Source organism: Parapedobacter flavus (assembly GCF_035818675.1).
Lineage (GTDB): Bacteria > Bacteroidota > Bacteroidia > Sphingobacteriales > Sphingobacteriaceae > Parapedobacter > Parapedobacter flavus.
Window position 1 is genome coordinate 57,672 of the sequence record NZ_JAYKZZ010000013.1, and the last position, 205,571, is coordinate 263,242.

The 205,571-nt window shown below is 45.0% G+C and carries 204 protein-coding genes, 1 tRNA gene and 1 pseudogene (1 of these 206 only partly in view); 108 read left to right on the top strand and 98 right to left on the bottom strand.

The genetic code is table 11. The features are described from left to right. From U9S71_RS11310 to U9S71_RS11320, 3 genes are all read right to left on the bottom strand, one after another. Nucleotides 1-503 carry the beginning of a hypothetical protein gene (locus tag U9S71_RS11310; protein ID WP_326327564.1) on the bottom strand. 2,857 nt of this gene lie to the left of the window's left edge, so the window shows 503 of its 3,360 coding nt (coding positions 1-503); it begins with the start codon at nt 501-503; its stop codon lies beyond the left edge, outside the window. Between the two features lie 3 nt (nt 504-506). Further along, nucleotides 507-1,988: a hypothetical protein gene (locus U9S71_RS11315; protein ID WP_326327566.1), complete on the bottom strand. Its 1,482-nt coding sequence runs from the start codon at nt 1,986-1,988 to the stop codon at nt 507-509. Between the two features lie 156 nt (nt 1,989-2,144). Then, nucleotides 2,145-3,053, bottom strand: a complete 909-nt coding sequence (locus U9S71_RS11320; RefSeq protein ID WP_326327567.1) for a hypothetical protein — start codon at nt 3,051-3,053, stop codon at nt 2,145-2,147. Nucleotides 3,054-3,120: 67 nt separating this feature from the next. On the opposite strand from U9S71_RS11320, the gene U9S71_RS11325 reads away from it, so the two are divergent. From U9S71_RS11325 to U9S71_RS11340, 4 genes are all read left to right on the top strand, one after another. Further along, the gene (locus tag U9S71_RS11325) at nt 3,121-6,216 is read left to right on the top strand and encodes a BamA/TamA family outer membrane protein (RefSeq protein WP_326327569.1); all 3,096 of its coding nucleotides are present in this window, start codon (nt 3,121-3,123) and stop codon (nt 6,214-6,216) included. 484 nt (nt 6,217-6,700) lie between these two features. Continuing rightward, nucleotides 6,701-7,000 carry a helix-turn-helix domain-containing protein gene (locus U9S71_RS11330; protein ID WP_326327570.1) on the top strand — a complete coding sequence of 100 codons (300 nt, stop codon included), beginning with the start codon at nt 6,701-6,703 and terminating at the stop codon, nt 6,998-7,000. Nucleotides 7,001-7,096: 96 nt separating this feature from the next. Further along, on the top strand, nt 7,097-8,545 hold the full coding sequence (locus tag U9S71_RS11335) for a DUF3945 domain-containing protein (RefSeq protein ID WP_326327571.1): 1,449 nt from the start codon (nt 7,097-7,099) through the stop codon (nt 8,543-8,545). A gap of 20 nt (nt 8,546-8,565) precedes the next feature. Continuing rightward, nucleotides 8,566-10,635, top strand: coding sequence for a type IA DNA topoisomerase (locus U9S71_RS11340; RefSeq protein WP_326327572.1), 2,070 nt, complete (start codon nt 8,566-8,568; stop codon nt 10,633-10,635). 3 nt (nt 10,636-10,638) lie between these two features. On the opposite strand, the gene U9S71_RS11345 is transcribed toward U9S71_RS11340, so the two are convergent. The 8 genes from U9S71_RS11345 to U9S71_RS11380 form a co-directional block, all read right to left on the bottom strand. Beyond that, nucleotides 10,639-13,515 carry a sensor histidine kinase gene (locus tag U9S71_RS11345; protein ID WP_326327573.1) on the bottom strand — a complete coding sequence of 959 codons (2,877 nt, stop codon included), beginning with the start codon at nt 13,513-13,515 and terminating at the stop codon, nt 10,639-10,641. Next, nucleotides 13,505-14,272 (bottom strand): LytR/AlgR family response regulator transcription factor, encoded by a 768-nt coding sequence (locus U9S71_RS11350; RefSeq protein ID WP_326327574.1) that lies wholly within the window; start codon nt 14,270-14,272, stop codon nt 13,505-13,507. Before U9S71_RS11350 ends, U9S71_RS11345 begins: the two co-directional genes overlap by 11 nt. 89 nt (nt 14,273-14,361) lie before the next feature. Then, complete coding sequence (locus U9S71_RS11355) at nt 14,362-15,516, bottom strand: T9SS type A sorting domain-containing protein (RefSeq protein WP_326327576.1); 1,155 nt, start codon at nt 15,514-15,516, stop codon at nt 14,362-14,364. A gap of 280 nt (nt 15,517-15,796) precedes the next feature. Next, the gene (locus U9S71_RS11360) at nt 15,797-16,351 is read right to left on the bottom strand and encodes a dihydrofolate reductase family protein (RefSeq protein WP_326327577.1); all 555 of its coding nucleotides are present in this window, start codon (nt 16,349-16,351) and stop codon (nt 15,797-15,799) included. A 31-nt stretch (nt 16,352-16,382) separates the two neighbouring features. Next, nucleotides 16,383-16,871: a GNAT family N-acetyltransferase gene (locus U9S71_RS11365; protein ID WP_326327579.1), complete on the bottom strand. Its 489-nt coding sequence runs from the start codon at nt 16,869-16,871 to the stop codon at nt 16,383-16,385. Between the two features lie 6 nt (nt 16,872-16,877). After that, nucleotides 16,878-17,300: a tetratricopeptide repeat protein gene (locus tag U9S71_RS11370; protein ID WP_326327580.1), complete on the bottom strand. Its 423-nt coding sequence runs from the start codon at nt 17,298-17,300 to the stop codon at nt 16,878-16,880. A 74-nt stretch (nt 17,301-17,374) separates the two neighbouring features. Then, nucleotides 17,375-17,941: a Crp/Fnr family transcriptional regulator gene (locus U9S71_RS11375; RefSeq protein ID WP_326327581.1), complete on the bottom strand. Its 567-nt coding sequence runs from the start codon at nt 17,939-17,941 to the stop codon at nt 17,375-17,377. A 33-nt stretch (nt 17,942-17,974) separates the two neighbouring features. Next, complete coding sequence (locus U9S71_RS11380; RefSeq protein ID WP_326327583.1) at nt 17,975-18,517, bottom strand: DUF1579 family protein; 543 nt, start codon at nt 18,515-18,517, stop codon at nt 17,975-17,977. 230 nt (nt 18,518-18,747) lie between these two features. Between U9S71_RS11380 and U9S71_RS11385 the strand changes: the two genes are divergently transcribed. Together U9S71_RS11385 and U9S71_RS11390 are read left to right on the top strand one after the other, a co-directional pair. Beyond that, on the top strand, nt 18,748-19,185 hold the full coding sequence (locus tag U9S71_RS11385) for a DUF1896 domain-containing protein (RefSeq protein ID WP_326327585.1): 438 nt from the start codon (nt 18,748-18,750) through the stop codon (nt 19,183-19,185). Further along, on the top strand, nt 19,172-24,490 hold the full coding sequence (locus U9S71_RS11390) for a helicase-like domain-containing protein (protein WP_326327586.1): 5,319 nt from the start codon (nt 19,172-19,174) through the stop codon (nt 24,488-24,490). Before U9S71_RS11385 ends, U9S71_RS11390 begins: the two co-directional genes overlap by 14 nt. A 46-nt stretch (nt 24,491-24,536) precedes the next feature. Here the strand turns inward: U9S71_RS11390 and U9S71_RS11395 are convergent, their stop codons facing one another. Continuing rightward, entirely contained in the window at nt 24,537-25,271 is a 735-nt protein-coding gene (locus tag U9S71_RS11395) for a sulfite exporter TauE/SafE family protein (RefSeq protein WP_326327587.1), read from the bottom strand. Between the two features lie 160 nt (nt 25,272-25,431). Between U9S71_RS11395 and U9S71_RS11400 the strand changes: the two genes are divergently transcribed. Continuing rightward, entirely contained in the window at nt 25,432-27,414 is a 1,983-nt protein-coding gene (locus tag U9S71_RS11400) for a T9SS type A sorting domain-containing protein (RefSeq protein ID WP_326327588.1), read from the top strand. 55 nt (nt 27,415-27,469) lie between these two features. Here the strand turns inward: U9S71_RS11400 and mobC are convergent, their stop codons facing one another. The 3 genes from mobC to U9S71_RS11415 form a co-directional block, all read right to left on the bottom strand. Continuing rightward, entirely contained in the window at nt 27,470-29,479 is a 2,010-nt protein-coding gene (gene mobC, locus U9S71_RS11405) for a conjugal transfer protein MobC (protein ID WP_326327590.1), read from the bottom strand. Nucleotides 29,480-29,590: 111 nt separating this feature from the next. Then, on the bottom strand, nt 29,591-29,746 hold the full coding sequence (locus tag U9S71_RS11410) for a hypothetical protein (protein ID WP_326327592.1): 156 nt from the start codon (nt 29,744-29,746) through the stop codon (nt 29,591-29,593). A 12-nt stretch (nt 29,747-29,758) separates the two neighbouring features. Continuing rightward, nucleotides 29,759-30,040 (bottom strand): hypothetical protein, encoded by a 282-nt coding sequence (locus U9S71_RS11415; protein ID WP_326327593.1) that lies wholly within the window; start codon nt 30,038-30,040, stop codon nt 29,759-29,761. An 85-nt stretch (nt 30,041-30,125) separates the two neighbouring features. On the opposite strand from U9S71_RS11415, the gene U9S71_RS11420 reads away from it, so the two are divergent. Continuing rightward, nucleotides 30,126-30,527 (top strand): MerR family transcriptional regulator, encoded by a 402-nt coding sequence (locus tag U9S71_RS11420; protein WP_326327594.1) that lies wholly within the window; start codon nt 30,126-30,128, stop codon nt 30,525-30,527. Between the two features lie 63 nt (nt 30,528-30,590). On the opposite strand, the gene U9S71_RS11425 is transcribed toward U9S71_RS11420, so the two are convergent. The 3 genes from U9S71_RS11425 to mobA form a co-directional block, all read right to left on the bottom strand. Continuing rightward, nucleotides 30,591-31,748: an ATP-binding protein gene (locus U9S71_RS11425; RefSeq protein WP_326327595.1), complete on the bottom strand. Its 1,158-nt coding sequence runs from the start codon at nt 31,746-31,748 to the stop codon at nt 30,591-30,593. Between the two features lie 75 nt (nt 31,749-31,823). Further along, nucleotides 31,824-33,125 (bottom strand): conjugal transfer protein MobB, encoded by a 1,302-nt coding sequence (mobB, locus tag U9S71_RS11430; RefSeq protein WP_326327596.1) that lies wholly within the window; start codon nt 33,123-33,125, stop codon nt 31,824-31,826. 8 nt (nt 33,126-33,133) lie between these two features. Next, nucleotides 33,134-33,565, bottom strand: a complete 432-nt coding sequence (mobA, locus tag U9S71_RS11435) for a conjugal transfer protein MobA (protein ID WP_326327597.1) — start codon at nt 33,563-33,565, stop codon at nt 33,134-33,136. 667 nt (nt 33,566-34,232) lie between these two features. Between mobA and U9S71_RS11440 the strand changes: the two genes are divergently transcribed. From U9S71_RS11440 to U9S71_RS11495, 12 genes are all read left to right on the top strand, one after another. Beyond that, nucleotides 34,233-35,000 (top strand): ParA family protein, encoded by a 768-nt coding sequence (locus U9S71_RS11440; RefSeq protein ID WP_326327598.1) that lies wholly within the window; start codon nt 34,233-34,235, stop codon nt 34,998-35,000. A 12-nt stretch (nt 35,001-35,012) separates the two neighbouring features. Beyond that, entirely contained in the window at nt 35,013-35,420 is a 408-nt protein-coding gene (locus U9S71_RS11445; RefSeq protein ID WP_326327599.1) for a DUF3408 domain-containing protein, read from the top strand. A gap of 12 nt (nt 35,421-35,432) precedes the next feature. Then, a complete protein-coding gene (locus tag U9S71_RS11450) occupies nt 35,433-35,696 on the top strand; it encodes a DUF3408 domain-containing protein (RefSeq protein ID WP_326327601.1) in 264 nt (87 codons plus the stop codon). Nucleotides 35,697-35,698: 2 nt separating this feature from the next. Continuing rightward, the gene (locus tag U9S71_RS11455; protein ID WP_326327602.1) at nt 35,699-36,334 is read left to right on the top strand and encodes a conjugal transfer protein TraD; all 636 of its coding nucleotides are present in this window, start codon (nt 35,699-35,701) and stop codon (nt 36,332-36,334) included. A 134-nt stretch (nt 36,335-36,468) separates the two neighbouring features. Further along, nucleotides 36,469-36,744 (top strand): helix-turn-helix domain-containing protein, encoded by a 276-nt coding sequence (locus tag U9S71_RS11460; protein WP_326327603.1) that lies wholly within the window; start codon nt 36,469-36,471, stop codon nt 36,742-36,744. Between the two features lie 15 nt (nt 36,745-36,759). Beyond that, nucleotides 36,760-38,625, top strand: a complete 1,866-nt coding sequence (locus U9S71_RS11465; protein ID WP_326327604.1) for a site-specific DNA-methyltransferase — start codon at nt 36,760-36,762, stop codon at nt 38,623-38,625. Between the two features lies 1 nt (nt 38,626). After that, entirely contained in the window at nt 38,627-40,264 is a 1,638-nt protein-coding gene (locus tag U9S71_RS11470; RefSeq protein ID WP_326327605.1) for an RNA/DNA-binding domain-containing protein, read from the top strand. Further along, the gene (locus U9S71_RS11475) at nt 40,264-43,452 is read left to right on the top strand and encodes a type III restriction-modification system endonuclease (RefSeq protein ID WP_326327607.1); all 3,189 of its coding nucleotides are present in this window, start codon (nt 40,264-40,266) and stop codon (nt 43,450-43,452) included. Before U9S71_RS11470 ends, U9S71_RS11475 begins: the two co-directional genes overlap by 1 nt. Nucleotides 43,453-43,459: 7 nt before the next feature. Beyond that, nucleotides 43,460-44,905 (top strand): SIR2 family protein, encoded by a 1,446-nt coding sequence (locus tag U9S71_RS11480; RefSeq protein ID WP_326327608.1) that lies wholly within the window; start codon nt 43,460-43,462, stop codon nt 44,903-44,905. After that, entirely contained in the window at nt 44,902-47,058 is a 2,157-nt protein-coding gene (locus U9S71_RS11485; RefSeq protein WP_326327610.1) for an ATP-binding protein, read from the top strand. Before U9S71_RS11480 ends, U9S71_RS11485 begins: the two co-directional genes overlap by 4 nt. Continuing rightward, nucleotides 47,045-50,278: a helicase-related protein gene (locus tag U9S71_RS11490; protein WP_326327611.1), complete on the top strand. Its 3,234-nt coding sequence runs from the start codon at nt 47,045-47,047 to the stop codon at nt 50,276-50,278. Before U9S71_RS11485 ends, U9S71_RS11490 begins: the two co-directional genes overlap by 14 nt. After that, the gene (locus U9S71_RS11495; protein WP_326327613.1) at nt 50,279-50,938 is read left to right on the top strand and encodes a DUF4391 domain-containing protein; all 660 of its coding nucleotides are present in this window, start codon (nt 50,279-50,281) and stop codon (nt 50,936-50,938) included. An 85-nt stretch (nt 50,939-51,023) separates the two neighbouring features. On the opposite strand, the gene U9S71_RS11500 is transcribed toward U9S71_RS11495, so the two are convergent. Genes U9S71_RS11500 through U9S71_RS11510 form a run of 3 tightly spaced genes read right to left on the bottom strand, consistent with a single transcriptional unit; the run spans nt 51,024 to nt 52,745 of the window. Continuing rightward, the gene (locus tag U9S71_RS11500; protein WP_326327615.1) at nt 51,024-51,845 is read right to left on the bottom strand and encodes an ImmA/IrrE family metallo-endopeptidase; all 822 of its coding nucleotides are present in this window, start codon (nt 51,843-51,845) and stop codon (nt 51,024-51,026) included. Further along, nucleotides 51,829-52,224, bottom strand: a complete 396-nt coding sequence (locus tag U9S71_RS11505) for a hypothetical protein (RefSeq protein ID WP_015266969.1) — start codon at nt 52,222-52,224, stop codon at nt 51,829-51,831. Before U9S71_RS11505 ends, U9S71_RS11500 begins: the two co-directional genes overlap by 17 nt. Further along, entirely contained in the window at nt 52,221-52,745 is a 525-nt protein-coding gene (locus U9S71_RS11510; protein WP_326327619.1) for a sigma-70 RNA polymerase sigma factor region 4 domain-containing protein, read from the bottom strand. The genes U9S71_RS11505 and U9S71_RS11510 overlap by 4 nt, the downstream gene beginning before the upstream one ends. 162 nt (nt 52,746-52,907) lie before the next feature. Between U9S71_RS11510 and U9S71_RS11515 the strand changes: the two genes are divergently transcribed. The 4 genes from U9S71_RS11515 to U9S71_RS11530 are packed head-to-tail and all read left to right on the top strand — an operon-like array spanning nt 52,908 to nt 55,491. Then, a complete protein-coding gene (locus tag U9S71_RS11515) occupies nt 52,908-53,141 on the top strand; it encodes a DUF2188 domain-containing protein (RefSeq protein ID WP_015266967.1) in 234 nt (77 codons plus the stop codon). Between the two features lie 3 nt (nt 53,142-53,144). Further along, the gene (locus tag U9S71_RS11520) at nt 53,145-53,948 is read left to right on the top strand and encodes an SMODS-associated NUDIX domain-containing protein (protein ID WP_326327620.1); all 804 of its coding nucleotides are present in this window, start codon (nt 53,145-53,147) and stop codon (nt 53,946-53,948) included. Beyond that, nucleotides 53,945-55,072: a nucleotidyltransferase domain-containing protein gene (locus U9S71_RS11525; protein ID WP_326327622.1), complete on the top strand. Its 1,128-nt coding sequence runs from the start codon at nt 53,945-53,947 to the stop codon at nt 55,070-55,072. The genes U9S71_RS11520 and U9S71_RS11525 overlap by 4 nt, the downstream gene beginning before the upstream one ends. 56 nt (nt 55,073-55,128) lie before the next feature. Further along, the gene (locus tag U9S71_RS11530; protein WP_326327623.1) at nt 55,129-55,491 is read left to right on the top strand and encodes a type II CBASS E2 protein; all 363 of its coding nucleotides are present in this window, start codon (nt 55,129-55,131) and stop codon (nt 55,489-55,491) included. Nucleotides 55,492-55,580: 89 nt separating this feature from the next. Here U9S71_RS11530 and U9S71_RS11535 read toward each other — a convergent pair whose 3' ends face one another. Next, nucleotides 55,581-56,237, bottom strand: a complete 657-nt coding sequence (locus U9S71_RS11535) for a phospholipase D-like domain-containing protein (RefSeq protein WP_326327624.1) — start codon at nt 56,235-56,237, stop codon at nt 55,581-55,583. 366 nt (nt 56,238-56,603) lie between these two features. Here U9S71_RS11535 and U9S71_RS11540 point away from each other — a divergent pair, with 366 nt between their 5' ends. From U9S71_RS11540 to U9S71_RS11605, 14 genes are all read left to right on the top strand, one after another. Further along, nucleotides 56,604-56,912 (top strand): DUF4134 domain-containing protein, encoded by a 309-nt coding sequence (locus U9S71_RS11540; RefSeq protein ID WP_326327626.1) that lies wholly within the window; start codon nt 56,604-56,606, stop codon nt 56,910-56,912. A 12-nt stretch (nt 56,913-56,924) separates the two neighbouring features. Continuing rightward, nucleotides 56,925-57,257, top strand: a complete 333-nt coding sequence (locus tag U9S71_RS11545) for a DUF4133 domain-containing protein (RefSeq protein ID WP_326327628.1) — start codon at nt 56,925-56,927, stop codon at nt 57,255-57,257. After that, nucleotides 57,254-59,761, top strand: a complete 2,508-nt coding sequence (locus tag U9S71_RS11550; protein ID WP_326327630.1) for a TraG family conjugative transposon ATPase — start codon at nt 57,254-57,256, stop codon at nt 59,759-59,761. Before U9S71_RS11545 ends, U9S71_RS11550 begins: the two co-directional genes overlap by 4 nt. Before the next feature lie 21 nt (nt 59,762-59,782). Then, complete coding sequence (locus tag U9S71_RS11555) at nt 59,783-60,406, top strand: DUF4141 domain-containing protein (protein WP_326327631.1); 624 nt, start codon at nt 59,783-59,785, stop codon at nt 60,404-60,406. A 5-nt stretch (nt 60,407-60,411) separates the two neighbouring features. Beyond that, nucleotides 60,412-61,404 (top strand): conjugative transposon protein TraJ, encoded by a 993-nt coding sequence (gene traJ / locus U9S71_RS11560; RefSeq protein ID WP_326327632.1) that lies wholly within the window; start codon nt 60,412-60,414, stop codon nt 61,402-61,404. Between the two features lie 21 nt (nt 61,405-61,425). Beyond that, a complete protein-coding gene (gene traK, locus U9S71_RS11565) occupies nt 61,426-62,049 on the top strand; it encodes a conjugative transposon protein TraK (RefSeq protein WP_326327633.1) in 624 nt (207 codons plus the stop codon). Nucleotides 62,050-62,060: 11 nt separating this feature from the next. Beyond that, nucleotides 62,061-62,492: a hypothetical protein gene (locus U9S71_RS11570; RefSeq protein WP_326327634.1), complete on the top strand. Its 432-nt coding sequence runs from the start codon at nt 62,061-62,063 to the stop codon at nt 62,490-62,492. Nucleotides 62,493-62,511: 19 nt separating this feature from the next. After that, nucleotides 62,512-62,817 carry a nitrogen regulatory IIA protein gene (locus tag U9S71_RS11575; RefSeq protein WP_326327635.1) on the top strand — a complete coding sequence of 102 codons (306 nt, stop codon included), beginning with the start codon at nt 62,512-62,514 and terminating at the stop codon, nt 62,815-62,817. Continuing rightward, entirely contained in the window at nt 62,804-64,147 is a 1,344-nt protein-coding gene (traM, locus tag U9S71_RS11580) for a conjugative transposon protein TraM (protein ID WP_326327636.1), read from the top strand. The genes U9S71_RS11575 and traM overlap by 14 nt, the downstream gene beginning before the upstream one ends. Nucleotides 64,148-64,176: 29 nt before the next feature. Next, nucleotides 64,177-65,079, top strand: coding sequence for a conjugative transposon protein TraN (gene traN / locus U9S71_RS11585; protein ID WP_326327637.1), 903 nt, complete (start codon nt 64,177-64,179; stop codon nt 65,077-65,079). An 18-nt stretch (nt 65,080-65,097) separates the two neighbouring features. Then, nucleotides 65,098-65,655 carry a conjugal transfer protein TraO gene (locus U9S71_RS11590; RefSeq protein ID WP_326327638.1) on the top strand — a complete coding sequence of 186 codons (558 nt, stop codon included), beginning with the start codon at nt 65,098-65,100 and terminating at the stop codon, nt 65,653-65,655. Between the two features lie 12 nt (nt 65,656-65,667). Further along, nucleotides 65,668-66,099, top strand: coding sequence for a DUF3872 domain-containing protein (locus tag U9S71_RS11595; protein WP_326327639.1), 432 nt, complete (start codon nt 65,668-65,670; stop codon nt 66,097-66,099). 43 nt (nt 66,100-66,142) lie between these two features. Then, nucleotides 66,143-66,904 (top strand): hypothetical protein, encoded by a 762-nt coding sequence (locus tag U9S71_RS11600; protein ID WP_326327641.1) that lies wholly within the window; start codon nt 66,143-66,145, stop codon nt 66,902-66,904. Nucleotides 66,905-67,053: 149 nt separating this feature from the next. After that, nucleotides 67,054-67,329 carry a hypothetical protein gene (locus U9S71_RS11605; protein ID WP_326327643.1) on the top strand — a complete coding sequence of 92 codons (276 nt, stop codon included), beginning with the start codon at nt 67,054-67,056 and terminating at the stop codon, nt 67,327-67,329. Nucleotides 67,330-67,340: 11 nt separating this feature from the next. On the opposite strand, the gene U9S71_RS11610 is transcribed toward U9S71_RS11605, so the two are convergent. The 27 genes and pseudogenes from U9S71_RS11610 to U9S71_RS21070 form a co-directional block, all read right to left on the bottom strand. Next, a complete protein-coding gene (locus U9S71_RS11610; protein WP_326327644.1) occupies nt 67,341-67,508 on the bottom strand; it encodes a hypothetical protein in 168 nt (55 codons plus the stop codon). A gap of 39 nt (nt 67,509-67,547) precedes the next feature. Then, nucleotides 67,548-67,907, bottom strand: coding sequence for a DUF1801 domain-containing protein (locus U9S71_RS11615; protein WP_326327645.1), 360 nt, complete (start codon nt 67,905-67,907; stop codon nt 67,548-67,550). A 9-nt stretch (nt 67,908-67,916) separates the two neighbouring features. Next, nucleotides 67,917-68,579: an ankyrin repeat domain-containing protein gene (locus U9S71_RS11620; RefSeq protein WP_326327647.1), complete on the bottom strand. Its 663-nt coding sequence runs from the start codon at nt 68,577-68,579 to the stop codon at nt 67,917-67,919. Beyond that, a complete protein-coding gene (locus U9S71_RS11625; RefSeq protein ID WP_326327649.1) occupies nt 68,579-69,379 on the bottom strand; it encodes an alpha/beta fold hydrolase in 801 nt (266 codons plus the stop codon). Before U9S71_RS11625 ends, U9S71_RS11620 begins: the two co-directional genes overlap by 1 nt. Continuing rightward, nucleotides 69,376-69,753 (bottom strand): DoxX family protein, encoded by a 378-nt coding sequence (locus U9S71_RS11630; RefSeq protein WP_326327651.1) that lies wholly within the window; start codon nt 69,751-69,753, stop codon nt 69,376-69,378. The genes U9S71_RS11625 and U9S71_RS11630 overlap by 4 nt, the downstream gene beginning before the upstream one ends. An 81-nt stretch (nt 69,754-69,834) precedes the next feature. After that, nucleotides 69,835-70,251 (bottom strand): SRPBCC family protein, encoded by a 417-nt coding sequence (locus tag U9S71_RS11635; protein ID WP_326327653.1) that lies wholly within the window; start codon nt 70,249-70,251, stop codon nt 69,835-69,837. Then, entirely contained in the window at nt 70,248-70,760 is a 513-nt protein-coding gene (locus tag U9S71_RS11640; protein WP_326327655.1) for an SRPBCC family protein, read from the bottom strand. The genes U9S71_RS11635 and U9S71_RS11640 overlap by 4 nt, the downstream gene beginning before the upstream one ends. Continuing rightward, a complete protein-coding gene (locus tag U9S71_RS11645) occupies nt 70,750-71,076 on the bottom strand; it encodes an ArsR/SmtB family transcription factor (protein ID WP_326327656.1) in 327 nt (108 codons plus the stop codon). The genes U9S71_RS11640 and U9S71_RS11645 overlap by 11 nt, the downstream gene beginning before the upstream one ends. Before the next feature lie 290 nt (nt 71,077-71,366). Further along, a complete protein-coding gene (locus tag U9S71_RS11650; RefSeq protein ID WP_326327658.1) occupies nt 71,367-72,122 on the bottom strand; it encodes a Dph6-related ATP pyrophosphatase in 756 nt (251 codons plus the stop codon). Between the two features lie 143 nt (nt 72,123-72,265). After that, on the bottom strand, nt 72,266-72,628 hold the full coding sequence (locus U9S71_RS11655; RefSeq protein ID WP_326327660.1) for a DUF2200 domain-containing protein: 363 nt from the start codon (nt 72,626-72,628) through the stop codon (nt 72,266-72,268). Between the two features lie 42 nt (nt 72,629-72,670). Further along, nucleotides 72,671-73,207, bottom strand: a complete 537-nt coding sequence (locus tag U9S71_RS11660) for an SRPBCC family protein (protein WP_326327662.1) — start codon at nt 73,205-73,207, stop codon at nt 72,671-72,673. Then, a complete protein-coding gene (locus U9S71_RS11665; RefSeq protein WP_326327664.1) occupies nt 73,197-73,706 on the bottom strand; it encodes a DUF4199 domain-containing protein in 510 nt (169 codons plus the stop codon). The genes U9S71_RS11660 and U9S71_RS11665 overlap by 11 nt, the downstream gene beginning before the upstream one ends. Before the next feature lie 113 nt (nt 73,707-73,819). Next, entirely contained in the window at nt 73,820-74,287 is a 468-nt protein-coding gene (locus U9S71_RS11670) for a helix-turn-helix transcriptional regulator (protein WP_326327666.1), read from the bottom strand. A gap of 161 nt (nt 74,288-74,448) precedes the next feature. After that, entirely contained in the window at nt 74,449-74,646 is a 198-nt protein-coding gene (locus U9S71_RS11675; RefSeq protein ID WP_326327667.1) for a hypothetical protein, read from the bottom strand. 145 nt (nt 74,647-74,791) lie between these two features. Beyond that, nucleotides 74,792-75,598 carry a PRTRC system ThiF family protein gene (locus U9S71_RS11680; RefSeq protein ID WP_326327669.1) on the bottom strand — a complete coding sequence of 269 codons (807 nt, stop codon included), beginning with the start codon at nt 75,596-75,598 and terminating at the stop codon, nt 74,792-74,794. Then, nucleotides 75,595-76,308 carry a PRTRC system protein B gene (locus tag U9S71_RS11685; RefSeq protein WP_326327670.1) on the bottom strand — a complete coding sequence of 238 codons (714 nt, stop codon included), beginning with the start codon at nt 76,306-76,308 and terminating at the stop codon, nt 75,595-75,597. The genes U9S71_RS11680 and U9S71_RS11685 overlap by 4 nt, the downstream gene beginning before the upstream one ends. A gap of 10 nt (nt 76,309-76,318) precedes the next feature. Then, on the bottom strand, nt 76,319-77,224 hold the full coding sequence (locus U9S71_RS11690; protein ID WP_326327672.1) for a hypothetical protein: 906 nt from the start codon (nt 77,222-77,224) through the stop codon (nt 76,319-76,321). 65 nt (nt 77,225-77,289) lie between these two features. Continuing rightward, entirely contained in the window at nt 77,290-77,466 is a 177-nt protein-coding gene (locus tag U9S71_RS11695; RefSeq protein WP_326327673.1) for a hypothetical protein, read from the bottom strand. 23 nt (nt 77,467-77,489) lie between these two features. Further along, nucleotides 77,490-77,708 (bottom strand): PRTRC system protein C, encoded by a 219-nt coding sequence (locus U9S71_RS11700; protein ID WP_326327675.1) that lies wholly within the window; start codon nt 77,706-77,708, stop codon nt 77,490-77,492. A gap of 30 nt (nt 77,709-77,738) precedes the next feature. Then, a complete protein-coding gene (locus U9S71_RS11705) occupies nt 77,739-78,335 on the bottom strand; it encodes a PRTRC system protein E (protein WP_326327677.1) in 597 nt (198 codons plus the stop codon). Continuing rightward, on the bottom strand, nt 78,332-78,541 hold the full coding sequence (locus tag U9S71_RS11710) for a hypothetical protein (protein ID WP_326327678.1): 210 nt from the start codon (nt 78,539-78,541) through the stop codon (nt 78,332-78,334). Before U9S71_RS11710 ends, U9S71_RS11705 begins: the two co-directional genes overlap by 4 nt. A gap of 11 nt (nt 78,542-78,552) precedes the next feature. After that, a complete protein-coding gene (locus tag U9S71_RS11715; RefSeq protein WP_326327679.1) occupies nt 78,553-78,891 on the bottom strand; it encodes a molybdenum ABC transporter ATP-binding protein in 339 nt (112 codons plus the stop codon). Nucleotides 78,892-78,902: 11 nt separating this feature from the next. Further along, nucleotides 78,903-79,385, bottom strand: a complete 483-nt coding sequence (locus tag U9S71_RS11720; RefSeq protein ID WP_326327681.1) for a DUF1281 family ferredoxin-like fold protein — start codon at nt 79,383-79,385, stop codon at nt 78,903-78,905. A 12-nt stretch (nt 79,386-79,397) separates the two neighbouring features. Next, entirely contained in the window at nt 79,398-79,601 is a 204-nt protein-coding gene (locus tag U9S71_RS11725) for a DNA-binding protein (RefSeq protein ID WP_326327683.1), read from the bottom strand. Between the two features lie 54 nt (nt 79,602-79,655). Continuing rightward, nucleotides 79,656-80,729, bottom strand: coding sequence for a DUF932 domain-containing protein (locus U9S71_RS11730; protein ID WP_326327685.1), 1,074 nt, complete (start codon nt 80,727-80,729; stop codon nt 79,656-79,658). 44 nt (nt 80,730-80,773) lie between these two features. Beyond that, nucleotides 80,774-81,187 carry a single-stranded DNA-binding protein gene (locus U9S71_RS11735; RefSeq protein ID WP_326327687.1) on the bottom strand — a complete coding sequence of 138 codons (414 nt, stop codon included), beginning with the start codon at nt 81,185-81,187 and terminating at the stop codon, nt 80,774-80,776. Between the two features lie 730 nt (nt 81,188-81,917). Next, a pseudogene (locus U9S71_RS21070) lies at nt 81,918-82,082 on the bottom strand (DUF6922 domain-containing protein); the annotation flags it as partial. Between the two features lie 568 nt (nt 82,083-82,650). Between U9S71_RS21070 and U9S71_RS11740 the strand changes: the two are divergent. From U9S71_RS11740 to U9S71_RS11785, 10 genes are all read left to right on the top strand, one after another. Continuing rightward, nucleotides 82,651-85,902 (top strand): DEAD/DEAH box helicase, encoded by a 3,252-nt coding sequence (locus tag U9S71_RS11740; protein WP_326327688.1) that lies wholly within the window; start codon nt 82,651-82,653, stop codon nt 85,900-85,902. A 6-nt stretch (nt 85,903-85,908) separates the two neighbouring features. Continuing rightward, entirely contained in the window at nt 85,909-88,017 is a 2,109-nt protein-coding gene (locus U9S71_RS11745; protein WP_326327690.1) for an RNA-dependent RNA polymerase family protein, read from the top strand. After that, nucleotides 88,017-89,243: a hypothetical protein gene (locus U9S71_RS11750; protein ID WP_326327692.1), complete on the top strand. Its 1,227-nt coding sequence runs from the start codon at nt 88,017-88,019 to the stop codon at nt 89,241-89,243. The genes U9S71_RS11745 and U9S71_RS11750 overlap by 1 nt, the downstream gene beginning before the upstream one ends. Nucleotides 89,244-89,357: 114 nt before the next feature. After that, nucleotides 89,358-91,511, top strand: coding sequence for an ATP-dependent endonuclease (locus U9S71_RS11755; protein WP_326327694.1), 2,154 nt, complete (start codon nt 89,358-89,360; stop codon nt 91,509-91,511). Between the two features lie 11 nt (nt 91,512-91,522). Beyond that, nucleotides 91,523-93,406, top strand: a complete 1,884-nt coding sequence (locus tag U9S71_RS11760) for a UvrD-helicase domain-containing protein (RefSeq protein ID WP_326327696.1) — start codon at nt 91,523-91,525, stop codon at nt 93,404-93,406. Between the two features lie 200 nt (nt 93,407-93,606). Next, nucleotides 93,607-94,965, top strand: coding sequence for a hypothetical protein (locus U9S71_RS11765; protein WP_326327698.1), 1,359 nt, complete (start codon nt 93,607-93,609; stop codon nt 94,963-94,965). Then, entirely contained in the window at nt 94,941-95,345 is a 405-nt protein-coding gene (locus U9S71_RS11770) for a condensin complex protein MksE (protein WP_326327700.1), read from the top strand. Before U9S71_RS11765 ends, U9S71_RS11770 begins: the two co-directional genes overlap by 25 nt. A gap of 30 nt (nt 95,346-95,375) precedes the next feature. After that, nucleotides 95,376-95,624: a hypothetical protein gene (locus U9S71_RS11775; RefSeq protein ID WP_326327701.1), complete on the top strand. Its 249-nt coding sequence runs from the start codon at nt 95,376-95,378 to the stop codon at nt 95,622-95,624. Beyond that, nucleotides 95,621-98,764, top strand: coding sequence for a rhoptry family protein (locus U9S71_RS11780; protein WP_326327702.1), 3,144 nt, complete (start codon nt 95,621-95,623; stop codon nt 98,762-98,764). The genes U9S71_RS11775 and U9S71_RS11780 overlap by 4 nt, the downstream gene beginning before the upstream one ends. Beyond that, nucleotides 98,761-99,678, top strand: coding sequence for a hypothetical protein (locus tag U9S71_RS11785; RefSeq protein ID WP_326327703.1), 918 nt, complete (start codon nt 98,761-98,763; stop codon nt 99,676-99,678). Before U9S71_RS11780 ends, U9S71_RS11785 begins: the two co-directional genes overlap by 4 nt. Before the next feature lie 299 nt (nt 99,679-99,977). Here the strand turns inward: U9S71_RS11785 and U9S71_RS11790 are convergent, their stop codons facing one another. From U9S71_RS11790 to U9S71_RS21075, 3 genes are all read right to left on the bottom strand, one after another. Next, entirely contained in the window at nt 99,978-100,778 is an 801-nt protein-coding gene (locus U9S71_RS11790) for a hypothetical protein (protein ID WP_326327704.1), read from the bottom strand. Further along, entirely contained in the window at nt 100,775-101,452 is a 678-nt protein-coding gene (locus U9S71_RS11795) for a hypothetical protein (protein ID WP_326327705.1), read from the bottom strand. Before U9S71_RS11795 ends, U9S71_RS11790 begins: the two co-directional genes overlap by 4 nt. A gap of 156 nt (nt 101,453-101,608) precedes the next feature. Beyond that, entirely contained in the window at nt 101,609-101,746 is a 138-nt protein-coding gene (locus tag U9S71_RS21075) for an ATP-binding protein (protein WP_436410325.1), read from the bottom strand. Nucleotides 101,747-101,934: 188 nt separating this feature from the next. Between U9S71_RS21075 and U9S71_RS11800 the strand changes: the two genes are divergently transcribed. From U9S71_RS11800 to U9S71_RS11880, 17 genes are all read left to right on the top strand, one after another. Next, entirely contained in the window at nt 101,935-103,407 is a 1,473-nt protein-coding gene (locus tag U9S71_RS11800) for an MBL fold metallo-hydrolase (RefSeq protein WP_326327706.1), read from the top strand. Between the two features lie 42 nt (nt 103,408-103,449). Beyond that, on the top strand, nt 103,450-103,872 hold the full coding sequence (locus U9S71_RS11805; RefSeq protein WP_326327707.1) for a hypothetical protein: 423 nt from the start codon (nt 103,450-103,452) through the stop codon (nt 103,870-103,872). Between the two features lie 109 nt (nt 103,873-103,981). After that, nucleotides 103,982-105,364, top strand: coding sequence for a TolC family protein (locus U9S71_RS11810; protein ID WP_326327708.1), 1,383 nt, complete (start codon nt 103,982-103,984; stop codon nt 105,362-105,364). Nucleotides 105,365-105,374: 10 nt separating this feature from the next. Continuing rightward, nucleotides 105,375-108,545 (top strand): efflux RND transporter permease subunit, encoded by a 3,171-nt coding sequence (locus tag U9S71_RS11815; RefSeq protein ID WP_326327709.1) that lies wholly within the window; start codon nt 105,375-105,377, stop codon nt 108,543-108,545. Nucleotides 108,546-108,568: 23 nt separating this feature from the next. After that, on the top strand, nt 108,569-109,678 hold the full coding sequence (locus tag U9S71_RS11820) for an efflux RND transporter periplasmic adaptor subunit (protein WP_326327710.1): 1,110 nt from the start codon (nt 108,569-108,571) through the stop codon (nt 109,676-109,678). A gap of 35 nt (nt 109,679-109,713) precedes the next feature. Continuing rightward, nucleotides 109,714-110,286, top strand: a complete 573-nt coding sequence (locus U9S71_RS11825) for a TlpA family protein disulfide reductase (RefSeq protein WP_326327711.1) — start codon at nt 109,714-109,716, stop codon at nt 110,284-110,286. A gap of 16 nt (nt 110,287-110,302) precedes the next feature. After that, entirely contained in the window at nt 110,303-110,878 is a 576-nt protein-coding gene (locus tag U9S71_RS11830; RefSeq protein WP_326327712.1) for a TlpA family protein disulfide reductase, read from the top strand. Between the two features lie 1,149 nt (nt 110,879-112,027). Beyond that, entirely contained in the window at nt 112,028-112,318 is a 291-nt protein-coding gene (locus U9S71_RS11835) for a helix-turn-helix domain-containing protein (protein ID WP_326327713.1), read from the top strand. Nucleotides 112,319-112,322: 4 nt separating this feature from the next. Beyond that, entirely contained in the window at nt 112,323-113,573 is a 1,251-nt protein-coding gene (locus U9S71_RS11840; RefSeq protein WP_326327714.1) for a type II toxin-antitoxin system HipA family toxin, read from the top strand. 680 nt (nt 113,574-114,253) lie between these two features. Next, nucleotides 114,254-114,733, top strand: a complete 480-nt coding sequence (locus U9S71_RS11845) for a sugar O-acetyltransferase (protein ID WP_326327715.1) — start codon at nt 114,254-114,256, stop codon at nt 114,731-114,733. Nucleotides 114,734-114,991: 258 nt separating this feature from the next. After that, a complete protein-coding gene (vapB, locus tag U9S71_RS11850) occupies nt 114,992-115,204 on the top strand; it encodes a type II toxin-antitoxin system VapB family antitoxin (RefSeq protein ID WP_262248215.1) in 213 nt (70 codons plus the stop codon). A gap of 14 nt (nt 115,205-115,218) precedes the next feature. Further along, on the top strand, nt 115,219-115,590 hold the full coding sequence (locus U9S71_RS11855) for a type II toxin-antitoxin system VapC family toxin (RefSeq protein WP_326327716.1): 372 nt from the start codon (nt 115,219-115,221) through the stop codon (nt 115,588-115,590). A 348-nt stretch (nt 115,591-115,938) separates the two neighbouring features. Beyond that, nucleotides 115,939-116,673, top strand: a complete 735-nt coding sequence (locus U9S71_RS11860; RefSeq protein WP_326327717.1) for a helix-turn-helix transcriptional regulator — start codon at nt 115,939-115,941, stop codon at nt 116,671-116,673. Between the two features lie 72 nt (nt 116,674-116,745). Beyond that, nucleotides 116,746-117,279 (top strand): dihydrofolate reductase family protein, encoded by a 534-nt coding sequence (locus U9S71_RS11865; protein ID WP_326327718.1) that lies wholly within the window; start codon nt 116,746-116,748, stop codon nt 117,277-117,279. A 1,030-nt stretch (nt 117,280-118,309) separates the two neighbouring features. Next, complete coding sequence (locus U9S71_RS11870; RefSeq protein WP_326327719.1) at nt 118,310-120,451, top strand: HD family phosphohydrolase; 2,142 nt, start codon at nt 118,310-118,312, stop codon at nt 120,449-120,451. Between the two features lie 77 nt (nt 120,452-120,528). Further along, nucleotides 120,529-120,618, top strand: a tRNA-Ser gene (locus tag U9S71_RS11875). A gap of 359 nt (nt 120,619-120,977) precedes the next feature. Further along, nucleotides 120,978-121,133: a DUF5670 family protein gene (locus U9S71_RS11880; protein WP_326327720.1), complete on the top strand. Its 156-nt coding sequence runs from the start codon at nt 120,978-120,980 to the stop codon at nt 121,131-121,133. Here the strand turns inward: U9S71_RS11880 and U9S71_RS11885 are convergent, their stop codons facing one another. The 10 genes from U9S71_RS11885 to proS all read right to left on the bottom strand — a co-directional run bounded on the left by U9S71_RS11885 (nt 121,134) and on the right by proS (nt 129,343). Next, nucleotides 121,134-121,442, bottom strand: coding sequence for a DUF3467 domain-containing protein (locus U9S71_RS11885; protein WP_326327721.1), 309 nt, complete (start codon nt 121,440-121,442; stop codon nt 121,134-121,136). 72 nt (nt 121,443-121,514) lie between these two features. Then, nucleotides 121,515-122,258: a YoaK family protein gene (locus U9S71_RS11890; RefSeq protein ID WP_326327722.1), complete on the bottom strand. Its 744-nt coding sequence runs from the start codon at nt 122,256-122,258 to the stop codon at nt 121,515-121,517. Nucleotides 122,259-122,282: 24 nt separating this feature from the next. After that, a complete protein-coding gene (locus U9S71_RS11895; protein WP_326327723.1) occupies nt 122,283-123,398 on the bottom strand; it encodes a M42 family metallopeptidase in 1,116 nt (371 codons plus the stop codon). A 321-nt stretch (nt 123,399-123,719) separates the two neighbouring features. Continuing rightward, nucleotides 123,720-124,325, bottom strand: coding sequence for a TlpA family protein disulfide reductase (locus tag U9S71_RS11900; RefSeq protein ID WP_326327724.1), 606 nt, complete (start codon nt 124,323-124,325; stop codon nt 123,720-123,722). 55 nt (nt 124,326-124,380) lie between these two features. Continuing rightward, a complete protein-coding gene (locus tag U9S71_RS11905; RefSeq protein WP_326327725.1) occupies nt 124,381-125,262 on the bottom strand; it encodes a TIGR02757 family protein in 882 nt (293 codons plus the stop codon). Between the two features lie 32 nt (nt 125,263-125,294). Further along, complete coding sequence (locus tag U9S71_RS11910; RefSeq protein WP_326327726.1) at nt 125,295-126,446, bottom strand: cystathionine gamma-synthase; 1,152 nt, start codon at nt 126,444-126,446, stop codon at nt 125,295-125,297. A gap of 88 nt (nt 126,447-126,534) precedes the next feature. After that, nucleotides 126,535-126,795, bottom strand: a complete 261-nt coding sequence (locus U9S71_RS11915; protein WP_326327727.1) for a Txe/YoeB family addiction module toxin — start codon at nt 126,793-126,795, stop codon at nt 126,535-126,537. Next, the gene (locus U9S71_RS11920) at nt 126,786-126,995 is read right to left on the bottom strand and encodes a DUF2683 family protein (protein WP_326327728.1); all 210 of its coding nucleotides are present in this window, start codon (nt 126,993-126,995) and stop codon (nt 126,786-126,788) included. Before U9S71_RS11920 ends, U9S71_RS11915 begins: the two co-directional genes overlap by 10 nt. A gap of 59 nt (nt 126,996-127,054) precedes the next feature. Further along, nucleotides 127,055-127,843, bottom strand: coding sequence for an NAD-binding protein (locus tag U9S71_RS11925; RefSeq protein WP_326327729.1), 789 nt, complete (start codon nt 127,841-127,843; stop codon nt 127,055-127,057). A gap of 27 nt (nt 127,844-127,870) precedes the next feature. Beyond that, complete coding sequence (gene proS, locus U9S71_RS11930; protein WP_326327730.1) at nt 127,871-129,343, bottom strand: proline--tRNA ligase; 1,473 nt, start codon at nt 129,341-129,343, stop codon at nt 127,871-127,873. Between the two features lie 185 nt (nt 129,344-129,528). Here proS and U9S71_RS11935 point away from each other — a divergent pair, with 185 nt between their 5' ends. Together U9S71_RS11935 and U9S71_RS11940 are read left to right on the top strand one after the other, a co-directional pair. Further along, nucleotides 129,529-130,653: a hypothetical protein gene (locus U9S71_RS11935; RefSeq protein WP_326327731.1), complete on the top strand. Its 1,125-nt coding sequence runs from the start codon at nt 129,529-129,531 to the stop codon at nt 130,651-130,653. 80 nt (nt 130,654-130,733) lie between these two features. After that, nucleotides 130,734-132,293: an OmpP1/FadL family transporter gene (locus U9S71_RS11940; protein ID WP_326327732.1), complete on the top strand. Its 1,560-nt coding sequence runs from the start codon at nt 130,734-130,736 to the stop codon at nt 132,291-132,293. A gap of 42 nt (nt 132,294-132,335) precedes the next feature. On the opposite strand, the gene U9S71_RS11945 is transcribed toward U9S71_RS11940, so the two are convergent. Together U9S71_RS11945 and U9S71_RS11950 are read right to left on the bottom strand one after the other, a co-directional pair. After that, a complete protein-coding gene (locus U9S71_RS11945) occupies nt 132,336-132,809 on the bottom strand; it encodes a Dps family protein (protein WP_326327733.1) in 474 nt (157 codons plus the stop codon). 62 nt (nt 132,810-132,871) lie between these two features. Further along, a complete protein-coding gene (locus U9S71_RS11950) occupies nt 132,872-134,230 on the bottom strand; it encodes an NfeD family protein (protein ID WP_326327734.1) in 1,359 nt (452 codons plus the stop codon). 131 nt (nt 134,231-134,361) lie between these two features. Here U9S71_RS11950 and U9S71_RS11955 point away from each other — a divergent pair, with 131 nt between their 5' ends. From U9S71_RS11955 to U9S71_RS11965, 3 genes are read left to right on the top strand one after another with little or no spacing between them, the layout of a single operon-like run. Continuing rightward, nucleotides 134,362-135,117, top strand: coding sequence for a DUF4905 domain-containing protein (locus U9S71_RS11955; RefSeq protein WP_326327735.1), 756 nt, complete (start codon nt 134,362-134,364; stop codon nt 135,115-135,117). Between the two features lie 18 nt (nt 135,118-135,135). After that, on the top strand, nt 135,136-136,047 hold the full coding sequence (locus tag U9S71_RS11960; RefSeq protein ID WP_326327736.1) for a DPBB and LysM peptidoglycan-binding domain-containing protein: 912 nt from the start codon (nt 135,136-135,138) through the stop codon (nt 136,045-136,047). Next, nucleotides 136,034-136,687, top strand: coding sequence for a uridine kinase family protein (locus U9S71_RS11965; protein ID WP_326327737.1), 654 nt, complete (start codon nt 136,034-136,036; stop codon nt 136,685-136,687). Before U9S71_RS11960 ends, U9S71_RS11965 begins: the two co-directional genes overlap by 14 nt. Nucleotide 136,688: 1 nt before the next feature. Here U9S71_RS11965 and U9S71_RS11970 read toward each other — a convergent pair whose 3' ends face one another. The 3 genes from U9S71_RS11970 to U9S71_RS11980 form a co-directional block, all read right to left on the bottom strand. After that, nucleotides 136,689-137,351 carry a 3-oxoacid CoA-transferase subunit B gene (locus U9S71_RS11970; RefSeq protein WP_326327738.1) on the bottom strand — a complete coding sequence of 221 codons (663 nt, stop codon included), beginning with the start codon at nt 137,349-137,351 and terminating at the stop codon, nt 136,689-136,691. A gap of 1 nt (nt 137,352) precedes the next feature. After that, the gene (locus tag U9S71_RS11975; RefSeq protein ID WP_326327739.1) at nt 137,353-138,066 is read right to left on the bottom strand and encodes a CoA transferase subunit A; all 714 of its coding nucleotides are present in this window, start codon (nt 138,064-138,066) and stop codon (nt 137,353-137,355) included. A 321-nt stretch (nt 138,067-138,387) separates the two neighbouring features. After that, nucleotides 138,388-139,614 (bottom strand): MFS transporter, encoded by a 1,227-nt coding sequence (locus tag U9S71_RS11980; RefSeq protein WP_326327740.1) that lies wholly within the window; start codon nt 139,612-139,614, stop codon nt 138,388-138,390. Nucleotides 139,615-139,742: 128 nt separating this feature from the next. On the opposite strand from U9S71_RS11980, the gene U9S71_RS11985 reads away from it, so the two are divergent. The 3 genes from U9S71_RS11985 to U9S71_RS11995 are packed head-to-tail and all read left to right on the top strand — an operon-like array spanning nt 139,743 to nt 141,248. Further along, a complete protein-coding gene (locus U9S71_RS11985) occupies nt 139,743-140,189 on the top strand; it encodes a transposase (RefSeq protein ID WP_326327741.1) in 447 nt (148 codons plus the stop codon). A 52-nt stretch (nt 140,190-140,241) separates the two neighbouring features. Next, nucleotides 140,242-140,838 carry an SCO family protein gene (locus U9S71_RS11990; RefSeq protein WP_326327742.1) on the top strand — a complete coding sequence of 199 codons (597 nt, stop codon included), beginning with the start codon at nt 140,242-140,244 and terminating at the stop codon, nt 140,836-140,838. Next, the gene (locus U9S71_RS11995; RefSeq protein WP_326327743.1) at nt 140,838-141,248 is read left to right on the top strand and encodes a c-type cytochrome; all 411 of its coding nucleotides are present in this window, start codon (nt 140,838-140,840) and stop codon (nt 141,246-141,248) included. Before U9S71_RS11990 ends, U9S71_RS11995 begins: the two co-directional genes overlap by 1 nt. Before the next feature lie 2 nt (nt 141,249-141,250). Here the strand turns inward: U9S71_RS11995 and U9S71_RS12000 are convergent, their stop codons facing one another. Next, nucleotides 141,251-141,634: a DUF3037 domain-containing protein gene (locus U9S71_RS12000; RefSeq protein WP_326327744.1), complete on the bottom strand. Its 384-nt coding sequence runs from the start codon at nt 141,632-141,634 to the stop codon at nt 141,251-141,253. Further along, a complete protein-coding gene (locus U9S71_RS12005; protein ID WP_326327745.1) occupies nt 141,612-142,388 on the bottom strand; it encodes a HipA family kinase in 777 nt (258 codons plus the stop codon). Before U9S71_RS12005 ends, U9S71_RS12000 begins: the two co-directional genes overlap by 23 nt. A gap of 103 nt (nt 142,389-142,491) precedes the next feature. Between U9S71_RS12005 and U9S71_RS12010 the strand changes: the two genes are divergently transcribed. From U9S71_RS12010 to U9S71_RS12040, 7 genes are all read left to right on the top strand, one after another. Further along, on the top strand, nt 142,492-143,040 hold the full coding sequence (locus U9S71_RS12010) for a DUF1599 domain-containing protein (RefSeq protein ID WP_326327746.1): 549 nt from the start codon (nt 142,492-142,494) through the stop codon (nt 143,038-143,040). Between the two features lie 3 nt (nt 143,041-143,043). Further along, entirely contained in the window at nt 143,044-144,240 is a 1,197-nt protein-coding gene (locus U9S71_RS12015) for a BT_3928 family protein (protein ID WP_436410324.1), read from the top strand. Next, on the top strand, nt 144,233-144,745 hold the full coding sequence (locus tag U9S71_RS12020) for a shikimate kinase (protein WP_326327747.1): 513 nt from the start codon (nt 144,233-144,235) through the stop codon (nt 144,743-144,745). The genes U9S71_RS12015 and U9S71_RS12020 overlap by 8 nt, the downstream gene beginning before the upstream one ends. Nucleotides 144,746-144,801: 56 nt before the next feature. Continuing rightward, complete coding sequence (locus U9S71_RS12025; RefSeq protein ID WP_326327748.1) at nt 144,802-145,743, top strand: glycerophosphodiester phosphodiesterase family protein; 942 nt, start codon at nt 144,802-144,804, stop codon at nt 145,741-145,743. Nucleotides 145,744-145,749: 6 nt separating this feature from the next. After that, the gene (locus U9S71_RS12030) at nt 145,750-146,463 is read left to right on the top strand and encodes an ATP-binding cassette domain-containing protein (RefSeq protein WP_326327749.1); all 714 of its coding nucleotides are present in this window, start codon (nt 145,750-145,752) and stop codon (nt 146,461-146,463) included. A gap of 99 nt (nt 146,464-146,562) precedes the next feature. After that, nucleotides 146,563-147,138, top strand: a complete 576-nt coding sequence (locus U9S71_RS12035; RefSeq protein WP_326327750.1) for a hypothetical protein — start codon at nt 146,563-146,565, stop codon at nt 147,136-147,138. A 71-nt stretch (nt 147,139-147,209) separates the two neighbouring features. Next, complete coding sequence (locus tag U9S71_RS12040; protein WP_326327751.1) at nt 147,210-148,346, top strand: cysteine desulfurase family protein; 1,137 nt, start codon at nt 147,210-147,212, stop codon at nt 148,344-148,346. Between the two features lie 15 nt (nt 148,347-148,361). On the opposite strand, the gene U9S71_RS12045 is transcribed toward U9S71_RS12040, so the two are convergent. Then, nucleotides 148,362-148,703 (bottom strand): tetratricopeptide repeat protein, encoded by a 342-nt coding sequence (locus U9S71_RS12045; protein WP_326327752.1) that lies wholly within the window; start codon nt 148,701-148,703, stop codon nt 148,362-148,364. A gap of 74 nt (nt 148,704-148,777) precedes the next feature. On the opposite strand from U9S71_RS12045, the gene U9S71_RS12050 reads away from it, so the two are divergent. Further along, nucleotides 148,778-149,713, top strand: coding sequence for a sugar phosphate isomerase/epimerase family protein (locus tag U9S71_RS12050; RefSeq protein WP_326327753.1), 936 nt, complete (start codon nt 148,778-148,780; stop codon nt 149,711-149,713). 24 nt (nt 149,714-149,737) lie between these two features. Here the strand turns inward: U9S71_RS12050 and U9S71_RS12055 are convergent, their stop codons facing one another. After that, complete coding sequence (locus tag U9S71_RS12055; protein ID WP_326327754.1) at nt 149,738-150,076, bottom strand: hypothetical protein; 339 nt, start codon at nt 150,074-150,076, stop codon at nt 149,738-149,740. 292 nt (nt 150,077-150,368) lie between these two features. Here U9S71_RS12055 and U9S71_RS12060 point away from each other — a divergent pair, with 292 nt between their 5' ends. The 5 genes from U9S71_RS12060 (at nt 150,369) to U9S71_RS12080 (ending at nt 155,820) form a co-directional block, all read left to right on the top strand. Further along, a complete protein-coding gene (locus tag U9S71_RS12060; RefSeq protein WP_326327755.1) occupies nt 150,369-151,013 on the top strand; it encodes a porin family protein in 645 nt (214 codons plus the stop codon). Nucleotides 151,014-151,146: 133 nt separating this feature from the next. Beyond that, nucleotides 151,147-152,742, top strand: a complete 1,596-nt coding sequence (locus U9S71_RS12065; RefSeq protein ID WP_326327756.1) for an alanine/glycine:cation symporter family protein — start codon at nt 151,147-151,149, stop codon at nt 152,740-152,742. Nucleotides 152,743-152,990: 248 nt separating this feature from the next. Next, nucleotides 152,991-153,821 (top strand): pyrroline-5-carboxylate reductase, encoded by an 831-nt coding sequence (gene proC / locus U9S71_RS12070; RefSeq protein WP_326327757.1) that lies wholly within the window; start codon nt 152,991-152,993, stop codon nt 153,819-153,821. Next, nucleotides 153,814-154,611, top strand: coding sequence for a glutamate 5-kinase (gene proB, locus U9S71_RS12075; protein ID WP_326327758.1), 798 nt, complete (start codon nt 153,814-153,816; stop codon nt 154,609-154,611). Before proC ends, proB begins: the two co-directional genes overlap by 8 nt. Before the next feature lie 12 nt (nt 154,612-154,623). Continuing rightward, nucleotides 154,624-155,820 (top strand): glutamate-5-semialdehyde dehydrogenase, encoded by a 1,197-nt coding sequence (locus U9S71_RS12080; RefSeq protein ID WP_326327759.1) that lies wholly within the window; start codon nt 154,624-154,626, stop codon nt 155,818-155,820. Here the strand turns inward: U9S71_RS12080 and U9S71_RS12085 are convergent. Further along, complete coding sequence (locus U9S71_RS12085; protein WP_326327760.1) at nt 155,813-156,742, bottom strand: DUF4412 domain-containing protein; 930 nt, start codon at nt 156,740-156,742, stop codon at nt 155,813-155,815. The two genes, U9S71_RS12080 and U9S71_RS12085, sit on opposite strands and share 8 nt — an antisense overlap. Nucleotides 156,743-156,889: 147 nt before the next feature. On the opposite strand from U9S71_RS12085, the gene U9S71_RS12090 reads away from it, so the two are divergent. Next, nucleotides 156,890-158,059: a hypothetical protein gene (locus U9S71_RS12090; protein ID WP_326327761.1), complete on the top strand. Its 1,170-nt coding sequence runs from the start codon at nt 156,890-156,892 to the stop codon at nt 158,057-158,059. Nucleotides 158,060-158,075: 16 nt separating this feature from the next. On the opposite strand, the gene U9S71_RS12095 is transcribed toward U9S71_RS12090, so the two are convergent. The 4 genes from U9S71_RS12095 to U9S71_RS12110 form a co-directional block, all read right to left on the bottom strand. Next, entirely contained in the window at nt 158,076-158,432 is a 357-nt protein-coding gene (locus U9S71_RS12095; RefSeq protein WP_326327762.1) for a hypothetical protein, read from the bottom strand. Between the two features lie 6 nt (nt 158,433-158,438). Further along, nucleotides 158,439-160,892, bottom strand: a complete 2,454-nt coding sequence (locus tag U9S71_RS12100) for a penicillin acylase family protein (RefSeq protein WP_326327763.1) — start codon at nt 160,890-160,892, stop codon at nt 158,439-158,441. 177 nt (nt 160,893-161,069) lie between these two features. Then, a complete protein-coding gene (locus tag U9S71_RS12105) occupies nt 161,070-161,687 on the bottom strand; it encodes an IMPACT family protein (protein WP_326327764.1) in 618 nt (205 codons plus the stop codon). Further along, entirely contained in the window at nt 161,684-162,547 is an 864-nt protein-coding gene (locus U9S71_RS12110; protein WP_326327765.1) for an EamA/RhaT family transporter, read from the bottom strand. Before U9S71_RS12110 ends, U9S71_RS12105 begins: the two co-directional genes overlap by 4 nt. Before the next feature lie 479 nt (nt 162,548-163,026). On the opposite strand from U9S71_RS12110, the gene U9S71_RS12115 reads away from it, so the two are divergent. After that, on the top strand, nt 163,027-165,402 hold the full coding sequence (locus tag U9S71_RS12115) for an ABC transporter permease (protein ID WP_326327766.1): 2,376 nt from the start codon (nt 163,027-163,029) through the stop codon (nt 165,400-165,402). Here the strand turns inward: U9S71_RS12115 and U9S71_RS12120 are convergent. Next, the gene (locus U9S71_RS12120; protein ID WP_326327767.1) at nt 165,388-166,350 is read right to left on the bottom strand and encodes a hypothetical protein; all 963 of its coding nucleotides are present in this window, start codon (nt 166,348-166,350) and stop codon (nt 165,388-165,390) included. The two genes, U9S71_RS12115 and U9S71_RS12120, sit on opposite strands and share 15 nt — an antisense overlap. Nucleotides 166,351-166,645: 295 nt before the next feature. Here U9S71_RS12120 and U9S71_RS12125 point away from each other — a divergent pair, with 295 nt between their 5' ends. Both U9S71_RS12125 and mtaB read left to right on the top strand, forming a co-directional pair. Then, nucleotides 166,646-169,273, top strand: a complete 2,628-nt coding sequence (locus tag U9S71_RS12125) for a valine--tRNA ligase (protein WP_326327768.1) — start codon at nt 166,646-166,648, stop codon at nt 169,271-169,273. A 36-nt stretch (nt 169,274-169,309) separates the two neighbouring features. Further along, complete coding sequence (mtaB, locus tag U9S71_RS12130; protein WP_326327769.1) at nt 169,310-170,629, top strand: tRNA (N(6)-L-threonylcarbamoyladenosine(37)-C(2))-methylthiotransferase MtaB; 1,320 nt, start codon at nt 169,310-169,312, stop codon at nt 170,627-170,629. A 92-nt stretch (nt 170,630-170,721) separates the two neighbouring features. On the opposite strand, the gene U9S71_RS12135 is transcribed toward mtaB, so the two are convergent. Then, nucleotides 170,722-171,102, bottom strand: a complete 381-nt coding sequence (locus U9S71_RS12135) for a VOC family protein (RefSeq protein WP_326327770.1) — start codon at nt 171,100-171,102, stop codon at nt 170,722-170,724. A gap of 274 nt (nt 171,103-171,376) precedes the next feature. Here U9S71_RS12135 and U9S71_RS12140 point away from each other — a divergent pair, with 274 nt between their 5' ends. Genes U9S71_RS12140 through U9S71_RS12150 form a run of 3 tightly spaced genes read left to right on the top strand, consistent with a single transcriptional unit; the run spans nt 171,377 to nt 173,505 of the window. Beyond that, nucleotides 171,377-171,850 (top strand): hypothetical protein, encoded by a 474-nt coding sequence (locus U9S71_RS12140; RefSeq protein WP_326327771.1) that lies wholly within the window; start codon nt 171,377-171,379, stop codon nt 171,848-171,850. A 51-nt stretch (nt 171,851-171,901) separates the two neighbouring features. Then, a complete protein-coding gene (locus U9S71_RS12145) occupies nt 171,902-172,771 on the top strand; it encodes a pirin family protein (RefSeq protein WP_326327772.1) in 870 nt (289 codons plus the stop codon). A 53-nt stretch (nt 172,772-172,824) separates the two neighbouring features. Continuing rightward, the gene (locus tag U9S71_RS12150) at nt 172,825-173,505 is read left to right on the top strand and encodes an HAD family hydrolase (RefSeq protein WP_326327773.1); all 681 of its coding nucleotides are present in this window, start codon (nt 172,825-172,827) and stop codon (nt 173,503-173,505) included. On the opposite strand, the gene U9S71_RS12155 is transcribed toward U9S71_RS12150, so the two are convergent. Next, the gene (locus tag U9S71_RS12155; protein WP_326327774.1) at nt 173,502-174,410 is read right to left on the bottom strand and encodes an NAD(P)/FAD-dependent oxidoreductase; all 909 of its coding nucleotides are present in this window, start codon (nt 174,408-174,410) and stop codon (nt 173,502-173,504) included. The two genes, U9S71_RS12150 and U9S71_RS12155, sit on opposite strands and share 4 nt — an antisense overlap. Nucleotides 174,411-174,577: 167 nt before the next feature. On the opposite strand from U9S71_RS12155, the gene U9S71_RS12160 reads away from it, so the two are divergent. Both U9S71_RS12160 and U9S71_RS12165 read left to right on the top strand, forming a co-directional pair. Beyond that, nucleotides 174,578-175,144, top strand: a complete 567-nt coding sequence (locus U9S71_RS12160) for a DUF4256 domain-containing protein (RefSeq protein ID WP_326327775.1) — start codon at nt 174,578-174,580, stop codon at nt 175,142-175,144. Between the two features lie 87 nt (nt 175,145-175,231). Then, nucleotides 175,232-176,359 carry a Gfo/Idh/MocA family protein gene (locus tag U9S71_RS12165; RefSeq protein ID WP_326327776.1) on the top strand — a complete coding sequence of 376 codons (1,128 nt, stop codon included), beginning with the start codon at nt 175,232-175,234 and terminating at the stop codon, nt 176,357-176,359. Between the two features lie 19 nt (nt 176,360-176,378). Here U9S71_RS12165 and U9S71_RS12170 read toward each other — a convergent pair whose 3' ends face one another. The 3 genes from U9S71_RS12170 to U9S71_RS12180 all read right to left on the bottom strand — a co-directional run bounded on the left by U9S71_RS12170 (nt 176,379) and on the right by U9S71_RS12180 (nt 178,984). Further along, nucleotides 176,379-177,101 (bottom strand): methyltransferase family protein, encoded by a 723-nt coding sequence (locus U9S71_RS12170; protein ID WP_326327777.1) that lies wholly within the window; start codon nt 177,099-177,101, stop codon nt 176,379-176,381. 4 nt (nt 177,102-177,105) lie between these two features. Beyond that, nucleotides 177,106-177,840 carry a carboxy-S-adenosyl-L-methionine synthase CmoA gene (gene cmoA, locus U9S71_RS12175; protein ID WP_326327778.1) on the bottom strand — a complete coding sequence of 245 codons (735 nt, stop codon included), beginning with the start codon at nt 177,838-177,840 and terminating at the stop codon, nt 177,106-177,108. Between the two features lie 88 nt (nt 177,841-177,928). Then, on the bottom strand, nt 177,929-178,984 hold the full coding sequence (locus U9S71_RS12180) for a nucleoid-associated protein (RefSeq protein ID WP_326327779.1): 1,056 nt from the start codon (nt 178,982-178,984) through the stop codon (nt 177,929-177,931). A 123-nt stretch (nt 178,985-179,107) separates the two neighbouring features. Here U9S71_RS12180 and U9S71_RS12185 point away from each other — a divergent pair, with 123 nt between their 5' ends. Together U9S71_RS12185 and U9S71_RS12190 are read left to right on the top strand one after the other, a co-directional pair. Continuing rightward, nucleotides 179,108-179,755 carry a YceH family protein gene (locus U9S71_RS12185; RefSeq protein ID WP_326327780.1) on the top strand — a complete coding sequence of 216 codons (648 nt, stop codon included), beginning with the start codon at nt 179,108-179,110 and terminating at the stop codon, nt 179,753-179,755. Between the two features lie 92 nt (nt 179,756-179,847). Beyond that, entirely contained in the window at nt 179,848-180,318 is a 471-nt protein-coding gene (locus tag U9S71_RS12190; RefSeq protein WP_326327781.1) for a universal stress protein, read from the top strand. A gap of 96 nt (nt 180,319-180,414) precedes the next feature. Here the strand turns inward: U9S71_RS12190 and U9S71_RS12195 are convergent, their stop codons facing one another. Next, complete coding sequence (locus U9S71_RS12195; protein ID WP_326327782.1) at nt 180,415-180,765, bottom strand: 4Fe-4S binding protein; 351 nt, start codon at nt 180,763-180,765, stop codon at nt 180,415-180,417. Between the two features lie 157 nt (nt 180,766-180,922). Here U9S71_RS12195 and U9S71_RS12200 point away from each other — a divergent pair, with 157 nt between their 5' ends. The 6 genes from U9S71_RS12200 (at nt 180,923) to U9S71_RS12225 (ending at nt 185,688) form a co-directional block, all read left to right on the top strand. Beyond that, nucleotides 180,923-181,939: an aldehyde dehydrogenase family protein gene (locus U9S71_RS12200; RefSeq protein WP_326327783.1), complete on the top strand. Its 1,017-nt coding sequence runs from the start codon at nt 180,923-180,925 to the stop codon at nt 181,937-181,939. Nucleotides 181,940-181,979: 40 nt separating this feature from the next. Further along, complete coding sequence (locus tag U9S71_RS12205) at nt 181,980-182,183, top strand: fructose-6-phosphate aldolase (protein ID WP_326327784.1); 204 nt, start codon at nt 181,980-181,982, stop codon at nt 182,181-182,183. Nucleotides 182,184-182,187: 4 nt separating this feature from the next. Beyond that, nucleotides 182,188-182,868: a cell division ATP-binding protein FtsE gene (locus U9S71_RS12210; RefSeq protein WP_326327785.1), complete on the top strand. Its 681-nt coding sequence runs from the start codon at nt 182,188-182,190 to the stop codon at nt 182,866-182,868. Nucleotides 182,869-183,012: 144 nt separating this feature from the next. Next, nucleotides 183,013-183,591 carry a nucleotide exchange factor GrpE gene (locus tag U9S71_RS12215; protein ID WP_326327786.1) on the top strand — a complete coding sequence of 193 codons (579 nt, stop codon included), beginning with the start codon at nt 183,013-183,015 and terminating at the stop codon, nt 183,589-183,591. Nucleotides 183,592-183,604: 13 nt separating this feature from the next. After that, nucleotides 183,605-184,756 carry a molecular chaperone DnaJ gene (gene dnaJ, locus U9S71_RS12220; protein ID WP_326327787.1) on the top strand — a complete coding sequence of 384 codons (1,152 nt, stop codon included), beginning with the start codon at nt 183,605-183,607 and terminating at the stop codon, nt 184,754-184,756. Between the two features lie 347 nt (nt 184,757-185,103). After that, nucleotides 185,104-185,688: an outer membrane beta-barrel protein gene (locus tag U9S71_RS12225; protein ID WP_326327788.1), complete on the top strand. Its 585-nt coding sequence runs from the start codon at nt 185,104-185,106 to the stop codon at nt 185,686-185,688. A 394-nt stretch (nt 185,689-186,082) separates the two neighbouring features. Here the strand turns inward: U9S71_RS12225 and U9S71_RS12230 are convergent, their stop codons facing one another. The 7 genes from U9S71_RS12230 to U9S71_RS12260 form a co-directional block, all read right to left on the bottom strand. Beyond that, nucleotides 186,083-187,207 (bottom strand): NADH-quinone oxidoreductase subunit D, encoded by a 1,125-nt coding sequence (locus U9S71_RS12230; RefSeq protein ID WP_436410326.1) that lies wholly within the window; start codon nt 187,205-187,207, stop codon nt 186,083-186,085. A gap of 67 nt (nt 187,208-187,274) precedes the next feature. Then, nucleotides 187,275-187,775, bottom strand: coding sequence for an NADH-quinone oxidoreductase subunit C (locus U9S71_RS12235; RefSeq protein WP_326327790.1), 501 nt, complete (start codon nt 187,773-187,775; stop codon nt 187,275-187,277). Between the two features lie 17 nt (nt 187,776-187,792). Continuing rightward, nucleotides 187,793-188,446 (bottom strand): pyridoxamine 5'-phosphate oxidase, encoded by a 654-nt coding sequence (gene pdxH / locus U9S71_RS12240; protein ID WP_326327810.1) that lies wholly within the window; start codon nt 188,444-188,446, stop codon nt 187,793-187,795. A gap of 12 nt (nt 188,447-188,458) precedes the next feature. After that, nucleotides 188,459-189,271 carry a M48 family metallopeptidase gene (locus tag U9S71_RS12245; RefSeq protein ID WP_326327791.1) on the bottom strand — a complete coding sequence of 271 codons (813 nt, stop codon included), beginning with the start codon at nt 189,269-189,271 and terminating at the stop codon, nt 188,459-188,461. 71 nt (nt 189,272-189,342) lie between these two features. Further along, a complete protein-coding gene (gene plsY / locus U9S71_RS12250) occupies nt 189,343-189,993 on the bottom strand; it encodes a glycerol-3-phosphate 1-O-acyltransferase PlsY (RefSeq protein WP_326327792.1) in 651 nt (216 codons plus the stop codon). Nucleotides 189,994-190,040: 47 nt separating this feature from the next. Then, nucleotides 190,041-190,901 carry a carboxylating nicotinate-nucleotide diphosphorylase gene (nadC, locus tag U9S71_RS12255; RefSeq protein WP_326327793.1) on the bottom strand — a complete coding sequence of 287 codons (861 nt, stop codon included), beginning with the start codon at nt 190,899-190,901 and terminating at the stop codon, nt 190,041-190,043. 142 nt (nt 190,902-191,043) lie between these two features. Further along, nucleotides 191,044-191,451, bottom strand: coding sequence for a DUF4783 domain-containing protein (locus U9S71_RS12260; protein ID WP_326327794.1), 408 nt, complete (start codon nt 191,449-191,451; stop codon nt 191,044-191,046). Between the two features lie 249 nt (nt 191,452-191,700). Here U9S71_RS12260 and gpmI point away from each other — a divergent pair, with 249 nt between their 5' ends. Further along, nucleotides 191,701-193,230: a 2,3-bisphosphoglycerate-independent phosphoglycerate mutase gene (gpmI, locus tag U9S71_RS12265; protein ID WP_326327795.1), complete on the top strand. Its 1,530-nt coding sequence runs from the start codon at nt 191,701-191,703 to the stop codon at nt 193,228-193,230. Between the two features lie 11 nt (nt 193,231-193,241). Then, nucleotides 193,242-193,793, top strand: a complete 552-nt coding sequence (locus U9S71_RS12270) for a hypothetical protein (RefSeq protein ID WP_326327796.1) — start codon at nt 193,242-193,244, stop codon at nt 193,791-193,793. Between the two features lie 22 nt (nt 193,794-193,815). On the opposite strand, the gene U9S71_RS12275 is transcribed toward U9S71_RS12270, so the two are convergent. After that, complete coding sequence (locus U9S71_RS12275; RefSeq protein WP_326327797.1) at nt 193,816-194,490, bottom strand: tetratricopeptide repeat protein; 675 nt, start codon at nt 194,488-194,490, stop codon at nt 193,816-193,818. A 531-nt stretch (nt 194,491-195,021) separates the two neighbouring features. Between U9S71_RS12275 and lon the strand changes: the two genes are divergently transcribed. Together lon and U9S71_RS12285 are read left to right on the top strand one after the other, a co-directional pair. Beyond that, nucleotides 195,022-197,481, top strand: coding sequence for an endopeptidase La (gene lon / locus U9S71_RS12280; protein ID WP_326327798.1), 2,460 nt, complete (start codon nt 195,022-195,024; stop codon nt 197,479-197,481). Nucleotides 197,482-197,533: 52 nt separating this feature from the next. Beyond that, entirely contained in the window at nt 197,534-198,829 is a 1,296-nt protein-coding gene (locus U9S71_RS12285; protein WP_326327799.1) for a hemolysin family protein, read from the top strand. A 21-nt stretch (nt 198,830-198,850) separates the two neighbouring features. Here U9S71_RS12285 and pyrF read toward each other — a convergent pair whose 3' ends face one another. Together pyrF and U9S71_RS12295 are read right to left on the bottom strand one after the other, a co-directional pair. After that, on the bottom strand, nt 198,851-199,684 hold the full coding sequence (pyrF, locus tag U9S71_RS12290; RefSeq protein WP_326327800.1) for an orotidine-5'-phosphate decarboxylase: 834 nt from the start codon (nt 199,682-199,684) through the stop codon (nt 198,851-198,853). A gap of 69 nt (nt 199,685-199,753) precedes the next feature. After that, a complete protein-coding gene (locus tag U9S71_RS12295; RefSeq protein ID WP_326327801.1) occupies nt 199,754-200,899 on the bottom strand; it encodes an acyl-CoA dehydrogenase family protein in 1,146 nt (381 codons plus the stop codon). Between the two features lie 177 nt (nt 200,900-201,076). On the opposite strand from U9S71_RS12295, the gene U9S71_RS12300 reads away from it, so the two are divergent. After that, nucleotides 201,077-202,018, top strand: coding sequence for a DUF6263 family protein (locus tag U9S71_RS12300; RefSeq protein WP_326327802.1), 942 nt, complete (start codon nt 201,077-201,079; stop codon nt 202,016-202,018). A gap of 11 nt (nt 202,019-202,029) precedes the next feature. Here U9S71_RS12300 and U9S71_RS12305 read toward each other — a convergent pair whose 3' ends face one another. The 5 genes from U9S71_RS12305 to rpsU all read right to left on the bottom strand — a co-directional run bounded on the left by U9S71_RS12305 (nt 202,030) and on the right by rpsU (nt 205,137). Further along, complete coding sequence (locus U9S71_RS12305; RefSeq protein ID WP_326327803.1) at nt 202,030-202,560, bottom strand: adenine phosphoribosyltransferase; 531 nt, start codon at nt 202,558-202,560, stop codon at nt 202,030-202,032. Beyond that, nucleotides 202,553-203,509, bottom strand: coding sequence for a helix-hairpin-helix domain-containing protein (locus U9S71_RS12310; protein WP_326327804.1), 957 nt, complete (start codon nt 203,507-203,509; stop codon nt 202,553-202,555). Before U9S71_RS12310 ends, U9S71_RS12305 begins: the two co-directional genes overlap by 8 nt. A 104-nt stretch (nt 203,510-203,613) precedes the next feature. Beyond that, nucleotides 203,614-203,961, bottom strand: coding sequence for a ribosome hibernation-promoting factor, HPF/YfiA family (gene hpf, locus U9S71_RS12315; RefSeq protein ID WP_326327805.1), 348 nt, complete (start codon nt 203,959-203,961; stop codon nt 203,614-203,616). Nucleotides 203,962-203,974: 13 nt separating this feature from the next. Next, the gene (locus U9S71_RS12320; RefSeq protein WP_326327806.1) at nt 203,975-204,856 is read right to left on the bottom strand and encodes a tyrosine-type recombinase/integrase; all 882 of its coding nucleotides are present in this window, start codon (nt 204,854-204,856) and stop codon (nt 203,975-203,977) included. 89 nt (nt 204,857-204,945) lie between these two features. Beyond that, entirely contained in the window at nt 204,946-205,137 is a 192-nt protein-coding gene (rpsU, locus tag U9S71_RS12325) for a 30S ribosomal protein S21 (RefSeq protein WP_326327807.1), read from the bottom strand. Between the last annotated feature and the right edge of the window lie 434 nt (nt 205,138-205,571).

A 205,571-nucleotide genomic window follows, 5' to 3' on the forward strand; every position in this document is an offset into this window, starting at 1 on the left:
AACATGAATGTAATTGGCTTACCTCCAAGATTTAAATGAAATAAATCAGGCTCGAAATCATTATGAGTAATATTAGCATCTGTAGGATGCCAAAAGCCTCTGTATTTGATATCTTTATAGATATTACCATTAACATAACCTGCCCATACTTTATAAGTATGAAACTTTTCATCTTGTATTCCTCGAATTTCTCTATCAATCCTCGCTCCACAAAATAGTTCCCACCCCATACCTATTGGGCTTGATAGCCTATCTACTAGTATTCCTGAGGTATTGTATATGATTCTTACCCCCAAATCTATGCCATTAACGTTATAATCATATATAGGAATGTTTACATTAGCCGTACCTGTGAATAAATCCTTTTGAAGAATTTGTCGTGTCTGATTTTCAGCATATGTTTTTTCATTTTGGTAATTATTCCAATATTCTTGCGAAAATGTTTTAGACATAATTCCAACATTAAGAACTAAACTTAACCATATGGCTGTGATTTTCTTCATTTTTTACATTTTACTTGTTACAAATCTTAAAATAAACGGGCTTCTCGCTCCTTTATCCTGCCACCACACATCATATAATACCTGCACAGCACCGTTCCATTTACTGTTGAGACGGTATTGTTTGGTAAGTCCTATAAGTACAGCTTCGCTGTATCGATCATTATGATGGGGAGTTGGTTGTAATTGAATCGTTTCCTGTTCAGGGTTCATATTCCAGTTGCCCACTCGGCGGTATAGCCTTTCATAACCTGCATAGGCACCCACACCAAACTTCCATTCCCATTGGATAAAAGTTCTGAATCCGATACCCTGCAAACTGATATTAATGTTATTCCAATCCTGTCCTAAACCGATATTAGCTGCTATCCCAATACCTGATGTCAAACGGGGCGAATGCTTGTAACCTGTCATGACTGCCAGCTCTAGCACAGCAGGTTGTGAACCATTAGGGGTAGCCCTGCGAGTTTGATAAGTATAACTTTTTACCCACCGCTGCCTGAAGGGTAAACCTTTCATAGGATTGACGCGGAAAGGAGATTGTTGTAGTTCTGCTTTAGTTTTCTGTAAGGAGTTTTTCGTTTCTTTCACTTCATTCACCGTTTGCTTGATATTACCTGTTTTATCTCCTAATCCTGTTACCGATGTTTGCCAGTCTTTGACCTGACTACCCATATTCTCTTGGAGTTTACTCAGGTTATCACCAAACTTTTGTTGCAGGTGTTTGTTCACTTGTCTTTTTGTTTGAAAACCCATTCGTTCTAAATCTTCTACACTGGTAGCGGATTGCATGGGGCTTTTATTTTGTTGAAAGGCTTGGTCAAAACCTTCTGTGCCCTGTAGCCATTCCAATGCTTTTTCTTCTGCTTTATCGGGGTCATCTGCCAACTGCTTCCATGATTTCATTTTAGCTTTCGAATAAAAAATATCTTTCTGTATTCCTTTTGACCATTTGCTATCACCACCTATACGGGTCAGCTCTTTTGCTTTTTGGTCAATCTGCTTTTGAATATATTGCTGGTAATTGAGGTTGGTTTCCAACCGATTGAGTTTATCTATGTTACCATGTTCTGTAGGTAAACTGCCTTGTGAAGCGGATAAGGCAGATGCTTGTTTGGATATAAAACCTTGTATTTTTTTCAGGCTGTCCACCACTCGGTTGGTTTGCATTCTTGTTTTGGCAAGTTTAGTTGCACTATCGGCATTAAGACTATGAACAAGCGAATCATAACTGATGCGTTGTTGCTGCATTCGTACATAAGCAACACTATCATTACGCTTCAGATGCTTTAGCATCTTGGTTTCTTTTTTAGAAAGTTTTTTTAGGAGTTTGGATTGTTCTTTGGATATTCTATGATAATATCGGTCTAACTTTTTTGTATTGATCTCTATATAATGCTTCCCATACGAAACCGTTCTTGCTGTCTCTTCTTGAGCGTAGCATGATAGAGTGGTTAGGAATAATATCAGATAGAGGGTCGGTTTCATGATATTAAGAAGGTGTAAATATATTAATCGTTAGTTAAAATTCTGCATTTTGAAGAAAAATTTTGTTAATATTTTATCCACAATCTCTCCTAACCATTGATTTTAAAGGGGATGAGCGTACTGTGATATTAAATTATAAAGTCTTATTTAAGGTGTTTATTTCCAGCTTTTCCCCAAATACAATCCAACAAAAAAAGCTGCTTGATAAGGATGGGATGGCTGCGCCGCCATGATAGATAATGATTTACTGTAAGCAGAAAGCTGCCCACCGATGGCCACACGCTGTACAAAAGTTTTAGCTTTCGCAGGTTCTATGATAAATGCCAGTTCACCATAGATGCCCGGAACATAGTTAATTTCATTTAAGCCTTTGCTCCATTTTGAGCCACCGAAAATGTAATTGCGGTTTAAGAAACTGTCAGTATTAGTAGTGAAATAACTTTTGTCAGCAGTAGCTGCTACCGGATCAGGAGTATAATCTACTTGAAGCAGTTTGATATAATAAGGTTTGAGCAAAGCCAAAGAAAAGCCTGCACCGTATTGTAAACTAACTGCAATATTGCCTTCTATGATACCCGGGAATATGAGTTGCTCTCTGCCATAGCCCAGTTGGAGCAAGTAAAGATTATTAATTTTTCCGTATACAAAAGGTCTTGCGTTGCCCAGTTCGGGATAAACTGTATTGTTCTGTTGTTGTTTGATCTGCTTATCATGTTTTACCTCTGCAAAACTGAACCTGTAATAGTAGGACCGCCCAGCTAAAGAACGGCTGTATCTCCGATAAGATGTTTTTTTCGGCTGTTGATAGATGAATCCTCCTCCCCATCCATTGCTGTATAACCTTCCTCCTATAAATAATGCATGATTATAGTTGCTGTCTTTGCCCCAATCCTGTAAATGCTGTTTCCATGTTTTGAAGGTGTTTATTTTTTTATGGGATTGTTGGGAAACCCTCTCTTTAGCTTTATTGGCTACATCCCATACATCCTTTGCTTCCTGCGCTATGGATATAGAGGTGTAAAGCACAAACAATAAAAGGAAACAAGATATGGTAATCCGGCGCATGGGATAAAAAAGTTTTGGGTAGCAGGAAGCTGACTGTTATCTTGTGCAAGATACAATAAACCGATTGTTGAGATTCCCTGTTTTATATATCGTTGCTATATTGATATTATCCTGTTCAGATACAAGGTCTTGCCGTGCGCAAACACTCCAACAACCTTATCAAAGGCTTCAATATCATAAATACCAATGGCAGACGTTTCATACTACATCTTTCCATCTTTACTATCCCAAAGGATATGACAGCCTTTGTGCTTTCATAGCTAAAAACTATTTGAGTGCTGCTGCATTACTTAAAAAACGCACCGGAGGTTCTTTAGATAAGACACCCCATATTATTCTCTATCCTTCTATCGACCAATTATATGAAACCAACATTGGGAGTTTTGAGCCGATAGACCAGTATTTTCCTACCGTCGTATTGAAAGGCAATAGAATAGTTCTGGCTTATAACGGGAACCGGGAAGCCTTGCTATCTCAATTACATCAGGCAATGGCAAGAACAATCTGGGAAGAAACTTTTAATAATGGTTTGCCGGAGCAATTGAAAGGCGGCATTGTCAATGACAAAATACCAAATTGGTTTAAAGAAGGATGGATACGATACGTAGCAGACGGATGGGCGATACACCAGGAAGATGAGCTGAAAAGAAGTTTTGAAAAAGAACATTTTGTTACATGGCAGGAAGTCACTTATTACCAACCTGTATTATCCGGTGCTGCATTCTGCTATTACATCAACAGGGTTTACTATCCTCAGGCCGTCAGACAGCTATATACACAGCTTAGAAAGAAAAAAGACCTGAGAAGGGCTTTAAGGTTGGTGACGAAAAAGGGTTTGGATAGTGTGTTGATTGGTTGCTTAGATTTTTACCAAAAACGCTTTCAAATTAAAAAAGAACAAGTAAAGGCTCAAACCGGATGGAAAAATGATATTGGTACTACGGCCGATAGTTTTACTTTGAAATTTTCACACCCTAAGGGTATTGTAAAAAATGTACAGTTCTCTAATGACGGTACATTCATTGCTTACATTTTATATACCCGCCAGAAAAGAAGCGTTTATATCTATCAAACTACTACCGGAAAAAACATCAAACTATGCAGCTATCCTTTACCGCCTTGGATGAAGGATTACAGTAAAAATGTTTATCCGCTCATCAGTTGGGAAGACGATGCAAACAAGTTAATCATTCTTTATCCTAAAAAAGGGAGTCTTTTTCTACAGCTTTATAATGCGAATGGTAAAACTCTTCAAGAAAGAAATTTGTATAAATTAGATGGCGTAACATCTATTGAAGCCTATACCAATCCTTATTATTTATTATCAGCTTTCAAGCAAGGCAACAGTGATTTTATCACTTATGATTATCGCAGGGATCGTTATAAGGGAATCACCAATGATGATTATGATGATAGCCAACCCACATCAAACAAAACTTACCCTATTGCTTATATCTCCAAACAGGAGCTAAAAAGAAAAATTATCCATGATAAGACAGATAGTACTTACTGGGTGCAAGGTATTTTTCAGGTGGATGACAAACAACCTGTCGTGAGTGATACGCTCCCCTACATCATATGGGATAAATCTGCCTATCTTTCAGACGGCAGCATATTGGCTACACATACCCGTGAAGGAGAAGAACGTTTTGCTATTACCAAGAACAATAGCGTTACGACCTTGTCCGCTTACCGACCTTACAGTCTATATAACCATCACAATGATATAGCTTTTTACAAGGCTACGGCAGACAGTATTTTTATTAATACTATCCCTGTTACTACATGGATGCAATCCCAAGTTCCACCTTCCGACAACATGAGTCCATGGTTGAAAGACTATCAGGCAGATGCGGCATTAAGAGCCAAAGAGGACAGCATTTTACAAGTCGCAAAAGCCAACTCAGAGCCTGGATTTTTGGAAGGTGTTTTGAAAGGCAAAAACAGCAAAGCATTATCAAGGCAAAGAAGAGATAGTATTTATCAATCCTTGCTATACACGACCGAAAAAATAAAGCCTTATATCTTACAGTTGCATAGTGCTTATTTTACGGCAAGGGTTAATAATGATTACTTTATCAACCGCTACCAACCTTATCAAAACTATCAGGGGCAGTTTAAATTCCCGGATGTAGGGGCTATGATGCAGGGAGGGTTTACTGACTTATTTGAAAACCATCATTTCAATATCGGTTACCGCTTACCTGCCGGGAAAGAAGGCAGTGATTTTTTTGTTCGTTATGAGAGCACTAAAAAATTATGGGATTGGGGCGTACAGTATTTTAGAAAAGTAGAAAGCCTGCAACCTGATCCCCGGAGAAACTGGGAGGATGAAAACGGTCGTTCTTATCCCAATAATGCCAAAGTAAAAACGCATTATTACGAGTTGTCTATCAAACGTCCGGTGAGTTACTACAGTTATCTTTCTTTTACCACCGGATTACGCAAAGACAGGACGGTTTTTTTAGCTACGGAAGATTATAGTTTACGGTTTAAAGATTTGAATAGTCTTTGGTCTATCAATACCCTTGCCTGGCAGTATCAAAATTTGAAACCTACCTTACCGATGTTATACAATGGCTTTAGTACCTGTGTCGCTTTGAATGTATTTGCAGGATTACAAGGTATTACCAATGAGAGTCTATATGATATAAGTACTTCTATCGAATACCATCAATCTTTGTATCGGCACATCACAGCCGTGGCTCGTCTGCAAGCAGGGTATAGTGGTGGCAGGAGTAAAGTGTTATACAACATAGGAGGGGTTGATAATAACCTAACGGTTAAAACAGATACCAGTGTTCATTTTGCGCAAGATGCCCCTTATGCTTTTCAGTCTTTGGTAACACCATTGCGTGGTTTTTATCAAAATGCTGTTCGTGGCAATCAGTATGCTTTGATGAATATTGATGTATATTTCCCTTTTTTCCAATCTTTAATTCCTATTGAAACTAATTTTTCTGCTATCAATCATTTACAGGTTGGTTTGTTTACGGATGTAGCTTATGCCAGGGAAACATGGCGCTCTTCAGGTTCTTCTGCGGTTTCTTATGGGTTTAGCATCAGAACTTTATTGGCTGGCTATCCTATCCGGGTGGATGCTGCCCTGCCTAATCGCCAACAGAAGAATATTACTTGGTATTTGAGCTTGGGAATAGATTAAAGTCAAAAAATTTCAGACTCGTAGTTGTTCTATGAGAAGATATATAGCCTTTGTTTCAGTATGATGTTCCTTTTTCAGGAAAACATTTAAAATTGATACCTACAAAAACCCCCTTCTAAGAATAGAGGGGGGATTCCTTACCAAAAAAACCACAGCTATACGCTGTAATCCTCCTTTCGGTTCTTTCTTGTTGTAAATTTACGGGTAAAATTTGGTATCTTCAACCCCTAATACATTCCGAAGCGTATAGCTTCGGATGTCGGGTAATCAAAACAACCATTTTTGTTTATGCCGGGTGTTTCCACATCCGGCATTTTATTTTTTCAGGTAACGGCACAGAGCTTCCTGTCGAATCTTCCCTCAACTCTTATTCGGGCATATTCACCAAGATAATAATTGGTACTACCATCCCGGTGTCAAAAACCGGCTTTATCCCATTGCATTTTTGTTCCCATCAAATGACGACATCTTAAAAACATGGGTTATGAATATTGACAGAATGGAATTTTTAGCATGGATGGAACGCATCATGGACCGCTTGGATATGCTGAGCGACCATATCGACGGCCTGCAAAAAAGCCGTAACAGCATAGACGGCGAGGAGCTGCTCGACAATCAGGATTTACTGCAAATGCTCAAAATCAGCAACCGCTCCCTGCAACGCTATCGCTCCATCGGCAGGCTGCCATACTACACCATCAGCGGGAAACTGTACTACAAACTCTCTGACGTACACCAATTCATCAGGGACAGCTTTAATAATCCGCCGGCAACTAAAAAATAAGCCAATGAGCGCCAAATGCAGCCTTTGGCAGCCAATTGACAGTATGCAGTAAATGCTTCCCTTAGTTTCGGCATTGAACATTAAAATATTTTAATCATGAACGAGGAAAATTTAAAAACACAGGAAGACCGGGGTCAGTTATCGGATATACTGCTGGTGCTGGATAAAGAAAAAAAGAAAATCCGTGCCGTTGAAAACATGGATGAAAACGGCAACATGGAAACGGTCACGCCCACCAAAAGAAACCAAAGCCGGTTTATGCAAATAGACAGGCAGGGTGATTTTGTATCCAACTTCTTTTCCAATTTCTGGAGGCAGCTAAAAGACCCCACCCGTTTTTCATTCTTCAGCGTACCGGCTGGAAAAGCCATTGAAAAAGCAAAGGCATTCCAGCAGCAGGTAGATAGCCCTACCCCCGAAGGTGAAAAAGAAATGAAAAAACATGAAGTGAAAGCGGAACCGGAAAAAGCGCAAAAACAAGAAAACCAAAAGGATAGGACAACAACATCCACTACACCGGAAGCCGGGGAATACCGCTACCGGCCGGAACAGATTGATTGGGAAACCATGGACAACCTCGGATTAAGCAGGGAAAACCTCGAAAAAAGGAATCTGCTGGAACCTTTATTAAAAGGATACAAAACCAACGAGTTAGTACCCATAAGCCTAAATCTTGGCGGTGCTGTTGTCCGCACCGATGCCCGGCTGTCCTTACAATCAGCCCAGGATGGCACCGTCGTAGCAGCCATCCACGGTATCCGTAAGGAACCCAATTTGAATTTCCCCTTCTTCGGCCATGCGTTCAGCAAAGAGGATAAAGAAAACTTACGTACTACCGGAAATATGGGGCGGGTCGTCCATTTGAAAAATCCCAAGACAGATGAAATAATCCCGTCCATTATCAGCGTGGACAGGCTGACCAATGAACTGGTTGCCCTGCGTGCCGATTATATAAAAATCCCCGATGAGATAAAAGGCCTACAGCTGGATGAGCAACAAAAGCAAACCCTGCAAGAAGGGCAACCGCTGTATCTGGAAGGTATGATCTCCAAAAAGGGAACCCCTTTCGATGCCACAGTACAGTTCAATGCCGACAAACGCTATGTGGAGTTCCTGTTTGACAGAAGCAAGCTGCCCTCCCTAAACAACCGGCAGGGCATTTCTCAGGGTGAGTCCGGGGAAGCCCCGAAAACATTCCGGGGAAAAGAGCTGACCGATGAACAGTACAAAGATTTCAAAGATGGCCAAACTGTTTATGTGCCCGGCTTGGTAGATAAAAAAGGACAGACGTATAATGGTTATATCACGTTCAACAAGGAAACAGGTAAAACCGGCTTCGAGTTCCCCAGCCAATATAAGGAGCGAGTAAAACCTGCCGAAGGACATAAGACCCATACAGCGGTCAATACAGAGGGAAAAACGAACGAAGCCACCAAAAAAATCAAAGAGCCGCTCAAGCCCGGGCAGCAAGAGCCGAAAAACGGGCAACAACAGGAGCAGAACAAGCCCAAAGCTCCGGCTAAATCCAAAGGGGTTAGGCGGTAATCATTAAAACAGAAGCTATTATGAAAGCAATCATTGCAGAAAAGCCGAGTGTTGCAAGGGAAATAGCTGCCCTGTTGGGAGCGACCGAAAAGCGGGAGGGTTATCTGACGGGGAACGGCTATGAAGTTACTTGGGCATTGGGTCATTTAGTCGGGTTGGCAATGCCCGAAGACTACGGTATATCGGGCTTTCAACAGGAAGCCCTGCCTCTATTGCCCGAACCTTTTTTACTTACCGTACGGAAAACTAAAAAGAACAAAACCTATGTCGCTGACAATGGCGCATTGAAACAGTTGAAGATCATCGGACAGGTCATCGGCAGATGCGACAGCATCATCGTTGCCACCGATGCGGGACGGGAGGGTGAGCTTATCTTTAGGTATATCTACCAATACCTAAAATGCGAAAAACCTTTTCAACGGCTTTGGATCAGCTCACTCACCGAGAAAGCGCTTAAACGTGGTTTTGAAAGCCTGAAAGACGGGAAGGAATTTGAAGGGCTGTTCCAAGCCGCACAAAGCAGGAGCCGTGCCGACTGGCTGATAGGCATCAATGCCACGCAGGCATTAAGCATTGTGGCAGGCAATGGCATATATTCATTAGGCAGGGTGCAAACGCCCACCCTTGCATTGGTCTGCAAACGCTGTCTCGAAAACAAAAATTTTCAGTCTAAAAAGTATTGGCAGGTTCAGCTATTGCACCATAAAGAGGATGTGGACTTCAAGAGCATCTCGGAGATTAAATGGGAAGACCGGAAGCTGGCGGAAGACACTTTAAAGGTCCTTCAAAGGCAGGGGCACGCTACGGTGGTATCTGTGGAAAGCAAGCATATCACAGAGCAGCCGCCCCTGCTCTTTGACCTCACGGGCTTGCAGAAAGAAGCCAACAAAAAACTGAACCTGTCAGCGCAGCAAACCCTTAACATCGCCCAAAGCCTCTATGAAAAGAAATTTATCACCTACCCGCGGACGGGAAGCAAATATATCCCCGAAGATTTATGGCCTGAAATCCCCCACCTCGTCAGGGCATTGCAAAACAGGGACAATTTCAAACAGGCATTATCCCATATAAGATGGGGCCGTTTCAACAAAAGGATTGTAAATGATTTGCGGGTTACCGACCACCACGGTTTGCTGATTACCGATAAAATCCCCTCTGCGCTTCCTGCGGATGAAAACAAGGTCTATGACATGATCGCCTTCCACCTGCTGGAAGCTATTTCCGGGGTGTGTATCAAAGAGGTAACGGATATTGCATTGACTGCCTCTGACTATGATTTTAATTTGAAAGGCTGTAATGTATTGGAAGCCGGCTGGCGTGCCATCAAAGGTAATTTCATGGATGACCACACCGCACCGTTACAAGCCTTGCCGGAGTTGCAGACCGGGGATGAACTGAAAATAAAAGAAGCCTCCGTTTTGGAAAAGGCAACCAAACCGCCGGTACTTTATACGGAAGCCGGGTTGCTCTCGGTAATGGAACATGCCGGGAAGGAAAGCGAAAATGAGGATGAACGTAAAGTTCTTCAAGGTATCGGCATTGGCACACCCGCTACAAGGGCTGCCATCATTGAAACCTTATTTACCCGTAACTATATTCAAAAGGAAAAGAAATCCATCATCCCGACCGAAAAAGGATGGCAGGTATATGAGCTCGTCAAAGAGAAGAAAATAGCGGACGTGGCGATGACCGCGGAATGGGAGTTAGCCTTGCAGCAAATCGAAAACAAGGAAATAGATGCAAGCATGTTTCAAAAGAAAATAGAAGCCTATGCGAAAACCATTACCCATGAACTGCTGCAATCTTCCGTTGCCCAAAACAACCTGCCGGAACTGCGCTGCCCCAAATGCAAAAACCAAGCACTGGTTATCCGTGACAGGCTCGTCAAATGCCCCGGTGAAAATTGCGGTTGGGTACAGTTCCGTTATGTGTGCGGGGTACAGATCAGCATGGCGGATATTACCAACCTCGTCCATAAGGGCAGGACTTCCCTTATCAAAGGAATGAAAAGCAAGGGAGGTAAGAAATTCGATGCTTTCATCGTATTGAACGAGCAGGGAAAAAGCTGTTTTGAGTTTGGAGGAAGCTAAAAATTAGCTATTTAAAAACAGTATAGGTATTATCAGTATTACTCTTGTTCCTTTTTTATTCCCTGCCTTTTCTATGTAAGAAATGTCAATTGAAAAAGATTGATGAAGAAGGTGTTGCAGCAAGGAAAATCGTTCTTTAATAATGGACATGCCCAGTTTTTTATGTGATACATCACCATTTTTTTTATCGGGATCAAAACCCACTCCGTCGTCTTCTATAATAATTTTCAGTTCAGTTTTGTTATGCTTATTCATATAAATAGAAATATTGCCTCCCTTTTTTTTAGGCATGATACCATGCCATATTGCATTTTCTACGTAAGGTTGTAGAATCATATTTGGTATTTTTATTCTTTTATCATCAAGATGGGGATCAATAATTAGTTTCCAGTTCAACTTTTCCTGAAGGCGTAATTTTTCCAAAGAGAGGTAAAGTTTTAGTCTTACTGTTTCTTCTCGCAGTGTAATAAATGTTTCCTCAGATTGCTCTATCGTTAGCCTTATAAGATGTGCGAAATCTGCAAGATATTCATTTGCCAGATTGTTTTGGTTTTTATTAAGATAATGCTGAATGGAATTAAGGCAATTAAAAATAAAATGGGGATTAATAAGCGCACTTAATGCCTGTTGTTTCAAATAGGCCATTTTATTTTTCATTATAAGGTTTTTGCGCTTTTTCTTTTCTCTATTTAATGATATATGCCTTACAAAAAAAAGGGATATACAAAAAACAACAAGAATTATTATACTCCAAAACCAAGTGGTTTTCCAAAAAGGAGCAACTATTATTAATCTTAACTCTTTACTCCTGCTCCAGCCGCCATTATTTTGACTTGTAGCAAGTAAGAGTTTATAGTCTCCGGGTGCTAAGCCTGTTAATAAAATAGAATTATTTTGGGTAGTCTGCCATTGATCGGTCAATTGTGGAATTTTGTACCTGTAAATTATTTTGCTTTGCTCCGTCATACTTACACCCGTAAACCCTATGGTAAGATGATTTTTTTTGTAAGGAAGCCGAATGGTTGAACTGCTGGAGACTTGTTTACCATCAATTAAAATACTTGTAATGTAGAATTTTGGAGGATGGGTATTTTTAGGTTGTGGATGCATGAGCGTAGACACACCATCTAATTGTCCTAAAAATAATTTGTTTTCATGGAAGAGTATAGTCTGCGCTTCTCCGATTCGGGCATAAGTTTTATATTGTACTACCTTCATAGTTGAAAGATTAATACGAAATACGCCTTCAAGAGTTGCTGCCCATAAGTGATCAAGGTTGTCTATAAATAAATCATTGCACTGCATGAAATGCCGATTGCTTAAAGGGAACGGTACAAGCGTATCATTTTTTACTAGCATTAGCCCTAAGGACGTAGCAGCCCATATTCTTCTTTTTTTATCTTTTTTAAATGAAAATATCTTGAGATGAGTATATCCGGCATACAACTGTTTTATATCTCCATTCCGATCATCATAAGCTATTATCCCATTATTTGTACCCAAATACAGTTGGCCATTTTTTTCGATAATTGTATTAATACGTCTCCCGTTTAAAAATGAATCATGTACGGAATAGAGGCGGTCGTTATTTAAATAAAATAATTTACCAAAAGAGCCAACCCATATTTTTCCGCCTTTATCACAATATACAGATATACTTGCACCAGTATGGTCTTGCTGTTTGATAATCCGTTCTTTAAACGGAGGGAAAATGCTTTTTTTAATCAGCATTGTTGAGGTGCCTATTAAAAGATGTTCACCAACTTTTTTTATAAAATAAATAAAATCCTCGGCTCCAATATTGTAGCATTTTAACGGATAAAGTTTATTGTTGTCAAAGATGCTTACCGTACCTACAGAGCCTATCAAAACGCGGTGACTGTCGAGCGGTTCCAATGCATTGCAGTTAACATTAATGAGCTTTTTTGAAGGAGGAAAGTAGAGCGCATTAACATTATCTATTTTATAAATTCCTTTACCTTGTGTAGCAACCCATATACCACCATCATTATCTTCCAGCATATCCGTAATCACCAGTGGAGGTATATTGGCAGCGATTTTTTTAAGTTGGTTTGCATCATTTCTTAAAATATAAATCCCATCCGCAATGGTAGCTATCCATAATTCATTGTTAGAGCGAAGCAATATGTTTGACAAGTTGGCCTTGCCTTTAAATGGTATGCGCTTAACAACTGTCTTATTTTTATAACCAATTAGCTCATTTTGTAATCCCACCCAATAAGTCTTATCCCTTGTTTGTACAATCGTTTTTATAGGTAAGTGAAATATTTGCTGCCATATTGGGACAAGAGTACCATTAGTATGGATTTTATAAATACCGTTACTGCTGGCTAACAAATATTCTTTTCCTGCCTTTACTACACAATAAGGGGTTGCAATATGGATGTTTTTGGAAGCGGTTATTACTTGCTGTATGTTCCCCCCTTTTATTTTATATAGTTTATTAATACTGTCTTTCCCGATTGCCCAGATATGATTGCCATCGTATATAACGGATGAAATTACAGTAGGGATATTATGAGAAAACAATGGGTACAAACCCTTATCTGTTTTCATTAATAATCCGTTATCATAAGTGCCAATCAACAAGCTGTCCTTTTTATAGGGAGTAATACATAAGGCTACACAATCAGCATATTCATCAGAAGAAGAAAAATGCTGAAAGCTTCTTCCATCAAACTTATTCAAGCCTCTGTTAGTGCCTAAATAAAGATAATGGTCGGCAGCCTGATAAAGGGTAAACACATTTGCATGAGTAAGTCCCTCATGTGTAGTGTAATGCAGTAACGGCATTTGTTGCCCCTTAACCGTTATACTGAACACTGTTAGCAATATCCATAGCACCCAACTATATCTCATGCTCTGAATTGTATGCTTTTATTACTAACGGATAGTTTTTTAATATTTTTAAAAAATCAGCCTGCCGGTATCGGGAAACAGGTAAAACACTATTATCATCCATTATAACATTCCCTGATTTATGAGAATGATATTCCCGGACAGCGTCAAGGTTGATAATATATGATTTGTGTATTCGGAAAAAGTGATCCGGACTAAGCTGATTTTCATAATTATTAAGAGGCTTAGTGCTTGCATATTTCTGCCCCGTATTCAAAAAGAAAATAGTATAACTATTGTCTGCTTTCAAATAAATGATATCCGATAGACTGATAAGTTTTACACCTTGTTGGTGATTGATATGAATCTTTTGCTTTAAATAAGATTTTTTTTGTGTCGATGGTAGTTGATTCTTGTCCACTATAATCTTTAATACTCGTTGGAGCATCTTTTTAAACTCAGATTTCTTTAAAGGCTTCAAGAGATAATCCAGTGCTCTTTCTCGTAGTGCGGGCAAAGTATATTGACTGTATGCTGTAATAAAAACAATTTCAAAATTCTTTTCAGTAATTTGTGATAATAATGAAAACCCATCTGTTTCAGGCATGTGAATATCCAAAAACAATAGATCTATATTGTGATTATTCAAATAAAAAACTGCTTCATTAGCTTCAGCAGCTTCCCATATTTCGGCATCAGGTAAGAATTCATTTAGTAAGTCATGAATGTACATTCTGCTATGGCGTTCGTCATCTACAATAAGACATTTTGGAAACATGTTTACTTTTTAGCTAATATACAATGCGGGAAATAAAAGAGGAAGGAGATTACTTTAATAGATAATCTCCTTTGTAGCAATATAGGGGTTTAGATTTTGTTGAATTTAAAATAAGATGTATGGTCACCTTGTTTATACCGGAGAATGTATATGCCGGTGGTCAGTTCTTGAACATTTATACGCTCATGTGCTGAAAGAGGCGAAATACGTTTAATGATTTTCCCATCGAGAGAAATAATATCCAGTGTAGCGGTTTGATTAGAATTGTCAAGCCTGATTTGAAGTTCATTTTTTACAGGATTAGGGTAAAAGCTTATAGGATGTTTTTTATTTATTGACGATATGCTTGTGGGATTACAGGATGGTGTCGTGATTACCAGCTTAGTGATAGACGAATATCCCATCGTAATGCAATTACTACGTACCTGAATATAGTAGGTGGTATCCGGTATTAAACTTCCTTTATAACCATAAGAATTAGCCGTAGATGTCCAAGCATTTGGAGGAGGCATCATAGAATCAAGGGTAACGGCATATTCGTATCCTGCATTTCCTACCAATATGTTCCATGCAAAGAACACACTATTGCAAGTGGGTGCCAATGCAGTAATTATGCCTGGAGCTACACAGGCACCACAAGCTGAAGTGGTAAAATTATTATAAACCCATGCCGAGGTATCACCCGTACCGCAAATAGAACGTACAGACGCTATATAAGGAGTTAATGGTGTAAGAGGATAAACAACCACACCCGTACCCGTTGTATTTCCCTGAAATAAGGTCACCCCAGCAGAATCCAGTTTGTACTCATACAAGATAGCATTAGGGTTAGCAGACCAATTTAGATTTACATAATTACATGCCCATGCTACAGTAAGGGTTGGGGTATTTGCACAGTTGAAACATGAGGGTGTCACAAACGTATAAGGATTCCATGTGGAAGTATCATTGGCTCCACAGATAGATCGTACCCAGCCTATGTAAGTGGTTGATGGGGATAATCCATTAATCAGAGCACTGTTAGTGCTTGTCGTGTCTTGTGCAATAGTTACAGATGCTGAATCTAATCTAAATTCATAGTATAACGCATTAGGATTTAGGGACCAGAACAAACTCACATTATTGCAAGACCATGTAGCATTCAGGATAGGAGCTACAGCACACGATTGCGCATTAATATGCTTTCCGGATAAAAAAAAGCCGGTAAAAAAAAGAATGACTAAATAGTAATTTGTGTTTTTCATGTTTCTTTAATTTAAGTGGATGAAATATATTTTTTCATCTTAAACAGACATGCATAAAGAAACTTTTGTAGGGCTTAGGTATAGTATTTTTTGTGTATGGTAGTCGTTTTTTTGTATATGGTATCAAAAATAAACCTGAGTCCAACAAGGATTTATTGTTTTTACCCAACAACTATTTATTCATTTTTTAGAATGAAGGAGTTTACCTACTATTAGGTTCGGTTTTATACCCGGTTCAAGACAAGCTTTTTAATCCGCTTAAAACTGCATTCGTGGAGTTTTATCCTCCGGCTTTCGGTTGGTAGTATAGTATAATGGCTCCGCTTTTAAAGGATTTAGTGTTTATGAGTCGAAAGAGGCAGCTTTCATTGAGATTTTCAAATAACCCCCTCCCCTGCCCTATAATTTCAGGATAAATACAAAGCTGAAGCTCATCAATCAAACCCATCTGCATCAACTGTATGATTAGGCTGCGGCTGCCAATAAAAATATCATTCCCCGGTTGCTGTTTAAGCGCCAACACTTCATCTTTTAAGTCACGTTTTGCCAGTGTTGAACTTTCCCAATCTACCTCATTAAGTGTGCGGGAGAAAACAATTTTAGGAATCCTGTCGATAGCCTTTGCAAAATCGTTCATTGATTTTTCCTCAGAAGGTTGTTTTAATAATGTTCTCCAAAATTCCATAAGTTGATAGGTAATTCTGCCATATAAAACTGCATCTCCCCTATTCAATAATTCCATATAATGCTGATGAATTTCTTCATCAGGTATCCCTACGGTATGATCGAAAACTCCGTCGATGGTCATATTGATGGCGGCAACTATCTTTCTCATTATCTTTATTTTTTGTTTGTTTAAATTGTAGTTAGCTGTCAAGTTTATAAATAAATTCTTCCACTTCTGTTTGCCGTGCATCTGCAAAACCAAAGTCAGAACCGATTCCGGAAAAACCACATTTCTCTAAAACTTTCCGGGAACCAAAATTATCAAACGCAACCCGGCCAAAAATCGGACGGGTCGTTTCAATGGCAAGAAATATTTGTAGTGCTTTGGTGGCAATTCCTTGTCCCCAAATTCTTCTATCCAACCAATAAGTAATTTCCGCCTCTCCTTCTATTACATACTTCGCAACGCTTCCAACGATAGCATTGTCAACGATAATTGTCTGGTTGTTGACGGTAGGGTCGCTCAATAATTTTGTGTATTTTTCTATAAAGGCAGATTTGTCTATCGGGTCTTTTGGCATAAATGCAGCTAAGTATCTACCTTCCTTATCAAGCTGAAATTCAAATAAAGCATCCAAATCCGCAATTTCTGTCGGTCGAAGTTTTATATCAAATTTATAGTCTATCATCGGAATCTATTTCACTCTTTCAATACCATCCATAATTCCTCCTTTTATCATATTGCCGTACCCATTATCAGGCAATAGTTTTGTAAATGAAAGCGCAATTTGATAGTTTTTTATAGCATTGTCAAAATCATTTAAATCTTCGTAGCATTTCGCAATGTTTAGGTATAACGAAGAATAAGTTTCTTTAATGGTGTCGTCATTTATTTTCAATGCTAATTGCAAAGCTGTTTCGTCCCATTTCAGCTTCTCTTTAATGCTTTTTTGATGCCGCGCTACATAATGGGCGGCCGTAAATTTTTCAAAATCGTTTGTAGCCTCATTCCATGCTTGGAGAAAAAGCTTACTTGCTTCTTCGGGATTACCCTTTCCTTCCATATCCATACCTTGGGCACAGAGTCTAACTGTTTTATTGTCCGGGTCGAATTGCATATTATTTGATTAAAATCTGAGTGACAAATTTAAGATGCTTCCAAAACCTAAACATTGATATAGGTCAAAAAAACTCAATCGGATTTAAGTCGGCTTAACGTTTCTTGTGCTATGTCGAGATAAGATGCGAGTATCTTGTTCGAAAGTCGTTGAATATATTTTGGCTCCTCTGTCATTAATTGGTCGTAGCGTTGCTTTGCTGAAAGTGTTACAAGGTTTTCTATTTTCTTATTTTGATAGAGATAAGCCATTTCCAGAAAACTTCTGTAAAATTGCGCCCATTGTGGAAGGCCAGCTACTAATTGATAAAAGTCTTTATGGCTTATTACAAACAGTTCAGCATCCTCGAGAGCGTCAACAAATTCAAATGAACCTTTCTGGGAAATGAAACTGCAAATTGATGTCGCAATGGAACCGTCGAAAGCCACATACCTTGTCTTTTCCTGTCCCTTCTCATTAATATAATAGGTACGAATACAACCGCTATTCACAAAATATAGTTCTTTACAAACCTGTCCTTCGGAAACTAAAATGGTATTCTTTTTTATAGCTTTTGGTTTGAAGAACGAAACTATCTTGTCGAGTTGATGGTCAGCAATATTTGTGTTTACCCTTAAAAAATATTTCAATTTTCCTGTCATTCCGCTTTTGCAATACTGCCTGACAATGATTTTTTATTGCTTTCTGACAAATTTATATTGTAAGGTTTTCTTTTCAGGATTATCTCCTACTTTATCGAAACTTTCAATGATTAGGGTATCATCATCAATAAAACGAACGATTTGTTTCACTTTTATGGTTTGTTTGGAAACAGGGCTTGTCAATGTCCCGTAAAGCGTTGCAGATTGGGTATTCCCGTCCCATTTCCCCTGAAGCGCAAGTGTGCCTGTCCCCATATTGGTAATGGTGGTCATGGACATCGTGTGATCAATTGTATTATAGCCGATTGTGTAAATGGATTCATAGTCCATTCCCATCATTTTCCCTACTTGTTGCAACGTTAGAAAACGACCTCCTAAAATCATTTTATGGGTGGAGCCTATTTTTACGGGTTCGTCCAATCCATCCATCTCCATTTCCATCTGAAAATCACCTTCGTATTTTGAAAGGAATCCGTGAATGGAATCGGGCGTCATATATACCGTCCAGGGGTCTTCTTCCTGTGCGTTCACAACAAAGGATTGTAAAATGAAAATGATAAATAATGTTATTCTCATGGGTAGTTCATTTTTATAATTTATTTCATTTTGGATTTCAACCGGATGATTGCTTTATCAATTGAACCGGTAACGGTTTTATTATCATTACAAAAATACAATTAATCCCGTTCAACTTTATTATTACGCCAAGCCCTGCCACCGGACGCCAAGTGCTGCCAGTTTCTCCGGTGGTATTTCCTTTTTGGTTAATTTCAGGGTGTCAAACAAAATGCTAAACACTACTTGGTATGAACACACAACAAAAAGAATTGTCGTATTTCGCGTTACGGCTACAGGAATTATTAAACACGAGCTTCCCCGAAAAAGCACACGATGAACAATTCATCGACGGGCGTTCTTCCCTGGCAGCCCAAGCATACGAGGATGCCTTCCGTTCAGGAAATACGATTCCCCGATGCAATGAAATTGCCAATGAGGTACTCTTTGAGGGATTGTACTTTTCCCGGTTCGACTCCGTTTTCCAGGTTGTCTGCAATGAGTTTAGTACCATCATGCCGGATAAGGATCTACACCCCTTCGCCCTGAAAATGTTCCCTGTATGTGCGCATGTTTTCGACAGATATGAACTGACCGATGATTTTGCTTACAGCCCTGAGTATGACAAACTCTATACCGAGCTGACCGGAACCATCGCGATATGGATTGACGAAAATGGGCTTCAATAAAAAGCAGCATCTCCAACAGAACATCGAAGCCCTGCGGCTTGCTTTTCAGCTGGAAAAGGAGCCACGGCAAGCTACCGCCGTGGAAAGGATGCTCATGAAGCGATACAGTGGATTCGGCGGACTTAAATTCATATTGAACCCTGTTGCGGATGAAGCAGACATCCAGCATTGGAAAAAAGCCGAACAGGATTTGTTTCCGGTTACACGGGAACTCCACAAGCTGCTAAAAGAAAATTCCGAAGACGAAAAACAATACCGTAGGTATGTAGACAGCATGAAAAGCTCGGTATTGACGGCTTTTTATACACCGCCGGAGGTGATAGATGCCATTTCCTCTGCTTTGCGGGAATGCAATATAGACATTCAAAAGTTTCTCGAACCTTCCGCAGGCATCGGCTCTTTCATCCAGTCTTTTTCAGTGAATGAACCAACTCAAATTACCGCCTATGAAAAAGACCTGCTTACCGGAAAAATTTTGAAACAACTTTATCCCGGAAGCACCATCCGCATAGGCGGTTTTGAAGAAATCCCCGGCAAGGAAGAAAACAGCTATGATGTTATCGCCAGCAATATCCCTTTCGGCGACACGTCCGTATTCGACCTTTCGTTTTCCCGAAGTAAAGACCCTGCAAAAGTTCAGGCTTCCCGGAGCATCCACAATTATTTTTTTCTGAAAGGAACTGATACGCTCCGTAATGGAGGCGTATTGGCTTTCATTACTTCGCAGGGCGTTTTGAACAGCCCTGTCAATCTTGCCATTCGTGAGGCACTGATGAAAGAGCATAAACTCGTTTCGGCAATCCGCTTGCCAAATAACCTGTTTACCGAATATGCGGGCACAGAGGTAGGAAGCGATTTGATTATCCTGCAAAAGAATATCGGAAAAAAATCATTGTCAAGACGGGAAATGATTTTTTGTGATACCCGCACAACTTCGGATGGAATATCAACCAACGCATTACTTGATAATCCGGCTCTTGTTGTTCATACAAAATCATATCAGGGTACAAACCCATACGGTAAGCCCACAATAATTTATGAACACGAAAAAGGTGTAGAGGGAATAGCCGTGGATTTGAAACGTATGTTAGCCGAAAATTTCTCCGTTCATCTTGATATAGGATTGTACAAAGGTGAACCGAACAACCAATCCATTACACAAATTCCGGTTATACCAACTGTTAGATCTCCGGTTATAGAACCTGAAATTAATCAGGCAGAAAACGCTCGGTTTACTACTACGGCTATCGTAGAGGAGCGGCCCCGTGAACAAAAACAGCTAAGCATTTTTGATTTGTTTGAAAATGAGGGGAATCCTGTAAATGTTGTAAACCCATCAAGGAAAGCTGCCTCATCCCAAAAAAAAGCCACAAACAATATACAGCGAAACGGCCGCCAAACCGACCTTTTCAGCGGTGGAATACAACAGCCTTCACCGCCTGCTTCCAAGAGTACGGCCAACGATAAGCCTACCATTCCGGACACCATTCCCCCGCCTGCCCCGTACAGTGGTGAGCTGCAACCGTTCCATCGGAACGATTGCCTTGCCGTGGATAATAGCTGGGTAGGTCATTTGCAGGATGTCGATAAAGCAGAAGCTAAGGCCATATTCCATCCCCTGCAATTATCGCCTTTACAAAAAGCAAGAGCGGAAGCCTATGTTGCAGTCAGGGATGCTTACCATGACCTCTATCAAAAAGAAGCTGAAAAGCAGGTTGAACATGATGAAGAAAGGCAAGCCCTTAACCGGATATACGATGATTTTGTTAAGCGGTACGGAAACCTGAACAGTGCCGAAAATACCAAACAGATCAAAACAGACAGCGCCGGAAAGGAAATGCCCTATCTGGAGCGTGAGCAAGGGGGCGTCATCCACAAGGCAGATATATTCAGCCGTCCGGTCAGCTTTTCAACCGCTGCGATAGCTACGGATAACCCGGGGGAAGCATTGGCAGCCTCACTGAATAAATACGGCAAGGTGGATTTGGATTATATGTCTCGAATCAGCAGCAGCACCGCCGATGCTTTGAAGGAAGCTTTACACGGACGCATTTTCTATAACCCTTTGCAAAAAGAATACGAAATTTCCGAAAGCTGGATTGCCGGAAATGTGGTAGAGAAAGCCCGTGCGGTAAAAGAGTATCTCGAAAACAATCCCAATGATACGGAAGCCGGGGAAAGCCTTGCTGTGTTAGAGGAAGCCCGGCCAAGACGGATAGCATTTGAGGAGCTGGATTTTAATCTGGGGGAACGCTGGATACCCGCCGGTATTTATGCCCGTTTTGCTTCGCATTTGTTCAATACGGAAGTACATATCCACTATTCCGACAGTGCCGATGATTTTTCCGTAACCTGCAAGCAGAAGAATGTACTTATTTGGGATAAGTATGCAGTCAAAGCCCAAAGCAGGACATATGACGGGATTGCCTTATTCAGGCACGCCTTGGTCAATACCACGCCCGATATTTCAAAAACGGTACAGGTTGACGGCAAAGACGTCAAGGTACGGGATATGGAGGCCATACAAATGGCGAACACTAAAATTGATGAGATCCGTACTGCATTTGCGGATTGGTTGCACGCCCAGCATGACGAATTTAAAACCCGTTTGGCTGACCGGTACAATGACAGTTTTAATTGTTTTGTCCGGCCGGACTATGACGGAAGCCATCAGGATTTTCCCGGATTGGACCGTAAAGGCCTGGGCATTGAAGACCTATACAATAGCCAAAAGGATGCGGTATGGATGATCAAGCTGAACAAGGGTGCTATCTGCGATCATGAAGTAGGTGCAGGAAAGACGTTGGTGATGTGTACGGCAGCGCAGGAAATGAAGCGTTTGGGATTAGCCCACAAGCCCATGATCATCGGGCTGAAAAGCAATATCCATGAAATCTCAGAAACTTACCGGACTGCTTACCCCCATGCCAAAATCCTATTCCCTGGAAAGGAGGATTTTACACCCAATAAACGGCTGCGGATTTTCGGGGATATTAAAAACAACGACTGGGACTGTGTCATCCTCACCCACGACCAGTTCGGGATGATACCGCAATCACCGGAAGTGCAAAGAGAAATCCTCGAAATGGAATTAGACAGCGTGGAACGTAATTTGGATGCAATGCAGGAACAGGGTAATGAGGTAACGAGAGGTATGCTCCGGGGAGCTATCAAACGCAAGGAAAACCTTGAAGTAAAACTTAAAACCCTGCAATACGATATCGAGAACCGTAAAGACGACATCGTGGATTTCAAGATGATGGGCATCGACCATTTGTTTGTGGACGAAAGCCACCAGTTTAAAAACCTGATGTTCAATACCCGCCATACAAGGGTTGCCGGATTAGGCAATATGGACGGCAGCCAAAAAGCAATGAACCTGCTGTTTGCCATCCGCACCATACAAGACCGTATCAACGCGGATATGGGAGCTACTTTCCTTTCGGGGACAACTATCAGTAATTCCCTCACGGAACTGTACCTTTTATTCAAATACCTGCGGCCACGGGCATTGGAGAAACAAGGTATTAACTGTTTTGATTCCTGGGCAGCCATTTATGCACGGAAAACAACGGATTATGAATTTTCGGTAGCCAACAATATTGTGGCAAAAGAACGTTTTAGGTATTTTATAAAAGTGCCGGAGCTGGCGCAGTTCTATTCCGAGATTACGGATTACAGGACAGCAAAGGATATCGGCATTGACCGCCCCGGTAAAAATGAAGTGTTGTATCATATTCCTCCTACGCCCGATCAGGAAACATTTATCCAAAGCCTGATGCAATTTGCCAAATCCGGTGATGCGAGGCTGCTGGGGAGGGAACCGTTATCTTCCTCGGAAGAAAAGGCAAAGATGTTGATTGCCACAGACTATGCCCGTAAGATGTCGCTGGATATGCGTATGGTAAACGGAAAATATGAAGACCATCCCGATAACAAGGCTTCGCATTGTGCCTATAATATTGCCAGGTATTACCGTCAATACAATGCACAGAAGGGAACACAGTTCGTTTTCTCCGACTTGGGGACCTATAAGCCCCATGAATGGAATGTCTATTCCGAAATCAAACGCAAGCTTGTGGAAGACCACGGCATACCTGCGCAGGAAATCCGTTTTATACAGGAAGCCAAAACCGATAAACAACGCAAGGGATTAATCAAGGGAATGAACGAAGGCAAAATCCGGGTGCTGTTCGGTTCTACGAGCATGTTGGGTACAGGTGTCAACGCTCAGAAAAGAGCGGTGGCCGTCCATCATCTGGATACGCCCTGGAGACCCAGTGACCTTGCCCAGCGTGATGGCCGGGCTATCCGTAAAAGCAACGATGTTGCCAAGCATTTTGCGGATAATCAAGTAGATGTCATCATATATGCCGTTGAAAAATCACTGGACAGCTACAAGTTCAATCTGCTTTACAACAAACAGCTTTTTATCGACCAGCTGAAATCCAACAGCCTCGGCAAGCGTACCATTGACGAGGGCGGTATGGATGAAAAATCAGGCATGAATTTTTCCGAATATGTGGCCATCCTTTCCGGAAATACCGACCTCCTGGATAAAGCCAAACTGGAAAAACAGCTGGCCGGGTTGGAAAGCGAGAAACAGGCGTTCAACCGTTCCAAATTCAGTGCTAAATACAAACTGGAAGACTATACGGCCTCATTGGATAAGGCCCGATCCCGTTTTGAACGCATGAGCCTTGATTGGGAAAATTTGCAGCAACGGATACAAAAACGACAGGACGGAACAGTTATCAACGCTGTTCAGCTAACCGGCCTGCCACAGAATGCAAATATAAAACAGGTGGGCACCCGGCTCAATGAGCTTTCGGACAAAGCCCGTACCGGTGGGGATTATGAAGAGATAGGAAGTCTGTATGGGTTTCAGCTTTTGGTTAAAACCGAAATATCCGAAAAAGAGGGGGTGGATATCCGGGCAAACCGGTTTTTTGTGCAGGGTGAGGGCAATATCAAATATACCTTCAATAACGGCATCATGGCAAAAGACCCTGAAACGGCTTCCCTGAATTTTTTAAGGGCATTGGAAAAGCTACCGGGATATATCAAAAAAGAACAGGAAGATATAGCGGAGTTCCAAAAGGATATACCGGTACTGGAGGAAGTGGTCAATGGAACCTGGGCAAAGGAGAGCCGGCTGGGTGAGCTCAAAACGGAGCTGGCTGCCATTGACCGGAAGATTCAGTTGTCCATTGCTCCTGATACTCAGGAAAAAGCAACGGAAGAAGTAGCAGAACAGGAAAAGATTCCTGATACAACAAAAAGCCTATCACGAAGATTGACGTAATTTATACATGCCAATGGAAATAGACAAAACACTTATACCGGTTGGTTTATCTCCATGCGCTTATGATCAAAATAACCCCTGTACCAACAAGTCCCCAATAAACATAGTTAAAGAATACGCCGTCCTTCAATCGATGGTTTAAATACCGCCCCAAGAATATTGCAGGGACTGTTGTTATTAGTGAAATCATAAAATAAGTACCCACCTCAAAATTGATAAGACCTTTGGAGGCATAACCGATTACACTCAAAAGGCTTACCGGCAAAAAATATGCTTGCAAGGTCGCCCTGAAATGCTTTGCGCTCCACCGTCTCATATTCCCATAAAGTACAAGAGGTGGCCCGTTCAGTCCATAGGCACCCCCAAATACTCCTGATAAAAAACCACATACAAACAGCCAAACTTTATTATCCTCTCTAAGTGTTTTACTGTTGTTATTAAAAAGCGAATACAGTGCGTATCCTATAATAAGCAATCCCAGCCCCATTTTTATCAATAACTCACTTCCGTAAATAAGCACAATAATGCCTAACGGTATTCCAAGTATCGCATAAAAAATAAGCCATTTGGCACTATGGAAGTGTATTTTTTTATGGTCTTGGATCACGACTACAAGCGCAACGACTATGGACAACATCACTGATAAAGGCACAGCTATCTCCTGAGGTAAAAAGAGAAGAAATAACGGAACAGCAATCAGCGACTCGCCAAAACCTAATGCAGATCGTACCAATGAGGCAACAAAAGCAATGATAGCAATGAAAATAATGGTAAGGGTCATCTTTTTAAGTCACTTGATGCAATCTGTAAGTTGGCCGGATGTTCTTTATACTGGGCTAAAATACAAATTGCAAGCTACGATCCCACACCCAACTATTACCACCGGGCGGGGTGTCTGTTAAAACTAATCCCGGCAAAGCCTTTCCTTTAATAATCAAATTATGCGCAAACTGTTGACATTCGTTTTTTTTCTCAAGCTTATATTACCCATAACCGTTGATGCACAAACTGCATGGCAGTGGGGCAAACGCGGTGGCAGTAGTTCCGGATCCGGTGAAGGGGAAGTGGAAATGGTTACCGACAGGAACGGTAACCTTTATGTACTGGCAAAAGTAGCCAAAGCCGGGGGTGCAAATATAGACGGCTTTAGTAGCACCAATATCAATGACCAGTTGAGCCTTACTAAATGGGATTGCAGTGGCAACCACAAATGGACGAAATTTTTCGGAGCACCCCATGTATTTTTTACGTTTGGCAATAGTTTGGGCATAGACACCATGGGCGGCATTTATTTTACCGGTTCAACTACACCCGGTGGATATTTCGATGCAGACACTACCCTACCTGCAAGCAATTTAAAGCTGTGGTATATCGTAAAATATGATACCGCGGGTAATTTCCGGTGGTTGCGTATGCCACAGGCAGATACCGTAACCAATGGCCTGGGTACAGCAAGTAAAAGTAGTGCCATAGCTTTGGACGTAGCACCAAACGGAGACATCTTTATATTGTCACGTTTAGCTCCCGGAATATTTGGGGGTTCTTATATAAATACTTCCCACGGCATTCACTTATTGAAATTCGATAAAGATGGTAACTTTATCAAAGGCGACGTAATGGATATAACCGTTTCAAGTGATGCAAACGGACTACAAACCGGAAATCTCACAGACCCGAGAACAGGGTTTGCAAGAGACCTTTATTCAGGAAGGTATTATTTGAGCGGTCTGTTCCGAAGCGATTTGGGTAATCTGACATTCGGATCAACGCCTGTGGTTTCTAACGGGGCATTAAATGGTGGGATTCCGATGTACCTTGCTGCTTTTGATAGTGCCGGAAATCATCTATGGGTAGCACAATCCACTCCATCCCAACCCATGAATGGGATGTATGGCCGTCCCCGTTTCGATGAAAATGGCAATATTTATATATGCGGCGAAGCATCCAACCAGCCAGGGCATAGCTTTTTGGGTCATGTATTTTATAATCATATACAACCGGGAAGGCCACCACAATTTATTATGTCGGTAAATAAAAACGGTACTTTGAATTGGGCGAAGAATATTCAATCGGTAAGTGGGGATATAGGTGCTGTATTCTATTCCAATGGAATTGTATATGCAACAGGCTGGTGGGAACAAAAAGTTGTTTATGGAACCGATACCTTAACAGCTCCTCTTGGTAAAGGCAAAGGTTTTCTTACCATGTCTAATAGCTACACCGGCAGTTTTGTAAAAAGGATGGATACTTTTGGGGTTGTAGGGCCTGGATTCTATATGACCGATATTATTTCAGACGGGCAGAGAGGCATGGTATATATTGGAGGTGCATTACCGGGTATGGTATTGTTACCCTCGGTTACGCTTAGTAATCTTGGTGGTACTTATGATTTTTTTGTGGCTAAGTATGGATCGGCAGATTGTAATTGCCATCTTGCCACCCCCGGTTTTTCATCAAGTTCGGTTGTCGGCAGTACCGCTGTCAGCTTTACCTATACAGGCAGTACACCCGTGGATAGTGTGCGCTGGGAGTTCGGGGATGGCTCCATCGCTACCGGATTTAACACCAACCACACCTACCCTTCCGCAGGTACTTATGGCGTGAGTATTACAGTATATAACGAGTGTGGCATCATCGTATATTATCAGGATGTCCCTACAGGGACTACCGGCATACAAAAAGGAGGTATATTGCCGGCAGTCAGTGTCTATCCTAACCCTGCTACAAAAAGGATTACCATAGAAGGCGCAGGCATCAATACATCCGCAACACTGTATAATAGTATTGGCCAGCCGGTACTGTCCACTGTTATTACGGAAGAAAGACAATACCTCAATATATCATCGTTATATAATGGCATATACATGCTTCATTTTACTGCCAAAACCGGAAAAACAGGAACGGTGAAGATTGTGAAAGAGTAGAATAAGAATGAGGGTCATGAAGAAGGCTAATAATGTCCCTGTAGCTTGAAAAAAGCTAAGCGGGGTTGCTTGGTGGCACTAAATGCTGCAAATCCGGGTCATTCTTTATCCGCTGCATCTCGCTATCAACGATATGTACAATATCTGATTTTATCTGCCTGTAATTGGCTTCAATCTGCTGTTTCATGGTGTCATTACCTTTTTCATCAGTAAAAGATAGGATTTGGGGTATTTTTTGATATGCTTTGGTTTCGGCTGCAATCCTTTCATTATCTACCACAATTTCAGCGTGGAATATTTTCTGTTCGATACGTTCATCGAAGTTGTCCGAAACAGCCCCCACGAACATACCCTGTGTAAGGGTTGAGATTTTGGATGCCGGTATCAGGCTATCCAACTGGGTAGAAATCGAAGTCGATTTATCATTCCGGTTGATGGTCATGCTCTGACGTTTCTGCAATACTTTCCCGAAACGTTCACTTAGGTTTTTTGCCGTTTCGCCCACCACCTGGCCGCTGAAAATATTACCTACGGTATTTTGGATGACCCTGCTTTCTTTATCGCCATAATCCCTTGTTAATTGCGAAAAATCCTGGAAGCCGAGGCAAACAGCTACTTTGTTGCTTCTTGCTGTGGCAATCAGGTTATCTAATCCACGGAAATAAATCGTGGGCAGCTCATCTATGATTACCGAACTTTTTAATTGCCCTTTCTTGTTAATCAGTTTTACAATCCTTGAATTATACAAGCCCAGTGCGGCGGAATAAATGTTTTGCCGGTCAGGATTATTGCCTACACACAAAATTTTAGGTGCTTCGGGGTTGTTGATGTCGAGCGTAAAATCATCTCCCGTCATCACCCAATACAACCGGGGGCTGATCATCCTTGATAATGGGATTTTTGCCGATGCGATTTGTCCCTGCAACTGGTCTTGGGCACCACCTTGCCATGCATCCATAAAGGGCGATAAATAGTTTTCCAAATCGGGATAGGAGGTCAGGATGGTAAATACGTCCGCATATTTTTTATTCAGCAGTTCAATAGCATGTGGGAATGTACAGTATTTACCCTTATCGTAGATTTTCAGATACCATATAATGGCTGCCAATAGGATAATCGGACTTTCCACAAAAAAATCCCCCTGTTTCTGTATCCAACTCCGGTTTAGGTTCAGCATGATGGTATAAGCCGCTTCGTAAGCATCGGATATATCGGTCATGAAATCCGGGTTAAGCGGATTGCAGCGGTGGCTCTTTTTGGGGTTATCAAAATTGATCACATAGAATTTCGGCTGAATCTTGTACTTGTCCCGGTGCTTCAGCAGATGATTGTAAGCAATGGTGGAAAGGTCATCAAACTTGAAATCATAGATGTACATGGAAAAGCCTTTTTCGATTTGTTGCTTGATGTAGTTATTGATGATTGCATATGATTTACCCGAACCGGGAGTACCCAACACCATCGTGGCCCGGAATGGATTGACGATGTTTATCCAGCCTTTATTCCATTTATTCCTGTAATAGAATCTGGTGGGCAGATTGACTGAATATCCGTTTTCCATTAATTGGATTTCCTGCTGAAAGCTTTCGTTCTCGTTATTGAAAACATCTTCCATCAAATTATTGCGCAACAACCGGCTCATCCAAACCCCCGCTACCATCAGGGATATATAACCCAATCCTGTGGTGAGTATATAAAAGATGGTAGCGGCCTGTAACGGCAATTTTAATAGCGGGAAGTTGAGGAAAAATAAAACAGAACCGGCTCCCAAAGCCATATAAATCTTAGCCCATGTTATCTTTTCATTCTTTACACCTTTGGTTCCCAGACAACTTAAAGCTAACAATACCAAAGCAAAAACTTTTGTATATAGCCTGTGTTCAAACAGCTGGGCTGTGCGGTTGAAATTGTCTAATATTTTGTCAAGGAGTTCCAATGTCCAGCCGTGGTTTATAAAAAAACCATAACAGAACCAGTACAGGTGCATCAATAGGATGATGATGCTCACTGCCCGCATAAAAGCCATGATTTTGGCAAGGCCTCTTAAATCGTCTTCTCCCTGCATATTTTAAATCTTTAAAGATTAGGCAGGAATTTAAAGAATATATACTATGGTATAAGATGGTGGCCGTGAGCGGCATTTGCTGGCTGTATTTGGCTATACTTTGTGATTGATTTAAAGTCCAAGTTCAGTTGTAATAAATTCTTTTGCTCCTTTTGCTCCTGTTAATTGAAGCCATATTTCACTCTTATCGCCACTGACTGATATGGTAAACATAAAAAAGCTACAACACGCTCTTTCTGTTTTTACAAACTCGGTAAGTTCATCCAAAATTTCATCATTTCAGGGGAACTTAAAAGCATAACCGTCTGAAAGCTCTTTTCTATCTAATAATTGCTTTTTCAAACTTGCAATTACGGTTTCTTTTCTTTCTCTCAGTTCGGGGCTTGTTAATTTGCAAGCTAATTGTTCATTCCTGTCTTTTGCTATAGAATCGTTACGCTGCAATGCTTCCTTTTGTTTTTTCATATTCGCTTTTGACTGGGTTTGTGCATTACAAATCGTAGTTGGTGGTATAAATGTCAACATAAGAATTGTAACAACGTATTTGATAGTTTTTGTCATCAGTATTATTATATGTTTAGTTTTGCAAAGATAAACCGTGGAGTATAGTCCACGGTCAAGAGAAAATCCAAAAAAGAATATAATAATGCTAATTGGCGAATTATCAAAGCTTTCGGGGTTGTCAAGAGATACTATCCGGTTTTACGAAAAAAACGGTTTAATAGCGGTTGGTAAAAAGGAAAGACGGTTCAACAATTATAAAGAGTATTCAGATGATATGCTAAAACGCCTGTTGTCCATCAAGCAATTAAAAGGCTTAGGATTTACATTGAATGAGATTGCTGATTTGTTGGACATGTTGGATGTTAGTGAAGCAACCTGTAAAAACGTATCTCATAAAATTGATGGAAAAGTATTATTCATCAACCAAAAAATTAATGAGTTGAAAGCTATCCGTAAACAATTGTTAGACGGCAAGAAGAATTGTGAGGACGAATCAGGCTCATTAAAAACCCCTGATAAAACCTGCCCCGTGTTCGTTGTTTAAGAGCGTCAATTAATCAGGCGGAAAACTTCTGTTCTAATGTTATATTGCTGTAAAAATGGATGCTTAATCATCCTGTTTCAAAAATGAAGCCCAATGCAGGACGCTTATACCATCCGAAGTTTCAAATTCCATTTTCCCGTTATAAACAATCATAGCTTCTTTTACACCGGAATAGCTTTTTATTTTATCAAGGTTTTTGGTGAAGTCGTTGGAAAATGTTTCCGCAGATTTAATCTCCACCGGTAAAAATTTCGTACCATTGTCTATAATCAAATCTACTTCAACGCCCTTGTTATCCCTCCAATAATAAAAGGATTGCTCCGTGTTCTGATTAGCATTGTTTTTCACGCATTCCATTATCATGTAATTTTCAACCAAAGCACCCCGGAAATGTGACAGCTCCAGCTCTTTCGTTTTCCGGATACCGAGCAACGAACAGGCCAGCCCCGTATCTACAAAATACAGTTTGGGGGTTTTCAGAATACGTTTGTTGAAATTATTGTAAAAAGGCTGTAAAAGCTTAATTACATAGGTTTGCTCCAATACCGATAGCCAGGATTGCACCGTTTTCAGGTCAATGCCACATTCATTGCTGATGGCTGTAATATTGAGTTGCTGCCCGATGCGTCCTGCACAGATTTTCAGGAATTTGATAAACAAGGAGGTGTTTTCTATGTTTTTAATCTGCCTTACATCTCGTTCCACATAGGTCCGGATGTAGGAACTATACCATAGTTCAGGTTTACGGTCTTTGTTGTAGATTTCTGGATAAGAGCCTTTAAAAATCAACGCATTCAGCGTATCACCCATTCCGATGGGTTCTATTTCGCGAAAACTCAACGGGTATAAATCTAAAATGCCCAACCGCCCTGCCAATGTTTGCGTGATATTCTCTTGCAACAGGATATTATTGCTTCCGGTCAAAATAAACAATCCATCCCTGTCTGCCTTATCTAAAATCTCCTGCAAATAACTGAATAACGCCGGCACACGCTGCACTTCATCCAAAATAGCCCCCTCCGGGAAACGGCTTAGAAAAGCACGTGCGTCGGTTTCTGCCAGCAATCTCTCATCGGGGTTCTCCAGCGAAACATAAGGCTTATCCGGAAACGCTTCCTGTACCAAAGTCGTTTTTCCCGATTGCCTTGGCCCGACAAGCAAAACAGAACGGAACTCCGTTGCATATTGTTCTAAAATCGTCCTCAGCTCCCGTTGTATCATCTTTTCATTATTTTAGTACAAATATAGTAATTGATTCCCTAATCTGTACCACACTTAATATTTGCTTATAGAAAATTATTGACTTTTTTTCCTGCGTTTCCTTTTCTTTTTCTTCCTCATCCGGTGGGCAAATAGCATTTCCTCGTAATCATCCCCTAATGCTTCGGGCATGAACAATCCGCCCAATGCTTCTATCAAACCGTCTTCTTGCTTCCCGGAAGTAACGAAGTCAAATAAATGATGCGGTTCTTCGGCAGGTACACCTACCGGATCTTCTGAACCGGATATTTTCGTATGTGGTTCATCAGCCTCTTGGATGGCGGGCTTGATGTCATTATTATTCCAGTAGTCATTAAAGGGATTAGCTGAAAGCTCTTTGGCCAGACGGGAGCCATTCCATACCGTTTTGGAATTATGGTCGATGAAGGTCATCCCGTAAATACGCCCGGTATCATTCCTGCGTATCACTGCGTTAATCCCTTGTTCCCCTAATTGTTTTTTAAAGCCCTTTTCATCGGATGTGGTTTGCATGGCGACGGCGACAGCAGCTTTTAAAGTCTGTTTGGTGGGATGGTTTTTCAAAGCAGTTTTGCATTTTATAATATGCGATTCCAAGGCAGGCAGCCCTGCCTTCTTTCCAAACAGGGAAGCCTTGAAGGGGTGTCCGGCTTTTTCGCCTTGCTCATTTAAGGGAATATACAGTAAGCCCTTTCGGGGTTGCCCTTGCCATTCACCTTCTACTTTTTCGGCCGTAATACGGAAAAGGGATAGCAGGGCATTGTATTCACCCAGGGACTGAAATTGGTAATAGCCCGGCAGGTGGCGGACTACCGAAGCGATTTGGCTTTTTACATCACCTGCTTTATAATCCACAGGTTTGAAAATCCTGTCATGTCGCCGGTGTTCTTTTTCCGTTGCAGGGATTAAATGATGTTTCGTTTCCAGTTCCCGGCAGATTTTCATCGACCGTATTTTTTCAAATTTATCCGGTATCTTTTTACCGTTCCCGTCCACGCAGACCGATACGATATGGATATGGCTACGGTCGATGTCCGTATGCTTGAACACCACGAAAGGCTGCTCCCCATAACCCATCTCCTGCATATAGTGTTGCGCCATTTCCTTAAACTTGTCATCGCTGACTTTATCACCGGGATCCGGATTGAGCGAAATATGCAAGGTGTGTTTCTCTGTATTGCGGTTGGCTATCAGGTAAGGGGCAAAAGATTGGGCTAATTGAGCCACGGAATACTGCCCATTTGTAGTTTCAATAATCTTATTGGTAAACAGAATTTGGCCGTTTTCATTCGCTACTTTGAGCTGGTTGTATGCCAATGCACCATATAAATTTCCGCTCCTTCCGATTTTAGCTATCATTTATAAGGCTATTTTTTGAGGTGTTTCGATTCAAATTCTCCAATCAGCTCAATAATTCTCCGGCATAATCCCGCCATCTCAGCCGTCTGTTTTTCCAGTTTAAAGAGGTATGCCGCTGCTTTTCTTTCTGAAAAATGCCTATACAATAGCTTTACAATCTGGTTATAATTCACGCCTACGGAACGGAACTGGCTGTGAAAAGAAGTCAACCGCATATAAAAATCAACCGTTCCTTTGTCAATTTTAACCGTTTTTATCGTCTTGCCGAAAATGCAGGATGTTATAAAATGCGCTTTAACCTGTAAGCCCGACTTCTCGAAAAGGGCCAGGAAACGGGCATGTTCTTCCTCATTAAAGGAAATCGTATAGCGGATTTTGGCCGGGTCGTTTTTTAGCGGACGGCCTATTTTTTTGGGTTGTTTTTTGTTTTTATCCTTCATCACTAATCCATTTTAATCAATACAAAACGCTGACTTCGGAAGACGTTTTCCAGCCCCCTGCAAGGGCAAGTTGTTTTGAGCATCGGAGAAGTTTTCGGGATGCTCAAAACACAACTTGCCGTGTTCCTGCGAACACAATAATCCGCCCTCCGGGACGGATTGGAGGTAACAGGGAAAAACGGCTTGATGCCGATGCTGTTAACGTCCATTCTAAAATGCCGGTTTCGCATGAATCCGTTCATAAAAATCATTTTACAAAGTAAAGGCCTGTTTTTAAGACTAATACCATGCAGTACCCGGACAAATACTGCCTTTGAACGCCAATCACTACCACATATCGCATAGTCGATAAATCATACTCTTTATTTGCTGTACAGGTTTAGTGCAGGCAATAAAAAATGTATTTAAACAAGGAAAAAAGCCGGACTTGCAAACAGTCCGATGGCAATAAAAGGATAAAAGTGTAAAAGCGGAAAAGCAACATATTCTCTGCAAGGTTTATAACCTGCCAATGCATACACCTCTCAAGGCTGTAAGGAAAGCAAAAAAGCGGTACAGGAACATACCGGTAAACCAATGCAGGAATATAAGAACAAGGGAATATTCCAATAAACAAATATTCAACCGGGCAAAACAGGTAAAGTGTGTAACAATAAATTTTATAATAATGGAAACAAAGAAGAAAACTTTAAAGATCAGCTTCTCTACCCAAAAAGGCGGTGTGGGAAAATCTACGATGACCACCTTGCTGGCAAGTGTGCTTCATTACCGTTTAGGTTTCAATGTGCTGGTAATGGACTGCGACTTTCCGCAACACAGCTTAACCCATATGCGGGAACGGGATAAGAAGACCATCATGCAGAACGACTACCACAAAAAAGCGGCGATGAAACAGTTTCAGGCGATAAACAAAAAAGCCTATCCTATTATCAAATGTAAGGCTGAAAATGCACTGGAAAAAGCATCGGGATATGCCAACCAATCGGCGGTGGTTCCTGATATTATTTTTTTTGACCTGCCCGGAACAGCTAACACGCAAGGGGTATTGACCACCTTAAAAAAAATGGACTTTATCTTTTCGCCCATTACGGCCGACCGTTTGGTGGTGGAAAGCACATTGGGCTTCTCCAAAGCTTTTCTCGGGCTTCCTGAAACGGAAGGTTGTAATGTAAAACAAGAGTTATGGCTATTCTGGAATCAGGTGGACGGCAGGGAACGGACAGGCTTGTATGAGGCTTACCAAAAAGTCATCAAAGAACTCGGGTTATCTGCAATGGCAACCCGGATCATGGACAGCAAGCGTTTTCGGAAAGAAACGGATGATACAGGTAATTATATTTTCAGGTCAAGTTTACTGCCGGCCGAGCTGAGGTTAATGAAGGCAACAAGAATGGATTTGTTTGTTGAGGAATTTCTAAAAATCGTTCATCTTTAAAAACATCATATTATGGAACCGGAAAATACAAACAATGATTTTAAAAAGCCTAATGTGGATGAAGACTATCTGATGAATATCATCAGCGGTGACGAACCGGCTGCTTCATCCGGCGATGATAAACCACAAGCTGCGCCAAGGGAAAAAACAAAACCTAAAGATACCTCCCGAAGAAGCGCATCAAAGAAAACCGGTTACGAGGAACTGTTTTTAGTCAACCGGCTTCCTTCAGGGCGTAATGGCAAAGTGGTTTACATCCGCCCTGAATACCACGAAAGGCTGCTGCGGATCGTTCAGCTGACAAAGAAGGAAAGAACCACGCTCTACGCATACATTGACAATATCCTTGAACATCATTTCAGGGAATTCGGAGAGGATATTACAGACTATTTCAATAAACATTTTAAACCAATTTTATAAAACAATCTAATCATGAAAAAGACAGCACAAAAACCATTACGCATCGCCGGATATAAATCGGCATTTCTGAAACCAACCTCACTTATGGCCAGAAACGGGAAAACGGTTTACATCAGTCCGGACTTCCATGAAAAAATCACCCGCATCGTATTTATGCTCGGAGGCAAGAAAATAACCCTTGCCGACTACATCCATAATGTATTAAAGCATCATCTGGAAGATTTCGGTGAGGAGATAAAAGCAATCTATGCTGACAAGCCAAACTCCATCCTGTAACCATGGAAGTATTAATCCTTATATGCCTGCTGATTGTCATTGCCCTGCTTTTGCAAGATAAGATTGTCATTCTTAAAAAGCCGGAGCAAAAGCCTGAACAGGAGAAAATCAATCCTGATCTGCCCGATATTATGGGCCAGCCCAAACCGGTGCAGCGCCTTCCACTGCCAAACCCTGCCATGGAAGGCAAAATTTCAGAACCGGAGATAAATCCCGGTAATTTAGACATTGAATACGATGAGAATGAAAGCATCGGTATTCAGATTCCGCAGGAAGAGCTGGACGAGGTTTTCAGCAGTATGCCTGATTTTGAAGAAGAGGAAGAAGAATGGAACGGACAGGGAATATCCGGTAACGATGACGGTTTAGCCCGGGGGGTTACCTTTGAAGAACTAAGCATCGCAGGGGTGCTGCTCCAAAAAGAAAAATTGGAGCCCGCCCAAAAGGAAACAGCGATAGCCATCGTTCAAAAGATACAGGGAACCGAATTATTCAGCTTACTGGAAAATTCCATTGAAGATGCTTCCCTAAGGATTGCCGGGCTTTTGGACAGCAGCCTTCCAACTGAAACCGAAGCCGGTTCTTCCAATTTGCGGAATGATGATTTGGGTGATTTTGATATAGGGGAGTTTGTGTGAGCAAGCTCCTTTTTTTATGTTCCTAAAAACCGCAAACACCCCCCAAAAATATTTCCTGTATTATTCGTTCTTCCAAGCATTTTCTTTCGTAAATTAGCCAAAACTTGTCAAGTCAATAAGAAGATAGAATCATAATGATAGGCGATAGGATTAGAGCACTTCGAGAACAGGAGGGCATCTTACTTCGGCATTTAGCTGCCCAACTGGACATGGACACCGCCATGCTTAGTAAAATGGAGCGTGGTGACCGTTTTTTTAAGAAGGAAGACATCGTAGCGCTTGCTCGGATTTTCAAACAATCGGAAGAAGAACTGCTAACCCTATGGCTGGCAGACAAAATTTTAAAAACCATCAACGAAGAAGCGTATAAGGAGCAAGCACTTGCACTAGCACTCCAATCTATCAAATAAAGAGCATACAACGATATGAATATAGAAAAATTAGACCTCCAAAGTCCTGACCTGGTGAATGCCAATTTTGAGAAACTAGCAGCACTATTCCCAAATTGTGTGACTGAATCTGCCGAAGGCAAAGCTATCGATTTTGATTTACTGAAGCAGGAACTCAACCATGCTGTAGTAGAAGGGAACAAGGAACGTTACCGCTTAGAGTGGCCCGGAAAAAAGGAGGCTATTGTAACGGCCAATATTCCTACGACTCAAACCCTTCGTCCGGTTCGGGAAGATTCTGTTGACTTTGATAATACAGAAAACATCTACATTGAAGGAGACAATCTGGAAGTGCTCAAGTTGCTACAAGAAAGCTATTTGGGTAAGATAAAAATGATTTATATCGATCCGCCATATAATACAGGAAACGATTTTGTATATAAAGACAATTTTGTGAACGACATACAAGAAGAACTTTTCGAAAGTGGTCAGAGGGATGAGTATAATCAACGTCTAGTAGTAAACCTATCAACCTCCGGTCGGTATCATAGTGACTGGATCACATTAATGTATCCACGATTAAAACTAGCTAGAAATTTATTAACAGAAGATGGTTTAATTTTTATTTCAATTGATGATATTGAAATTACTAATCTTAGGAAAATTTGTGATGAAATTTTTGGCGACATAAACTTTGTATCTCAAATTATTTGGAAAAGTAAATATGGAGCCGGAGCCAAAACTACAGGTTTTATTGATGTTCATGAATATATATTATGCTATAGTAGGAATCCATTAAATAACATCGAATCCCCTCTCGGAGAAGAATTAAGGAATTCTTACAACAAGAAAGATAATAAATTTAAAACCAGAGGAGGTTATTTTACTCAGCCTTTAATGACAAATTCGTTAGGAGATAGACCTAATTTACAATATTCTATCTTTTACAATAACACAGAAATTAAACCTAAAAAACAATGGGTTTGGAGTAAAGAACGCTTAGAGCAAGCAATTGCTAACGACGAAGTTGTATTTAGTTTACAGAAGGATGGCACTTATAGTGTTAGATCTAAACAATATTTAAAAGATGAAAACGGCCTTGAGAGAAAAGGTAAGCCTTTATCAGTTTTAATCGGCCCATATACTCAAGACGGTACTAAAGACATAAGTAATTTGTTTAATCGAAATCCATTTGGTTTTGTAAAACCTGTAGATTTAATAAAACACTTACTCTCGTTCACTGTGAATAGTACTGATTTAAAGAACGATATCATCCTTGATTTCTTTTCTGGTTCTGCCACCACTGGCCATGCAGCCATGCAACTTAATTCAGAAGATAAAGGGAATCGGAAATATATCATGGTTCAGCTTCCAGAACCTACCGATGAAAAAAGCGAAGCCTATAAAGCTGGTTATAAAAACATATGTGAAATCGGAAAAGAACGTATCCGCCGAGCAGCCAAAAAAATCAAAGAAGAAACAGGAGCAGATATTGATTACGGTTTCCGTGTCTATCGCTTGGATGAAAGCAACATGCAAGACGTGTATTACCGCCCACAGGACTACAATCAAGGTAACTTAGACCTCTTTGCCGATAACGTTAAACCAGACCGGACGCCGGACGATCTTCTCGCACAGGTAATGCTAGATTGGGGCTTAGCGCTAAGCTTAAAAATTGAACAGGTAGAAATCGCCGAAAAACAGGTTTTCAAAGTCGCAGGTGATTCGCTATACGCATGTTTTGATAGAGGAATAGACGAGGATTTCGCCAAGGCAATTGCCAAAGAAAAACCTTTGCGCATTGTGTTCCGTGATAACGGCTTCAAAGACGATACCGCTAAAACCAATGTAAAGCAGTTACTAAAACAACTCAGTCCTGAAACTGAAATGAAAGTGATATAGTATGAGTTTGCCCATTAACATAGAAGAATTAGTACATGGTCAGACCATAGAGTGGGAACGGCTGGAGTTTAAACGCAGTTGGAACCCAGAAGATATTGTCCACTCCATGTGTGCCTTCGCCAATGACCTAAACAATTGGGGCGGTGGGTATATTATTGTGGGAGTGGCAGAAGATAACGGTCGACCTGTATTACCCCCTCATGGCGTACCACAAAATCGGTTGGATACCATTCAGGGCGAAATTGTACAATTGGCCCATAAAATTTCACCAAATTATTTTCCTATTACGGAACCTTACCTATTAGATGGTAAACATATCCTGGTGTTGTGGTGTCCGGCTGGCGACAACCGCCCATATACCGCTCCAAGCACTATGGGAAGTGCAGCCCAAAGGCAGTCGTATGTCCGTATAGGTTCAAGGAGCATTGTTGCCCAAGGTGAAAACGCAAGAAGACTGCAAGAACTTGCTGCCCGGATCCCCTTTGACGACAGGATTAATAATAGGGCAACCATAAATGATCTTGATTTGGGACTTATTCGGGCGTATTTACAAGAAGTGAAAAGTAGCTTGTTTGCACAAAGTACCCAAATGGAGTTTGCGGAGCTTTGCCGTACTATGCAAATTGCCAAAGGACCTCATGAAGACATCCGCCCAGCAAATGTAGGCCTATTGTTCTTCTCGCAACAACCGGAACATTTTTTTGACAGGGCTTGGATTGAATTGGTCTGGCATAAAGATACGTCCGGAAAAAGATTTGACGAGGTTTATTTTAAAGGACCATTACATAAGCAGCTACGGGATGCTTTGTCTTTTATAAAAACCAATATCCTCCGGGAGAAAGTAATAAAGCGGTCAGACAGACCCGAAGCCGATCGTTTCTATAATTATCCTATAGAAGCATTGGAGGAAAGTTTGGCGAATGCCGTTTACCACAAAAGCTATGAGCTGGGATCACCTATAGAAGTTCAAGTGTTTCCCGATAAGATAACCATACTTAGTTATCCAGGGCCTGTTCCGCCGGTCAATGCGCAAATCTTGGCTAACGATAGACATATTATTGCTCGAGAATACAGAAATCGGAGAATCGGAGATTTCTTAAAGGAACTACACCTGACTGAAGGTCGTGGCACCGGTTTTCCGACCATTTACGATGCAATGGCTAATAATGGGTCTCCTAATCCTATTTTTGAAACTGATGATGCGCACTATGTTTTGGTGACGCTTCCTGTTCATCCTATGGCTAATAACGACCAAGTAACTGACGGAGCTAGTGACGGAGTTAAACGAAACGTATTCAGCACCTTAGAAGAAATAATTGCTTTTTGTGACGGAGCTAGTGACGGAGCTAGTGACGGAGCTAGTGACGGAGCTAGTGACCAAGTTCAGGTCATACTCAATGAGGCCATTCATGATAGAATAGCCGAAATACTGGATTACACTCCCCAATGGATAAATAGGGGTGAATTGTTTCACTACATGGATTTGAGCAATCATTCCACAAATCGTAAAAAATACCTCGATCCATTGCTAGAAATAGGTTGGATAGAAATGGAGTTTCCTGATAGGCCTACACACCCTAAACAAAGATATCGTATAACCCCATCCGGGCAAAAACTAAAAACACTACTGACACCATAATGAAGTTACAGTTTAAAGAACAAGATTTTCAGATACAAGCTGTTAAAGCTGTAGTAGATTGTTTTGCAGGTCAAGATCTCAAAACAAATCGTTTTACCTTGGAACGCAGTAAAGAATTGCTTAAAAAAGCCAAGGCCGCAGCAACCGGTGTGCAGACCATCGAATTTGAAGTAGAGGAAGAGATTGGCTACAGGAATAGTCCCATTCAAATTCTTGAATCACAAGTACTCAAAAATATACAGCAAGTACAACAACGATCAGGGCTTCATGAAAGCTCGCAAATAGAACGCCCCAAAGGGATAAAATTAGGATACAACCTGACCATTGAAATGGAAACAGGTACGGGTAAAACCTATACCTATATCCGAACCATGTATGAATTGCATAAACATTATAGTTGGAGTAAGTTTATCGTTATTGTACCCAGTATTGCTATCCGTGAAGGGGTGTATAAATCGTTTCAGGTTACCCAAGACCATTTTCAGGAATTGTATGGTCATAAGATCAACCCGTTTATTTACAATTCTGGCCGCCCGCAGGACATTGAGAACTTTGCTTCGGACAGCCGAATCAGTGTGATGATTATCAATACACAGGCATTTTCTTCTGCTCAATACGATAAAAAAACAGGACAATTAAAAGATAATGTTGGCAACCGCATTTACAGAGAGCTGGATCAATTTGGGACAAGAAGACCAATAGACATTATCGCGCAGACCAATTCTATTCTGATTATCGACGAGCCGCAATCGGTTGGAAAACAAGGTTCAAAATCATTGGATAGTATGCAGACGTTTAACCCCCTGTTTACACTTCGATATTCTGCTACTCATGCTAAAGGTGAAGAGTACAATAAAATATACCGCTTAGATGCACTCGATGCATATAACAAACGCCTGGTAAAGAAAATACAAGTGAAAGGGATTAACCTGAAAGGTTCTACTGGTACCACCGGTTATTTGTACTTGGAGCATATTAGTCTGAGCACGACCAAGCCACCCTTTGCTGTCGTAGAATTTGAACAACGATCGGGGAACGGGGTGAAGAAAGTCCGTCAAAAACTTAGCGAAGGAGCAAATCTCTATGAACTTTCCGGAAATCTTCCAGCTTACAAGAATCTAAGTATCACCGAAATAAACGGCTACCTCAATAAAATCGTGGTAGGCGGCGAAGATATATATCCAGGCGACATCCTAAATGACAAAGATGAGAACGCTTTCCGTAGGGTGCAGATTCGGGAAACAATCATGTCACATTTACAAAAGGAAAAACAACTCTTTGATAAGGGAATCAAAGTCTTATCCCTTTTCTTCATTGATTCCGTAGAAAAATACCGGATATATGATGAAACTGGCGAACAGGCCTTAGGAGAGTACGCTCGAATATTCGAAGAAGAATATAACAATGTACGCAATGACTTTTTGGATCTCTTTCAGCAGGAATACAACGATTACCTAAAAAATACTGACCCAAGCAGCGTACATAAGGCCTATTTGCCGACCGGATCGGGAGCTACACCTGTCAATTATGAGGAATATCTCCAGAGAGATGATGCTCGCTCTGTGCACGAAGGTTACTTCTCCATAGACAAAAAAGGGAAATCCGTAGATCCTACAATAAAACGAGGAAGTGAAGAATCAGATGATATCTCTGCCTATGACCTAATCATGAAAGACAAAGAGCGACTACTGAGTTTTGAGGAGCCTACTCGGTTTATTTTCTCACATTCCGCTCTGAAAGAGGGTTGGGACAATCCGAATGTATTTCAGATTTGTGCATTGAAAAATGCAGAAAGTGGCAGTTTGACCCGCCGCCGGCAAGAAGTCGGACGTGGTATGCGTCTTTGTGTAGACGACAGAGGCGTTCGTCAAGATTTTGAGTTGGTGGGCGAACAAGTTCACGAGCTCAACAAGTTGACTGTAATTGCATCGGAAAGCTATGAAGCCTTTGCAAAAGGACTACAGAGTGAAATTGCAGCTACCCTTCAGGATCGCGCGCAAAAGGCAGAGGTGGAATACTTTGTAGGTAAACTGGTGAAAAATGAAAAAGAGGAAGAACACCGGATTTCGGAGGACGATGCCAAAAAACTCAATAAGATCCTGTATAAGCATGATGTCATTGACGAAGATGATAAAATCACATCCGAAGGACGGGAACTGATCGAGCAAAACAAAATGCCTTTACCGGAAAACCTCGAACCGTATCGGGAATCTGTAGGCAAACTCTTGAAGTCTATTTATACCGGTGAGCCATTCAAACCGGAAGACGAAAGGCAGACCATCGTGTTGAATACCAACAACAAGTTCAAGAAAAAGGAGTTTCAGTCACTTTGGGAGAAGATCAACCTAAAGACCATCTATGAAGTGAAGTTTGACACGGAAAAGCTAATCAACGATAGCAAAATCCGTATCAATGCGCAGCTTCACATTGGTGACCGGGTATATGAAGTGAAAACAGGCGAATTGCAGGACGGCACCAAAGAACAAATGAAGGAAGGCTCTTTGGTACGAGAGTCAAAGCGACAATACCTGAAGCTTAAAAATGACCTCTACACCAACACCGTTTACGATATTGTGGGTGAAATTGAGGTGCTGACGAATTTGACCCGGGGTACGATTGTCGCCATACTCAAGGCGATCAACGAAGAGAAGTTTCTCTTGCTCCGGAAGAATCCTGAAGAGTTTATCGCCAAGTGCGGCAAGCTTATCAACGAGGTGAAGGCCAGTCTGATCATCAATAATATTGTTTATCACAAAACAGAAGAACGTCACGATGCCAAGACCGTGTTTACCAACGACAAGTTTGCATTGCGCAATTCCGAGTTGTTGAAGAAACACATTTACGACTACCTCACTTCCGACTCAAAAATTGAATCTGATTTTGCGCAGGCGCTGGAAAACAGTACCGAGGTTGTGGTCTATGCCAAGTTGCCCAAGAGTTTTTCTATATCTACACCGGTAGCGAATTACAGCCCGGATTGGGCTATCGTTTTTGATAAGGATAAAGCCCGTCACATCTACTTTGTAGCCGAGACCAAAGGCTCCGATTCGGATATGGATCTACGCGAAATAGAACGCTTGAAAATCCATTGTGCCGGTGAGCACTTCAAAGAGATTAGCGGCAACGAAGTGAAATTTGAAAAAGTAAGCAGCTACGATAAGCTGCTGGAGATTGTTCAATTGAAATAAGCCTATTATGCAACAGCTTTTTGACCTAGCTAAAAACAACATTTATGTAGGGAGTACGGATAAACTGCCGGAATGGAGCGCAAATGGAGATGAACAAGGGAAGGCTATAGAGAAAGTAAAGCTCATGCTCAAAAATTACCTGGAGCTTGACAACGTGAGCTTCCTTTTCGGCTCCGGTAGTTCGATTCACCTTGGAGCTGTTGCAATCCGGAATTTTCCGGTTGAGGTAGAAGAGTACATTAAAGGAAAGAATGCTGAACCTGGTAATGAAGGAATATATGAGGAGCTTATTTCGGTAGTAAAGAAAATACAGGCTAAGTTTTTAGCAGAAACGGACGGAAAAATTGATCCTGATACACACATATATAAAGCAGAAAATGACTGGACATACTTAATAGAGGACGATATAATTCGAGACTCCCAGTCAAAAGAAATTGCCATTGAATTTGAAAGAATTCTTAATTACCTGATCGCTCAGGACTTTATTCTGGATGAACATACTAGAGAAAAAAGAGAGGATAAAATCAAAGAGATGATTATCGCAATCAAGGAAGGCCTATTCTCAGTGTGTGATGTTGAATTAAGAGAAACTCCCGACTGGCTGATCAAAGCGAAAAATGAAAGCTCATCTGACCAGCAAAAACGACACGGAGCTTTGCTGGAAAAAGAAAGCAAATACATCTTTCATGAAAAATTCATCAAGGCACTCCTTCAACGACCACTGAACCTTCGTAGGGCAAACATTTTTACAGCAAACTATGACCTTGCATTTGAATATGCCTTTGATCGACTAGGTGTTCATTATATTGATGGTTTTTCAGGCTTTCACAAACGTTACTTCAAGCCCGAAACTTTTGAGTTCGACCTGTTTTATCCCGGATCCACCACCTCTGGGAAGGTACAACGGATAGAAAAAGTAGTCCGGTATTTTAAACTACATGGCTCTCTATCGTGGATCAGTTCAGAAAAAAGAGAGGCCAATAATTTATATGGCATAGAGGAAATGCCACTAAAACTCATATCTGAACTTAAAAAGAAAGGGGAGATAATCGTTTACCCTTCGGCCGTTAAGAAGTCCTACACTCTTGATCTTCCGTATTCTGAACTGTTCAGACAATTTGCTTCCACCATCACCCAATCACAATCAGTGTTGATCACGGTCGGTTACTCCTTTGCCGATGAGCATTTCAACGATATAATATTTCAGGCACTTTCCAATCCGACTTTTACTTTAATAATTGTCGATTTCAAAGGAACTGCTACGCCTTATATACAGCGAATAAAGAGCTTGAATGACTCTCGGGTAATCATACTTCAAGGTTCATTCTTTGGAGATTTTCTGACCTTGGCCGATACGTTAATGCCAGATTTCACAGGTATAGATAACAATGTAAAGGTGGCCAAGACCTTAAATGAGTATTTTGGATCCTCTGAACCCTCTGAAACAAAATGATCAACGAAAGAAAAATAGGCAGGATCATATCCGTGGATAGCTTCAGGGTGTACATCAAGCTGGACGAAGACCTGAAAAGCCTCTATAAAAGCGGCTATGATGACATTTATGAAGTTGCCCGAATCAATTCATACATCGTAATCCCAATAGGTGCGGAGCGAATCGTAGCACTTGTTACAAGAGTACGTGCAATTGACGAAACCGAACTTGGAAGTGATAAGGACGCAATCTTTCTCACAAACAGCGCCCGGTATCTCGTAGCAACCATGATCGGTACTATCAATTCCGAAAAAAAATACATCCAGGGAGTATACAACTACCCAATTCTGGATAACCCGGTATGGTATGTCACCAAGGATGATTTGGACAATATCTTTGACCAGAAGGATCAGAAGGATATTGATTTCGAAAAGGACTACTATCTACCCATCGGTACTTCTCCTTCCTTTTCAGACTATCAAATCAAGATAAACCCCGATAAATTCTTTGGTAAACATGCCACGATTTTGGGAAATACAGGATCAGGCAAGTCATGTACAGTAGCTTCTGTAATTCAGAGTTTATTCAGCTATGATTATAAAGGTCAACGGTTAAAGAATGCGCATTTTATCATATTTGACACGAACGGAGAATACAAATCTGCATTCCAAGGAAGTAAAGCAAAACCATATAAAGATCTTGAACTCGTTAACCCATTTCATATAGATAAAACTGGATTAAAGGTTCCGTTTTGGTTTATGAATTTTGCAGATTTAGATTATCTATTTGAGCCAACTGCAGGGACTCAAGCCCCAATCTTCAAAAGAGCGATTGCCTTAGCGAAAAATAATACTCAAGCAGAGGCCACGGATAAATTGGGGAATTTCTTGGAACGTGGAATCTTGGCAATAATAGATTGTTCTCCAGATGATTTACGAAAGAGAAAATGCACCCAAAGCTATGGTAACTGGAATTATAACGCTAATAATGAAATTTTAGGAATGGCGAATGCCATCACAACCAATGGCGATGAGGTAATTCAATCAATTAAGGATTTGCTAAATGAATTAGGGGCAGATATAACAACACAAAGAGAATCCGAGATACTCCCGGAATTAAAAGAGAAATACTTGGAATATGTAACCAGTCAGAATGCTGAACAAGTAGCCATAGACAAAAATATTGATCTTCCTGTCTGGTTTCATTTTGAAGAATTGATAACAACGCACTTTGATGAAGCAATCAATGAACATGACGGTTCAAGTAATAGAATTAGAGAATTCGTATCTACCCTTCGGCTAAGGATACAGTCTTATATGAACGATGAGCGGATAGCCAATCCCCTATTACTGAGACATGATGCTGATTTTGAAAAAAGTCTGGCAAAATTCATCTCATTTATATTGGGTGATCTCTGCAAGGTATATCAGGACGGTGACAATGATATTTTTTCAGAGTACTTTGATAATCAAGCAACAAGAGAAGAAATAGAGAAATTAGATCCGACAAAACCAAGCCAGTTGACAATTGTAGACATGTCACTGCTACCAGGGGAAGTCCTTGAAACCGTAACTGGTTTAATTGGCAGGTTAATTCTTGACTTCGTTTCTAGGTTTACCGATGCAGAAAGAGGAAAGCTACCTATTGTTATTGTTCTTGAAGAGGCTCAAAACTATATTCCTGAAAAGAACAGAAATGATAGGGAATCTATCGCTAAAAAGGTATTCGAACGAATTGCGCGGGAAGGCAGAAAGTACGGTCTTTCACTTTTAGTCTCCAGCCAAAGACCATCGGAACTGTCAAAGACGGTATTATCACAATGTAATTCCTTCATAATACACCGTCTTCAAAATCCGGAAGATCAAAAGTATGTACGGCAATTAGTATCAGCCGCAAATGAAGATATACTACAGCAGCTTCCGATACTGCCACAACAACATGTGGTAATTATGGGTGATGCTGTACGGTCACCGATACAAGCTAGAATAAATAATGCGGATCCAACACCGAATAGCAACGACCCTAAATTCATTACCAATTGGTTAGATAGCCAACCCGAAGATTTCCCTGACTATCAGGGTATTGCTGCTGCGTGGGAGAAAGGTGAAAAGTATACAGGTCGGAATGAGCCGGAAGTCGATGAAAATACCCCAGGTAACGATGAAGATAATTGACAACGTAAATAGTCGCTTAGGCGATGACTTGAAAGCAAGCATAAAGAAAGGCAGTAAGCTGAGTATTGCTGCCTCTTCTTTTTCTATTTACGCCTATGAGGCATTAAAAAAAGAACTCGAAAAAGTGGACGAGTTACGTTTTGTGTTTAGCTCACCCACCTTTATGGAAGAGAACTTCAAAAAGGACGTTCCGAAATTTTTTATCCCCCATTTATACAAAGAAGCCGAGCTATGCGGTGGTGAGTTCGAACTGCGTTTAAAAAACCAACTGAATCAACGGGCAATTGCCAGGGAGTGTTCTAAATGGGTAAAGGAAAAAGTGGTGTTCAAATCCAATAAGCACCATCATTTACCATTACATGGCATAATCCATGTCAAAAATCCGAATCAGGAAGATTTGAATTACCTAAACGTGAATAGCTTCACGACCTCTGATTTAGGTATTACACATAAAAAAGGATTCCCTACCCTTATTCAAAAGACCGAATTTCCGGATAGTCAAGCCTATCTGGATTGGTTCAATCAGGTCTGGGAAAATGAAGAGGATCTAAAAGACGTCACGCAAAAGGTTCAAGACTATTTTGAAAGTGCCTATAAAGAGAACAGTCCTGAGTTTATTTACTTTATAACACTCTACAATATTTTCAACGATTTTCTGGAAGATATTTCACTGGACACGCTGCCTAACGACCAGATTGGGTTTAAAGATTCCGTGGTATGGAGCAAGCTATACAATTTTCAACGTGACGCTGTAATAGGTGCAATCAATAAGTTGGAAAAATATAATGGCTGTATTTTGGCTGATAGTGTGGGCCTAGGAAAGACTTTCTCGGCATTAGGCATTATCAAGTATTACGAAATGCGTAATAAAGACGTGTTAGTGCTATGTCCCAAAAAGCTGGAAGCCAACTGGAATACCTATCGCCATAATGACAAAAACAACATCCTGGCGAGCGATCGCTTTCGATACGACGTGTTGTTTCATACAGACATGAGTCGTGAACGAGGGGTGAGTAACGGTAGAAACCTTGAAAATGTTAATTGGGGTAACTACGGCTTAGTCGTGATTGACGAGTCCCATAATTTCCGTAATAACAACCCCTTTTCTGACAGAGAGAATAGGTATCAAAAGCTACTTCGAAAAGTAGTGAGAGATGGCATTGAAACAAAAGTGTTGATGCTTTCTGCTACTCCTGTTAACAATCGTTTCAATGATTTAAAAAACCAATTGGCACTTGCGTATGAAGGAGAACCGGATCAAATAGATAGCAAGCTAGAAACGAAAAGCGGAATCGATCAGATTTTCAGAAAGGCACAGCAGGCTTTTAATGTTTGGAGCAAATATGAGACGGCTGAACGAACAACGGAGAAGTTGCTGGATATGCTGGACTTCGATTTTTTCGAAATATTAGACTCCTTAACTATTGCTAGATCAAGGAAGCATATTACGACCTATTACGATACAACGGACATCGGTAAGTTCCCGCAAAGAAATAAACCTCAATCTATCCATGTTCCACTAACAGAAAGCGGAGGGATTACCTATCAAGAGATTGCCGAGCGATTAACAATGCTCAATCTTTCGGTGTACACGCCATTGAATTACATTCTACCTAGTAAAGTGCAGGCCTACGCAGACCTATACGATAAAGAAGTGCGTTCAGGTTTAGGTAAGCTAACTCAGCTGGATCGGGAAAACAGTTTGCGGATTTTGATGCGTATCAATCTGCTAAAGCGGCTAGAGAGTTCGGTAGACTCATTCCGGATTACACTTGAAGGAATTATTAGCCAGATTGAAAATGCAGTTAAAATCATTGATAAGGGAGATGTCAAAGATTATGAAGGAATCCATCGATTCCTAAACGATGAGACCTATGATTTTGAATCCAATTGGGCTGACGAAGAACAGGTTATTGGAAAGAAAATCAAAGTCCATATTGCAGATATGGATACCACCCGATGGCGAGAAGACCTAAGCGAGGACCTCACGGTATTACATGATATATGGGGTAGTATTTTAAACGTTCGAGGAGAAAATGATAATAAGCTCCAGCAACTGATTAAGTTGTTGAATCGAAAGATTACCCAACCTTTCAATTCTGGTAATAAAAAGGCTATTATTTTTACCGCCTTTGCAGACACGGCTAATTATCTCTATGAAAATATTCAGGGCTATCTAAATCAGGCTTATGGCATACATACCTCGTTGATAACCGGATCCAAAAAAATCAGCAATGCTAAATCCATACCTTCGGATTTGAATGCTCTCTTGACTTGTTTTTCTCCCTTATCAAAAGACAAAGCACAACTATACCCAAAGCTGAACGAATCAATTGATTTATTGATTGCTACAGATTGTATTTCCGAAGGACAGAACTTGCAGGATTGTGATTACCTTATCAATTACGATATTCATTGGAACCCGGTAAGAATCATTCAACGCTTCGGACGGGTTGACCGGATAGGCTCCAAAAATGACAGCATTACGTTGGTTAATTTCTGGCCGGATGTGACACTGGATGCTTATATAAATTTGAAGCAGCGTGTAGAAAGCAGAATGCTGATTAGTAATATGGCCAGTACTGGCGATGATAATATTTTGAATGAAGAGGAGAAAGACCTGAAATATCGTAAAATCCAGCTACAAAAATTACAGGACGAGGTCATTGATCTGGAAGATTTGCGTGAGGGAGTTAGTATTACCGATCTTGGTCTGAACGATTTTAGGGTAGATCTGACCAACTACATAAAATCCTATGGTGAACTGACGCACATTCCAGAAGGTTTACATGCGGTAGTTCAAGCAAACGACGCATTACACAAAGGAGTGATATTTGTATTGAAGAATGTTAACTCCAGTATCAATATAAATAAGCTCAATCGACTTCATCCGTATTATTTGGTTTATATTAAGGAAAATGGAGAGCTATTGCTAAATCATGTAGAATCCAAAAAGATTCTCGACGCCATGCGTATGTTCTGCAAGGGGAAAACCGAACCTTTAGTGGATTTATGTAAACAATTAAGTCTCGAAACCGATGAGTATCACAATATGGAAAGGTACTCCTCATTACTGAAACAAAGTATAGGCACTATTCTTCGTACAGAAGAGGAGAAAGAGGTGCTCAGTTTGTTTAAATCAGGAGGCACGACAGCATTAAAAGATAAGTTGAAAGGTATTGAGGATTTTAACCTTGTATCATTTTTAATTGTACGGTAAATGACTGTGTTTGAATTACCTAATAGCACCAAAGTAGGCAGAGTTATCCCAAAGAATGCTTTTGATGCTTATGCTACCTCAAAGCAAAAGAGGCTATTTACGGACTTAATCGCTCGAATTACGTGGACGCATAAGCTTTCGTCGGACACGGTAAACCTTGAAGGAAAGGATTTAAAAGAAATACAGGTCTTCAAGATAGAGCTCAAAAAAAAGAAGGAGATTCAAACGGTGCTTGATGTTATCGACAAAGCCATCCCATACCATATAATTTTTGTAATAGAGCATGATGGAAGTATCTACCTTTCAACCTCAACCAAGCATCCGCACCCTACTAATGAAGACAATTCCGTAATCGATTGGACCTTCAAAACCGGGTGGTTTTTGCTGCCTGAAAACCCTTACGCCCTGGAACTCAAAAAAAGTATTGATGCCGTATATCATAATCTCTGCGTGCAATTGTCCGGAAACCGTTCCATGGAGACCAAACCTTTATCGGATCTGATAGCTCAACGAAAAAAAATAACAGTATTGGAAAAGGAAATTTCAAAGTTAAAATCGGCCATAGCCAAGAGCAAACAGTTCAATCGAAAAGTGGAATTGAACCAACAGCTAAAAACTGCTGAAAAGGAGCTGAAGCAGATATTTACGGATGGGGAATAGGGTCAAATTGATGGGGATTCGGAATTCCGGAATACATAACTTTGCTAATACATTGTCTAAGGGGAGTCAGGGGCAAATCATGAATTTAGTCTTCCCAGATGATGCTTAAGATGGTTTTATACCGCCTTGTTGGAATACAATACTCATAGAAACTCGTATCTTCATCGTATTGATTCAAATTGAACCACGTAGATTTATCAATCGTTTGGGCTTTTTCTTCCAATTGATATACAAAATCATAGTCGTGTTGTAAATATTCCATTGCGACTGAATCCGAAGGAGGGGCTAGCCTGTTATAATCCCCCATCCATACCTTTAAATGTTCCGATTTCTTCCAATATTTGACTTTGCCATTTTCTATTAGCACAATACATATCGGATGGAGTTGTTCGAATTGTAGGTAGCGGAAAATTGTGGCAGTCAAACTGGTTTTAAACCTTTCAGCCAATTTCTTTATAAGAAGGGGAGAAAACTTCTTGCCTTTTGCTTCTTTAAGGAATAAATTTTCAGGCATTAGAAGTTCACTGGCGAATTCATTTGCTTCCAGTTCTTGCCTCCCGTTTTTCAACGTATTTTCCGTACCTTCAATAATGTTAAAATTTGTGAATGTATCATCGGGAAGCTGCATATTTCTATGCATTAATAGGTGTCCTATCTCGTGGGCTGCAACGAAGCGCTTTCTCTCCCGGAACTGTATCTTTGAATTTACCTTTATAACCGCCTTATTGTTTCCAAACACAATTTTTCCATCACAATTAGAGAGCTCTTCTTCGATAAGTATTGCATCATGCCCAGCAACCACTAATCCGGCGACAAACAGATCCATCTCCAAATCGGTTATCTCATCCAATCCACAGTCGTCCAAAAGTTTGCGGGCTTGTAAGCGCGCATTATTGACGCTTCTCATCGTTCTCCAATTCTTCAATTAGTTGAACAAAGTTCTGATCCTTGATTATTTCGATAATATCCTCTTTGGACAATTTATCGAGATTTCGGTACAAGGCCAAAGAAGCATTACCCTGAATAAATTGTTTGAGCATAGCCACAGGCTTCTCAATATTCGCTTCGATAGCTTGTTGAAATTTACTGACTAATTTCAATAAATTGTCATTCCGTTCCTTCTGTGCCTTTGCCCTTGCCAAAAAAACAAGTTGCTTCTTTTTTTTGTTGTACGCATCGATATCTGATACATCATCTTTCAGCATATCGGCGAGGGCATCCTTGTCCACTTCTTTGTAGAAAGCAATCAGAGCATCGTCAATCCTATTTTTAATATTATTGCTCATATGATACTTTTTGCTTGTTCTCTTATTTTGGGCAATCTTCGTTCCAATCGTTTCACGGTCCTGTAAATCTCCTTTACATCAATGCCGAGATCCTCTGCAATTTCTCTTGGTTTGCAGATACCATCCATCCAATACTCGAACACCATTAATTCGTCATCATCTGCTCCAGCCTGTTGCAATAATTCTGAAACTTGTTGCCTTTCTTCTTTAATATCGTCTTGGTTATCATACGCGTGACTCTCCAAAAGATCCTGCGTTTGCCCAACCAGAGACCCGTTGAAAAAATTGCTGAGTTCACTTCGAAGACTCCCGAACATAAAATCGGTAAACGAACAATTCGCATTTTCCCAATCACGGATACCTTCAATTACCTTTAAAAGTAAATCTCCAACAAAATCAAAAGGCTCTTTTCCTCCCAAATCCTTTAACCCGGCTGACTTCAAACGATTGGTCGCATACGAGGTCAACCTGTCTAACAGGTTGTCCAAGTCAATAGATTGCAATTCGTCATAAAGATTCATCAGCTCTTGTCTATAATAATATGCTAAGATGGGGAAAAAATTTGCCACTCGTAAAAAAAATTCTTGGGCGTGGCAAAAAAATGAAAAACATCAGCATGTATATATAAAGGCTCCCATTAAAAAGGGGACGAAGAAAATTAAAAATTAACAAATAATAAAGACATGGCTAAAAAGAATCAACATGTGGTGCCGAGGGGCGACAATTGGGCAGTCAAAGGCGCCGGAAACGAAAAGGCTACAAAAATTGTAGGAACCCAGAAAGAAGCTATTAAGATAGCACGAGAAATTGCTATCAATCAACAATCAGAAGTTGTTATCCATAGACCGAATGGTACAATCCGGGATAAGGATTCCTACGGCAACGATCCTCACCCTCCCAAAGACACAAAGCATTAGTCGATGAAAGGAAAGGTAAGTTTGGTTATCGGCCTTTTAGGGTTCATCTCCTGCTTTTTCCTGGCAGGGAACGAACCAAAAGGCACAGTGTTTAAGATCTCTTTAGGTCTCGTAGTCGGTGGTATGGTTGAGTTCTGTGTATTCTTGTTGGAGAACCGAAAAAAATGGAGGCTATTTAAGACATTGATTATAAGACGTAATCAATCGGTTAGGGTCACGGTCGCTTATTTGTTTAGAATTGAGATGAATGGCAGATACCTATTAATTAAGAGGCACAAGAATGACAATCCTGGCTACCAACCGGTTGGAGGTGCATACAAATATTTGAAGGAAGAAAACAGGGAATTGTTTGATCGGCTGAGTGTCGAACCCTGTAATCACGTGCCGAGAGACGAGGATACCGAAAACGATTTACGGATTATTGTTAAAAGGAGGAAAAATTTAATTGCTTTCCTGAAATGGTTTGAAAGCAGGAAAAACCGTGAAATGGATCCGACCAGAGAATTCCGTGAAGAGCTGATCGATGCCAACTTATTACCTGATGATATTTTCAGGCACATCAAATACATATTTATCGGGAAACATATCGAAGGCGTATTGAAATCACCGGTATACCCTACCGATGAATTACGATATGCAGACATCTTTGAATTGAGGACGGAAAATGATGCCCAGAAGCAATCTATCAATGCCCTTATAAGAAAAGGCGACGAGGTTTACTTTGCTACGCCAAATGAGATCCGGAAAGGGTTAACCGTAAATGGTGAAAGGATTTTGCCACACACATTTAAAATTTTACCAAAATGATATTATTAGGAAAAAAAGCCACACAAATTGATGATTTGCTCGATAGGATGGCAGAAGAGGTCCAACTGGACAAGACACGGCGTGATCGTATGAAAAGTAGTTACGAGGCCGTGAAAGAGTGGATTGAAGCGGATGAAAAATTCTTCAAGCCATACAAGTATGATGTGTATCCTCATGGGTCTGTTCGAATAATGACAACTGTCAAGCCTATCGGAAGAGAAGAGTTCGATTTGGATATTGCAATACATCTGAAATACGGAACCCCTCATAGTCCTGAAAGGATATACAATGAACTGAGGCGACGATTAAATGAGCATGGATTGTATAGGGATATGTTGGAAGCCAAAAACCGATGTATTCGTTTAAAATATGCAGGAGATTATCACATGGATATTTTGCCAGGGGTTCAGGAAGTTGAATATGATAGAAATCGTATCATGGTTCCTGACCGTGAATTAGGAAGCTGGGTCAGTAGCAATCCGCGAGGTTACGCTGACTGGTTTATAGCGCAATCAAATCTTGTTAAGGAAAGCCTGCTTGAGAAGGCTCTTAGAGCCGAAAATCTGCCTGTTGATGATTTCAGTAAGAAAAAACCATTGCAGCGCGGAGTACAGTTGATTAAGCGCTACCGGGATATATATTTCCAAAAGGATGACAGCTACAAAACATCAAGCGTGATCCTGACGACGATAGCCGGCCAATTTTATCAAGGTGAAGACAGTATTTTTAACACCGTTGATAATATTGTTTCTACGATCCAAAATAGCATTGGGCAGTCTAATGGGAGACTTAAAATACTCAATCCGGTGAATGCAGATGAAGACTTTACCGATAAATGGGATAAGGAGCCTGAATATTACGAAGCATTTAAACGGTTTTCATTTCATTTACATAATGAATGGCAAAAATTGAAGAAGGATAACGGTATCATTGAAGAAAGTAGGATTATGAAAGGCCTGTTTGGTGATGATCTGTTCGTGAAAGCGCAAGGTAGTCAAGCGATAGAGATTGAAAGATCCCGAAAAAGTAATGCACTTGGGGTCGCAACAGGTACTGGGGTATTGACCTCGACCAGCTCACTGGGTAGTATCCCGATTAAGAATAACACTTTTTTCGGCAAATGAGGGCTGGTTACACGTCAAGGATCAGAGAGAAAAAGCTATCTGAACAGATAGCTTACATGAAGACGAAATTTCCGCAATTTGTGACCAAGTTTACCTCTCCAAGCTCTATGAAGGTGGAAGGAGCTCTGCGGCCCAGTACCAGGAGTTGTTTATATGAATTTGTCTTAAAATATAAGCTTTCAGACACGCCAAACATAACCATCGTTTCACCAAAATTGGAACTGAATGCAAATGGAGAAAAGGTGCCTCATTTGTATTCATCTGGGAATCTATGTTTATATAGACCGAAATATAATGAGTTCAAGAAATCGGATTTTTTGGCAGATACGATTATTCCCTGGACGGCCTTGTGGTTATATTACTACGAGCTGTGGCACACAACTGGTGAGTGGCTGGGAGGCGGTGAGCATCCGAATTGAAAGGAAAAAAAAGCAGATTACACCCCGAGTTCTGTTTGCCACACTCGGGAGACAACCATTTGTCGCTCATTAGCTTGCTTTTAAGTAACCTATTTAATAAGTTGAATAAATTCGGAAGCATATTTTTCTGCTAATTCACGACTGTTTTCGACGCTAACAGTCTCCCTATTCCAATTGGCTTTTGTTGTCCAGTTATAAGAACCATGAATAACCGTTTTTAAGTCGATAATACAGAATTTGTGATGCATTATATTTTTATATTTCCCACTTTTTGGAACTCTTTTAGTTTCAAAATATTTTTCAAACTCAAACCCGTATTTTGAGTTTATTTCATCATCTAAGACTACAATGCGGACACTGACCCCTTCAAGTTTTTTGTTATAAATCTCCCTCATAAGGGTTTTGTTGCTGAACCAAGCAACCGCTATCCAGGTTGAGAATTTGACGCTGCGGATTTGCTCGACAATTTGCACTTCAATATCTTCAAAACGAACTTCAACCTCGATGTTATCCGGTAAGTCCGCACCTATTATCTTGTATCTTCCCTCAAATTCATCAAGCCTATAACCATCTTGCTGTAAAAGGAGATTGATTTGCTTCACAGCTTCTTTTATATTCTTATTCGTATCTCGTGCAAAATGTCTTGGATCAAAGACAATTTGCAATAACTGAACTATTTCCTTGCTGCCATTTATCTCGTATAATTTTTCCAAAATATAAGCATTTCGACTTAGGCTTTCAGGCATTCCACCGTCTTGACGCTTATATACATCTTTAAAACTGATACGGTTAAAGAGTTTTAAAATTTCGGGGCTCGTGAGATAGGGGACAGTTGATTATCTCCCGATATAAATTCCTTTATGCTTTCTATTGTTAAGTCTGATAGTTTCATTGATTATAAGGACGAGTTTTGTTCAAGCTAAAATAGTAACTATCCTTCAATAGAATATATAGACAAACTACAAATTCCTTTTATAACCGGATGTAGTGCCACCCACCGCCAAACACTTCCTCTGACCACCACATTCTAACAACGCTTCATTTTCCATGACACCTTTGTCCTCAAGCCCGCAAGGTGCGGGTCAACGATAACAACATAAAGTGTTTAAAACATGGAAAAACAAAGCAAAAAAGTCCTGCTGGCAATGGCAGCTACACTAACCGGCTTCGGTGCACTGGCACAGGGAGGAAACGGGAATGCAGGCATCAACGAAGCCACCCAAATGGTAACCGGATATTTCGATCCTGCCACACAACTCATCTATGCCATCGGTGCGGTGGTCGGTCTGATTGGGGGCGTGAAAGTTTATAACAAATTCAGCAGTGGCGACCCCGACACGAGCAAGACGGCAGCTTCGTGGTTCGGTGCCTGTATCTTCCTGATCGTTGCTGCTACCATCCTCCGTTCCTTCTTCCTGTAATCCCATTACTATATGAACAATTACAACATCAATAAAGGCATCGGAAGAACGGTGGAGTTCAAAGGATTGAAAGCCCAATACCTGTTCCTATTCGCAGGCGGGCTGCTCGGTACGCTTATCCTCGTGATGATCCTGTATATGGCCGGCGTGAACCCTTACGTCTGCCTGTTTCTGGGTGCCGGCGGTGCTTCGCTGATAGTATGGCAGACCTTTTCCCTGAACCGGAAATACGGCGAGCATGGACTGATGAAAATGGCGGCGCAAAAAAGGCATCCCCGTTACATCACCTGCCGCAAGCGGGCACACCGTTATTTAAAAACCACCCCTAAAATCCAAACCGCATGAGGAACGTATCAAAGATTACCACTTTGGAAAACAAGTTTCCATTATTAGCGGTAGAGAACAACTGTATTTTGTCCAAAGATGCAGACCTTACCGCCTGTTTTGAAGTACGGTTGCCGGAACTGTTCACGGTAGCTTCAGCGGAATACGAGGCGATCCATTCGGCGTGGCACAAGGCAATCAAAACCCTCCCGGATTATTCCATCATCCACAAACAGGACTGGTATATCAAAGAAAATTACCAACCTGACCTGTCGGAAGAACACCAAAGTTTTCTTTCCAGAAGCTATCAGCAGCATTTCAATGAACGCCCTTTCCTGAACCATTATTGCTACCTGTTCCTGACCAAGACCACCAAAGAGCGGATGCGGATGCAAAGCAATTTTTCATCGCTTTGCAAAGGTGTTCTCATCCCCAAAGAAATCAGGGATAAAGAAACCGTCCGCCGGTTTATGGAAGCGGTGGCACAGTTTGAGCGGATTGTCAACGACACTGGTTTGGTAACCCTGCAACGCCTTACTGAAGAGGATATTACTGGAACGGAAAATAAGCAGGGACTGCTCGAACAATATCTTACATTATCCAGAGAAGCAGGAACGCCGATGCAGGACATCGCCTTGGGAAGTGAAGAAGTCCGTATAGGGAACAAAAGGCTATGCCTGCATACCTTGTCCGATACAGACGATTTACCCGGTACGGTATCAGCAGATACCCGTTACGAAAAGTTATCCACCGACCGCAGCGATTGCCTGTTATCTTTTGCCGCTCCCGTGGGACTGCTTCTCAACTGTAACCATATTTACAACCAATACCTGTTTTTGGATAACAGCGAAGCCAACCTGCAAAAGTTTGAAAAGTCCGCAAGGAATATGCACTCACTGGCAAGGTACAGCCGTGCCAACCAAATCAACAAGGAATGGATAGAAAAATACCTGAATGAAGCGCATTCGTTCGGCCTGTCTTCCATCAGGGCGCATTTTAATGTGATAGCCTGGTCTGAAGATTCCAACGAGCTTCGCCAATTGAAAAACGATTGCGGCAGCGCCTTGGCTTTGATGGAATGCAAGCCCAGCCACAATACAACGGATGTTGCTACCTTATATTGGGCAGCCATGCCGGGCAATGCGGGCGATTTCCCGGGTGAGGAAAGTTTTTATACGTTTATCGAACCTGCTTTATGCTTCTTCACGGAAGAAACCAATTACCATGATTCGCCCTCCCCTTTCGGCATCAAGATGGCGGACAGGCTAACAGGGAAACCCATCCATCTGGATATTTCAGACCTGCCCATGAAGCAGGGCATCATCACCAACCGGAACAAGTTCATCTTGGGTCCGTCCGGTTCGGGGAAATCGTTTTTCACCAACCACATGGTACGCCAATATTACGAACAGGGTGCGCATGTATTGCTGGTAGATACGGGTAACTCGTATCAAGGCCTATGTGAGCTCATCAAAGGCAAGACCAAAGGCGAAGACGGTGTCTATTTCACTTATACCGAAGACAACCCGATTGCCTTTAATCCCTTTTTTACTGATGACGGCATATTCGACATCGAAAAGCGTGAAAGTATCAAGACTTTGATACTCACGCTTTGGAAACGTGATGATGAACCTCCTACGAGGTCGGAAGAAGTGGCACTTTCCAATGCCGTTTCCGGCTATATCGAACGTATCAAAACGGACGACGTTTACCCCTCATTCAACGGTTTCTATGATTATGTAAAAAACGACTACCGGAAGGTACTGGAAGAAAAAAAAGTGCGGGAAAAAGATTTTGACCTCGCCAATTTCCTCAATGTACTCGAACCTTATTACAAGGGCGGTGAATACGATTACCTGCTCAATTCCGACAAACAGTTAGACCTGCTTTCCAAACGCTTTATAGTCTTTGAAATTGATGCTATCAAAGACCACAAAATTTTGTTTCCCATCGTGACGATTATCATCATGGAAGTCTTTATCAACAAGATGCGCAGGCTCAAAGGTGTGCGTAAGCTGATACTGATTGAAGAAGCGTGGAAGGCGATTGCAAAGGAAGGCATGGCTGAATACATCAAGTACCTTTTCAAGACCGTCCGTAAATTCTTCGGGGAAGCCATCGTGGTTACGCAGGAGGTGGACGATATTATCCGGTCGCCCATCGTCAAGGAAAGTATCATCAATAATTCCGATTGCAAAATCCTGCTTGACCAGCGCAAGTACATGAACAAATTCGATGACATCCAAGCGATGCTGGGATTAACGGAAAAAGAAAAATCCCAGATCCTTTCCATCAATATGAACAATGATCCTTCAAGGCTTTACAAAGAAGTTTGGATTGGACTGGGCGGTACGCATTCCGCTGTATATGCCACAGAGGTATCGCAGGAAGAATATCTCGCTTATACGACGGAAGAAACCGAAAAGGTGGAGGTCATGAAGCTGGCCTCCGGTCTCGACGGGAATATAGAGCAGGCTATCAAACGGATGGCATTGGAACGAAAAGAAAAACAACACAATTATTAATCATTCAAAAAACATGAAAAAATGAAAAAGATGCTATTGCTGGCGTTGATATTATCCGCCACCCTACCCACCAAAGCACAGTTTATCGTAACCGATCCTGCAAATCTGGCTTCGGGTATCCTGAACAGTGCCAACGAGATTGTACAGACTTCCTCCACAGTGTCGAATGTCATCAAGAATTTTAAAGAGGTAAAAAAGCTCTATGAGCAGGGCAAGAAATATTACGACAAGCTGAAAGCCGTCAATAACTTGGTGAAAGATGCCAGAAAAGTACAGCAGATCGTATTGATGGTGGGCGATGTATCAGAAATGTACGTCCACAACTTCGACAAGATGATGAATGACCCCAACTTCACCCCGCAGGAGCTGTCAGCCATCGCCAATGGCTACTCCATGCTGCTCAATGAAAGTACGGTACTCCTGAAAGAGTTGAAGCAGGTAGTTTCTTCTACCGGTCTGTCCATGAATGACAAGGAACGGATGGATGTCATTGAGCGGGTGTATAAGGAGGTAAAGGACTACCACAACCTGGTTCGCTATTATACTTATAAAAACATCTCCGTGAGTATCCTGCGAGCCAAAAAAAAGCATAATACGGAACGGGTACTGGAACTCTACGGAACGGATGAACAAAAATACTGGTAGCGGTTATGGAATGGACTAACCTTCACGAGCTCCTGCGTTCGCTCTACGATGAGATGCTGCCCTTATCCGCCAACATGGCGGCTGTAGCCAAGGGTATCGCCGGTCTGGGCGCATTGTTTTATGTCGCATTGAAAGTATGGCAAGCGTTGAGCCGGGCAGAGCCCATAGATGTATTTCCGCTTTTGAGACCTTTTGCCATCGGGATTTGCATCCTGTTTTTCCCCACCATCGTACTGGGAACCATCAATGCGGTGTTGAGCCCGGTAGTGAAAGGCACCCATGCCATGCTGGACAATCAGGTATTGGATCTCAACCGGTTGCAGGAGCAGAAAGATTTATTAGACAAGGAAGCCATGCTCCGTAATCCCGAAACCGCCTACCTCGTAAGCGATGCCGAATTTGATAAAAAACTGGAAGAATTGGGTTGGACACCTTCTGACATGATTGCCATGTCCGGCATGTATATGGAAAGAGGAATGTATGACTTAAAGAAGGATATCAGGGACTGGTTCCGGGAACTGCTCGAAGTACTGTTTCAGGCAGCGGCACTGGTTATTGATACCATCCGTACTTTTTTTCTCATCGTCCTTTCCATACTCGGCCCCATAGCTTTTGCCATTTCCGTCTGGGATGGCTTCCAGTCCACGCTGACGCAATGGCTCACCCGGTACATCAGCGTGTATTTATGGTTGCCTATATCCGATATGTTCAGTTCCATATTATCGAAAATACAATCGTTGATACTGGAACGGGATATAGCGAAACTGGCGGACCCCACCTATATCCCCGATACTTCCAACACCGTGTATATCATCTTCATGGTAATCGGCATCGTGGGGTATTTCACCATTCCCACGGTAGCAGGCTGGGTGATACAGGCGGGAGGCGCAGGGAATTTCATGCGCAATGTAAATACCACGGCTACAAAAACAGGGAACATCGCCGGTGCCGGGACAGGTTCCGCTACGGGCAATATCACCGGCAGACTTTTAAAATAACCGCTTTAAATCATTCACAAAATGGAATTTAAAACACTCAGGAATATAGAAAACAGTTTTAATCAGATACGCCTGTATGCTATTGTATTTGCAGTGCTTTGCATCAACGTGGCAGGGTTTAGCATATGGAAAGCCTATCGGTTCGCAGAGCAACAACGGGAAAAAATCTATGTGCTGGACAAGGGTAAATCATTGATGCTGGCCTTATCGCAGGATGCCAGCATCAACCGCCCCGTGGAAGCCAGAGAGCATGTACGCCGTTTCCATGAACTGTTCTTCACACTGGCTCCCGATAAACGGGCCATCGAAAGCAACATGGAACGGGCTTTTAACCTTGCCGACAAATCGGCATTCGATTACTACAAAGACCTTTCTGAAAAAGGGTATTACAACCGGATCATTTCAGGGAACGTGCAGCAGCGTATCGAGGTGGACAGCGTGGTCTGCAATTTCGATACCTACCCTTATGCCGTCAGGACTTATGCCAAACAGTTTATCATCCGCCCCAGCAATATAACCCGGCGGAGCCTCATTACTTCATGCCGGTTGCTGAACTCGGTCAAGTCCGACAATAACCCGCAGGGCTTTAATATCGAAAAATTCACTGTAGTGGAAAACAGGGATATGGAAGTCATAGATCGCTAAAACCAAAAATCATGAAATTATTATCAGAGCTGAACACATTTACGAGCCTACTTACCGGAAAAGGTTATACCGGCTATTTCCATACACAGGGTGCTTACGCCGGAAAACTAAAGGAGAGCATCCTGGAGTATCTCGAAAACTGCCGGAACGGCAAGGAGCAGCTGCCCGAATCGGGGCTACTGGTTTCGGGCTACCTGCAATGGACGGGTGAAGACCAGCCACGGGTGGAATGCAGCTTATGGATAAAATACCTCAACGGTAAATTCTTCCTCAATCGAATGGAAGTCATCAGGAAAGACCGCTTCGGGCAGTTGCTGAAAAAAATGGATTTGAAAAAAAATCTTTCCGTGGCCACCGTTCCCGGAGCAAAGGAAGCCATCGCTATGGTCACGGATACACCGGAGCAAAAAGCGGGTCAACGGATTAAACGTTCCATGCACTAAATGAGATAACAACCAAGACATGAAAAAATTACAAGACAAAATCGACCGGTTAATGGACCGGCTGGACGAACGCTGGCGGGCATTGCCCCGCAGGAAACAGCGCCGCTACACGATATGCCTTTTTGCCGGCTATCTCTTATTGACCGCAGGGGTTATCGCAAAACTCCGGTACGATACAGGAAAGCCTGGAAACATATTGCAGCCGGAGCATATCGTAAGCCCCATAAACCCTATAAACCCTATCCTCCAAAAAAATGAAAAACCTGCAAGCTTGCAGGATACGTCAATAACCATTTTAAAAGACAAGACACATGAAAGCGAATGAGCATAAAAAACCGGTTATCCGGGTGACGGAAGGCAGCCGGGAAGAAACCGATGAAGTATCAGCTATGGGGAGCCGGACCGAAAAACTAAAGAAGCCTCTCATTTTTGCCCTTATGGGTGTGGTGTTCCTCGGCTGCATGTATTTGATTTTCAAACCATCCCCAAATGGGAATGATGCAGCGGATGCCGGACTGAACGACACCATCCCCCAAGCTACGGGAGATGGGATGATTGCCGATAAAGGCGAGGCCTATGAACAGGCCATGCTCCAACGGAAACAACAGGAAAAGCACCATGCGCTGATGTCCCTGTCCGATTATTGGGATATGGATCGGGACACATCAGCGGAACAGAAAGTACCTGTACAACAGGAGGCGGAACGTTCCGGAATAGAAAATAGCTACGGAAGTAGTGCAGGTAACAGCAATCCTGCTTTGCACAGCTACCGTAATGCCCAAACGGCACTGACTTCTTTCTATGATAACAACGATTATGAAACACAGGAACTGAAAAGGCAAGTTGAGGAACTGAAAGAACAGTTGGCTGAAAAGGATGTGTCCCCGAACACCACCGTTCAAGACCAACTGGATCTGATGGAAAAATCATATCAGATGGCAGCAAAATACCTTCCTGCAAATAACCCCGCGGAAATAGCAGAGGTAGCACCTCCGGAAACTATGGCCTCCAAAACACAGGGAGTTAGCCAAAAACAGCATGTTGTTGCATTCACGCCTGCAAGAAAAAACCCCGTTTCCTCCCTGTACCGGGAGCCTACGGACAGTGCTTTTTTAGCGGATTGGGGCGAAACCCGGAACCATGGATTTTATACTGCCGGTATTTCCAAACAAACTGCACATCCCAAAAACAGCATCCGGGCCTGTGTGCATGAAACGCTGACAGTAAACGGTGAAACGGATATAAGGTTGCGGTTATTGGAGGCTGCCCGTACAGCCAGCCACACCATCCCGGCAGGAACGGTATTAACTGCCCATACCAAATTCCTGGGTAGCCGTTTACAGTTACAAATCACTTCTGTAGAACTGGAAGGCAATATCATTCCGGTTGACATCTCAGCATACGATATGGACGGGCAGCAAGGTCTGTTTGTACCGCTTTCCCCCGAAGCGGATGCTTTAACTGAAATGGCAGGCAATATGGGGCAGGCATCCGGTACCGGTCTCATGCTTACCCAATCGGCAGGGCAGCAGGTTGCGGCGGACCTGAGCCGTGGTATCATCCAGGGGATATCGGGTTATTTCTCCAAGAAGGTAAGAACGCCCAAGGTAACCGTCAAAGCCGGGCACAGACTGTTCCTGGTTTCAAAAAATTAATTGTTCAACACTAAAAATCAGTAAATAAAATGAAAACAATATATAAAAGCCTTTGGATAATGGCCGGCTTGGTTGGCTTCAGCATCCATATGGATGCACAGCAAATGGCCTCCGGCACCCATAGGTTAAGCAAGGGTAAGGTAGAACCTTACAAGATGGAGGTAACCTACAACAAAACTTCCCATTTGATTTTTCCCTCCGCTATCCGTTATGTCGATCTGGGAAGCGGATACCTGATTGCAGGCAAGGCGGAAGATGCGGAAAACGTCCTGCGTGTAAAAGCTACCGTCAAGGGTTTTGAAGAAGAAACGAATTTTTCGGTCATTACAGCTGAGGGGCGTTTCTACAGCTTCAATGTTTCTTACAGTACTGCACCCGCTACCTTAAATTATGATCTGCTCACCATGCAGAAAGCTTTGAACCGGAATAAGGGGAACCGGGTATTGCTTGAAGAAATGGGTGGCGACCCGCCCTTGCTGGCCGGGCAAATCATGGAAACGATTTATACAAAAAATAAAAGGATACTGAGGCATATCGGCTCAAGGAGCTATGGCATCCGGCTTTCATTAAAGGCTATTTATGTCCATAACGGCAAATTCTTTCTCCATACGGAACTAAAAAACAAAAGCAATGTGCCGTTCAACATCGACTTTGTGAATTTCAACATAGCGGACAAAAAAGTTGCCAAACGTACCGTCCATCAGGAAAGGCAATTGAAGCCGCTGCGCATATATAAGCCATTGGGCGAAATAGCAGGCCATACGACCGGCCGAAACGTATTCCTGCTTGACCGGTTTACCATCACGGATGATAAGGTGCTGGTGATTACAGTCTTTGAAAAGAACGGTGGCCGGCAGCAGGTGTTAAGGGTGGAAAATACCGACCTCGTACATGCAAAGCCCATCCGTGATATGCACCTTAAAATTCATTAACCCAAACTGAACATACAGATGAAAAAATACATTTTCGCTATGGCATTGGCCATATCAAGCATGGCAACGGCACAGGCACAACGCATGATACCCGGGCAAAAAGGGTTGGAAATAGGTACAGGGATATTATCCAAAGAATTCAGAGACCATTACTATCTGAACATGGCTCTGACCATCAATGGAAAGAACGGAAATTACCGGATAGGCGGATTGGAATACAGCTACCGGTTGGCACACTACAAGGATTTGCGGATTCCTATGGAAACCTATACCGGCGAGGTGGGTTACAGTTTTCTGCTCTGGGGTGATTACAGAAGGACTATCGCCTTATATGCCGGGCTTACAGCTGTTGCGGGTTACGAATCCATTAATCGCGGCAAAAACCTTCTCAGTGACGGGGCAAGGATACTGGATGAAAACAGCTTTATCTATGGGGCCGGTGGCCGCCTGTCCCTGGAAACATATATTTCCGACCGCTTTGTCTTCCTGCTGCAAGGCCGCAGCAAAATATTTTGGGGTACGGATTTGAAACAGTTGCGTCCATCTGCGGGCGTGGGTTTAAGGTTTAACTTTTAAAAATAAATGATTATGAAACGAGTATGGATTAACAACAGCATTTTTTTATGGGCATGGATTTTTGCCATTGTCATCACCCTATCCTCCTGTGGTAAGCAGGAATTGGACATACAGCAAAACTTCCCCTTTGAGGTGAAGCTGATGCCGATTCCCCCCGCAATTGCCAAAGGGCATTCCATTGAGATAAGGGCTACGATCCTGCCTTCAGGCAATTATGCCGGTACCGAATATTTCATCCGTTATTTTCAATACAGCGGCACGGGGATGCTGCGGAGCACTACCAGCTCATGGTACCGCCCCAATGACCGCTACCCTTTACCCTCGAGGCAGTTCAGGCTGTATTATATCTCATTGGAAGCCACATCCCATGCATTCGATGTTTGGATTTCAGACAATTTCGGCAATGAGCAGCAGCTGAGCTTTGAATTCAATAACCAAGACTGATTTTTTTTTAACCCTTATTTACTAATAAAAACGACAGAGAAAAATGAAGAAGCATGTAATGACATGGGCACTGTTTGCCACGATGATGGCAGGGTGCGGCGAGCAGATGGAAGTACCGACCGATTCCACACCTCAGCAAGGAGTGGATAAACCGGTAATGGTGGATCGGGTATGGAACGGCAGAATGAATCCATACGATTCCTCGGGCATAAGGCACAATCTGGTATTGGAATCTCTAAGAAACCATCAGCAATCAACGGGTGACACGACCAAAGCCGGCATAAAAGAGTTCCTGACCCGTGAATTTCAGGAACGGGTTGGGCGGATGCCCGAAATTGATTTGGATAAGGTTGATAGGATGTACCGGCAGATACGGAAAATCGGGTTATCAAAGTTTCTATCCGGGACTGATTTAAACGACGAGGTAAAAGCCTATTTCATCCGGTTGGAGGATATTACAAAATCCACTACAAGCGAAGCCTTGTTCCCTTCCTTTTTGGCTGAGGTAACCGAATTAGAGCGGCAGGTGATGGAAAGCGGTCTGCCACAACATGATAAGGAGGCCGTTTTAAGAATCAGTTCCATAGCTTACCATTCCGGGTTATTCTGGAAGGAAGTCCATGATCTTGATACATGGACGCATCCGTCTCCCGATGCTGCATTGAGGTGGTGGCAATGGCCGATTGTCCTTCATGCCGATTTTGTAGGCGGGGTGCTGGGACTGGTTTTAGGCGGGGATTTACACGACATGGAAAACGCCGCCTACTGGATGAGTGGTGGTGCCGAAGGTGTATTGGGTTCCTGAAAAGCAAAAAACAATCCATTGAATAAGTAAGGGCGCTCACGTCACAGCGGGCGCCCCCTTATTGGAGATAAACATACCAATGCCTTAATGCCGGTAAGTATAATGACCTGCACCTCCTCATTGCAGATTCCGCTAAAAAAATGAATATTATGAAAACTGTAAGCAACACCTATCCCGGATTCAAGCATGCTGCCGATGAGCTATCCGCTTTTTCTGTCAGCATCGATACATTCGTTATTTCCCTGAAGAACAGGAAACTGATAAATTTCACGCCTGAAAATACGGTGGCGTTCTATGATTGGCTTATCGCCAATAATATCAGGGACATACGAAAGAATGAAACCAAAGAGGTGACTCCCCCTACTCCTTCCAACAAAGGTTGGAAAGATCTGTTTAAGCGTAAAAAAAGTGGCAGGAAATTATGATAGGTTTGTTCCTATCGGGCATCGCTCTTGATGTTGAATGTATGCAACTGGAAATACACCCATGATGTGCGTACCTGTATGGAAGCAAAATGGGTGGCTTGATTGAGTTCATATCGGTGGACAACATAAAAACTGTGTTCCTGATTTACCTCAACGATGAACCCTTCAAGCCTTTCCATTTCAGATTGCGGTATAAACGCAGAAACCAAAATAACACACTATTTTTTCCCATCATCTAATGCTCTGGTGAATAGTGATGTTAAGGGCTCTTTCTCGATTTTATCTTGCTTTTTAAAATTGATGGAACGGGATTTTTTTGCTTCCAGCCCACTATTAAAAAGTCCGTTGGGGTCTTCTATCATTGCACCGTTAAAAAAGTTCAGACCAACGTGGGTTTTAAATGCTCCCGTGCTGCAAATCATTTTTCCGTTGTATGAAAACACCGGACTGTTCCATTTCCATTCTTCTGTGATTTCGGGTTCTATTTCATGGATAAGTTGTCTAATCTCTGTAATCAATTCACCTCGCCAATCGCTAGTGTTGTTGATGTATTCGTCTATTTTTTCTTTTGCTGTCATGTTGATTTTTTATTGGTTTAATAAATTTTGTAGTTTTGAGTCATCATTCCCCAAAGAGAACAAATAGTCTTTTTTCACACTGTCCAATCTTTTTACGTCCGCACCGTTCTTTAATAACAATTTAATGCAGCCTATTTGGTTGTGATTGTTCCCTACATCACGTGTTTGCAATGAATGAATTGCCCAACCAAGCGGTGTGCTATTATAATTTCTGTCAGCTTTGTCTATTTCCGCTCCTACTTCAATTAACCTTTTTGCCAACTTATCCCGTCCACAATAGGAAGCCCAATGTAAAGCTGATGCTCCGTTATTTTTGTGGGTATAATGAATATCTGCCCCATTTTCAATATAGAATATACCCAATTTTTCAGCGTGAAGGCTGGATGCTGCAAGGATAGGTGTTCCCTCATCTTTTTTCTTATCTCCATCTATGTTGGCTCCAAATTCTAAAAATATTTTGGCAAACTGGATAGCTTCTTCATCTGTTATTTTACCTGCAAAAACAGCATCGCAAATCCGATGAAGAGGATGAGCTTTTGTACGGCAAAAAAAGTCATAGGGAATGGTAATGCCTTCATTTGAAAGATTTGGATTTTCAAATAGCTGCTTACGAAGGCTCTGATAGTCCTTTTGTTCCAGAAGTTTCTTAATGCTTGTTTTAAATGGTTTCATTAACGGAAAAATTGTATGAGCTCTTGTGCCAAGATTTTCGGGTTTACAATATGCGATTGCCCTATAAGTGTTTGATGCTTTGCATTGGGTAAAACCGTTGCCAAATGTTGCATACTGTTTTGCGACCACTTTGCACTTTTGCTTCCTGATATGACCAACGTCGGCATCTTCACATTGCTCCATTTTTCTTTGCTTAATGGTTTTCCCGAGCCTGTGTTCCCAAGAATTTCAATGTCGTAAGGCAAGGTGTGAGCCAATTGTTTCATTTGTTTCCAAGCGGGCATCCATTGCATCATCCAAACTACAAAGGCAGGTAAGCCTATGCCTGTTCGCATAAAATATTTTACGGCTTTACCATTTTCACCTTGTTCAGCAAGTTCCGTAATGGTTTTTAAATAGTTTTCGGGAAGCGGTGAACGACTGTTGTCTGTAATGTAAGGTGCTTCATAAAGTGCCAATTTCTCCATTTTCACTCCTGCATTTGCGGCTTCCAAAGCCAATGCAGCGCCCGATGAAATGCCATAAACATGAGCATTCCCACCTGCTTCATTGATGACCGCTTGCAGGTCTTCATATTCTTTTTGTGGCGAATAAGGCAATGTGTTTCTGCTTTCGCTTCGTCCCCTGCGGTCATAAGAATAGACTGTGAAATTATCAGATAAGTGTTGCGGAAGCTTTTCGTTTGCACCAAATTTTCTGTGGCAGAACGCCCCGTCCACAAGTATTAACGGCTTGCCATTTCCTGTTTTGGAATAAGCGATTTTAGTACCGTCTTTTGATGTTGTGTATTGTGTCATCATCTTATTATTGAGGAATATTTTTCTCTGTTATCAAATAATATCCAAAGCAGAATTGCCCAAATTACAACGGCGATCGGCAATCCGCTTGTATCGACAAAAATATGTGTCAACAATACCCCGACCATAACGGGAAAAACAATCAAAGCTCCTAAAGCCCTTGTTTTTGGAAAGATCAATAATGCCCCGCCAATCAGCTCGGCAAGGGCAATGAGTGGCATCAACCACCTGATTTCGCTTATTGCCGCATAATCTTTTATCAATTCAGGGTTCAGGTCTTCGGGCGTGGGCATATAGTGCAAGAACTTGTCAAGCCCGCCATTGATTAATAACAATCCGAAAATTGCGGATAGTACGGTTAAAATTTTACCTTTCATTTTTTCTCGCTTTTAAGTTGCCCAATAATTCTTCCATTTGGTTTAATCCCATTGTAAAGCCTTCTTTAAAGCCCATTTCAATCATCTTCTCCATTCTTTCCCGGGATTCATTGTAGATGGAGATGTGCACCGTTGAGTGCCGTTGAATTCGCTGAAATTCAAATCCCAATCCGAGCCGGGCAAATCCGGATTTTCATCTTTGTCGGCAAAAGCATTCAAAAATTTGAAATTTGTTTTGGGGCTAATGGAAGTATATTTTTGAATAGCCCAGGTTTCTTGCCCTTCGGGACTTACCATTGCGTAAAATCTACGACCGCCAACTTTGAAGTCCATAGTTTTTGTTTTGGATTGAAATGGCTTTGGTGCCCACCATTGGTCAAGGATTTCGGGGTTTGTCCACGCTTCCCAAACAAGGTCAAGATTGGCGGCAAATTCACGTTTTACGCTTACTGTGTTGTTTTCTTTGTTGACGCTAAAGTCAAATTTTAGGTTGTTCATTTTTTCTTGTTATTAAGATTTTTAAGTAATTCGTCCAAATTTTTCATAACTGCTGTAAACCCGTCCATATAGCCCCATTCAATCATCTTTTCGAGGTCTTCGAGGGTTTTGTAGGTTGTGGCAACATTGATGGTCGTAATGTCCGCTTTCTGATTAAATTCAATTTTCCACGAAGAAACCGGATAGTCAGGGATGAGTTGATGGTTTTCATCAAGGAATGAATCAGAGGCTGTAAAGTATTTCAAGTTTACGATTTTGTGATAGTCCGTTTTGCCCCATTGATTGCCATATTCTTCGCTAATCAAAGTATATAACCAAAAACCACCCTCCCGAAAATCCATTGACAGGGTTTCTGCTTTAAACGGCTTGGGACCGAACCATTGATCGAGCAGTTCCGGTGTTGTCCATGCTTTCCAAACCAATTCGAGGTTGGCATCAAATTCCCTATTGATGTATATGGTATTGTTTTCCTTATTGACTTTATAGTCAAATAATAAATTACTGTTCATTTTCTTGATTTTTAAGATTTAATAATACGTTATCAAGTTGGCTGAATCTCTTTTCCCAAATTTTTCGGAACCGCTCCAACCATTGATCTATTTCTTTCATTTTTTCCACTTTAAGTTGGTAATAGATTTCCCTGCCCAGTTTTTCTTGTTCGATGAGTTCACACTCGTTCAGGATTTTGATGTGCTTAGAAACCGCTTGGCGGGTCATATCAAATTCTTCTGCCAGTGCATTGGGCGTCAACGCTTGTGATGCTATCAATACAAGAATGGCTCTGCGTGTAGGGTCTGCTATGGCTTGGAAAACATCTCTTTTCATTTGTTGCGGATTTCAATTTAGGAAACCAATTGGTTGCAAATATATACGCAACTTTTCGGTTTCGCAAAATTTTGGGTATTTTTTTTGTAGTTTTTTTTTGAGAAGAAAAATTGATGTTCGGGGTGTTTTTTTTGTATTGCTGCTAATGGTCTTGCGTATTGGTGATAGGCAGGATATTTAGCACTAATGTTGATACGAAGCATAAATATTGAATTTAGCACTTCCATTGACATGAAGCTGTTCCCTCTGCCTATTGCCAATACAATCCTATGTGTTCGGTTTTCTTTTTTTCACGTTGTTATATCTGCTTGCCAATATTCAAAAGTTTTTGTTTGTCCGTTGTCTAACCCGATGTCATAAGAGATTTTGTTAGCCTTTGAAATTGTAAAATCAATTTCTTTTTTGAACAATCCACCTGCGTAGGACAATGTATGATATTCTCCGTTTTCTCCGCAAACGTCTATGTCATCAGGAAATGAGTTTACAGTATTTTGGTCTAAGTCTTTTCCAATATATGTCTGGTCTAATTTGTCTGCTTGAGTTACAATAATTTTTGTCTTAATTCCCGATTTTAGAAAGTCAGCAATAACTTCGGCAGATGATTTATTCCATAATGGCTCGACAACTTCAATTCCTAATGGATTGAGTTTACTTTCTCTGCGTGTCTTTACGTCCGATAAAAAAATGTCGCCAAAGATGAAATGAGTAACACCTTGCTTTTTGAAGTGGTCAATTGTTTCACGCATTTTGTCGTCATAATTTTTCAAGTCTTTTGCAAACAAAACGGTGTAAAGAGGAATGCCGATGCTGTCAGCTTGTTTGGATAGTATTTCAACAGGAATAGAATGAATGGAAGATGTCAATGTTTCTTCGTTAATTGTTGTCAGTAATGAAATAACGTCAAACTGATTGTCTTGTAAAATTGTTCGAAGTGCTAATGCAGAGTCTTTTCCACCGCTCCAATTAAATACTGCTTTTTTTCGGTTCATTGTGATATAGGTATTCCTTGTTGCTTTTGTTTCAAACCACCCTATTGCGCAGTTCATGTTAACTGCTTGGTTTATAATTGCTACTTACCAAGTTTTTCCAACAATATCAGGTTGCATTAGAAAATAGTATTAAAATAATTTTTTGACTTTATGTACTTGACCACGTAGCACTAACGTTGGTAATTTGTAACGATGGTTTTTTAGGTTCTTAATATCTTTTCCATCTTTCTACCCTTCGCTAATTCATCCACCAACTTGTCTAAATACCTTGCTTTTTTTGTCAATGGATTTTCGATTTCTTCAATACGGTAACCACAGATCACTCCGGTTATTAATGGCGCATTGGGGTTAAGCACCGCTCTCTCAAAAAAGGTTTCAAAAGTTACTTTTTCGTCAATGAGCTCCTGTAGTTTTTCCTGATCAAACCCCGTCAGCCACTCAATGACTTGCTGCAACTCTTCGACTGTCCTGCCTTTGCGTTCCACTTTTGTTACGTAGTGCGGATAGACAGAAGCGAAAATCATTTTCGCTATTCGTTCGTTATGTTTATCAGTTATTTTCATTTGATTTGTTTTAATTGATTAGGGATTTTGCCAACTTCATAGTTATTCTCTTTCCGCTATTTTTTTTATTTCATTAAGGACAGACTGTATATGGCTTTTGAAAATTTGTGTTTCCATTTCAGTTGGGATTTTTATTCTGGAATAGGTCAATTCAACGGTACTGCCATCCAATTGTCGTAAAGTATAAGTTATTTCAGAATAATTTTCAGGCAAATCCGCATCACCGCCCAGCCCGCTCCAATAGGTATAGCGCAAAAGTTGATTGGGCTGGGCTTCAAGCACTGTCCCTTTGTTTACATATTTCACACCGTTCATTTCTCCTTTCCAAGTGATTGGAGAGCCGACCTTCCAGTCTGTTTGAATCGTTGAGCCGATGTATTTTGCAATGCATTCTGGGTTTATTAGTACTTCCCAGATTTCTGTAGTTGCGGCTTTGATTTCAATAGTGGCATTTACTGAATTTTGATTTATCGTATCCATAATTGTTGATTGGTTAATTGTTGAAATATTGTTTTGTTGCCCAAAGGATAACATACTCGTCCAGAGGCAAATGATTGTAAATGCTGTATTATTTTTCATTGTTTTTCTTTTTCAAGATTAACGCACTTATCAGTGCAACTGCTAATCCTATGGGCAATACTTCGGAATAGGTGATTAGTATTACGAAAATGGGGTTTTTATACATTTCTTTGAAGTTGGCCATTTCCTTTGTTTTGGCTGGCAAGTCGTCCTCGGTACAGTTTTTCAAAACATAATCGGAATAGACATCCATAAAATCAGGAACGAACAAATAATAGCAAAACAGCCAGACTAAAACATATATTGTAGAACCCACTAAAGCTATCAACGCCCCCGTCTTAAACGCTTTCCCAAAAGTTATATAACCGTCAAGATACTTATTCCTGTAATTTCTTGTCCCGAAGAATATCAGCGAAAAAACAAGAACCATTGCAGCATAACCTACAATGTCGTTCCCTTTTAAATCCGGATTATGGTACATCCAATAAATCATAAATCCGATATTAGCACAAAACACTGCCCCGATGACTAAGCCGAAAATCAGCACTACTTTTTTCATTTCTTTACATTTTAAAATTCTCCACAAAACTAAAGTCAACAAAGGAAACCGGGTTCATACTTTGGTACCGAAATTTAATTTTCAAAGCAATTAATACTAAAGTACGAGGTCGCCTATGGTATGATTTTCAATCGTTTGGCTTTTTCTATGGCCTGTGTCCTGCTTTTCACGTCCATTTTGAAATAGAGATTGGAAACGTGTGTTTTGATGGTACTCAAAGAGAGGAATAAGGCTTTTGCTATATCGGCATTGCTATACCCTTTTGACAAAAGTTGCAATACTTCATATTCACGATTGCTTAAATTGAGTTTTTGCAGCTCGGCTTCATTGATCGTGAAATCTTCGGGTTGGGGCACGAATATTTCTTTTTCTACGATTACGGTCTGGATTTTGGGTTTGGAAAGCTGTGTCGCTACCCAAACACCCAATGCAGTAAAGAAAATAGCTACAAGCCCGATGTATATATCTATAGCATTGTCAACGATTAAAAATTTCCATTGAAGCCATTTCAAGGCGAAAACCAATATCGCTAAAACCAGTCCGTATAAAATGATATGCTTAAAGTCTTTTAAAATTGCCATGGTTTTTTTGAGATGTGTTGTTGTTTTTTGATTATAGTTAATGTTCAGCTATTTTGCGCCAGACCAGTTTTAATGACAAAGTCAAACCCAATCAGCCTGAAAACATTTCGTTCTGCAGCCAAGGTGAAAGTTGCCAAACCGAAAATTGCAATTATTTTTTTTCATTCTACTGTACGTTTAATATCGGTTGGCTCGTCTGTTACATTGGCTACCATGATCCAGTCTCCCTCCTGCTTTATCCAAACCGAAACATCCAGTTCCCACCAGGCGGCGTTCTTTTGCTTCTTTTCTTTAGCCGCTGATGTGGAAAGAAAAGAAATTTTTGCAAAATAATCAATGGGATGGAATATCCCACTCAAAGCATGCCGCAATCTGTTTGGCAAAATGAAGGAAAGGCAATTGTGATGCGGGCATTTCGACAAAGGGGTTGCACCTTATTAAAATGCAAAAATGCGGTTCCGAGCGATAGGGAGGAATGGCATTTTTGCCGCCCGGATTCCGGGTCTAAGCGACCTTAATGGGTTGGCTGCGGAAATCTTTCAGGTTGAGAAAAAAGCCCCTGTGTTCAGTCAGTCCGTTGCGGAATAAACCCCACAACAAAGAACTACCCATTTGAGCCAATGCGGAATTGATAAACAAATCCTGCTTTTCCAAGGCTTCGGCAAGTGAGCAACTCGGTGTATCATCTTCTTGTTCGGATTGCCATAGCAAGTCGCCGAATTCTTCGGTAACCATTGGCAGATTGGCTACCGTTTCAAATCGGTCTGACTTCGGTTGTTCAATGTCGCCGATGGTAGATAACAGCACTTGCCCTGTATGTTGGCTGTTGCCATAGTCCAACCAATACTTTGGCTTATGGTGGTCATACTTACCACTATCGAATGTTTTCAGGATTCCGGCAATACCAAACCTTGCCTTTACACTATCCACGCAGGTAATAAAGATAGCAGCCTGTACATTTCCGGGGGTTTTATCCCAACTGTCTTTTTCAAACTTCTGCGTTTCGGCTTTCCAGTTCGTACCTGCCCAACGGTTGCAACGGTTGATGAGCGCAACGGATTTATACAATCCTGTTTCACTTTCCGCAAACCGCTGTCTGCCCAAATTGGCTTCGGTAATAACATCGTCATCCCACAAACGAACCTGCAAGCCTGCGTGTCCCAAAGCAATCAAAGAATGGTTCATTTCCGTTAAAGCGGTCAGGACTTTTGAGCCTGTGCCACCTGCCCCGATAAGGTTTACCGAGAGGGGATTGGTAGCGTTTATCAGACTATGGTCGGTAAAATGGACTTTTGTTTTTCCTGTGTTCATTGCAAAATATCTTTTAAGGTTACCTTACTTTCTGTCAATACTTCCATCGGAAACGCTTCACCTGTGGCGATAAGGTTTTTCCAAAGGCTTACGCAATTTCCCCTGATGGGATTATAACCGTGCATTAAATGACTGAAATAACTGTTAAAGAAATAGCCTTCCCATGCTTGGGTAAATTCCTCCAATGAGGCGGTTTTCTTTATCTGTATAGCTACCGTTCCCATACATACATTGCCGTCCCCGTACACGTTGAAAAAGGGTGCATTGTATAACTTTGTTTTTTCGGTAGGTCTGCGGTTGCCTTTCAGAGCAAAAACCGCCAATCCTTCGCGGTTCGCTACCCAAAGCATGGGCGGCACTTCCGCCTTGCCCTTGGGTATGCCCAGGCTTTCAATAAAATGCAACTCCTGCTTTACGGCTTTGGTAAACCAAACCACTTTGTTTCCGCCCGTGTCAAAATATAATATCCGGTGGCTCATTATTCCCTGTGGTTTCAATAAAGGTTCTTTTTTTTCTTTTGCGGTTTTCAGGGACTTGGCAAGTCTGTTCGCTTCTTTTACGGTCAGCGGATGTGCATTGACAGGCATACCGTTTTTATCCATATCAAAATGCTCTACGTACATATCGTTGCCCTTTCCCGTGGTCTGGTAAAAGACCAATGCCGATTTGGGATAGTATAGCCTTCCGAAGTCCTGTGTTATATCGTTCATGGCTTCTGTTTTAAAAATTGTATAAAATATAAGTCAGTTCATCTATCATCCGTAACAGGCGGTTCTCAAATTCCAGTGTACCGGCAGTTATCTCGCTTCCGTCAAATCGCTTGACAATAACGGGTTCTTCCATTTGTCCGTATTCCTGCAATTCGCTGTTTACCGATTCAACCAGACTGTCCATCAGCCACCCTTTAGCATCGGCACAGAATGAAACATATTTCTCCATTGAAATGGATTGTTCCATATCTTCTTCATTCGCTTCACCATTGGGTCGGGCATTTCGGAACACGGTTTCATCGGGAAACTGCTGATAGAGCGCATAGGCTTCCGTTGCCACTTTAAGGCAGTCCCTGTCGATAATGTCTTTCGGTCGGAAGCGGTCTAAACGGTCTTTAAACCACTTTAAATTGATTCGGTTAAAAATCTTCTGCTCCATGCGGTCGCCTATCCAAACGGCTTGTTCTATTTCACTGAGGTAGATTTTCGTTTCCTCGCCGTCATCATCCATAAATATCCAATCTTTGTGCATCTCATACATCCAAAAGAGGTAGCTGTTTTGCTTTCTGTAATACGGGATGTCGGCAATACAGTAAAGGTAACTGCAAACCGATATGAGTAATTGGGCGGTCTTTTTACGCTTGGGTTCTTTCAGCCACCTGAATAAGGGGGCAACGGGAATATAATACAGGGTGGTGCCTGTGTTGTATCGTTCCTCACTTGTAAAAAACATTTTCTCACTATCCTGTATCAACCTGATTTCTTCCCAATCTCCTATTTTGTGCCTTAACTGTTCTCCGGTGTCTTTTAACGCCAATGCGATATTGTAAGGATAAGCCAAAGACTGCGTTGGTTTGGGAACGATGCCGTAATGTTCTGCCAATTGGCAAAGGGATGTATAAAAATCCCTTTGCATTTTGGCATCATCCCTATAAGCCTGTACGGTTGCTGTTTCCTCCAGTCTTGGGAGGAATGAAGTCCTTAGAAAACCATGGGCAGCATGGCTATGGGTACGGACTGCTGTTTGTCCTTTTGGATTTCGTTTGCGTCTTTCGGTTTTTGCATCCAACTTGCGAACTCGCTTAACTGGCGGTGTAATTGCCTTTGCTTGGGCTCTTGGGGTATTTGGAATGTCCCCGATACGGTATGTTCTTGCATAAGTCATTGTTTACTGTTTTCGTTTAACCCTTTGTTCCCATAACGCTCTCAAACCTATACTCGACGGTATCGTCCTTAATCTGCGGTGCGGATACTTTTGCGGTCGTCAGAACCGGATACATATTGGCATAATAATTCATCACGGCTTCCACGCTCCAAGTTGGCTTGGGGTCGGTCAGCCGGATGTCCTGTCCTTTGTCTTTGAGTATAAATACTCTTTCTAATTGTGTTGCTAATAACATGGTTTTTTATTTTTTTAATGGTTCAACTTTTTATTCTTCTTCGCTTTTTTCATTTGTGGGGCAATCGGTTGTAGCTGCTTCTGCTTTTTGCCCTGCCGTTGCGCTTCCTGCTCCGAAAAGGTCAGGGGTGGCAAATTGGGCGGACAGTTCCGATTTGCGTTTGCGCAGCTCCTCTGCTTTTTCGGGATGGTCGGTGGCATCGGGTACTTTTGTCCATGCTTCACGGAATTTGCCTTCCTTCTCCAGTTCATCCACTTTTTTCATGGCTGCATTGTATTTTTTCTCTTTGGCTTCTTTTTCCTTTTTCGCTTTCTCGGCTTTCTCTTTTTCGATTGCCGATTGCTTTTTAACTTCTTCCAGTTGTTTCAGGAATTGCTCCATGTCCACCATCAAGCCCGATGCTTTTTGGACAGGTGCGGTTATCTGCTCGAAAAAGCCCTCATCAAATTCCTGCGCACTGGCATTGAATGTCAATGGGGGGATAAGGTTCTTGGCTTTGTCGCCGCATTGTTCGTTGCGGACGATGACCGAAACAATCAGGTTGTTTCCGGGTTCTTTGGTAATGTTCAGTTGCAATACGCCTGTAAAGTCCAACTGCTGTAGCTGTGTGAAAAAATTTGTGTTCATTGTTTTGAGATTTTAGTTGTTGTTTCTTGTTTTTTTATGGCTTGGAGTTTTTCATGCATATCCGTCCAATAGGCTTTCCGGTCTTTGTCAAATGCCGGAAAACGTTTGTCCCTGTGCCTGTACTCCTTGTATGCTGCTGTTATTCGGATGGCTTCGTCAAGGTCTGTTATTTCGATGGGGCAGCCGTTCAAATCTGTTATGTACATTGCTGTTCGTTTTAATTTGTGATTTCTGTTATTTGGTCAATCCTGCCGTAAAAGAAACTGCGTAGGCTCGTTTTATCGGGTGCGTTGTATTCGTGCCAAATGCCGTACTGTTTTACAACATAAGTTTTCAGCACATCTTCAAACCCAAACCGATAACCCATCAGCGGAATCGCTCTATTGAAAAAAGCATTTCGGTTTACCACTTCGGCAAGCCAGTTTTTATCGGCTCGGCTCAGCTTGTTGCCCTTGTTCAGCTTCTCCTTTAGCTGATAAACTTTTGAAGATTTCAGCGTTTCCAAGTCAGGAACTTCGTGGCTTACAAATTTTGTGGCTATTGCTTTCGTTTCCATCGTCTTTGCTTTTAAGGTTGATGATTTTCGATTCTACGTTCCAATAATGTTTCGAGTATTTCGCAGTCGCTGTCGTATTCCTTTCCCTCAAAATGGTAGGTGTCGGTATCTTCATCAAATTCATATGCATCAAAATCTTCATCCTCCAAATACACATCCGTGAGTAGCCTGTCGGAAAATGCCGCCCTGCCATATACCAAGCAACCCATTTCCTCATAATCCTGCACGAAGTCAACCCCATAGTGTTCCGCTATCTTTTTCAGGACTTCCGTATTGGGTGACCACTTCGTCTGATAAAGGAATACGTCCGTATCTTCGCTCTCCATATACAGGTCGAAGAAGTATCCGCCGTCCTTACCTTCCACAAAGCCGGGCAGTTGCCCGCAACCTTCTTTCCGTTCCTGTTCAGCCATAGTTTTGAATAGCTGTTGTATCTGTTTGATTGCTTCGGGTTTCCCCTCGAATGCAACCGTGTTGCTGCACCAATTTGCCATGATTGTAAATTTTTACCGGTTAATGTTTGATATGAAAACCCCATTGGTATAATAGCCTGTAATCTGTTCCCAAAGCCGTATCAGGCTGTCCGTATCTACATAGTAGCATTTCGTCCGATTGCAGTAAATGATGTAAATGGCTTCATCCTTATGCTGCTTTTCGAGGCTTTGTGCTTTAGCCATTTTTTTGGCTTCCGCTATCGTATCCGCTTTCATATCGTTTGTTTTTAAACAGGCTACCACCGTTAGGCAGTAGCCTGTGGTTAATGTTTAATTAAGGTTCAGGATTTCTGCACCGTCCTGTGCAAAGGCGGCACATAAGTCAAACGCTTTCTGTGATTTCAGTTGGGCTGTACCTCCCAATACAATGCTCTGTAATTTGGCTTCATCGTTCCTGTAATTCCTTACATTCTGATAGTAGCCTGTCACGGCATTGTACGCACCGTACAAAGTACCTTTGGTGGTGTCCATCTGTTGGCTGTCACTTATCATAGCGTATGCGAAGGCGTCCTCCACCGTGTTCTTGAATACGGTGGACAGTTCATCTTCCGCACCTTTTTTGATATGCTCCAGTGTTTCCTTGTTCGGGCAAAGGGCAAGCTGTATCAGTTTCCTGACCTCTTGGTCTGTAACCTTTACCTTTGACCATCCGTTGAATATATCCCCTAACTGGTCGCTCAATGTGTTCGCCAATCCCATAATCCTGTGGGCATCCTCAATGCGCTGTTTGGCTCCCGATGTGTGCTTGATACGGATTACGTTGGTCATGTTCCGCAGGGAAGCATTGAGGGTATTTTGGCAGACAATCCTGATGGGTGTGAATGCTGCCGTGATGCTTCCGCTGCCATCGTGTGAAGTGGTCAGGAAGATGTATTTTTCCGTTACGTCATCACCATTGCCCACACGGATGTAACCGGGCAGTTTGGCGGTGATGAAAATGCGTTCCCCGTTGCCCAATGCGCCTGCGGTTTCATAGAGGATACCGTCCCCTCCGCCTACGATGGCATCAAAGAAATTGAAGGCTTCCCTGTTTTGTACGATGTGGTAATCCTTGCCCACCACCCCCAACACGGCATTATTATCGGTGCGTATGTTGGCGAAACAGTCAGGGACTTCCAATTCGTGGCTGCCCACTTCCATGCTGTCAGGGGTTTCTATGATACCCGAACCTTTGGTGAACAGGGGGGATTTTACGACTTCGTAATCCAACCCTGCGTGTCGGATGGCTTCTTCGCTTGTCGGGTAATCTTCCACGATTTGCCCCAAGCCGTGCCATGCTTTCTGTTGTACTGAAAAGAAACTGTACTTTCCTGTACGTTCGTTGAAATTGATGTTATGTGCCATAATGCTGAAATTTTGAATGTTTAAAAAATTGATGAGTGTTCGTGCTAAAAAGGGAGGTCGTCCATTGTTTCCTCTACCGTCCGCTTGCCTTTTTTTGTTCCTGTGGCAGCCTGTGCGGTTTCCGCTTTTTTGTCGCTGCTCCGGTCTGTTGGGGACAGACTGTGCAATTTGATTTGCGAGGTATGGAAATTCAGCCCTGCATGTGCCTGTCCGTCCGTATCCGCCCAAGCCCTTACGCTTACCCTCCCTGTGAGTTCCACCAAGCTGCCTTTGGTGAGTAGCTTGGCTACGTTCGGGCTTATCCAGTAGGAGCAATCGAAATAGGCGGTATGCTCTATGCGTTCGCCCTGTTTGTTCTTGTAGCTGTCATTGACTGCTACCGAGAAGTTCACTACTTGTCTGTTGTCGTCAAGGGTCTTTACTTCGGCATCCCTTGTGAGCCTTCCTGTGATGTTCATCTTTGTTCGTTTTAAAAGTTTGACATTTTGTTACGTTCGCTTTTCCCTTTTCCTGCTGTGTGGTTTGCTCCGCTTCGCTTCGCATCATTTTTCCAAAAGAAAAACCGGAAAAAAGAAAGCAGGCTATTAAGGCGGTCGATGGGAAAGGACAAAAGGAAACGGAATAAGTCCCGAAGGGTGGCAAGGCAAACATGGCATATCCGGCGAAGCCACCATCTTGCCTTGCCATTATGCCGTAGTCTTTTGGCCGGCCCCGCAGCGTTGCCGACCGCCGTATTTTGGCTGCCTTTTTACCGGGTTGATTGAGGAAAATAATTTTTTAATAATTTATGGATAGGGTAAATCATCAGGCTATGAAAGCCTGATACAGGAGATTGGAAAATGCAGCGGGGATGGAATAGCGGGAAGGAAGCATTTTTCAATTTCCTGTCCGGCCGTAGCCACAAGCTCTTTTACGGGGAGGGTACGCGGGTAGTGTAAATGTGCTTGGGCTACTATAAACCTAAGCCTTCATAACGAAGCCGGTGGTCGGCTTAATTTAAAAAGAAACAAGTAATGTGGAAGATACCCTGTCTGATTGGCGTTATGTTTTCCATAAGTGATTTAGAAAATGATTTTGGGCTTACCGGCTCATTGGAGCGGAGAGTTTGCTCCGTGTATGGTTAAATAAAAACTATATCCAGTGATAGGGCTTGCCCTTTCTATTAAGATAACAGTACATTTCTTCCTTTTAGAGTTCAGGAAAAAACTTCAACGCTTTTTCAATGGCATAATCCGGTAAAAAATAAATTTCATCACGGATAGCCTTGATCACTTTTTCACGGCCATAAAAACGGATGATCTCATCAATTTCCTGCTGTCCGCCACGTCCTATGATGCGGGCGATTATGGTAAGATACGCCTTCTGCTAATCCAGTTCATCCGCTTTGGTATCTCAAATGACTTTGGTATGCAGGTGCATTTCTCCCTCCTATAGATTTGATGATTTTATTGGATTAGATAATTTTTATCTGCAAAACCATGGCTTTTCTACCCTCCTATTCGGGTAGAGAATAGCCTTTTCTCTTCTGTTCGTTAGTGTTTCTTCAAAGGTGTTGAATAATCTTTATAAACAATATCCTGAATTTTAATTGCCAGGGGGACAGGCAATATCGCTCTAAAGGTCTTTTTGATAACATTGCGAGTACCCCTTAATGCCTTGTTCATCCGTACTAACACAGATGTAGAGAATGGCGGTTGACATAGTTTTCTGAAAATAACGTGAAAACGCTATATGAGAATTGTTGATCATTATCTAAAGTACCAAGACCAGATCTTAAATAAGGTTGCCCATATCGGCAAGTATATGTGTTTTTAGTATATTTGTTGAATAATAATTTGTTGATTGTCATAATCTTAATGGTTGATTTCAATTACGATTGTATTTTTATTAAAACCTAAAGGCATAAATTTAATTTATTCGAATGAAAATAACTTTACCCTTTCTTGAATCAACTCTATATCAAAAATCCGGAACTCATAATATTGCAAAGCAATTAATTGTTTCACAGCAAACAATATTGCTAAATATATCTGAAACAAATCGCTTTTACTTAATAGTAGAAAACAAGGGAAGCAAAATCTGCTTCACTACCAAAGAAGAATATATTCCTGAAGGAATTGAATATGCTCTTTTTACTAATGTGCTTCCAAGTAAACAACGATTTGAAGAGGGTAAAATAGTTCTAAAGGGATGGGCAAAGCACCCTCTTTTAAAAGAGTACTCACCCAGTGAGATTACACAATCATGGAAAAATGATTTTCTGTATAAAGAAGAAGATAAAAACGAGTCCGGGTTAAGACAACCTCAGATTGCTGCATTGCATATGATAATGGGACATCTGAAACTTCCTTTAGATGCAGCAACAGTAGTAATGCCTACAGGTACAGGTAAGACAGAAACTATGTTGGCTACGCTGGTGGCTAACAGGTGTGAAAAGCTTTTAGTTACGGCGCCTTCTGATTCTTTACGTAATCAAATAGCTGGTAAATTTTTTAATTTAGGGTTACTAAAACAGTTCGGTGTTGTTGGCGAAAAGTCTTTATATCCAATTGTTGGCATTATTAAGAATAAATTTAAAAGTGCTGAAGATGTTACTGAATTTTTGGAGAAATGCAATGTAGTAGTAACTACGATGAGTTGGCTTACTAATCAGAATAACGATACTCAAAAGCTTTTCGCCAAAACATTCGGCCATATATTTATTGATGAAGCCCATCACGTGAAAGCGTCTTCATGGAATGAGTTCCGGAATAAATTCGACAAGGAAAAGGTTATCCAATTTACAGCGACACCATTTAGAAATGATGGAAAGAGACTGGATGGGAAAATTATTTCCAACTTCCCTTTAAAGAAAGCACAGGAACAAGGTTATTATAAAAAGATAGAGTTTATTTCTATCCGTGAATATGAGAAAGAAAAAGCGGATCAAGAAATTGCTAAAATAGCTGTTGAACGCTTACGTTCAGATTTAGCAAATTCTCACAATCACATCCTTATGGCTCGTTGTGCGACAAAAGAGCGAGCAAACGAGATTTTTAAACTATACGAAGTTTATAAAGACCTGAACCCCGTTATAATTTATTCTGGAGCCCCTAATTTTAAGGAAACTTATAATAAGATACTTCAAAAGAAAACGAGAATAATTGTTTGTGTTGATATGCTTGGTGAAGGTTTCGATTTGCCGGAATTGAAAATAGCAGCATTTCATGATATTAGAAAGAGTCTTCCCATTACATTACAATTGGCTGGCCGTTTCACGAGAACCAAATATGATGAAGAACTTGGTGATGCTTCTTTCATTGCTAATGTTGCTGATCTTGATGTGAGAGCCGAATTAGCCGATTTATACGCGACGGATGCAGATTGGAATGAAATTCTTTCAGATGCAAGTTCGGGACAAGTGAACGAACAGATGGAATTCAAGGATTTCATGAGTGGCTTTAAGAAATTGAATAATGCCAACATCCCTTTTCAAAATATTAGACCTAAATTAAGCACAGTTGTTTATAAGAATAAGACTAATGCCTGGAACCTTGGTAATTTTCAGAAAGGAATTTCCGGATATCACGATTTAGAATTTAAATTCCATGACATTAATAGAGAGCATAATATGCTTGTGATAGTCACAGGAAAAAGATTTGAAGTAGATTGGGTACATGATAAGCGGGAAATTTATGATATTCGATGGGACATCATTATAGTTTACTGGGAAACCGAAAACAATCTTCTGTTCATAAATAGCTCTGACAATGGAAGCCTTTATACCGAATTAGCTCAATCAATAATAGGCGATAACGCTGAGCTTGTCAAAGGAATAGATGTTTTTAAGACTTTTCATAATATCAAAAGAGTGAAGCTGCAAAATGTAGGATTAAGGCAGTTTCTAGGTAAGAACATCCGCTTTAGAATGATGGTAGGCAGTGATGTTGGTGAGGCGTTGAGTCTTGCCGAAAAACAAAGAGGGGAAAAAGCCTTTGTCATGGGAACTGGCTTTGAAGTTGGTAACCCTGTTAATATTGGGGCTTCGTACAAAGGAAGGATATGGACAAAACTTCAAGGAGATTTAAAACAGTTTAAAAATTGGTGTGTAGCATTAGGAGATAAACTGGTAGATGAAAATATTGACCCTAATCAAATCCTTAGAGAAACCCTCATCCCAACCCTCAGAACAGATCTTCCGAATGTATTTCCTGTATGGATAGATTGGGATACGGATATCTACCTCGATATCGAAACTAAATATAACTTCATTATAGATGGAGTAAAATATGACCTTTCTAATATAGAATTATGCTTGGTCAATCCATCCATAGGTGGCGATTTGCTATTTTCTCTTAAATCCGAAACACAAGAAGTTTCTTTTAAAATGGAATTATTTGAGAGTAAAGATGGTGATGAGCCGTTTGCGGACTTTAAAATAACTCAACAATCAAAAGAAACGGTAGATGTTCAGTTTGGGCGTGTTAAAATAGATGGAATTACTTTTTTTGAAAAATTCATTCCTACTGTTTGGTATGCTGATGGTTCAGCACTTACAGGAAATGAATACTATGAACTCAAACAACAGATAGGCATTTACCCAAAAGATGAACTTATACCTTGGAACTGGGATGGTGTGAACCTAAGAAACGAAGCGCAAGGTATACAACCTAAGAAAGTTGATTCTATACAACACAAAGTCATCGAACAACTAAAGCAAGAAGATTTTGATATCATTTATGATGATGACTATTCCGGTGAAATTGCCGATGTTGTGGCTATTAAAGTGCATACTGATAAAATCGAAATTAAGCTATATCACTTAAAATTTGCTTTGGATGGTGTTATCAGTAACCAAATCAAAAATTTTTATGAAGTCAGCGGACAAGCTCAAAAATCTGTGCATTGGAAGCATAAATCAGGCAAGGAATTCATCAACCACCTCCTTAGGCGGGAAACTAAATTAAAGAAAGGTTTATCCTGTTCCCGATTTGAAAAAGGTAACAGAAATGATTTGGTAAAACTGTTGGGGATATTAAAAAACGAAATACCTGTAGAATATGAAATTTTGATTGTCCAGCCAGGGTTGTCAAAGGCAAAGGCGTCTGATGATATTTTAACATTATTAGGCGTTACGGCCACCTACATTAAAGAGTTTGCAGATATTAATCTTAAAGTAATAACTAGTAAATAAGAGAATATGGAATACGCTTACGAAGAGGTGTTAGAAGCATACATCAAGTTAAAAACATACATCTACTATGATTCAACTAATTTATTTATGCGGAAGCAATTGGCAATTTTTGAAACCAATCTTGCCGATAGTGATGACTTGTCTGTAGTCATAGGAGAGTATAATGGCTTTGCAAAAGAATACGATGTTGAGATTGAGGATGACGAAGATATGGCTTTGTATGAAAGGAAGCTAAGAATATTTACAGTGGCACTGAATACTTTTCATGAGAATCCCAAATTCTTTGAACGTTTTTTAGGTCGTATAAAAACAAAGTTTCTTCCAAAAAAAGTTATCGGCACTAGATCAGAGTCTCAAATTATTACAAATAAACGCACTAACCGTGAGTATAATATTGAAAGATCAACTGTATTCATAGATGCACCAATAGAAATTCACCTAATTTCTGTTTTGTGGATATTAAAGAAAGGAGTAACGCTTGATAGGACATTATTTGATAATTGTTTTGGTAACAGATTAATTCTTAATAAAGAAGAGGACAAGGTAGTTCAGGGATCTGGATTATTTAAACCCTATCCGAAACAATACCAAAAATGGAGAGATGAATCAGTAAAGGTTGCACGTGAACATTTAGATAGTAATAAAGATGTGTTGATTCTCAACTTGGACATAAAGGATTTTTTCTATTCTGTTAGATTAGAACCAAAGACTATACAATCGCCATATACTAATGGTAGACGAAAGAATATGTTTCAATCAATAAGCAACCTCTATCTTGTGTTTGAGGAAATACATAAAACTTTCACTCAAAAACTATCGAATCATAATACACCTTATGATTTTGTTTTTGAAGTATCCAATGAACAGAAAGAATTAACTCATTATATATTACCTATAGGGCTTCTATCCTCTTTTATTCTTGCTAATCATTACCTGAAAGATTTTGATAGCAGAGTTTTGAAACATGCAAGACCTCTGTATTATGGCAGATATGTAGATGATATACTAATGGTAATAGCAAATCCGGTTTTACCAGGAAAATATGAAGACGATTCAATCCCGAAACTAAATTTCAACTTTGGGGAATATTGTGATTGGGTGAATAACGAAAAGCCAAGATACGATAAAAAAGAGCAAATATTGTTTGGAGGAGACGAAGTTATAACTGCAACTGATTTTAAAAACAGTCTATCTGATATAGAGAAATTTGTTTTATTGAATTTCCATCCCATTATTTCGGTGATTGATAAGCCAGCAATATTGAACCCAGATGTTCCTAAAAAAGACAAGGAAAAGATTTTCAAGTTAAATAGTTTCCCTAGGTTATATTGTCAAAGTGACAAAACACTACTTTATTATTTTGACAAGGATGAGTCGTCTTTAGTCATAGACAAGCTGAAACGAGATCTTGAAGAAAAGTCTAGCGAATTTAGGAACTATAATGACGAAGAAGGTCTGGAAGATTTTGAAGAAAGTGCATATCACTTATTATATGATGGTACGGAAGGTAAAGTCCGAACGCTTAAGGATTATAAAGAAGACAAATTTGGCTTGTCTGTTTTTCTCTCAAAAAGGATATTTAATTCGCTTCGTAGAGCCGACAAAATTTCAGAAGATGAAGCAAGCAAAATAGTCAAATTCTTTCAAGGTGAAAATGCGCTTAACCTTTATTCACTATGGGAAAGGGTTTTTGTGTTTCTGCTAGTAAATAATAGACCTGAAGCATATGTTCAGTTTTATTTAAATTGTTGTGAAGCAATTAAGAGAATAAGCTGTAAGGGTAATCTATCGACTATCTCAAATGACGACTATCAAGCAAATGTATTGGAACATCTCGACAATGCTAATGAACTGGCATTGTCGCTTCACCCTAAATTTTTATCAGAAGTTCAAAGAGTGAAAAGGACTTATCAGTTCTGTTTCAACGCCCTAAAGAATGACTTGTCTTTTTATAAAGCCAAATATAGTCCAACCGATGAAAATTCTTATTTCATCAAAAGATACAGACAATCCAATCTCATAAGACATCATTATGTATCACAGCCACTATTGTCCTATACAACTGTTAGAAGAAGAGACTATCAAAATTATACTAACCTAAAAATCCCTTTCTGATGTACAAAATAAACGATAGCAAAATAAAACACTCTCCTAGGGCATTAAAATTTTGGGAATGTTGTTTAGCCATATTCTATGAGAATTTAAGTCGGTTCAGGCAGGATCGACAGTTCTCTGATGAAAACGATTCAAAAGTTAACATAAATGATTTGATTCATAATCGGGAGGGATCGTCTTTTTATTTAGATAGAGCTTTCGACTATTATGTATTAGCCAATAAGCTGCATCGTCCATCGTATGAATTTGAGAATAAAGAGGCATACAAGAATGAATTATACCAAAGGACTGTGAGACCTAAACAAAATAGAAATAAACCTCATTTTATTTTGAAGCAGGAATTTATTGTAAACAATTCTACAAAATTGCTGAACCCAAAAATTGCCGTAGCAAATACTAAAGTCTTAGAAGAGAATATAAAGAAAAGTTTAAGAGGAACACCAAATTTTGAAGGTCGTAGATTTGATACACTTTATCGGATTTTTCAACAAACGAAAGAGGAAAAGGCTGATATACTCATATTTCCAGAATGCTTCGTGCCCATCGAATTACTCGATAGAATTACGTGGTATGCGGTAAATGAACAGAAGCTCGTTATAACAGGATTAGAACATATTTCTATTGACGGAGTATCTTTCAATTTCATTGTCACTATTTTACCTTTTGAAAAAGACGGAATTAAAGATGCTGTTGTGGTGTTTCGATTAAAAAATCATTACTCACATGCTGAAGTATTGATGATTAATACAAACCATTATAAAGTACCTCATCCAACGCAGTACATCTACGATTTGTTTATATGGAGAGGAATTTATTTAGCTCCATATTACTGTTTTGAACTGGCTGATGTTAAGCACAGGAGCCTTTTCAAAGGGAAAATAGACCTATTAATAGCCTCTGAATGGAATTCTGATACAAATTACTTTTCCAATATTGTCGAGTCTATTTCAAGAGACCTCCACGTTTATGTTGCTCAAGTAAACACGAGTCAATTTGGCGACACCCGAATCACTCAACCTTCTAAAACAGAGAGAAAAGATATTCTTAAACTTAAAGGGGGTGATAATGACACCATTTTAGTGAGTGAAATTAATCTTAAGCTACTAAGAGAGTTTCAAAGAAAGCTTTATATGACAACAAAAGACGACAAGAGATTCAAACCCCTTCCTCCTGAGTTTTCACTAGATGATGTGTTAAAAAGAATAAATAATGAATCCGTTTTGTAAAGAAAGAATAGCAACTGATATTTTGAAAGAGCAACCATTATATACCAAATACCCCCCCTTCTTCCATCAAAATTTGATATAGGATTCAGCATAGTTATTAAAAACTAAAAATAAATGAAAATAAATTCTATCCACATACAAAATTTCAGGAAGTTACAATCGTGTAAAATTGACTTTTCTGAAAAGGAAACAATTTTTGTAGGTGCAAATAATAGTGGTAAAACGACTGCTATGGATGCTTTGATGATTTTCCTTAAAACAAAAAGTTTCAAAACTCAAGATTTTACGCTTTGCAACTGGAAAGATTTAAACAAAATTGGAGCAAATTGGACTAAATCAGATGAGCTTAAAGAAGAAGATAAGACTGTAAATTTATTGGAACAATATTTACCCGTACTGGATTTATGGATTGAAGTTGACAATTCAGAGCTTCACTATGTAAACCACATAATCCCTACTTTGGATTGGAAGGGGGGCTTACTGGGAATAAGGCTAAGGTTTGAACCGAAAGATATGGATGAGTTAATAAAAGAATTCATCACCCTTTATAATAAATCAAATAAGCTGTCCCAAGAGAAAGGTAAAGACTTCAAACTATGGCCAAAACACTTATGGGATTTTTGTGAACGAAAGCTAAATACTCATTTTACACTTAAAACGTATTTGCTCGATCCTGACAAATATAATGACAAACAGGAGTTATTAGATAATAGCGTTGCATTAGATGGAGATGTTTTAAAAGGGCTAATAAAAATAGATATTATTAATGCTCAACGTGGATTCAGTGATGCAAATTCAGATACCGCAGAAAATAATAGTTCCAGAAATTTATCCTCACAATTACGAGCTTATTATGACAAACATCTTAATCCAACATTAGAACCAACCGAAAAAGATATCAATGCATTGGAATCAATCAATAATGCCCAAGATGATTTTGATAGAAATCTAAAAGAAAGCTTTAAGACATCTCTTTCAGAACTTGAAGGTTTGAACTATCCAGGTTTTGGGAATCCTCAAATTCAATTATCTACTATAGTTTCAACAGCTGACGGTCTTCAGCATGACTCAGCTGTAAAGTATTATCTTGATAAAGATTTATCATTACCAGAAAAATATAATGGCTTAGGCTATCAGAATCTTATATCAATCATCTTTAAATTAATACGGTTTAGGGATGAATGGATGAGGGTTGGCAAAAATGCAATAACAGACGATGAAATTATTGCTCCATTACACTTGGTTTTAATAGAAGAACCAGAAGCTCATTTACATGCACAAGTTCAACAGGTTTTCATTAAGAAAGCCTATGATGTATTGCGAAACAATATAAATTTAAGCGATAAGACAGATTTTACCACACAATTGGTTATTAGTACGCATTCCAGTTACATCGCTCATCAAAAATTTGAAAGTTTACGTTATTTCAAAAGAAACAACTCCTTAGCTCTTCCCACATCAGAAGTGATTAGTCTGAAATCTGTTTTTGGCATCAAAGAGAAGGAGACAGAGAAATTTGTGATTCGATACCTAAATACAACTCATAACGACTTATTCTTTGCTGATGCTGTTATTTTAGTAGAGGGTCCTGCCGAAAGAATTCTTCTGCCACATTTCATAAAGAATGAAAATTGCTTGTTAGATAGTTGTTATGTAACAATTTTAGAAATTGGAGGAAGTCATGCACACAGACTAAAACCTCTCATTGAAAAATTAGGTCTGATTTGTTTAGTTATTACGGATATTGATTCCATTAATCCAAATGATAATAGTAAAAAATGCCAGCCTGAATTGGGAAAGAATTATAAAACGAATAATGATACATTAAAAAGTTGGCATCCGGGAAAAGAGCTCTTGGATGAATTGTTGAATTTAGAATCGAATGATAAAATAAAGAAAGATTTACCGATTAGAGTAGCTTATCAAAAAGCTATTGAATTTGACAATGGCCGTAATAAAATGATAGTTTACCCCTACACGTTTGAAGATGCATTGGTAATTGAAAACAAGGAAAGCTTTAAAATTATTGCCGATACCACAGGTCTTTTGAAGAAAATGGTAGAGACTTCTAAGAAAGACGATTTAAAAAGTCTAACAGAAGAAGCATACACCATCATTACTGACAAACAAGCCAAAAAAGCAGAATTTGCTTTGGATGTTTTATATTGTGCAGACCCTAAAAAGATCAAAACACCCTCTTATATTAAAGAAGGATTAGATTGGGTTGAACAACAATTAAAAAATAATAAACAAGGACTAATCAACTAAACATAAATCAAATGGCTGAATATACTAATGAAATAGATACTCCAGTTGATGACGTGATTTATGAAAGTATTAAACCGTCATCGCCCCAAAGTTTTTTTCTTTTTGCAGGTGCAGGTTCCGGAAAAACAAGAACACTTGTAAATGTACTGGATCGCTTTAAAAAAGAGTTTGGACAGAGTTATAAACTTCGAAATAAGAAAATAGCAATAATTACATATACTAACGCTGCCGCCGATGAAATCACTCATAGACTAGAGTATAGTTCAATATTTAACGTTAGCACAATTCATAGTTTTTGTTGGGAATTAATAATGAACTTTAGTTCAGATATAAAAACTTGGATAAAGAACAACTTGATTGTTGAAATAGCGGATTTAGAAGAGCAACAATCTAAAAGTAAAGATCTAAATAACAAAACATCCATAGGCAGAGCAAAAAAAATAGAATCCAAAAATAAGAGACTTTCATCGCTTGAAAACATTCAAAGGTTCATTTATAATCCAAATGGAGATAACCTGACGAAAGACTCTTTAAATCATACTGAAGTAATTTCAATTACTGCTGATTTTATTAAAAAAAAAGATTTATTCAAGCAAATCCTGATAAACAGATTTCCCGTCATCCTTATAGACGAGAGTCAGGATACCAAGAAAGAACTAATTGATGCATTGTTTGAACTTCAAAGTCAATATGAAGAAAAGTTTTCATTGGGATTGTTTGGAGATACAATGCAAAGGATTTATGCAGATGGAAAGGAAAACTTGGGAGTAGGACTGCCAGATAAATGGGTTAAGCCTGCCAAAAAGATGAATCATCGTTCAAAGTCTAGAATAGTCGACCTAATAAATAAAATTAGAAAAGATATAGATGGTCAGGAGCAACTTTCTCGTATTGAAAAAAAAGGCGGTACTGTTAGATTCTTTGCAGTTTCTCGTGCAAAAGATAAGTTTGAAATAGAAGAACAGATTCGTCAGAAAATGCAGAAAGAAACAAAAGATGATAAATGGTTTGAAGATAATGCGGAGGTCATGACTTTAACATTGGAGCATCACATGGCTGCAAGAAGAATGGGATTTTTTAATTTCTTCGCTCCTCTTTATAATGTTGATAAATTAAAAACTGGATTATTAGACGGAACTTCATCTTCTATTAATTTATTTTCGAAGACAGTTTTGCCTTTATATAAAGCTCATGTTAAGAAGAATAAATTCGAGATTGCTAATATCATAAAACGACATTCGCATTTAATAGATAAGCAGGCATTACAAAATAATACCAATAAATTAGAAGTATTACATACCACAAATGATAAGGTTAACGAATTGCTGTCTTTGTGGAATGAAGATAATCATCCTACGTTAATTGATATACTGAAGAAAATACACGAAACTAATATGTTTAAAGTTACGTCCACTCTAAAGTCGGTTTTACAGAGGGTTGGGGTTGATTCTGATAACAACATTGAAGATGATGAAATAGCAGAAGATGATGAAATTTTGATAGCTTGGGAAGAAGCATTGAAAACAGATTTTTCTGAGATTATAAGGTATAATGAATACATCAATGAGGAATCGAAATTTGGAACGCATCAAGGTGTTAAAGGGCTTGAATTCGATCGGGTAATGGTTATTATTGATGATGAAGAATCTAAAGGTTTCATGTTTAGCTACGATAAATTATTTGGACTAAAACCACTAACAAATACCGATAAGAAAAATATAGATGAAGGTAAAGAAACAGGAATAGATAGGACAATGCGATTGTTTTATGTGGCATGTAGCAGAGCCAAAGAAAGTTTAGCATTGGTTTCTTACACAGACTTGCCAGAAGAACTAAAGAAGAATGTTATTCGCAATGGGTGGTTTAGCGAAGACGAAGTAGAAGTTATTGTTTAAAAGAGTCGACTTATAATGAATGATGATTCTAAAAATAATTGAAAAAATACGTGTCATTTGATTATCTGCAAAAGTATGATTTAATATTATGCTATAATATCCGACTAAGGCGATCCGCAGATGAAAATAAACCTGAAAACTCTATGAGATGGTGTAAGCTATACAAGAACTTTATAGCTATTTTATAACGATTTCTGATTATGAGCGCAGAAACATTATACGCCAAATACGACCTTCTTCTTCCGCCAAAATTTGACGGAGGCTACCTTATTATAGCTATAGATGAAAAAATAGAAGCAGGCGATTTGGAAGAGCATTTTACGCTCAAAGAAATAGAGGAAACACTGATAGAGATTAGTTTCCGCTTTGAACAGCCATCAGTGCGTCAATGGTACCACATAAAAGATAACTTGTTGCATTACTTTATAAGGAACCATATAGACGAACCTGGAAAGTACTACCTGACCGAATATGCCAAAGGCGTGTTGGATATGATGCGAAACAAACTGGAAAACCCTTATAAAAATCAACCCTTAAAGAAAAGCTTCGAAGAACGTTTTTTCCTTCGTTTTGATGAGATTAAAGAGATAGAAGATCTGGAACGAAAATTTGGAAGAATGGCCATGTCCTTGCCTAAAAAAATAATCACTGACCATTTGGAAGGGCTGGAAGATGAATTAAGAGAGGCGTATATCACATTGAATGAGCTGTTAAACAGCAATGTACAAGAGGCTGTAGCATTGGTAAAAGCATTTGCACTGACATTTAGAAAATTTGGGGAAAGAGCCGAAGATATTACGGAGGCTGTGAGAAGCAAAGACAAGTTCTTGAAAGATCTGCAAATGGTGGTCGATCAGTTTTATGCAGAGATTGACCATACTAAACTTTCGTCAGATGAAGCTGCAAAAAATAAAACGGTTGAAGACTGGAAACGGTCACATGAGATATATAAAGATATGGAAGCATTTTTTGCCACCGTTGACGATAAAATCAACACTGCAAGACGGCAAATTTACAATGCTAGTGAAAAGCTAAGCGAGTTGCAGGAATATTTTTCTACCCGTGCCCATTACAGGCTACAAATACAAAAACTACTGGGCTATGCGTTGCAAACAGCAACCTATAGTGAAAACGGTATTGTACTCGAAGACAACTTTCCATTAAAGTCATTGGTTTACGAGCAGGAAAAAATGTTATACCTGAAGCATCATGAATTTACAAGACAAAAAACCAATACCCTCATTGTCATACCGCCCGATGAAGCATACGAAAGAGAAGAACGAAATAAAATAGAAAAAGAAATCAACCGACAACAAACGATCAATGACTGGGTAAATAAGGCCAAAAAGCAACTTGCAGAACAAAAACATGTGACGTTGGACGAATTGATGAATACCATTTTAACTGAAGAGCAAGACTTGTCGATTGCCTATGGCGTAGCATCAGAAGTGGTTGCATTGGTCTCTGAAAACCCCAATATTAATATTGAAATTAAACAACAATTAATTGCCACGCAACAAAATGAACTTGCATTATGGAAGACGAAAATATTGACATAGCATCTTATGGATTTCTATTCGACGAGCAAGTGGAGAAACATTTTGCAGATATCAACATCATGCTCTTGTCTGGAAAGCACATCGGTGAAAAATATTATGTGGTCTTCTCTTTATTGGAAGACAAAGCAGAACAGTGGACGCAGTTCTATAAAAACCTGTATAATCTTAATCTTGTAGCCGATAGATTTGACGGTCATCCCTATTTCTATCTCGACTTTTTCGACACGGCAAAGGGCAAATTCACTGATCATTCTCGTCACAGAGAACTCTCCGAAACACAGACATTGATCGGACTGATGTTACTCGATATTTATTACAAACGATTTTTTGATGAGCACAAAACAGTACGGTGGGTTGAATTAAGAAATATTATTCTATAAGGCGAACAGCAGGATGCGTATAAAAGGATTTTGTTCAATGAGGCACGTGCATCCAACACCTACGATGCCCGGGAATGGGGCAACGTACATCGAAAAATCAACACTGCCATTGATCTATTTGACAAGATCGGATGGGTAGAAAAGCAAACCTCTTCCTCAGAAGAAGTACCCGATTTTGAAATAATGCCCGCCATCAACCGTTTAGCCAAAATGTATGAACATGAACTCCTGAACTTCGAGACATTTGTTTCGGAGCTAAAAAAAGAGGACACGCAATGATATATCCTAAAATCTATTCTCTTTCTACGGTGGGCATGATTAAACATTACAATCATGACTATCTATTTCATCAAAAACGTACCGATTTTATCGGTCCAAACGGAGTAGGTAAATCTATTTTGGCCGACCTCTTACAACTCCTGTTCATATACGACAAAGAACTCATTAAATTCGGAACCGAAGACGTTAAGGAAACACGATATATTCATACACTTCCACACCAGACTACTTGCGCCTACTGTTTCTTAAACATCATTATTCAGCAAGATAAATTTATCACCATAGGTGTTCAAATACATAGCCAGGAAAGGAAACGACTTGTTCCATTTGTCATAACCAAGAGTACCGAACTTAACAGCGAGTTATCGCAATTGGCGTTGGACAATGATGAAGTCTTGTTTTCGAAGGATTTCATTAAAGATAGCACCATACCTGACATACAAGACTTGGCCGAATGGTTAAATGATGAACGAAGATTGAAATTGATCTTTTTCAAAAACAAGGAAGAAGTTCAAGGCTATTACAACTTTTTAAGCAACAAGGAAATATTGCCCATTAACCTCTCAAGAGAGAATAACCTAAAGGCTTTTGCGAAAGTGATACAATCTTTTTCAAAAGCCAAGACGCTTAAATTATCAGGTAAAGATGCGTCTAAAAACTTAAAAGAATTTTTACTGGAAGATACAGAAGAGGACATCAAAGCAGATTTTGAAAAAAAGAAATTAGAGCTTGAAAAAGTACTAAAAGACTATAAGCGGTTAGATGAATACGCAAAGCAGTTAGGCAATAAACAAAAACATTTGGATGCTATAGATCTGCAATATCAAGCTTACATCAAGTTGTTAAAGGAATACAAAGTTGCTGAAATAAGCAATTGTATGCTCGAACTGGATGCTCAAAAAAAACTGGAAACAGACGGACATCAGAAATTGCAACAACAAGGTGAAAATTTAGAAAAGCTCCAAAAACTAATTGACAAAATTCCTCGTCTGGAGAGTGAAATACGAAATCAGCATAAGGCAGCCGAAGAAAATCACGAACAAGCGTATCGGTACAAACAGTTAAAAGAAAGCATAGAAACGCTGAATAATCAGATCATCGAATTGACAATGCTTGTATTGCCTGAAATAGATGAGAGTTGGAAAGCCGTTTCTAAAAAAGTAGACACTACCATAAGGAATGCAGCCGAAATAAAAAAAGACATCAGCTTTGCCCAGCCTTATTTAAAAAGGTATTCAACACTTGAAAATATAGAGAAAAAAAGAGAACAACAGCTGGCCGAGTTGGATAAATTAAAAGTACAACTCCTCTCAGACAAAGAACAGAAAGGAAAACTATTGAACCTGCTCAACAATAATCAGGAAGGCAGTGTGTTACATTGGTACATCAATAACTTGCCGACATTGAGTGTCGATACTATGCAGGCTGTTTTATACTTCGCTACACTATCGACTACGAAAATTCAATCGCCTGAAAACAGGGATCGTTATATCAATACAGATGAATTAGCCAATCTTCAGATTAATAAAACAAAAGAAGGTGTTTGGATAAAATTAGGGACATTATCAGAATTTATATCCCATAATCCCGATGCCAATTTGTTAATGAACCATTCTGAATTGAACCTACGTGTGCAGCAACTCATAGATAAGCTTGGAACCGAATTAACCGAAGTAGAAAAAAAGCTACTGGCATTAGATGCTATAAGAGATGGTTTGGAATACGACAGAACTTTATTCGAATACGAATTTTCCCCAGAGATATGCGATGCCTCAAAAATAAGGCAGCTAAAAACCGCTGTGCCCTGTATCTTGCAAATAGATGAAAAAGTAGCAACACTTCGGGCAGAAAAGGTACAGAATGAGGAAGAATTACAAAATCTAAAAAAGCAATTCAATCTTCAATACGAAGAGCCTGAAGTTGTAGAACGTACCTTAAAACAGATAAAAAATCAATGGCTAGGGCGGATAACTAAAATGTCTAAGTATTCAGGGAAGAAAGAAGGCGAACTAAAATCTTTACAGAAAGATATAGAAACAACAAAAAACGATCTGGAAATCATTACACGAAATATTCTAGCAAAGCAGAATGATTTCAATCAATTGAATACCAACTACTATAAGCACTTTGAAGAAAATGTAGTACAGTTTAATACTGAAACAAAGCAATTACCTGCTTTAAAAGATAAGTCTGACCAAGCATATGATAATTACAAAAGAAAGTATATAGAAGCCGTTTCAGAATTCGAAGAAACGAAAGGAGAGAAGAACAGCGAGGTAAATTACGAACTTCAAAAAAACACTTACTCTTTTAGCGTATTAGAAAGAGCTTTGCTGGGCACCAATTTAAAAACGAGAGACGAAATTGTTCCTGCATTGCAGGACGCAAACAACGAACGAACACGAATTGCAGATGGCATAAGAGACCGAATGGTGGAAATTTTTTCCAGAACAACCAAAGGCTACAATACTTATAAAACGCAGGTTCAAACCATCAATACTTTTTTTGTAAATAGGAAAAGAATAAGTGATAAATATCTTTTCAATGTAGAATTTAAACCTAATCCTACTATCAAGATTGAAGATATAGAGAAGATGGCTTACGATATACGATACGCCGCAATACGCGGAGAACTGGCATTTTCTGACCAATCTGTTACTGACTTTCTTGAAGATTTTTTTAAAAAGCTGGCAGGATTAAATGAAAAAGTACCCATTGCCCAACTCTTAGATCCTAAAACATATTTTCATATTTATGCAAGTCTGGAAGACGAGTTTGGAGAGGATGTTTCGGGTAGCACAGGAGAAAGCTATTCTGCAATTGCATTGCTTGCTGTGGCAAGATTATCTACACAAAAAGACAAACCTCAAGGACTTCGGTTCATTATTCTGGAAGAGTTAGGAAGTTTGGATGACACCAACTTTAATATTTTTCCTGAAATTGCAGAAGAGTTTCACTACCAGATTATCACCATGGCACCACGTGCTTTCAATATTGGTCTATCAGATGAATGGTATGCACACCATTTGATAAAAGGAAAAGTAAGCGATAAGATCAACTATTATCCATCTTCATCTTATTTCAAGACAAAAGATCTTAAAGAACACCTAAGTACTTATATGAATAAAGCAACGGAATGAACTGGATTGAATTAAAAGCATTAAATAAGCTTTACACAGATGAGGAGGTGAAATTGAACGATACCTTAACTAATAGTAAAGAGATCAGCTATTTGATTAATTCCCTCAGAAAGCTGGATAAAACACATAAGAAATTATCAGCTTTATCTGGATTCGCTAAAATTTACCAACGTGATTATTTAGCGAAGTACAATCGTTATGAAGCTTTTTTAACAGAGACTGGATTAATGAAACCCCAACTTCGTTTTGAAGAATCTGATATTCAAATCTTAATAGATATAAAAGAGGATATGGACAATGGAAATTTAGAGCCATTGCGGGAGCAGATTATAAAAAATGAAGCAACTGTTAGAATTGTATCTCTTATGTTTTTCAAAAATGAGAAGTACCTATTGGGAAAAGAGGCTTTAATAAATGCTGTAAAATTACTATTGGATATTGATGAATTAGCTGATGATAAGGATCTACAGTATAAATATGTGCTCGAATGTAAAAATCCCAATTGCATTGTGCTTTGTGAAAACATTGATTTTTTAAAGCGTCCTACATTAGCTAGAGCTAACAATATAGAGTTATGGTATGCTGGAGGTAAAAATGTAAACAAACTGGATTTTTCTGATACAAGAGGATTACGTATTTATTATTCCTGTGATTGGGATTATGATGGTTTGTTCATAATTTATCCATTGGTGAAAGAAAAAATACCAAATATTAAACTGCTAACACCAAATGGTACTCCAAAAGGTATTACAGAAACTGAGCATAATAGTAAATGGGAGAACATCAAGGATAGAAATATAGAAGATTTATTAACAGCTAATCAATTGGATATTATGAATGATTTAATAAAGAGCAACCGATGGATAATAGAAGAGTCTAATGATTTATTGGATATGATGAAAATAGAAAATTAGCTCCTTTCTATATTATCCAAAAACGTCAAAAACGGTATCAGGTGTTCGACTGTAATCCCTGTCAGCCCGCCGAAAGCAAAAAGCACTGAGAATCAGTGCTTTTTGCTTTACAATGGGATTAAGAGCTACTTTATTCTCCAACCTTTTCATAGTGGTTCATTTGCTCGTTGAATTTTGAAAAAATTATTTTCCTGGGTTTGCAAGCGTGAAGAAAGTAATACTTGTCTCAGGCAATTCTACATTTCCTGCTTTTACATTTTTACCTGTAATTGTTGGCAATTCGTCATTTGCGGTTAAAGCTAACTCTCGTTCAGCATTACAGTTGTTCCCTCCAACTCATTTGAAGTTAATGTAAATTGTTCAGCATCGGACGGAAGATTAATTGACGTTGCTTTTTTATTGGTATTGATGATTAAAATTGTTTTACCAGATTCAGACCCTTTAAGATTATGAGCAAATACATATACCCCTTCTTTTCCTGTTCCTGCATCATACACCTCTGTACCCATCAATTTAGCCCATAAGTAAGCTGCCCAATAGTTGGGTTTTGGCAAATAAGTATCTTGGTCGATCAAACTATATTCACTTGCTAAGAACGTATTATGGATAATTACTTTGACACCTTGCTTAGCCAGTGAACCGTGTTGATATAGATAGCGGAAACAATCCAAGAATGTGGCTGCATAAGGGTCGCCACCTGCTGCGGCTTGTGCTGTTTCCGTAATCCAAATTTCTGTTCCGGGCATATATTTATCCCGAAGTCCCATATAAAAAGCAGCAGATTGGTCTGTCCGCTGCAACCATTCTTTGCCCAAGGCATTCTCTGCTTTTATGGAAAATGGGCCTTCGTTCATCATACGAATGGAAGCAGCACCATAAAAGTGATAGGAAAACACATCAAATGTAGGCTTTGGTTCAGCGGACATTAAATCTTCAGTAGCAAGGAATTTCATGCCCGGCTGGTCAAAGGTTACCCCATCCATTCCTTCGAGTACTGCACCTGGACCAAGGGTTTTCATATCAGGAACTTCTTCTTTAGCCCAAGTATTAAAGGCGGCTACATCTTTCGCAAAATAGGATGCGTCATACTCAGGGTTCATGAGACCACCAGACAATGGCATTGTTGGTTCGTTGAAAAGTTCAGCAGCGGCGATACTTCCACCCAGACTTTTCGTATAGCCAGACTTTTCGTATAGTTTACGAGTTTTTGTGCTTCTACAGGAGTCCAAATCCCATCTTGATTACGCACGCCGTTCGATACTGCAAATGATGTGACCAATTCTGAGTCTGTTGCTTCTAGAAATTCGAGTACTCCTTTCCATTGGCTTCTAGTCAATACATTTAAAAATCCCTCCGGAGCTGGTTGGATCGGCTCATCGTTATCTTGAAAGTAGGTCGCGTTTGTCCAAGTACCGCTTACACGTACATAAGCGGGAGCGAGGCCTTTGGCCAGATTTAAAATTCTTTTATTCGTTAAATCAACAGGATCTAGTTTTCGGTACAGCTCCGGGTTTTTCTGCGATACATCATAGGTTCCCGTAGCTTCGGCAGACGGCAAACTGTCCATCATTTTATAGGGTTTCCAAAACTCTCCACCTACTACTTCAACCATCTCAACATTATAAGATTGAAATCGTTCACTTACTGTTCCAATTTGCTTCATTTCCATGGGATTGATGTTTACTGCATCCGTATTTTTCTTTTCTGCATTTTGACATCCGACAACAAGCATTAGCGCTACAGCGGATAAAAATGGTATTGCAGTTTTTTTCATGGTAATTATTTTATTTGTTGTTCGATTTCTGCTTGTACCTCTTCAATTTTTGATTTTAACTCCTTATTCGCAATTTCCCCTTTCTTTTTAACGTATTCAACAGCTTTTAGTTGTCGTTAGTTTAACCCAAGTTTCATTAGCTGTTCTACTGTCGACTTATTTTTGAAATAGGGTAACCGAAAAACCGCCGTCTTGCTCGATAAGCTCGGGTTCGGGGAGTTCAGCCTGTCTACAAGTCTCGATGATTTTTATCGTTCCCCTTCCCCATGAGTCAATCAATCTTATCTTTTCAATTTTCCTTTTTTTATGGTAGCCACGGACTGTTTAGATTTATTAACCTTTTCAATGAATGTATAGATTGGTACGGATTGTCTTTAAGCTGATACTGATACGCAAATTTTCTCGTTATGTGACTAAAGTAACCGTAAAATGCTGGCCGATTGTCTAAATTTGCGGACAAACGATTTTAAGAAAGGGGAATTATGCGGAACAAAGGAAACATCACGGCGATCACGTTCTTGCTTGCTGTTTTTACACAGGCAAACAAATCACATGCCCAAGGCTATTTTTTTGAACGGGTATATGACGAAAGCCTTGCGCAGGTAAGTTATGTCATCGGCGACTTGAATACCGGAGATGCCATTGTTATAGACCCTCGGCGGGATATCGATGTATACCTGAAAATAGCGGAGACAAATCATCTCAAAATTACGAAGATAGCCGAAACGCATATTCATGCCGATTTTTTAAGCGGCTCGCGCGAGTTGGCAGCCGCTACCAATGCAGAGCTGTTGCTGTCAGACGAGGGCGGACCAGACTGGCAATATCAATTTCCGCACCTCGGGTTAAGGGACGGAAGCTTGATTACAATCGGTATGGTGGAACTGAAAGTCATGCACACCCCCGGACACACACCCGAAAGCATCACATTTCTGGTAAGAGACACCGAAATTTCCACCGCCCCGCAGAGGGCCATAACGGGCGATTTTATATTGGTGGGCGATGTCGGTCGCCCCGACCTACTGGAAAAATCTGCGGGCCACGTCGGCTCGCAGGAGATCGCCGCAAAGCAGCTATATGCTTCCATTCAGCAATTTTCAAAACTGCCGGATGACTTGGAAATATGGGGCGGGCACGGAGCCGGTTCGTTTTGCGGAAAAAATTTAAGTACCATTCCCCATTCTACCTTGAAGGAAGAAAAGCAGTTTAATAAGGCCTTTCAATTTAAGAATGATGAATCAGAATTTGTGACATACATCCTGGACGGACAACCGGCCCCGCCCAAATATTTTGCCGTAATGAAGCAACTTAACCGCGTCGAGCGGCCGTTACTGATACAGATTCCCATACACCCGATGCTTGATCAGCCGGCGTTTCAGAAGTCGATAGACAACAATCTTTTGATTATTGATACCCGAAGCAAAGAAGAAGTTGCCGAAGGGCACGTTTCCGGTAGCTTGCATATCGAAAACGGAAAGTCGTGGTCCACCTGGATCGGTTCTTTGGTGGGTTACGAGCAACAAATCGTGCTCGTAACCGATGAAGGCCAAACGGAAGAGCTGACTCGTAAGTTGATGCGTATCGGGATGGACAACATCTATGGTTTTGTAACCGACTTGGAGAAAATGAATATCGAATTGGAGAAATCCGACCTCGTTAATATCGAGGAACTAAAAAAGCACTTAGACAATAAAGACGTACAGATCATCGATGTACGCACCGAAGGCGAATATAACGCCGGACATATCAAAGGCGTGGAAAACATCGTTTTAACCACTTTGGAAGAGAACGTAGATAGAATCCGTAAAGACAAACCGATCATTGTGCATTGCCAAAGCGGAGTGCGTGCTGCAATGGCATACTCCATTTTGAAAAGGAACGGAATACAGAACGTCCGCGTGTACCAGGGGGGCATCAATGAATGGACCGAAACCGAGTATCAGTTAGTCCAATAATTATTTGCCCAGTTATGCAAATAATGGTACTTTTGTAAATTGATGAACAAGGCTATACCACATATCTTGGAAAATGGCAAGCGAGGCATTTTTGTACTTGCGGTCACGCTTTTGGTGTTGCTTTCTTCCTGTGTTGTCAAAGCAAGCATCAAAACGTTGGCCGGTTTGCCTGTAAACTCCGAACAAGGTATACCCAAGGGCGCACGTAATTTTTCCATGAATTCCGCGGAAACATGTGTTCTGCTCGATGGGTCAGATAAGACAATCGTTCAACAACAAAGTTCGCACCATGCAAATGACCTATTGCCGGTCGTTATCTTCACGGCGGCATTTCTATTTATCGTCGGCTTTCATGCCGTAAGCAAAGAAAAGAAACACCCCTTTTATAGTGGCAGTGGCAAAATCCGAAGCTCAATTCCCATCTTTTTGGAGTATCGGAAACTCATCATCCATCATTCCTGCTAATGTCCTTCTTCGCTATTGACCTGATTGGCTCAATGGCAGGACTTCCATTGTTTTCCCTTTAAATTAATCTTCGGTCGCCGTTGCGACCTGTCAAAATTTGTGAAGTAATATGATCAAACATATTATAGCGGCCGCCGTATGGTGGCTAGCCATCGCTGTTGCTTTTCCATTGTATGCGCAGCAAAAGGAACACACGTTAGGCAGCCTGTGGTCTAAGGTGGAGGAAAACTATCCAGGCGTTGGCGTCAAAACATCGGCGATCGATGCCGCGAGGTTTAACCAACGGGCAGTTAAAAGCCATATGCTCCCACAGGTAAACGCCCAAGCGCAAAGCACTTACGGCACCTATGAGGGAAGTGCTGGCGCCTTTTTTCCGCAGGCAGGGTTTTTCAACGTAAGTGGTTCGGCCGTACCATTGGATGGCAGCACTACGGCAGCCAACACCTTTGGTTCCGCTATTGTTCAATGGGAGCTGTTTTCATTCGGTAGACGCCGCAAGCAGAACGAGGCCGCGGATGCGTTGTATCATCGATCCGTCAGTGAAAAAGACGCCTATTTACTCGGGCTTAAAAAGACCTTGTCTGAACGGTATATCGCGCTACTATACAACGATGCCAAGCTGCACTGGACGGAGCGGAACGCCGAACGCTTAGACGATATCCGCCAGATCACTTCGGGCTTGTCCGCTTCGGGCTTGATACCTGCGGCAGACAGCTTGCTCGCGTCGTCGTCCTACGTACAGGCCATGGGTGAACGCGATAAGTGGACCGGTTTTAGGCAGGCCGCTTACTTCAAAGTATTGGAATTGTATGGCGATGATACGGTCGATTACATCGCATCGGCCATCCGCTTCGGCCATCCCGCTCCACAGGCCTTCAACGAGTTAAATCGCATCCATCCCCGACACCCTATTCTCGACGCATTGGATAAGCAATCCGACTATTACACACTGAGCGGTGAGGCCCAAAAAAAAGCGTCGCTGCCTTCGTTGAATCTGTTGGGCGGTTATGCCTACCGCGGTACGGGAATCGGGCCCAACGGCAGGGTGTCGGGCGCTTGGCGGGACGGTTTCCGCAATACGACCCATAATTTTTTGGCCGGTATCGGCTTCACGTGGAATCTGACGAGCCTGCACACCAACCGCATGAAAAGTGGGCAACTTTTTAAAGAAGCGGAAAGCGCACAGTTCCGGCGTTCACAGTATGAACAGGCCATGCGTGCGGATTTATCCGCATCCCAGGCAAAAATCACAGAACAATCCGAGCAGCTTCAGAAAACGAGGCTTGCCGTACAGCAATCGCAGGACGCTTACGACATGTATCTCGCAAGATACAAAAGCGGCTTGATTACGCTGAGCGAACTGTTGCAGATACGCACCTTGCTCGAACAGGCGGAGAATGCCCATATCGAAGCTTCCCGCGAATACTGGGCATTGCTTGCCTACGAGGCGGAACTGACAGCGGATTTCGGATTTTTATTCAGCAACCTTTAATGAATCGTACATGAACATTATCAGATTTGCGTTAAGGAAACCCATTGCCATTATGGTTGCCGTATTGGCCATCGGGTTCTTTTCCTATAACACCATAAGAAAAATAAACGTCGACATCTTTCCCGAAGTCGAGCTGCCGGCGATATACATCGCGATGCCGTACGGCGGACTGTCACCGGCCTATATGGATGGGTTTATGGCCAACGAATTCCAGAAAGTGCTCTTGTTCGTTAGCGGTGTAAAAGACATTGACTTCAAAAGCGTACAAGGGTTGACGTTGATGAAGTTGACCTTCTATCCGGGGACCGATATGGCGCAGGTGGCCGGCGAAGTGTCGACATCCGTTTCCAGAGCGATGGGTTTCCTGCCACCCGGAGCCGTTCCTCCCATGGTGGTGCGTTTTGACGGGAGCTCGCTGCCCGTAGGTCAATTGGTCTTTGAAAGCGACCAGCGATCCGTCAATGAGCTGCAAACGCTGGCCATCACCCGGATACGGCCCATGTTTACGGAAGTGCCCGGTATTACTGCTCCTGCGCCTTTCGGAGGGAATATCCGTTCCATTGTGGTCAATATCGATCCGGAAGCCATGCAGGCCAATGGACTAAGCCCGGAAGAAATCACGGTAGCCATCACCAAAAACAGTCTTCCGTCTCCGGCAGGAAATATCCGCATAGGCGATAAAAACCTGATGGCGCCCATCAACTCCATTGCCAAAGGGCCGGAAGAACTCTTGAAAACACCCATAAAAGCCAACGATAACCGCACGGTGTACGTCGGCGATGTCGCCCGTGTCGAAGATGGTGCCGACCAAACGGTGGGCTACGCATTGGTCAACGGGAAACGATCGGTCTATCTGCCCATCATCAAGAAAGCCGATGCCTCTACGCTGGAAGCGGTGGAAAACCTGAAAGCGTCCATTCCAAAGCTTAAAAACCAATTGCCCGAAGACGTCGAGATCAGCTATGAATTTGACCAGTCTTCCTACATCGAACGTGCCTTGTCCAACCTCGTCTTGGAAGGTGTACTAGGGGCCGTCTTTACCGGTTTGGTCATCCTTTTATTTTTGGGCGATACCCGGGGCGCAATCATTGTGGTGTTTACCATTCCCATTGCAATCCTGTCCGCAGTTTCGGTACTGCACCTCCTGGGCCAAACCATCAATATCATGACCCTAAGCGGGCTGGCGCTTTCCATCGGTATCCTCGTCGATGAGGCCACGGTCACAATTGAGAACATACACCAGCATATGGAGATGGGTAAATCCAAAGCGAGGGCCATCATCGATGCGCTCTACGAAATCTCCATCCCGAAACTGCTGATCCTGCTTTGTATCCTTGCGGTGCTGACTCCCGCGTTTATCATGACCGGCATTCCGAAAGATATGTTTATGCCCTTGTCGCTGGCCGTCGCCTTTGCGATGATTGCCTCGTTCTTGGCCTCACAGACCTTTGTGCCGATTTTGGCCAACTGGATGATGAAAAATAAGCATAATGCAGGAATGAAAACAGCACGGAAACGTGCCTTCTTTGAAAAATTCCGGATAAACTATTCGTACCGGATGCGCAAGTGGGGTAAGAAATCAGGGGCACTTTTTGTGGGGTACGTCGTTGTCGCCGGGGGGATTGCCGCCATTTTGCTAAACGTGGTCGGTACGGATGTGATGCCGGTTTCCAACAACGGTGATTTTCAGATCCGCTTACAGGCACCGCAGGGGAGCCGAATTGAAAAGACCGAACAGATCGTCAGGGACATTACCCAAGATATCCGTTCCGCACTGCCCGAAAACGGCCTGAACATCACGTCCGCTTTTGTCGGGATGCACCCGGCAGCTTCACCCATCAACCCGATATTTCTATTCAGCAGTGCTCCCCATGAAGCCGTCCTGCAGGTGTCGGTCAATCAGGACGTCTACACCGGCTCGATAGAAGATTTCAAAGAGGTCATCCGGGAAAGGATCAACGCGAACCACCCGGAGGTCGCCTTTAACTTTGAGGCGATGGAACTGACCGAAAAAATCATGGGGCAAGGGGCGATGACACCGATAGAGGTCAAAGTGAGTGCCCGGCAGGTCAAAGGTGCTTATGCGCACGCCGCCAAGATTGAAAAGAAGCTGAAGGAGATTCCCTATCTGCGGGATGTTCGCATTGCCGAATCGATGGACTATCCAACGCTCGAAATCGAAGTGAACCGGGACTTGGCCGGACAGTTCGGCCTGACGATGCAGGACATCACCCGAAGTCTGGTAACGGCGAAGTCTTCCACGCGCTATACTGACAAGAACCTGTGGGTCGACCCGGTGTCCGGGCTGGTGTTTCAGGTACAAGTACAGATACCCGAACGGATCATGCAATCCGAAGAAAGGCTGCGTTCGCTCCCGTTGAAAGCGGGAAGCCTCCGTCCGGTTCTGGAGGATGTCGCCACGATCCGCAGAACAACAGCCCCCGCACAAGTAAATCGCAAAGGCCCCAATCGCTATGTGACAGTGGTTGCCAATGTCTATGGAGCGGATTTGGGAACCGCCTCCCAGGCTGTGGGGCGGGCAGTTGCCGATGCCGGAGACCCACCAAGAGGTACTACGGTCTGGACAGCGGGAACCCTGCAGCTCCTCGACGACACATTGAGCAGTCTGTTAGCGGGTCTGGGCATAGCGATTATTGTTATATTCCTGATGCTGTCCGCGTATTACCAATCGTTTAAAGTGCCGTTGGTTATCCTGTCGGTATTGCCGGCCGTGATTGCGGGCAGCCTTATTTTGCTTTTCCTTACCGGCAGTACACTCAACCTGCAGTCTTATATGGGCATTATCATGTCGTTGGGCGTATCGGTTTCCAATGCCGTGTTGTTGGTCAATCAGGCCGAATATTACCGCCGGCAACTGGTGCTGAAACCCACCAATGCGGCAAGATTAGCGGCCTCATCGCGAATGAGACCGGTATTGATGACCGCTGCCGCCATGTTTGCCGGAATGTTACCGATGGCAATGGGCTTGGGTGATGGCGGAGAACAGGTAGCGCCGCTCGGCCGTGCTGTCATCGGTGGCTTGGTCGCTTCCACGGTTACTATTTTACTACTAGTGCCGCACTTTTTCTCTTCGGTCATGTCTAAGGCTTCCGTAATCAGTCCGTCATTGGATCCTGACGATAACCGAAGTAGGTTTTACCTCGAACCATCCAAAAAGTAAACGATTAACATATAAAAACAAAAATGATGTATCACAGCATTTTAGCTAATAAAAAAACGATAGCAAATGGGATGATGGCCGCGCTCCTATTCGGCCTTGCTTCTTGTTCACCGCAAGGCGAAGAGAAAATACAGGAACAAAAAGCGGAAACGCAAACGGTCAGCTATCCGACGGTACCCGTACAGTCACTTCATCCCAAATACGAAATCGCTGTCCCGGCGGAACTGAAACCTTATGAACAGGTCTCGGTATATGCAAAGGTTACCGGTTTCGTCAAGCAGCTTTATGTGGATAGGGGCGATTACGTCCGCGAAGGACAGCTTTTGGCAGTACTCGAGGCCCCCGAGATGGAGCAGCGGTACCTATCCGATAAGTCCAACGAGCAAAAGGTACACAGTGATTATCTGTACGCCAAACAGGCGTTTGAACGCCTGCTCGATGCCTCCAAAACCACCGGAGCAGTCGCGGATATTGAACTCGAACGGGCAAAAAGTGCCATGGAAAGTGCCCAATCTGCGTACGAAGCCTCCAAAGCGGGCACTGCACACTCGTCGCAGCTAACCCAGTATTTACGCATTACTGCACCGTTCGAAGGGGTGGTTGCCCAAAGAAATGTATCTGTGGGGGCATTGGCGGGAACAGGAAGCCCTACGCCGTTATTTATGATGGTGCAGAGCGACAAGCTCCGGCTTACCCTCTCCCTGCCCGAAAAGCACGCGTCATCCGTATATGAGGGCATGCCCGCTACGTTTACCGTAAGCTCGCAGCCCGGTAAGACATTTGATGCTACGCTTTCTCGCTCATCGGGTTTGCTCGATCAGCAAGACCGTTCCCTTACCTTGGAGTTTGACGTGAGCAACCCGTCAGGCGAATTGCAGGGAGGCGATTATGCGCAGGTCAAGCTGAAACTGAAACGCAAACGCCCATCAACTTGGGTAGCAAATAAGAGCGTATTGCACACGCAGTCGGGCACCTACGTGTTAACGTTGAACGACAACGAAATCAAGCGGATCCCGGTCAACGAAGGCATCCGTTTGGATACGCTGACCGAGGTGTTCGGAAATCTTTCTCCGGCGGATAATATCATTATCAAACCCTCCGAGGAAATCAAAGAAGGCAAAATAAATAAATAGTATAACCATCAATGAAAGCACTAAAAGATCTCAAAATGAAAACAACGAGCATAAACTCAATCGTCCGTTCGGGGATGATCATCATCACCGCCCTTTCCTTGGCGGCCTGTGGAAATACTGTGAAGAACAACGTCAACAAGGTCAAGGGCGACACGATCACGGCAGAAGATGTTGCGGTGGTGGAAACACCCCCGGCATCGGATATTTCCTTTAAAGGCGAAGACGGAAAAACCGTATCGATAAGTGCATTGAAAGGCAAGGTGATATTCATTAACTTCTGGGCGACGTGGTGCCCGCCCTGTATTCACGAAATGCCGTCCATTAATGAATTGAAACAATCGTTCAACGAAAATGACGACATTGTATTCCTGATGGTGGATGTCGATAATAAAATAGAAAAATCGTCCGCTTTTATGCAGGAAAACAACTATGACCTGCCGGTGTATGTTCCAGTCAGCGACATCCCATCCGACTATTTAGGGGGCGCTATCCCCACGACGGTGATTCTCGACAAACGCGGCGAGATGGTGGGCCGTATGGAGGGTGGCCGGGATTATTCAGACCCCCAGCTAGTCAGCGCGATCAACGAATTGGTAGGTAGTAATTAACAGCTAGAAAGAAGTTATGATTTGGCAGTACATCCGGAAAAATGGTTTCACCATTTTGCTGGTCATTTTTGTCGGGGTGATGTTCGTCAGCCCAGATACAAAGTCTTTTGTGCTCCGGCAGCTCATGGCAACCGGGCTTTTCAACGCGAGTATGGATGGCAACAGCACGGCAACCACGTCGGCTCATGATTTTGGCTTTGCTGATGAACAAGGGAATAACCACCATACCTCATCCTTAAGAGGCAAGGTTGTCTTTATCAATTTCTGGGCCTCGTGGTGTCCACCCTGTCGGGCAGAGTTCCCCTCGATTGAAACGCTTTATTCCCGGCTCAAAGACAACCCCGATGTATTCTTTCTGACCATCAACGAGGACAGCGACCTTGCCAAAGGTCGCGCCTATTTGGATGCGGAAAATTTTTCGGTTTCCCTATATACGGCGAGTGGTCAAGTACCCAGAGAAATCTACGCTGGTGCATTGCCTACCACTGTCGTGTTGGATAAAAACGGAAAAATCAGGTACCATCATACCGGTTTTGCCAATTACGCAACGGATAAGTTTATCAGACAGGTCGAAGAACTGATAAAAGAATAAATCTGTGGAAAGACACTATAATGAATGCGTTAAGCGTTTTGATTATCAAATCAATGAACTATATGAAAGGCCATAAAACGGCGTATGCCGATATATATCGCACCCGGGGGACACCTGAAGTCCGGCAAAGTAAGGAGATCGATTACCTAGTATGCGACAAAAACCCGAACACGGAGCTCTTACAGATGTCAGCCCCTAACTTCTATGAACTCGATCAATGCGTTTGGACGTTGATCTACCCAACAAACGTATCAAACACCTAAACTTGACTTTCAAAAAGCATCAATAGTTGAACAAGGGGTTCGACTGGGGTCCCTGACACCCCGCCACCCAAAATGAAGCCCGGCAATAGCCGGGTTTTTCTGTTTAAACAGGCGAGCCAAGCGCGCTTGAGCGAAGCCGGTTAAACAGAAAAAGAAATGAGCGCAGCGAATGGCTTCATTTTGGGTGAAGCCTCCCCCAAAAGGGATGGCTGCGGCCTTTGCGTGCGGGGCCGTGCGGCGCAGCCAATCCCTTAAAGTCAATCCCAAGCGCGCTTGAGCGAAGCCAATTGAACAGAAAAAGGCATGAGCGGAGCGAATGGCTTCATTTTGGGTGTAGCCTCCCCCAAATGGGATGGCTGCGGCCTTTGCGTGCGGGGCCGTGCGGCGCAGCCAATCCCTTAAAGTCAATCCCAAGCGCGCTTGAGCGAAGCCAATTGAACAGAAAAAGGCATGAGCGTAGCGAATGGCTTCATTTTGGTTGAAGCCTCCCCTCCCAGGATGGCTGCAGCCTTTTGCGTACGGGGTGTGAGCGATGCAGCCAATCCCTCACCTTCCGCAAAGCAAATGAATGCCCGCGATAGCGAGTATTTTTATTTGCCGCGTTCCAAGATAATCCGAAGATTCCACCTCAGCTTTATATCAACTTGTGAGCAAGTTCTTGGTAAATCATATAGATAACCCCGAAATTGTCGAAAGACTCAGAGGGTTACTTGACGAAAAACACATTGAGGATTAAAAAATACTCCAAAATTGGATCGAGTACAGTCTATTGACCTACATTCTCTTTGAATAAAATTAGCCCAAACCGATTTGCATAACGATGAATTTGTTTGTTATTTCAATCAAAATACATACATTTGTGTGTAATAACAAACAATAGTTAGAAATGACTACAAAGAAACAGGTTGTTTTACCGAAACATAGTAAGCTCTTGGAGCAGATGGGCGAGAATATAAAACTTGCAAGAAAACGTCGCAAACTAACGACCATTCAAGTTGCAGAGCGTGCGGGCATCGCGCGCTCAACATTATACCTCATTGAAAAGGGGGATACAGGAGTGGCATTTGGTGCGTATTTTAACGTGCTCCGGGTACTGGGCTTGCAAGAGGATGTGTTGAAATTAGCGACGGATGATGAGCTGGGAAGAAAATTGCAGGATTTGGAATTATTGAAGTAAAAGAATGGCAAAGGACAAGTTTGACATATATGTGTATGCGCATTGGAAAGGGATGCCGGATTCCAAACTCATGGGCATGCTTTCTGCTCACTTTGCCAAAGGAAAAAAGGCATTTAGTTTCGAGTATGATAAAACATGGCTGAAATCGGAACACCTGCAAATCTTGGATCCTGATATCCAATTTTTCGCCGGTGCGCAGTATTCCAATGACAAAGAAAACTTCGGTGTTTTTTTGGACAGCATGCCTGACAACTGGGGACGAACATTGATGAAAAGAAGAGCGGCCCAGCTGGCCGGGGAGCGAAACGAAAAGGCACCGATCTTGTATGATATTGACTATTTGCTGGGCGTTTACGACGAGAGCCGTATGGGAGCATTGCGCTTCAAAACGGATATAAATGGCCCATTTTTAGATGATAACAATGAAACGCCTACTCCGCCATGGTCTTCCATTCGGGAGCTTCAACATGCGGCTGATCGTTTCGAAAATGACGACAGCAATGATGAACTAAAAGAGTGGCTGGCTATTTTAATGGCACCGGGTTCCTCATTGGGTGGTGCACGTCCCAAAGCCAATATTCTGGATGAAAACAACGAATTGTGGATCGCTAAATTTCCCTCCAAGAACGACACACTTGACAAAGGAGCCTGGGAATTCCTGGCGTATCAATTAACAATTGGAGCCGGGATACAGATGGCGCCCTCCAAAACAGAAAAGATAGCAGGTAATCACCATACATTTTTCACGAAACGCTTTGATAGGGAACAAAGGGAACGCATTCATTTTGCTTCGGCGATGACCATGACGGGTAATAGCGAAGATACGATACGCGACAATCCGGCAAGTTACCTGGATATCGCCGAATTTATACAGACGTATGGAACAGCGGTGGAAGAAAACCTACATCAGTTATGGCGAAGGGTGGTTTTCAATATTGCAATTTCCAATACGGACGATCACTTGCGGAATCACGGTTTTATTTTGGCAGATGAGGGTTGGATTTTGTCCCCGGCTTATGACATAAATCCTTCAGTAGAAAAAAATGGTCTGTCACTCAATATTGATATGGACAATAATTCATTAGATTTTGATCTCGCTATAAGTGTCGGTGAGTTCTTCAGATTGAACCATAAGCAAATGGACGGAATCATTCAGGAAGTATTGGAAAGCGTGAGCCAATGGGATCGAATTGCCGATAGCATCGGGATATCCAGAGCAGAGAAAGAACTCATGAGCGGAGCATTTAAAATATAAGTTTAAATCAATAAGCCTAAAGATTATACCGGTTCATTTCGTATATTTGCTATACGTTTAGGAATAGGGAAGCATAGATTTCAGTGCAGCGAGACCATAGTGAGACCGCACAAAATCGAAGCTTGTAAAAGATATTAAATGAGGAGGTTATGAGGATCGTTCGAATCCCTCACCCTCCGCCACTCAAAATGAAGCCCGGCAATAGCCGGGTTTTTCTGTTTAAAGAGGCGAGCCAAGCGCGCTTGAGCGAAGCCAATTGAACAGAAAAAGGCATGAGCGTAGCGAATGGCTTCATTTTGGTGAAGCCTCCCCCATCGGGATGGCTAACGAAGGCCTTACAAGTCAATGTGCAGCGATATGGCACAATCAGGACAAAGAAAATTTTGCAACAAATGTACTGATGGTTGCGAATTATCTTCATCATCTTAGACATCAAAACCATTGTAAATTTTAAGGAAGTCGGAAGAGGAAATTTTGAAAGGGAATGGGTACCTACCTTGTCAATGGTAACCTATCAACTTGAGAAGCAATCAGCAAACGGTTATATTTTAACGCTAACCATTTAGGGTTACAGTGATTATTCTATTTTTGCTTCAATGAATAAAAATAACAGTAGCACTAAAGTAATTTACAATCAGACAGCTGAATCCGCAGCTATGGTGGCAGATACCAGGCAAGCAATGGCAATTACGGCGAAGATCAACCGTTTGACATTCGATGACGCTGACGAAGTCCGTGTCTTGTTTAGCCAACTTATCGGAAAAAAGGTCGATGCCAGCTTTTTACTGCTGCCTCCCTTTTATACAGCCAGTGGGAAAGAAATCAGTGTCGGTCGGAATGTATTCATCAACCAGAATTGCACGTTGTATGACTTGGGTGGCCTCACCATCAAGGATGATGTAATGATCGGACCCAATGTGAGTATCCTGACAACCGGCCATCCCGTTAATCCCTCTCAGCGTCGTTCCATTACGATTGGAAACCCCATCGTCATCGAACGGAATGTCTGGATTGCAGCCGGAGCCACGATTATTGGTGGTGTAACCATAGGCGAAAATTCGGTCATTGCCGCCGGTTCGGTGGTTACAAAGGACGTGCCTCAAAATTCCCTTGTAGGAGGAAACCCCGCCCGGGTAATCCGCTCTATCTGCGATAAATAAATGCAGCAACCTAGAGTCATTATATTCTTACCAATTGCCGGCAGTTGGTTATCAGCCTTAGCGGAAATTTGCAGTTGTAAAGCTAACGATTTCATTTCGGTGTTAAACCACCAGGGATGTCAGTTCTTGATGGCCAATGAACACAACACGTTCAGAAAAATTAGTTTGTGCCTTCCGTGAGGACGGTGGTTATGCTTAACAGAATCTTTTTCAGCAAGCTAAAAAAGCTTATATTTGTATTCATAGCACAATCATACGATGGATAGCTTGTTATTATATAAAAAATTGAACCATTTGCCTGATGCAATGAAGGCCGAAGTAGCGGATTTTATTGAGTTCCTTGAACAAAAGGCTAAGAAGGGAAAGAAGAAGGTCGATAGACCTGTTCCCAAATTTGGCAGTGCTAAAGGCTTGTTTGTGATGCACGATGATTTTGATGAGCCGCTGGAAGATTTCAAAGATTACATGTAATAGCAGGTAATTTATTGGATACCCATGCATTTATCTGGTTCATCAATGGAGACGAAGCGTTATCCTCGAAGGGATTGGAAGCCATCGAAAAACATCCAGACTCAAATTACGTCAGTATAGCCAGTCTATGGGAAATTGCGGTAAAAATCAGCCTGGGCAAATTAGACATCAAACAACCATTTTCCAAGATTGCTGATGAAATCACGAAAAACGGCTTTCAGCTTTTGCCTATTGGGTTTGAAGACGTTTTACAGGTTACAGCACTCTCTTTTTTCCACAAAGATCCATTTGACCACCTAATCATCGCCCAAGCTATTACCAACAAATTGCAAGTTATCTCAAAAGATCAATACTTCACCGAATATCCCGTTAATGTGATTTGGTAAAACTTATGAAGCGTTGGATTAGGAATAATTGAACAAGGTGTTCGATTGGAGTCCCTGACACCCCGCAACTCAGAATGAAGCCCGGCAATAGCCGGGTTTTTCTGTTTAAGAGGCGAGCCAATCCCTCACTCTCCACTGAGAGTGGCTTCCCCAATAAGCCCTTTCCCAAAAACACAACCATTTATCTTTCATTTTCAAATAGTTATACGAAACATAGTACTGCAGAGATGAAAATTTCAAACAAGAAGCGAAAAGGCACTTATTCTTAAATTTCTATCTTTGTTATAGAATTTCAATGGGTTGGCCATTTAGTTAATGGTCACTACCTAACTATTAAATTCTAATCAAATGGAGTACATAAAAACAACACCTTACAAAGAATTAGAACCTTTTATTAATTTCTATTGGGAACTGAAGGGAAGTGAACTCGGCGAACAATGGGAGCGGGTTTTTCCTGATGGCTGTGCAGGTGTAGTAATGAATTTAGGAGATAATTGTTTAACAGACAGCGGTTCGGTCACCATGGAGTTTGGAAAAACTTATGTAGTTGGCGCAATGACTTCATTCAAAGATAGTTTTATTAACAGTGATACATATTTATTAGGTGTATGTTTTAGGCCGGCAACCTTCAGTAATTTTTATGACTATGTCTCCCAACATGTATTAACTAATGAGACTGTTGAGTTTGAAAAATCCAGTTCATTTGAAGTTGATAAAATCCTTCGCAACCCGTTCGATTATCTCAACCATTTTTTTTCGGACAGAATAAAAAACAAAACCAACCAATTACAGGCAGTCATTAATGACATACATTCAGCAAACGGACAAATTAGTGTCTGCGACCTGTCGAAGCGACATTTAACAACTGTAAGACAATTAGAACGGAGTTTTAAGAAAAACATTGGGGTATCACCCAAAGAATATTCGAATATTATTCGTTTTCAAAATGCTTTGAGCATAATTAGAAATTCAGATGAAAATCGGAGCTTATTGGATATTGCTTTTGAGTGTGGCTATTATGACCATTCGCACCTAACCAATGAGATTAAGCGGAACACAGGGTTGGTTCCTTCACAAATTTAATTTTGTCGCATTTTTCCAAAGTACCAGTACTTGTCTACGACTAATTTTGTAGCGTATTAAAATTTAAGACAAATGCGTAAAATATCACTTTTCATTGCGATGAGCTTAGACGGTTATATCGCAAAACCCAACGACGACCTCAGTTTCTTAAACCTTGTACAAAGGGAAGGCGAAGATTATGGCTATGCCAAATTTACGAGCAGCATCGACACGTTGATTATTGGTAGGAAGACTTACGATTACGTGCTCAAGAATGTCGGCGTTTCCCATTATGACAACGGGCAGAGGGATGTATATGTTATCACAAGAACCCAAAGACCAAATATAGGTAGGACAACCTTTTTCACAGGAAGTCTGCCTGATTTGGTCAAAAGATTGAAATCTGAAGATGGAAAAAACATTTATTGTGACGGTGGCGCGGAAGTAATCAATGAATTATTGAAACACGGCCTCATCGACGAATTTATCATTTCGGTCATACCGGTTTTGTTGGGCGAAGGCACAAGGCTATTTAAAGATGGTCGACCGGAACAACAACTCGAATTGGCGCAGGTGGAAACATTTGACACGGGATTAACCCAGTTGCATTACAAGAAAAAACAGTGAACCGTTAACTGGTACTTTTTTCCTATTGTTTGAAAATGATCACACAAATGACTTCAAATTAAGCAATAACAATTTTTTTATACTAAAATCGCCCTAGAAAAATCGCCCTAGAAGGTTAAACGCGACAATCTTAGTGCGTAACGGGGCAAAAAGGCTCGTGTTAAGCCCAAGTGTGGAATGTTCGCTGCCCATGTTCCAAATGGGCGATATGTTCGGGTAACCTGCGCTGTAAGGGGTTCAGGATATGCCGCAACGGGTTCCGGAAACACCGACCTGAACCCTGTTCAACGCAACCCGGCTCCATCCCTACGCAATCCGAACCCGTGTGGAACGGACCACGATCCATGTGGAACCGACAGGGGTTCATGCCGAACGCACTCGGGTTCAGCTGCACGCTGAAGGGGCTCAGGTGAAGTCGCCTAGGGTTGGGGTGGAGTCGTCTTGGGTCGGGTTGAGCTTATCTTGGGTTCATGTAGCACCGACAAGGGTTGAGGTCGGGTCATCTTGGGTTCAGGTTACACCGACATGGATTAAGGTCGCGTCATCTTGGGCTAGGTTGGAACAGCCATGTGTCAATGTGGGACGCACCCGATATCGGGTGGAACGCAACCGGTTTCAGCTTGCTTCCGGCAGAACCCCTTTCGGCGTAACATGAATCCATGTCGGTGCAACATCAACTCATGTCGGCGCAACATGGATCCATGTCGGTGCGACATGAACCCACGTCGGTATGACCAGAACCCGTTGCGGCATATCCCGAACCCGTCTTTAGGTGAAAACCGATGGAATCAGCGGAAAAACCGCCGGGCAAGGAAGCCCGTAATCAAAAGGATGAATACGTCGTATCTCATTTTAACACCTTCAAAAGAAAATGTCCGACCGATCAATAACTTATTATTACTGCCAGTTTAACATATCATTAAAAAACTATATGGTCTGCGTTGGTGGCTTTTAGTGCCGTTTTACTACCTTTGCCGTGTATAACACCTTATTGATAGACCTGTATGTTTAGCAATCAAATACACTGGATGTGGCAAGGTTAAAAATCAGATATAAGTCGACCGATACCAAAGGAAGTTATTCCTACCTGCTTAAGTATGGGATGATTTTGATCAGCATCATACTGATTGCCATGCTCTTACCTAAGCAACCGCGATTTAGGTACGAATACGAGAAGGGCAAGGTGTGGATGCACGAGGACTTGGTATCGCCTTATAACTTTGCGGTATTAAAAACGCAGGCAGAGCTCGACAAGGACCGTGAGCATGTGCTCAAATCGGTATATCCGGTCTATAACCACAACACGCAAATCGTTGAGCAGGAGCTTTCCCGATTTGAAACAGACCTACCAGAAAAATGGCAGGTCGCCGGATTGGATTCGCTCGACGAGAGCGAGGACGTTTACGAACGGATGGGAACGCAGCTGCTAACCGAAATCTACAAACGGGGCGTCATCGCGCTCAACAACAAATTCCAGGGAGATCGCACCAATTACAATTTCACGCTACTTACGGACAACGTAGCCAAGCAGGTGAATACCGCCAGCGTATTCACCACGGAAACTGCCTTGGAACACATCAAAAAGACCATAGACGGCCGGTCGGCCATTAAGCAAAAAGCGTGGTTGGTCGACGTACTCGGTGATTATGTCAATGTAAACTATCTATTTAACGAATCGCTTACGACGAAGTTGGAGGAAGATGCATTGGCGACCATCTCAACTACCCGGGGCATGGTGCAGCGTGGTGAACTCATCGTAGCTAATGGGACCAACGTCAACAACGAAATATTTCAGAAAATAGAATCGCTGCGCAAAGCCTATGAAGAAGAGGCCCGTATCGGTGGTAACCGTACCTTGTTACTGTTGGGCCAATTTCTAGTAGTGGCGCTCATGGTGTCCCTCTTATTCGTGTTTGTGTACCTATTCCGCAAAGACATTTATCACAACAATCGTCTCATCTTCCTCATTCTCATTGTTATTACAGGCATGCTGGCCGTGCTATCGTGGGCAATAACCATCAAGCTACCGAGCTTATACTACATACCCTATTGCATCGTGCCGGTTATTGTGCGCGTGCTATTCGATACGCGACTGGCCCTCAATATCCATCTGCTCATGGTGCTGTTGGCTGCCTTCTTTGTACCTAACAGCTTCGAGTTCATCTTCCTTCAATTTTCTACCGGAATGGTAGCGATATACAGTATCAAAACACTGATTAAGCGCGAGCAGTTCCTCATATCAGCATCGATTATCCTCGCTACTTACCTAGTAGGGTATATCGGCATGGGGCTCATGCGCAACGGGTCGTTCAGCAACCTGTATTGGTCAGACCTCACGCCGTTTATCTTCAGCGTATTGCTCACCCTGCTCGCGTATCCACTTATTTATGCTTTCGAGCGCGTATTCGGTATCATTTCGGATGTGACCCTGATGGAACTGACCAACAGCAACTCCAAGCTATTGCGTGAACTCTCGTACAAGGCGCCGGGCACCTTCCAGCACTCAATGCAGGTGGCCAACCTGGCGGAGGCAGCTATTTACCAAATAGGCGGCAATACGTTGCTGGTACGTGCTGGAGCGCTCTACCACGACATTGGCAAAATGTCTAACCCCCAGTATTTTATTGAGAACCAGACCAAAGGGTCCAACCCTCATGATAGCCTGTCATTTGAGCAGAGCGCCCAAATCATCATCTCGCATGTGGCTAAGGGAGTCGAGCTGGCGAAAAAACACCAATTGCCTGAGGTCATCATTGATTTCATCCGCACCCACCACGGCACCACCCGGGTAGATTATTTCTATCAATCGTACATCAAATCGTTTCCCGAAAAGCTGGTGGACGAGGATATGTTCCATTATCCGGGCCCTATCCCCTTTTCGCGGGAAACCGCTGTGCTGATGATGGCCGACTCCGTGGAGGCTGCATCACGGAGTTTAAAAGAGCCTACCGCCCAGGGCCTCAACGACGTGGTCGATAAAATCATCGAGTCCAAAATGAACCAGAAGCAGTTCATCAACAGCAACATTACATTGAAGGATATAACGACCGTCAGTGAGATCTTCAAGGAGATGCTGAAAAGCATCTATCATGTACGTATCGATTACGAAACAGGCAAAAAAAATACCCCTGCTTCTAAATCAGATATGCAAGCCGGGGGCGCACCCCAATAGCATACCATGAAAATGTTTTTTTGGCCGCCAACGTTTCCGAAATTCGTTTTTTTGTAGTACGTTTGCAGGCGCAAAACGGTGAGGTGCCTGAGTGGCCGAAAGGAACAGTTTGCTAAACTGTCGTACTGGAAACGGTACCGCGGGTTCGAATCCCGCCCTCACCGCCACCCAAAATGAAACCCGACGAAAGTCGGGTTTTGCCGTTTAAGGGAGGCTGCCAAGCTTGCTTGAGCAGCCTCCCTTAAACGGCAAAATAAATGAGCGTAGCGAATGGTTTCATTTTGGGGGAAGCCTCCCCCCTCACGGGATGGCTGTGGCCCTTGAGTGCGGGGATAGCGCGACACAGCCAATCCCAAGCTTGCTTGAGCAGATATGGCGAGCCTAAAAGAATAAAATCTGGTTCGATAGCCTCGTTCAACCGTAGGGTCAACCTGCCTCGTGCTCAGCGCCAGCACAAACCTCATCTAGCCAATTGCATTAGCATCGAAACAAAATGGACTGCCAAACGTTTCCTCCTTAAAAAGAAATGAGAAGCTTCCTTTTTATCTTGGCGTTGGTCCTGTTAATTGGCTGGGGCGTTGGTGTGTTCTTTTATGCACTCAAGGGTTTATTCAATATTGTTGTACTGCTGGCCGCCATCGCGTTTGTCATCGCGATTTTCAACAAATCGTCGAAAACATAATCAAGCTTGGGCGGTGGGCCCACCAAAATTCATCGGAAACGGCGGTTCATCCTGTGCATTGATAGGACCATTGGCTGCCTCATACTTCGCTACATTATCTTCCAAGGCATGAAGTAGCCGTTTGGCATGTTCGGGCGTAAGGATAATCCGCGACTTCACTTTCGCCTTGGGAATGCCGGGCATAACCCGGATGAAGTCGAGCACAAACTCCGTGTTGGAGTGGGTAATGATGGCCAGGTTCGAATAAGTGCCTTCCGCCACGTCTTCAGCAAGTTCAATATTCAGTTGGTTTTCTTTTTTTTCTGCCATAATCCATTCTATTAACTTACACGACTAGTTTTACTAGTGCACTTTCCTGCAAATGTGCAAAGAAATTTACAATTACACACGATATCTCCGACCTAGGGCTAGGTAATGGTGCCTAATCCTCCGGTACCCCATCCGGAATACATCGAAGAAGATAGTCAGTAAAATGATACCCGCCGGAACCAAAAACGCGTGATACCCATACCGGTGAAAGAAAAATGCACCGAGCACACCGCCAACTAAAAAAAACAGGATAATGTTGCCCTGCAAGATCAGCCGTTGTTTCAATCCGTTGGTCAGACGGAAGCGTGTAAGGAGCACATTCGAAAGCGAAATCCCAAAGTCTGTCATTATTCCCGTCAAATGCGTGGTACGTACTACAGATTTAGAGATTACCGTTACCAATGCGTTCTGCATACCCATCACAAACAGTAAACAGCCCGCAACATGCTCAGGTTGCATAATACCTACGGTTGATAGTTGATTTGGCAGGGCGACGACAAAAAGGACACTGAATTCAATTAACAGGGGTACGGTATATACGTACCGTTTATGCTTGCCCATGAAACTGGTATACCAGCCGGAAAAAATGGTGCCTCCAAGAAAAAGGCATAGCCACCCTAGCGCAATAAGTCCCCCCTGCAAATCGCCGTTTCCCAAATCAATGGCTAGAATGGCCGCATGACCCGTTATATTTGTTGTAAGTATAGAAAACGCTAATAATCCGGCAGCATTTACAAAGCCGGCCACCAAACAGAGCAATACCGCTAGGCGGAGATTATGTTTGTAAGTACGCTTTTGACCAGTATGACGCAACATCTTACCAACGTACGTATTATTATACTAATAGGCAAACGTCCTGAAGTCGTGGCCCGATTTGATGGCCAGCACCGTTTCATAAATCAGCCGGATTACATTGTCCACATCCTCCTTATGAATCATTTCCACGGTGGTGTGCATGTATCGCATGGGCAACGAAACCAGTACAGAGGGCACTCCTTCGTTCGAATAGGCGAACGCGTCTGTATCGGTACCTGTCCACCGTGAAGATGCCTGCCGCTGGAACGGAATACCCTTTTCCAAAGCGGTCTCTACCAGTAGTTTGTTAAAGTTTATCTGTACGGATGGTGCATAGGAAACCACCGGACCTTTGCCACAGGCGAGGTCGCCCTGTGTTACCTTATTAATCATCGGAGTCTGTGTGTCGTGCGTCACATCGGTAACGATGGCCACGTTGGGCTTGATGCGATTAGCAATCATTTCCGCACCACGCAAGCCAATCTCTTCCTGTACCGAGTTGACAATGTATAAGCCGAAAGGCAATTTTTTCTTCTTTTCCTTGAGCAAACGCGCTACCTCGGCCACCATGAACCCACCCGCCCGGTTGTCGAGGGCACGGCCCACATAATACCGATCATTCAGTACCATGAACTCGTCTTCGTAGGTTACCACACAACCCACATGGATCCCCAAGTCTTCAACTTCCTCCTTACTCGTACAACCGCAGTCTAGAAAGATATTCTTCAACGTTGGATTTTCTTCCTTTTCGCCCGATCGGGTGTGTATGGCGGGCCAGCCGAATACCGCCTTTACCACACCCTTGTCGGTATGGATATTCACCCGTTTGGAGGGCGCAATCTGGTGGTCTGATCCGCCATTACGGATTACATAAATTAAGCCATCTTTGGTGATATAATTCACAAACCACGATATTTCATCGGCGTGCGCTTCGATGACCACTTTGAAATCCGCCTCGGGGTTAATTACGGCAACCGCAGTGCCGTAATGGTCGGTAAACGTCTCGTCTACGTAAGGTTTCACATAGTCCAGCCACAACCGTTGCCCACTCCATTCAAACCCCGTTGGCGAGGGGTTGTTGATATATTGTTCAAAAAAACGGAGGGATGTCGACGTGACGACAGGGATATGCTTTTTTTCTTCTTTCTTTGTCTTGGCCATGTTATTTTATGCTATAAAACCACCCTCTTAGGTGTTGAGATTATTGTTTGCATATCGAAACAACTTTATCTAAGTTTGACAATATCAGTAAATAGAATCCGTGGTGGACAAACTTACAAAATAATTGCCGCTATCGAAGTCCTACCCACAAAATAGAATGTATTCGCTATGAAGAAAGGATTGTTCAAATGGCTCGTTAAGATAAACAACCTTATCTTGCCCAGGTATACCGGCAAGGACCCGGCAAAGTTGACTAAGGTTCAACAAGCAGTATTAGGCTTCCGGTATTGGGCGCTTACCAATTCCCTTTAAACTGCGCCTTTACTCGGCGATCAGCGACTGGATGAATTCGACTACTTCCGGGCGACTGTAATCGGCCATGCCTTCGTGCCGTGCGGCAATTTGCCCTTGCTTGTCCAGTATGATCGTGGTGGGAATGGCACCCCCCAGCCAGTTGCCCGGAATCTCGCCGGCCGGCACGTGGATCGGTAGGCTCAAGTTTCGGTCGTCCATAAACTGCTTCGATTTCTCATATTGGTTGTCCACGTCGGCCATCACGAAAACAATATTTTCGTTGTCTTTAAACTGTTCGTAAAGCTTATCGATCGAGGGCATCTCCGCGATGCAGGGTGGACACCACGTTGCCCAAAAGTTGATAAAAACCACCTTCCCCGCCTGGTTGGCAGCGTCGATACGGTTCCCTACCCCATCGGCGAAAAACACCGATGGACGGGTTGGCACAGTCGCCGGGGCATCGGCCAGCTCCTCGCTTGCAGGGGATTCCACACGTTCCAAGTCGGGCTTAAACAAACCGATTTTCATAAGTCCACGGCTCACCCAAGCCTTCGTATCCGGACTGAATACCAAGGCAATAACAAACACCCCCAACAGGATGGATATAACGGTTGAAATGTTACGTCTCTTCATAGCTAACGAACTGGTGTACGAATGGCAAAGGTAAACAATAAAGTGTCCATCGGGGTTATAATTCGCCTTCTACCCCTAACCCAAACAAGGCAAAATCGTATTTTACCGGATCATTGGCGTCCAATAGCCGCAGGTTGTCCGTCAGTTCACAGGCGGTTTTCCAATCGGATTGCTTCCGCTCAATCAAGCCCAGCTTGCGGGCCACGCGCTCCACATGCACATCGCAAGGACAAATCAGGTCGGCTGGCGCTAGCTGGCGCCACAGACCGAAATCGACACCACGGTCGTCTTGCCGCACCATCCAACGCAAGAACATATTCAATCGCTTACAGGCAGAGTTGCTGGCTGGCGAACTGATGTGCTTCCGCGTGCGCATGGGGTAGTCGGGCAAACGGAAGAAGTATGTGCGGAAATGGTTCAGCGCTGAGGCTACATCCGGTTGGTTTCCCGTGCCATTTAACGCGCCGAGGTAGCACGCCGGAGAGGAGAGCATCGCATCGCCGGTGCCGGCTCCGGCACCATCCATATATTCGCTCCGGAACTCGGGCTGCGAAGCCGGCGGCACAAATGCCGCTTCCAACGAGTGGTTAAGGTGGTAATGTTCGTGGAAAAACCGGATAAAATACAACAAATCGGTATCGTTAAACGTACGGTGCTTGAATCCCTCCAACTGTCTCAGATCACTTTCTTCATGGTTCTTCACAAAATCGTAAGGCACGCCGTCCATCCGGTCGATGAGCTCCGTGCATTTGTTGATAATCGTTTTCCGCTGCCCCCACGCCAACACGGCGGCAAAAAAACCCATAATCTCGATATCCTGCTTACGGGTAAACCGATGCGGAATACATACCGGGTCGTTGTCGATAAACCCCACACGGTTATATTCATCCACCTTACGGTCCAGAAAATCTTTTAGCGAAACCTCCTCCTTATTCATCTTCGGATCGATCAATCAATACATCGCGCCAATCAAATCCCCGAAAGTGCCTGCTCCAAATCGGCCAGCAGGTCATCGATATCTTCTACGCCCACACTGATACGGATAAGGTTGTCTACCACCCCTACCCGTTCCCGTACGGCTTTCGGGATGGAGCCGTGGGTCATGGACGCAGGATGGTTAATGAGCGACTCCACACCACCCAGTGATTCGGCCAATGTGAATACCTTGAATGAAGAGGCCACTTTGAAGGTCTCCTGAAGCCCTGCATCTTTCAATACAATGGACACCATTCCACCAAAATCGCGCATCTGTTTTTTGGCAACGGCGTGGCCGGGATGGTCCTCAAATCCAGGCCAATAAATTTTTGCCACTTTGGGATGATTCTTCAGGTATTCAGCTACTTTCCGTCCGTTCTCGCAGTGCGCTTTCATGCGCAGATGCAAGGTTTTAATGCCCCGCAACACCAGAAAACTATCTTGCGGCCCTGGCGTGCCGCCACATGCATTGTAGTAGAAAAACAGCTGGTCGTACAGCTCCTTATCGTTCACGACCAGCGCCCCCATCACCACGTCGGAGTGGCCGCCGATGTATTTGGTGACCGAATGCATCACAATGTCGGCGCCCAAGTCGAGCGGATTTTGAAGATAGGGCGAAGCAAATGTATTATCCACGGCGAAAAGGACACCTGCCGCCCTGGCAACACGGCCAATCGCTTCGATGTCCGCCAATTTCAACGTCGGGTTCGTAGGTGTCTCGACCCATATCAACCGCGTATTGTCGGTAATCTTCTCGGCTACACGTTCCGGTTCGCTGGTATCTACAAAATGGAACTTGATGCCGTATTTTTCAAACACCTTCGTGAACATCCGGTAAGACCCGCCATAGAGGTCGTCGCCGGTGATTACCTCATCGCCCGGCTTGAGCAGTTTGAGCACGGTTTCCGTTGCGGTCATGCCGCTCGAAAACGCCAGTCCGAAGGCGCCGTTCTCCAGCGCGGCAAGGCAGTCTTCCAATGCCTTACGCGTAGGGTTTGTGCCCCGTGAATATTCATAGCCTTGGTGATCGCCCGGCGATGCTTGCCAGTAGGTCGATGTCTGGTAAATCGGCGTCATCACCGCTCCGGTAGTCGGATCGGGATGTTGCCCTGCGTGAATGGCCTTTGTTGCAAATTTATATCCCATGATATCAAGAATTTTCAGTTGAAGTAACGTGGCAAGTCATCAAAATGCAGACGAGTATGGCTGATGGTTGGCGATACCTTAAGCAACACTACAAATAATGGCCTCTCACTGAATAAACGATAAGCTTATCAGGTTCAACCCTGTAAACATAACGATCTACGTGATTTATCCTTCGCGACCACTTACCACTTAAATCATATTTCAATGGTTCAGGTTTACCTATTCCTGTATACGGTGTCTCAAGAATTGCGCTGGTAAGCTGAGAGATTTTCTTAAGTACAGCTTTATTGCCTGATTTCTTCCAATAGTTCAAATCATCTACCGCATCCGGAAGAAAAACTATTTCCATAGCTCATCCAACTCTTCGAGTGTCATCTTTTCCCCTTCACCACGCTGCAAGGCATCATCGCCCCGCTTGATTTTTGCCACAAAATCAGCGTTATAGGGAACTTCGTCCGTTTTCCAGAAATTGACATTCAATGCCTTCAACACTGCTTTTACCGCAGCCAATTGCTTTTTGTTCTGTGGTTCAACAATTAGTGTCTCCATGATACAAAAGTACATAATTGCCATCAATTTGCAAATGAGGCTAAATGAAGTGTCAGCTGTTAAAATTCCAGCGGCGAACGGTATTTAAACCGATAACCCAAATCGGCAATCAACCGTTCCGGCGACACCACCTTCGCCGTTTTATCCGCTGCCGAAAAAGCCGTTGGCATCCCGTAGCCATATTTCGCTGCGGAAGCGGCGATGACATCTTTTTTCAACGGATGCTCGGGGCAAACCAAGTTGTAGGTTTTCTTTTGCGTGCTTGCTGCCATCGTGGCAGCAATAACACCGTAGATATCTTCCACATGGACGGAATTGGCCGTTTGGTAACCGATTTCGCACACTTTGCCAACGAAATACTTCGCCATGACACGCTCAAAACCGAACAACCCGCCCAACCGGAGTATGTTCAAGTTTGGATATGCGGCGCGGAGCGCGTGCTCGCCCCACAACAGCTTCGGTGCTAACTCGGCATCAGAAAAGGTCGTCTCCAGAATGGTGGCACTCACCTTGGGGTAAATGCCCACTGAACCGAAAAAGAACGACTGGTTAAACGAAACTCGCCTCAGAAAGTCGACCAGTCGGGCAAAGCGGCCCTGTACGACCGTCATATTGTCCTTACGCGTAATGGGGACGCTGATGATCGCGACATCAAAAACCTGTTGCCCCAAATCAGGGAGTCCCTCATCCGTGTCGAAATCGGCAACCGCAGCCGTCAGCCCCAGTGTTTCCAGCCGCTGGGCTTTTTCGGTCGACGTGCAGGTTGCCCAGACACGGTGCCCCGCGTCCAACAGCTCGGTAGCCAGGTACGTACCCACCCATCCGCAACCTACAATCAGTATATCCATGGCCTTAACGCTTTCGATCAGCCCCGCTTAATATGCTTTGGCAAATAACACACGCTGGGTAGAGGGTTTGCCCGTACGGATGCACGCCCCTGTTTCCGCCTTATTATTCAGTGGGATACAGCGTATAGTCGCCTTGGTTTCTTCCTTGATGAGTTTTTCTGTTTCAACGGTGCCATCCCAGTGGGCCGATACGAACCCGCCCGGGCCGTCGAGCACCGCCTTGAATTCGTCGTAGGTGTTCACTTCCGTCGTATGCGACTCGCGGAAGTCCAGTGCTTTCGCGTAGATGTCGCGTTGGATGTCGACCAACAATTGCTCAATACGGTCGGCCAGTCCGGCTTGGGGAACCGTATCTTTCGTCTGCGTATCGCGCCGGGCGAGCTCTACGGTTCCGTTTTGCATATCGCGCATCCCAACAGCAATACGCACAGGCACCCCTTTGAGTTCCCACTCGGCAAATTTAAATCCGGGGCGCTGTGTGTCCCGGTCGTCATACTTAACCGATATACCTTTACTTTTCAGTTCCGCGATGAGCGTATCTGCCAGTTCACCGATGGCCTGCCGCTCCCCGTCTTGCTTATAAATCGGCACGATAACCACCTGGATGGGTGCCAATTGTGGTGGCAGCACCAGCCCTTGGTCATCGGAGTGCGCCATGATCAGGGCACCGACCAACCGAGTAGATACGCCCCACGACGTAGCCCATACGTGATCCAGCTTACCTTCCTTGGAGGTGAATTTCACATCGAACGCTTTGGCAAAATTCTGACCCAGAAAGTGAGAAGTACCTGCCTGTAGCGCTTTGCCATCCTGCATGAGCGCCTCAATACACAACGTATCCAGCGCACCGGCAAACCGTTCGTTCTCGCTTTTCCGGCCGCGCACTACGGGCAGCGCCATCCAGTTCTCCGCAAAATCGGCGTATACCTCCAGCATCTTATCCGCTTCGGCCACCGCCTCGGTCTCGGTAGCATGGGCGGTATGCCCCTCCTGCCACAGAAACTCGGCGGTGCGCAGGAACAGTCGCGTACGCATCTCCCAGCGCACCACATTGGCCCATTGGTTCACCAGGATCGGCAAGTCGCGGTACGACTCGATCCATCCGCGGTAGGTATTCCAAATGATGGTTTCCGATGTGGGCCTAACAATCAACTCCTCTTCCAACTTGGCGGTCTCGTCGACCACAATCTGTCCGTTGCCATCGTTCTTCAATCGGTAATGGGTTACCACCGCACATTCGGTCGCGAAACCTTCCACGTGCGACGCTTCTTTGGAAAAAAAAGATTTCGGGATAAATAATGGAAAATAGGCATTGCTATGGCCGGTATCTTTAAACATCTGGTCTAATGCGGCCTGCATTTTCTCCCATATGGCATAACCATAAGGTTTAATAACCATGCAACCCCGCACAGCAGAGTGTTCGGCGAGGTCGGCTTTTACCACCAGCTCATTGTACCATTGGGAATAATCTGTTTCGCGGCTCGTAATTCCTTTGCTCATCGTTGATTTTCTGTGAAATTATTGTAACATTTGCGGACTGGACACGCGTCTGAATTTCGCGTAGCAAAGGTATGCGCTTTTGTCTAATTACCGAATAAAAAAATCATCCGGCAATTAAACCAATTAGCCCAAATACAGTCTATTAATAGTAAAGCGTAGGCTTAAAAAAAGAAAGGATAGTTGAAATGAAAGTCAATAGATTTAATATCAGCGCAATAGCTTTAGTAAGCTTGCTCGTATTCGGTGCGTGTAGCACCTCTCGGCAGGTGGCTTTCCGCGATGATGTCTATAATAATAACACCCAGGCACGGGAAGCGAATTACCAAAGCCCGGATTATTACTACGACGAAGGGGCGCAGGAAGGGCAATATGCCGACGGTGGATATTACGAAGACGACTATGCCGATGAAGGGTATTACAACGATTATTATGCTGATGAATACAGCGATAGCGAATATGCCGATCGCATAAACCGCTTCTATTACAATTCGCCGGGCATGAGCTATTACGACCCTTGGTTCAGCCCATGGTACGGCTACAATTCGTGGTACGGCTATGGCTACGGTAGTGGGTTCGGCCTCGGTTGGGGCATGGGTGGCTGGGGCCTCGGTTGGGGCAGCAGCTGGTATAATCCCTACTATGGTGGTTATTGGGGCTGGGGGTCGCCTTATTACGGTCACGGCTTTGGCGGGCCATATGCATACAACCGCTGGGGTTGGGGTGGATATGGCTATGGTGGTTACGGCGGCTATTACCCCGGCGTGGTTGTTGTCAACAACCGTCAAAGGGTTGCACGTTCATCGTCGCGCGATCGGATGGGTACCCGTACCCCGCGAACGGCTACCCGCACAGCGATATCGCGAGATGCCAACGGGCGCATATCTACCCGTACGGTAGCTACACGTGGCACAGCAAACCCAGGCGGGCGTACCAGCACACGTGGCTCGGCTCGGCCGGCTACGACACGAGGCTCACGTAATACCGAGGGCGTACGCAGCGGCACGTCACGGCGCCCTGCGGGCCAAACCGCGAGACCTTCGGGTACATCGCGACGGCCATCAACGACACGGCCATCGTCTACAAGGCGCCCTTCGGGCAGCAGCGCCCGTCCCGCACGGCCAAGTTCATCACGGCCAAGCAGCGCTAGACCGGCTGCTCGTCCATCGCGGCCAAGTACTTCGGCACCACGGTCGTCTGGAAGCAGCTCCCGCGGATCGTCCGTATCGCCGCCATCGCGGTCATCCGGCTCTAGCGGAAGCAGCAGAGGAAGTAGTGGCAGCAGCAGTAGAGGTGGCAGAGGCCGCGGGTAGCCTGTAAGAGATTGAAATTCTGAAGGCCAACTGAATCCGTTTGGTTGGCCTTTTAAACAGGCTCTTAATCGACACCAACCATGAATATGTATATAAAAAAAATCGCATTATCCGGCCTGCTAGTCAGCACGCTTTGCATCACCGCTCAAGGACAATACTTACAGGATGTCCTCCGTTTTTCGCAACCCGAACGGGGTGCAACTGCCCGATTCAAAGGTCTGGGAAATGCACAGACAGCACTGGGGGGCGACCTCAGCTCCATTTCGGGCAACCCCGCAGGACTGGGTTTTTTCGGGCAATCGGATATGAGCATCTCGTTCGATTATGCCAATGACCTCAACAAGACGAGCTATTTCGGCACCAACAGCCAATACAGCGTAGACAAGCTTGGCCTCAATCAGCTTGGTGCCGTCTTCCATATCCCGGCCCGTCGGGCACGGGGAAGTAACCTGACATCCGGTTGGCTCAATTTCAATATTGGCGTTGGGTATACCAAGACGAACAACTTCAATACCACGGTGGGGTTCACCGGCGTCAACTCCGAAAGCAGTATTGCCGATTTCATGGCATATGAGGCGTATGAAACGGGTAACATATATGGCGATTTCGGCTGGAACGCTGGCTTAATCGATGAGCAGCCTATCAACGGGAACTACGATTACGTGGCCATGACGACATTGGATAACATCCAGACTGTGACCAACCGCGAAAAAGGATTCCAGTCGGAAACGAATGTCTCCTTTGGGGCGAATTACAGCAATAAGCTTTACATCGGCGCGAGCATCGCGTTCACCCACGTCAATAACGATGTCAATTACCTATACATGGAAGACGGCTCCGTGGAAGACTACACCTATATTTTCAGCATGAACCCCGGTTCGCGCTTTGTAGACGCCGCCAACGCCGACTACGATGTTTACAATCCACTCCTTGAGTCCGAATACGAATACGATAATGAGTATTGGTCTACTACCACCGGAAATGGCTTCAACGCCAAGATAGGGGTCATTTACAAACCGATCAACTACCTGCAAATCGGTGTGACGGCCACTACCCCTACATGGTATAAACTCACCAACGATTACGAAGATTATTTCGGCATTACCAATTACCTCACCGATGGGTCTTCGACACCACCCTTTGAGAGTGAAGGCGAGCCCTCTTATTACGACTACAACCTGCGTACCCCCTACCGCATCAACGGCGGCATCGCCGCCCTGTTCGGTCAAGGGCTCATCAGTGCCGATGTGGAGTATGTCGACTATGCCAGCATGACGTTCTCATCGGTCGATTCGAACACGGATAACGTCATGAACGAACAAATACGCGACAGTTATACCAGCGCTGTCAACTTCCGGATAGGCGGCGAATACCTTGTAGCACCCGCATTTCTTTTACGCGCCGGTTACGGCCACACGGGTAGCCCGTACAGTGATTTTGAATCCACGACACAACGGGTATCCGCCGGTATCGGGTATCGGGTAAATAATGTCTACATCGATTTGGCCTATCAGAATTTTACGCAGAAATATGGCTGGCAGGTATACTTGTTGGATGATGCCAATGAAGTTTACAGCCCGGTGGCAGATATTAGCAACTCACGCAACAGTGTGTTCCTCACGTTAGGTTTCAAATTTTAAAAAAGGCGGCAACTGTGCAGTTGCCACCTTTTTCTCTCTCCTTTATTTCACAAATGCGCGGAGCATCCAGTTCTGTTTCTCGTTGAACTGCATGAATGCATTGATCATGTCGTTCGTACCCTCATCTTCCGCTTCCGAAGTGATTTCCAACAGATCGCGCTGCATGGCGATCAATGCCTCCAGATCATCGATGATGGCCTTTACCATATCGATGTCTTTCATGCCGATGGTTTCTACCTCTTCGATATCGGCATGCTTCACATAATCCTTAAACGTGCTGAAGGGCGCCTTTCCTAAGGTCAGGATACGCTCTGCGAGCTCATCAATAGTAGTCAAGGCATTGGTATAAAGCTCCTCGAACTTGGCATGCAACGTAAAGAAGTGATTGCCGCGTACGTTCCAGTGGCATCCCCTCAACTTCTGATAATGGATATGGTAATTAGCTAACAAATCATTTAAATGGTCAACAACGGGCCTTAGCTTTTTTTCTTCTAAACTGATTACTTTTGGATTCATGATATTCGAATTAAATAGTTCGCTGATAAAACATCGAAAGCTACAAAAAGTTTAGATAAGCGTTAGGATATGCGCTTTTTTCTGACAAACAGATTATAGTTTTCGTGCTTTTCCACGTAAATAGCTTCGCCGATATCGATATATCCATCCAACGCCACAGCATCATACCATTTACCCTCAATCTCCACTTTGCCCGACGGGCGGAGTACCGTCTTGGCTACCCCTTCCTTATTCACCATTTCCAAATTCACTTTAGACGACGTATACCCTTCTGTCGACCGCTGCTCATCCTGCAATACCAACCGTTTGAACGCCCGTGTGCTCAGTATACTTTTGCCAAAAACAACCATCAGCACAGTGGCCACCACCATCGAAGCGATCACCAAGAGAAACGAATTGAAAAGCATACCCGGTTCTGCAATTGAAAAATCAAAATAATCATTCATCACCATACTGAATGCCAACCCGCATACCAAACAGATGATACCTAATATACCGGCCACACCAAACCCCGGGATAATGAATAGCTCCAACAACATCAACACGATGCCCACGACAAACAGCGCTATTTCCCAATTGTCGGCCAACCCTTGGATATAAAGCGGCGCGAAAAACAACGCTGCCGCGATGATTGCCACAAGCAGCGCAAATCCGATTCCCGGTGTTTGCATCTCGAAATAGATACCGCCGATGATCAACAAAATAAGGAGTCCGCTTACCGCCGGATTGATGAGAAACGAAATAATCCGATCAATCATGGTCACTTGGTGTGTGGTTACACGTGGCGAGCTTATCCCCTCCGCAGCCAACACGTCGGCTACCGCCGGAAGCTCCGCTTCCGCGAGCCCGATATCTACGGCCTCAGCTGATGTCAGGGTCAGGATTTTCCCGGCAGGCTTAATGTTCGGCAAGTCCACATCACCATCCACAAACGCTTCTGCAACTTTCGGGTCCCGGCCCTTTGCCTCTGCCGTAGCCCGCATCAGTCCCCGCATGTACGACTGGTGTTTCTCGGGCATTAACTGGCCGCTTTGGTCTACCACACTCGCTGCGCCAATACTCGATCCTTTACTCATGTAGATGCGGTCTGACGCCAACGATATGAGCGCACCCGCCGAGGCCGCATTGTGATTAATGAATACCACCGTTTCCAACGGAGAATCCAATATCCGGCTGCGTATGGAATCAGCAAAATTCACCATCCCACCGAAGGTATTCATTTCGATGAGTACCAGATCTGCCTTCGCTTCTTCTGCTTTCGTGTAGGCGTTTTTCACCTGCCGCCATGCACTGGGGCCGATATCTTCTTTGATGTCAAACCGGTAAACATGCTGCGACTGCGCCGCGAAAGCGACCAATACCAAGCAAATGGTAGCGAGCAACGGACCCAATAATGCCTTTTGTCGTATTTTCTTATGCATATCAATCAAAATCGTTATATTTTTCCTCAACAACAGCTTTCTCTCATCGGCAGCGGAGAGATCAATAAAGATGCATTTTTATCATTGCATAAAAATGCATCTTTATCTAAGTTTGCAACCAACGAGAGCGCATGGATAAATATACACTAAAAACCGTATTCAAAAAAAGTTTTTTGGGCATGGTATGGCGTATCGAAGCCGATACGGCGGCCCAAATCCTCGCCATCGAAACACGCGATAGGGAAACGGGGCAACCATTTTTTTCTGTGTTCGACTACCAATCAGGCCGTTCGTTTACCCAGGAAAAACCGTACGGCGACCGGAACTGGACACTGGCCGGGCTTGCCGACCGTAAGCTCATTCTTAAAGCTTTTGGCCAAAACAGTCCCAATGGTACAGGAATCGCTTGTATCGATATCGACCGCGGGGAGTTGCTGTGGGAACAGTTCAATTACGTATTGGTGCACGTGGGTAACCGGCAGCTTACCGTGCGGCACCGTAACTTTGCAGGCGGTTACGAGCAATACCTCGATGTGGTCACCGGAAATTTAACACCATTTAACAACATGGCTACTAAACCAACCGAGGCCCACATCGTCTTACCTCAGCGATATGATCACGGCATACCCGCATGTTTGGATGGTTTTCCGGTCCATGGTGATTTATTTTATTACCAAATCGGCCAAAAACAGCTATGGGGTTTCCATGAAGCAATACAACAGGCATATCGGGTACGGTTGGTTATAACCAGCGGCTTAACAGTGCTGGCAGACGAGGTTGTCCTCCCCGAGCTTGCCAAGATGACACCCGAATTATTTTTCATGATTGGACAGCAGGTTTTCATAATGAGCGATAATAAACGGGAAATTGTATCGTATTTAGTATAATTGCAACAGAATTTTAACATGAGCATCAAACATACATATCTCCCCTATTTATATCGTGTATCTTTTTTTTTAGGAGTCCTCCTTATTGGATGTTACAGCTTGTCGGCAAAGACCGCCTGGTCTGCACCCGATTCAATCGGGGTGGAATACCAAAACGGACGGAAAATCATCATCCATGAGTTGGAGGCCAAGGAAACATATTACGGATTAAGCCGTCGGTACCAGGTCCCTGTCAAGGACATCATCGCTGCAAACAACAATAAGGCATTGAAAATCGGTGATACCGTGCGGGTACCTCAAGAGGCCGTGGATGTGCCTGCCGCGACCACAGCCGTAGGCGATACGACTACGGCACAGCAAACCGAACCGGTACCTGTACTGGCCGAAGGGGAGTATACCGCCTATAAAGTTGGCAAAGGCGAAACGCTATACACCATATCCAAACGTTTCATCATCTCCATCGAAAGCATTAAGCGTGCAAATGGGCTAACGAGCGAATCGGTACAAGCCGGTACCATCCTGAAGATACCCCATGAGGAACTGCCGCCACCGCCACCCACTGTCGATGAAATCATCGTACATGACGCCGACACTGCCAGTACTGGAGCCGAACTGGAAATACCGGCCAATAAATACGGAATCCGGGAGCTGACCGAAAAAGGTGTCGGCGTATGGATAGATGACTTGAACCAAGAAGGCGGCAGTATGTTGGCCCTGCACAAAACGGCTCCCGTGGGTACGGTGATCAAAATTACCAACCCGATGACGCGGCGCACCACCTTTGCAAAAGTCGTCGGCAAATTCGCCGATACCGCCGACACAAAAAATGCCATCATTGTCATTTCTAAATCGGCTGCATCGCTGATTGGCGTCCTTGACAGACGCTTTCAAGTGGAAATAGCATACGGTGCACCCAATGAGTCAAACTGATGCACCTTTCGTGGTTGGCATTGCTGGAAGCAGCGGCTCGGGGAAAACCTTTTTCCTGAACGGTTTCCTCAACCATTTTGCACCGCATGAAGTAGCACTTATTTCGCAAGACGACTATTACATCCCCGCCAATACGAAAACAAAGGAAGAAAACAAGCTGTATAACTTCGATTTGCCCACGGCCATCGACCGGACGGCTTTCCAGCGCGACATCAAGTTACTTTTCGAAGGGCAAACGGTATACCGCGAAGAATATACGTTCAACAACCCGGTATTGAAGCCGAAGATCATAGAAACCAAACCAGCTCCCCTCCTCATTGTCGAAGGGCTCTTTATCTTTTATTACCAGGAGGTGAACACTCTGCTCAACCACCGGATATTCTTGCATGCCGATGAAGAGATCGCGCTGCAACGGCGGCTGGAGAGGGATTTGGTAGAACGCGGGTATGATGAGGATGACGTGCGGTACAAATGGGTAAACCATGTTATACCAGCCTACCAAGAATATTTGCTCCCATTCCGTGCGCAGTGCGACCGCATCATCGTCAACAATACAGACGACCCCGCACCCATCGTTGCCATCACGGACGAAATCTCGGCCGACCTCAGGCAGCGCGTCCGGGGACTGGATAAGGTTTAGTTTATGATAATGCCATTTCTGGGATATGCCCATCAGCGATGAATTTGCCCGCCGTGGCGTTCCGTATCTCCTCCACACTCACCCCCGGAGCCCGCTCACGCAGCAGGAAACCACCCTTGACGACATCGACCTCAAAGACCGCCATCTCGGTGACGATCTTCCGGATGCATCGCACACCCGTAAGGGGTAATTTACAGGCGGGTAGCAGCTTGCTCGCACCTGCTTTGTTGGTCTGTTGCATCGCTACGATGATATTTTTGGCCGAAGCCACTAAGTCCATCGCTCCACCCATCCCTTTCACAAGCTTTCCTGGAATTTTCCAACTGGCGATGTCGCCACATTCAGATACTTCCATCGCGCCCAAAATCGTAAGGTCTACTTTTTGGGCTCTGATCATGCCGAAACTCATGGCGGAATCAAAAATGGCCGATCCGGGCAGCATGGTGATGGTCTGCTTACCAGCATTAATCAGGTCGGCATCCTCTTCGCCCCTCTTGGGGAATGGCCCCATGCCCAACAGCCCGTTCTCCGATTGGAGCACGACGCTGATGGTTTCGGGAATGTAGTTAGCGACCAATGTCGGTATACCAATACCCAGATTAACATAATAGCCATCCTTTATCTCCTGTGCGATCCGCTTCGCGATTCCATTCTTGTCTAACATGTTATGCCCCAATTTGATGGTTTGATTGTACCGTGCGTTGCTCTATCCGCTTTTCGTAGTCCGTCCCTTGGAAAATCCGGTGCACATAAATACCGGGAGTATGGATGTGGTCGGGATCCAGTTCGCCTACGGGCACCAGCTCTTCCACTTCGGCAATCGTGGTTTTACCAGCCATCGCCATGATGGGATTAAAATTACGCGCCGTCATCCGGTACATTAAATTTCCAGCGGTGTCGCCTTTCCATGCTTTTACAATCGCAAAATCAGCTTCAAACGCCATTTCCAACAAATAATCTTTCCCACCGAAATCGCGCACCTCTTTTCCCTCGGCCACTTCGGTGCCCACGCCTGCCGGTGTAAAAATAGCAGGCATCCCATAGCCCGCCGCCATACAGCGCGAGGCCAATGTACCCTGTGGCACCAGCTCCACTTCCAATTCGCCGGAGAGCAGTTGCCGTTCGAACTCCGCATTTTCGCCCACATACGAGGCAATCATCTTTTTCACCTGCCGCTTTTGGAGCAATAGTCCGATGCCAAAATCATCCACGCCGGCATTATTCGAAATGCAGGTCAAACCCGAAACCCCTTGCTTTACGATCTCATTAATACAGTTTTCAGGAATGCCACATAAACCGAAACCGCCCAGCATCAACGTCATCCCATCGGTCACGCCGACAATCGCCTCATTCGCATTGGTTACTACTTTATTGATCATACCTGTCTTTTAATTGGTTAACCCCGAAAATCGGGATGCCGACAAGTTACAAAAGTCGCCATCATCTTGCAAACCGAAAGGACGGAACAGTTAAAAAAAACCGTCTTAATTAGAATTTTTCTAAACTAAAGCATATCTTTGCACGCTATGTTTGAAGAGCGCCCACTATTCGCCTGTGATGAATCGATTTGCGCCTGCGCTACGGATCCACGGTACTTCAAAGGGCTGAACCCCTATGGCGATGGGTGTGGTTGTGATTTCAAGAAATGCTGCAAGAAGTATAAAAAGGGAAAACGCTGCAAGAAGTGCCCTAAACGTTGATTATTCTACAAAATCCAAATCCCTGTCGAAGCTTTCCTTTAACCGGCTAATCGCGAAGATAGCGATGCCCGTGAGCAGAAAGATCATGATGTAAGCCGCAGTGATGATTCCTGTGTAGCCCACGAAAAACTCAAAAAGAAATGTTGATGGAATCAGCGCACCTCGCACGAAGTTCGGCGCCGTGGTGGTCACCGTAGCTCGCAGGTTGGTACCGAACTGCTCAGAGGCGATGGTTACGAATGTTGCCCAATAACCGATGGCAATTCCCATGAAAAAGGCAATCCAATGAAAGCGTTCCTCGGTTATGCCATCGCTGCTCAGGTACCATATCGACGAGGCAATGATCATAATTTGGAAAATAAACACCGCTAGCCTTCGCGACTTGGTAAGCTGGGCGAACAAACCAGCCGCCATATCACCCAGCGAGAGGCCCAAGTACGTAAATAGGATCCCTTTGCCGGCGCTTAGCGTTACCGGGGCGCCCAACGCCCTACCGAACTCGGGCGCCTGGGTAATTAATATGCCCACCACGAACCAGATCGGCAGGCCGATGAGCAGACAATAAATATAACGTTTAAAACGCCCCGCATCGGTAAAGAGCATACTCAGCTTGCCCTTTTGAACGGGTTTTTCCGACAATTTCTTGAACATCCCCGATTCGAATGTGCCCACCCGTAGGATAAGCAGCAACAACCCCATGCCGCCTCCTACGAAATACGCACTGCGCCAGTCGAAAAATTCAGAAACATAGTAGGCCACGATAGCACCCAGCACGCCAACCGAAGCCACGATCATGGTCCCATACCCACGTTTACTCTTATGCATCGCCTCACTAACGAGTGTAATACCGGCACCCAGTTCACCGGCCAAGCCAATACCTGCAATGAAGCGGATAATCGCATACGAATGGATATCCTGCACAAGCCCATTGGCAATATTGGCCACCGAGTACATTAGAATCGACCCGAAGAGCACCTTGATGCGGCCAATCCGATCGCCCAACACGCCCCACAATAATCCACCAAGCAGTAGTCCACCCATCTGCATATTCAGCACGTACTCGCCATCCGTGCGCATCGCCGATTCGGGGATACCGATATCGTGGAAGCTTTGCACCCGAACAATCGAGAAGATCACAAGGTCATAAATATCAACAAAATAGCCCAATGCGGCTACGACAACCAACAGCCATGTATTTCTGGAGTTGATGCGGTTTTCTTTGGTCATCCCAGTACGATTTAAAGCGCTAAAATAATAAAATTTCCTTCTTTCTGAACCTGGTCTGCTGGCCGGTTAATGTGCGGATTGTATATCAATCTAATTTTAGGTAAATTTGTCATCAAACAAAAGATGAGATGATGAAAAAGACGATATTTCCAGCCGTTGCTAGCTTGCTGCTGCTTGCTGCCTGTAACGGCGGCGGTAGTGATACCGTTGAAATCGACCAATTGCGTGACGAGGCGATTGCGATCCACGATGAGATTATGCCTCAAATCAGTGCTTTCGACCGGAATACGGTAAAAATCGACTCTCTTTTATCCAGTTTGCCCGAACTGAAAGCGGCCAACCCGGATATCGACACCGCGCAGGTGCGTACAGATTTATCTGGCCTGAAAGAGCGCTTGGAGGGGGCAACCAATGCGATGATGGATTGGATGACGGGCTTTGATGTCGACCCCCAGGATAAATCAGCTACCGAAATCAAAACCTATTACGAGAAGGAGGTCGAGAAGGTCAAGGAAATGAAAATAATCTTTGATGAGGCCGCCAGGGAAAGCACCGAAAAATTAGCGCAATTTTAATCGTATGCGTATTATTTCTTTCGTGTTAGGCGTCTGTATGTTAAGTTGTGTGATGGCTTGCCAGTCAACGACCGAGCGCACACTGCCCATACTCGGACCCCGCGAACCGGTAACCCGGGTGGTCGATGGCCAAACCGTTACGGATACGGCGTATCACACCATCGCCGACTTCCGGCTACTCAACCAGGATAGTGTTTTCATTGATAACCATACGTTCAATAATGGTGTATACATCGCAAATTTTTTCTTCACCCATTGCCCCAGCATCTGCCCCACCATGCAGCGCAACCTGTTGAAAGTGTACGAGAAATATAAGGGCGACAAACGGGTACGATTCCTTTCACACAGTATCGATTTCCGCTACGATTCGCCTAGTGTGCTCAAAGCGTATGCAGGAAAATTGGGGGTCACCAATGACCAATGGCAGTTTGTAACGGGCAGCAAAGCGGAGATTTACGGCCTCTCCGATAGTTATATGGTTTATACCAAGGAAGATGCCGGTGTACCCGGTGGCTATGACCACTCGGGCCATTTCCTGCTGGTAGACCAAAACAGGCACATCCGGGGAGCGTATGATGGCACCAACGACGCCCAACTGGAGCTGCTATTTGATGATTTGGCCGTTCTGCTGAACGAGACACCCAACTGATGCGCAACCGCTGCTTAATTCTTGTCGCGGGGTTGCTATCGCTGTATATGGTGCTCCATTCGTGCCAAAGTGAACAGGCCATCCGTACGGCACAATACACGGTAAACGGAAAGGACGTTTATACCACCCATTGCCAGAATTGCCACGGAGCAAACGGTGAGGGGCTTGGTAAATTATATCCACCGCTTACTGACAGTACGTTTCTATCCACCCATCGGGAACAACTGGCGTGCATCGTGAAATACGGCAAGGCAGAAATGCCCGCCAATCCAACCCTCTCGCCCATTGAGATCGCCTACGTGCTCACTTATATCGGTAATTCATTTGGCCACTCCATGGATATGTTTACGCAGGAGGAGATTCATTCAGGGCTCAAGGCCTGCCGAGACTCGAATGGCCGGGAAGAATAAGGTCACATCACCAATTCCTGAAAAAGACGGTCTAAGGTCGCTTCGGCCGACTCGCACAGTCCGGGGTGTACAGCCGATGTCTGGATAACCGTGCTCCGCTTGGCTGTGAGCCAGCGGAACCGCTCGGCCATCTCAAGGGCAGCAATCGGACCACCCTCCTTATGGCCACCACATACCTGCTGGAAGGCGCGAAGGTAGGATTCTAGTTCGTCGATGGTCACTGGAAGGCGAAATGCCTGTAGGCGCGATGTATCCAGCGTATAGCGCATGGCCAAGAAGCGCTGCCCGCGGCAGTACAACACCACCCCCGCGTTGAGGAACTCTTCGCGTGCAACCTGCGGCACTACGCGGATAACGGCATACTCAAATAATTCTTTCGCGGGCATGTTTCGCTTCGTTAACAAAAATCGCTGATGCCGCTAAGCGCATCGTTAAAAACTGCCGGTACACATCGCGGGCCTCCCCGGGCGACGGTCCGCCCACATCGGCCAACCATGCGTCTGGAATGGACTGTACAATGTGTTCAATTACTGGTGGCGTAAGCTTGGCTTTGCCTATTTTATCCACCTCATCTAAGCTCGATGCCGAGGCCAGAAGCACGTGGTCCTTTACGCTGACAAACGGCTTTGTGGCCTGCAATTCCCAGTTATCCCACGTGTGGTGGAAATAGAGGGCAGCACCATGGTCAATGAGCCAAAGTTCCTTATGCCACATCAGCATATTCGTGTTTTTTGCCGTCCGGTCTACATTGGTAAGCAGGCAATCCAGCCACACGATTTGCGAGGCCAACTCGGCATCGACCTTGGTCACCACAGGATCGAAGGTGATGGCCCCCGATAGGTAATGCAACGCGAGGTTGAGTCCGGTGCTGGCCCGCAGCAAATCTTGAATTTCCTCATCTGGCTCCGTCCGGCCGAACGCCTCATCGAGCTGGGCAAATACAATTTCCGGCACGCGTAAGCCCAAGGCACGGGCGATCTCACCGCCCAGCAGTTCGGCGATAAGCGCCTTGCTGCCCTGTCCGGCCCCGCGGAATTTAAGCGCATAAAGGAAACCGTCATCCGCCTCGGCAATGGCCGGCAACGACCCGCCCTCCCGCAGGGGCGTAACATAACGGGTTACCTGTACGGTTCGTAACATTGAATGATCCACGGTCAAAGATATCAAATCGATTTGAAGATTCGTGTAAAGCGCCGACCGGTTAACCATCAAATCACCAAATTCTTTTATCTTTGCCAATACCATGGATACATCAGTACAATACGACCGTATTATCGAGCACTGCCAGCAATTATTCGCAAAAAAAACAGCCGATTACGGCACCGCATGGCGCATCATGCGTCCTGCATCGATCACCGACCAGCTATACATCAAGGCACAACGCATCCGTACCCTCGAGGAAAAAAAAGTTTCCAAGGTGGGCGAAGGGGTGATCGACGAATACATAGGCATTGTCAATTATTGTGTCATCGGCACCTTGCAATTGCAACTGGGTACCAGCATCAATGAACAATTACCGCCCGATGCGGTGCGACAGCAATATGAACAGGCCGTTCGTGAAACCAAGGAACTGATGTTTGCCAAGAACCACGATTACGGCGAAGCGTGGCGCGATATGCGGTTAACATCGCTCACCGATCTCATCCTAACGAAAATCTATCGCGTAAAGCAAATCGAAGATAACGATGGGCAAACGGTAGCTTCCGAGGGCATAAAAGCAAACTACCAGGACATGCTCAATTATGCCGTGTTTGCACTGATCAAACTTGGGGTTGCCGACAGTAAATCCTAAACGATGATGAACACCACAACGAACCCACCCGCCCGCACCAATTACCTGCTCATTTTTGCGCGGCTATTCACTGGTCTGCTCTTCATTTTCTCCGGGTTGATTAAGGCCAACGACCCAACGGGCTTCGGTTATAAGCTCGAAGAATATTTCCTGGTATTCGGCACCCAATTCCTCAATGATTACGCTGTCACCATTGCTGTTGTCATCTGTGGATTGGAAATTTTGCTCGGTGCACTACTCTTGCTCGGGTTATGGAAGCGTACCGTTGCGTGGGGCCTGCTATTACTGATCCTTTTTTTCACCTTCCTCACCTTCTATTCTGCATTTTTTGAGGTAGTCACTTCATGTGGCTGCTTCGGCGATGCCATCCCCCTCACCCCTTGGCAGTCGTTCGGCAAAGATCTGGTGCTATTGGCGCTTATCCTGATTATCTTTTTCAATCGCGATGCCATCCGCCCCATGGTCTCCGGCAGCGGAACGCAGGTATTCCTGACGGTTGCCTTGGCCATCGTATCGGTAGGTATCGGCATTTATACCGTCAATTACCTCCCGTTCATCGATTTCCTGCCCTACAAAAAAGGCAATAACCTCCCCGCACTCATGACCTTGCCCGAAGGCAAAGTGGGCGATCAATACGACATCATCTACACCCTGCGCCACAAAAAATCGGGCGAGGAAAAACAGGTTTCGGATAAAGTCTACCTGGCCGATGAGCTCTGGAAAGATGAAGCATGGGAAATTATCGGGGATCCCGAAAGCAAGTTGGTAAAAAAGGGCTACCAGGTACCCATCCCCGACCTACTCATCAGTGACGCCAATGGCGAAGATGTTACCCAACAGCTTGTTGAAAACCCTTACTATAACCTCGTGGTGGTCGCATGGAATCTCGACCAGACCAATCTGGACGCGTTGCACCGCGTTAACGCCCTGGTCACCGAAGTCGCCGAGGCATACAATATCCGCACTATCCTACTGACCGCTAGCGGCACGCAGCAAGCCGAACAAATCAGCCGCGAGCTCGGTCTACTTACCGAGATCTTCTACGCGGACGCCGTGCCCCTCAAAAGCATGGTCCGTGCCAACCCCGGTGTGCTCTTGCTCCGCAACGGCACGGTTATCGATAAATGGCATTACAACACGCTGCCCGATTTCAAAACATTAGACAACCGTTATTTTAAAAGAGCCTATCAAGATGACTGACTCCAAGCCCGTTTTCCTCATCGGTTTCATGGGAAGTGGTAAAACCACCTGGGGCCGCAAGCTCGCCCTCAAAACCGGGCGGGCCTTTATCGACCTCGACGAAGAAATCGTCAACGAAACAGGCGTGCCCATAGCCGAATACTTTTCGCAGCATGGCGAAACCGCATTCCGGACACTGGAAAGCCGCATTCTCAAAAACCTGCCATTCGAACAGCCGGCTGTGGTTGCCACGGGTGGCGGCACCCCCTGTTATTTCGACAACATGGCCTGGATGAATAAAACCGGCAAAACCATCTATCTTTGTATGCCTCCAAAAGCGTTGTGGAGTAGACTCATGCAAACCGATATCGCCGCGCGACCGGCGCTCGGCGGGCTCACCGGCATGGCATTGCTCGACGATATCACCGCCAAACTGGCCGATCGCACCCCACACTACCAACAAGCTACCCACATTGTCGACCAGCTTTCCATGCGATTAGAGGACCTGATTAGCCTTTCGAAGTGATTGTTAACGACAAATCGTTATCTTTATCCGGTTATCTCATTTCCGATGTTTACATTATGATCCGTCGCCCGCTCCCCTTTCTGGTCCTCGCGCTGATTGCCCTCGCTTCCGCCTGTATACCCGCCAGCGTAGGTAATGGTGAATACCGAAACGGAGGGCATCACATTAAACTGGGCACCGTGGACGACCTATACCGTTTCCTCACGTATACCGAGAGCCGCTACCCATTGATCAGCGCACACCGCGGCGGACCGGCAAGTGGTTTCCCCGAAAATGCGATTGAGACCTTTGAAAACAGTTACCGCTACCAGCCACTCATCATCGAGTGCGATGTACGGATGACCAATGATTCGGTACTCGTATTGCTGCACGACGAAACGCTGGACCGCACCACCACCGGGTCGGGCAAGGTGGCCGATTGGAACTTTTCGGAGCTCAGGGAGCTCTACCTGAAAGACCCCGACGGGAAAACCACCCGCTACCGTATTCCCTCCCTCGATGAAGCCCTGCAATGGGGCGCAGGCAAAGTCATCTTTACTATCGACGTGAAACGCGATGTACCCTACGCCTTCGTTATCGACGCCATACAGCGTAACCACGCACAAGCCTATAGCGTAATCATCACCTACAATGCGGGGCAAGCCGCAACCGTACACCAATTGGCCCCCGATTTAATGATCTCGGCGTCCATCCGCTCCCGCGAAGACCTGCTTAGGCTCAACGACCGCAGCATTCCCGACAATCGGCTGGTCGCATTCGTGGGAACCTCCAACGTGGCACCCGCGGTATACGGTCTATTGCACGACCATGGTATCCTCTGCATCTTGGGCACCATAGGTAATATCGATAAGCAGGCCGCGACACGTGGCGACACCGTTTATAGACACTTGGTAGAAAATGGGGCCGACATCCTAGCGACGGACCGGCCGCGTGAAGCGGGTGACGCGTTGCATGCCTATCGCTTAGCCCATAAACTGACATCCAATTTCATCAATTGACGTACCATGTCTATCGTTGTCACTGACCTTCATAAACGCTATGGCACACACCGCGCCCTGAAAGGTATCTCGTTCGAAGCGAAACCCGGTCGCGTGCTGGGGTTTCTTGGCCCCAATGGCGCAGGAAAGAGCACCACCATGAAAATCCTTGCCGGTAGCCTAGTCCCTACTTCCGGCCACGCCATTATCGCCGGCAACAACATACCTCACGATAATCTTGCTGCCCGTCGCCGCACAGGCTACCTCCCCGAAGACAATCCGCTCTATGTGGATATGTATGTAAGGGAAGCCCTTGCGTTCATGGCAGGCTTGCACAATATCGCGAACAGCAAGACACGTATCGCGGAGGTCATCGCCCTCACCGGGCTCGTCGCCGAGCAACACAAAAAAATACACCAATTGTCAAAAGGCTACCGGCAGCGCGTCGGACTGGCACAGGCCATCCTCCACGATCCCGACATTCTGATCCTCGACGAGCCTACCTCCGGGCTTGATCCCAACCAGCTGCAGGATATTCGCGCATTGATCAGGAACCTCGGTCGCGAAAAAACCGTTTTACTGTCTACCCACATTATGCAAGAAGTAGAAGCCATCTGTGACGACGTCATCATCATCCATCATGGCCAGATTGTAGCCGATTTTCCCCTAGCAGAGCTAACCAGCAGGTACGCCGACGAGCGTCTCGAGACCCTATTTATCCGACTGACGGCCAGCAACTAACCGCCATTCACATGGGCTAATAAACAATGTGGCATGTTTTGTGTTATTTAAACGAATAGTTAAATGACATAATAAACATTTACATTTAAACGAAAGACCATGAAACGTGTAATTTTATTCTCAGCATTATTTCTTGCCGGCGTATTCGCGGCAAATGCACAAGACGTAAACAGGCCACAGACCTCGGCTAATGTAGGCATGGCTCCCGTTCAGCAAGGAAACTGGATTGTGGGTGGAAGTTTGGGTAGCTTGGGATATAGCTTCGAAGGGGAGAATTTTAACATCATGCTTAACCCTCGGGCTGGCTATTTCGTTTCGGACGGCGTGGCGATCGGTTTGAGTTTGGTAGGTTCGTTGGCCACCGTTCCCGATGGCGATGACCTGTGGGGCTATGGTGTCGCCCCGTTCGTACGTTATTATTTCCCACAAGGCTCAAGCGCGAGTGGTCGTTTCTTTGCTCAGGGCGACGTGGGTATCTCGGGCAGTTCACCGGGCTCGGGGGCATCCTTGGCTTTGGGCGCCAATGTAGGCTATGCGCACTTTATCACCAACAGTGTCGCATTGGAAGCAACAGCTGGATACAACTACAGTAAAGCGACCGTTTCAGGATCAACAGGGCAAAGTGGCCTAGGTGTCGCATTAGGCTTCCAGGTATACCTGCCGGGACAGCGGTAGACCAACGCATTGACTAAATATTACAAGAAAGCACCGGGTACCATCCGGTGCTTTTTTTTTATCTTTGTGCCATGCAAGTATACATGGATAATGCAGCTACCACGCCGATAGACCCCGAGGTCGTCGCCGCTATGGTGGCCACAATGGAGCAAGACTATGGAAACCCCTCTTCCATCCATGCGCATGGGCGGCGGGTGAAGACCATTGTGGAGAAAGCCCGGAAAACCGTTGCTGGCCTCCTCAATGTATCGCCGGCAGAGGTATTCTTTACTTCGGGCGGCACCGAGGCAGACAATACAGCCATCGTGCGGGGTATCATCGACCACGGCATCACCCACGCCATCACTTCACCTTTGGAACATCACGCCGTACTGCATACGCTCGAAGAGCTCGAAAAAAACGGCACGATCCGGCTGAGCCTGCTGGAGGTAGACGATAAGGGGAACGTAGACTTACACCAGCTGGAGCAGCTGCTCAAAGCCAACCCCCGCTCGTTGGTTTCCTTGATGCATGCCAATAACGAAATCGGTACCATCACGGATATCGAATACGTATCGGCCCTATGCAAGCAGTACCAGGCCCTATTCCACTCCGATACCGTGCAGACCATGGGGCATTATGTACACGACCTCAATAAATTACAGATCGATTTTGTAACGGGCGCGGCGCACAAGTTCCACGGCCCGAAGGGCGTAGGCTTCCTGTATGTAAACCACCACACGAAGATCAAGCCATTTATCTATGGCGGCGCCCAGGAGCGTAACATGCGCGGCGGTACGGAAAACGTGTATGGGATCGTGGGATTGGCCAAAGCCCTCGAAATCTGCTATGCGCAGATGACCGAGCACCAACAATACATACAGGGCCTCAAAGACTACATGATGGCCCAACTGAAAACGCACATCCACGATGTGCGGTTCAACGGCGAGACCACGCCTGAAAGCAGTCTGTATACGGTACTCAACGTTTCGTTCCCCTGTACCGACCTGGCCGATATGCTGCTGTTCAACCTCGATATTTCGGGTATTTCTGCCTCCGGCGGTAGCGCGTGCAGCTCGGGGTCTGACATCGGGTCACATGTACTCCATGCCATCCAAGCCGATAGCGGTCGGCCCTGCGTACGTTTTTCCTTCTCCAAAAACAATACGAAGGAAGAAATCGACTTTGTTGTAGGCAAACTGCGCGAACTCTGTTTAGAGAAAGCTTAATGACGGCGGCGGCGTTTACGCGTCGTCGTCATCATCTTCATCTTCACCCCTCGCCAATCGATACGCCCCCTGCAGTTCAGACAGCGCATGCATATCGCGCTTGTTGCGGGCAGCCTGCATGCCTTTTTCATAGGTAATTACCGCATCCGCTTTTCGCCCCAGGGCTTCATACAACTTGCCAAGGTGATAATAGGTGCCCACATAGTCGGGGTGGTCGTTCACCAACGCCTCGTAATGCCGAAGCGCCTCGTCCGTTTGTTGCAGTTTGAGGTATTCCGTAGCCAAGGCGTAGGTCAAAAAAGGATCTCCGGGGCTTTCCTTCAAAAATTCAATCAGCTGTTGTAACCGGTTGCTCATGCTGCAAACATAGTGATTTTACTGATTTTTTATTCCTACCTTTATTGCTTTGAACAACTCATAAAGCAATACCGATGGATCGTAGAACCTTTATCGCGTTAGGCGCGGCTTCCGGTGCCTTGTTGGCCGGCCCTACTGTACAAGCAGCACAACCCAGTACGCAAAAGCGCTATCAGAACGGCGTAAGCCCGTGGCCAATTTGCCTGGATACCGCTACGGTAAGGCCCGCGTCCTTGCCTGAAAAAGTAAAGATCGCGGCCAAGGCTGGGTACGATGCCATCGAGCCGTGGGACGGTGAACTGGCGGAATTCGAAGCCAGCGGCGGTAACCTTAAAGACCTCGGCAAGGAAATCGAAGACCTCGGGCTTTTTGTACCCAGCGTCATCGGTCTGTGGAATGCATTACCACCTACGCCGGAACTTTTTGAGCAATCGCTCATTGACACCCGCCGACGCATGCGCATGGCGGCCGATATCGGGTCCCAGCACATACAGACCATCCCGAACACTGTGGGCGACAACTACGATCAACGGTGGGTATCCCAACGCTACCGCGATCTCATCGAATTGGCAAAAAACGACTACGGATTGCATGCAGCATTGGTCTTCGTGAAATATTTCCCGCTGAAAACGCTGGGCCAAGCGATGGCCGTGGCTTTGGACGCCAACCATCCGGATGCCATGGTGATCCCAGACACCTACCACATGTACATTTCTGAAGGAGGCTTTGAAGGACTACCCCTCATCAGCGGGAAAAGCATAGCCATCTTTCAGTTTTCCGACGCACCGGCTACACCGGCATTAGCGCAGTTAGAAGATAGCCACCGGGTATACCCCGGTGACGGAATCCTACCATTGACGAAGGTGCTTCGCGATCTCAAAGCCACCGGTTTCGAAAAGTGTGTATCATTGGAATTATACAACCCCGAATACTGGAAACAAGACCTACAGCAAGTTGCCGAAACGGGGTTGCGCAAGACCCTCGCCGTGATTCATGAAGCCGGTGTATAGCCCCCATGGGCGTGGCTCTGTTACTCACTGATTGCTGATCTCGCTGCAGTCCATATCGCCCCATTCTTCCATGGCTTCCTCGGCGGCTTCTCTAAGTTCCGGATACATATTGCATTTCCGGGCGGCTTTCAGATAATCCTCGCCCGCTTTTTTATACTTCTGGCAATTGGCTACGCTCATGTCTTCAGAAAACGCCAACGCGGCCTTCGAAAATTGTTCACTCTTTTTTACCAAGTCATCACATCCACCAAGGCCAAGCGGGTTTGCCTTTTTACAGCCGGTCAGGGCGGTGGTGGCCACGGCCACAGACACTATTCCCAGTACCCATGTCCTACGTAACGTTCCTTTTTTAAAGCAATTCATAATTTTTATTTATATTGTTAATAATCAGACATCTCATCATTCAAAAATGTCCTCGTTTCACCGGCTAGGCAACCCCCAAAAGAGGGTATGATTTAATCGGTAAGCAAATGTCAACACAAATAAACGGTTATACAATACACCAAATTAGGTATTTATGGCAGTCTTATTATGGAACGATTAATCAATACAGCGCAAACCCATCGTCCGTTTACGGGCTGTCTCCAAAAATATCTGAACTATTTGCGAAAATTTAACGTGTCATTGATACTTCTTTCTATATTTACCGGCGTATATGAAAAGAAATCTATTCCCGCTCATCATCATCCTACTCTCCTTCCCTATAGCCAGCATCCAAGCACAAACCGATTTCGGCATCAAAGGCGGCGTTAATTATGCTACGTACAGTTACGGCGACCACGCGGCACCATCAAAAGCGTCGCCCATAGCCCGCTTTTACCTGGCAGGATACTTGGCGGTTCGGATGGCGCCGGGCCTTTACCTTCAGCCGGAAGTTGCGTTACATGGTAAAGGTGCACGCGTAACGAAAACCGATGCTGTGGCCGGTGCCGATGAGATTACGCAGCGCACGAGTTGGTTGGATATACCCATCAATGCGCTTGGGAAAATACCCATTGGCAACCACGGGAATGTCTTTGCAGGTGGAGGCCCCTATATCGGTATTGCCATGAATGGAGAAAACACCTATTCCGACGGCTCCACGTCGGCCGTGATCATCTACAAAGACAAAAACTTGAGAAGCCTAGATTATGGAATCAATTTTCTGGCCGGTGTAAAATTCAGTTTCGTATCGCTCCATGCAAGCTATAGCTTCGGTTTGACCAACATCACTTACGACACCAACAAGTGGTCAAAAGATATAAAAAACAGGGTACTATCGATCGGCGCGGGCGTATCGTTTGCTTCGCTACATCAATAGTACAGATACAATTGAGTAGTGTGAATAGAAGTACATTCTTGATTTTTCCTGCGGAAAAGTTTCGCTAATCCACCCATTCTTGTTATTTTGCGACCTGAACTTTTTCTCATTTAAAAAAAATCCCATTTTTTTTATGCGTTTATATAAGAAGACAGCGTCTTTATCAGTATTATTTACCATTTTACTTTTCATTTTATTATTACCCCTCCCGGTTGGTGCGGTCGGCATCGACCAACAGATCGATGAATGGTTCGCGCCCATCGCTAACTGGTGGGAACAGGTTGTTTTTTTCGCGATTCCCTTTACTGACGAGATTTCTATTCCGCTCGTCTTGATTTTATTGGTATCAGGGGGCATTTTTTTTACTATTTATTTCCGACTTGTCAATATCCGAAAACTACCGGTTGCGATGCGTGCGATACGGGGTAAATATGACGAAGTGGAACAGCAGCCCTCGGCCGATGGGAAGCCGGTTGCCGGCGAGCTCACCCACTTCCAGGCACTCACAGCTGCGCTATCAGGTACGGTTGGACTGGGCAACATTGCCGGCGTTTCCGTAGCCATTGCCATTGGTGGGCCCGGTGCTACCTTTTGGATGATCATTTCTGGCCTGCTTGGTATGAGTACCAAATTTGTGGAGTGTACACTGGGCGTGAAATACCGCGATGTGGGAAAAGACGGCCAAACCTACGGCGGCCCGATGTACTACTTATCCAAAGGATTTAAGGAGTTGAAGGCCGGCCGGTTGGGCAAAGTATTGGCCATTATTTTCGCGTTGATGTGTGTGGGGGCCTCACTCGGCGGAGGAAATGCTTTTCAATCGAATCAAGCGGTTGCCCAACTAACCACAACCATGGGTATCGACGGCAGCTTTATTAAAACGGTATTCGGAATTGGGCTGGCCATACTGGTGGGTATTGTAATTATCGGTGGCATCAAACGCATTGGACAAATCACTGAAAAATTGGTGCCTTTCATGGGCATCGTTTACCTGTTGGGCGCCCTTACAGTCGTCGCAGCACATTACGAATACATCGGCGAGGCATTCGGCCTTATCATTGGCCAGGCATTTTCGCCTGCTGCCGGGCTCGGTGGGTTTGTAGGGGTGTTGATCACCGGCTTCCGCCGCGCAAGTTTCTCGAACGAAGCGGGCATTGGCTCTGCAGCCATTGCACACTCTTGCGTGCGTACACAGTATCCGGCCAGCGAGGGGTTGGTCGCGCTCTTGGAACCCTTTATCGATACTGTGGTCATCTGCACGTTGACGGCGCTGACGATTATTTTCTTTAACAGCGAGGGTATGTTCACCTACGGCGTTACGGACCAATTAGGAAACGTACTGATCGGTGACAGCGAACGTGCCGTGGGTGGGGTTGAGCTGACCAGTTTGGCATTCGAAAGCGTGATTCCCCATTTTTCTATCGTGCTTACCTTGGCGGTTTGCCTCTTTGCTTTTTCTACCATGCTGTCGTGGTCGTATTACGGCATCCAATCGTGGAAATTCCTGTTCGGCCGCTCTAAATGGGCCGACCTGTCGTATAAAGTGCTATTTCTGGTGTTTGTGGTCATCGGTGCCGCGGCCACCCTCGATTCGGTGATTAAGTTTTCGGATGCGATGATCCTGGCCATGACCTTCCCCAATATCATCGGCCTGTTTCTGCTAGCGCCGAAAGTGAAGGGCGAGCTGAATCGTTATCTGGAAGCCATCCGTACGCGGAAGGTAAAGTAACGCGCAGAACGGGTGACAATATTGCAGTAGGGCTGACGCAGAATTACCCAACTGACATATTTGCAGCCCATCGAAGATAAATCACCATTGCGGTTAGATAGCCGGGGTTAACTCGGTTGAGGCATCTCGCTATGCGGGGCATTTCCCGCAAGCTGACTAACAATATGACAAAAACTGGCATGCCTGCATGAAGGTTGTACTTCATGGGGTAAATAGTTGAAAATTAAATTGAATCAAAGAAAGAAAAAATGAACGTACTTGTAATTGGCGGCGGTAACATGGGAATGACGTATGCGGAAGCGATCGCTAAGTCCAATTTTTTAACACCCGGAAGTTTAATGATTTTTGATAAAAGCGAAGAAAAGCAAGCGGAGCTGCGGGCTTGCGGGCTTTTCGACGTGCATGAGGGTTTAGACACCTGCGTACCGAAAGCAGACGTGGTATTGATCGCGGTTAAACCGGCACATGCGGCCGCATTGATGGAAGAAATGAAGCCGATGATTTCAGCGGAGCAGCTGTTTGTATCCATCATGGCGGGTGTAACAATAGACACCATCAAGCAGGGGCTTGACGCGGGGAAAGTGGTGCGGGCCATGCCCAATCTACCGGCGCAGGTTGGGCTGGGGATGACATCCTTCACTGGCTCCGATGAAGTATCCCGACTGGAGCTGGCTGCTATTGAGCAGCTACTCGATACCACCGGGCGCTCCATTAGTTTAACGTCCGAATCCGAAATCGATGCCTCTACCGGCATATCAGGAAGTGGACCTGCCTATATATTCTATTTTATGCAGGCAATGATGGATGCCGCACTGAAGATGGGCTTCAGCAAAGAAGATGCTCGGCTATTGGTGGGCCAGACATTTGCCGGTGCAGTCGAGCTGTTCAACTCATCAACCTTAAGTCCGGAAGACTGGATGGCGAGGGTCGCCTCCAAGGGTGGCACCACCCGTGCAGCGCTCGATTCGATGGATGATAACAACGTCAATGCCCTCATCCAGGAAGCAGCCTATGCCGCATTCCACCGAGCAGAAGAACTGGGCAAACAAACTGAAGGAAAGGAGGCTACCAATGCATAATGAAACCACAGTAGGCAAACCCATACAGCGGGTCGTCATCAAAGTCGGCACCCATGTCATTACCAATAAGGACAACCGTATCACCGGGAAAATCCTTACGAAACTCGTCGATCAAATTGCCCACCTCTATGAACACGGCATCCACGCCGTATTGGTTTCATCGGGCTCGGTCATCGCCGGCAAGGAGGTAATGGGCCATCGACTGAAGGCAACGGACAAGATTACCCGCCGACAGGTGTTCTCGGCCATCGGCCAGCCGCGCATGATGCGGCACTACTACAACCTGTTCCACCATCACGGCATGCGCTGTGCTCAGGTATTGGCAACGAAGCGCGATTTTGATATCGGCAAACACCGCGACAACATGGTCAACTGCTATGAAGGCCTAATGGCCGAGGGAGTTATCCCAATCGCCAACGAAGACGATGCCGTGTCGCTGTCGATGTCGACCTTTACCGACAACGACGAGCTGGCAAGCTTGGTGGCCGAATTGATTAACGCCGACCTATTGATTTTGCTCACCGACACGGACGGGTTGTTCAACGGCCATCCGGACGACGCAAACAGCGAATTGATCCCTCATCTCAACGTGGATGAACCCGTGGAGCAGTACATCCAAAAAACGGATAAGGGCGAAGCCAGCGGCCGCGGGGGGATGGCCTCCAAACTACGGGTCGCTAAGCACACCGCGCGGCAGAATATCCCTACTTTTATTGCGAATGGAAAAACAGACGATATCATTACCGACATCGTCTTCGGTAAAACAGCGGGAACGAAGGTTACCCGCTAAATAAACAATATAATGGAATTACTTACAACAACACAGAAAAACAGCGTACTATCATCGATGGCCACGATCATCAACGATAGCCGCGATGCGATATTGACCGCTAACCAACAAGACCTCGACGCGTTTAACCGCGAAGACCGGGCGCTGTACGATCGTCTGGTGGTAGACAACGCTAAAGTGGACGGTATGATCCGCGCTGTTCAAACCGTTATGGACATGCCCGATCCAATCGGCGGGGTACGGTCGTCGGGCGTGCTGGACAACGGATTACGTATTGAGAACCGCACGGCGCCGTTCGGCACCATTCTGATTATCTATGAATCGCGACCCGACGTAACTATCGAGGCCGCCGTTGTGGCCTTCAAGGCCAATAACAAAATCCTGCTGAAGGGAGGTAAAGAGGCGGTGCACACCAACCAGGTATTGGTCGACTGCTGGCACCGTGCGCTCGCAGAAAACGGTTTGGCTGCCGACTGGATCCAGTTGATAACGCTGGATCGCGAAGCGACGCGGGAATTCCTGAAGAATCCGTCGCAGCCCATTGACCTGATTGTGCCGCGTGGCGGCGAAAAGTTGATCAACTTTGTGAAGGAACACGCGCAGTGTGCCGTACTGGTGAGCGGACGGGGTAATAATTTCGCCTACATTGCCCCCGATGCCGACTGGGAGAAGGTATTACCCGTGGTGATCAATTCGAAAACGGACAAGATCAGCGCCTGCAATGCGCTGGATAAAGTACTGGTGGATGAAACCACGCCCGGGCTACCCGAAAAATTGAAGCAACTGGGTGACGCATTGCGCGCCAAATCCATGCAATTGCTGGCTGAACAACCGCTGCTTTCCCTACTGGAAGAAGCAGAGCCCATCGCAGATGAGTCTGTTTGGTACGAAGAGTTCCTTGCTCCCAAAATCTGCTTCGGGGTGGTTAACGGACTGGAATCGGCAGTCGACAAAATCAATCGGTATAGCGGTGGGCACTCTACGGTTATCCTGACCGCCGACCGGAAGAAAGCAGATACCTTTATGGAGCAGGTAGACAGCGCGGCGGTGTACCACAATGCCTCTACGCGATTTACCGATGGCGGGGCCATGGGCGTAGGTGCCGAGTTGGCTATCAGCACGGATAAGCTACACCACCGCGGGCCGCTCGGACTGGAGCAGTTGGTTACCAATAAATACTACGTGTACGGCGACGGCCAAGTTAGATAGCAGATTGGTAATCCTTTTTGTGGATGGCCAATGATTCCTGTTTTAGTTCCGTACAAATCATACGATATGGATCATCCTGCCCATCTTTGGGCAGGTACTCCATTTCCATAAATAAAGCTTTGGCGCCGAAATCCGGCATCCCTTCGGGAACGTTGTCGGTCTGAAACATGCCGCTGAACAAACCAACGGGAGCCTCTTCAGTAACCCACACTTTCGAAACCCCATCACTCGTCTCCATTTGAAAACCTTTACAATGGTAGCCTAGAATGGTCTTGCTTTCTATGGGTGTTACCTTAACTTCTTCATCTTCCTCACTCTCCACCGCGAACTTAAGGTATTTATCCATCACCTCCTGGCTACCGTTGAGACGCATAGCGGTCTTTCGGTCGCCGTCGTCCATGAACATCACCATCGCCTTGTTTTCCATATCCATTACGGCAAGGTTGTTAGCGGCGCCCTCCATCAGGACTTTCGTCCCGAAATACGTGGCTTCCGGTTCCAGCCAATACTGCATCGCGGTCTCCTCTTTAGCATCATCGTGGATGATTTTCATCGTGGCACGGTAGGAGAACGTATAGGTGTCGGGTACATCTTCCATACTGCCGCCGCCAAGCATCGCGGCCAGTGCTGCCTGGCCTCTAGCTACCGCTGCGTTACTTTCTTCCGCACTGTCGCTCCCTTCAGACGCGGCCTTTCCCTTCGTTTCCCCTTTTTCTTTCTTCCCCTTTTTATCGCCTGGCTCAAGTATCTTGTCTAGTGCCTGGTCGGTCTTTTTCTCCGTTTCGCGTTCTGCACGGCGTTCCACGGTGCGTTCGGCTGCCTTCTCTACTTTCTTGCCGAGTTTTTTTAAAAACTGTCCGTTCGCGGTTTCCATCCCACCTACGGCCACGGCTAGGATCAATACAATTGCTTTATAATTCATGACATTTTCATTTACATGGTCGTTTCTGTCAGCTAAGGTCGACATAAATAGGCCGCCATGCAATACACCAAATTAGGTATTTATGGGTATTAAAATAATATCCTTACTTTTATCGTCTCGACATACCATTATAACCGAACACAAACGATGCTGAGACCACTATTATCCATGATACTGTCCATGCTCTGCTTTATTGCATTGGCACAGCGCGCGCAGAAACTGCTAGTCGTTGAAAACAAAAAAGGCGACATCAGCTACCAGTATTTGACGACCTATACATTCAAAGACGGCCTATTCACGTCGAAAGACACAATTTTTGAAGACAAGCCCGGGCCACCCGATATCTCCTTCCACCTGGGCAGTTCATCGTGGCACGAAAACCGGTACGTCATCGGCAGCGACGGTGCCGTCATTGATGTGAAATACCGGAAACTCATCTGGGAGAATAGCGATCCGAAAGATCGATTCATCGAAGCCCTAGGCGATACCCTGGTGTATGAAAGGCGTAAGGACGGCCAGCCGACCGAATTTTATTTCCTCGATCTGGCTACGTTAACATACCATCGAGCCAAAGCGGGATCGTTCAGGAAAACGAACAAATCCGCATCGAACCACCGGGCACTCTTCTATTCGCCAAACGGGCGAAAAACAATCTATACAGCCTATTTAAAACGTGTCGAAATTCGCGACGAAAACTTTAAACTCCTGGATGCCATACCCGATCCTGACCTTTCGGGGCCGATCATCATGAATCTGGAACTATCCCGCATTGGTGCCCACTGGCTGGATAACGACAACTTTTTGTACGACAACCACATCTTCCACAAAGATGCGAAGATGCACACCGTCGAACTTAGGCAATATACCCTATCCACAAAACACGACACGACGCTTTTCCGCATCGACTCCGTGAATGTCACCCAGCTGCCCCAAGGAAAATTCTCAAAAGACCATTTCAACCATATCCATTACCGGGCAACGAATGGCCGCAGGTATCTGTTAAACCTGGAAAGTGGAACGATTTTGCCTGATCCGTATTTCTTCCTCAACGCGCAATTTTCGTACACGGGATACAACGCTTCGGCCGCCCTTCGGGATAAATATAAAGGGCTTACGTACCGGTATGGCGAAAGAGAAATCGGTACGGTTTGGGGCAACGATGCCACGGCAACCGATAACGCCTTGGCCGTAGCGTATGCTGACGTGGGGGCCAATTTGGGTTATCCGAAAGGTATAAAAGTATGGACGGCACCATACAACGGATGGACCACCTTCGACCTGCCGTGGCTCTACGCAATCATTGGGTGGATGGAGTGAACGGTTATGTTATCGCTTAAGTTAACAGCTGCTTGATGCGTAGACCGGCCAACCCTGCAAACCCACTTACCAGGGCGGCCACCAAGGCGGAGATAGCTACCATCAGCACGGCCCCGGCCGGACCGGCTGCGAATGGTGCCCCGCCAGTGAAAATTCCCGCCACCTGCGCAGCCAAGCCAGCGCCTGTGCTAATATGCAGGTAAATGGAATAACCTACCCATACCGCAGCGCCACCGCTGGCCGATGTCCAGAAAGCACCTGAAGCTTGCCGAGCCAACCACCAACACCCCACGAAACACACCGGGGCAATGGTCCACCATGGTCCAAAAAACGAAAGCACCGCACCCACAATGATGATAAAAAGGAAAAGCATATCGATTTATTCGTTAGGTTTCAACAATACATCCCGCTGCAGCTTCGGCGACTGCTCATCCACGGTTTTCATGAACAACAGCGTATCCAGTTCACCGGCAGCCCACCGGTCGATCATGTTATCGTAATACACACTGCCGGGATTGCCCGACTGACCTCCCGGATACAGACCATACGCCTTCGGCCAGTCGCCATCGAGCTGTACGACCATCCGCCATGAAGGGCCATGGGTGCCTGACGTGGCGTTGACCATGTTGCCGCCCCCGCCTGTGACGATACCCGTGCGGCCGAACGACCTGAAATTGGGCACCAAGTGCATGATGCGCGTGTTTTTCACACGGCTCCAAGCCCAGCTTTCCGCAGACACCTCGCCGAACCGCTCGCGTAAACCACTTACGGTTTGCTGAAAGCTCTGGCAAATGATCGCGTCGATGGTCTCAACGGTATCTACGGTCAGCACATTGTCGAACCATTTTGCATCGGGCTCGCGCTCGATGAGTGTATAGGTTCGATCGAGACTCGGGTACAACAGCTGCTCATCGCGGGGGAACTCATCGCCCCAGATGGCGGCGGGCAGCTCATCGAACCAGCTTTCGAAAATCGTCGCACCCACGGCGTCCGCATCGTTTCGGTAGTCCCACCGTTCGAGGATATCGTATTCCGCCGACCGCCGGATCGAATCGTCCGTAGCCAGTCCGCGCAGCAGCCGCGGCAAAATACGCCGTGCATCCACATTGAAATTGTCGTTCTGTAGGTCGCGCAGGCTATCGACCGTGGCGGCGGTCATGGCCGCCAACCGTTCATTGATGCGAAGGGCACGACTGGGATGGGCGAATCGCCAATCGAGGTAATAGGGATACGTCGTATCGGCCGGGAACTGGTTGGCAGAGCTCACGAAGCCCCGCGGCGGATTCTTCACCGTAGGGTTCTGCTCCCGCGGTATCCACCCCTGCCAGTCGTGCGATGCCAGCGTGCCGTCCAGCAGGTACTTCCCCTGCCCTTTCCATTTGAGCGGCAGTTTGCCATTCGATGTGATGGCAATATCGCCATCGTTGCTCGAAAACACGAAATTCTGTGCCGGTGCGGTGAAATAGGCCAGCGCGGCCCGGTAATCATCGTAATCTTTGGCGCGGTTGAGGTAATGGAAGGTCAGCACATCGGCCCCGTCCGTCTCGTTCGTTATCCAGCGCATGGCATAACCCACAGGCGCCCTGTCGGTATATGCGCCTTCCGCGGGCTTATGGTACACCACCGGCCCGTGGTGGGTATAATAAAGGGTATCGTGAAACGCCCTACCGTCCTTCAGCCGATAAGTCTCCACATGCACCGCCGTCGGCTTCCATTGCCCATCGTGCCAGTACTCGGTAAAGGTGCTGTCGCGGAAACGGATGCGGTAGAAATCCATCACATCCGAACCGACATTCGTAACGCCCCAGGCTATATCCTTATTGAAGCCAATGATGATGGCCGGCGTGCCGGGCAGGGCTACGCCATACACATTCACATTGGGCGATGAAAGCTGCATCTGGTACCAGATGGAGGGCAACGTGAGTTGCAGGTGGGGGTCGTTGGCCAGTATGGGCAGGCCCGTAGTGGATCGGCTTCCGCCCACCGCCCAGTTGTTACTCCCCACCTGCGGACGCGGTGCAGGTACGGAAAAGGCCAGCAGGTTACTATCAGGCCGAGCGGCCACTTCATCGGGCACCGGCGGTACCGTCAGCGGCTCGAAATCCCACGGGGTTCCTTCGGGAACAATGGGCGATTCGATAGCCGGGTAACCCGGAAAGAGGTCGGCCACTACCTCAGGCCCATATTTCGCCAACACCTGCGTAAGGCGGAGGTCATTGCTGCCCCCATTCAACGTGTTGCGCATGTTCATCAGCATGAGGATGGACTTGTAGGGCGACCACGGCTCGGGCTGGTAATTCAGCAACTTGTACGCTATGGGCAGGTCTTTATAGGCCAGCTGGGCAATATAAGCATTCACCCCGGCAGCATAGGCACCCAGCGCCCGGCTCGCCACCGTATCGGCTTCCAGCCGCTCGGCGATCGCCGCAGCCGAACGGGCCATGCCGCGCCGCCGGTTGAAACGGTCGTACTCGAGTACGGCCTCCCCCACCACTTCCGTAAGGCGTCCTGCCGAAACGAGGGTATAGAATTCCATTTGCCAAAGGCGGTCGCGCGCAATCACATATCCCTGCGCGAAATACAGGTCCTCGTCGTTCTGGGCAAAGATGTGCGGCACGGCGTTGTCATCATACCGCACCACAACCTCACCGGTGATGCCCGGCAACACGGTTTCCGTGTCGCCAGCTTTCGGAGCCCCCTCCGCGTTCTGCAGGTAACCCTGGAATGGACTGAACAGTTTACCGAGCGGCGGCAGCACGCCCCAAGCGTGATGGAATACATAAATAAGGGCCACGGAAATCAATAATGGCCAAAGGTGCTTGATTAATCTCATATCATTTAGGTATGGATCTACATAACAAGGTCTGCTGCAATCAAACTTAGCTAAATTTGTTCTTATATGCAATTATAATCGCATTACATATAAAACAAATTATCGTTCTCCCCGCAGCCATTGAGAACGTTTTATAGCGGAAATGTACGGGATGTTCCGCAAAGCACCAAATAATACCTACACGGTTCGGAGGAAGTCCACTACGGCTCCTTCCACCTTTCCTAATCGACCCAGCACCTGCGCTACCTGTGTTTGCCTGATCTCGAGCTCCATCGCACACGTGTTGTCAAAATCCTGCTTCAACACGTTGAGATCTTCCGCCTTCACGACACGCATCACCTCGTTGAGCTGCTCATACGCAAAAGCTACGCGGTACACATCATTGACCGTTAGCTCCACAATCTCCGCCGCCGAAAGCGCATCCAGCGACGCCGCCTTATACGCGTGGATGAGGCCCGGAACACCCAATAGGGTACCTCCGAAGTAGCGGACCACCACGACCAGCACATTGGTGATATCGGCCGAAAGCAAACTATTGAGGATGGGCCGACCGGCGGTGCCCGACGGCTCCCCATCGTCGTTAATACGGAAAACGGAACGGTCGGGTGTGAGCCGATACGCCCAGCAGTGGTGGCGGGCTTTGGGGTGCTGCGCTTTCAGTGCACCTACAAGCTCCTTCACCGCCGCCTCATCCCGCAGGGGGTAAGCATAGGCAATAAATTTACTGCCCCGGTCTTTGAACTGCCCCTCTGCAGGTGCAGCAATGGTTTTATACGTGTCTTCAAATAAACTCACAGGTAAGCAATGATCAATACCGATACGACGGCCAAAATTATCCCAATTTTATTGATAAACGATAACTTTTCGCGGAAAAGGGTTATCCCCACGAGCGCACCAAGTGCAATCACCCCCACGTTCATGCCGGTAAAAACGATGGAGGGGTTATCCGGCAGCGCCCGGTGGGCCTTCATGTAAAAGAGGATGTTGGCGAAATTGAACCCGCCCAACACCACCCCCCAAAAAATGGCATGTACGGAAAATTTCTTGCGCGATACCGTAAGGTGGTACGTCAGGAACCCCAGCGCAGCCAACATGGCCAGGCAGAAGACCACGAGCATCGACGTCGTGTACGGTACACCGGAATGCTGGGCAATCTGCTTAAACAGGATATCGATGATGCCGTAGCCAAAAAAGACGACCATCGGAAAAAGCCATGCCCCATGGTTGCGGCCATATTGGTTTTTGCCTTTGTGCCAGCCGATGCTGCACAGGATACCGACCACACCTACGGCAACACCCACGAGTTTGCCTGCCTGTGCTGACTCGTTGAATAGCCAGAAGGCGGCAATGAGCGCAATGAACAGCGAAAGGCGCTGGGCCACCTCGGTACGTACGATACCGGCATAGCGGATGGACGCGCTGAGGGCGAAGAAGATGCCCGGCAGCAGCACGGCCAGCGCGCCGTAAAGTAGCCACGGGGCACGGTCTGCCATTGCCGGCGTCCACTCCGGCGAAAGGAAAAACCATGTGCAGCCTACCGCCACGGGGTAGTTCCATACGATAAGCTGTGTGGTATCCACTTGATACTGCCGTGCCAGTTTAAGGATAACGGAAACGGTGACACTCGAAACAACACTCAGTAAGACGTATATCATCGTTGTACTGCTTAGGGCGGTAAAGTTAGCAATACTTCCCGTACCCATGTCCCCCCCTTTACTGAACCAAAATAGGAAATTTGCCATCACGCTCAACAATTCCTTGGATAATCAAAACAGAATCTCCAAGAGATGGGCAGATGGTTTTGGAATAAATCTTTAAGTCCCGTTTTGCGTGATTTTTGCGTGACTTTTAACACGGCGAAATCATTAACTATTTCTATTAGGCTGTATCGGACGTTTCGGACGTTTCCGAAACGACATCCATTGTCCGAATACGGACAACAGGTGTCCGAATACGAACACCTAACAAGATAAGCGATTTTCAATAGATTGAATACAAGTAATTTACCTATTTGGCAGCATTATTGAAAATATTTAACCGTTGAACAATAACCATTTAAGGTCTATTTGAAAATCAAAGGATTCCTCAACACAGACGAAGTCCATAAGTTGAAAACCGCTAATAGCACATAACAATGATTAAAAACCATCTCAAAATCGCCTGGCGTAACCTGCAACGAAACCGGATGTTTTCCATCATCAACATCACCGGGCTTGCACTCGGTTTGTCAACCGCGCTGTTCATTGCTCTTTGGATTGGGGACGAGTTTACGTTCGATACCTACCATACGCATCAGGGCCGCATTGCGCAGGTGATGGATACCCAGACCATCAATGGCGAAAGCGTCACCAGTGACGCAATTGCCATCCCGGTGGCCGATGCCTTAAGAGAAAGGTTTGGCGACGATTTCAGCCGTGTTGCCTTGGCGGTGCCCAGCTTTACCCATATTGTGGCCCACGGGGACAAAAAGTTCTCTGCCGACGGGATGTGGGTGCAGGCTGACCTGCCACACATGCTTACCCTCGACATGATTTATGGAAGCCGGGACGGGCTACAGGATCCCTCGGCGGCCTTGCTTACCCAGTCGCTGGCCAACGCGTTGTTCGGTAAAGGGGATCCGACCGGCAGGACGTTCCGTCTGGACAACATGGCCGATATGCAGGTGGCCGGTGTATTTGCCGACCTTCCCCAAAACACCACCTTTTCGGAAACCCCGCTTTTCCTGCCGTGGGACAAGGCCATGGGCACATTCCAATGGATGCATGAGGCCGGCCAGGACTGGGACAATCGGGGCTGGAAGCTTTTTGTGGAACTTGAAGAACAGGTCCGAATCGAGCAGGTAAATGCAAAGATCAAGGACATCGCCAAACCGCACGTGAAAGGTGGGAACGAGGAACTGTCGCTCCATCCCATGGAGAAATGGCGCTTGTACAGTGAGTTCCAGAACGGGGAGGCCACCCATGGCCGTATCGACATGGTGTACCGTTTCGGTGTCATTGGCCTATTCGTCCTGTGCCTGGCCTGCATCAATTTCATGAACCTTTCCACTGCCAAGAGCGAAAAGCGGATAAAGGAAGTCGGTGTGCTCAAAACCATGGGCTCGAACCGCAGCCAACTGGCCGGACAATTTTTGGTTGAAGCGGTGCTGGTCGCATTTCTGGCGCTCCTGCTCACGGTTGTTATCGTATTTTCATTACTTCCGGTTTTCAACCAGTTGACGGCAAAGCAGCTAAACCTGCCCCTTGCCTCCCCCTACTTCTGGACCTCGCTCATGGGCGTTACCTTCCTTACCGGCCTGCTATCCGGCAGCTACCCGGCCTGTTATCTTTCCACGTTCAGCCCCATCACCGCACTGAAAGGAGCGTTCAAGCCGGGGCATGTCGCCGTGTGGGTCCGTAGAGGGCTTGTGGTGGGCCAGTTCACGATTTCCATTGCCCTGATGGCAGCATTTGTGGTAATGGACAGGCAGGTACAGCATGCCAAGAACCGTCCGGTGGGGTATCATCCGGAAAGCTTGATTACCATTGGTATGAATACCCCGGAACTGTATGGCATCGCCTACGATGTACTGCGCGATGAACTCCTGCAAACCGGCGTGGTGAGTGACATGGCGATGTCGTCTACGCGGTCAACGGAGCGCCCCGTGGACAATTCGGATTTCGATTGGGCAGGCAAGGATCCAGGACTGGTACCGTTAATGGGTGTCGTGGGCGTGACCCACGATTTCGGTAGCACATTGGGATGGCAGGTCAACGCAGGCCGCGACTTTTCACGTGCGTTCCCTTCGGATACGGGATCGGTCGTCTTAAACGAAGCCGCGGCGAAACTGACTGGCTTTGCGGATCCCGTGGGCCAAACCATCGGGTTTTACGGGAAGGAGCATACCATCATCGGTGTCGTGGACAACATGGTCATGGAATCGCCCTACCAATCCATACAGCCTACCGTCTTCACCTTGGGATACGACTGGCTCAATGCGATCACTGTACGCCTGGATTCCGCATCGCCGCTAAACACGGCTTTAGCGGAAATCGAAGGGGTATTCAGACAAATCAATCCCGGCGCGCCCTTTGAATACGCATTCACAAACGGAGAATACGCCCAGAAGTTTGTGGAAGAAGAACGGGCCGCCAAGCTGTTTAGCATATTTGCCGTGCTCGCCATCTCCATCGCGTGCTTGGGAGTGTTCGGGCTGGCCGCTTTCATGGCCGAGCAGCGCACCAAGGAAATCGGCATCCGCAAGGTGCTCGGAGCGTCTGTATCGAACATTGTCGGCTTGCTTTCTAAGGATTTTGTGAAGTTGGTGCTTATAGCCGTGATTATTGCGTCTCCAATTGCTTGGTGGGCGATGAGCTATTGGTTACAGGGCTTTGCCTACCGTATAGACCTTCAGTGGTGGATGTTTGCCTTAGCGGGATTCTCTGCGCTGATGATTGCTATGCTCACCGTAACTGGGCAGGCTATTAAAGCCGCTACAGCTAATCCAGTGGAATCGCTACAGGAAGAATAATGACCTAAACCCAATCAACGATGACTCAAACCCAATCAACGATGACCTAAACCCAATCAACGATGACCTAAACCCAATCAACGATGACTCAAACCCAATCAACGATGACTCAAACCCAATCAACGATGACCTAAACCCAATCAACGATGACCCAAACCCAATCAACGATGACTCAAACCCAATCAACGATGACCTAAACCCAATCAACGATGACCCAAACCCAATCAACGATGACTCAAACCCAATCAACGATGACCTAAACCCAATCAACGATGACCCAAACCCAATCAACGATGACTCAAACCCAATCAACGATGACCTAAACCCAATCAACGATGACCCAAACCCAATCAACGATGACTCAAACCCAATCAACGATGACCTAAACCCAATCAACGATGACCCAAACCCAATCAACGATGACTCAAACCCAATCAACGATGACCTAAACCCAATCAACGATGACCCAAACCCAATCAACGATGACTCAAACCCAATCAACGATGACCTAAACCCAATCAACGATGACCCAAACCCAATCAACGATGACTCAAACCCAATCAACGATGACCTAAACCCAATCAACGATGACCCAAACCCAATCAACGATGACTCAAACCCAATCAACGATGACCTAAACCCAATCAACGATGACCCAAACCCAATCAACGATGACTCAAACCCAATCAACGATGACCTAAACCCAATCAACGATGACCCAAACCCAATCAACGATGACTCAAACCCAATCAACGATGACCTAAACCCAATCAACGATGACCCAAACCCAATCAACGATGACTCAAACCCAATCAACGATGACCTAAACCCAATCAACGATGACCCAAACCCAATCAACGATGACTCAAACCCAATCAACGATGACCTAAACCCGATGGACTCTGCCTCAGAAAGGATAACTTCCGGCCTAAAGCAGATAAGTTCCAACCCAAAACATATGTGTTTTGCCTCAAAACACATATGTTTTGGTGAAAATGACCAAAAAACACTGTTTTTGATACCGTTAAACCACTTTTCATTTTTCACCTCCGGCAAAAGGTATCAAATCTGGCCATCAAAAAGTAGGGCAGTGTTTGGCATTTTGGCCAGATTATCCACCTCCCTGTCAACGATTATCCGTAAAAACCCACCTATTTCGAATAAACCACGTACAGAACCGATTGGATTTGCTTTCACACGTATCTTTCACTAATTTTGCATCCCTATAATCGCAGACAATTCCATGCAGATATCCAAGACATACAACCCCAGGGAAGCCGAAGATAAATGGTATGCCTATTGGAAGGAGAACGGCTTTTTCCGTTCGGTACCCGATGAACGGGAGCCGTATACCATTGTGATGCCGCCACCCAACGTAACGGGTGTACTCCACATGGGCCATATGCTCAACAACACCATCCAGGATGTGCTCATCCGCCGTGCCCGCATGCAAGGCAAAAATGCATGCTGGGTACCGGGTACCGACCACGCCTCCATCGCCACCGAAGCGAAGGTAGTGGCCATGCTTAAAGAGCGTGGAATCAGCAAGAAAGACATCACACGTGAACAGTTTCTTGACTATGCCTGGGAATGGAAGGAGAAGTACGGCGGCATCATCCTGAAACAGCTGGAAAAGCTGGGGGCGTCGTGCGACTGGGACCGGACGCGGTTTACCATGGATCCTGATCTTTCCGATGCGGTCATTGACACCTTTATCCGACTGTACCGCGAAGGGTATATCTACCGCGGCGTACGGATGGTCAATTGGGACCCGCAGGGCCGCACGGCCGTGTCGGATGAGGAAGTCAACCGCCGCGAGGTGAACCAGACGCTCTACTACGTAAAGTATGCCGTGAAGGGTGCGCCGGGCGATGCCCCCACCTACCTCACCATCGCTACCACCCGGCCGGAGACCATCATGGCCGACAGCGCAATCTGTATCAACCCGAACGACGAGCGCTGGGCCCACCTGAAGGGGAAAACGGCCATCGTGCCGCTCGTGAACCGCGAAATACCCATCATTGAAGATGAGTACGTCGATATCGCTTTCGGTACCGGCTGCCTGAAGGTAACGCCGGCGCACGACCTGAACGACTACGAACTGGGGCAGAAGCATAACCTCCAGATCATCGACATTCTGAACGACGACGGCACACTCAACGAGAAAGCCGAAATCCTGGTGGGCGAAGACCGCTTCCAAGCGCGCAAGTCCGTTGCCAAGTTGCTCGACGAAGCTGGTCAGCTGGAAAAAACGGAGCCTTACACCTCACAGGTGGGCTTTTCCGAACGGACGGATGCGGCCATCGAGCCCAAGCTTTCCATGCAGTGGTTCTGCCGGATGCAGGAGCTGGCCAAGCCGGCGCTCGACTATGTGGTGAACGGCGACGTGAAGCTCATTCCCGACAAGTTCATCAACACCTACCGCCACTGGATGGAAAACATCAAGGACTGGACCATCAGCAGGCAACTGTGGTGGGGCCAGCGCATACCGGCGTGGTACAATGCCGAAGGCGAGTGGGTGGTGGCCAAAACAGAGACGGAAGCCCTTGCGGAATTTGCGGCTGCAGGCAAAACGGCCGAAGGCATCCGGCAGGAAGACGACGTGCTGGACACCTGGTTTTCCTCAGGCTTATGGCCCATGTCGGTGTTCGACGGCACACGGCATCCCGACAACGAAGATATCAACTATTATTACCCCACCAACGACCTCGTCACCGCGCCGGAAATCCTGTTTTTCTGGGTGGCCCGCATGATCATCTTTGGCCATGAGTTCCGCGGCACCCCGCCCTTCAAGAACGTATACCTCACCGGCATCGTTCGCGATAAGCAGGGCCGCAAGATGTCCAAATCGCTCGGCAACTCGCCCGACCCCATCGAACTGATGGAGCAATACGGCACCGATGGCGTGCGCGTGGGCATGCTCCTCTCCTCGCCTGCCGGCAACGACCTGATGTTCGACGTGGCCTACTGCGAGCAGGGCCGTAACTTCGCCAATAAGATCTGGAACGCCTTCCGGCTGGTGAAAGGCTGGGAAGTGGCCGATACCCCTGCTTCTTCCGCCCAGCGGGAAGCCGCCGTCTGGTTCGGCCACCGCTTCAACCAAGCGCTAGCCGAAATCGAAGGGCATTTCGCCAGCTACCGGATATCCGACGCGCTGATGGCCACTTACAAACTGGTGTGGGATGATTTCTGCTCGTGGTACCTCGAACTGGCTAAACCGGCCTACCAGCAGCCGATCGCACGGGAGGCGTTTGACGCTACCGTCGGTTTTTTCGAGTCGGTACTCAAGCTCATCCATCCCTTCATGCCGTTCATCAGCGAGGAACTGTGGCACGATGACCTCTTCGGCAACCGGGAGGCGGGCGACTGCTGCATCGTGGCCGAATACCCGGAAAGCACCCCGTACGACAGCAAGGTGCTGGCCGACTTCGCCGTCATCCAACAGGTGGTCTCTGAAATACGGAACCTCCGGAATGCCAAACAGTTATCGCCAAAAACCACACTCCCATTGGCCATCCATGCTACTTCCGACGTGGACTATGCCCGTTATACCGAAGCGTTGGAAAAAATGGGCAACGTGGCCGACATCCAATTCACCGCCGAGAAACCGGCCGGCGCAACGAGCTTCCTAGTAGGTAAGGACGAATGTTATGTGGATATTGCCGAGCAGATTGACGTGGAGGCCGAAAAGGAACGCATCACCAAAGAGATCGCTTACCTCAATGGTTTCCTGAAATCGGTAAACGCCAAATTGGGCAACGAACGGTTCGTGCAAAACGCAAAACCGGAAATCGTGGACAACGAACGGAACAAGAAGGCCGATGCGGAGGCGAAGTTGCAACTGCTCACCGAGAATTTAGCTAGCCTTTAGTAATCCACTGTTTTTCCGTACCTTTGGCGGTCTGATATGAGCAAGCGAGTTGCGTTTTATACCCTGGGATGTAAGCTGAATTTTTCGGAGACATCGGCCATTGGCCGCATCTTCCAGGATGCGGGATATGCACCCGTACCATTCCATGACCCTGCGGATATCTATGTGATCAACACCTGCTCGGTAACCGAGAATGCCGACAGGAAATGCCGTAAAGTAGTGCGCGAAGCCCTCAGTCATTCGCCGAATGCCTATATCGTGGTGGTGGGCTGCTATGCACAGTTGAAACCGCGTGAGATTACCGAAATACCCGGCGTGAACATGGTATTGGGCGCTGCTGAAAAGTTCAATATCATTGAACATATCAACGAGTTAACGAAACCAACTAAACCCATCATACATAACGCGCCGATTGCCGAGACCAATGTATTCATACCGGCATTTTCAATGGGCGACCGTACCCGCACGTTCCTGAAAGTACAGGATGGGTGCGACTACTCTTGCACCTTCTGCACCATCCCGTTGGCCCGCGGTGCCAGTCGAAGCGGCACCATTGCCGACATCGTGAGACAAGCGGACGAAATCGGTGCATCGGGTATCAAGGAAATCGTGTTGACCGGGGTAAACATCGGCGACTTCGGCCTTCGAGCTGGCGAACGCGGCGACCACTTCATCGACCTGATAAAGGCGCTCGATGAAGTGGAGTCGGTGAGCCGTTTCCGGATATCGTCCATTGAGCCTAACCTCCTCACCGACGAGATCATCGCCTTCGTGGCACAATCCAAGCGGTTCGTTCCCCACTTCCATATCCCGCTGCAATCGGGTTCCAACAGGATACTCGGGCTGATGCGTAGGCGCTACAAACGGGAGCTGTATGCCGACCGCGTGGCACGGATAAAGGAACTGATGCCCGACTGTTGTATCGGCGTGGACGTGATTGTCGGTTTCCCCGGGGAAACACGGGAAGACTTTTTGGAAACCTACCAATTCCTCAACGGGTTGGATATTTCCTACTTGCACGTATTCACCTATTCGGAGCGTGAAAACACCATTGCCGCACAGATGGAAGGTGCCGTACCGGGGGCGCAGCGCGGCGAGCGCAGCAAAATGCTCCATATCCTATCGGAAAAGAAGCGACGGGCGTTTTACCAAACACAGCTGGGCGAAGACGGCGACGTGCTATTCGAAAGCGACATCAAGGATGGGTACATGCACGGGTTCAGTCGGAACTATGTAAAGGTACGTACACCCTACGATCCGCTACTGGTCAACGAAACTTTTACCGTGAAGTTTACCGCCATCACCGAACAGGGTGAAATGGACGTCGAAGCGCTGCCGGAATTACTGGGGCACTAACTCCCTATGTAACATCCATTTTTATACGTATACCCTTTTTCGCAGTCGTCGCCACTGTTTCGATTGCCAAGGGGCGTTTGGTGATGAAAGTATTATACGCTTTTGAAATGGGGATTGTAGATCAAACCGATGAGATTGCCCCAAGGATCCTTAACCTTGGCCACGATGATGCCGCCGCCTACCTCCCGGGGTTCTTCATATACCGTCGCCCCTACGTCAGTGAAATGCCCGTAAGCCTCGCGGAGATCCGCCACGCCCCAGAAAGCCACCACACTCTCGGCTTTGATTTCCGATGCAGCTGTTTCCGGCTGGAGCCCCAGCTCGAAGCCGCCGATGTCGAACCCGACGTAAAAGGGTTCGTCGAAATAGGGTGGCGTGTTGAATGCCCGGGCATACCATTGCTTGGCGGCGTCGAGGTCATTTACCCGATAGATGGTGGTACGGAGGCCTAGTACTGCATTTTTAATATCCATGTTGTTTTATTTACTGATTAATGATTTGAATGCATATGCTATCAAATTGGACCATCAAAAATAACACTAATTTTATTAGCACACAACTGTCGTTTGTTTTTTTATACCCACTGCTGTAATTACTCATCACGCGGGTTGTAAATGCTGGAATAAGTGAGTCGCTCTGCTGGGACAAACTTAGCCAGTTCATTTTGCGAGGAATTTGGTTTCAAAGATAATCCTTACTAACTTGAACACCTGTAATGTGTATTCCGATCATAAAAAATGCAGCGGCATGACACCCATATTCAAAAAACTTAACTTCAAACAGCAACCGGAAATCCTCATTTTAAATGCTCCGGTTGAGTTCGAAGGCGAATTGGAAGCGATAGCGCAAGATACTACAGTAAATCATGCCATCCATGCGGACGGCGAATTCGACTTCCTACTGGCATTCGTAAAAACGAAAGCAGACATCGACCAGATAACACCAATGGTCCGTGAAAAACTAAGGGCGGACCCTGTGGTATGGTTTGCTTACCCCAAAGGATCATCCAAAAAATACCGCGCGGAAATAAATAGGGACCAAGGCTGGGAGATACTCGGACAATTGGGTTTTGAAGCCGTACGGCAGGTGGCCATAGACGACGATTGGAGCGCCATACGTTTCCGGGAAGTCGAATTTATCAAAGCGATGAACCGGCGGCAGGATTTCGCGATGTCCGAACATGGAAAACAGAGAACCGGCCATTCATCAAAAAAACAATAGGCAATGCTCGACTTAGTTATTGACGCACGTACGGCCGCAATAAGCGCCGAGATGAAAGTTAAACGTATCCTTCCGTTTCGACTACGCCGAATGGTGGGTCCTTTTATTTTCATGGATCACGCCGGCCCGATTAACAATCCGCTGGCAACACCAGCAGATATGGATGTACTTCCGCACCCCCACATCGGCTTATCGACCGTTAGCTACTTGTTCGGGGGGGCGGTAACGCACCGCGACAGCTTGGGCGTGGAGCAGATCATCCGTCCGGGCGAGGTTAACTGGATGACCGCCGGCAGCGGCATAGCCCACTCCGAACGATTTGAAGACCCAGCGTCGTTGGCGGGCGGTTTGGAAATGATACAGACTTGGGTGGCGCTGCCCGAACGCGACGAGGAAGCGGCCCCGTCTTTTACCAACTACAAACCGGAGCAACTGCCCATTTTCACCGATAAAGGTATTTGGATGCGACTCATCGCAGGCAATGCCTATGGCTTGAAAAATGATGTGCATACCAACTCACCGCTGTTTTACCTCCACGTTGTTTTGCAGCAAGGCGCCCGTTTCGGTCTACCACAAGAGCATGCGGAGCGTGGGTTTTATGTGGTAAAGGGAGCGGTAGAGATTAATGGGGTTACTTACGGAGCGGGGAAGATGCTGGTTTTCACCAAAGGCGTCGACCCCCGTATCGTGGCCAAAGAAGAGGCAACTACACTGATGCTCCTCGGCGGAGAGCCCTTGGGCGAACGGTTCATCTGGTGGAACTTCGTTTCGTCACGGAAAGAACGCATTGAACAGGCGAAAGAAGATTGGAAACAAGGCCGGTTTATTTTACCTCCCAATGACCATAGTGAATTCATTCCGCTGCCTAATGATAAATCAAGGCCCTCCGACAGCCCACCACGGCCCGAACCGCTGTCGTAAGCATACACCACAGGTCGATACCGTAGATCGGTTTTCGTACCTTTACGGCATATATGGAAGAACGTGATATGATAGGAAACTGGAAAGCCGTATTATTTGACCTGGACGGTACACTGATCGACTCAGAGTGGTTTTATTATAAAGCCTGGCGGAAGGCACTGGAACATTACGGGTTTGCACTGGGCAGCGATATGTGGCTGCATGAACTGGCTGGCAAAACCGATAGCCAGGCCCTGGAATACCTACACAGCAACTACGGTTTTACGGTAGATAAAGCGGCATTCAACGATCGCACGCGTGCAATCATTGCCGAGTTGCATGAGGTAGAAACCGTGTCTTTGATGCCGGGAGCCACCGATCTGATTAATTTTCTGCATCAACGGGAGCTTATTATGGCGGTCGTAACCTCCAGCAAACGGGAGGTGGCCAACTACCATTTGGAACGGAACGACTTACGCCACTTTTTTTCGACGGTGGTGAGCCGTACGGATGTGCACCAACCGAAGCCGAACCCAGAACCTTACCTCCGCTGCGTAGCACAATTGGGACTGGAGCACGAAGACTGTCTGGTGATGGAAGACTCGGTGACGGGTGCAACCGCTGCCAAGGCTGCCGGGTTAACTTGTTTTGGGGTGCAAACGCACTTGTCCATCAGACAGGAATTGCCAACCGATCGATCATTCGACAACCTGCATGAAGTAAGGGAGTTTTTAGAATCGCTTATTGCCGACTAAAACGCTTCTTCCGTAAGCACGCTATTGACCATGGCCCCAGTAAAATTACCTGCTGCGACGGCATTGGCAACCGACCGCATAGGGCTGGAGTTGTCACCGCATGCATATACCCCTTCAACGGTCGTCCGTTGCAAACTATCTACCTTTATATGACCATGTTCGGTGAGATCGCACCCTAACGCAACGGGGATTTCCGAACGTTGGATAAAAGGAACGGCGGCATATAGGGCGTGGAACAACGTCCTGGTCCCATCGTCAAACACGACATTTTCGAGGTGACCGTCCCGATGAACTATTTCAACGACGCTGCCGTCGATCATCTCAATGCCATGTCGTTTTAAACTTGCGAGCTGATGGGCACTGAAAGTGGGCGGGCCCGAGGTAAGGATTGCCAGTTTATCGGTGAGATTATTGACGAGCGAGGCCAGGTGAAACGCCCGATCGCCATTCGCCAAGATTCCTGTCCGTTGGTCACGGAACTCATACCCGTGGCAATATGGGCAATGGACGACCGATATCCCCCAGCATTGGTCAAAGCCTTTGATATCAGGCAACTGGTCTTCGATACCTGTTGCTAAAATTAACTTTCTACCCATAGACGTATCGCCTGATTTTGTGGTAATGGCGAAGCCCTCCACCGTTTTTACCCCGCTTAGCGCTACACCATCTAAGAAATGTACCGTTGGATACCGCATCACCTGCTCGCGCGCCTTCTTACTTATTGCCAACGGCGTTTCGCCATCCTGGGTGATGAAATTGTGCGAGTGCGGCGTTTGCCGGTTGCACGGTAACCCACTGTCGATAACCAACACGTTTCGTAGCGAACGCCCCAACGCCATTGCCGCCGACAATCCGGCATAGCTCCCGCCGACAATGACCACATCGAAATAATTAGCTCGTTCCATCCGACAAAGCTACATAATAATTTATCACACGCAACTATGTTGCAACAAAAAAAACACGCCCGGACGAAATAAATAGTTGTCCGTATCGTCTGTTAGTTTCGTGGTTATTATTAATTTTGGGTAGCTCATCGTCATACACGATAGTACTGATCGAATTAACTGGCAATATGGCATCGACAAAAAAAGAATTGATTCCCGAACAACGCGACGAAATACTCAGCACCTTACGTGAACGCTTTGAGACGAATATGGACCGGCATAAAGGGCTCGATTGGCGTAAAATACAAGCCAAGCTTGAGGCCCAGCCGGAAAAGCTATGGGTGCTGGATGAAATGGAGGTAACCGGCGGTGAGCCGGACGTTGTGGGTGAGGACGACAAATCGGGGACCTACCTGTTCGTTGACTGCTCTGCGGAAAGCCCCAAGGGTCGTCGAAGCCTTTGTTACGACCGGGACGCACTCGAATCGAGAAAGGCCCATAAACCGACGAACAGCGCATTGGACATGGCGGCCGAAATGGGTGTGGAGCTGCTTACTGAAGAGCAATACCATGCGCTACAGCAACTGGGAACGTTCGACACAAAAACATCCAGCTGGTTGAAAACGCCCGACGATGTTCGCAAGCTTGGCGGTGCCATTTTTGGCGACCGGCGTTTCGGCAGGGTATTCGTTTATCACAACGGTGCTGATTCTTATTATGGTGCGCGGGGCTTCCGTGGCGTATTAAACGTTTAACCTGCTGCAGGTGAAAAGTTTCACTAGGTGAAACAATCGGGAATTGTTTCGGTTACCATTTAAAAACACCGTTTATAAAAAAACAGCATGAAAAACTCTCGTCGTGATTTCTTACAGAAATTGGCCGCTTCAGCCGCCACCCTACCCTTCCTGTCGTCTTATGATGCGCTTGCTAGCTCCGGCTTAAGGCCGATCACATCGTTACAGGGCCCAACGCTACGGGTAGCATTAATGGGACTTGGCGGATATGCTTCGCGGGTGGCTGAGGCGATGCAAGCGTGCAAGCGTGCCAAAATAACGGGGCTCATTAGCGGAACCCCCAATAAACTGGCCGAATGGGGCGACCGGTTCGGCGTTCCCGAAGAAAGTAGGTATGATTACGAGAATTTCGACCGCATAAAAGACAATCCCAATATCGATGCCGTCTATGTGATTACCCCTAACGCGCTGCACCACGACCAGGTGATCCGGGTAGCCAAAGCCGGAAAACATGCCATTTGCGAAAAGCCCATGGCCCTCAATGCTACCGAAGGGCAGGAAATGGTGGATGCCTGCGCCAAAGCGAATGTAAAATTACTGGTAGGTTATCGGATGCATTTCGAACCGAAGACAGTGGAAGTTGTTCGGATGCGCACTGCAGGCGAATTTGGCAACATAAAGTTTTTTCAGGGACAATGTGGTTTCCAGATTGGCGATCCCAGCCAATGGCGGCTGGATAAAGACCTTGCCGGAGGCGGCGCCATGATGGATATCGGTATATATGCGATTAATGGCTCGCGCTATATGGTTGGCGAGGAACCGATCTGGGTCACCGCGCAGGAAACCAAAACGGACCCGGTGAAATTCAAAGAGGGGGTTGATGAAACCATCCAGTTCCAGTTAGGGTTCCCAAGCGGTGCCGTGGCGTCATGCCTATCTACGTACAACATGAAATACCTAGACCGCTTTTTCCTTAACGGTGAAAAGGGCTTTGCGGAAATGCAGCCCTCTACGGGCTATGGCCCCATCAAGGGGCGCACCAACAAAGGTGAATTGACACAACCGCACGTGACCCACCAAACCCTGCAAATGGATGCGATGGCGGGTATCATCTTAGATGGCGACACGCCCATCGTGCCCGTAGACGGCCATGAGGGGTTGAAAGACCTCAAAATCATCGATGCCATTTACCGCGCCTGTGCAACGGGCACCAAGCAGGAATTGAAACTGGGTTAATCACCGCAGGGAGGGTGGCCTACACTTTCTTCCACTTGCCCGATTTTTTCAGGTAGCGGATGGCACCGTAATAGCAGGCCAACACCAACACCGCAGCAATAAACCACGTGTTGCGCGTGGCGGTATCCCATTGCCAGTGCGTGTATTTGAACACCAATATCACCACGATACAGAGCAGCCACACCACTTGGGTGTTGTATTCGCGCATCAGCCAGCGTCTCCACGAGAAGTGCATGCCCGAGATCGTTTGTAACAAGCCTATCGGATTGATTAACCAACGGTGTACCCGTTTTGTATATGCGTCGAATTCGCTCCCGAACTTATTCCGTAAAAAGCGCTCCTCGGCCAACACAATGGCTTGGTAGATGAACAGAAACAGCGGAATGAAAATGACCATAAAAAGCAGGGAGTTGACAAGAATGCCCACGCCGACGAGCATTAAGATATTGCCCACATAGAGCGGATTGCGGCAGTGTGCAAAAATACCGTTGGTTACCAAGGTATTGGCGTATACTTTTTTGTCTTTACCACCCCTCACGATGTAAGCCAAAGCTATGGTGGCACCGCGGATAAGTTGCCCCGATACGGTAACCAACAACCCGATAATCAAGGGATAAAGGTAATAATCGGAACCGAACGTAGCATCGCTGAAAAGCGGCGCAGATGGTATGAATAGCGCCAGGTAGAGGAAGATAAAAAGAAAATTCCGGTACTTAAAGAAGAAATCACCAATCTGAACCATTCCGCTAGTTTTTTATGGCAATAAATCCTGAAAAATTATACCATTTGAAAAACAGCTCGGTATGGCTGAAACCGGCTTCCATGAGCATTTTCGTGTTTTCGCTCAATTTGTAGGGTATCAAAACATTTTCAAGCGCTTCCCTTTTTTGGGAGATTTCGAGCTCGCTGTACTGGTTGCGGCGTTTATAGTCGTAATAATATTTGATGAAGTTGCGGTTAAACAGGCTGTCTTCTGCCAGTATTTTCTCGGAGATGACCAATACGCCACCTGGATTGAGCCCCTCATAGATGCGCCGGATGAGCTTCTCCCGGTATATCGGACGTACAAATTGCAACGTGAGGCATAGCACAACGGCCGAAGCGTTCTCAATCACGAAATCCTGATGGAGGTCGGCATTCTTCAGGTCGTAAGGGCGCTTGAGGTTCGCCTCTTTTAATTTCTGCGCACACTTCTGGAGCATATCCTTCGAATCATCTACCCCCACAAAACGGATACGCTCATCAACCAATGGATCCAAGTTCAGAAAGGTTGTGCCCGTTGAACAGCCTAAATCATATACGTTCGTATCCGGTACCGCAAACTCGCACACCTGCTCGATAATCATCCGTTGGATTTCGTTGTAATACGGAACAGAACGTTCTACCATGTCATCAAACGCATTGGCAACCGTAGCGCCAAACTTAAAATCCGAGGGCTTCTTGATTACCTCGTTAAATACGTCATCCTTACTTTTTTTCATTAGCGTTTATTAGGCTACATCATTTGAATGGCGACCAAAGTAGTCGCGGAATCTGGAAAGAATCTGGAAATAATTGGTCGAAAAACCCTCAATGTTCTTCTTTAAAGTATACTTTATAATAATTCATCCCCTTTTCTTCGTCAAACCCTTTTTCAATATACTCCCTTTTTCCATGTACATAGATATGAAAATTTTTATCCAATTTCAATACGCTTTTGTAAGTCGAGTTCGCTTTCTTCACCGCTCCGGGCGCAATATCAAACTGCTCACCGAAAGGGGATTCGTAATCGGTTTCAAATTGCTGGCGGTAATCACTGAATAGCGCCACGGCTTGCGGATTACCCAGCACTTCCTCTTCAAACTCTTTCGTGTTGAATGTATCCTTTTCTTTGAAATAGTCCATGGAACGGTTCAACAGATCAATCTTATCGGTACGCTCCAGCTCAAAAGCCTCATCCATCCCCTCATTCACGAACGTTTTGTACACCTTCAAGAAATTGCCGGTTTTATTGAATGCATCATTTCGCACGCGCACCCCAAGGAAACTGTCTTTCCAATAGGCGGCTTCCTGCTGCCGGTTCGTTTGGTCGATTGCCAGCACTTTATACCCTTCTTCACCTTCGGTATTGATGATGACACAACCCTTGTCTAGTTTATTGATGTTGATGGCTTCCTGCTCATACCCCAACTCAAACGAGCTTTGCACCGGTGATACTTTAAGGAAGGGCTCCTTGCTCTCGGATTTGAATATCCCCACGGCGTCATGCTCCTGCCCTTCTAGCTGCACATTGCGCAGATGGACCACATAAAGTTCCCCACCCTTTATATTCGGGTGGTCGGAGGCTTCGAAAAGGTGCTTGCAGACCTGCTGACCAAGCGATAGGAAATCCAGCTTACCCTCAAAAAACGACTTCGAAAAATGATATACTTCATTCAACTCGAGTGTACCGCTGGCGTGCGTGAGCCGGTACACCTCGTTTACCTTCGCAAACGGACTGAGGAAGTAATGCATCAGTAACGTGGTGAGCTGTTCATCCGTTAAGGCGATGGGCGCTTCACTAAGGGCGTAAAATTCATCGCGCAATTTATTGCCCACGCGGTGGATAGCAAGTTGGTCGATCGTTGCATCGGTATAGTAAAACATCGTCGTGACAGCTGTATTGATTTAATCCGACGAAGATAACAATTGAAGCGTCTTTTTCACACAAAGTTGATTAATTGGGATAAATATTCCATTTTTGGGGTATAAAAATTGATAAGCCAAACCATGGATAATATACCACCATTGCCCATTCTATCTGCCGAAGAGCAACGCGTATTAGGCGTTTTAATGGAAAAATCGAAGACAACACCCGAATACTATCCACTCACAATCAATGCATTGGTTGCGGGGTGTAACCAAAAAACATCACGAAAGCCAGTCGTTCAATATGACGATAATACCGTCATTACCACGCTCGATACGCTTCGTAAAAAGGGGTTGGCATCGACCGTTATCGGCGGATCCAGCCGGGTTACCAAGTTTAAACACAATTTTGCGATTGTATATCCCGTTATTCCGGCTGAAGTAGCCATTATCTGCTTATTGCTCTTGCGGGGGCCACAAACGCCGGGCGAACTGAATACCAATTCCGGCAGATTGTACGAATTTGAGTCGCTCGACGAGGTGCAGTCGTTCCTCGACAACCTGGCACACGCGGACCAACCGTTTGTGCAGCAGCTACCGAAACGACCGGGACAAAAAGAAGCCCGCTACATGCAGCTGCTGGGGGGCATGGCCATGCCGGAAGAAGATGATTCGGCAGCCGAGGGGATGGATACCCCCTCTGGGCTGGCACCCCGCTTGGCCAAAGTGGAGGCTGAACTCGCTGCTTTACGGGCCGAATTTGACAAATTGATGCAGGAGTTGTCATAAGCAGTATCCTATATAAAGGAGCCTCGGCAAAACCAAAACTAATTTATTGTTGTTATATTTACGGAAGTAATGGAATAAAAACCCCGCTAGTTATGGAAATCAAGTCAGTGGTTTACAATCGTATACTCATCGCTACGGATGACAGTGAGTGTTCCAAGAAGGCATTGGAACACGGTTATAGCCTTGCCAAGACCATGGGGGCGTCGGTCGCGCTTATCCATGTGATCGAACCCGCCGCGCCGACCAATTATGGTGCAGACCCCTTAATGGGGCAACAACCCATCATTGTTCCCGAAACCACCGAAATTCAGGAGGAGAACGCTAAGTCCATGCTAGACGAAATTAGTAAAGGGTTTGAAGACCTCAAAGAAGTCTTTACATTTAACCGGATTGGCAACCCCAAACAAGAAATACTCACCGTAGCCAGTGAATGGGCGGCAGATCTCATTATCATGGGTACGCATGGCCGGACCGGCTTCGACCATTTCATATCAGGCAGTGTATCAGAGAGCGTAACGAGGAGAGCTTCCTGCCCCGTGTTGGTGGTTCCCGGCAAGTGCTAACACCAACCTCGGCACACACGCCATGTAACAAGGCCCCCCATCGATCGGTGGAGGGCCTTATTCATCGCGGTGCTTGATAGCGCCGTATGACGGGTTTTATTCAGCATGCAGCCAAGCTTTCTTGGCCAGCAGCTCGTCTTCAGTCTCGCGGATATCCTCATCGTCAACGCAGCAATCTACCGGACACACCGCAGCACACTGGGGCTCATCGTGGAAGCCCACGCACTCCGTGCATTTATCCGATACGATGTAATAAACTTCATCCGATACGGCGGTCTGCTCTTCATCTGCATCAAGCGTGGTGCCATCACCAAAATCAATAACACCGCTCAAGCTGGTTCCCTCCGAGAATCGCCAGCTTACCCCTGCATCGTATATTGCATTGTTTGGGCACTCGGGCTCGCAAGCCCCGCAATTTATGCATTCATCTGTTATCCTAATTGCCATCTAACTCTTATGCTTACGAATATGATAAAATAAAAAACCTATTTTTGCAACCTGATTAAAAAGTTCACTACAAAATTAGTCGTCTTTTTGTTGCCAAACAAATTTGGAAGCAAATATACGACAAATAATGCGTAAAAATATCCTTAACACTCACATTTTGACAAAGAAACAACGTTTAGACGCTTTCCACAAATTGGGCGATTACCTGCGGTCGGACGACCGTGAATTACGACAGGTCATTGAATTGGCCTATCGTAATAACCCGTGGTTTACCATCGAGAACACCCGCCGATCGGTGGAAGCCATCGCCCTCTATTTATCAATGGATGAGCTCCAAAACTGGCTCGCCCCCTATCCGTTCGATACGGATACCGACAAAACCGTTGGTCTGGTATTGGCTGGCAATATCCCGCTGGTTGGTTTCCACGACATCCTCTGCGTACTGGCTTCGGGTTTTAATGTACAGGTGAAAACGGCGGCGGTGGATCCGGCACTCACCCCCCACCTGCTGGCCAAGCTGCAGGAAATCGAGCCCGGTTTTACCCGAAAAATCCAAGTAACCGACCGATTGGCCAATTTTGACCTGGTTATCGCCACTGGGAGCGACAATAGCTCCCGCTATTTTAACCATTATTTTGGCCATAAACCACATATCATCCGCAAAAACCGAAATAGCGTTGCCATCTTGTCCGGAACGGAAAACGCCGAAGAGCTCCGACGACTCGGTACGGACATTTTTGATTATTTCGGCTTGGGCTGCCGCAGCGTATCCAAACTGTTTATACCTGTAGACTACGACCCTTCCATCTTCTTTGAGGGGATAGCGGCGTTCGGTGATGTCATCAACCACCATAAGTACGCCAATAATTACGATTACAACAAGTCTATTTACCTCATCAATGGTGATCAACATTACGATAATGGTTTTCTGTTACTCAAGCCCGATGAACGAAGCGCATCACCGCTGGCTGCACTGTATTTGGAGACCTATCCATCTACCGAAAAGCTCCTCACCCGGCTGAATGAACTGGCACCACAACTGCAATGCGTGGTGAGCAAAGAGCCATTGCTCGTCACCACCCCGGTGGTTCGGTTTGGCGAGAGCCAACAACCGGCCCTCGACGATTATGCCGATGGCGTTAACACGCTGGATTTTTTGGCGGCACACCGATGATGCCTTTATCTTTCACGTAATAATGCTAACTTTGTGCACCATGTATGTCATCAAAGTAAAGGGAGTGGCCAAAATACCGGATTATGTCCAGCTGCGCGATGATGCTTTTACACTGCTTGCTTACTTCCGGGTAGACCGACCGGATAAGTCCCTGGAGAAACTGGGGTTGAGCGAAAAGGCGACAGACATCATGGAAATTGTCAAAAAAATGCCTTTCGGACAAATTAAGAAATTAGAACTGTAACTATATGATCGGCGATACGGTAATCACACTCAAAAATGTTGATATCTACCAACCTAAGCACCTGGTCCTCGCTAACGTAAACCTGACAATCGATAAAGGCGAATTTGTTTTCCTTATCGGCCAAACGGGTAGTGGCAAGAGCAGCCTGCTGAAAATCATTTATGGCGACCTGCATATTGCCAGCGGCGAAGGGATGGTCGCCGGATTCGATCTGAAGAAACTCAACGAGCGTGAGGTACCGTTCTTACGCCGCAAGCTGGGAATCGTTTTTCAGGATTTCCATTTGCTCACCGACAGGACGGTCGAAAAAAACCTCATCTTTGCCTTACGTGCAACCGGCTGGAAAGACAAAAACCTAATCAATAACCGGATACTGGATGTGCTCGAAAAAGTCGGTCTCCGTTCCAAACTCAAAAAAATGCCCCACGAACTTTCGGGTGGCGAGCAGCAACGCGTGGTAATCGCGCGAGCGCTGCTAAACAACCCCGAAATCATCCTAGCGGATGAACCCACCGGCAATCTGGATCCCGAAACCTCGGAAGAAATTGTCTTGCTATTAAAAGAAATCAGCCGGGGCGGTACATCCATCCTAATGGCCACACACGATTATCAAATTATCCGCAATATGCCTTCGCGCATCATCAAAACCACTGATGGCATATTGCAAGACAATGTGTCAATATAACCTGGCACTTACAGCCGCCATCTTTCCGAATACGCCACTTTGAGCATATTGGAACAAGAAACACTGACAGGGTGACCGAATTTCATCGCTGGCAACTAAATTGCGGTTACAAGCGGCAGTTGACAATCTGATTTGATTACAGCTATGGCAAGAAATAAGAAAAAACAAAACCACGATAATAAGAATACCATGGGAAACCAAGAAGCACCCGTGCAGGAAACGCCGGAAACGGACGTGGCCTCAGCCGAAAAGGAACAGGTTGCTGACGAACAAGCGGCAACGGAGCTGTTGCGTGCGGAACTTGATGCAGCCAACGACAAATACCTGCGCTTATATGCCGAGTTTGACAATTACAAACGCCGGGTAGCTAAAGAGCGTGTCGAGCTCATGCAATCGGCCGGCAAAGAGGTCATCGCCAATCTGCTACCGGTATTGGACGACCTCGACCGTGCATTGAAAGCTTTTGAAACGGCCGCCGAAGTCGCCCCGATACAAGAGGGTGTGTCATTGGTTACCCAAAAGCTTAAAACTATTTTGACCAATCAGGGACTGAAAGAGATGGAATCCATTGGGAAACCTTTCGATGCAGACTTGCAGGAAGCCATTACGAACGTTCCCGCTCCTAGCGATGACCTCAAGGGCAAGGTGATTGACGAGATTGAAAAAGGCTACTTCTTGCACGACAGGGTATTGCGTCACGCTAAGGTTGTCGTCGGAAGTTAACGGATAGGTAAGCATGGCAAAAAGAGACTATTACGACATATTAGGCGTTTCGCGCAATGCCGATCAATCCGAAATTAAGTCGGCTTATCGCAAATTGGCTATCAAATACCATCCCGACAAGAATCCGGACAACAAGGAAGCCGAGGAAAAATTCAAAGAGGCCGCCGAAGCATATGAGGTGTTGAGCAATGCAGAAAAACGGCAGCGATACGACCAGTTCGGCCATGCCGGTGGTGCATCTGGTGGGTTCGGTGGAGGAAACATGAATATGGAAGACATATTCAGCCAGTTCGGCGACATCTTCGGCGGTGGCGGTAGTCCATTCGAAAGCTTTTTTGGTGGTGGTGGTGGACAACGTAGTGGTCGCCGTGTGACTAAGGGGTCGAACCTACGCATCAAGGTAAAGCTCACGCTCAGCGAAATTGCCAAAGGAGCGGAGAAGAAAATTAAGGTTAACAAAAAAGTCATTTGTTCCACATGCGACGGGACTGGAGCAAAAGACAAATCGTCATTCAATACGTGCCGTACCTGCGGCGGAACTGGCGCCGTACGGCGTGTCACCAATACCATCCTGGGGCAAATGCAGACCACCAGCACCTGCCCCACATGTAATGGCGAAGGCGTGGAAATATCGGCCAAATGCACCACGTGCCATGGCGACGGACTGACACGTGGCGAAGAGACCATTAGCATCAACATCCCAGCTGGAGTAAGTGAAGGCATGCAATTATCCATGAGCGGAAAAGGCAACGCCGCTCCGCGCGGTGGCATACCCGGCGACCTCATTATCCTCGTTGAAGAGCTTGCCCACGAAACCCTGAAACGCGATGGCACCAACGTGATCTATGACCTTTATGTCAATTTCGTGGATGCTGCATTGGGCACAAGCGTGGAAATCCCAACCATTGATGGCAAAGCAAAGATCAAAATCGAACCCGGCACGCAAGGCGGCAAAATTTTGCGCCTGAAAGGGAAAGGTGTGCCCGAAGTAAACTCGTACCACAAAGGCGACCAATTGGTGTATGTAAATGTGTGGACACCTAAAGCGCTGTCGTCGGAAGAGAAAGAGCTCTTGGAACGCTTGCGCAGCTCGCCGAACTTCAAACCCCAACCGGGCAAGAATGAGAAAACCTTTTTCGAGCGGATAAAGGAATATTTTGAATAAAAACGCAAAGCGTAAGCCGTAGCCTAAACACGTGGTAAACACATATTGTCAACTTGAAATTGACAATATGTGTTTATAAGTCAACACGTCACAAGCGAACTATCTTCTACCTAAGCTCACCTACAAAAACAAAGACCTTAACCATTGAAATAAGAATATTATCCCCTTATATAGCCAACAACCCCGCTTTTCAGACGCTACACAAAAGCGACAAACCCATGACAAATCCGACCCAACCGTGACAAAGTTTGGCACTGGTATTGCAATACTGACTACAAAGGTCAAATAGTATAATTGTACAAATTAGACGAAATGCCCTTAAGGTTTAACTAAAAATTCATTACATCATGAAAAAATTACTTCTTACATTAACAGCTGCTGCAGCAGTAACATTTGCCGCTAATGCGCAAACAGAAAAAGGAAAGACCCTATTAGGTGGAACCGTGTCTTACGACTATGCTAACGTAAAAGACGTTGATGGCAACACACAAAGCTTTTCCATTATCCCCAGCGTTGGCGTATTTGTGAACGATAACGTGGCTGTGGGCCTTGGTATCGGTTATGCCTGGAGCCAGGATGACGATGGTACTGACAAAGTCCAATCGGGGGAATTTTCGGCTGCTCCTTTTGCCCGGCTTTACAAAGGTGACGGCAATTTCAAATTTTTCGGTCAGCTTTCCGTGCCCATGGGCTGGGGAACCTCTAAGGCAAATGGCGACAAGATAGCAAGCGCTGAACGTTACGGTGTTGAATTAGCACCTGGTTTTGCTTTCTTCCCGACTGAAAAAATCGGCATCGAGTTTTCGGTAAAAGGATTGTACTACCAAAACACCACGGTAACACCAGAAGGCGGCGATGGCGTTTCCAGCAATTCCTTCGGTTTGGACGCGAGCTCATTCGCTCCACGCATCGGTATTCAGTTCTACTTCTAAACAAACAGACTACTGATACGAAAAACGCTTTGGCTATTGCCAAGGCGTTTTTTTTGCTAAACACACCCGACTACTCCATTCCGTATCCATATACGACCGCCGTTTACTACATGATATCTGTATGGTATACGTCTATTGTGCGCCTTTAGAAGGTGCATATCCATCGGATTATGAACAGCGACAGACTAGGATACCAGCGGAATTGGCATGAAACAAGAAAGGTTTCCAAACGGGGAGAATGGAAACCTTTACTAACCAATTATAAACCTAAATTATGAAGCTGCAAAGGTAATGATTATTTTCAGTTTTCCAAATTTTATTTTACTTAATTTATCTCTTTGCATACCACCCCGTCGATACTATCGCAATATACACATAAACAGTCGGTTATCCATCACCGATCTACCTCACCCAACACGATATCGATGGACCCTAAGATGGCTACCAGATCGGCAATCAGCACCCCTTTCGCTAATTCGGGGAGCACGGAAAGGTTATGAAAGCTTGGCCCGCGGGCTTTTACCCGCTTGGGGATGTCGGTTTTTTCCTGCGTTACGAAATAGAAGCCAAGTTCGCCTTTCGGGTTCTCGGCACGCACGTAGTAGTCCTGTGCTTTGAGGTTAACCTTTTTGGGCACGAGTGCCCGCGGATCGAAATCGACCGTACGCTTCAATGGGCCCGTAAGCCGCGTCAAACACTGCTCGATAATCCGCACGGATTCCTTGATTTCTTCCACGCGAACTTTGAAACGATCCCAGCAATCACCTACACGTCCCATCTCCCCCTTCCCTACTGGAATATCGAATTCCAGCTCGGGATAAACCGAATACTCGTCGATCCGCCGTAAATCCCATTTAACACCCGAAGCGCGAAGCATTGGTCCCGAACATCCATAGTTAATGGCAACGTCAGCCGGCAACGCACCAATATTTGCTGTCCGCGATATAAAAATCTGGTTTTCCGTAAGCAACTCATCGAGCTCGGGCAGCTTGGGCTTGAAATATTGGATGAATTCACCACACCGTTCTTCGAAACCCACGGGCAGGTCATAGAATAATCCACCTACCCAGATGTAATTATAAAGCATCCGCGATCCAGATGCCCATTCCAGCATATTCATGATGTGTTCGCGGTCGCGGAAACACCACATAAAAGGCGTGAAGGCCCCGATATCGATACCGTACGTACCGATAGCGATAAGGTGCGAGGCAATACGGTTGAGCTCGCAGACCAACACCCGGATATATTCTACCCGTTTTGGGATTTTCTGCTCTATACCAAGCATACGTTCCACGCCCATCACAAAGGCATGGCTATTGTTCATCGATGCCAGGTAGTCCATCCGGTCGGTAAACGGAATGGCTTTCCCGTAATTCATGGATTCCGCGTGTTTCTCGAAACAGCGGTGCAGGTAGCCGACATGAGGGATAACCTCTTTAACGATTTCGCCATCGGTAACCAGCTGCAGCCGTAACACACCGTGTGTGGATGGGTGTTGCGGCCCCATATTGATGACCATCTCCTCGGCACCTATCGCAGCCAGCCGAGCTTCATACGCCCGTTGTGCTTCTTGGTAAGATGGTGTATCACTTAATTGCAATGCCATGATATGTCTCTGCTTCTTCGTAATCTTTACGTAAGGGATAACCTTCCCAGTCTTCGGGCAGTAATATCCGTCTCAGGTCTGGGTGGCCCTCAAAGTAAATCCCAACAAGGTCGAACGCCTCTCGTTCATGCCAATCGGCGGTACGCCAAACACCGGTAACCGTAGGCACAACCGGCAGGTTGTCCAATCGCCTATCGTTTTCGATGGTCACTTTCAACGTAAGTTGATAGCGATGTGGTATGGAGGCCAGATGGTACACCACCGAAAACGACCCACTTTCCACCCCATTGTCAACCGCACTGATACAGGAAAGGAAGTCGAAGTAGGTTTCTTTATGATCGCGAAGAAATAGGCAGACCGCTGCCACCTTTTGAATGGGTATCACCAGTGCCGGTTGCCGTCCAGTGTCCTCTACGGCAACCACGGATTCTTCGCCGAATTCGGCTACCAACAGTTCCTGAACGCGTGTTATAATTTCCATTTAGGTAATTGTAATTATTAAGGAGCTAGGCGTACGACACGCCAACCTGCGTGTGCTCGTGAATAACGCAAGCGATCATGAAGCCGGTTATCTCTCCCCTGCCAAAACTCTATGGTTTGCGGCGTGAGGCGATAGCCACCCCAATGCGATGGCCTCGGAATAGGTGTCCCAGCCGCATAATGCTGTTCCAATTTGGTCAACCGGGCATCGAGCTCGCCCCTACCTGCAATCTCCCGACTTTGTGGTGATGCAATGGCTCCCAGCTGGCTTCCGCTAGGCCGGGAGTGAAAATACGCGTCCGACTGCGCTGCAGGCATTTTAGCCACCTGCCCGGTAATACGCACCTGCCGCTGCAGCTCTGGCCAGAAAAACAACAGGGCCGCAGCTGGATTACGATTCAGCTCCACGCCTTTTTGGCTTTCGTAATTCGTAAAAAATCCAAAACCAGCATCGCTAATATCTTTAAGAAGAACAATCCGCACCGATGGTTGTCCATCGGCCGATGCCGTAGCTAGTGTCATGGCATTCGGCTCCATAACTCCGCTTTCCAACGCCTCTTCAAACCACCTCCTAAACTGTACAATAGGATCTTCGGATATTTCGCTTTCGTTTAAACTACCCATCTTATACGCCGTCCGAATAGCCCCGATATCTGCTTGCTTCCCCGTCATTCGCCTCACCCCCTACTTCTTATAATAGGTCAGCGCTTCGGGTATTAATTTTTTAATGTTGTTGATGCGGCGTGCATCACTGGGGTGCGTGCTCAGAAACTCAGGTGGCGCCCCGCCGCCCTGTGCTTGCTTCGCCTGGGCCATCCGTTCCCAAAAGCCAATCGCTTCATTGGGATTATAGCCGGCCATAGCCATGAATACCAATCCCAATCGGTCCGCTTCGCTTTCTTGGTTACGCGAGTAATTCAACAATGCCAATTGCCCACCCAGCCCATAGGCCGTATTAAGCACCGCACGGGCTGTGCTCGATTTTTCCGCCGTGGCGATATCGACGGCTGCACCGCCGGCTTGAGCTACCATGGTCTGCGACATCCGCTCGGCCGAATGTTTGGCGATGGCATGGGCAATCTCGTGACCCATTACTGTGGCCAGCCCGGCTTCGGTTTTTGTTACCGGCAAAATACCGCTATATACGGCAACCTTACCACCCGGCATACACCAGGCATTGATTTGATTCTCCTCAATCAGATTAAACTCCCAATGGAAATCGTATTGGTCTCCATACCCGTTTTGCTGCAGGAAACGGTTTACCGCATTGGCAATATTCTTCCCTACCCGCTGCACGAGCTGTGCTTGATTTGAACTCTTAACCACCTTGGTTTCTGCATCACCCAGGAAATCCTTATAAACTAAGGCCGCCTGTTGTTGGATTTCAGCTTCGTTAACCAGATTCAACTGTTTCCGCCCCGTTAGCGGAACGGTGGCGCACGACACGACGATGACGACGGTCAGTAGCGCGAAACTATATTTTACAAAATTTTTCATCTTGTGTTTTTTTTGACAGGCAATAGCCTTGTTATGTCAACGAAAGCAATATATATGCCGAACTTATCATTTTACACCTTTGCTCGTTTCCCGAATAAATAAACTTTAGACTCCTTGCCTTTCAGTAAACGTTCGATATTCTTTTGGTGGGTAATCAAGATCAGCACACAAATGCATATGCCATACAAAACCACCGATTTGACCGATGTGTGAAACAGGAAAACGGTACTGAACGGAAAGGCAAACCCGGCACTGATAGAACTCAACGACACGTAATGTGTAAGTAGCAGCATAATCAAAAATACCGATACGCATACCAACGCCGCTTGGAAATGCACGGCGAGAATCATGCCGAACAGGGTAGCCACTCCCTTGCCGCCCCGGAACCCGGCGAAGACCGGGAACAAATGTCCGACCACGGCAATTACACCCAGCGCGAGCTGATAATTCACGAATTGGGCAGCAGCTTGCGGACCGGTCACCGAGGGTCCGATGAAAAACGCCAGATTGGTTGCTGTCCACCCTTTCAAGATATCAATAACCATTACGGCTATGCCCGCTTTCGTACCCAGTACCCGAAAGGTATTGGTAGCGCCTGCGTTGCCGCTGCCATACTCCCGCACATCAACCCGATAGAACGATTGTCCCAACCATACGGCGGTGGGGATGGATCCGAACAGGTAGGCCAAGACAACGGCGCCGATAAGATAGATCGATATCATGAATTGCAAATTAACGAAAAAGAAGCAAAAACTACCACCTGCTTTTTTTAACCGACCACGTTTGCCTTTAGGCTCATATCCAGTCCCTTCACCGAATGAGTGAGTGCACCGATGGAAATGAAGTCTACCCCCGCCGCAGCATAATCACGGATATTGTCTATGTTAATTCCGCCAGATGCTTCGGTAACCAGCCGCCCATTAATTAATGCAACGGCTTCCCGCAACGCTTCCGGCGTAAAATTATCCAGCATAATCCGCTCTACACCGCCCACAGCAAGCACCTCCTCGATTTCTTCCCGGTTACGCACTTCTACCTCAATTGCGATGGGTCTTTTCATGTTCTTGCGGTAGGCGTTGGCCCGGCTAATTGCATTCTTTATCCCTCCGGCATAATCCACGTGGTTGTCTTTTATCAACATCATGTCGTATAACCCAAACCGGTGGTTTACTCCCCCACCGATTGCCACCGCTTTTTTTTCAAGGAATCGGAGCAATGGGGTGGTCTTTCGGGTATCCAGCACCTTGGCGGCCGTACCAGCAATGGCGGCTACGATGCGATGCGTGGCAGTAGCTATACCACTCATGCGCTGCATGATATTGAGTGCCAATCGCTCTGCAAGTAAAATACCATGGACGTTTCCTTTTACGGTCAGGACCACGTCGCCTACAGCGACCGCATCTCCGTCTGCCTTGTAAGTGGAGACCAATAACGCGTCATCTACCGTGTGAAACACAGCTAGCGCCTCCGCAATCCCCGCCAGTATACCCGGTTCCTTGATAATCAATTGCGCTTCGCCCACCGCGTGGGGTGGAATGGTAGAGAGCGACGTATGATCACCATCGCCTACATCCTCTGCAAGTGCAGCGGTGATAAACCGTTGCAACTGTTCGTTTTCTAGCTGATCCATTGGTTATTATTCATGTGTATATCGAACACGCCAAGTGTATTATATCAACTTCAGCGAGCGCGACATAACTTCGTTTAAACGGCGCTAAGATGGCTATTTAAAACAAAAGAAGACGAATAAAAATAAAAATCGGGTAGGTCCGTCAGTAAATTGGTTCAATACGAAACTCCGTAACCTGAAACGTATTGTCGTTGTTTGTCAGCTTATAAGAAACCCGGAAAGCGTCCCTGGCGGTCTCTAGATTAAGCACTACATACCTGAAATTAGGATTCGAGTCCAATCGATGGGCAATCTTCACACCCGTAGGGGAATGCTTACTGAAAAAGTCGCGAAGAATAATCTCTGCCTGTACGCGCGAGTAAATACCTTCGTCATTCAGCAACGTCATGCTTACTGTCGACGAAAAATACTTGGAAAGCTCTTTGGTGTTGCCCCCTCTTACACACGAAGCAATATCATCAATTACATCGTTGCTGCTGGCAAATCCCACCACCATCACGAAGCACATCACGCCCATCAACCCCATCTTTCTGATCAATCTGATTCCCATCACGTTTTAAGTAATTGTGTATTCCAATATCAAATTTATTTATATTCGACCACTTGCTTTCTCCACGGACAACTGCCAACTGTAGACTAATTTCTACAAAAAGAAGGGTTTTTAACTGATATTGCCCGACAACTAACCTACTGCTAAAAACATGCCATCTTTCAAAGACCAACCTGCAGCGATAAGGGAAGTGCCTAAGGTGACGCGAATAAACTTGCATCTAAAAGCAAGTTTCTCTAAGTTTGTTCCGTGAATAATAGCAAAAAAGTAGCCCTCATAATCTTAGACGGTTTAGGTTATGGCAAAGACGATCAATCTAACGCCGTCCATGCGGCCAATACACCTTTTCTAGTCAACTTGCTGGCCAACCAACCCAACGCCACACTTGAAGCATCCGGCGAAGCCGTCGGTCTACCTGCGGGGCAGATGGGCAATTCTGAGGTAGGCCACATGAACCTCGGTGCCGGACGAACTGTTTATCAGGAGCTTGGACGAATACATAAAGCGGTTTCCGATGGCGAATTTGAAAGAAACCCAACGCTTCAGCGCGCTTTCAATCACGCAAAAGCCAACGGCAAGCGTGTGCACTTTATCGGTCTGTTATCCGATGGTGGTGTCCACGCGCATACGCGGCACTTGAAAGGCCTCTGCGAAGCGGCCAAACATGCAGGGCTCACCAATAATGAAGTTTTCATACATGCATTTTTAGACGGTCGCGATACGGATCCCAATTCGGGTATCGGCTATGTGGCGGATATGGAACAGTTCCTAACGACAAGCGTGGGTCAGCTGGCTTCGGCGATTGGCCGGTACTATGCCATGGATCGAGACAACCGGTGGGAACGAGTGAAACAGGCTTACGATCTGCTGGTCAACGGCGTAGGTGCCCGTGCTGCGAACCTTGGCGAGGCCATTCAGCAATCTTACAACGATGGCGTTACCGATGAATTCGTTAAACCCATCGTCAAAACCGATACCGACGGCAATGCATTGGCAACAATTGAAGATGGCGATGTTGTGGTTTGTTTTAATTTCCGTACAGACCGCGGCAGGGAAATCACCCTGGCGCTTACGCAACAAGCCTTCCCCGAGTTTGATATGCATCCGCTCAACCTGCACTACCTCACCATGACCACCTACGATGAGACATTCAAGAATGTCCAGGTGCTCTTTCTTAAAGATAACCTTGCCAACACGCTTGGCGAGGTGCTGGAGGCGAACAACAAGACCCAGACCCGTATTGCCGAAACAGAAAAATATCCACATGTCACGTTTTTCTTCTCTGGCGGGCGCGAACAAGTATTTCGCGGCGAAAACCGAATTCTTATTCCCTCCCCAAAAGTGGCTACATACGACCTGCAGCCAGAGATGAGTGCACAGGAGGTGGCTGATGCCATCTGTGCAGATATGGTTTCCAACAAGCCCGATTTCATCTGCCTTAATTTCGCCAACCCCGACATGGTAGGGCATACAGGCGTATTTGATGCGGTAGTAGCCGCAGTGGAGACGGTAGACCGCTGCGCAAAACAGGTGGTTGATTGCGGGCAAAACGAGGGTTATAGTTTTATTATTATTGCAGACCATGGTAATGCCGAATTTATGCTAAATGACGATGGCTCCGTCAATACAGCCCATACCACCAACTTAGTTCCCTGCATACTTATTGACAGCACTTACGGCAGCATAGCCAACGGTAAGTTGGGTGATATCGCCCCCACAATTCTGACCCTAATGGGTGTTCCTATCCCCTCGGAGATGACGGGCAATGTATTGGTTTAAAAGGTGTAAGCATGCGACAGTTCCCTATAACCATCGCCTTCAGCGCTACGATGCTGCTACTAGCTTCATCATGCGACAGTAAGATCGGAGATGGCTCAACAGCATTGCAAGAAACGTATTACTTCAGTTTAGCCGATTATTTCCATCAAGAAGCTACGCGACTACAACAACACAATCCAGAGATCATCAAAACCGTAGCAAAAGACGGAACAGAAGAGCAGAAAGCAGTACGCGTGGCCGACTGGAAGAAGGAATTCACTCTATTTATCGACGCTGATATCAATAAACCTGCCTGGCAAAACAGTTACCGGGTGAGTCGTGATGGCTTGACCGTAACCTACACGAGTATCGATTCGACGCTGCGCACAAAGGAAATCCGCGTGGAGAAATCGAACGCAGGTACCGTAACGCAAATCCATGTAACGAATCAAGTACGTAACATGCTGTATACAACAAAGGAACAGCTCGATTACTACGTCGACTCCTTATATCGGATTACGAAACAACAACAGGTACGGGTAATTGGAAAAAGCCACTACACCGTTACCGGCGAGTGGCTATAAAAAGGGTTGTGTTTATTCTTTTTTATTTCAGATTATCGCGGTAAACTTTCGCCTTCTTGAGCTCCGTTTGGATATCTTTTTTACCCGGGGCCATAGCTAGTACCTGTTCAAAATCAACAACGCTATTATTGTATGCGTCTGTTGCAATCGCTTTGTCATAGTTGGCGGTGCCAGCCGTACCCCTTAGTATCCCTAAATCGCGATAGGCGATACCTCTGTTTTGGTAATACTTCACATCTTCTCCATTGAGTTCGATGGCCTTCGTATAATTGACAATTGCTTGGTTGAGCATTTTTTCGCGGTTGCCCGAACTGATCCGTGTGTCTGTCTGCACAGCTAAGATGTTATTAGCTTTACCTCTGTAATAATAGGCCGATTCATGATCGGGCCTCAGCTCGATGACTTTGCTGAATGACTCCAGTGCTTTCCGGTACTCGCCGATTTGATATTGCGAATAGGCCAGCATATACATTACGTTCGGATCCTTAGCCTCGTCCGGAAGTGCTTTTTGCAAATGGTTAGTAGCAGCTTTAAAATCACCGTCTATCAGCGCTTTCTGTCCTAAGCGCACATGTGGGTTGCTGGGTGCTGTTTCCGTCGTTTGGCCTTTCGCAACGAATACGGCCACACATAAAACCCCTACCATAACACCAGCAGTCAGTCGTCTTAAATTAATTTTCAAATTCTTTATTTTCATCTGTTCACATTTTTTAATGGCTGATAAAATGAACGATCCATGCAAATGATTATTCTGGTTAATTTGATACTATTTACATCTCCGTTTCATCGCTTCCTTAAACTATACAAAATGAGCCGGGAATCAACCCCACTAAATGATACCCATCTACCCTTACTGCAATTTCCGTGCTACAAACATAACCATAAGCTTCACTATGTGCAACCCGCCCTGGCGTATCTCAATTTTATTTAAACTCCAAACTATTTATTTTATTACCCATCGGTTTAATTTTATCATTGAAATCCTTATATTAGTACCTTAATCTATATATGACGATATCTTTTCCCAATGTATAAACACAACCCGACCGCACGCCCCACAGCTGACTTTTTTTCAGCAAGTATGTCTTAATGTTACGATATGACATCGAAATGCGGGAAAGGTTTAGTCTTGGCATAGGCATTGCAATTATGTCCATAAGATAGATAGTTAATATAAGACGAATGTACTGCTGCCAAAATGGCGCCATATCATATACAAAAGTTATTCATGAGCAATTTCGATCCATTTGATTTTAATCAAGCCATTCCCATTATAAATGAAGACACAGAATTCTTCCCGTTATTAAGCCAGCAGGATGAAGATGAGATGAGTAACGCCGACTTACCGGAGTCGCTTTCCATCCTTCCCTTGCGCAACACCGTTTTATTTCCCGGGGTGGTTATCCCCATTACGGTAGGGCGCGACAAGTCCATCAAATTAGTAAAGGAAGCTTACAAGGGTGATCGCATTATTGGTGTGGTTTCGCAGCAAAATATGACCATTGAAGACCCCACTTTCGAACAATTGCATCAGGTGGGCACCGTGGCGATGATTATCAAAATATTGCAAATGCCCGATGGCAACACAACGGTTATCATTCAGGGCAAGCAACGCTTCAAGCTACGTGGTCTCATTCAAAGCGAACCCTACATCAAAGCCCACATTGAGCGCTTCGAAGAGAAAAAGCACAAAACCGGCAAGGAATTCAACGCGCTGATTTCGTCTATCAAAGAGATGGCATTGCAAATCATCCAGCTCTCTCCGCATATCCCCAGCGAGGCAGGTATTGCCATAAAAAACATTGAAAGCCCTGGCTTCTTAATCAACTTCATTTCATCCAACCTCAACGCCGATCTCCCATTCAAGCAAGAACTGCTGGAAATAGCTAACTTGGAAAAACGGGCAGCCAAAGTATTGGAGCAACTCAATATTGAACTTCAATTACTGGAACTTAAAAACCAGATACAGAATAAGGTAAAAGGAGATTTAGATAAACAGCAACGGGATTATTTCCTCAATCAGCAATTAAAAACAATTCAGGAGGAGCTTGGTGGCAACACACCCGATCTGGAAATGGAGGATCTGCGTAAACGGGCGAGGGTAAAAAAATGGTCCAAGGAAGTTGCAGAACACTTCAATAAAGAGCTCGATAAACTGGCGCGCATTAATCCCGCCGCCGCAGACTATTCTGTTCAAGTAAACTACCTGGAGCTGCTGCTTGAGCTGCCTTGGAACGACTTCTCTAAAGACAATTTCGACCTCAAACGCGCCAAGCGAGTGCTGGATCGCGACCATTATGGGTTGGAGAAGGTAAAACGCCGGATTATCGAATATCTTGCCGTACTGAAGCTCAAACACAACATGAAAGCCCCGATCTTATGTTTGGTGGGCCCTCCCGGTGTCGGCAAGACCTCATTAGGCAAATCGATAGCCAAAGCAATCGGTCGCAAATACACCCGCATGGCACTAGGCGGTATCCGCGATGAGGCCGAAATTCGGGGCCACAGGAAGACCTACATCGGCGCCATGCCCGGACGCATCATCCAGTCGCTGAAAAAGGCAGGCACCTCGAACCCGGTATTCGTTCTCGATGAAATCGATAAGGTGGGGAGCGACTTCCGCGGAGACCCATCCTCGGCGCTGTTAGAGGTGCTCGATCCCGAGCAAAACAATGCATTTTACGACCATTATGTCGAACTTGACTATGACCTATCAAACGTCATGTTCATCGCTACCGCCAACTCGCTCAGCAATATCCAGCCAGCCCTATTGGACCGCATGGAAATTATCGAAGTAAACGGTTATACCATCGAAGAGAAAATCGAAATTGCCAAGAAACACCTGATCCCCAAACAGCGGGAGGTACACGGCCTTAATGCCAAGGATTTCGCCCTCCGCGCTACTGTCATAGAAAAGATCATCGATGAATATACACGAGAATCGGGGGTACGTGGCTTGGAAAAGAAAATCGGTTCACTTGTACGGGGCGTGGCTACCCACATGGTTATGGAAGACCCATTACCGAAGCCTATTGGTACTGATGTGGTGGAAAAAGTACTGGGTGCACCCATATTCGATAAAGAATACTACGAAAACAATGATGTGGCAGGCGTGGTTACCGGTTTGGCGTGGACCCAGGTTGGTGGCGACATCCTCTATATCGAATCGAGTTTAAGTCCGGGCAAGGGCAAATTAACCTTAACGGGCAACCTGGGCGACGTAATGAAAGAATCGGCATCTATTGCTATGGCTTACCTCCGGGCAAACGCGGGTACCTTTGGCATCGATTACCGGGTGTTCGACACGTGGGACGTGCATATCCACGTCCCGGCCGGTGCGACTCCGAAAGATGGCCCTTCAGCGGGTATCACCATGCTCACCGCGCTGGCCTCCAGCTTTACGCAGCGCAAAGTGAAAGAAAAACTGGCGATGACGGGTGAAATAACCCTACGGGGCAAGGTGCTTCCCGTTGGCGGAATCAAAGAAAAAATATTAGCCGCCAAGCGGGCCAATATCAATCAGGTGATCCTCTCAAAAGCTAATCGAAAAGACATTCTGGAAATCAAAGAGGATTATATCAAAGACCTCACTTTCCATTACGTTAGCGAAATGCATGAGGTCGTCGATATTGCGTTGTTAAAACAACAGGTGAAAAACCCGAAGAAGCTCTTAACGGATAAATTATAATACGGCACCCTTTACAGCTTTTTTTGTATAAATTAATTATTAACTTAGCTTCATGCTTATTGAATCGCTGATTATCTTAGCGTTAATCCTTTTGAATGGCGTTTTATCAGCTTCCGAAATCGCTATCGTATCCAGCAGGAAAGCCCGGCTGCAGGTGCTTGCTGATAAGAAGAATGCAGCAGCCAAACAGGTGCTCAAACTTAAGAGCACGCCCAATCAGTTCCTTTCTACTGTCCAGATCGGCATCACCCTTATCGGTATCCTAACCGGTATTTTCGGGGGTGCCACGATCGCCCAGCGCCTCGACGTTTACCTGTCGGAAGTGGCTTGGATAGATGGCTATAGTTCGCAACTATCTGTACTCATCGTAGTGATTGCCATCACCTTCCTCACCTTGGTCTTCGGCGAACTCGTGCCGAAGCGCATCGGGCTGGCTATCCCGGAAAAATATGCGATGATTCTCGCCTTTCCGATGCAGGTGCTTAGCAAGGCCGTAGCCCCATTTGTATGGCTACTCAGTGCCACTACCGAGGGGATTGTGAAAATCCTGAACATCAAAACGTCCCACAATGCGGTTACCGAGGAAGAAATCAAGGCCCTCGTAGACGAAGGGGCCGATACTGGTGCCATTGAGCACATTGAGCATGAAATCGTAGACCGAGTATTCAGCTTGGGCGATAAACGTGCCATTAATCTGATGACACACCGCAGCAACATCGTGTGGCTCGATATCGATGACGGATACGATGTACACCGTGACACCATATTGAAAAGCGGCCATACCGTCTACCCGGTCTGCCAGGGAGGCTTAGACAATATCGCAGGCGTGGTCCATATCAAATCGCTACTCAATCAATACCTCATTAAAGAGCCGATACAGCTGAGCAGTCTGACGCAACCGTTAAACTACGTCCATGAGAACAGTTCGGCATACAGTATACTGAACAAATTCAAGGCATCCAAGATACACCAGGCCATCGTACTCGACGAGTATGGGTCACTTCAGGGTATCGTAACCATTAACGACATCCTAAGTAGCCTTGTAGGCGATATCTCCGATGGCGATACCGGTGAAAGGCCGGAAATCGTTGCCCGCGAAGACGGGAGCCTGCTTATCGATGGGCAGTACCAATTGGACGAATTATTTGTGGCGCTAAACATCGATCCGTCAGAAGAGGAAGACGATGGTATGGGTAGCATCAGTACCATCGCCGGCTTAGTATTACTTAAACTGGGCCATATGCCTACCGTAGGCGAGCGGACGCAATGGAAAGACCACGAATTTGAGGTAGTTGATATGGATGGTAACCGGATTGACAAAGTATTGGTTACCCACCTGGGGGAGTAATTTATAATGAAGCTACCGAGTTTACAAAATGCCTTTTGTTACCAATTCTTTTTCCATCTCCTGTTGCAATGTCAGCGCCTCTTCCCTAGCCCGTTCGGCAAAGTCCTGGCCATCGGATGCATAAATGATGGACCGGGTTGCGTTGACGAGTAACCCACAGTCCATATTCAGACCGTATCGGCACACCTCCGCTAGGCTTCCGCCCTGTGCGCCGACCCCCGGCACCAATAGAAAATGATCGGGTGCGAGCGTCCGGATGGTAACAAACGCGTCGCCACGTGTTGCCCCCACTACATACATCAGATTATCGATGGTACCCCATCCGTTGGTTTTTTCGATCACCCGCTCAAACAGCTGTATGCCATGCACATCCCGATGTGTTTGAAAATCCAAGCCCCCAGCATTGGAGGTTAACGCCAATACAATCGACCATTTGCCCTCAAAATCGAGGAAAGGCTTTACAGAATCGTGCCCCATGTACGGAGCAATGGTAAGCGCATCAAACCCAAGGCCAGACGCCTCCCGGTCAAAAAATGCCTTCGCATACATCTTGGCAGTATTCCCGATGTCCCCACGTTTGGCATCAGCGATACTCAGGCAGTCTTTTGGCAATGCAGCCCATGTTTTTTGCAAGCTTTGCCACCCAGCAACACCACGGCTTTCATAAAAGGCAATATTGGGCTTGTATGCCACACACAGGTCGGCTGTCGCTGCAATAATCTGCCTATTGAACTCAAAAACCGGATCATCGTAGTCGAGCAGGTGGCGCGGCACTTTATCGATATCGGTATCGAGGCCCACACATAGAAATGAGCGCTTGGTTTTTATCTGTTGAATGAGTTCACTCCGGGTCATAGCTGTTCGTGATTTTTACCACCGCAAACCTAAGACAAAAATCGCTGCTAAAAAAGTGAAAAGCCGCTCCTATTTCAATACTTCACGCGCAATGACCATTTTTTGGATTTCGGATGTCCCTTCACCGATGGTGCAGAGTTTGGCATCTCGATAGTACTTCTCCACAGGAAAATCTTTGGTGTAGCCATAGCCGCCAAAAACCTGAACGGCCTCCGTCGCGCAACGCACGGCTACCTCCGAAGCGTAATATTTGGCCATAGCGGAGTTTTTCGTCACATCGGCACCACTGTTCTTTAAGGCGCATGCCTGCCGAACCAGCAATTCGGCCGCCTCGATCTCCGTGGCCATATCGGCCAGTTTAAAAGAAATACCCTGAAAATTAGCAATCGGTTGGCCAAACTGGTGACGTTCCTTCGCGTAATTAACGGCAGCTTCCAGCGCACCTTTCGCAATGCCCAATGCCAGCGCAGCAATGGAAATACGCCCTCCATCGAGCACTTTCATCGCTTGCTTGAACCCTTCGCCTACTTCGCCTAGGAGGTTCGCACGCGGCACCCGACAATTGTCAAAGACCAGCTCCGTGGTTTCCGAAGCCCGCATCCCCAACTTGTTTTCCTTCTTTCCGGACTTGAACCCTGAGGTGCCTTTCTCAATAACCAGTGCCGAAACACCTCCTGATCGATTCTTCTCACCCGTACGGACCATGACCACTGCAATATCGCTGCTTTTACCGTGGGTAATCCAATTCTTTGCGCCATTAACGATATACTCGTCGCCGTCGAGTTCTGCGGTGGTAACCATCCCTAGTGCATCCGAACCGGTATTGGCTTCGGTAAGCGCCCAGGCCCCAATCCATTCTGCTGTCGCCAGCTTAGGCAGCCACCGATGCTTTTGTTCATCATCGCCAAACGCCAATATATGTCCGGTGCAAAGCGAATTGTGTGCCGCCAGCGAAAGCCCCACCGACCCGCATACCTTTGCCACCTCTACAATGACATCTACATACTCATCATATCCCAATCCGGCGCCCCCATACTCTTCGGGCACCAATACCCCCATGATACCGAGCTGTCCCATTGCTTTGAAGGTATCGATGGGGAAAAATTGCGCCTCATCCCATTCCATCACGTACGGACGGATGTGTTTATGTACAAATTCACGGACCATCTGCCGTACCATTTCCCTATTTTCGTCGCCCATTATTAGTGGTTCCATAATGATAACTAACTGGTTTTCCTGCAATAATAAGCAATACCACGAAGAAAGCAAACCAAAGAAAATACGGTGTAATATAGAATAGAATGGTTTTGGGTATGAAAGGTGATAAAATATGTTCAAAAAAACAGGGATAATCCGTCCAAAGTTTATCTTTGAAGTTTAAAACGAAATGATATGAACCGCATCATCACGTCCATGCTCTGGATCTGGGCTTTCTGTTTTTTTCTCACCACGCCGGCCGCGGCCAGTGGAACCAAAGGTAAAATCGATGATGGACAGACAAAGAAAGCATCTGTCGAACTGAAATTCAACCTCAAGCCCGGCGAAAAATACCTATTCTCCTCTGTGGTTAAGCAAGAAATTGTACAAGAAGCCATGGGACAGCAGATTACCACTACCCAAGATATTTCCACGGAATACATCTATGCCATCAAAGCGCAGGAAAATGGGATAACCGAAATCGATGTAACAATGAGCGCCATAAAAATGGATACTGACGTGGGTGGCATGCAGCGGATTACATTTGATTCGAGCGATCCCGATGCCGGTACCAGCGAATTGAAAGTTATGTCAAATGTCGTAGGCAAGACGTTTCAACTCTATATCAATGAAGATGGCAGCATACACAAAGTGGAAGGGTTTGCGGATGTATTCGGTGCTATGGGGGGCCAACAAGCCGAGATCCTTGAACAGTCTTTCGGTGATTCGTCTCTCGTACAAAGCATGAACCAAATCACCAACATCTATCCGGACACGGAGGTGTCCATTGGCGACACGTGGGTAAAAACATTTTCGGGCCCTATTGCCAACCTCATGCAATCGGAAACTACGTCTAACTTCACACTTTCCGAACTTGCAGGCGACATTGCCGTGCTTGAAGTGGCGGGCCAGCTGACATTCTCGAAGTTTACCGGCGAAGGCGGCAACCCAATGCTACAAGCGGCGGATTTCAATATGAGTGGAACACAGCACGGCACCATGGAAATAGACGTCAATTCAGGTCTGCCTCTGCTTTCCAAGCTTAAGCAGGATATCACGGGAAGTATGGATATGCAAGGTATGAAAATACCCATGAGCATCGCATCATCTATTACCATTACAGGCAAAAAATTGTAAACGATGGGTGGTTACCCATAGCCCACCAGCGTATTTACGTGCGGACTAAAGGACGTTAACCGGTCCTTTCCGTTAAGGAAATCCAAACTGATAATGAAGGTGTAGCCCGCAATATGGCCGCCCAATCGCTCAATCAGTTGGCTCGTAGCGACAACTGTGCCGCCGGTTGCCAGCAGATCGTCGTGAATCAGCACTCGGCTACCTGCGGTGAATGCATCAGCATGAATCTCAATGGTTGCGTTACCATATTCCAACGCATACTCCTGCTGCATGGTATCATAGGGCAATTTCCCTACCTTCCTAACAGGCACAAAAGGCTTATCCAGCTGTTGGGCGAGCATGAGGCCGAAGAGGAAGCCACGGCTTTCAATACCCACTACCACATCAATGGTGTTCCGATCAAGCTGTTGAGTCATGTGGTCTACCACCGCTTTACAAAGCTGTGGATCTTTGAGGATAGGCGTAATGTCTTTAAAAACAATACCCGGCTTCGGAAAATCAGGCACATCCCGGATGGCAGATCTCAATCGTTGTTCAATCATCAGCAAGCGTTAAGTACGGTGCAATTTTAAGAAAAATTTGCTCATCCATAATCGCAATGTGCAATAAATCACGGATTGACCTGTAGGGCCCATGTTGTTTGCGGTATTGTACAATGGCATTGGCCAGCTTATGGTTGATAAATGGGTGATCACGAAAGCGTTGGTATTCAGCGGTATTGAGGGCGATTCTTTCTACATTCGATGTGTCTACGTATACGTGCTGGCTCAGCCCTGCAAACCGCACCGAATCAAATCCATAGACATCCATCAACTGCGATACGTGATGGAAACCACCCAACATATCGCGGAATCGCACAATACGCGAAGCAAACACCGGCCCGATACCCGGCAGGTATTGCAACTCGAGCGAGTCGGCATCGTTTAAATCGACGTGCAGTATCCGTAGTGTGGTTGGTTGTTCAACCGACTGGATGACGCGCATGCCGCTATCATGGCGGCTTGCCGTCGTCGCCGGCAGCTCAAGCCGCTTAGTCTGCTTAATATCGATATAAGGCTCAAGCCGGGCATAATCCGTGTCATTGATCGCGTAAATCTTAGCCAAATCTTCTTTCTTCCAGAAATGCCCACCCTTGGCTTCATAATTTTTAATCATCCGTATCTGTCGCTCGGAAAGCCCCAACCGCTTCCAGTCCACCACAGGCAACCCATTGGGGTCGAATTTAAAATAGGTCACTTCAAGTGCGTGCACGTCTTGTTGCTCTTTGGCCCCATAGTCACGGTAGCTGGTTGATGGCTGCCGCTTATTAGCGGTTGCCAGAAAGCTATCGACTTCAGCAAATTGGGCAGAAAAATCGTCTTCGGTGTAAACGTTACCGAAAGACAATATACGCGGGGTGGCCCAAAACAGCAGCAATACCAAACCCAATACGCAGACGCCATTAAGTTCGCTACGGCTAAAACCGAAATAGGTTGCAAACCATTTTTGCATGGTTGGTTTATATCATTCGGTGTTTAAAACAAAAATTCAAACCCGACCATACCGTGGAGGTATCTTGTCGGGTTTGAACTGTATGAATATCGATGACATGTTCGCTATGCGTTCATTTCATCCGTCATTGAGAGTAGTTCCTTGTGATTACTCGCTTTGGTCCTGGTTTTTGTTTTATGTTTATTGATCTGCCTCCGCAATGATTCCACCGCCAAGTCCGTAGCCTCCTCAAAAGATTTTGCCTGTGCTTTGGCAAACAGCTGACTTCCTGGGATATTCAGCTTGAACTCGGTAATCTTGTTAGCCTCGTCTTCTACATTTTCTACTTTAAGATAACACTCCCCATCAATGATCTGGTCAAAGAATTGGTCAAGTTTGTCCACCCGCTTCTGGATGAACTGGATCAACTTTTTGTCTGCGTCGAAACGAATTGATTGCACGATAATGTTCATGATTCCTCCTTTTTTAAGCTTTTGGATGAGCTTGTTTATAAATCGATTTAAGTCGTTCTACCGAGTTATGTGTATAGACTTGGGTAGCTGCCAGTCCGGCATGCCCCAACAGTTCCTTAATGGCATTTAAATCTGCACCATTATCCAACAGCGTGGTAGCAAATGTGTGCCGAAGCACATGTGGGCTTTTTTTCCGCTGGGAGGATATGGTACCCAAGTACCGTGTTACGATGTCATAGATCAATCCAGGATAAGCGCTCTTCCCTTTCTTAGTAACGATAAGATGCGCCAAATTGTTATCAAAATATTGTTTATTTTTTTCATCGATATAATGCCGGAGCACCACTTGCAGTGATTTATTCATCGGCACAAGTCTTTCCTTACTGCGTTTACCAAATATATGGATATTACCGTTGTAGAAATCGATGTGCTCTTCACGGATTTGCAGTAATTCGGAGAGGCGGATTCCCGTGCCGAACAACAATTCCAACACGGTCCTATCACGTACCCCTTCAAAGGACTGGGGAAACGCCCCCACCGAATCCAGCATGGCAGACAGTTTTTCTTTATCTACAGTTACGGGGAGCCTTTTGGGTGTTTTTAATGCCCTCACTAATGCGAAAGGGTTCTGCGTAACCACCCCCTCACGCATCAAGAACCGATAGTAGGTGCGAAGCGCTGCCAAGCTACGGTTTACGGATACCGGACTCAGCCCCGATTCCAGGCGCTCGGCCAAGTAGGCGCGCGCCTGCCGATGGGTTACCTGGCCAACATCCGCACCTGATGTTGGCAGGTATTCGGTATATACCGCCAACTCATGGCTATAAGCGGCAACCGTATGCTTTGAGAAGCGCTTTTCGTAGGTAATGAAATAGATAAAACGGTCTATAAACATAGAAAACTATCCATAATATTCTATTGGTGAATATACGGATAGTTTTCCGGTATTACAAATAAACCGCCCCATCAAAGGGGATAAAATCGTTAGATGATATCCTGGTTGAGGCTTTGTTTATAAATCGCCTTTTTACGTTGTGTACGACGGGTAACGGATTTCTTCTCGTAGGCTTGACGGGAACGCAATTCGCGCAACACCCCTGTTTTTTCAAATTTCTTCTTGAACCGCTTCAACGCACGATCCAACGATTCGCCTTCTTTCACATTTACAATGATCATATCCTGTTATACCTCCTTTCGTTCGAAAATTTCGGACTGCAAAGGTATCAAAGTTTCACATGGTTTCAAAGGGATAAATATATTTTCCGCAAAACTATTGTATAGCAGTCTCGGCAGAAGCGATTTAATCAAGTTCGATTCCTATTGGGGAAAGGGGTTGAAGATGCCGCGGACAAGACTCAAGAGCATTTAAAAGTAAGACGTAAAAAAATTGCAAAAAAGATTTTACTTAGCGTAATAAATACACTATCTTTGCAGCTTCATAATTTAGGTTTATAATTGGTTAGTAAAGGTTTCCATTCTCCCCGTTTGGAAACCTTTCTTTTTTTCGATTCTCTTAGTTATTCCTCAGGCCAGTGCCCGGCGATGCCCGGAATTAAAAAGTATCGCTGTAGGGATAGCGTTAACGGTTGCCATAATCCTTCGAATTAGCA

Excerpts from the sequence above, each read along its gene's own strand:
- U9S71_RS12090 (WP_326327761.1), top strand. The coding sequence starts at position 156,890 with ATGCTGAGACCACTATTATCCATGATACTGTCCATGCTCTGCTTTATT.
- U9S71_RS12020 (WP_326327747.1), top strand. The coding sequence starts at position 144,233 with ATGACTGACTCCAAGCCCGTTTTCCTCATCGGTTTCATGGGAAGTGGT.
- U9S71_RS11960 (WP_326327736.1), top strand. The coding sequence starts at position 135,136 with ATGAGCATCAAACATACATATCTCCCCTATTTATATCGTGTATCTTTT.
- U9S71_RS11890 (WP_326327722.1), bottom strand. The coding sequence starts at position 122,258 with ATGTTGCGTCATACTGGTCAAAAGCGTACTTACAAACATAATCTCCGC.
- U9S71_RS12215 (WP_326327786.1), top strand. The coding sequence starts at position 183,013 with ATGGCAAGAAATAAGAAAAAACAAAACCACGATAATAAGAATACCATG.
- U9S71_RS11330 (WP_326327570.1), top strand. The coding sequence starts at position 6,701 with ATGAATATTGACAGAATGGAATTTTTAGCATGGATGGAACGCATCATG.
- U9S71_RS12000 (WP_326327744.1), bottom strand. The coding sequence starts at position 141,634 with ATGCCCGCGAAAGAATTATTTGAGTATGCCGTTATCCGCGTAGTGCCG.
- U9S71_RS12185 (WP_326327780.1), top strand. The coding sequence starts at position 179,108 with ATGGATAATATACCACCATTGCCCATTCTATCTGCCGAAGAGCAACGC.
- U9S71_RS12140 (WP_326327771.1), top strand. The coding sequence starts at position 171,377 with ATGACACCCATATTCAAAAAACTTAACTTCAAACAGCAACCGGAAATC.
- U9S71_RS12060 (WP_326327755.1), top strand. The coding sequence starts at position 150,369 with ATGAAAAGAAATCTATTCCCGCTCATCATCATCCTACTCTCCTTCCCT.
- U9S71_RS11940 (WP_326327732.1), top strand. The coding sequence starts at position 130,734 with ATGAATATGTATATAAAAAAAATCGCATTATCCGGCCTGCTAGTCAGC.
- U9S71_RS11600 (WP_326327641.1), top strand. The coding sequence starts at position 66,143 with ATGAAGAAGCATGTAATGACATGGGCACTGTTTGCCACGATGATGGCA.
- nadC (WP_326327793.1), bottom strand. The coding sequence starts at position 190,901 with ATGGATCAGCTAGAAAACGAACAGTTGCAACGGTTTATCACCGCTGCA.
- U9S71_RS11640 (WP_326327655.1), bottom strand. The coding sequence starts at position 70,760 with ATGAACAGTAATTTATTATTTGACTATAAAGTCAATAAGGAAAACAAT.
- U9S71_RS11445 (WP_326327599.1), top strand. The coding sequence starts at position 35,013 with ATGGAACCGGAAAATACAAACAATGATTTTAAAAAGCCTAATGTGGAT.
- U9S71_RS11655 (WP_326327660.1), bottom strand. The coding sequence starts at position 72,628 with ATGAAAATAACTGATAAACATAACGAACGAATAGCGAAAATGATTTTC.
- U9S71_RS12080 (WP_326327759.1), top strand. The coding sequence starts at position 154,624 with ATGGAATTACTTACAACAACACAGAAAAACAGCGTACTATCATCGATG.
- U9S71_RS11860 (WP_326327717.1), top strand. The coding sequence starts at position 115,939 with ATGGAGTACATAAAAACAACACCTTACAAAGAATTAGAACCTTTTATT.
- U9S71_RS11795 (WP_326327705.1), bottom strand. The coding sequence starts at position 101,452 with ATGAAAAAAACTGCAATACCATTTTTATCCGCTGTAGCGCTAATGCTT.
- U9S71_RS11695 (WP_326327673.1), bottom strand. The coding sequence starts at position 77,466 with ATGCAAGAACATACCGTATCGGGGACATTCCAAATACCCCAAGAGCCC.
- U9S71_RS11505 (WP_015266969.1), bottom strand. The coding sequence starts at position 52,224 with ATGAGCAATAATATTAAAAATAGGATTGACGATGCTCTGATTGCTTTC.
- plsY (WP_326327792.1), bottom strand. The coding sequence starts at position 189,993 with ATGATATCGATCTATCTTATCGGCGCCGTTGTCTTGGCCTACCTGTTC.
- U9S71_RS11380 (WP_326327583.1), bottom strand. The coding sequence starts at position 18,517 with ATGAGAATAACATTATTTATCATTTTCATTTTACAATCCTTTGTTGTG.
- U9S71_RS11610 (WP_326327644.1), bottom strand. The coding sequence starts at position 67,508 with ATGGAAAGGCTTGAAGGGTTCATCGTTGAGGTAAATCAGGAACACAGT.
- hpf (WP_326327805.1), bottom strand. The coding sequence starts at position 203,961 with ATGAACATTATCGTGCAATCAATTCGTTTCGACGCAGACAAAAAGTTG.
- U9S71_RS12035 (WP_326327750.1), top strand. The coding sequence starts at position 146,563 with ATGAAACGTGTAATTTTATTCTCAGCATTATTTCTTGCCGGCGTATTC.
- U9S71_RS11575 (WP_326327635.1), top strand. The coding sequence starts at position 62,512 with ATGAAAAAATTACAAGACAAAATCGACCGGTTAATGGACCGGCTGGAC.
- U9S71_RS11905 (WP_326327725.1), bottom strand. The coding sequence starts at position 125,262 with ATGAATAAGGAGGAGGTTTCGCTAAAAGATTTTCTGGACCGTAAGGTG.
- U9S71_RS11755 (WP_326327694.1), top strand. The coding sequence starts at position 89,358 with ATGAAAATAAATTCTATCCACATACAAAATTTCAGGAAGTTACAATCG.
- U9S71_RS11745 (WP_326327690.1), top strand. The coding sequence starts at position 85,909 with ATGGAATACGCTTACGAAGAGGTGTTAGAAGCATACATCAAGTTAAAA.
- U9S71_RS11790 (WP_326327704.1), bottom strand. The coding sequence starts at position 100,778 with ATGAACCCTGAGTATGACGCATCCTATTTTGCGAAAGATGTAGCCGCC.
- U9S71_RS11700 (WP_326327675.1), bottom strand. The coding sequence starts at position 77,708 with ATGTTATTAGCAACACAATTAGAAAGAGTATTTATACTCAAAGACAAA.
- U9S71_RS12135 (WP_326327770.1), bottom strand. The coding sequence starts at position 171,102 with ATGGATATTAAAAATGCAGTACTAGGCCTCCGTACCACCATCTATCGG.
- U9S71_RS11715 (WP_326327679.1), bottom strand. The coding sequence starts at position 78,891 with ATGGAAACGAAAGCAATAGCCACAAAATTTGTAAGCCACGAAGTTCCT.
- U9S71_RS11550 (WP_326327630.1), top strand. The coding sequence starts at position 57,254 with ATGAGGAACGTATCAAAGATTACCACTTTGGAAAACAAGTTTCCATTA.
- U9S71_RS11735 (WP_326327687.1), bottom strand. The coding sequence starts at position 81,187 with ATGAACATCACAGGAAGGCTCACAAGGGATGCCGAAGTAAAGACCCTT.
- U9S71_RS11955 (WP_326327735.1), top strand. The coding sequence starts at position 134,362 with ATGGATAAATATACACTAAAAACCGTATTCAAAAAAAGTTTTTTGGGC.
- U9S71_RS12065 (WP_326327756.1), top strand. The coding sequence starts at position 151,147 with ATGCGTTTATATAAGAAGACAGCGTCTTTATCAGTATTATTTACCATT.
- U9S71_RS12170 (WP_326327777.1), bottom strand. The coding sequence starts at position 177,101 with ATGGTTCAGATTGGTGATTTCTTCTTTAAGTACCGGAATTTTCTTTTT.
- U9S71_RS11690 (WP_326327672.1), bottom strand. The coding sequence starts at position 77,224 with ATGCAAAGGGATTTTTATACATCCCTTTGCCAATTGGCAGAACATTAC.
- U9S71_RS11760 (WP_326327696.1), top strand. The coding sequence starts at position 91,523 with ATGGCTGAATATACTAATGAAATAGATACTCCAGTTGATGACGTGATT.
- U9S71_RS11390 (WP_326327586.1), top strand. The coding sequence starts at position 19,172 with ATGGGCTTCAATAAAAAGCAGCATCTCCAACAGAACATCGAAGCCCTG.
- U9S71_RS11705 (WP_326327677.1), bottom strand. The coding sequence starts at position 78,335 with ATGAACACAAATTTTTTCACACAGCTACAGCAGTTGGACTTTACAGGC.
- U9S71_RS12205 (WP_326327784.1), top strand. The coding sequence starts at position 181,980 with ATGTATGTCATCAAAGTAAAGGGAGTGGCCAAAATACCGGATTATGTC.
- U9S71_RS12260 (WP_326327794.1), bottom strand. The coding sequence starts at position 191,451 with ATGGGAATCAGATTGATCAGAAAGATGGGGTTGATGGGCGTGATGTGC.
- U9S71_RS11460 (WP_326327603.1), top strand. The coding sequence starts at position 36,469 with ATGATAGGCGATAGGATTAGAGCACTTCGAGAACAGGAGGGCATCTTA.
- U9S71_RS11450 (WP_326327601.1), top strand. The coding sequence starts at position 35,433 with ATGAAAAAGACAGCACAAAAACCATTACGCATCGCCGGATATAAATCG.
- U9S71_RS12285 (WP_326327799.1), top strand. The coding sequence starts at position 197,534 with ATGCTTATTGAATCGCTGATTATCTTAGCGTTAATCCTTTTGAATGGC.
- U9S71_RS11400 (WP_326327588.1), top strand. The coding sequence starts at position 25,432 with ATGCGCAAACTGTTGACATTCGTTTTTTTTCTCAAGCTTATATTACCC.
- U9S71_RS12025 (WP_326327748.1), top strand. The coding sequence starts at position 144,802 with ATGATCCGTCGCCCGCTCCCCTTTCTGGTCCTCGCGCTGATTGCCCTC.
- U9S71_RS12230 (WP_436410326.1), bottom strand. The coding sequence starts at position 187,207 with ATGGTCATCAATATGGGGCCGCAACACCCATCCACACACGGTGTGTTA.
- U9S71_RS12320 (WP_326327806.1), bottom strand. The coding sequence starts at position 204,856 with ATGTTTATAGACCGTTTTATCTATTTCATTACCTACGAAAAGCGCTTC.
- mobC (WP_326327590.1), bottom strand. The coding sequence starts at position 29,479 with ATGCAGGGAGAAGACGATTTAAGAGGCCTTGCCAAAATCATGGCTTTT.
- traJ (WP_326327632.1), top strand. The coding sequence starts at position 60,412 with ATGGAATGGACTAACCTTCACGAGCTCCTGCGTTCGCTCTACGATGAG.
- U9S71_RS12235 (WP_326327790.1), bottom strand. The coding sequence starts at position 187,775 with ATGGAAATTATAACACGCGTTCAGGAACTGTTGGTAGCCGAATTCGGC.
- U9S71_RS12270 (WP_326327796.1), top strand. The coding sequence starts at position 193,242 with ATGCGACAGTTCCCTATAACCATCGCCTTCAGCGCTACGATGCTGCTA.
- lon (WP_326327798.1), top strand. The coding sequence starts at position 195,022 with ATGAGCAATTTCGATCCATTTGATTTTAATCAAGCCATTCCCATTATA.
- U9S71_RS11540 (WP_326327626.1), top strand. The coding sequence starts at position 56,604 with ATGGAAAAACAAAGCAAAAAAGTCCTGCTGGCAATGGCAGCTACACTA.
- U9S71_RS12310 (WP_326327804.1), bottom strand. The coding sequence starts at position 203,509 with ATGCAAAAATGGTTTGCAACCTATTTCGGTTTTAGCCGTAGCGAACTT.
- U9S71_RS11830 (WP_326327712.1), top strand. The coding sequence starts at position 110,303 with ATGATTTGGCAGTACATCCGGAAAAATGGTTTCACCATTTTGCTGGTC.
- U9S71_RS11425 (WP_326327595.1), bottom strand. The coding sequence starts at position 31,748 with ATGATACAACGGGAGCTGAGGACGATTTTAGAACAATATGCAACGGAG.
- U9S71_RS11765 (WP_326327698.1), top strand. The coding sequence starts at position 93,607 with ATGAGCGCAGAAACATTATACGCCAAATACGACCTTCTTCTTCCGCCA.
- U9S71_RS11980 (WP_326327740.1), bottom strand. The coding sequence starts at position 139,614 with ATGACCAAAGAAAACCGCATCAACTCCAGAAATACATGGCTGTTGGTT.
- U9S71_RS11515 (WP_015266967.1), top strand. The coding sequence starts at position 52,908 with ATGGCTAAAAAGAATCAACATGTGGTGCCGAGGGGCGACAATTGGGCA.
- U9S71_RS11910 (WP_326327726.1), bottom strand. The coding sequence starts at position 126,446 with ATGGGATATAAATTTGCAACAAAGGCCATTCACGCAGGGCAACATCCC.
- U9S71_RS11340 (WP_326327572.1), top strand. The coding sequence starts at position 8,566 with ATGAAAGCAATCATTGCAGAAAAGCCGAGTGTTGCAAGGGAAATAGCT.
- U9S71_RS11970 (WP_326327738.1), bottom strand. The coding sequence starts at position 137,351 with ATGTTAGACAAGAATGGAATCGCGAAGCGGATCGCACAGGAGATAAAG.
- U9S71_RS11825 (WP_326327711.1), top strand. The coding sequence starts at position 109,714 with ATGAAAACAACGAGCATAAACTCAATCGTCCGTTCGGGGATGATCATC.
- U9S71_RS11335 (WP_326327571.1), top strand. The coding sequence starts at position 7,097 with ATGAACGAGGAAAATTTAAAAACACAGGAAGACCGGGGTCAGTTATCG.
- U9S71_RS11570 (WP_326327634.1), top strand. The coding sequence starts at position 62,061 with ATGAAATTATTATCAGAGCTGAACACATTTACGAGCCTACTTACCGGA.
- U9S71_RS12050 (WP_326327753.1), top strand. The coding sequence starts at position 148,778 with ATGGATCGTAGAACCTTTATCGCGTTAGGCGCGGCTTCCGGTGCCTTG.
- U9S71_RS12155 (WP_326327774.1), bottom strand. The coding sequence starts at position 174,410 with ATGGAACGAGCTAATTATTTCGATGTGGTCATTGTCGGCGGGAGCTAT.
- U9S71_RS11455 (WP_326327602.1), top strand. The coding sequence starts at position 35,699 with ATGGAAGTATTAATCCTTATATGCCTGCTGATTGTCATTGCCCTGCTT.
- U9S71_RS11800 (WP_326327706.1), top strand. The coding sequence starts at position 101,935 with ATGCGGAACAAAGGAAACATCACGGCGATCACGTTCTTGCTTGCTGTT.
- U9S71_RS11530 (WP_326327623.1), top strand. The coding sequence starts at position 55,129 with ATGAAGACGAAATTTCCGCAATTTGTGACCAAGTTTACCTCTCCAAGC.
- U9S71_RS11685 (WP_326327670.1), bottom strand. The coding sequence starts at position 76,308 with ATGAACGATATAACACAGGACTTCGGAAGGCTATACTATCCCAAATCG.
- U9S71_RS11370 (WP_326327580.1), bottom strand. The coding sequence starts at position 17,300 with ATGCAATTCGACCCGGACAATAAAACAGTTAGACTCTGTGCCCAAGGT.
- U9S71_RS11440 (WP_326327598.1), top strand. The coding sequence starts at position 34,233 with ATGGAAACAAAGAAGAAAACTTTAAAGATCAGCTTCTCTACCCAAAAA.
- U9S71_RS12150 (WP_326327773.1), top strand. The coding sequence starts at position 172,825 with ATGGAAGAACGTGATATGATAGGAAACTGGAAAGCCGTATTATTTGAC.
- U9S71_RS11710 (WP_326327678.1), bottom strand. The coding sequence starts at position 78,541 with ATGTACATAACAGATTTGAACGGCTGCCCCATCGAAATAACAGACCTT.
- U9S71_RS11835 (WP_326327713.1), top strand. The coding sequence starts at position 112,028 with ATGACTACAAAGAAACAGGTTGTTTTACCGAAACATAGTAAGCTCTTG.
- U9S71_RS11925 (WP_326327729.1), bottom strand. The coding sequence starts at position 127,843 with ATGGATATACTGATTGTAGGTTGCGGATGGGTGGGTACGTACCTGGCT.
- U9S71_RS11865 (WP_326327718.1), top strand. The coding sequence starts at position 116,746 with ATGCGTAAAATATCACTTTTCATTGCGATGAGCTTAGACGGTTATATC.
- U9S71_RS12095 (WP_326327762.1), bottom strand. The coding sequence starts at position 158,432 with ATGCTTTTCCTTTTTATCATCATTGTGGGTGCGGTGCTTTCGTTTTTT.
- U9S71_RS11470 (WP_326327605.1), top strand. The coding sequence starts at position 38,627 with ATGAGTTTGCCCATTAACATAGAAGAATTAGTACATGGTCAGACCATA.
- U9S71_RS12005 (WP_326327745.1), bottom strand. The coding sequence starts at position 142,388 with ATGTTACGAACCGTACAGGTAACCCGTTATGTTACGCCCCTGCGGGAG.
- U9S71_RS11995 (WP_326327743.1), top strand. The coding sequence starts at position 140,838 with ATGCGCAACCGCTGCTTAATTCTTGTCGCGGGGTTGCTATCGCTGTAT.
- U9S71_RS11815 (WP_326327709.1), top strand. The coding sequence starts at position 105,375 with ATGAACATTATCAGATTTGCGTTAAGGAAACCCATTGCCATTATGGTT.
- pyrF (WP_326327800.1), bottom strand. The coding sequence starts at position 199,684 with ATGACCCGGAGTGAACTCATTCAACAGATAAAAACCAAGCGCTCATTT.
- U9S71_RS11485 (WP_326327610.1), top strand. The coding sequence starts at position 44,902 with ATGATCAACGAAAGAAAAATAGGCAGGATCATATCCGTGGATAGCTTC.
- rpsU (WP_326327807.1), bottom strand. The coding sequence starts at position 205,137 with ATGATCATTGTAAATGTGAAAGAAGGCGAATCGTTGGATCGTGCGTTG.
- U9S71_RS11555 (WP_326327631.1), top strand. The coding sequence starts at position 59,783 with ATGAAAAAGATGCTATTGCTGGCGTTGATATTATCCGCCACCCTACCC.
- U9S71_RS11590 (WP_326327638.1), top strand. The coding sequence starts at position 65,098 with ATGAAAAAATACATTTTCGCTATGGCATTGGCCATATCAAGCATGGCA.
- U9S71_RS11650 (WP_326327658.1), bottom strand. The coding sequence starts at position 72,122 with ATGAACTGCGCAATAGGGTGGTTTGAAACAAAAGCAACAAGGAATACC.
- U9S71_RS11605 (WP_326327643.1), top strand. The coding sequence starts at position 67,054 with ATGAAAACTGTAAGCAACACCTATCCCGGATTCAAGCATGCTGCCGAT.
- U9S71_RS11670 (WP_326327666.1), bottom strand. The coding sequence starts at position 74,287 with ATGGCAATTTTAAAAGACTTTAAGCATATCATTTTATACGGACTGGTT.
- proS (WP_326327730.1), bottom strand. The coding sequence starts at position 129,343 with ATGAGCAAAGGAATTACGAGCCGCGAAACAGATTATTCCCAATGGTAC.
- U9S71_RS11635 (WP_326327653.1), bottom strand. The coding sequence starts at position 70,251 with ATGAACAACCTAAAATTTGACTTTAGCGTCAACAAAGAAAACAACACA.
- U9S71_RS11535 (WP_326327624.1), bottom strand. The coding sequence starts at position 56,237 with ATGCCTGAAAGCCTAAGTCGAAATGCTTATATTTTGGAAAAATTATAC.
- U9S71_RS12115 (WP_326327766.1), top strand. The coding sequence starts at position 163,027 with ATGATTAAAAACCATCTCAAAATCGCCTGGCGTAACCTGCAACGAAAC.
- U9S71_RS12045 (WP_326327752.1), bottom strand. The coding sequence starts at position 148,703 with ATGAGCAACCGGTTACAACAGCTGATTGAATTTTTGAAGGAAAGCCCC.
- U9S71_RS11660 (WP_326327662.1), bottom strand. The coding sequence starts at position 73,207 with ATGAAAAATAATACAGCATTTACAATCATTTGCCTCTGGACGAGTATG.
- proC (WP_326327757.1), top strand. The coding sequence starts at position 152,991 with ATGAACGTACTTGTAATTGGCGGCGGTAACATGGGAATGACGTATGCG.
- U9S71_RS11495 (WP_326327613.1), top strand. The coding sequence starts at position 50,279 with ATGACTGTGTTTGAATTACCTAATAGCACCAAAGTAGGCAGAGTTATC.
- U9S71_RS11900 (WP_326327724.1), bottom strand. The coding sequence starts at position 124,325 with ATGAAGAGACGTAACATTTCAACCGTTATATCCATCCTGTTGGGGGTG.
- mtaB (WP_326327769.1), top strand. The coding sequence starts at position 169,310 with ATGAGCAAGCGAGTTGCGTTTTATACCCTGGGATGTAAGCTGAATTTT.
- U9S71_RS11500 (WP_326327615.1), bottom strand. The coding sequence starts at position 51,845 with ATGAGAAGCGTCAATAATGCGCGCTTACAAGCCCGCAAACTTTTGGAC.
- U9S71_RS11415 (WP_326327593.1), bottom strand. The coding sequence starts at position 30,040 with ATGACAAAAACTATCAAATACGTTGTTACAATTCTTATGTTGACATTT.
- U9S71_RS11520 (WP_326327620.1), top strand. The coding sequence starts at position 53,145 with ATGAAAGGAAAGGTAAGTTTGGTTATCGGCCTTTTAGGGTTCATCTCC.
- U9S71_RS11525 (WP_326327622.1), top strand. The coding sequence starts at position 53,945 with ATGATATTATTAGGAAAAAAAGCCACACAAATTGATGATTTGCTCGAT.
- U9S71_RS12275 (WP_326327797.1), bottom strand. The coding sequence starts at position 194,490 with ATGAAAATAAAGAATTTGAAAATTAATTTAAGACGACTGACTGCTGGT.
- U9S71_RS11845 (WP_326327715.1), top strand. The coding sequence starts at position 114,254 with ATGGCAATTACGGCGAAGATCAACCGTTTGACATTCGATGACGCTGAC.
- U9S71_RS12100 (WP_326327763.1), bottom strand. The coding sequence starts at position 160,892 with ATGAGATTAATCAAGCACCTTTGGCCATTATTGATTTCCGTGGCCCTT.
- pdxH (WP_326327810.1), bottom strand. The coding sequence starts at position 188,446 with ATGACGGGGAAGCAAGCAGATATCGGGGCTATTCGGACGGCGTATAAG.
- U9S71_RS11680 (WP_326327669.1), bottom strand. The coding sequence starts at position 75,598 with ATGAACACAGGAAAAACAAAAGTCCATTTTACCGACCATAGTCTGATA.
- U9S71_RS11615 (WP_326327645.1), bottom strand. The coding sequence starts at position 67,907 with ATGACAGCAAAAGAAAAAATAGACGAATACATCAACAACACTAGCGAT.
- U9S71_RS12245 (WP_326327791.1), bottom strand. The coding sequence starts at position 189,271 with ATGAAAAATTTTGTAAAATATAGTTTCGCGCTACTGACCGTCGTCATC.
- traN (WP_326327637.1), top strand. The coding sequence starts at position 64,177 with ATGAAAACAATATATAAAAGCCTTTGGATAATGGCCGGCTTGGTTGGC.
- U9S71_RS11785 (WP_326327703.1), top strand. The coding sequence starts at position 98,761 with ATGAACTGGATTGAATTAAAAGCATTAAATAAGCTTTACACAGATGAG.
- traM (WP_326327636.1), top strand. The coding sequence starts at position 62,804 with ATGAAAGCGAATGAGCATAAAAAACCGGTTATCCGGGTGACGGAAGGC.
- U9S71_RS11730 (WP_326327685.1), bottom strand. The coding sequence starts at position 80,729 with ATGGCACATAACATCAATTTCAACGAACGTACAGGAAAGTACAGTTTC.
- U9S71_RS11935 (WP_326327731.1), top strand. The coding sequence starts at position 129,529 with ATGAAAGTCAATAGATTTAATATCAGCGCAATAGCTTTAGTAAGCTTG.
- U9S71_RS12180 (WP_326327779.1), bottom strand. The coding sequence starts at position 178,984 with ATGTTTTACTATACCGATGCAACGATCGACCAACTTGCTATCCACCGC.
- U9S71_RS11595 (WP_326327639.1), top strand. The coding sequence starts at position 65,668 with ATGAAACGAGTATGGATTAACAACAGCATTTTTTTATGGGCATGGATT.
- U9S71_RS12160 (WP_326327775.1), top strand. The coding sequence starts at position 174,578 with ATGGCATCGACAAAAAAAGAATTGATTCCCGAACAACGCGACGAAATA.
- vapB (WP_262248215.1), top strand. The coding sequence starts at position 114,992 with ATGGATAGCTTGTTATTATATAAAAAATTGAACCATTTGCCTGATGCA.
- U9S71_RS11315 (WP_326327566.1), bottom strand. The coding sequence starts at position 1,988 with ATGAAACCGACCCTCTATCTGATATTATTCCTAACCACTCTATCATGC.
- U9S71_RS11895 (WP_326327723.1), bottom strand. The coding sequence starts at position 123,398 with ATGGCCAAGACAAAGAAAGAAGAAAAAAAGCATATCCCTGTCGTCACG.
- U9S71_RS12210 (WP_326327785.1), top strand. The coding sequence starts at position 182,188 with ATGATCGGCGATACGGTAATCACACTCAAAAATGTTGATATCTACCAA.
- traK (WP_326327633.1), top strand. The coding sequence starts at position 61,426 with ATGGAATTTAAAACACTCAGGAATATAGAAAACAGTTTTAATCAGATA.
- U9S71_RS11630 (WP_326327651.1), bottom strand. The coding sequence starts at position 69,753 with ATGAAAGGTAAAATTTTAACCGTACTATCCGCAATTTTCGGATTGTTA.
- U9S71_RS12085 (WP_326327760.1), bottom strand. The coding sequence starts at position 156,742 with ATGAATTATAAAGCAATTGTATTGATCCTAGCCGTGGCCGTAGGTGGG.
- U9S71_RS11490 (WP_326327611.1), top strand. The coding sequence starts at position 47,045 with ATGAAGATAATTGACAACGTAAATAGTCGCTTAGGCGATGACTTGAAA.
- U9S71_RS12190 (WP_326327781.1), top strand. The coding sequence starts at position 179,848 with ATGGAAATCAAGTCAGTGGTTTACAATCGTATACTCATCGCTACGGAT.
- U9S71_RS11420 (WP_326327594.1), top strand. The coding sequence starts at position 30,126 with ATGCTAATTGGCGAATTATCAAAGCTTTCGGGGTTGTCAAGAGATACT.
- U9S71_RS11805 (WP_326327707.1), top strand. The coding sequence starts at position 103,450 with ATGAACAAGGCTATACCACATATCTTGGAAAATGGCAAGCGAGGCATT.
- dnaJ (WP_326327787.1), top strand. The coding sequence starts at position 183,605 with ATGGCAAAAAGAGACTATTACGACATATTAGGCGTTTCGCGCAATGCC.
- mobA (WP_326327597.1), bottom strand. The coding sequence starts at position 33,565 with ATGAAGGATAAAAACAAAAAACAACCCAAAAAAATAGGCCGTCCGCTA.
- U9S71_RS11645 (WP_326327656.1), bottom strand. The coding sequence starts at position 71,076 with ATGAAAAGAGATGTTTTCCAAGCCATAGCAGACCCTACACGCAGAGCC.
- U9S71_RS11885 (WP_326327721.1), bottom strand. The coding sequence starts at position 121,442 with ATGGCAGAAAAAAAAGAAAACCAACTGAATATTGAACTTGCTGAAGAC.
- U9S71_RS11880 (WP_326327720.1), top strand. The coding sequence starts at position 120,978 with ATGAGAAGCTTCCTTTTTATCTTGGCGTTGGTCCTGTTAATTGGCTGG.
- U9S71_RS12165 (WP_326327776.1), top strand. The coding sequence starts at position 175,232 with ATGAAAAACTCTCGTCGTGATTTCTTACAGAAATTGGCCGCTTCAGCC.
- U9S71_RS11720 (WP_326327681.1), bottom strand. The coding sequence starts at position 79,385 with ATGGCAAATTGGTGCAGCAACACGGTTGCATTCGAGGGGAAACCCGAA.
- U9S71_RS12305 (WP_326327803.1), bottom strand. The coding sequence starts at position 202,560 with ATGATTGAACAACGATTGAGATCTGCCATCCGGGATGTGCCTGATTTT.
- U9S71_RS11355 (WP_326327576.1), bottom strand. The coding sequence starts at position 15,516 with ATGAAAAACACAAATTACTATTTAGTCATTCTTTTTTTTACCGGCTTT.
- U9S71_RS11915 (WP_326327727.1), bottom strand. The coding sequence starts at position 126,795 with ATGGAAATAGTTTTTCTTCCGGATGCGGTAGATGATTTGAACTATTGG.
- U9S71_RS11345 (WP_326327573.1), bottom strand. The coding sequence starts at position 13,515 with ATGAGATATAGTTGGGTGCTATGGATATTGCTAACAGTGTTCAGTATA.
- U9S71_RS12225 (WP_326327788.1), top strand. The coding sequence starts at position 185,104 with ATGAAAAAATTACTTCTTACATTAACAGCTGCTGCAGCAGTAACATTT.
- U9S71_RS11965 (WP_326327737.1), top strand. The coding sequence starts at position 136,034 with ATGAGTCAAACTGATGCACCTTTCGTGGTTGGCATTGCTGGAAGCAGC.
- U9S71_RS11665 (WP_326327664.1), bottom strand. The coding sequence starts at position 73,706 with ATGAAAAAAGTAGTGCTGATTTTCGGCTTAGTCATCGGGGCAGTGTTT.
- proB (WP_326327758.1), top strand. The coding sequence starts at position 153,814 with ATGCATAATGAAACCACAGTAGGCAAACCCATACAGCGGGTCGTCATC.
- U9S71_RS11945 (WP_326327733.1), bottom strand. The coding sequence starts at position 132,809 with ATGAATCCAAAAGTAATCAGTTTAGAAGAAAAAAAGCTAAGGCCCGTT.
- U9S71_RS11620 (WP_326327647.1), bottom strand. The coding sequence starts at position 68,579 with ATGAAACCATTTAAAACAAGCATTAAGAAACTTCTGGAACAAAAGGAC.
- U9S71_RS11750 (WP_326327692.1), top strand. The coding sequence starts at position 88,017 with ATGTACAAAATAAACGATAGCAAAATAAAACACTCTCCTAGGGCATTA.
- U9S71_RS11625 (WP_326327649.1), bottom strand. The coding sequence starts at position 69,379 with ATGATGACACAATACACAACATCAAAAGACGGTACTAAAATCGCTTAT.
- U9S71_RS11545 (WP_326327628.1), top strand. The coding sequence starts at position 56,925 with ATGAACAATTACAACATCAATAAAGGCATCGGAAGAACGGTGGAGTTC.
- U9S71_RS12055 (WP_326327754.1), bottom strand. The coding sequence starts at position 150,076 with ATGAATTGCTTTAAAAAAGGAACGTTACGTAGGACATGGGTACTGGGA.
- U9S71_RS11840 (WP_326327714.1), top strand. The coding sequence starts at position 112,323 with ATGGCAAAGGACAAGTTTGACATATATGTGTATGCGCATTGGAAAGGG.
- U9S71_RS11510 (WP_326327619.1), bottom strand. The coding sequence starts at position 52,745 with ATGAATCTTTATGACGAATTGCAATCTATTGACTTGGACAACCTGTTA.
- U9S71_RS11820 (WP_326327710.1), top strand. The coding sequence starts at position 108,569 with ATGATGTATCACAGCATTTTAGCTAATAAAAAAACGATAGCAAATGGG.
- U9S71_RS11375 (WP_326327581.1), bottom strand. The coding sequence starts at position 17,941 with ATGACAGGAAAATTGAAATATTTTTTAAGGGTAAACACAAATATTGCT.
- U9S71_RS12145 (WP_326327772.1), top strand. The coding sequence starts at position 171,902 with ATGAAAGTTAAACGTATCCTTCCGTTTCGACTACGCCGAATGGTGGGT.
- U9S71_RS11780 (WP_326327702.1), top strand. The coding sequence starts at position 95,621 with ATGATATATCCTAAAATCTATTCTCTTTCTACGGTGGGCATGATTAAA.
- U9S71_RS12125 (WP_326327768.1), top strand. The coding sequence starts at position 166,646 with ATGCAGATATCCAAGACATACAACCCCAGGGAAGCCGAAGATAAATGG.
- cmoA (WP_326327778.1), bottom strand. The coding sequence starts at position 177,840 with ATGAAAAAAAGTAAGGATGACGTATTTAACGAGGTAATCAAGAAGCCC.
- U9S71_RS11320 (WP_326327567.1), bottom strand. The coding sequence starts at position 3,053 with ATGCGCCGGATTACCATATCTTGTTTCCTTTTATTGTTTGTGCTTTAC.
- U9S71_RS12195 (WP_326327782.1), bottom strand. The coding sequence starts at position 180,765 with ATGGCAATTAGGATAACAGATGAATGCATAAATTGCGGGGCTTGCGAG.
- U9S71_RS11975 (WP_326327739.1), bottom strand. The coding sequence starts at position 138,066 with ATGATCAATAAAGTAGTAACCAATGCGAATGAGGCGATTGTCGGCGTG.
- U9S71_RS11990 (WP_326327742.1), top strand. The coding sequence starts at position 140,242 with ATGGCTTGCCAGTCAACGACCGAGCGCACACTGCCCATACTCGGACCC.
- U9S71_RS11920 (WP_326327728.1), bottom strand. The coding sequence starts at position 126,995 with ATGGAGACACTAATTGTTGAACCACAGAACAAAAAGCAATTGGCTGCG.
- U9S71_RS12300 (WP_326327802.1), top strand. The coding sequence starts at position 201,077 with ATGAACCGCATCATCACGTCCATGCTCTGGATCTGGGCTTTCTGTTTT.
- U9S71_RS11465 (WP_326327604.1), top strand. The coding sequence starts at position 36,760 with ATGAATATAGAAAAATTAGACCTCCAAAGTCCTGACCTGGTGAATGCC.
- U9S71_RS12015 (WP_436410324.1), top strand. The coding sequence starts at position 143,044 with ATGATGAACACCACAACGAACCCACCCGCCCGCACCAATTACCTGCTC.
- U9S71_RS11810 (WP_326327708.1), top strand. The coding sequence starts at position 103,982 with ATGATCAAACATATTATAGCGGCCGCCGTATGGTGGCTAGCCATCGCT.
- U9S71_RS11985 (WP_326327741.1), top strand. The coding sequence starts at position 139,743 with ATGATGAAAAAGACGATATTTCCAGCCGTTGCTAGCTTGCTGCTGCTT.
- U9S71_RS12040 (WP_326327751.1), top strand. The coding sequence starts at position 147,210 with ATGCAAGTATACATGGATAATGCAGCTACCACGCCGATAGACCCCGAG.
- U9S71_RS12110 (WP_326327765.1), bottom strand. The coding sequence starts at position 162,547 with ATGATATACGTCTTACTGAGTGTTGTTTCGAGTGTCACCGTTTCCGTT.
- U9S71_RS11770 (WP_326327700.1), top strand. The coding sequence starts at position 94,941 with ATGGAAGACGAAAATATTGACATAGCATCTTATGGATTTCTATTCGAC.
- mobB (WP_326327596.1), bottom strand. The coding sequence starts at position 33,125 with ATGATAGCTAAAATCGGAAGGAGCGGAAATTTATATGGTGCATTGGCA.
- U9S71_RS11950 (WP_326327734.1), bottom strand. The coding sequence starts at position 134,230 with ATGCATAAGAAAATACGACAAAAGGCATTATTGGGTCCGTTGCTCGCT.
- U9S71_RS12010 (WP_326327746.1), top strand. The coding sequence starts at position 142,492 with ATGGATACATCAGTACAATACGACCGTATTATCGAGCACTGCCAGCAA.
- U9S71_RS11365 (WP_326327579.1), bottom strand. The coding sequence starts at position 16,871 with ATGATAGACTATAAATTTGATATAAAACTTCGACCGACAGAAATTGCG.
- U9S71_RS11360 (WP_326327577.1), bottom strand. The coding sequence starts at position 16,351 with ATGAGAAAGATAGTTGCCGCCATCAATATGACCATCGACGGAGTTTTC.
- U9S71_RS11725 (WP_326327683.1), bottom strand. The coding sequence starts at position 79,601 with ATGAAAGCGGATACGATAGCGGAAGCCAAAAAAATGGCTAAAGCACAA.
- U9S71_RS11350 (WP_326327574.1), bottom strand. The coding sequence starts at position 14,272 with ATGTTTCCAAAATGTCTTATTGTAGATGACGAACGCCATAGCAGAATG.
- U9S71_RS12030 (WP_326327749.1), top strand. The coding sequence starts at position 145,750 with ATGTCTATCGTTGTCACTGACCTTCATAAACGCTATGGCACACACCGC.
- U9S71_RS11480 (WP_326327608.1), top strand. The coding sequence starts at position 43,460 with ATGCAACAGCTTTTTGACCTAGCTAAAAACAACATTTATGTAGGGAGT.
- U9S71_RS11475 (WP_326327607.1), top strand. The coding sequence starts at position 40,264 with ATGAAGTTACAGTTTAAAGAACAAGATTTTCAGATACAAGCTGTTAAA.
- U9S71_RS12295 (WP_326327801.1), bottom strand. The coding sequence starts at position 200,899 with ATGGAACCACTAATAATGGGCGACGAAAATAGGGAAATGGTACGGCAG.
- U9S71_RS11395 (WP_326327587.1), bottom strand. The coding sequence starts at position 25,271 with ATGACCCTTACCATTATTTTCATTGCTATCATTGCTTTTGTTGCCTCA.
- U9S71_RS11740 (WP_326327688.1), top strand. The coding sequence starts at position 82,651 with ATGAAAATAACTTTACCCTTTCTTGAATCAACTCTATATCAAAAATCC.
- U9S71_RS11385 (WP_326327585.1), top strand. The coding sequence starts at position 18,748 with ATGAACACACAACAAAAAGAATTGTCGTATTTCGCGTTACGGCTACAG.